The sequence below is a fragment of the Microbacterium sp. NPDC057944 genome, from assembly GCF_042887445.1.
Classification (GTDB): Bacteria; Actinomycetota; Actinomycetes; order Actinomycetales; family Microbacteriaceae; genus Microbacterium; species Microbacterium natoriense.
The window spans coordinates 1,179,334-1,404,484 of record NZ_JBHVPJ010000001.1; the positions used below are offsets into that span (position 1 = coordinate 1,179,334).

Here is a 225,151-nt window from a genome sequence, read left to right on the forward strand (position 1 = left end):
CGGTGTCGGAGACCGCCTCGAACAGTGCGGTGTCTCCGTCCTGGTTGGTGTCGTAGATGAAGATCCGGTCGGTGCCGGACTTCGGGCCGATGAGCTCGCCGAGGGCCGTGAACACGCCGATCGCGCGGGTGAGTTCGTCGCCCTGGGGGTAGGACTCGACGTCGATGTCGATGCCGTCGAGCCCGTACGGCGTGACGTAGGTGTCGACGAGCTCCTGCGCGTAGGCGGCGTAGGCGGCGTCGGTCAGGGGGATGTCGGCCTTGGCGAGCCGGTCGATCCACAGCGTGTAGACGACCTTCGTCCCGCGCGCGTGCAGCGTGGGCACGTAGGTGTCGCGGAGCGTCGGCCAGTAGTCGGTGCCGGCGGTGGCGCCGGCGTCGAACACCATCGCGACGTCGATCTCGGACGGCAGGTCGGTCATGCGCGTGACGTTCGGGTCGGGCAGGTTCGAGTTCGCGCTCTGCGGCACCGTGACGTCGCGCCAGGTGCGGTAGTACGCCATGGTCTGCGGAGTGCTCTCGCACTGCGCGGTGCTGGAGGCGGAGGATGCCGCCGGAGCTGCGGTCGTGTCGGCGACGGCGGGCTGCGCGGCGAAGGCCGCGAGTCCGGTCAGCAGTGCGCTCAGTGCGAGCGCCGTCGTTCGCTTCATTGCTCTCTCCTTCGAGGGGTGGGGTGCTCAAGAGCGGCGAGTCGGCCGCCGCTACTTAAGCGCTTTAGTGGCACCGTAGCAGAGCGCAACTGTTGTGCCCAGTCCAATTTCACGATCGGCCTTGATCGCTACAGTTGTGGAATGTCCAAAGCCAAGCGCGTGACCATCACGGACATCGCCCGTCTGGCCGGGGTCTCTCCCGGCGCGGTGTCCTTCGCGCTGAACGGGCGCCCCGGAGTGAGCGAGCAGACGCGCCAGCGCATCCTCGACATCGCCGAGGAGCACCAGTGGCAGCCCAGCTCCGCCGCCAGGGCGCTGGTCGGAGCCCGCGCGGGCGTCATCGGCTTCGCGGTGAACCGTCCAGCCGACACGCTCGGCAACGAGGCCTTCTTCACCGACCTCATCGCCGGCGCGCAGTCGGCCCTCGCCGCCCACCGCATCGCCATGCAGATGGTGCTCGTCTCCTCGATCGAGGAGGAGGTGGCGACCTACCGCCGCTGGCGCAGCGCCAATCAGGTCGACGGCGTGATCGTGATCGATCCGCGCGACGACGACCCGCGCCTCGCCGTTCTCCCCGAGCTGGACATGCCCGCCGTCGTGATCGGCAGCCGTTCCTCCGAGGAGGGGCAGCCGGCATCCATCTGGCTCGACGACAGCCAGGTGGCCCACTCGCTCTTCGACTACCTCTCGGCGCTGGGGCACCGCTCGATCGTCTACGTCGCCGGCCCCGAGGAGTTCCAGCACACGCGGCTGCGCATCGACGTGCTGGCCGGTCTCGCCGCCCGCGGCGTGACGGGAGAGGTGATCACGACGGACTTCTCGCCGCTCGCGGCATCCGCCACCATGCGCCGTGTGCTGAGCCGCCGCGATCGACCCACCGCCGTCGTGTTCGACAACGACGTGATGGCCATCGCCGGTCTCCGCATCGCGCAGGAGATGGGTGTCTCGGTGCCGGGCGACCTCTCGATCGCCTCCTTCGACGACTCGGTCGTCGCAGGGCTCATGCACCCCTCGATCACCTGCGTCACGCGCGACACCTTCGGCCTCGGAGCGGATGCCGCGGCCTTCCTCCTCGAGCAGATCGAGGTGCCGGACGTGCTGCCCGACCGCGTGGGCGCGCTGCCCGTGCTCACCGTGCGCGAGAGCACCAGCGCCCCGCGCTAGCGGCTTCCCCTTCGGCCGGAACGGGCCGGAACGGCGCGGCGGCGGATGCGGTGCGGTCAGACGACCGTGTTCTGCGAGGCGTACGCGGGGCCGCCGACTCCGGGGTGCACGAGCTCGGTGATCCCTCGCGCCGCGAGGACCTCGGGCTTCTCGGCATCCGCCGACGTCACGAACGCGGGGTCGACGCCCGACTCGCACGCGTCGACCCAGGCCTGGAACACCGCGCCGCCGGGACCCAGGGCCGCGCGGCTGACGGGGGTCTCGTCCTCGTCGACCTCGACGACGATGCCGAGGGCGCGCGCCGGAGCGTCCTGACGCTCGCGCAGCTCGGGGATGAGGTCGGCGAAGCGGCGGCCGATCGGCTTGGCCGATCCGTCCTGATCGATCAGCCCGAGCGTGTACTCCAGCTCGGGGAAGTCGGCGAGGCTGCGGCTGACGTCGTGGGAGCACCACCACGTCACGCCCCACAGGTTCTCGGTGCGGGCGGCCGAGCGCAGCGTCGCCTCGAGGAAACCGGACGTCTCCTCCGGAGTGAGGCAGTTGGAGGGCGCGCCGACCTCCTGCAGCCAGATGGGCCGCGCGGGGTCGGTGGCGAAGCCGCGGGCCAGCTCGATCATGTACTCGGCGTGGCGGTCGGATGCCGTGGATCGGCCGCCGTAGCGCTGCGCCGTGCCGTTGAAGATCCAGGAGTGCACGGTCGTGATGTCGCCGAGCCGCGACGCGAGCCGCGGGGTGAAGCCGTGACCGTCCATGTACCAGGCGGCGTCGTACTCGCTGTGCACGTGCTGCTGCGCGGGGGCCGCTGCACGGGCGGCGTCGAGGAGGGTGGTGATCCAGTGCGCGGCCTCGGCTTCGGTCACCGGCCACGGCGACGGGTGCGTCTCCGCGGAGAACTGGTTGGTCTCGTTGCCCAGCGTGAAGCCGAGGAAGTTGCCCGCCTCGCTGAGGTTCGCGCCCAGCCGGGTGACGAGCTCGGCCTGGCCGCTCAGCGCGTCGGGGTGCGTGAACATGTTCTTGTCGTGCCAGGTGAACAGCCACGAGGGGATGAAGTCGAAGCTCGACAGATGCCCCTGGATGACGTCGACGCTCGCGTCGAGCCCGAACTCCCCGGCCATCTCCACCACGGCGCGCACGTCGTCGATGGCGTCGCTGCGGATCAGGGTGCGGTTGGGCTGGAGCTGCGTCCACAGCGGGAAGATCCGCACGTGGTCGAGCCCGAGTCCGGCCAGCGCCTCGAAGTCGCGGCGGACCTCGTCGAGGTCGAGCGACATCCAGGAGTGCATCCACTGCGAACGCGGGGTGTAGTTGGCGCCGAAGCGCAGCGGGGCGACGAGACTGGGCATCGCTGTCCTTTCGAGAATCGACGCTGACACGAAGCATCCCGTGGCTGGACCGTCATGGCGACGGTGTGGCATGCTAAGGTCACTATACCGTTTTAGTACGGGTTGTGACAGCGACTCGAGCGAGACGCGCCAGCCTGGCCACTTCGAAGGAGAAGTCCATGAAGCACCGTTCCACAGCAGTCGCGGGCCTCGCGGTCGCGGCATCCCTCGTCCTCGCCGGATGCACCGGCGGCGGCGGCGCCTCCACCCCTTCGGGTGGCGACGGCGAGATCGGCGGGGAGATCACCTTCCAGACCTGGTCTCTCAAGAACGACAAGTTCACGCCGTACTTCGAGGACGTCGTCGCGGCGTTCGAGAAGGAGCACCCCGGCACGAAGGTGAAATGGATCGACCAGCCCGGCGACGGGTACGAGGACAAGATCCTGCAGCAGGCCGAGTCCGGCGAACTGCCCGACGTGATCAACCTGCCGCCGGAGTACGCGTACTCGCTGGCATCCGCCGATCAGCTGCTCGACCTCGGCAGCGCATCGAAGGTCATCGACGACTACGTCGCCGGCGGCGTCGCGGCCTACCAGTACGACGGCGTCGAGGGCTCGTTCGCCTTCCCGTGGTACCTCGGGACCGAGCTGAACTACTGGAACAAGGCGCTGCTCGCCAAGGGCGGCGTGACCGAGGCGCCGAAGGACTTCGACGAGACCCTGGATGCCGCCGAGAAGCTCGCCGCCGCCGGCGTGCCGATGTTCTCCTCCGTACCCAGCCCGAAGACGCTGCAGATCGTCGGCGCCTCGCCCGACATCTTCAAGGACGGCGAGTTCGTCTTCAACACCCCCGAGGCCGCGAAGATCGTCGACCGCTACGCCGAGCTCTACAAGGCGGGCGCCATCACGGCCGAGGCTCTGCAGGGCGCGGGAACGGCGAACTCGAACATCAACATCTTCAACACCGGGGGCGTCGCCTGGACCACGGCCGGCCCGAACTACATCGACAAGGACGTCGCGGTCAACGCGCCGAACCTGCTCCCCGACGTCGATGTGACCAACGGCTTCGGCAACCCGCCGCTGTTCGTGCAGGGCATCAGCGTCTCGAAGAACTCGAAGAACTCCGCCACGGCCCTGGCCTTCGCCGAGTTCGTCACGAACACGGAGAACCAGATCGCGTTCGTGAAGCTCGCCGCGGGCTTCTTCCCCGGGACGATCGCGGCGAACGCCGACCCGTCCGTGTTCGCCGAGGCTCCGGTGAACGAGCTTCAGGGCACGGCGACGACGCTCGCCGCCGCGCAGATGGCCGATGCGAAGCAGACCGGCGCCCCGCAGTACACCGAGGCGATGGAGACCTACGCCAAGCAGCAGATCGCCCTCGCCATCACCGGCGAGATCTCCGGCCAGGAGGCGCTCGACAAGGCTGTGGAGTACGCCCAGCAGAACCTCGTCGGCTGAACGACGCGGCGGAGAGGACGAGACCGTGAAGAGACAGAGATGGTTCACGCCGTATCTGCTGGTGCTGCCGGCGGTGATCTGGGTGTTCGTGTTCGCGCTGTGGCCGTTCCTGAACACCGTGATGCTGGCCTTCACGGATGCTCGTCCGCTCCGCCCCGCCGAGTTCGTCGGGCTCGCGAACTTCGCGAAGCTGTTCGAGGACGAGCGGTTCGGCTACGCGCTGTCGACATCGCTCGTCTACGTCGTCGTGTGCGTGCCGCTGCTGACGTTCCTGCCGCTGCTGCTCGCGATGCTCGTGCACAACAAGATCCCCGGCATCGGGTTCTTCCGCACGACGTTCTACTTCCCGGTGATCGCCTCGGCCGTGGTCGTGGCGATCGTCTGGGAGTTCCTGTTCTCCGGCAGCGGCACCGTGAACTCGGCGCTGAAGTTCTTCGGGCTGGCCGACCGGCCGATCGAGTTCCTCTCCGACCGCTGGCTGCTGATCGGCTGCGCGATCGGCCTCACGGTGTGGAAGGGCCTCGGCTACTACATGGTCGTGTACCTCGCGGCCCTCGGGAACGTCGGCCGTGAGCTGCACGAGGCGGCGGCGATGGACGGCGCCGGTCGCTGGCGCCGGTTCTGGTCGGTGACCGTGCCGGGGGTGCGCGGCCCGATGATGCTCGTCTCGGTGCTCGTCTGCGTGGGGGCGATGCGCGTGTTCACCGAGCTCTACGTCCTCTCCAACGGCTCTGGCGGCCCCGGCGGGCGCGCGATGAGCATGGTGATGCTCATCCAGTCGATGGGCAAGGGCCTCAACGGCCAGGTCGGCTACGCATCCGCCATCTCCCTCGTGCTGTTCCTGCTCACGCTCGTGCCGCTCGCGGTCGTCGGCATCCTCAACAACAGCGACACGATCAAGGAGGCGCTGGCGACCAGACGCACGGCCAAGGCCGCGAAGGTCGCCCGCCGCGCGCAGGGGGTGTCCCGATGAGCGTTGACCAGGAGCTGCGCCGCGAGCGCCCGTACCGGACGAGCGGATCGGTCGACATCATGAAGCCGTCGCTCGGCGGCCTGATCGGCAAGTACGCGCTGCTGCTCGTCGTGCTCGCCGTCATGGTGTTCCCGTTCCTCTGGCAGATGTCGACGTCCTTCAAGGGCGCCACCGAGAACATCTACGACTTCCCGCCCTCGCTGATCCCGCAGGCGCCGACGCTCGACAACTACGCCGAGGTGTTCCGCACGATCCCCGTGCTCGACTACGCCTGGCATTCGCTGCTGGTCGGCGTGGGCACGGTCATCACCAACGTCATCTTCGCCACCATCGGCGGCTACGCGCTGGGGACGATGCGCTTCCGCGGCAAGTGGATCGTGCTGGCGATCATCTTCTCGACGCTCCTGCTGCCCGGGGAGGTCACGCTGACCAGCCAGTACCTGACGGTGAAGTCGCTGGGGCTCGCGAACACGCTGTGGGGGGTCTTCCTCCCTGGAGCGATCGCCGCGATCAACGTGCTGCTGATGATGGCGGCGTGCCGCATGATCCCTCCGGACACCCTGGACGCCGCGACGATCGACGGCGCCAACACGATGCAGCGGCTGCGTCACATCGTGTGGCCGAACGTGCGGGGCATGGTCTCGGTCGTGGCGCTGTTCGCGTTCATCGGCGCGTGGGACGACTTCCTCTGGCCGCTCGTCGTGCTCTCCGACCCGGCGAACTACACCCTCACCGTCGGCATGCAGTACCTCAGCTCGAACTTCTCGGCGAACCCGCGCGTCATCGCGGCGGGCACGATGATCGCGCTCGTGCCGATCATCCTGCTCTTCGCGGCGCTGCAGCGGCAGTTCTTCAAGGGCGTCGAGGAGGGCAGCGTCAAGGGATGACAGCGGATGCCGTGAACACACCGCGCTGGCTGGCGCTCCCGCAGCCTCTGACGGCGACGCTGACCGGAGGGCTCTGGCGCCCGGCATCGGTGCGCGTCGTCGCCGACGACCCCGCGTTCGCGCGGGAGGCCGTGCGACTGGAGGCGGAGCTCGCCGCGCGGGGGATGCCGAGCGGCGACCGCTCGATCATCCGCCTGGTGGCCACCGCTCCGAGCGCGGCCTCCACGGAGGCCTTCGAGATCGACATCGCCGACGACATCGAGGTGCGCGCGTCGAGCCCGGTCGGGATCTTCCGTGCGACCAGGCAGCTGCTGCACAACCTCCGAGCTCAGGGCGCCGTGCCGCACGGGGCGGTGCAGTCGGCGCCGTCGGTGGCGGAGCGCGGCCTCCACCTCGACGCCGCCCGCAAGCACTTCCCGACCGAGAGCATCCTCTCCCTCCTCTCCGCGCTCGCCGACGTCGGCCTCACCTCCCTCCAGTGGCACGTGTCGGAGCACGAGGGCTTCCGCATCGGATCGGAGGCGTTCCCGGAGGTCGTCTCGGCGGAGCACGTCTCGCGCGCGGACGCGGCGGTCATCGCGGAGGCCGCGGCGGATCTGCACATCGACCTCATCCCGTCACTCGACATGCCGGGGCACCTCGGACGGGTCCTGGCCGCGCACCCGGAGTTGCAGCTCCCCGCAGCCGACGGGAACCCGATCGAGGGGGCCCTGGACATCACCCGCGACGAGGCCGTGGCGTTCGCGCGCCGGCTGATCGACGACGTCGCCCCGCTGTTCCCGCACAGCACGCGGTGGAACCTCGGCGGAGACGAGTTCGTCGACTTCGCCCGCATCGACGACTACCCGGCCCTCGCGAGTGCGGCGCGCGAGCGCTTCGGCGACCGCGCGACGGGCTTCGACCTGCTGACCGACTTCGTCAACCGCATCGCCGCGCACCTGCGCCATCACGGCTTCGCGGCGCGGGCGTGGAACGACGGGATGCTGCGCGGTGAGGTCGTCCCTCTCGACCCCGACGTGACGCTCACGTGGTGGACCAACTGGCACGTCGACATGCGCCCGCTCTCCGCGGCGCTCGCGGCGGGCGCCCGGCTGGTCAACTTCCACGACGGCCTCTTCTACTACGTGCTGGGGGAGAAGGCCGGCTACCGCTACCCGACGAGCGCGCGGATCTGGGAGGCCGAATGGCACCCCGGGCTGTTCCCCTCGCTGCCGGACGGGACGCGTCAGGAGATCGCTGCGCCCTACCCGGAGCTCCTGCTCGGCTCGTTCTTCTCGGTGTGGTCCGACGACTCCGACGCGCAGAGCGTGGAGCAGGTGATCGACGGCATCCGCTCACCGCTGCGGGCGATGGCGGAGCGCGCGTGGAACGGCGGCTCGCGCCTCCGGCTCGACGAGTTCGACGAGATCGACGCGCGGATCGGTGTCGCGGCTCCGCCCGCGTCGGCGGCCCGGTAGCGTCGAGGCGTCGAATCGATTCCGTGCGCTCCATCGAATTAGTAAAGTAATCTGAGTAATCCCCCGACCCGTCAAACGGAGACACCCCCCTCATGCATGACGACACCTCTCTCACCGTCGGCCGCGTCAAGCGGGTGCTCGATGAGCGCATCCGCCCCGCCATCCACTCGGCCGCTGTGCCGCTGACGGTGGAGCGCAACGAGCTGCCGGGCGAGCCGATCGCGCCCGCAGACGGCCTGGCGCTGCCCTTCGCCCCGGACTCCGTGCCGAGCGTGTGGGGACCCGCCTGGTCGACGACCTGGTTCAAGCTCACCGGTCGCGTGCCGGCGGAGTGGGCCGGCCGCAGGGTCGAGGCCGTCATCGACCTCGGCTTCGACATCAACATGCCGGGCTTCCAGTGCGAGGCGCTCGTCTATCGCGCCGACGGCACCCCGGTGAAGAGCATCAACCCGCGCAACCAGTGGCTGCCCATCACCGAGACCGCCGACGGCGACGAGCCGGTCGAGCTGTACCTCGAAGCCGCCGCCAACCCCGTGCTGCTCGATTACCACCCCTTCCTGCCGACGCAGGAGGGCGACATCCGCACCTCCTCCACGGAGCCGCTGTACCGCACGCGCCGCATCGACCTCGCCGTCTTCGAGAGCGAGGTGTTCGAGCTGTCCCTCGACCTCGAGGTGCTGTTCGAGCTGCAGGCCGAGCTCCCCGCGACCTCCCCGCGCCGCATGCGGATCCTGCAGGCGATGGACGACGCCCTCGACGTGCTCGATCTGCAGCGCATCGCCGCCACGGCATCCGATGCCCGCGCGCGGCTCGCCGACGTCCTCGCGGCGCCCGCCGAGGCGAGCGCCCACCGCATCTCGGCCATCGGGCACGCCCACATCGACTCCGCCTGGCTGTGGCCCGTGCGCGAGACGATCCGCAAGGTCGCCCGCACCACGTCCTCGATGACGACGCTCCTCGAGGAGCAGCCCGAGTTCCAGTACGGCATGTCGAGCGCACAGCAGTACGCGTGGCTCAAGGAGCACCGCCCTGAGGTGTACGCGCGGGTCAAGGCCGCCGTCGCCGACGGGCGCTTCCTGCCGCTGGGCGGCATGTGGGTCGAGTCCGACACGGTGATGCCGACAGGTGAATCGCTCGTGCGGCAGTTCTCCTGCGGCCAGCGGTTCTTCGAGAGCGAGTTCGGCATCCGATCGAAGGGCGTGTGGCTGCCCGACAGCTTCGGTTACTCGCCCGCCCTCCCGCAGCTCATGCGCCGGGCCGGGTTCGAGTGGTTCTTCACGCAGAAGATCTCGTGGAACCAGCAGAACGTCTTCCCGCACCACACCTTCCTCTGGGAGGGCATCGACGGCTCGCAGATGTTCACGCACTTCCCGTCGATGGACACGTACAACTCCCAGCTCAGCGGCATGGAGGTGGCCAAGGCCTCGCGGCAGTTCAAGGAGAACCGCCTGAGCTCGCGCTCGATCGCCCCCGTCGGCTGGGGAGACGGCGGCGGAGGCACCACCCGCGAGATGACCGGCAAGGCCACCCGCCTCGCCGATCTCGAAGGCAGCGCCCAGGTCGTGTGGGAGCACCCCGACGTCTTCTTCGACGCCGCGCGCGCCGAGCTGCCGCACCCCGCGGTGTGGGTCGGCGAGCTCTACCTCGAACTGCACCGCGGCACGCTCACCAGCCAGCACGCCACGAAGGCGCTGCACCGCTGGGCCGAGCACGCGCTGGTCGAAGCCGAGCTGTGGGCGGCGACGGATGCCGTGCGCACCGGCGCCGCGTACCCGCAGGAGGCGCTCGACCGCCTGTGGCAGACGGTGCTGCTGCACGAGTTCCACGACATCCTCCCCGGCACCTCCATCGCCTGGGTGCACCGCGAGGCCGTCGAGGTGCTGTCCGGGGTGCTCGACGAGGCGCGAGCGCTCGCCGACGACGCCCGTCGCTCTCTCGCGGGGGAGGGCGACCGCGAGCTGCGCTTCGTGCCCAGCTCCGTCGGTGCGGGCGGTGCGGGCGGTGCGGGTCGGGCGCTGGGCGCCGCGTTCGCCGAGGCCACGGCCGCGGCATCCGTCTCCCTCGCCGAGGAGAGCGGCGGCTGGCGTCTGGAGAACGACCTCGTGTCGGTGCTCATCTCGGCCGACGGGCTGATCGTCTCCGCGGTCGACCGGGCCTCCGGGCGCGAGGCCGTCGCCGAGGGCGCCGCCGCGAACCTGTTCCAGCTGCACCAGGACTTCCCGAACATGTGGGACGCGTGGGACATCGACCGCTACTACCGCAACAGCGTCGACGACCTCACCGAGGTCTCCGAGATCACGGCATCCGTGGTCGACGGCGCCGCCGTCGTGAAGGTCGTCCGCCCGTTCTCGGAGTCGTCGATCGCGCAGACGATCATCCTCCGCCCTGGGTCGCGCACGGTGCTCCTGCGCAACGAGATCGACTGGCACGAGACCGAGAAGCTGCTCAAGCTCGCCTTCCCGCTCGACATCCAGGCCGCGCACACCGAGGCCGAGACGCAGTTCGGGTACCAGTCGCGCGTGACGCACACGAACACCAGCTGGGAGGCCGCCAAGTTCGAGACGTCCATGCACCGGTTCGTGCTGGTGCGCGAGCAGGACTTCGGCGTCGCTCTGGTGAACGACTCCATCTACGGCTACGACACCTCGCGCGAGGTGCACGACGACGCGGTCACCACGACGGTGCGGCTCTCGCTGCTGCGCGCCCCGCGCTTCCCCGACCCCGACACCGACCACGGTCACCACGAGATCGAGATCGGCTTCGTGATCGGGGCGGATGCCGCGATCGCCACCGCCGAGGGCATCGCGCTGAACTCCCCGGCCACGGTCGTGCAGGGCGCCCGCGAGGTCGCGCCGCTCGTGTCGGTGCAGGGCGACGGCATCGTCGTGTCGGGCGTGAAGCTCGCCGACGACGGCTCGGGAGACGTGATCGTGCGGCTCTACGAGGCGCTCGGACGCCGTGCGACCGGTTCGATCACGGCGGACTTCGAGCACAGCGGGATCCGCGAGGTGAGTCTCATCGAGGACGCGCTGGACGAGCCGCGACTCGGCGGAGAGCTGCGACTGCGTCCCTTCGAGGTGCGCACGCTGCGCATCGTGCGCTGAGCCCCTGCGGGCGGTTCCCGTCGCGAAAGATCTCGGAATAGCGCCGAGATGGCGGGATCTTTCGCGACGGGAGCAGGCGGCGTGTCCTCAGGAGGCGCGGAACGCCTCGAAGTCGGCGCGCGAGACGTCGGCGTAGGCGCGGGCCCAGTCGAGCAGCGCCGATGCGACGGCGCGGCCTCCGCCGATGTACCCCGCGACCTCGGATGCCGTGACCGACTGGCTGTGCGCGCGGGCGACGGTCGCCGCGCACGCCTGCGCATAGGTCACGAAGGGTCCGTCGTCGAGCTCCTCGACCTCGATGCTGCCCTTCATGTCGTGGAACTGCCGCACGTAGAAGTCGGCGTTCGGCGACCGCAGGTGACCGAGGAACGGGTCGGAGAGCGCCTGCAGGATGCGCTGCATCGACACGACACGGGCCCCCTCTCCGTGCGCCCCGATCAGCTCCTGCAGCGCTGGCGGCTGCTCGACGCGGCCGTACTCGACGAGCACGCTCTGCGCGGCCTCCTTCGGCTGCATCAGCACGGTGCTGTCCTCGCCGTCCTGGAAGAGCACCAGGTAGCAGCGGGTGCCGACGCTGCCGACCCCGACGACGCGCCGTGCGACGTCGCTGACCGTGTAGTGCTCGAACAGCAGCGCCACGTCGGGGCTCGCCGTCCGGCGGTACTGGTCGACGAGGTCGTGCACGACGGCGAGCAGGTCGTCGGCGACGGGGGCGGTCGTCGGCTCCTGGTGGAGGAAGCGCCGGCGTCCGTCGGCATCCACCTGCGTCAACCGCCGGACCGCCCGCTCGCCGGTGCGACGCTCGGCCTGCTTCACCGCGCTGCGGATCGCCTTCTGCGACGCCCTGTCGAGCATGCTGCGGGTCTGGTCGACGTCGAAGTGCGTGAAGTAGCGGTCCTTAGGGCTGAGCGCGGTGGCCCTCGCGATGCCGCGGGAGTACGTGGTGACGGCGGCGAGGGCGGCCTGGTCGATCACGGCATCCGTGCGCCCGGACGCCTGACCGCCGATCACGATGCTCGCGACGAGCCGCTTCACGTCCCACTCCCACGGCGCCCAGGCGGCCTCGTCGAAGTCGTTGAGGTCGAACATGAGGCTGCGCTGCGGCGACGCGTAGAAGCCGAAGTTCGACACGTGGGCATCTCCGCAGGACGCGACGAGGATGCCGCTGTGCGGAGCGTCGGCGAGATCGGCTGCCATGAGCGCTGCTGTTCCGCGGTAGAAGGCGAACGGGCTCGCCGACATGCGCTCGGTGCGCAGCGGCACGAGGTCCTGCAGCCGCGTGCGGTTCTGCCTCTCGAGGATGCCGAGCGGATCGCGAGCGCCCGTGGAGTGCTCAGCCAGCATGCGCCGCGGGGTGCTCTTGCGCGCCTCGGCTCCCTTCTGGAGGAGGGCGGCGTGCGAGGGCGGCGGTGTCCACAGTGCGACCATTCCGTCATTGTGGCAGGAGTCCGAGCGGAGGACGATGGCGGGATGGCGAACATCGACGACGTGCGGGAGATCGCGATGGCGCTCCCCGGGGTGGAGGAGCGCACCGGCGGTCACACGGGGGAGCCGGCATGGCGGCTGAAGAGCGGTCAGATCGCCTGGATCCGAGGGCCGAGGGCGACGGATCTGCGCCAGCTGGAGGAGCTCGGCCGCTCCTGGCCGGACGGCCCCGTGCTCGGGGTGCGCGTCGGGTCGCTGGAGGAGAAGGCTGCGCTGCTCGCCGCCGAGCCGGATGCGCTGTTCAGCATCCCCCATTTCGACGGGTATCCGGGGCTGCTCATGCGACTCGATGCGATCGACCGCGACCGCCTGGCGGAGATCATCGCCGACGCGTGGCTGCTGCGCGCTCCGGCGCGGATCGCGAAGGAGTGGCTCGCGGAGCGCGGGCTGGAGTAGGGCCGCTCCCTGCTGAGACGTCATCTGCGCTAGAACGGAGACATGAGCGCAGACGTGACGGGAATCGGTGGACTCTTCTTCCGCAGCAGGGACCCGGAGGCGCGTGCCGCCTGGTACCGCGATCACCTCGGTATGGCGGCCGGACACGATGGTCTCTGGCAGCAGGATGCGGGAATGACGGTGTTCGCGCCGTTCCCCGCCGACAGCGACTACTTCGAGTCGGATCAGCCGTTCATGCTGAACCTGCGGGTCGCTGATCTGGACGCCCTCGCTGCGCGTCTCGCCGCATCCGGCATCCCGGTCGAGCGCCGCGACGAGTGGAACACGGCCGACTACGGAACCTTCGCTCGTATCCATGACCCGGAAGGACTCCCGATCGAGCTGTGGCAGCCGCCGTCCGGAGCGTGATCAGGCGGGAGGCAGCCGCAGCACCTCGGGCGACTCCCCGCCGGTGAGATCGTCGGCGATGCGGATGCTGCGCGCCAGTTCGTCGAGCGCGCCGATCAGGGTGCCGAAGCGCTCGCGCTCGCCGCAGATCGCCGTGAGCGTCACGAGATGCGTTCCGGTGTCCCACGTGTAGGACGCGAAGGGCGGAGAGGAGGGCGACGCCGGCATCGGCACGACGAGCTTCTCGCCCCGGCCGAGCCATCGGCTCTGGAACGACTCGGTGTCGTCGTAGTCCATCGGCATCGACGCCCGCGCGATGCGCACGTCAGGGGTGATCGCCTGCGCCGTGACCATCGCGACGACGAGTTCGGGGTCGGCCTTCCACGTCCACACCAGCACGCGGCCGTCCGCGCGCTTCATGAGCAGCGGCGCCGCCTGGCTCATCACCCATGCGCCGAACTTCGACCCGGGGCGCTCGACGGCGCCCAGAGCGGAGTTCGCCTGACCCAGCAGCATCCGGATCGCGGCCTTGCGATGGCGGCGGCCCTTGAATCCGAGCGAGTCCGTCACGGGGATCCAGAGCTGGGGGTCGGCGTCGGCGATCAGTCGCATGACACCACGGTAGGGGGTGAGCCTGTGCGGATGCCGGTGCGCGAACGGAACAGGACGCCGCTATCGTGACCCTGGGCGGAGTTCTGGGAGGGCAGCGCATGAGCGGGTTCGAGCGTCGGACGATCACGATCGATCGCCGCGATCAGCGGGCCGTGCTCGGCGGCCACGTCAGACAGTCGCGCAGGGTCTTCGTCCTGCTCGGGGTCGTCGTCGTGCTGTTCGCCGTGGCGGCCGGGCTCAGCGCCCTCGACGGTTCGTCGTCGTCCGTCTGGGGGATCGCCGTGGGCAGCGTGTGCCTCGTCGTCGTGCTGGTGGCGCTCCTGATCGGGAACCAGGCCCTGATGGTCCGCCGGCAGCTGCCGCTCGGCGCTGAGTTCAGCCTCATGGTCTCCGACGACACCCTCGACATCGACGGGCCCGGCGGCGCCGATCGCATCCGGTGGCGTCAGCTGTCGGACCTGACGAGGATCGGCGGCGGCGTCTACGTCACGATCGCCCCGTCGAACGCGCGCCTCGGGCTGCCGGGACGACTCATCGGAGATGACGCGCTGGCGCAGGCCGTGGAGTCGATCCGCCTGGCCGACGGCGTCGGCGGTCGTGCGGACGACATCGCTTCCGCCTCCGCGGACGCTTCCGCATCCGCAGACGCTTCCGCTCGCGCACACGCTTCCGTAGACGTGCCCGCATCCGCCGTCGCAGACGCTGTCCCGTCGGCTCCCGCGCTCAGCGCCTCCATCGTGTTCGCTGCGGGCGACCAGCGCGTCGCGCGCGCCGCGCTGCTGCGTCGGTCGGGACCGCTCCTCGCCGTCTTCGGGGTCCTCGGTGCGGTCGGCATCACCGGACTCGCGGCGGGAGCCACCGGCATCCTGCCTCGCGACACGATGGGGTTCTCGGCCGTCGTCGTGGCGCTCGCCGTCGTGTGCCTGATCGTCCTGGTCGTGGCGGTGAGCCGTGCGGTCCGCCGGACCCTCGCGCTCGGTACGGCGCAGACCCTCACGCTCGCTCCGGACGCCCTCGAGCTGACCGGCCCCGGTGGCGAGACGCGACTGCTCTGGAGCCGGCTGTCCGGACTCAGGCGCGCGGGAGGCGCCGTGACGGTGAAGACGCTGCCGTCGCGGACGACGCTCCTGTTCGTGGGGCGCCTCATCGACGACGAGATGTACGCCGCGATCGAGCAGCGGATCGAGTCGGCGCAGAGGAGCGGAGCGGACTCTCACCGGGCCTGACTGTGCGGATGCCGGTACGCCTGAGCCGCGGGATCAGGGGCCTCCGGTAAAGTGGCGACCGCCCGACCAGGGCTTTCCTTGGCCGCCGAACCGTAAGGCAGCATGTCCTCTTCTCCCATCGATTCGACGAGTGCCCCCGCACCCGCGCCTCGCGCGCTGAAGATCCTCATCGGGTGCGACACCTTCGCGCCCGACATCAACGGCGCCGCCCGCTTCGCCGAGCGCCTCGCCGCCGGACTCGTGCAGCGGGGCCATGACGTGCACGTCGTCGCCCCCAACCAGGCCTACCGTCGTGCCGCTGCGCGCACCGAGGTCATCGAGGGCGAGCCCATGACGCTGCACCGTCTGCCGTCGGTCCGCTGGGTCGCGCACGACTGGATCCGCTTCGTGTGGCCGTGGCGCTCGAAGCACTACGCGCGTCAGATCATCGACCAGGTGAAGCCCGACGTGGTGCACATCCAGTCGCACATCGTCATCGGCCGCGGGCTCGCCCGCATCGCCCACGAGCGCGGCATCCCCGTCATCGCGACGAACCACGTCATGGCGGAGAACATCCTCGACCACTCGATGATGCCCAAGTTCATCGACGACCTCGTGCTCAAGTACGCGTGGGCCGACGCGAAGAACACCTTCGACCTCACCCGCGCGGTGACCACCCCGACGCGTCGCGCGGCGGATTTCCTCGAGAAGACGGTCGACGTGAAGGGCGTGATCCCGATCAGCTGCGGCATCGACCGCACGCAGTACACCCCGGTCATCGGCCCGCGCGAGAAGAACCGCATCATCTTCGTGGGGCGACTCACCGCCGAGAAGCAGGTCGAGGTCATCCTGCAGGCGATGACGAAGCTCGACCCGGCACTCGACGCGACGTTCGACATCGTCGGCGGCGGCGACCAGCGCAAGAACCTCGAGAACCTCACCGTCAAGCTCGGGCTCGGCGACCGCGTCACCTTCCACGGGCGCACGACCGACGAGCAGCTGCGCGCGCTGCTGTCGCGGGCCTCGGTGTTCGCGATCGCCTCGATCGCCGAGCTGCAGTCGATCGCGACGATGGAGGCCATGGCCTCGGCGCTCCCGATCGTCGCCGCGGATGCCGTCGCCCTCCCGCACCTCGTGCACGACGGCGAGAACGGCTACCTGTTCGAGCCGGGGAGCGTGGAGGAGCTCGCCGCACGCCTCACCGACGTGCTGACCGCCGACAAGGCGGAGTACGAGCGGATGCAGCAGGCCTCCCTCGACGGCGTCGCGATCCACGACATCAACCGCACCCTCGACACCTTCGAGGCTCTGTACCGCGACGAGAAGCTGCCCGAGTAGCGGGCGGCCCGGCGCGATGCACATCGTCTTCTTCGGCGATCAGCACCTCGACTCCCTCGGCGGGGCGCAGGTGTCGATGCGGCTGCAGCGCGAGTTCCTCGAACGCGCCGGTCACACGGTCACCGTCGTCGCGCCGAGGATGCACGGACCGCGCGCCGGCGGCTTCGACGCGGCGAACGTCGATCTGCCGTCGATGCCGATCACCGCAGACCGCGAGTACTCGATGAGCTGGCCGGGGCGCTCCACCGACCGCTTCCTCGACCGCGCGATGACGCGGCGTCCGCCCGTCGATCTCGTGCACGTGCAGGCCGACTTCTGGGGCGGCTTCATCGGGCACAGGTATGCGGAGCGCCACGGCATCCCCGTCGTGCACACGATGCACAACCGCGTCGACGTCGGCATCCGCGCGGTCACGCCGCTCGCCGCTCCCGTGCTGGCCTTCCTGAACGCGTGGCGCCGTCGTGCGCTGCGCGGCTCGGGCTCGGGGACCGACGGCTGGGCGTTCCTGCGGGGGCTCGCCGCCGGAGCCGCCGCGGTCACGGCGCCCTCGACGCACTTCGCCCGCAGGCTCGAGGAGCACGATGTGTTCTCCCCGGTCGACGTGGTGTGGAACGGCATCGACGACGACGTGCGCGAGGCGACCCTCGCGGCGGCACCGGAGGAGCGGACGCCCGGCCGGCCGCGCTTCGTGTGGCTCGGACGGATGAGCCCCGAGAAGCGGCTGCTCCCGTTCCTGGAGGCGTTCGTCGCCGCGGGGGTCGACGCCGACCTCGAGATCATCGGGGGCGGTGCGCAGCGAGCAGCCGCGGAGAAGATCGTCGCGGGGCTCCCGCACGTGCGGTTCGCGGGAAAGCTCAGCTACCCCGAGACGCTCGCCCGCATCGCGGCGGCCGACGCCCTCGTGCAGACCTCGATCGGCTTCGAGACCCAGGGCATGACCCCCTTCGAGGCGGCGACCCTCGGCACCCCGTCGGTGATCAGCGACCCGGACATCGCGGCAGAGCTCGGCGGCGGCCTGTGGGCGGTGCCGGATGCCGACGGCGACGAGCCGCGACGCATCGCCGCGCTCGCGGAGACGCTGCGGCAGGCGGCATCCGACATCGCGGGAGGCACCGCACCCGTGCCGCTGCCGTCCGTCGCCGAGGCGTTCCGTCAGTCGTCGCGCACGGCGGCGATGGTCGAGGTGTACGAGCGGGTGCTCGCCGGAGCTCGCTGAGCAGGACTCACGGTCGTCAGCTCTTCGCGCCGGTCAGGGCGAGCGTGCCGCCGAGGCCGATCATCATGACGCCGCCGGCGCCCGAGAGCGTCGACATGCGCCGCGGAGAGCGCGCGAACCAGGCGCGGGCGGTCCCTGCGGCGAGAGCCCAGACGCTGTCGCAGACCAGCGCCAGGGTCTGGAAGATCAGCCCGAGCAGCAGGAGCTGCGCCCACACCGGGCCCGCGGCAGGCGACACGAACTGGGGCAGGACCGCGACGAAGAACGCGATGGTCTTCGGGTTGGTCACGCCGACGACGAAGCCCTGGCGCAGGAGCTTTCCGGCGGACGCGGGTTCGCGCGCGGCATCCGCACGGTGATCGTGCCGGTGGCGGATCGCCTGGATGCCGAGCCACACGAGGTAGGCCGCGCCGACGATCTTGATGACCGTGAAGGCGAGCGCGGACGAGGCGACGATGGCTCCGACGCCGAAGGCGACGGCGACGACGGCGGGGACCGTGCCGAGCGCGTTGCCCACCACGCTCAGCACACCCGCGCGTCGGCCGAGGGAGAGGGAGCGTCCGATCACGAACAGCACGCTCGGGCCGGGGATGACGATGATCACGACCGAGGCGACGACGAACGCCACGAGGCTGTCCAGGGGGAGCATGAGCCGACCCTACACCTCGGTGTCAGAGCGCCGGGGAGTCGTCGACAGGTTCAGAAGTAGGAGTAGACCAGCGACGATCCCCACCCCGCGACCTGGGTGACCACCGTCGCGCCGACGATGCCGATGGCGATACACGGAAGGAGACGCGACCCGGAACGACGCAGAGCCATGGTGGCGAGCGTGACCGCGGCAAGACCGGCAAGGAACAGGACGACCGCGGTCACGCCAGGGAGGAGGACCGCGATGTCGTAGTCGCCGCGGGAGAGGAGAAACGAACGGAGCACCCCAGACACAGGGCCCGCGATGGTCGCGAGTGCGGCGAACGCGAGGGCTGTCCGGTTGAGCGGATCGGACGCGCTGCCCGGGGTCGTGAACCGGGGATCGGCAGGGGGCACCAGGGAGGTCGGGTACTGCGGAGGGGTGCCGTGCGGTTGGCCGACGTGGAACGGGTGAGGATCGCTCATGATGGCTCCGGCCTGTCAGAGGGACATGTAGAAGAGGGTGGACATCCTCGACACCGCGGCGCCGACGAGCACGGCGATCGCGATGCCGATCGCAAGGCCCGTGAGCCCGCGGGGCCCGGGACGGCGGAGTGAGAAGAGTCCGAGCGTGAGCGCGAGCACCGAGGCCGCGACGGCGAGGAAGCTGACGAACGCGTAGATCGCGTCCGCGGCGAGCGGCGTGGAGTACCCGATCAGCCGGATGACGGCCGGAAAGGCGAGCACGGGCGCCACGCTCATTCCCAGGCCGATGAGCGCGATGACGAAGGCGATCCGACCGGAGGCCGACGACTGCAGAGGGGGAGTCGAGAACTGCGGGGGGTCGAGACGACGCGCTGTCGTATCGGCGAGGGATGCGGCGGCGGGTCCCGAGGTCGGGAACGGCGCGGGATGCGGGGCGCCGACGGGGTGCCCGACCCGCTGATACGGCGCGGTCTCGGGCGGGTGGCCCTGCGGGCCGCCGTACGGCTGAGGAGGAGGCGGTGCGGACTGCGGCTGAGGAGGATGCGGTGCGGGCTGAGGCTGAGGAGGATGCGGTGCGGACTGGGGCTGAGCGCTCGGCTGAGGAGGATGCGGTGCGGACTGCGGCTGAGGAGTCGGCTGTCCGTACGGCGGGACAGGAGGCTGCAGGGGCTCGCTCATGCAGTCGAGCGTAGCCCCGGCATCCGACGGACGGGGAGACCTACCGGTACACGTGCCCGAGCTCGGCCCGGTCGAGGGCATCGTGCTCGGCGACGCGGTTCCAGTCGGTGGGCGTGCGGCGGTAGCCGTCGCGACGCAGTTCGATGACGGTGGCGATGAGCCCCCACACGCTGAGGGCGATGAGTGCGAAGACGAGTATCATGGCAGAAACACTACGATCAGTGTTGATCCGCCACGAGTGGCAGAATAGACTATGAACGCATGAAATCTGCCAAAGAACGGACGCGCTCATGAAGACGGTCGCCTGCATCATCCAGGACGGTTTCGCCCCCTTCGAGTTCGGCGTCGCCTGCGAGGCCTTCGGTCTCGACCGCAGTGACGAGGGGGTGCCGAGCTTCGACTTCCGCGTCGTCGCGCCGCGGGCCGGTGTCGTGAACTCGAAGATGGGGTTCTCGGTCAACGTCGAGAACGACCTGTCCTTCGCCTACGAGGCCGACCTCGTCGTCTTCTGCCCGCTGCCGCGCGAGTACTGGGCGCAGATCGATCCGCTGCTGCTCGATGTCGCGCGCGACGCCGTGGCCCGAGGCGCGTGGGTCATGAGCGTGTGCAGTGGCTCCTTCATCCTGGGGGCTGCGGGCGTGCTCGACGGACGCCGAGCCACCACGCACTGGATGTACGCGCACCACATGGCGGAGATGTACCCGCAGATCGACATCGACCCGGATGTGCTGTTCGTGCAGGACGGCCGCATCATCACGAGCGCCGGCACCGCCGCCGGCATCGACGCGTGCCTGCACCTGCTGCGGCTGGAGATCGGCGCCGAGCTGACCAACCGCGTCGCCCGTCGCATGGTCGTCCCCCCGCAGCGCGACGGCGGGCAGGCGCAGTTCATCGATCGCCCGATCCCGCACGGCAACGGGGACTCGCTGTCGGCGGTCGCGGACTGGGCCGTCGAGAATCTGCGCGACGATCTGGGCGTCGAGCGCCTGGCCGCGAGGGCGCTCATGTCGCCCCGCACCTTCGCCCGTCGGTTCAAGGCCGAGTACGGTGCGACGCCCGCGGCCTGGCTCGGCCGACAGCGGATCATCCACGCGCAGCGGATGCTGGAGCGCACCGACCTCGCGCTCGATCAGATCGCCGACGAGTGCGGCTTCGGCTCCGCTGCCGTGCTGCGGCAGAACTTCACCCGCATGCTCGGCACGACGCCGACCGCCTACCGCGCGCGCTTCTCCTGCGCGTCCGACGAGGCCTCCGCGGCGTAGCGCCGCATCCGTTCGCGTTCCCGTCGCAAGAAGTCCCGGTCTCTGCTTCTCATAGCGGGATCTTTTGCGACGGGAGCGGACGCGGCGAGGCTCAGGAGGCCTTGGGGAAGAGGATGCGGAAGGCGCGCAGGTAGCGGTCGGTGCGCTCGGGCATGGAGAAGTCGGGGTCGATGTAGACGAGCGGGGACTCGCGGTCGTCGCGGACCTTCGGCGTCTGGTCGTCGTGCGTCATGTCGGTCACCTCTCCGTTGAGCTAGATTCCATAATTCGGAAGTTTACTTCTGATTTATGGAAGAATAGCGCGATGGCCGCGATCCGGTCAAGGGGTGCACGCCGAAGCGCCCGGGTCGGCAGACGACCCGGGCGCTCTGTTCGGAGGATCAGCTGCAGGTCATCGACCCTGCGCGCAGGGCGTGGCCTCCCGTGTCGCCGTCATCCGCCCAGACGGCGTAGCGAGATCCGCTGACGCACTGCGGGGCGAGGGCGAATCCCTCGTTGTTGATGTTCGGCATCCCGCTCGGGCGGTCGTGGTGCGCGACCTCCGTGAACGAGCCGGAGGTGATCTTCAGCGCAGCCACCTCGCCGTCGCAGGTGTCGTCGCACACGCTCCACAGCGTGTGCGTGCTCGGCTGGTACTCCAACTCCATGACGGCGTCGAAGCCCGAGCCGAAGGTCGCGACTCTGGTGAAGCCGCCACTGAGGTTCAGCGCGTAGGCGTAGACGTCGCCCGTGGCTTCCAGGCCGACGAAGAACAGGCCGCCGCCGTGGTTCGCGTAGGACGAGGGCGAGTACGCCGCCCCCGTGCGCTGGTCGATGAAGCCGTCTGCGACGAGGTCGGCATCCGGGATCCAGGCGATCGACTCGAGGCTGTCGTTCGCGCCCACCGAGGGCAGGTCGGACGTGAGGTTCCACTCCTTGACCGCCGTCAGCGATCCGGAGCCCGATCCCGGCTGGTAGCGCAGGATCGACGGACGGCTCGTGTTCTTGCTCGATCCGTTGCGCTCGGAGGCGACGAACAGGTCGGTTCCGACGGCCGCGACGCCCTCGGCGTCGACCGTGCCCGAACCGCTCGGGAAGCGCAGGGTGCGTCCGCCCGACCAGCCGGAGGAATCCGCCCAGGTCGTGCCCTGGCGGACGAGGCGGTGCAGCGTGCCGGAGCCGTTGTTCACGGCCCACAGCACCGAGCCGTCGGCGGAGAACGACAGGCCGCTCATGTCGGTGTCGAACGTGTCGGTGGCGTCGGCGACCGTGATCTGCGACGAGCCCGGCCAGGCCGGTCCGGTCGGCGTCGTCGGGGTCGGAGTGGGCGTCGGGGTGGGCGTCGGCGTGGGGGTGCCGCCGCCGGTGAGGGTGTAGGCCTCGACCTCGAACAGGGAGTAGCCGTAGGCGGTTCCTCGTGCGGTGCCGTAGATGCGCAGGTAGCGGCCGGTGCCGTTGAGGTTGGTGAACTCGTCGGTGCCGCCGTTGCCCGCGGCCTCGGTGGCGAGGGTGGTCCAGGTGGTGCCGTCGGTGGAGACCTCGACGCGGTACTTGGACGCGTAGGCGGCTTCCCACTTCAGGACGACCTTGTCGACCTTGGACCCTGCGCCGAGGTCGATGCGGATCCACTGCGGGTCCACGCCTTCGACGCTCGACCAGCGGCTGGTCGCGTTGCCGTCGACCGCCTTCGCGCCCTCGAAGCCCGAGCCCTCGGACGACGATGCCGTGACCGGCTTGTTCTTCGAGATCAGCGTCGCGGTGCCGGGTGTGGGCGTCGGCGTCGGTGTGCTGGTCGGAGTCGGCGTGGGGGTCGGCGTCGTACCTCCGACGGGCCAGTGCGGGGTGGGGTTGGTGGGGATCGAGTACGGGTCGCCGTAGACGGACCAGCTCAGCGGGGTGTTGAGGGTGAGGTTGCCGGCGTTGAGCCAGACGCGCTGCGCGTTCTCGATGCGGCTGACGTCCTCGTGCGCGGCCTCCTTCTTCATCTCGACCACACGCGCGTCGAGGAAGGCCTTGAGGTAGGCGGTCTCGGTGCCGCCGGCGGCCGGCGTCTTCGCCTTCTTCTTCGCCTGCGTGCGCACGTCCTCGAGCCCGGAGTAACCGTGCACGACGGCGGCGTCGTAGTACGCGAACTGCCCGAGCGGACCGACGCCGTCGGCGATCGCGAGGTCGACCGCGGGGTCGAAGTACTGCACGGTGACCTCGTCGCGCTGCGCCTGCTGGAACGCGGGCACCGCACCCTCGGCGCGCCAGTCGGCCATGTACGCCTCGCCGAGCGGCGCCGTGTTGTCGGTGCCGTCGACCTGCTCCAGCTCGTCGATCCACTTCGCGAGGCGGTTGTTCGGGTACTTCTGGGTGTAGTTCTGCACGAGCACGAGCATGTCGTGGGTGCCGGACGTGAAGCCCACGATGCCGGCGGTGAGGCCGCGGCCGTCGGGGTAGGGCTCGATGTAGCTGTACTGGTCGTACCAGTTCAGCGAGGAGTTCTCAGCCGAGGTGATGATCTCCTGGGCGATCTCCCGCTTCACGGGGTCGCGCAGGGTGATGGTCGTCGTCGCCTGGGCCGAGGTGGCGATCAGGCCGGTGAGCGGTAGTGCGACTGCGGCTGCCAGCAGGGCCAGCAGTGGTCGACGGTGGCGCATTGTTCCTCCGGTGGGGTGGGGGCAGAACCTTTAGGAAACGTTCTTTACGAAGAGTTATACCTGAGGAACCCGCCCGGAGCAATGGGTCGAGGCGAGAAGGCGCGACGCGTCAGGACGCCGGCGCCGCCCAGTGCGCCGGCGTCGGCAGCGCGTGATAGTCCAGGTCGATGCCCCGGTCGGAGACGGATGCCGTGCAGTACAGTAGCGACTGCGTCGGATACCCGTGGGGCCGGTTGTCGCGGATGATGGCCCTGTCGTCTTCGGGGGAGAGGCGGGCGGATGCCGCCAGCATCCCCACCCACTCCGCTCGCCAGTCGGCGCTCGCGGAGGTCGGTCCGAGAGAGCGGAACTCCGGCAGCCACGCCGCGATGCGCGGCGTCTCCTCGTCGTCGAGATCATCGTGCGCGATCATGTGCGTGCCGGGCTCGATGGGCGTCTCCCGGAGCGTCGCGCCGTCCCAGCTGAGCACGCGGGCGCCCTCCGGACCGACCTCCAGGAGGTTGAAGCCGTGCATCCTCTCGGGGGCGACGGGCGAGCGCCCCATGACCGACTCCAGGGCGAGCGACCCTCGTGATAGCGCCTGATCCGCGGGCAGATCGAGCACGTCGGCGCGGTTCAGCAGCACCGCGAGACGGCGCTCCGCCGGGTTCGCGGCGAGCCAGGCACCTCCGGCGCGGCGGTCGCGGATGCCGATCACGCCCGGATGGCTCTCCGGCCACCAGGCGCCGGGCTCGTCCCAGTCGCGCTGCGGGTCCTCATCGCGCACCGCGAGCAGACGGACGGATGCCGCGTCTGCCGCGTCGACGATGACGGTGCACATCAGTGATCCCCTCCGGAGAGCTGATCGAGCACGTGGTCGAGCACGCCGTCGAGCACGGCGAGACCGTCGCGGACGCCCCCCGTGGATCCGGGCAGGTTCATCACGAGGCATCCGCCGGCGATGCCCGCCACGGCCCTGCTGAGCACGGCGGTCGGCGTCACGGCGGCGCCGCGGCGCCGGACCTCCTCGACGATGCCCGGCAGCTCCGTATCGAGCAGAGCGCGGGTCGCCTCCGGAGTGCGGTCGTCGGGCGAGATCCCCGTGCCGCCGGTCGTGAGCAGGACGGACGGATGCTGCGACAGCAGCGCCGCGAGGGCATCGGCGACCCCGGCATCCGCCGTCACCTCGACCCGCACGTCGAAGCCGCGATCACGCAGCCACTGGGCGATCACCGGGCCGGTGCGGTCGTCATACACGCCGCTCGCGGCCCTGGTCGACACCACGAGCACGTGAGCCGTGCGGGTCACGGGCGCGACCAGTCGCCGCTCTTGCCGCCCGACTTCGCGAGCACGAGCACATCGGTGATGACGGCGTGCTTGTCGACGGCCTTGATCATGTCGTACAGCGTCAGCGCCGACACGCTCGCCGCCGTGAGGGCCTCCATCTCGACCCCGGTGACGCCGTTCGTCACGGCGGTCGCGACGATGCGCACTCGATCGCCCCGGGGCTCCAGGTCGACCGACAGCTTCGTCAGAGGCAGCGGATGGCACAGCGGGATCAGCGTCGACGTCTGCTTGGCGCCCATGATGCCGGCGAGCCGCGCCGTGCCCAGCGCCTCGCCCTTGGGCAGCGAGCCGTCGGCGATCATCGCCACGACCTCCGGCGTCGTCACGAGCACGGCCTGTGCGGATGCCTCTCGACGGGTCACCTGCTTCTCGGTGACGTCGACCATGTGCGCCGACCCGTCTGCTCGCAGGTGCGAGAGCTCACTCATCGATCCTCCAGACCTCGACCTCGGCGCCGGCGGGAAGCGCGGCGATGCCCGTCGGCACATGAACCAGAACCGTGGCGCGCGCGTAGTCGTGCAGCAGATGCGACCCCGGCGCCCCCACCGCGACACTGCCGTCGTCGCGCAGCATCCCTCGGCGGATCTGGTGCTTGCCCTGCGGTGACTCGATCGCGTGCGCGAGCGGCAGCCACGACACCTCGCGCCGTTCGCGCAGGCCCGCAGCCCGCCGCAGCAGCGGGCGCAGGAACATCTCGAAGGACAGCAGCGCCGACACCGGGTTGCCGGGGAACGCGATGACCGGAAGATCCGGGAGCCCCTCGCGCCGGAGGAGGCCCGCGCCCTGCGGCCCGCCCGGCTGCATGGCGACGTGCCCGAAGCTCACGCCGCGGGGTTCGAGGGCATCGCGCACGACCTCGAAGGCGCCGGCGCTCACGCCGCCGGTCGTGACCAGCAGGTCGGCCTCGGGGTGCGCGGCGACGACCGCCAGCAGGGCGGACGCGTCGTCGGGGGCCGCCGCACAGGCGACCTCGGCGCCGACGTCGACGAGGGATGCCGCGAGCGAGGCCGTGTTCGCGTCGTGGATCTGACCGGAGTCGAGAGGTTCGCCCGGGGCGCGCAGCTCGTGCCCCGTCGAGACCAGGAGCACCGTGAGGCGCGGACGCACAGGGGCGGACGTGAGCCCGACCGCGGCGAGAGCGGCAAGTTGCGCGGGTCCGAGGCGCGTGCCCGCGGCGAGCAGCGACTGCCCCGCGGTGACATCGCTGCCGACCTCGCGCACGAAAGCCCCCGTCGCTGCGGGGGCCGAGAACGCCACCCCGTCGCTCGGATCGCCCTGCGCGCCGCCGATGCCGAGGAAGCGCGGGGGATCCACCGCCTCGATCTGCACGACCGCATCGGCGCCCTCGGGGATGGCGGCTCCCGTCATGACCGGGGTCGCCGTGCCGGGCTCGTGCACGCCCGCGGCATCGCCCGCCGCGCGCACGCGTCCGATGGGGAGCCGCACCGGCCGCGCCTCGGTCGCCGCGGCGAGGTCGGCGGAGCGCACGGCGTAGCCGTCCATCTGCGAGTTGGTGAACGGAGGAACCGGGATCGGGCTGGCGATGTCGGCGGCCAGCACGCGGCCCCTGGCCGGACCCGCGGGAGCGAGCGGCACGGTCTCGGCGTGCGCCGGATCGGCGAGCGCGGAGAGCACGGGAGCGAGCAGGGCGGCGACGGCGGCTGCGTGCTCGTCGAGGGTCACGGTCATCGCGTCACCCGCCCGCGAACGGGGGGAGGATGTCGACGCGCTCGCCGGCGGGCAGTGCCGGGTCGCGGCGCACGACGCCGTCGACGAGGAACGACCCGCTCTTCAGCACGCGGGACATGGGGTCGCCGTAGCGGCCGATGAGCGCCTCGCGAAGCGCCCCGAGGGTGTGGTCGGCTCCGAGGTCGAGCTCTTCCGCCTCGCGCCCCGCGGCCTCGGCGGCCGCGGCGAAGTACCGCAGCATCACGATCGCCATGCCGCTCATCCTATGACGAGCGGCGGACACCGGGCCCGCCGCCCCGGCCTGCGCCGGACGTAGACTGGCGCGCATGACTCCTGGGCTCATCGAACCGGGGCCGGCGCTGGAGCCCGACCGCATCACCCGGTACAGCCGTCAGCTCATGCTGCCGGGCTTCGGCGAGACGGCGCAGCGGCGGCTCGCCGCATCCCGCGTCCTGGTGATCGGCGCGGGCGGCCTGGGGAGCGCCCTCGTCCCCGCGCTCGCCGGAGCCGGCGTCGGCACGATCGGCATCGTCGACGACGACCTCGTCGAGCTCTCCAACCTGCACCGCCAGCTCAGCCACGGTGTGGCCGACATCGGTCGGGCGAAGGTCGACTCGCTGGCTGAGACCGTGCGGGCGATCGACCCCGCCTGCACCGTGCACCGGCACCGCGAGCGGGCGGTGGCGGCGAACCTCCCCGGACTCCTCGCCGACTACGACCTGCTCGTCGACGGGAGCGACAACTTCGCCACGCGCTACCTCGCGAACGACGCCGCGGAGCTCGCGGGGAAGCCCCTGGTGTGGGGGTCGATCCTGCGCTTCCACGGTCAGGTGGGCATCGCGTGGAGGGGGCACGGCCCGACGTTCCGCGACCTGTTCCCCGCGCCGCCCCCCGCCGACGAGGCGCTCTCGTGCGAGCTCGGCGGAGTGCTGCCCAGCCTGTGCACGGCCATCGGATCGCTCATGGCGACCGAGGTCGTCAAGCTGATCACCGGCGTCGGAGAGGCACTGCTTGGCCGCGTGCTGTTCTACGACGCGCTCACCGCCCGCACCCGGGAGATCGCCTACGCGGTCGACGAGACGCGCGAGGAGCTCACGGGGCTCGACGACTACGAGGTCCTGTGCGGCACGGCACCCGACCCCGGCGCCTCGATCTCCGCGGCCGAGCTCCTGCGCAGGCGGCGGGCGGGGGAGCGGATGCTGCTGCTCGACGTCCGCGAGGCTGAGGAGGCCGCGCTGCGTCGGATCCCCGGAGGGAGCCTCCTCCCGGTCGGGCGGATCGACGCGGGGGAGAGCCCGGAGACCGCGCTGCCCGTCGTGGTCTACTGCGAGAAGGACCCGCGCTCCCGCCGGGCCGCCGCGGCGCTGCGCGAACGCGGATTCGACGCGGTCCACGTCGTGGGCGGCATCCGCTCGTACGTCGAGATCGGCGGAGAGGTCGTCGGCGACGTCGACCGCCTGACAGACACGTCCGCCGCGCGCGGAGAAGGAGTTCCCGCATGACCTTCGCCCTGATCACCGACGAGCCGATCGACGAGGCGGCCGTCCGCGGCGCCGTGGGCGGAGACGCCGACGGCGCGGTCGTGATGTTCTGCGGCGTGGTGCGCGACCACGACGGCGGACGGGCGGTGCGCGCGCTGGACTATCGGGCGCACCCCGACGCCGAGCGGTTCCTGCGCGAGATCGTCGAGCACACGGCAGCCGAGACCGGGATGAGGGTGGCGGCGGCGCACCGCATCGGCGATCTGCGCATCGGCGACATTGCGCTGTTCGCGGCGGCATCCGCCGGCCACAGGGCCGCCGCGTTCGAGGCGTGCGAGCGCCTGGTCGAGGAGATCAAGCGCGGCGTGCCCATCTGGAAACGCCAGCACTACGACGACGGCGTCTCCGAGTGGGTCGGCCTCTGACCGCCAGCGGCTCCCCCCGTGGTCGTTGAGCGAGGAGCGCAGCGACGAGACGAAACGTCGTGTCAGCTGTACGACGCGGGGCTGCGCGTGCCGTGTCTGCGTTTCGTCTCGCTGCGCTCGCTCAACGACCGGGGGTTGGGGGTGGGGCGTGTCGTCTCGCTACGCTCGCTCAACGACCGGGGCGAGGGCGGTCAGCCGCCGATGTAGCTCATCTCGATGCGCTGGCGTGCGGCGCGCAGCTCGGGGGTGAGGTCGGCGCGGATCTCGGAGTAGCGGTCGTCGCGCGCGGCCCAGATGCCCGCCATCGCCGCGGACAGCTCGTGGTCCGACGCGCCGCCGCGGAGCAGTGCGCGCAGGTCGTGCCCCTCGGTCGCGAACAGGCAGGTGAAGAGCCGCCCCTCGGTCGAGATCCGCGCGCGGTTGCAGGTGCCGCAGAACGTGTTGGTGACGGAGGAGATGATCCCGATCTCGCCCGAGCCGTCGGCGTAGCGCCAGCGCTTCGCGGTCTCGCCCGTGGCACTGGCCCCCACCGGCTCGAGCGGGAACAGCGCGCCGATGCGCTCCACGATCTCGGCAGCCGAGACCACCTCGTCCAGCTCCCAGCCGTTCGAGGTCCCGACGTCCATGTACTCGATGAACCGCAGCGTGTACGGGGTGTCCTTGAAGCGGGCGGCCATCGCCTCGATCTCGCCGTCGTTGAGCCCTCGCTTGACGACCATGTTGATCTTGATGGGGCCGATGCCCGCCGCCCGCGCGGCCTCGATGCCCTCCAGCACCCGTGACACGGGGAAGCGGACGTCGTTCATGCGCTGGAACAGCTCGTCGTCGAGGGTGTCGACCGAGACGGTGAGCCGGTCGAGCCCCGCGTCCTTGAGCGCCTGCGCCTTCACGGCGAGGGCGGAGCCGTTCGTGGTCAGCGCGATCTCGACCCTGTCGCCGTCCGGCGTTCGCAGCGCCGAGAGGCGGGAGATGAGATCCTCGATGCCGCGGCGCAGCAGGGGCTCCCCGCCGGTCAGCCGCAGCTTGCGGACGCCGTGGTCGACGGCGATCCGCGAGAGGCGCTCGATCTCGTCGAAGCTCAGCAGCTCGTCGCGGTCGAGGAAGGCGTAGTCCCGCCCGAACACGGCACGCGGCATGCAGTACACGCAGCGGAAGTTGCAGCGATCGGTCACCGAGATGCGCAGATCGCGCAGCGGACGATCACGGGCGTCGAGGAGGCCGACGGACGGCAGGCGCAGCGCTCCGGCGGTGCCTGCACCGGTTCCGCGAGACGGCGTGATCCTCATCGTCCACCCTTTCGAGTGGCTACGGTAGCACCGGATGCCGGGAGTGCAGCTCCCGCCCCCGGTCGATCCGGTGGCGTTCACCGCCGTCCGAACGGCGGGGCGGAGACGGACGCTCAGGCGGGAGCATCGCCGTCGCGCCGCAGGGAGACATCCGCGGCATCGACGCGGAAAGCGAGGGCCGCGCCGGGCCGGATGCCGAGGGCTGCGGCGGTCCCGGACGGGCAGTCCACCGCCAGCTGCGGATGCTCGACGGTGAACAGGCGCACGCCGCCGGCGACGGCCTCCATGACCGCGACCGTCCCGTGCCAGGAGTTCTCTCCCGGGGGCGGGGCCGTGCCGGCATCCGCCGAGATCCGCACCGACGAGGGGGCGAACACCGCTGATCCCGCCTCGCCGACCGCGAGGGTGTCGCCGTGGCCGACGAGACGGAGGCCGCTCTCGGCCTGCAGGGCGTTCCCGGTCGCGCCGGAGCCGGCGATGAGGTTCACCCCGGCGATGGCCGCGGCGAAGCGCGAACGCGGATGACCGAGCACCTCGGCGGTCGGCCCGTGCTGCACGACGCGCCCGTCGTCGATCACGACGGTGCGCGCGGCCAGCATCACCGCGTCGAGCGGATCGTGCGTCACGATCACGATCGGGATGCCGAGGCGGTCGCGCAACTGCGTGACCAGTCGGCGGGCCTGCGTGCCCGTCTCGGCGTCGAGGGAGGCGAAGGGCTCGTCGAGCAGCAGCGCGAGCGGGTCCGCAGCGAGGCCACGCGCGAGGGCCACGCGCTGCTGCTGGCCTCCGGAGAGCTCCGCGGGGCGGCGCCCCGCGACGTCGTGCAGGCCGACCTCGTCGAGGTGCCCGAGCGCTCGGCGCCGTGCCTCGGGGGCTGGGACCCCCTGGGCGCGTGGGCCGAAGGCGACGTTCTCCAGGGCCGTGAGATGCGGGAACAGCAGCGCGCGCTGACCCAGCAGGCCGATCCGTCGCCGCTCCGGGGGAGTCGCCGCGGCGATCGGCGAGCCGTTCAGCGCGATCGTGCCCTCGGCGTGCGGAGCGTGACCGGCGATGGCCGCGAGCAGCGTGGATTTGCCCGCGCCATTGGGTCCGAGCAGCGCCAGCGCCTCGCCCGGTGCGACGGTGAACGCCGCAGCCACGCGGAAGGCTCCGGCCCGAGCCGTGATGTCGACGTCGAGGGTCATCGCACGGCATCCGCTCGCCAGCCGCGCATCAGCAGGAGCACGGCGACCGCCACGAGGATCAGCAGCAGCGACAGCGCGATCGCGGTGTCCTCCTGCACGCCCGCTCCGTTGAACGCCGTGTAGATCGCGAGCGGCATGGTCCTGGTCACACCCGGCGCGTTGCCGGCGAACAGGGCGGTGGCCCCGAACTCGCCCATCGCCCGCGCGAAGCAGAGCACGGCGCCCGCGATGAGACCCGGTGCGGCGAGCGGCAGGGTCACCCGGCGGAAGACGGTCAGCGGGCGAGCGCCCAGGCTCGCGGCGACCGCCTCGTGCCCCGTGCCGACGGCGCGCAGCGCTCCCTCGACGGAGATCACGAGGAACGGCAGGGCCACGAAGACCTGCGCGATCACGACCGCGGCGGTCGTGAACGGGATGCGGATGCCGAGCACCGCGAGAGCGCCGCCGAGAAGCCCGTTGCGGCCGAGGAGCGACAGCAGCGCGATACCGCCGACGAGGGGCGGCAGCACCAGCGGCAGCGTGGTCAGGGTGCGCAGGACCGCGGCGAGGGCGCCCGAGCTGCGCGCGATCACGAGGGCGAGCGGCACGCCGAGCAGCACGCACACCGCGGTCGCGACCGCCGCAGTGGACAGCGACAGGCCGAGGGCCTGCAGGGCCGCCGGTGCGGTGATCGCCGCGGGCACGGCCGTCCAGTCCAGGCGGATCAGGAGGGCGACGAAGGGCAGCGTCAGCACGAGGGCGCCGAGCGCGGCCGGCGCCCAGAGCCAGGGCGGCACCCGTCGAGGGATGCCGCCGCGCCGCCCTTCGTCGCCGCCGCTCACGGAGCGCCGAAGCCGAGGGTCTTGAGCACCTTCTGTCCGGCATCCGACAGCACGAAGTCGACGAACGCCTTCGCGGCCTCCGGGTTCTTCGTGCCCTTCAGAGCGGCGATCGGGTAGACGTTGGTCGCGGCATCCGCGCCGTCGATCTCGATGCCGGTCACCGCATCGCCCGCGGCCTTCACATCGGTCGCGTACACGAGCCCCGCGTCGGCCTCGCCCGACTTCACCTTGGACAGCACGGCTGTCACGTTCTGCTCCTCGCTGGCCGGGGTCAGCGTCACGCCCGCGGCGTCGAGCAGAGTGCGGGAGGCGCTGCCGCACGGCACCTCGGCCGCGCACGCGACCACGGTGAGGGCGGGGTCGGCGAGATCCGCGAGGGTCTCGACGTGCTTCGGGTCGCCAGGGGCGACGACGATCTGCAGCACGTTCGTCGCGAACGCCTCACCGGCCCCGGCGAGCCCCGCGTCGGTGACCTTGGCGAGGTTCTTCTCATCGGCCGAGGCGAAGACGTCGGCCGTGGCGCCCTCGATCAGCTGGGTGGCGAGCACCGAGGAGCCGTCGTAGCTGATCGGGAGCACGTCGACGTCGGGATGCTGCGCCTCGAACTCGGCGGCGAGCTCGTCGAAGGCCGCGGTGAGCGAGGCGGCCGCGAAGATCGTCAGCTCGCCGCTGAGGGCGTCGGCCTCGGTGGTGGCCGCGGGGGAGGTCGGAGCGGAGTCGGGCGCGGGGGTGCTGCAGCCGACCAGGGCGGCGAGGCCCACGGCGGTCAGAGCGACGAGCGCGGAGGTGCGGATGGTGCGGGTCACGGGGTGTTCTCTCTCTCGGTCTCGACGACCACCATGGTCGCCTTGATGACGGCTGTCGCCTTGCTGCCGACCTCGAGTGCGAGCTCGCGGGCGGCCTCGGCGGACATCAGGGACACGACGCGGTGCGGACCGCTCTGCAGCTCGACCTGCGCCATGAGGCCGTCGATCTGGACGGACGTCACGAGTCCGGTGAAGCGGTTGCGGGCGCTGCGGCGGACGGGGTCGTCGTCGGCCGCTTCTCCGGCGAGCCGCTGAGCCTGCGCGGCGAGGTCGGCCCCCGCCACCACCTGGCGCCCCGAGGCGTCGGGAACGGCGGGCAGGATGCCGTCGCCCACCCAGCGGCGCACGGTGTCGTCGCTGACGCCCAGAAGATGGGCTGCTTCACTGATCCGGAAATGCGTCATGGCGATGACCATAGTTCCGCATCTGCGGAATCACAAGACACGATTTCGCATCGCGGAATGTGAATTTCACAAAATTCTGGACGTTCGGCTCTCACGGGGGTACAGTCGGTGCTGGCTGGACGACCGATGATGGTCGTCCGTCACGAAAGCACAACCTAGCGGTTCGACGTATATCTCGAGGCCGACCCCCACAGGGCCTGCCGGAAGCCGTATCACTGCGACGACAGCAAGGAAGCCTTCATGAGCAGCATCAGCGCGCCCGCCATCGACTCCCAGCCGACTCCGGCCGAGTACCTCTCCCGGGCCGTCGCCCTCGCCACCGAGAACGTCCGCGATGCGGGCGGTCCGTTCGGGGCGATCGTCGTCTCGGCGGACGGACAGGTCTTCGAAGGCGTCAACCGTGTCACGGCGAACCTCGACCCCTCGGCGCACGCCGAGGTCACGGCGATCCGCAACGCCTGCCAGGGGCTCGGCACGTTCGACCTCACCGGGGCCACGCTCTACACGAGCTGCGAGCCCTGCCCGATGTGCCTCGCCACCTCGCTCTGGGCGCGCATCGACCGGGTCTACTTCGCCGCCGACCGACACGACGCGGCCGACGCCGGCTTCGACGACGCGGTGTTCTACCGCTACTTCGAGGGCGGCCCCGAGGACCGGGCCATCATGCCCGTCGGCCAGGAGGCCCTGGCCCCCGCCGAACGCGTCGCCCCGTTCACCGAGTGGAACGCCAACGTCTCGCGCATCGACTACTGACGCGCACCGCTGACGCGCGCCGAAGGCCGACGCGCACCGACCGCTGACGGGCCCCTGCGCCCGCGGCGACCACCCGGGGGAGCCGCTCCTTCGGCGAACCCGAGCACCACCTCCGCACAACAACACTGGAGCCGATGATGTCTTCACATGTCTTCAACGACCCCGAGACCGGCGCGATCCCCGCGCCGGAGCTCCCGCCCCTGGCCACCGGAGCGACCGCCACGGTCGACGCCGAGCCCAAGAACGCGTTCGACCGATTCTTCGAGATCACCCGTCGCGGGTCGACGGTGGCCCGCGAGATCCGCGGCGGCATCGTCACGTTCGTGACGATGGCGTACATCGTCATCCTCAACCCGCTCATCCTCGGCGGCGTCGAGGACGTCGCGGGCAACGCCCTGAACGGCGCGCAGATCGGGGCGGCCACCGGCCTCACCGCCGGCGTCATGACGATCCTGTTCGGACTCATCGCACGACTCCCGTTCGCGCTCGCCGCGGGGCTCGGCATCAACTCCTTCCTCGCCGTGTCCGTCGTCGGACAGGTCACCTGGCCCGAGGCCATGGGGCTCGTCGTCATCAACGGCATCCTGATCGTGCTGTTCGGAGCCACCGGCATCCGGACCGCCATCTTCAACGCGGTTCCCGCCCAGCTCAAGGCGGCGATCACGGTCGGCATCGGCCTGTTCATCGCCTTCATCGGTTTCGTCGACTCGGGCTTCGTGAACCGCACGGCCGGCGGCCCGCCCGTGCAGCTCGGCGACGGCGGATCGATCACCTCGATCCCGACGCTCATCTTCCTCGTCGGGCTCGTGCTCATCGGCGTGCTCGTCGCGCGCAAGGTGCCCGGCGGCATCCTGATCGGCATCGTCGCCTCGACCGTCCTCGCGATCATCGCGCAGGCGATCTTCAAGCTCGGCCCGAGCTTCGAGAACCCCGGCGGCTGGCACATGACGATCCCGGAGATCCCGACGGCGCTCGTCACGATCCCCGACTTCGGCCTCATCGGCCAGTTCGACCTCCTCGGATCCTTCGGCCGCATCGGCGCCCTGTCGGCCACGATGCTCGTCTTCACCCTCGTGTTCTCCAACTTCTTCGACGCCATGGGCACCATGACGGGGCTCGCGAAGAACGCCGGTCTCGCGTACAAGGACGGCACGTTCCCGCGGCTGCGCTCGGCGTTCGTCGTCGAGGGCCTCGGCGCCGTCGCCGGTGGCGCGACCTCGACCTCCTCGAACACGGTCTACGTCGACAGCGCCTCCGGCATCGGAGAGGGGGCGCGCACGGGTCTCGCCGCGGTCGTCGTCGGCATCCTGTTCCTGCTCTCGATGTTCTTCACCCCGCTCACCCTCGTGGTGCCGATCGAGGTCGGATCCGCCGCGCTCGTCGTGGTCGGCGCGATGATGATGGGCCAGATCAAGGAGATCAAGTTCACGAACTTCGCCGTCGCCCTGCCGGTGTTCCTCACGATCGTCACGATGCCGCTGACCTACTCGATCGCCAACGGCATCGGCGTCGGCTTCATCTCCTGGGCGCTCATCAACGCGCTCTCGGGTCGTGCCCGCAAGGTGCACTGGCTCATGTGGATCGTCGCGGCGGGCTTCGCGCTCTACTTCGTCCGCGGTCCGATCGAGGCGGCGCTCGCAGGCTGAGCCTCCTCTTTCTCGGCCGACGCCCTACCTGATCTTCTCTGCCGACGCCCTATTTGATCTTCTCTGCCTACGCCCTACCTGATCTTCTCTGCCTACGCTCCATCTGGTCGTCCCGCCCCACCGGGCGGACGTCGCCCAGGTGGGGCGTCGGCGTGCGGGTGGGGCGTCGGCGTGCGGGAGGGGCGTCGCGTTCAGGAGGGCGTCGCGTTCACGAGGGTGTCGCGTTCACGATGGCGTCGCGCTAGGAGGGCGTCGCGCTAGGAGGGCGTCGCCTGCAGGAAGAGGAGCCGCAGCGGAACGGGCTCCGGAGCGCGGGAGACGGGACGGCTCAGCTGAGCTCGGGCCAGGCCGCGAGGTCGGCGGGGACGTCGATGTCGGCTCCCGAGCCGAGGTCCCCGCACTCGATGTCGTCGACGAGCTGCGGATGCATCGCCATCCACACCCTCGCCCCGGAGTCGCCGAGCGCGGTGTCGGCCGCGTCGAACAGGTCGTCGATGTCGAACACGACGGGGGTGCCCGGCACGCCGTCCCACGCCGCTCTGGTCGCCCGACCAGGCCTGTGCGCGTCGAGGAGCCGGCGGATGACCGGCTCGCCGACCCCTGGCTGATCGACGAGGAGCACGATCACCACGTGGGGCCTCTCACCCGCCGATCGGAGATGCCGGGCGGCGGCGCGCAGCGAGGCGCTCATGCCGAGCTCGGCATCGTGCACGTACACGGTGACCGCCGAGGACGAGCGCCGACGCAGCCAGCGCCGCACGGTCGCCGCCTCGGGGCCGATCGCGATCGAGACGCTGCAGCCGGCGAGGGCCGCAGCCCGGGCGGCCCTGGTCGCCAGAACCTCGTCGTTCCAGGGCAGCAGCGCCTTGGGCCCGAGGCCGAGACGCGATCCGCGCCCCGCGGCCAGCACGATCGCGTGGCGGTGGTGCAGCGTCATCCGTCCGTCCCCCTCGTCGCATCGCGCTCGAGGATCGCGGCGTGGATCACGTCCCGAGTGAAGGGCGTCGTCGTCAGGCGGATGCCGGTGGCATCGCGGATCGCGGCCGCCAGCGCGGGGGCGACGGGGTTGAACGGCGACTCGCTCATCGACTTCGCCCCCAGGGGGCCCAGCACGTCGCTCGTCGTCGCGAAGGAGATCTCCGACCGCGGCACATCGGCGAACGAGGGCACGTGATACTGCCGCAGGATGTCGCTGGTCACGCGGCCGTTCTCGTCGACGCGCACGATCTCGTGCAACGCGGCGCCGATCGCCTGGGCGATGCCGCCCTCGATCTGCCCGCGGCACTGCTCCGGATTCACGACCACACCGGCATCCGCCGCGTGGATCGAGCGGAGGATGCGCAGCTCACCCGTGGCCTCGTCGATCGCGACGCGGAACCCCTGCACGTTGAACGCCACCGACCGCGGGGTCCCGCCCCAGTAGCCGGCCGCCTCGAGGGGGCCGTCGGCGGCGAGGTCGATGAGCGAGACCGAGTCGCCTCCGCGCATGACGCGGTCGCCCGTGAGCAGGCACTCGTCGACGGGGGCGCCGAGCAGGGCGGCGGCGCGGGCGCGGAGCTTCTCGGCGAGCGAGGTCGCCGCGGCGTGCGTGGCGCGGCCGGCGACCACGGTGCCTGTCGAGCCGAACGCGCCGGTGTCGTGCTCGACGAGGTCGGAGTCGGCTTGACGCAGCCGCACCCTCCTCGTCGTGGTCTGCAGCACCGTGGCCGCGATCTGCTGGTGCACGGTCGAGGTGCCGTTGCCGAACTCCGCGGTGCCGACGTCGAGCCCGAAAGCCCCGTCCGCCTCCAGGCGGATCGTGACGTGCGAGTGGTGTCCGCGCGGGGGCACCGTCGCGATCATGGCGACGGCGGCGCCCTCGCCGATCGTCCAGCCTGGCGTGAGGGCCGCGGCATCCGCCTCCCTGTTCCTCGCGAGACCCGCCTGCACGTCTCGCACGCACTCGTCGAGACCGTAGCTGCCGATGATGAGGTCGGGCTCCTCGTGCGCGGCGATCATCGCGTCGTCGGCGCCGATGAGGTTGCGGGTGCGCATCTCGAGCGGATCGAGGCCGAGCCTGCGGGCGAGCTCGTCCACCGTCGACTCGATCGCGAAGATCATCTGGCTCAGCCCGTAGCCGCGGAACGCGCCGGACGGAATGGAGTTCGTGTAGACGACGGAGGCGTCGATCTTCTTCGCCGCGGCCCGGTAGACGGCGATCGACTCGCCCACGCCGTGGAACATGACCCCCGGGCCGTGGTTGCCGTAGGCGCCGGTGTTCGAGCGCACGTCGACGGCGATGCCGGTGATCGTGCCGGAGGAGTCGGCGCCCATGCGCACGCGCATGCGGAACGGATGCCGCACGGTCGTCGCCGTGAGCACCTCCTTGCGCGAGAACTCGATGCGGACGGGGCGGCCCGTGGCCCTCGTCGCGAGCAGCGCGAGGTCTTCGGTGAGCATCTCCTGCTTGCCGCCGAAGCCGCCGCCGACGCGGCCCGTGTACACGCGCACCTCGTCCTTCGACAGCCCGAACACGCGCGCGAGCGCCCGCCGCACGAGGAACGGCACCTGCGTGCTGCTGCGCACGACGTAGCGGCCGTCGGCATCCTGCCAGGCGATCGATCCGTGGGTCTCCAAGGCCGTGTGCGAGACGCGGTGCGTGTGGAAGGTGCGGTCCTCGACGATGGCGGATGCCGCGAGCGCCGCCTCCAGGTCGCCGACCTCGGAGTCCATCCGCATCACGACGTTGCTGTCGCCGTGCAGGACAGGCGTGTCAGGGCGATCGGCGGCCTCGGGGTCGAGGTTGAAGGGCAGCACCTCGTACTCGACCTCGACCAGGCGCGCCGCGCGGTCGGCGGCCCGCTGGGTCTCGGCGACCACGAGCGCCACGCGCTGGCCGACGAAGCGCATGACGTCGTCGAACACCATCGTGTCGTCGGGGTCGTCTTCGACGAGCTCGTGCTGGGCGGTGGAGAACAGCGTGCGGGGCGCGTCGGCGGCCGTCAGCACCCGCACGACGCCGGGGGAGGAGAGGGCGCGGGCCGCGTCGATGCGGACGACGCGGGCGTGCGCGTGCGGACTGCGGACCACGGCCCCGTACAGCAGCGCCCCCGGCAGCTCGTCGGGGTCGACGTCCATCGTGTAGCGGACCGTGCCGGTCACGACGCCGAGCGCCGCGGGGGTGCCCGTCGCGTGACCGACGCCGCCCGCACGGTCGTCGATGTTCTCGACGCCGTGCACTGCGTCCTCGATGCTGCGGTAGCCGGTGCAGCGGCAGATGTTGCCCTTGAGGGTGCGGTCGAGGTCGTGCTCGGCGCCCTCCGGCATCCCGGCGACCGTGCACACCATCCCGGCCGTGCAGAACCCGCACTGGAAGCCGGCCGCCCGGCGGAAGCGCTCCTGCACGGGGTGCGGATGCTCGGGGGTGCCGAGTCCCTGCACCGTCACGATGTCGCGGCCCGCCGCGCGGTGCGCCGGATACACGCAGCTGTGCACGGGGTCGCCGTCGACGATCACCGTGCACGCGCCGCAGTCGCCGCCGTCGCACCCCTTCTTCACCCCGTACGAGCCCTGGCCGCGCAGCCAGGTGCGCAGGCACTGACCGGGCTCGGGGGCGACATCGACCTCGCGCCCGTCGAGCGTCGCGGTGGGCGCGGCTGCGGCGACCGCGGCATCCGCGGCATCCGCGGCATCCGCCCCGATCCTGTTCTCGATGATGCTCATGCCGATGTCCTCTCCATGCGCAGATCGCCGGTGACGCGACCCCTCGCCCCGTCGACCCCGGTCGCGCCGGGGAGCAGCTCGGCGAGGATCTCGTCGCCGAGACGGTGGGTCATCAGGCGGCGCCAGGCCGGATCGCCGTGGATGTCGTCGTACCAGCCGCCCGTGCCCGCCGCGGCCGCGTCGATCGCGGTGCGCCAGGCGGCGGCATCCGCGAGAGTGGGGCGGTCCGCGCGTCGACGCCCCGCCTGCCCGTGGTCGGCGTGGAGGTCGAGCACGAAGGGACGGAAGACGGATGCCGTGACCGAGAGCCGCAGCGAGCGATCGGACGTGCGGCGGCCGATCAGGAGCGCCGCCGAGCGGCCGCGCTCGGTGAGCGAGAGGCGACGGAACGCGTGCCGCTGCCGCAGCGCCTCCGCGGGGACGAGGAAGCTGCGGATGAGCTCGCCGTAGCCGAGACGCGTCCTGGCGGGGCCGACGACGAGGTCGGCGACGGCGGCGCGACGACGGCGCCCGTCGGGGCGCAGGATCAGGGCGGTGGCGCCCCACGCGGTGAGCAGCGAGATCATGGGGCCGGCGGGCAGGGCGGTGGCGACGTTGCCGCCGACGGTGGAGACGTTCCAGATCTTCCACGAGGCGACGAAGGAGTCGCACGCCGGCGGGATGACGTCGAGCCCCGGCAGCTGGGCGCGGGGGATGCCGCCGGGGAGCGGGTCGTCGGCGAGGGCGCGCAGCTCGGCGATGCGGCAGGTGGCGGCGATCTCGAGGTCGCCGTCCGGCGTCCAAGCGAGGGGCGCCCAGCCGGCGCCCGTGATGTCGAGCAGGCGGGTCGGGGCGCCGCGGGTGATGTCGGTGCCGTAGGAGTAGATGACCGTGCCGCCGGCGAGCCAGGAGTCGCCGGGGCGCCAGCTGCGCGGATCCGCGCACATCAGGACCTCGTCGACGCTCGTCACATCCATGCGAGCGCCTCCTCCGTGCGCCGGGGTTCTGCGCCGGGCCCTCGTGCCCCCTGCGGGTCGGGATGCTGCGGCGCGGGGCGCTGCGGGGCGTCGCCGCGCAGGTCGCCGCGCAGTTCGCCTCCGTGCTGTGCGACGAGCTGCGGCTCCGGCGCGCAGACGCGGCGCGCGTCATGGACATCGCCTGTGGTGTCGCGCAGTTTGCGCTGCGGCGCCGCGGTGATGCCGGTGCGCGCGGCGGTCTCGACGAGGATCAGCTCGGCGAGCACGGACACCGCCACCTCCGCAGGGGTGCGAGCGCCGAGGTCGAGTCCGATCGGGGAGTGCAGCCGATCGAGGTGCGCGTCGGCGAGGCCGCCCGCGCGGAGCTCCTGCACGCGCTTCTCGTGGGTCACGCGCGACCCCATGGCGCCGACGTAGGCGAGGTCGGCCCGGAGCGCGCGGTCCAGCACAGGCAGATCGAAGCGGGGGTCGTGGGTGAGCACGACGATCGCGGTGCGGGAGTCGATGCGACCGGCATCCGTCTCCGCGGCGAAGTGCTGCGCCGGATGCGCGAGCACGACCTCGTGCGCGCCGGGGTGCCGCGCCCGGGTGGCGAAGACGGGACGGGCGTCGCACACCGTGACGTGCCGGCCGAGCACGGCGGCGGCCTGGGCGAGCGCGGCGGAGAAGTCGTTCGCTCCGTAGATGACGAGGCGGGCGGGCGTCGCGCTCGACTCGACGAGCAGTCGGCGCACGACCGGGCACTCCGCAACGGAGCGGTCGGTGATCTCCACGACGTGCGCGCCGCCCAGGTCGAGGGCCGCGCGGACCCGGTCGCCGAGGTCCATCGCCGTGTCGCCCGGGAGGAGAACGCGCGCTCGGGAGGAGGCATCCGCCGCAATCGTCCTCCCGAACGTGAGAACTCCTCCGTTGCGGGCGGCGTCGTCGAGCGGCAGCTCCCGCACGAGCCGCAGAGTGCGGTCCGGGTGGGCGAGGGCGGAGAGGATGCCGGCGGGCAGGGTGCGCAGCGGCTGCACGAGCACGCGCACGTCCCCTCCGCACATCAGGCCGACGGAGATCCCGTCGTCGTCGGCGTAGCCGAAGGACTGCAGCTCGACCTTGCCGGTGTCCAGGCATCCGATCGCCGCGTCGACCACGGCGCCCTCGACGCAGCCGCCCGAGATCGAGCCGATCGTGCGGCCGTCGTCGCGCACGGCCATGGAGGTCCCAGCGGGGCGTGGGACGGAGCCGGACACTTCGACGATCGTGGCGATCGCCCAGCGATCGGGGTCGGCCAGGCAGTCGGCGTAGTCGTGCAGACGGTCGAGCATGGAGCACCTCCGGGTCACAATCCGCGGCGTCTTCGCCGCTGGTTGCCCGGTAGATGGTTGTGAGAACCCGCCTAGGCCTGAGGAGATTCTAGATCAGGCTCGGGGAAGTGTCCATAGTGCGGAGTCAGAATTCCGGATGGTGGATAGACGGCGCCGACCCGTCGGACTACGCGCGGGCGTCGTGCACCCAGGTGCGCCCGAGCTCGAGGAGGACGTGGTCCGCGGTGAGCAGCGGCATCCCGTCGGCGAACGACTGCGCGAGAAGGAAGCGGTCGAACGGGTCGTGGCGGGCCAGCTCCGGCTCCTCGCGCAGCGCGTTCGCATGGCGGGATGTGAAGGGAAGCTCCACGAGACCCATCTGCGCGAACACCTCGGGGAATCGGTCGCCGCCCGGAAGGTCGATCCTGCCGAGCATGTGCTTGATGACGATCTCCGAGATGGACACGGCAGAGTAGTGCACCCGAGGAGCCTCCGCGATGCGGGCGCGGCTGCGCGGGCCGAGTCGATCGTCGTCCGTCGCGAGCCAGAGCAGTGCGTGGGTGTCGAGCAGCATCAGTCGGCGGATCCGTAGAACATCTCGCGGATCTCGGCGTCGGCGTCGTCGAAGGCGTCGGCGTCGTAGGTGAACGTGCCCTTGAGGGCGCCGATGACGGGGCGATCCTCCCGGTGGATGACGAGGTCGATCACCGGGTTGCCCGCGCGCGCGATCGTGACCTGCTCGCCGGAGAGGACGCGCTCGACCAGCGCGGAGAGCTGACTCTTCGCCTCGTGCATGTTCACCTGGATCGCCATGGACTTAGTCTAGTCGGGCTAAGCATCCAGAGCCAGGCCCGCAGCTATCCGCTCTGCCGCGCCTGCTCGTCGATCAGCTGCAGCATCCGTGCGGCGACGCTGACCGCGATCGCCGCCGGCTGCTTGCCCGCCACCTCGGGGATGCCGATGGGCGTGGTGACGCGCTCCAGATCGGCATCCGTCTGCCCGAGTTCGCCGAGCCTCTTGCGGAACCGCGCCCACTTCGACGCCGAGCCGATCAGGCCGATCGAGCCGAGGTCCGGGGTGCGCAGCGCCATGTCGACCGCGGCCAGGTCCTCGACGTGGTCGTGCGTCATGACGAGCACGTGAGCCCCCGCCGGCAGCGCGGCCAGCGCCGACTCCGGCACAGGGGCGTGCGTGATGTGCACCCGGGCCACGGCATCGGCGAGCACCCCGCTGCGGCCGGGGTCGCCCAGCCTTGCGACGTCGAGCATCGCCGGCCGCGAGTCGATCAGGTGCAGGTCGAGCTCGTGCCTGGCGAGGATGCGGGCGAGCTCGATCCCCACATGTCCGATGCCGAAGACGGCGACGGTCGGGACGACCCTGATCGGCTCCAGCATCATGGTGACCTCTCCTCCGCAGCACTGCACGCCGTACTCGGTCACGGCCTTGTCGCTCAGGGTCAGCGTGAGCAGCTCGGGCTCAGCCGAGCCCGCGGCCAGCATCTCCCTGGCGCGATCGATCGCCGTCTCCTCGAGGTTGCCTCCGCCGACCGTGCCGACGACGGCATCCGGGGAGACCACCATCTTCGCCCCGCCGTTGCGCGGGGCGTGACCCCGCACGACCGCCAGGGTCACGACGACCGCGGGGCTGCGTCGTGCACGCAGCTCCTGCAGGGCGTCGAGCCAGTCCATCCGGATCCTCAGACGGACGCGAGCGCGGGCTGCGCCGCCTGCTGCGCCGTGCGCACCGCCCAGAACACCGCTTCCGGTGTCGCGGGCGACGCGAGCTCGACCGAGTGGCCCGCCGGTCCGAAGGCGGCCACGGCGTCGCGGAGCGCCTCGCGGGCGCTGAACGCGAGCATGAACGGCGGCTCGCCCACGGCCTTCGATCCGTACACGGCGCCCTCCTCGCGGGCGTTCTCGAACAGGCGCACGTGGAACCGCTCCGGCATCTCCGAGAAGCTGGGCAGCTTGTACGTCGATGCCGACTGCGTCTGCAGGCGTCCGCGGTGCGGGCCGTCGCTGGTGTCCCAGCGCAGCTCCTCCAGGGTCAGCCAGCCGACGCCCTGCACGTACGCGCCCTCGATCTGCCCGATGTCGAGCATGGGGGAGAGCGAGTCGCCCACGTCGTGCACGATGTCGACCCGGCGCACCCGGTACGCGCCGGTGAACGCGTCGACCTCGACCTCTTTGGCCGCGGCCCCGTAGGCGAAGTACTTGAACGGGGAGCCCTGCATGATCTCCGGATTCCAGTGCAGACCCTCGGTGCGGTAGTACCCGGCGGCGAACAGCTGCACGCGCTGCAGATAGGCGGCCTTGGCGACCTCGGCGAACGACACCTTCTTCACCGGGGCGCCCAGCGCCGTCACGTACCCGCCGCCGAAGCGCACGTCGCGCTCGTCGACGCCGAGCAGGCGTCCGGCGACCGCAGCCATCCGGTCGCGGATCTGCTCGCACGCGTTCTTCACGGCGCCGCCGTTGAGGTCGGTGCCGGAGGATGCCGCCGTCGCCGAGGTGTTCGGCACCTTGTCGGTGCGCGTGGGGGCGAGCCGCACCGAGTGCAGCTCGACGCCGAGGGCCGTGGCGGCGACCTGCAGCATCTTGGTGTGCAGGCCCTGGCCCATCTCGGTGCCGCCGTGGTTGATCAGGATCGAGCCGTCCTTGTAGACGTGCACGAGGGCGCCCGCCTGGTTGAAGGCGGCGAAGTTGAACGAGATGCCGAACTTGATCGGCGTCATCGACAGCGCGCGCTTGGCGTGCGGGCTCGTCGCGTTGAACTGCGCGATCTCGGCTCGGCGCGCGTCGACCTCGGCCTCGGAGGAGAGCTGGTCCCAGATCGTCGACATGCGCTCGGCGTCCTTGACGACCTGCCCGTACGGGGTGGTCTGCCCCTGCCGGTAGAAGTTGCGCCGGCGCAGGTCGAGCGGATCGATGCCGAGCTGCGGCGCGACGCGGCCGAGGATGTCCTCGATGAGGAACACGCCCTGAGGTCCGCCGAAGCCGCGGTAGGCGGTGTTCGAGGTCTTGTTGGTCTTCGCGATCTGCCCGTAGGCGTGCACGTTCGGGATCCAGTAGGCGTTGTCGATGTGGCACAGGGCCCGGCCGAGCACCGGCTCGGAGAGATCGATCGACCATCCGCCGTCGCAGGTGAGCACGGCGTCCAGCGCCTGCAGCATCCCCTCCTCGTCGAAGCCGACCTTCCAGGCGATGTGGAACGGATGCCGTTTGCCGGTCATCGTGATGTCCTGCGTGCGGTTCAGTCGCAGCCGGACGGGGCGCCCGGTGAGCTTCGCGCCGAGGGCCGCGATGGCCGCGAAGCCGTGCGGCTGCATCTCCTTGCCGCCGAAGCCGCCGCCCATGCGCAGGCACTGCACGGTGACCTCGTTGGAGTGGATGCCGAGCACGTGCGAGACGAGCTCCTGGGTCTCGGACGGATGCTGGGTGGAGCACTGGATGAAGTACTGCCCCTCCGAGTCGCGGATCGCGAAGGAGGCGTGCGTCTCGAGGTAGAAGTGCTCCTGGCCGCCGAACTCGGTGACCCCCTCGAACACGTGCGCGGCGTCCGCGAGGCCGGCTGCGGCGTCTCCGCGCTGCACGGTGCGCGGCGTGCCCTGGAACGACTGCGCGTCGAGGGCGTCCTGCACCGTGATGACGGAGGGCAGCGGCTCGTACTCGACCGTCACCCGCTCGGCGCCGAGGCGGGCGGCCTCCTGCGTCTCGCCGAGCACCCACACGAGCGCGTGGCCGTAGAACATGGCCTCGCTGGGGAACAGCGGCTCGTCGTTGCGGATGCCGGCGTCGTTGAGGCCCGGCACGTCGTCGGCGGTGAGCACGCGCACGACGCCTGGCACCTCGTAGGCGCCGGAGACGTCGATCGTGACCTTCGCGTGCGCGTTCGTGGACTGCACCGGCCACGCGGTGAGCACCCCGGCGGTGTGCTCGGCGACGTCGTCGGTGTACATGGCGGCGCCGGTGACGTGCAGTGCGGCGCTCTCGTGGGCGGCGCGCAGGCCGACGACGGGGTTCTCGGGGCGGTCGGCGAGCGTGCTCATGCCGGCACCTCCTTCGATTCGATGACGGTTCGGCTGTACAGCTTCAGCAGCGCGGTGTTGAGCATCAGCGAGCGGTACTCCGAGCTGGCGCGGTGGTCGGACATCGGCGTGCCCTCGGCGCCCAGGACCTCGGAGGCCGCGCGCACGGTCTCCACATTCCACGGTCGCCCGATCAGCGCGGCCTCCGTGGCCGTGGCGCGCAGCGGCGTCGCGGCGACGCCGCCGAGGCCGATCCTCGCGGCGGTCACGATGCCGGCGTCGATGTCGAGGGCGAAGGCGACGGCGACGCTGGAGATGTCGTCGAAGCGGCGCTTGGCGATCTTGTGGAAGGCGGTGACCCCCGCCAGCGGGAGCGGGATGCGCACCGACTTGATGAGCTCTCCGGGCTGGCGGACGGTCTGCCGGTATCCGGTGAAGTACTCCGACAGCTCGACCTCGCGTTCCACGACGTCTCCGTCGGGCCCCGCGCTCGCGAGCACGAGCCGGGCGCCCAGGGCGAGCAGCGCGGGGGGAGTGTCGCCGATGGGGGAGCCGGTGCCGAGGTTGCCGCCGAAGGTACCGCGGTTGCGGATCAGGCGGGAGGCGAACTGGGGGAACAGCTCGGCGAGCAGCGGCACGGCGCCGTCGAGGCCCTTCTCGACCTCCGAGAGGGAGAGGGCGGCGCCGATCTCGACCAGATCCTCGGTCACGGTGAGGCCGCGCAGCTCGGGGAGGTGCTCGATCGCGACGACGAAGGGGGCGCGGCGGCCGCGGATGTTCACCTCGACGCCCCAGTCGGTCGACCCGGCGACGAGGAGCGCGTCGGGCTCGTCGCGCAGCATCCGCACGGTGTCGCCGAGGGATGCCGGTCGCACGAAGCGCGATCCGCCGACCTCGACGTCGGTGGGGACGGCGGCGGACGCGGGTTGTGCGAGGCGCTGCTGGAGGGGGTCGTCGCTCTCGGGTGCGCCGAGGGCGTACGCGGCGTCGCGGATCGGGCGGTAGCCGGTGCAGCGGCACAGGTTGCCGCTGAGCGCGTGCAGGTCGAAGCCGTTGGGGCCGTGCTCGACGTCGTGGACGGGGCACTCCTCTTCCGGAGCGGCGCGATCCGCGCGGTAGTACTCGCCGGCCATGCTGCACGCGAAACCGGGGGTGCAGTAGCCGCACTGCGAGCCGCCGGCCTCGGCGAGCTTCTCCTGCACGGGGTGCAGGCGCTCGGGGTCTCCGAGGCCCTCGGCCGTCACGATCTCCTGTCCGTCGAGGGCGTAGACGGGGACGAGGCAGGCGTTCACCGGCGTCCACGCCGTGCCGCCGTCGGGGGCCGGCGTCGCGAGGAGCATGGCGCAGGCGCCGCACTCGCCCTCGGCGCAGCCCTCCTTGCTGCCGGAGAGGCCGCCTCCGCGCAGCCAGTCCAGGGCCGTCGTGTGCGTCGCGGTCTCGGAGAGGGCGCGGCGCACCCCGTTCACGGTCACGGCCGAATCGCTCATGGGCGTCTCCTCTTCGTCGAGGGCGGGTAAACATTCCGAGATGCGGAACTGTGCTTCTGAGTTCTGAAAGTAGCATTCGGGGTTCTGAAAGCCTATGACCACGGTCGGAGGTGGTCAAGGCGACCCGCGCGCGCGGCTGCTGAGGCAGAATCGAGAGCGTGAACATCGTCGTCGGGGTCACTGGCGGAATCGCCGCGTACAAGTCCGTGCAGCTCGTCAGGCTGCTGATCAAGGCCGGACACGAGGTGACGGTCGTCCCCACGGAGGACGCGCTGCGCTTCGTCGGACTGCCCACCTGGGAGGCGATCAGTCGCAACCCGGTGACCACCAGCGTGCACGACGACGTCGCCAGGGTGCGGCACGTCGCGCTCGGCCAGGGCGCCGATCTCGTCGTCGTGGCGCCCGCGACGGCGAACACGATCGCGAAGATGACCGCGGGCATCGCCGACAACCTCCTCGGCACGACGCTGCTCGCCACCGAGGCGCCGGTGCTCATCGCCCCCGCGATGCACGCGGAGATGTGGCGGCATCCCTCGACCCAGGCGAATATCGAGACCCTGCAGCATCGGGGCGTGCACATCCTCGGCCCGGCCGTGGGCGAGCTCGCCGGCGGCGACAGCGGGCCGGGGCGGATGGTCGAGCCCGAGGACATCGCGGATGCCGCGCTCGCGCTGCTCGCCCCGAAGGACCTCGCCGGTCTGCGGATCGCGATCTCGGCCGGCGGCACGCGGGAGCCCATCGACCCCGTGCGCTACCTGGGCAACCGCTCCAGCGGACGGCAGGGCGTCGCGCTCGCCGCGGAGGCCGCGGCCCGCGGCGCGGAGGTGACGCTCATCGCGGCGAACATCGCCGGCGACGTGCTGGCCGGGGCGCGGCATCCGTCGATCCGCATCCGACAGGCGGGCACCGCATCCGAGCTGGCTCTGGCGATGGCGGATGCCGCGGAGACCGCCGACGCGGTGGTGATGGCGGCGGCCGTCGCCGACTATCGGCCTGTCGAGGTGGCGCATCGCAAGCTGACCAAGGAGTCGGGCGGGATCCCGGTGATCGAGCTCGTGGAGAACGAGGACATCGTGGCCGGGCTGGTGCGTGCGCGTCGGGAGGGGCAGGTGATCGTCGGGTTCGCGGCGGAGACGCCGGAGACCGCCGGCGACGAGGAGGAGCTGCTCGCCCGGGCTCGGCGCAAACGGCAGCGCAAGGGCGTCGATCTGCTGGTCGTGAACGAGGTGGGCTGGGAGCGCGGCTTCGAGGCGGGCGAGAACGAGGTGATGGTGCTCGGGAGCGACGGTCTCGTGACGGCGACGGCATCCGGCTCCAAGCGTGCGGTCGCCGCTGTCGTCCTCGACGCGCTGCGACCCCTCTGGACGGCCGGGCGCACCTCGGTTTAGACTTTTCGGAATGTAGAAAGTGATTTTCACAGAACGGAAAGAATCATGAACGCTCCTCTGGCTCCGCTGGCGCCGGTGACCGCGCGCGAGGTCGCGCCTGAGCTCGCCCGCTCCTGGCTGCTCGTCGCGGCCACCCGTCCGGAGACCTTCGACGAAGCTGCCGCGTCGCACGCCGACGCCGTCGTGCTCGACGTCGAGGATGCCGTCGACGCCAGTCACAAGGACTCCGCGCGTCAGGATGTCGTGGACTGGCTGAGCTCCGGCGGCAGTGCGTGGGTGCGCATCAACGACGCCACGAGCGAGCACTGGGCCGCCGACATCGAGGCGCTGCGTGCAGCCCCCGGCCTGCGCGGCGTGATGCTGGCCAAGACCGAGTTCGGCGGGCAGGTCATGGACACCTACAACCGCCTCGGCGCGAAGGTGCCGGTGGTCGCGCTCGTGGAGTCCGCGATCGGCATCGAGAACGCGACCGAGATCGCCCGCGCCAAGGGCGCGTTCCGTCTCGCCTTCGGCAGTGGAGACTTCCGCCGCGATACCGGGATGTCCGCCGACCGGGAGGCCATGGCGTACCCCCGCGCCCGTCTGGTGATCTCCAGTCGTGCGGCCGGCCTCCCCGGTCCGATCGACGGGCCGACCGTCGGCTCCAGTCATCCGCTCCTGCGGGAGCAGTCGGCGATCACGGTCTCGATGGGGATGACGGGCAAGCTGTGCCTGTCGCCCGATCAGACGCCCGTCGTCAACGAGGTCATCAGCCCGACCCGCACCGACGTCGAGTGGGCGTTCGAGTTCCTCGAGGACTTCGAGGCCAGGGGCAGGATCGTCCGCGACGGCAGCGATCTGCCTCGCCTGGGCAGGGCCCGCAAGATCATGCAGCTCGCCGAGGCGTTCGAGGTCCACATCGTGGTGCGCTGAGGCGCTCCTCGTCTCATCGCGGCGCTCCTCGCTCGACGACCGGATGTGCACCGCATCCTCACCCCAGACCGGACACACAAGGAGAGATCATGACCGACACGCTCGCCCCGGGGGACACCGCCCCCGCGTTCACCCTCGCCGACGCCGATGGCAAGAACACGTCGCTCGCCGACTACGCCGGCCGCGACGTCGTCGTCTACTTCTACCCGAAGGCCGCGACGCCGGGATGCACGACCGAGGCGTGCGACTTCCGCGACAGCCTGTCGTCGCTGAACGCCGCGGGCTACGCCGTGATCGGCGTCTCGCCCGACAGCGTCGACGAGATCCGCGCCTTCGCGGATGCCGAAGCGCTCACCTTCCCGCTGCTGGCCGACTCCGACGCCTCCGTGGCGAAGGCGTGGGGCGTCTGGGGGCAGAAGACCGTGGGTGACCGCGCGTTCGACGGCGTCATCCGCTCGACGTTCGTGCTCGATGGCGACGGCGTCGTGCAGCGCGCCGAGTACGGCGTGGATGCCGACGGCCACGTCGCCCGCCTGCGCGCCGAGCTCGGGGTCTGACCGTCTGATCGAAGCGGCGGGGCGCGTTGCGTCCCGCCGCTTCGTCGTGTCGCGCCGCTGAACTCTGTACGCGCTGCTGTCTCTCGTGTCGCGCTGCTGAACTCTGTACGCGCTGCTGTCTCTCGTGTCGCGCTGCTGAAGTCTGTACGCGCTGCTGTCTCTCGTGTCGCGCTGCTGAAGTCTGTACGCGCTGCAGGAGTTTCGGCCGCGCGTGCAGGAAAGAGCCGCGCGACCGGGTGAACGAGGCGCGAGGATCTTCGACTCTGCGCCGAAATCTGGGAAAGTAGGCGGAGAGGGTTGACACCGTCGACCATCCTGCTCATACTGTTTACACATGCTGAAATAACAGTTCCGGCATACGGAAAGAGCAAGACTCCTCGACAGGGGAGATTCCGTATAGTCTTACGCGCCGGATGCCAGTATGTGCTTGAGGATCAAAGATGTTGCTCGAGGAGTTCAACTCCAGCACCCGCGATGACGCTCTGAGCATCGCGAAGCCTGCACTGGACATTCCCCGCTGGTACGACGCGATCGTCGACGGCCGCCCCTACGCCTCGGTCGAGGCGCTCACGGATGCCGCGATGGCGGTCGCCGCGCCCCTCTCCGAGGGAGAGCTCGACGCGGCACTGGCGCACCACCCCCGCATCGGGGAGCGCGCTCAGGGCGACAGCGCCGAAGCGGCGCACGCCCGCAGCGAGCAGGCGGGCGTCGACGCCGGCGCTGCCGACGCCCTCGCCGCAGGCAACAGGGCCTACGAGGCGAAGTTCGACCGGGTGTACCTGGTCCGCGCAGCCGGTCGCACGGCCGACGACATCCTCGCCCTGCTGCAGGAGCGCCTGGGCAACACCCCCGCGCAGGAGCTGGTCGTCATCGACCAGCAGCTGCGCGAGATCGCCGCGCTCCGGCTCGCCGGCGCCATCGAGACAGAAGGAGCGCGCGCATGAGCGTCTCTCACGTGACCACCCACATCCTGGACACATCGATCGGGCGCCCCGCGCCCGGCGTCGCCGTCGTACTCGAGGCCCGAGTCGGCGACGGATGGTCGGGGATCGGTACGGGCCTCACCGATGCCGACGGGCGGGTGAAAGCGCTCGGCCCGGAGCGGCTGGAGAGCGGTGCCTACCGCCTCCGGTTCGACACCGCGGCCTACTTCGCCGGCATCGACACGGACACCTTCTTCCCGGAGGTGGTGTTGACCTTCCTGGTCGACTCTGAGCAGGCGCACTACCACGTGCCGCTTCTGCTGAGCCCGTTCGCCTATTCCACTTACCGAGGAAGCTGAGTAGAAAATGACCGAGATCATTCTGGGCAAGAACCAGTACGGCAAGGCCGAGAACCGCGTCGTCCGCATCACGCGCGACACCGCTCGTCACGAGATCGAAGACCTGAACGTCACCTCGCAGCTGCGCGGCGACTTCGAGGCGGTGCACTTCGAGGGCGACAACGCACACTGCGTCGCCACAGACACGCAGAAGAACACGGTGTACGCGTTCGCCAAGGACGGCATCGGCAGTCCCGAGGAGTTCCTGCTCCGTCTGGGCCGCCACTTCACGGGCGAGTTCGATTGGGTCACCGGCGGCCGCTGGGCTGCCGAGCAGTACACCTGGGCCCGCATCGAGGGAGATGACGGCCCCCACGACCACGCCTTCGTGCGTGCGGGCACCGAGACCCGCACCGCCGTCGTGCAGATCGACGGCGACGACACGGTCGTCATCGCCGGTCTGCAGGACCTCACGGTGCTCAAGTCCACCCAGAGCGGCTTCGTCGGCTACCCGCGCGACAGGTACACGACGCTGCCCGAGACCGAGGACCGCATCCTCGCCACCTCGGTCACGGCCAAGTGGCGCTACAACCGCAACGATCTCGACTTCAATGAGACCTTCGCGGACGTCCGCCGGCTGCTCCTCGCCGGCTTCTCTCGCAACTACTCGTACGCGCTGCAGCACACGCTGAAGGAGATGGCGGAGGCCGTTCTCGAGGCGCACCCCGAGATCGACGAGATCCGCTTCTCGACCCCGAACAAGCACCACTTCGTCGTCGACCTGTCGCCGTTCGGCCTGGAGAACCCCAACGAGGTCTTCTTCGCCGCAGACCGTCCCTACGGCCTCATCGAGGCGGCGTTCCTGCGCGACGGAGCGGACACCGACCACTGGTCCTGGAGCGGCATCGCCGGCTTCTGCTGATCGTCAGGGCGGGGAGCCGCTCCGCTCCTCGCCCTGAACACTGCGCCGGATGATCGTCCGGCGCCGAGGGCGGGTCCGTTTCCCGACGCACCGGGCCCGCCCCCGACCCTCGCCATGCCCGCTCCCCCGAGCGAGCATCATTCGTCATGCCCATCACGCCCATCATGCCCACCCCGAAGAGCGGGTCCCGGACAAGGAGGTCCACCAGATGTTCGCTGCACGCAGTACCAGCAAGACCAAGACCAAGACCACGACCGAGTCGGACCGGCCGGAGGACGAGCGCCTCGGTCTCGGCACCGCCTTCACGTTCGGGCTCCAGCACGTCCTCACCATGTACGGCGGCATCATCGCGCCGCCGCTCATCATCGGCGCGGCTGCAGGCCTGACCCCCACCGAGGTCGGTGTGCTCGTCGCCGCCTGCCTCTTCATGGGCGGTCTCGCGACGCTCCTGCAGACCCTCGGCATCCCCTTCTTCGGTTCGCAGCTCCCGCTGGTGCAGGGCGTCTCGTTCGCGGGGGTCGCGACGATGCTCGCGATCGTGAACCAGGGAGGCGGGCTGCCGGCCGTGTTCGGTGCCGTCATCGTCGCCTCGCTGATCGGCCTCGTGATCGCGCCGTTCTTCGCGCAGATCGTGCGGTTCTTCCCGCCGGTCGTCACCGGAACCGTGATCACGATGATCGGCCTCTCGCTGGTCCCCGTGGCGGCGCGCTGGATCACCGGCGCCAACCCCGAGGCCGACAACTACGCCGATCCGGTGTTCGTCGGCATCGCCGGGTTCACGCTGCTCGTCATCATGTTGCTGAGCAAGCTCGGCAACTCGACGATCTCGCGCCTGTCGATCCTCCTCGCGATGGTGATCGGCACCGTGTTCGCAGCTCTCATCGGCAAGGCCGACTTCTCGAAGGTGTTCGAGGGGCCGATCTTCGCCTTCCCGACCCCGTTCGCGTTCGGCGTCCCGACGTTCGACCTCGCCGCGATCGTCTCCATGACCATCGTCGTCCTGGTGATCCTCACCGAGACCACCGCCGACATCATCGCCGTGGCCGAGATCACCGGCTCGAAGGTCGATCGCAAGCGCATCGCCGCCGGTCTCCGCGCCGACATGGCGTCCAGCGCCATCTCGCCGATCTTCAACTCCTTCACCCAGAGCGCCTTCGCGCAGAACGTCGGCCTGGTCGCGGTCACGAAGATCAAGAGCCGCTACGCGGTGGCCGCCGGCGGCGTCATCCTCATCATCCTCGGCCTGCTGCCGGTGCTCGGACGCATCGTGGCCGCCGTGCCCACCGCCGTCCTCGGCGGCGCCGGCCTGGTGCTCTTCGGCACCGTGACCGCGTCCGGCATCCGGACGCTCTCGAAGGTCAAGTACGACGGCAACATGAACCTCATCATCGTGGCGGCGTCGCTGTCCTTCGGCGTGCTGCCCGAGGTCAACCACGACATCTACTCGAACTTCCCGACGTGGTTCCAGGTCATCTTCGGATCGGGCATCAGCTCGGCGGCGATCATGGCGATCCTGCTGAACCTCGTGTTCAACCACTTCTCGAAGGGCACTCCCGACAACCCGTCGGTCTTCGCCGCGAGCCCCGTCAGGGCCGTGAAGACCGACGTCATCCGGGTGCTCCGCGAGGGCGACCGCTACGAGGGCGGCAAGCTCATCGACGCGAAGGGCACGCCGATCACGATCGTCGACGAGGAGCCGGGGGGCTCCGGTCACTGATGCGGCTTCCCTGCGGGGTCCGCTCGGCCCGACGGGGCGAACGGACCCCGCAGAACCTTGACAAGAGCGCCGCTGATCGACACACTAGTTACACATACTGAAAGTATTATTCCATAATACGGAATGTATGTACTCGGGGGTGCACCGGATCCGATGCCGGCGCATCGGGGGTGAGCTCGTTCGATGACGCACCGGGCTCACCCCGAACCCCGCAGCCACCCGATGCCGACACCGGCGAGAGGACGAGGAGGTCCCGAGATGAACAGGACCCCCGCGCTCCTCTCAGCCGCGGCCCCCGTAGGGCATGCCGGATGCCGCGACCGTGAGGCTCGCGACGTTCGCCTCCGCCGGCAACTGCGCCATGAAGAGCACGGCCCGCGCGGCATCCGCGACGTCGAAGGTCGGCTCCACCCGGCGCGACCCGTCGGCCTGCAGGGCGCCGTCGCCCACGCCGATCTCCGACATGATCGACGTCCGGGCGTTGCCGATGTCGATCTGCCCCGCCGAGATCCCGTGCGGACGCCCATCCAGATCGATCGACCGGGTGAGCCCCGTGATCGCGTGCTTGCTCACCGTGTACGCGACCGACAGGGGCCGCGGCACCTGAGCGGAGATCGAGCCGTTGTTGATGATGCGGCCGCCCGAGGGCTGCTGCGCGATCATCGCCCGCATGGCCGCACCGGCGCACAGCAGCGAGCCCGTCAGGTTGACGTCGAGGGTGCGCCGCCAGTCGGCCGGGGAGATCTCCGCCGCGGATGCCGTCGGGCCGAACGCCCCGGCGTTGTTGAACAGCACGTCGACGCGTCCCCACTCCGCGACCACACGGTCGAAGAGGGCGTCGACCTCGGACTCCACGGTGACGTCCGTCGGCACGACGAGAGCATCCGCATGCCCGTCCGCGGTCTCCCGCAGCGCCTCCTCCCGTCTCCCGGCCAGCGCCACGCGGAAGCCGTCCTCGAGCATCGCGCGTGCGACCGCCCGTCCGATCCCCGACCCCGCGCCTGTGACCACGGCGATCCGTCCCTTGCTCATCGCTGACTCCTCTCCTGAACTCGACGCATGACCCATCTAACAAGAAAGGCCGAATCGTGACCGACAATCGCGCCTCCGCCGCCCTCCCCGCCGACCTCGACCCCGAGGAGACCGCGGAGTGGCTCGAATCCCTGGACGCCTTGATCGCAGAGCGCGGCACCGACCGCGGCGAGCAGATCATCCGCACGCTGGTCGATCGCGCCGGCATCCGCTCCGAGCCGATCGCGACCACCGACTACATCAACACGATCTCCGTCGCCGATGAACCCGAGTACCCCGGCGACGAGGAGCTCGAGCGCCGCTTCCGTGCCTGGATGCGCTGGAACGCCGCCGTCATGGTGCACCGCGCGCAGCGCCCTGGCATCGGCGTCGGCGGCCACATCTCCACCTACGCGGGCGCCGCCACCCTGTACGAGGTCGGCTTCAACCACTTCTTCCGCGGCAAGGACCACCCCGGCGGCGGCGACCAGATCTACTTCCAGGGTCACGCCTCTCCCGGCATGTACGCCCGCGCCTTCATGGAGGGCCGCCTCAGCGAGGAGGACCTCGACGGATTCCGCCAGGAGAAGTCGCGCGAGGGCCACGCGCTCTCGTCCTACCCGCACCCCCGGCTCATGCCGGAGTTCTGGGAGTTCCCGACGGTGTCGATGGGCATCGGCCCGATGAACGCGATCTACCAAGCGCAGTCGAACCGCTACCTGCACGGGCGCGGCCTCAAGGACACGAGCGACCAGCACGTGTGGGCCTTCCTGGGCGACGGCGAGATGGACGAGCCCGAGTCGCGAGGGCTGCTGCAGCTCGCAGCGAACGACGGCCTCGACAACCTCACCTTCGTCGTCAACTGCAACCTGCAGCGGCTCGACGGCCCCGTGCGCGGCAACGGCAAGATCATCCAGGAGCTCGAGGGCTTCTTCCGCGGCGCCGGATGGAACGTCATCAAGGTCATCTGGGGTCGCGAGTGGGACGGCCTGCTCGAGGCGGATGCCGACGGCGCCCTGGTCGACATCATGAACACCACGGTCGACGGCGACTACCAGACCTACAAGGCCGAGTCGGGCGGGTTCATCCGCGAGAACTTCTTCGGCCGCGACGAGCGCACCCGCGCCCTCGTCGACGGGCTGACCGACGACCAGATCTGGGGCCTCAAGCGCGGCGGCCACGACTACCGCAAGGTCTACGCGGCCTACGAGCAGTCGATGCAGCGCAACGGCAAGCCCACCGTCATCCTCGTGAAGACCGTCAAGGGCTACGGCCTCGGGCAGCGCTTCGAGGCGCGCAACGCGACGCATCAGATGAAGAAGCTCACGCTGCAGGACCTCAAGGACTTCCGCGACCACCTGCGGGTGCCGATCACGGATGCTCAGCTCGAGGCCGACCCGTACCAGCCGCCGTACTACCACCCGGGGGTGGATGCTCCGGAGATCCAGTACCTGCACTCGCGGCGGCAGGCGCTCGGCGGGTTCGTGCCGGAGCGCCGGCCGAACGCTTCGGGTCAGATCACGCTGCCCGATGCCAAGGCGTACGAGGTCGCGGCGCGCGGCTCCGGCAAGCAGCAGGCCGCGACGACGATGGCGTTCGTCCGCGTGCTGAAGGACCTCATGCGCGACGCGGAGTTCGGCAAGAGGATCGTCCCGATCATCCCCGACGAGGCCCGCACCTTCGGCATGGACGCGTTCTTCCCCACCGCGAAGATCTACAACCCGAACGGTCAGAACTACCTCGCCGTCGACCGTGACATCGTGCTGTCGTACAAGGAGTCGACGAGCGGGCAGATCGTGCACGTCGGCATCAACGAGGCCGGGTCCATCGCCGCGTTCACGGCGGCGGGAACCTCATACGCCACGCACGGTGTGCCGCTGATCCCCGTGTACGTCTTCTACTCCATGTTCGGCTTCCAGCGCACCGGTGACTCGCTGTGGGCGGCGGCCGACCAGATGGCCCGCGGCTTCCTCATCTCGGCCACGGCGGGGCGCACGACCCTGACGGGCGAGGGCCTGCAGCACGCGGACGGGCACTCCCCGCTGCTCGCGGCGACGAACCCGGCCGTCGTCACCTACGACCCCGCGTTCGGCTACGAGATCGGGCACATCATGCGCGCCGGCATCGAGCGGATGTACGGGCCGGACTCGACCGACCGCAACCGCATCTACAACCTCATGGTCTACAACGAGCCGATCGTGCAGCCGGCGGAGCCCGACGGCGTCGACGTGGACGGCATCCTCGGCGGCATCCACCGCATCTCCGCCGTCGAGAACCCGCAGACGCACCTCCTCGCCTCCGGCATCGGCGCGACCTGGGCGCTCGAGGCGCAGCAGCTGCTGCGCGACGACTGGGGCGTGCAGGCCGACGTCTGGTCGGTCACCTCGTGGACAGAGCTGCGCCGTGACGCGGTCGCCGCCGAGGAGGACGAGTTCCTCGGACGCGGTGCGCGCACGCCGTTCCTCGTCTCGCAGCTGGCGGGGGCGGAGGGGCCGATCGTCGCCGTGAGCGACTACGCCAAGGACCTGCCCGACCAGGTGCGCCAGTTCGTGACGAACGACTGGGCGACGCTCGGCGCCGACGGCTTCGGATTCTCCGACACCAGGGCCGCCGCGCGGCGCTTCTTCAAGATCGACGGTCCGTCGATCGTCGTGCGGACCCTGCAACTGCTCGCGAAGCGCGGAGAAGTGGATGCCGCGGCCCCGGCCCAGGCGGCGGAGAAGTACCGCCTCCTCGACGTGAACGCCGGCACGAGCGGCTCCGACGCGGAGTAGCCGGCGCGCGCGTTGTCGTCGCCGCCTCGGGAGGAGAAAGCACGTTCGGGCTGAGGATCTTCGCGGATTCGTCAGCCCGGGCGTGCGTTCTCAGCCCGGGCCTGCGGGTGAGTCCGGGCGTGCGGGGTCAGTCCGGTGCGTGCGGGGCTAGGTCGGGCGTGCGGGGCTAGTCCCGGAGGTGCGAGTGGATGCCGGTGCGTAGTGGTTGTCGCCGCTTCGGGAGGAGAAAGCACGTTCGGGCTGAGGATCTTCGCGGATTCGTCAGCCCGAGCGTGCGTTCTCAGCCCGAGCGTGCGGGTGAGTCCGGGCGTGCGGGGGCAGCCCGAGCGTGCGTTCTCAGCCCGAGCGCGCGAAGGCATCGGAGCTGGCGGATGCCGGTGCGGTGTCGCGCAGAGGAGTGCAGCGCGAGGCCGCGAGTGTCGGTCGGGGCTCAGTCGTTGAGCTCGGCGACGATCGCCTCGGCCGCGCGACGCAGCAGCGGCACGGCGCGGCCGCCGAAGGCCTCGTCGACGCGCGAGATCGGGCCTGAGACCGACACGGCGGTCGGGGTCGGAGCATCCGGCACCGCCATGGAGAAGCAGCGCACGCCGATCTCCTGCTCCTGGTCGTCGATCGCGTAGCCGCGCTCGCGGATCACGTCGAGCTCGGCCAGCAGATCCTCGACCGTGCCGATGCTGTGCTCCGTGGGGGTCGGCATCCCGGCCCTGCTGACGATGCCGCGCACGGTGTCGTTCGGGAGCTGCGCGAGGATCGCCTTGCCCACGCCGGTGTCGTGCAGGTGCGCGCGGCGGCCGACCTCGGTGAACATGCGCATGGAGTGCAGCGACGGCACCTGCGCCACGTAGACGACCATGTCGCCGTCGAGCACCGCCATGTTCGCGCTCTCGCCGAGCGCGTCGACCAGGCCCTTGAGCTGGGGGCGGGCGAGGGCGCCGAACTGACGCTGCGCTCCCTCCCCGATGCGGATCAGCCTCGGGCCGAGCGCATAGCGCCGGTTCGGCAGCTGCCGCGCGTAGCCCAGCGACACGAGCGTGCGGAGCAGGCGGTGGATCGTCGGGAGGGGGAGATCGGTGGATGCCGCGAGCTCGCTCAGCGTGACATCACCACCGGCATCCGTCACGAGTTCCAGGAGCTCGAAGACGCGCTCGACCGACTGCACTCCGGATCCGGCGCTCTTCGGGGTCTTGCTCTCAGCCATTTAAACCTCCCAGTGTCGCGATCATTCCATCATGCGAGAGCCCCGTGTCGAAAATCTCGTCTCGAATACTTCGACTCTTGCGTCGAACTTCCATAAAGTAGATAATAGACTCCACGATACGAAAATCATTGAAGATTTCTGAAGAAAAGCATCTCGTGTGCCACGGCGACTCGGCCGGGCTCACCTCGACGAGGAGGAAACATGGCGAATCCCGGACCAGGAAACTCGATCACCCTGCGGATCGACGCGCCGTCCAAGTTCAGCGTCACCAGCGAGCTCGCCGCGGCGGCCGCGGAGGCCGGTGCAGCCGTCACCGCCCTCGACGTCGTGGAGTCGCACCCGACCACGATCGTCGTCGACCTCACCTGCAACACCACGGGCGAGGAGCACGCCGACCGCGTGCGCGCAGCCGTCGACGCCCTCGAGGGCGTCACCGTGCGCCTCGTCAGCGACCGCACGTTCCTCATGCACCTCGGCGGCAAGCTCGAGGTCAACCCGCGGGTTCCGCTGCGCAACCGCGACGACCTCTCCCGCGCCTACACGCCGGGCGTCGCCCGTGTCTGCCTCGCCATCGCCGAGGACAAGAACCTGGCCCGCAAGCTCACGGTCAAGCGCAACACGATCGCCGTCGTGACCGACGGCACCGCCGTCCTCGGCCTCGGCGACATCGGCCCCGAGGCCGCGCTCCCGGTCATGGAGGGCAAGGCCGCCCTCTTCAAGCAGTTCGCGAACGTCGACGCGTGGCCCGTCTGCCTCGACACCAAGGACACCGAGGAGATCATCCGGATCGTCAAGGCCATCGCCCCCGTCTACGGCGGCGTGAACCTCGAGGACATCGCGGCTCCCCGCTGCTTCGAGATCGAGGCCCGTCTGCGTGAAGAGCTCGACATCCCGGTCTTCCACGACGACCAGCACGGCACCGCGATCGTCACCCTCGCCGCCCTGCGCAACGCGCTCAAGGTCGTCGGCAAGACGATCGGAGAGGTCCGCATCGTCGTCTCCGGCGTCGGCGCCGCCGGCAACGCGATCATCCAGCTGCTCCTCGCCGAGGGCGCGCACGACATCGTCGCCGCCGGTCGCGACGGAGCGATCCACGGCGGCGGCGAGTACACCGACGCGCACCGCACCGAGATCGCCGCGACGACCAACCCGCGCGGGTTCCAGGGCACGCTCAAGGAGGCCGTGGTCGGCGCCGACGTCTTCATCGGCGTGAGCGCACCGAACGTCCTCGACGAGAACGACATCGCCGCGATGGCCGACGACGCGATCGTGTTCGCCATGGCCAACCCGACCCCCGAGGTCGACCCGATCGTCGCGTCCAAGCACGCCGCCGTGGTCGCGACCGGACGCAGCGACTTCCCGAACCAGATCAACAACGTGCTCGCCTTCCCCGGCTTCTTCCGCGGTCTGCTCGACGCGGGCGTGTCCGACATCACGCCGCCTATGCTGGTCGCAGCCGCCGAGGCCATCGCCTCCCGCGTCGGCGAGGACGAGCTCAACGCGAGCTTCATCATCCCGAGCGTGTTCGATCCGCTGGTGGCCGGCGCGGTCGCCGAGGCGATCGTCCGCGTCGTCGAGTCCTCCGCCTCGAACGAGGAGTGAGCACCGTGGCTGCAGGAACCCTGGGTGACGCCGACCTCCTCGACATCGACGCGCAGCTCGCAGGCACCGACGCGCTGCTGACGACCGAGTACCCGGGAGACGACGGCACCCGCCAGCCCGTGCACACCCTGTACGTGCCGGCGGACCGGTTCACCCCGGAGCTCCCAGCGGCGTACGGGGCGAAGGCGGCTGCGGCCGTCGCCGCGGTCGGCGGGACGGTCGCGCTCGCCGAAGCGGTCGGCCTCGGGCACCTCGCCTCCGAGCTCGCACCCCTGGTCGACGCGAAGCTCGTCGCCGAGCCGATCGAAGACCTCCGCCTCGACTTCGAAGACGGCTACGGCGCCCGACCGGATGCCGAGGAGGACGCGGATGCCGTGCTCGCCGCCGAGCGCGTGGCGGCAGCCGTGGCCGCCGGCGTCGCTCCGCCGTTCATCGGCATCCGCTTCAAGTGCTTCGAGGCGCCGACCCGGCGCCGCGGCATCCGCACCCTCGATCTGTTCCTGACGACCCTCGCCGGTCTCGGTCCGCTGCCCGCAGGGCTCGTGCTCACGCTGCCCAAGGTGACGACGATCGCGCAGGTCGAGGCCATGGTCTCGCTGTGCGAGAGGTTCGAGGAGCGCCTCGGCCTGCCCGCAGGGCGCCTCCGCTTCGAGGTGCAGATGGAGACGCCGCAGCTGATCGTCGCGGCCGACGGGTCCGTGCCGGTCGCCACGCTGCTGCACCGTGCGAACGGACGCGTGTCGGCCCTGCACTACGGCACCTACGACTACAGCGCCTCGCTGCAGATCGCCGCGGCGTACCAGTCGATGGAGCATCCGGCCGCCGACTACGCGAAACAGGTCATGCAGGTCGCCGTCGCCGAGACGGGGGTGCGGCTCTCCGACGGATCGACGAACGTGATCCCGATCGGCGAGAACGCCCTCGACGCCTGGAGGCTGCATGCGCGCCTCGTGCGGCGTTCGCTGGAGCGCGGCTACTACCAGGGCTGGGATCTCGCCGCCGAGCAGCTGCCCACCCGGTACCTCGCGACCTACGCGTTCTACCGCGAGGGCTTCGCCGGCGCGGCGAAGCGCCTCGACAACTACCTGCACGGCAGCGACGCCGCCATCATGGACGAGCCGGCGACGGCTCGGGCCCTCGCGCGCTTCGTCGTGCGCGGGCTGGAGTGCGGCGCCGTCACCGAGGCGGAGGTGCGGGATGCCGCGGCCGCCACGCCCTCCGAGCTGATCAGGCTCGCCCACCCGAAGCTCGCCGTCTCCGAGGAGGACAACTCATGAGCACCGACACCCGCACGTACTACACGCCCGCCGGCGGACTCCCGCCGCAGAGCGATCTGCTCACCGACCGCGCGGTCGTGAAGCTCGCGTACACCTTCATCCCGAAGGGCGTGCTGCGCGACATCGTCACCAGCAGCCTCCCCGGCTTCACGAACACGCGCGCATGGATCATCGCCCGCCCGACCCCGAGCTCGGCGACCACGTTCTCGCAGTTGATCGTCGAGATCGCTCCGGGCGGGGGCGCGGCGAAGCCCGAACCGGAGGCCGGTGTCGAGGGCGTCGTCTTCGTCACCACGGGACGGCTCACGCTCACGCTCGACGGGGAGCGCCACGTGCTGGAGGAGGGCGGCTACGCGTTCCTCGCACCGGGGGCGAAGTGGTCGCTCGCGAACGAGGGCGACGAGATCACCAGCTTCCACTGGATCCGCAAGGCCTACGAGTGGCTCGACGGCGTCGACGCCCCGGCATCCTTCATCACCAGCGACAAGGACATCGCTCCGGTCTCGATGCCCGACACCGACGACGTCTGGGCCACCACGCGCTTCTCCGACGCCAGCGACATGGCGCACGACATGCAGGTGAACATCGTCACCTTCAAGCCGGGCGGGTCGATCCCGTTCGCGGAGACGCACGTGATGGAGCACGGGCTGTTCGTGCTGCAGGGCAAGGCCGTCTACCGCCTGAACGACGACTGGGTCGAGTGCGAGGCGGGGGACTACATGCTGCTGCGCGCCTTCTGCCCGCAGGCCTGCTACGCCGGAGGGCCCGAGGACTTCCGGTACCTGCTCTACAAGGACATGAACCGCCAGATCACCCTGACCTGACGCCGTCCGTCAGCCTGAAGGCGCCGCCCCGCTGCTGCGGGACGGCGCCTTCGTCGTCGTCGGCCTCTCCATGACCGGGGCCCCGACGGCATCCCGCACCACGGGCCGACGTCGAAGACAGGGCGCACGGTCGGGAGGAGAAAACGTCCTCGGGCTGAGGAATCCTGCGGAATCCTCAGCCCGAGGGCGCTTTCTCAGCCCGGAGCGTTGACGTGAGGGGAGGTCGACGAGCCCGGAGCGTTGACGTGAGGGGAAGTCGACGAGCCGGAGCGCGTCGGCCCGGATGCCGCGGCTGAAGTCGTACGTCCCGTGAGGCGTGTCGTCTCGGTCGCCGGCGCGCCCTCGCACAACGACCGGGGACTGCTCGATGGGCGGGGGCCGAACGTGTGAGAGGAGCGGGGCCCGGGGGCCCCGCTCCTCGACGGATCCGACGGGTCAGGCCTTCGCGACAGCGGCGGCGGCGCGCTCCTCGACGGTCGGGATCTGCTCGATCCGGCCGAGCATCACCGTGTAGAAGACGATGCCGATGACGAGCATGATGCCGGCGACGATGAACGCCCAGGCGAAGCTGCCGGTGAACTGCACGATGAATCCGGTGACGATCGGAGCTGTCGTGCCGATGAGGTTGTTCACGGTGTTCATGACGGCGCCGGTCGCGCCCACCGCACCCTCGGGGGCGATCAGGGCGGGGAGCGAGTTCGTCACGCTGAACGTGATGGTGATGCCCGTGATCCCCAGGGTGATCCAGACGAGCGACCAGACGAGGTCGGTGGTGAACGCCGTCCCGACGATCGTGGTGGCGAGCAGCATCCCGCCGATGATGAACACCCGCCTGACCGCGGTGCTGGACCTGCCGTTGCGCACCATGCGGTCCAGCAGGTAGCCGGGGAGCAGGTACTGCACGACGACGGCGAACAGCCAGGGGACGGCGGTGAACAGACCCGACTTCGCGACGTCCATGTGCATCTGCGACTGCAGGAAGCCCGGCAGCCAGGTGAGCAGCATCCACTGCACGTAGCCGGCGCAGCCGAGGCCGAGGGACATGCCCCACACCTTGCGCTGGCGCAGGATGTATCCGAGGTTGGCGAGCGGGTTCGGTGTCGGGGCGTCTTCGTGCTGCGCGCCGCCGTCGAGGATGTGGTTCAGCTCGACGTCGCTCAGCCGGCCCTTGCGGTTCATCTCCTTCGGGTCGCGGTAGAAGACGAAGAACACGATGAAGTAGACGAGGCTGAGCACGCCGATGGTGATGAACGCGCCGCGCCAGCCGAACAGGGCGACGGCGGCGCCGACGAGCGGGAAGCCGATCACGTTGGACAGGCGCTGGCCGCTGTCGAAGATCACGGTGGCCATGCCGCGCTCGCTGCGGGGGAACCAGTAGCTGGTGGTCTTCATGGCGCCGGGGAAGATCGGCGCCTCGGCGAGGCCGAGGATCAGCCGGGCGATGAGGAGCAGGCCCATGCCGCTGATCATGGCGGTGAGGAAGCAGGAGACCGCCCACAGGACGGTCGCCGCCCGCATGACCCACTTGATGCCGATCTTGTCCAGCAGCATCCCCATCGGGATCTGCATGAGCGCGTACGACCAGCCGAAGCTGCCCAGGATGATGCCGATCTGGCCCTCGGTGAGGCCGAACTCCATCCGCATGTCGTGTTCCGCGATGGACATCGAGCTGCGGTCGATGTAGTTGATCAGCACCGCGAAGAACAGCAGGAACCCGATGGCCCAGCGGACGCGGCCGACCTTCTTCGCCTTCGGGACGATCAGTCCGGTGCGGGGGATCAGGTCGTTCCGCCCTGAGGGCGGCCCTGCGGGATCGCGAGGATCGGTGGATGACATGTGAGACCTCTCTTGCTCATCGTCGAGTTGAGTCTGGACGCTCCCAGACGGGGCGCCCGGTCACTGTATCCCCGCGGCGATAGTTTTCGAAAGGGGGAATTCAATATCCACATAGCGGAAAGGATGGTATATCACTCGAGGCTCCGAATCGTTGACACGTCGAGCCTTCGCGCGTAGTCTTTTCATTACTAGGAACTTTTCTTCCACGATTCGAAATCAAGGATGATCTCATGAGCTACACCGTCAACGCCTCGATCCTGCTGACCGAGCTGCCGATCACCGAGCGCCCCGCTGCGGTCAGGGCGGCCGGCTTCGACGCCGTCGAGTTCTGGTGGCCGTTCTCCTCCGCGGTTCCCGCGCAGGACGACGTCGACGCCTTCGTCGGGGCCATCCAGGATGCCGGCGTGCAGCTCACCGGCCTCAACTTCTTCGCGGGCGACATGCCGGCGGGCGATCGCGGCCTCGTCTCCTGGATCGGCCGCGAGGACGAGTTCCGTGCCAACGTCGAGGTGGTCGTCGCCATCGGCGAGCGGCTCGGCACGAAGGCCTTCAACGCCCTCTACGGCAACCGCATCGAGGGCGCCGACGCCCAGGCGCAGGACGACCTCGCTGTGCAGAACCTCGCGATCGCGGGTGCCGCGGTCGCGAAGATCGGCGGCATCGTGCTGCTGGAGCCGGTCTCGGGCATGGACGCCTACCCGCTGAAGACTGCTGCCGACGCGCTCGCGATCATCGCCAGGGTCGCGGACGAGCATGGCGTCGACAACGTCAAGCTGCTCGCCGACTTCTACCACCTGGCCGTCAACGGCGACGACGTCGCGGCGGTCGTCGCCGACCACGCCGCCGAGTTCGGCCACATCCAGATCGCCGACGCCCCCGGCCGCGGCGAGCCCGGTACCGGCGACCTGCCGCTCGCGCAGTGGATCGCCGACGCCCAGGCGGGCGGCTACGCCGGACCCATCGGACTCGAGTACAAGGCCACCCAGGCGGACCCCTTCGCCTGGATCCAGAACTGACACCCCTCGCGAAGGAGCGACGACATGACCAGCATCGCCATCATCGGCCTCGGCATCATGGGCCTCCCCATGGCCAAGAACCTCGTCTCGGCCGGCTACGACGTGACCGGATTCAACCGCAGCCAGCAGGCCATCGACACGCTCGTCGAGGCCGGAGGCACGGGCGCGACCAGCATCGCGGATGCCGTGAAGGACGCCGACGTCGTCATCACGATGGTCCCCGACTCCCCGGACGTCGAGGGCGTCGTGCGCGGCGAGGACGGCGTCTTCGCGAACGCGAAGCCGGGCGCCCTGTGGATCGACAACTCCTCCATCCGCCCCGATGTCGCCAAGGCGCTGGCGGAGGAGGCCGTCGCGGCCGGCTTCGGCGCCGTCGACGCCCCGGTCTCCGGCGGCGAGCAGGGCGCGATCGACGGCGTGCTGTCGATCATGGTCGGCGGATCCCCTGAGGACTTCGCGAAGGCCGAGCCCGTGCTGAACGCGATCGGCAAGACCATCGTGCACGTCGGCCCCGCCGGCGCCGGTCAGACCGTCAAGGCAGCCAACCAGCTCATCGTCGCCGTCAACATCCAGGCGCTCGCCGAGGCGGTCACGTTCCTCGAGGCGTTCGGCGTCGACACGGATGCCGCCCTCACGGTCCTCGGCGGCGGCCTCGCCGGCTCCAAGGTCCTCGACCAGAAGGGGCAGAAGATGCTGAACCGCGACTTCGCCCCCGGATTCCGCCTCGCCCTCCACAACAAGGACCTGGGCATCGTCACCGCAGCCGCGCGCTCCGTCGGGGTCACCGTCCCGCTCGGCGCCGCCGTCGCACAGCTCGTGAACGCCCTCGTCGCCCGCGGCGACGGCGGCCTCGACCACTCGGGCCTCTTCAAGCTCACCGCAGAGCTCTCCGGTCGCGACTGAGCGACCCCACACCACGCAATCTCCCGTTCGTTGAGCGAGCGAAGCGAGACGAAACGCCTCATCCGGCGTTCGACGTCAGCGGAAGACGTTTCGTCTCGTCGCTTCGCTCCTCGCTCGACGACCGAAATGAAAAGGACACTCTCATGACCCGCATGCGCGCAGTGGACGCCATCGTCCAGATCCTCGTGAAGGAGGGCGCCACCGAGGCGTTCGGCCTGCCAGGCGCCGCCATCAACCCGCTCTACTCGGCGATGCGCCAGAACGGCGGCATCCGTCACACCCTCGCCCGCCACGTCGAAGGCGCCTCGCACATGGCCGACGGCTACAGCCGCACCGGCGACGGCCGCATCGGCATCTGCATCGGCACGTCGGGCCCCGCGGGGACCGACATGATCACCGGCCTGTACGCCGCGATCGCCGACAGCATCCCGATGCTCTGCATCACCGGACAGGCTCCGGTCGCGAAGCTCGACAAGGAGGACTTCCAGGCCGTCGACATCGCGTCGATCGCGAAGCCGGTGACGAAGTTCGCCAAGACGGTGCTCGAGGCGGGGCAGATCCCCGGCGCCTTCCAGACCGCGTTCCAGGTCATGCGCTCCGGTCGCCCCGGTCCTGCTCTGCTCGATCTGCCGTTCGACGTGCAGATGACCGAGATCGAGTTCGACATCGACACCTACGAGCCGCTGCCCGTGGCGAAGCCCGTCGCGACCCGCGCGCAGGCCGAGAAGGTGCTCGACATGCTCATCGCGGCGACGCACCCCGCGATCATCGCGGGCGGCGGCATCGTGAACTCCGGTGCCTCCGCGAAGCTCGTCGAGCTGGCCGAGACCCTGGGAGTGCCCGTGTTCCCGACCCTGATGGGCTGGGGTGCGATCGGCGACGACCACCCGCTCGCCGGGGGCCTCGTCGGCATCCAGACCTCGCAGCGCTACGGCAACGCGAGCTTCCTCGAGAGCGACTTCGTGCTCGGCATCGGCAACCGCTGGGCCAACCGCCACACCGGCGGCCTCGACACGTACCGCAAGGGCCGCACGTTCGTGCACGTCGACATCGAGCCCACCCAGATCGGCCGCGTGTTCGCGCCCGACTACGGGGTGGTGTCCGACGCCGGTGCGTTCATCGACGCGCTGCTCGAGGCCGCACGCGACCGCGTCGCCGAGCTGCCCGACTACAACGGCTGGGCTCAGGAGTGCCGCGACCGCAAGGCGCGTCTGCAGCGCAAGACGAACTTCGACAACGTGCCCATGAAGCCGCACCGCGTGTACCAGGAGATGCTCTCGGCCTTCGGCCACGACACCACCTACGTCACCACGATCGGCCTGTCGCAGATCGCGGGCGCGCAGCTGCTGCACGTCTACGGCCCCCGCCAGTGGATCAACGCCGGCCAGGCCGGACCCCTCGGCTGGACCCTGCCCGCCGCGCTGGGCGTCGTCCGCGGCAAGCCGGAGCAGCCCGTCGTCGCGCTGAGCGGCGACTACGACTTCCAGTTCATGATCGAGGAGCTCGCCGTGGGCGCGCAGCACAAGCTGCCGTACATCCACGTCGTGGTGAACAACAGCTACCTCGGTCTGATCCGCCAGTCGCAGCGTCCGTTCGAGATGGACTACGAGGTCTCGCTGGCCTTCGACAACATCAACACGCCGCAGGACTCCTCCAGCATCGCCACGGGCTACGGCGTCGACCACGTCAAGGTCGCCGAGGGACTGGGCTGCAAGGCGCTCCGCGTCGAGCGCCCTGAGGACCTCGCCGCGGGCTTCGCCGAGGCCGAGCGCCTGCGGGACGAGTTCCAGGTGCCGGTGGTCGTCGAGGTCATCCTCGAGCGCGTCACCAACATCGCGATGGGCGCCGACCTCGACACCATGAACGAGTTCGAGGACCTCGCGACGTCGCCCGCCGACGCGCCCGAGGCCGTCTACGCCCTGCTGGACTGAGACCGGTCCATGCGCATCCTGATCGCCTCGGACAAGTTCAAGGGCTCCGCCACCGGGGCCGAGGTCGCGGCGTCGCTCGCCGACGGCATCCGGACGCTGATCCCGGATGCCGTCGTCGAGGCGGTTCCCGTCGCCGACGGCGGCGAGGGCACGGTCGACGCGGCGATCGCGAGCGGGTTCGACCCCGTGACCGTGACGGTGACGGGCCCCGTCGGGCAGTCCGTCACCGCGCGGTTCGCGGTGCGGGGCTCCGAGGCGATCATCGAGATGGCGGCCGCGAGCGGGCTCGACCTGCTGCCGGGCGGCGAGAAGGCCCCGCTGACGGCGACCAGCCGCGGCACGGGCGAGCTGATCGCCGCGGCCCTCGACCGCGGGTGCACGACGATCGTGCTCGGCGTCGGCGGAAGTGCGAACACCGACGGCGGCGCCGGGATGCTGCAGGCACTGGGCGTCTCCCTCCGGACGGAGGATCGTCCGGTGCGGGCCGGCGGCGCCGCGCTCGTCGAGCTCGTGTCTGCTGATGTGTCTGGGCTCGATCCGCGGCTCGCCGAGGCGGAGATCGTGCTGGCGAGCGACGTCGACAATCCGCTCCTCGGGGACCGGGGTGCGGCTGCCGTGTTCGCGCCGCAGAAGGGGGCGAGCGCCGACGATGTCGCCGCCCTCGAGGCGGGCCTCGCACGATTCGCCGCCCTCCTCGAGCAGCAGCCGGGGGTGCGGCCCTCGGCATCCGCCCCCGGCGCCGGCGCCGCCGGGGGTGTCGGGTACGCGGCTCTGGCGGTGCTCGGCGCGCGCCGCGAACCCGGCATCGACGTCGTGCAACGGCTCACCGGACTCGCTGATCGCATCGTCGGCGCCGACCTCGTCATCACGGGCGAGGGCAGTCTCGACGATCAGAGCCTCGGCGGCAAGACGCCCCTCGGGGTGGCTGCTGCCGCGCGTACGGCGGGGGTGCCCGTCGTGGCCGTGTGCGGGCGGTCGACGCTGTCGGCGCAGGAGGCGACGGATGCCGGATTCCACCGTGTGCACGCGCTGAGCGCGCTCGAACCGGACCCTGCCACGAGCATCGCGAACGCGAAGACCCTGCTCGTCGAGGTCGGCGCCCTCATCGCGCGCGATCTCCTCTGATTCTGGTATCCCAGAGCATTGACACGGCATCGCCGTGTGTGGTGAAATTTCTTTAGTTGAAAACTAGATTCCATATTACGGAATTACCCTGCAACATCTCTTACCTGACGGAGCGGTCAAGGAAAGGCAATGATGTCCACCGAAGAGTTCGTCCACATCCCGAGCAGAGCGTCAGAGGGCCTCGACGAGGCGCCCTCCATCACCATCGCCGTGCAGGCCGGCATCAGCCCCCGCCTGTACAACACCGACCTCGCGCCCACGACCCGCGAGGGTCGCCACTGGAGCGCGTACAGCATCTTCACCCTGTGGGCCAACGACGTCCACAGCCTCGGCAACTACGCGTTCGCGATCGGCCTGTTCGCCCTCGGCCTCAGCGGCGGCGCGATCCTCGGAGCACTCGCCTTCGGAGCGCTGTTCCTGTTCCTGCTGCTCACCCTCTCCGGGTTCATGGGGGAGAAGACGGGCGTCCCGTTCCCCGTCATGAGCCGCATCGCCTTCGGCGTCCACGGCGCGCAGATCCCCGGCCTGCTCCGCGGCATCGTCGCGATCGCGTGGTTCGGCATCCAGACCTTCCTCGCCTCGCAGGTGCTCCAGGTCGTCATCCTCGCGGTCGCCCCCGGCGCGGCATCCCTCCAGGAGGGGTCCTTCCTCGGGCTCTCCGCCCTCGGCTGGATCACCTTCGTGGTGCTGTGGATCGTGCAGGTCATCATCGTCAGCTACGGCATGGAGATGATCCGCAAGTACGAGGCCTGGGCCGGCCCCATCATCCTCGCCACCTTCGTCGCCCTCGCCGTATGGGTGCTCGTGCAGAGCGGCTTCCAGATCAACTGGGCCCCGCACGGCACCGCAGAGGGCGGGGAGCTGTGGCTCAAGATGCTCGGCGCCGCCTCCCTCTGGGTCTCGATCTACGGCACCTTCGTGCTGAACTTCTGCGACTTCACCCGCGGCGCGAAGTCGCGCAAGGCGATCATCAAGGGCAACTTCTGGGGCATCCCGATCAACATGCTGTTCTTCGGCGTGATCGTCGTCGTCCTCGCCGGCGGCACCTTCCAGATCGACGGCACCGTCATCACCTCCCCGGCCGACGTCGTCGCCGCGATCCCGAACACGTTCCTCCTCGTGCTCGCCTCGCTCGCACTGATCGCACTCACGGTCGCCGTGAACCTCATGGCCAACTTCGTCGCCCCCACCTACGCCTTCACGAACCTGCTGCCCAAGCACCTGAACTTCCGCAAGGCAGCGATCCTCTCCGCGGTGATCGGACTCGTCATCACGCCCTGGAACCTGTACAACTCGCCGATCGTCATCAACGTGTTCCTCGGCGGCCTCGGCGCCCTGCTCGGCCCGCTGTTCGGCATCATCATGGTCGACTACTGGCTGATCAAGAAGCAGCAGATCAACGTGCCGGCGCTGTACTCGACCTCGCCGGTGTCGGAGTACGCGTACTCCCGCGGATTCAACCCCCGCGCGATCATCGCCCTCGTGGTGGCCGGCGGCATCTCGCTGCTGCTCACCTTCCTCCCGGTCTTCGAGTCGGTGCGGGAGTTCTCCTGGTTCTTCGCCGCAGGGCTCGCGGCCATCGTCTACGGTGTGATCGCCGACCGTCGCGGCCCGTTCCACGACGTCGACGCGGGCGACATCGCCGTCACCCCGACCCACTGACCCAGGGAGAACGATCATGCGCATCCTCGTCGCGAACGTGAACACCACCCAGACGATGACCGACGGCATCGCCGAGGCCGCGAGAGCGGTCGCATCCCCCGGCACCGAGATCATCGGCCTCACCCCCGACTTCGGCGCCGAATCCTGCGAGGGCAACTTCGAGAGCTACCTCGCCGCGATCGCGGTGATGGACAAGATCGTCCGGTACGACGGCGAGTACGACGCGGTCATCCAGGCGGGCTACGGCGAGCACGGGCGCGAGGGGCTCCAGGAGCTGCTCACGGTCCCGGTCGTCGACATCACCGAGGCCGCGGCATCCACCGCCATGTACCTCGGGCGCTCGTACTCCGTCGTCACGACGCTCGACCGTGCGGTGCCGCTCATCGAGGACCGTCTGATCCTCGCGGGGCTCCACGACCGCTGCGCCTCCGTCCGGTCCTCCGGTCTCGGCGTGCTCGAACTCGAGTCCGACCCCGAGCGCGCGATCGAGGCCATCGCCGCCGAGGCGCAGAAGGCGGTCGAGATCGACCGTGCCGAGGTGATCGTGCTCGGCTGCGGCGGCATGGCCGAGCTCAAGGACCGCGTCGTCGAGCTGTGCGGCGTGCCCGTCGTCGACGGCGTGCAGGCCGCGGTGGCCGTGGCCGAGGGGCTCGTGCGTCTCGGCCTCACGACCTCGAAGGTGCGCACGTACGCGCCGCCGCGCCCCAAGCGCATCACCGGCTTCGGACCCTCCGCGCGCTGAAGCGCGCACAATCGATACAACGGACATCGTCGGCACCGCAGCCGGCAGAAGGGAAGCGACATGTCGCAGGAGAACGAGCACCAGGATGCCGGAGCGGTGTCGCTCGACCCGACGGGGGAGCACTACGACCTGGTGATCCGCGGGCAGCGGGTGCTCACCTCGGCGGGCGTCCGTCCCCGTGAGGTCGGCATCCGCCACGGCGTGATCGTCGCGATGCAGCCCCTGGGCAACAACCTCGACGGCGCCGAGATCATCGAGCTCGCCGACGACGAGACCCTCATCCCGGGCCTCGTCGACACCCACGTGCATGTGAACGAGCCCGGCAGGACCGAGTGGGAGGGTTTCGCCTCCGCCACGCGCGCCGCCGCCGCCGGCGGGGTCACGACCATCGTCGACATGCCGCTGAACAGCATCCCGCCGACCATCAGCGTCGAGGCGCTGAACATCAAGCGCGAGGCCGCGAAGGGGCAGACCCACGTCGACGTGGGCTTCTGGGGCGGCGCCGTGCCCGGCAACACCGCCGACCTCCGCCCGCTGCACGACGCCGGCGTCTTCGGATTCAAGAGCTTCCTGCTGCACTCCGGTGTGGACGAGTTCCCGCCGCTGGACGCCGACGAGCTCGAGAAGGACATGCGGGAGCTCGCGACGTTCGACTCGGTCATGATCGTGCACGCCGAGGACTCCCGCGCGATCGACCGCGCCCCGCAGCCCGAGGGCGACGACTACGCGAAGTTCCTCGCGTCGCGCCCCCGCGGCGCCGAGAACCTCGCGATCGCCGAGGTCATCGAGCGTGCGCGCTGGACGGGTGGACGCGCACACATCCTGCACCTGTCGTCGTCGGACGCGCTGCCCATGCTGCGCTCCGCCAAGAACGACGGACTCAAGCTCACGGTCGAGACCTGCCCGCACTACCTCACCCTCACGGCCGAGGAGATCCCGCACGGCGCCACGCAGTTCAAGTGCTGCCCGCCGATCCGCGAGGCGGGCAACCGCGAGCAGCTGTGGCAGGGCCTGGAGGACGGCACGATCGACTTCATCGTGTCGGACCACTCGCCGTCGACCCTCGACCTCAAGGACCTCGAGAACGGCGACTTCGCCGTGGCCTGGGGTGGCGTCGCGTCGCTGCAGCTCGGCCTCTCGCTGATCTGGACCGAGGCCCGTCAGCGCGGCCTCTCGCTCGAGACGGTCGTCGCGTGGATGAGCGAGCGCCCTGCGCAGTTCGCCGGGCTCACGGGCAAGGGGCGCATCGCCCCCGGCTACGACGCCGACTTCTCGATCTTCGCGGCGGATGACGCGTACGTCGTCGACGTGAAGAAGCTGCACCACAAGAACCCGCTCACCCCGTACCACGGCAAGGCCCTCGCGGGCGTCGTGCGCAAGACCTGGCTGCACGGCGAGGTCATCGACTTCGAGACCCCGCGCGGTCGTCTGCTTCGTCGCGGGATGACCGAGTAACCCTCTGCGACCGCGGTCGCATGGAGCCTGGCGTTCTCGCCTGGCGGCCGCGGTCGCCGAGACCCCCTCTGTTCGTCGAAACCCCCAGCTACTCACGCGAGTGGCTGGGGGCTTCGGCGATAGGAAGGGGTCTCGGCGATCGTGCACCGGTGGCAGGGGGTCTCTGCGATATCCGGGGGTTTCGGCGCTATCCGGGGGAGAGCGATGGACTGGATGCAGCACTACATGAGCGCGCGCTCCAGCCGCGCCTTCCGCTCCGCATGGTCAGGCAATACCGAGGTCATCAACTCCCAGAACTCGCGTCCGTGATGCGGCACGACAAGATGGGCGAGTTCATGGGTGATCACGTAGTCGATCGCCTCAGTCGGTGCGCGGACGAGTCCCGGGTTGAGACTGAGGCGACCGTTCGCAGACATCGACCCCCAGTGAGTCCGCATCGTTCGGAGCTGCACGGACGTGGGCGAGATAGCCCGATCGCCGAAGCGCGCCATGCACCCCGGCAGCTGCCGCGTGAAGACGTCGTGGGCGCGCTCGCGATACCAGGCGAGCATCATGCGTTCGATGGTCACGCTGTCGCTGAAGTCGACGCCGTCGAGCAGCAGAAAGCCCCCTATGAGTCGAATCCGCTGCGGAAGCCGTTCCGGTTCTCCGATCCGCAGGCGGTACTGTCGGCCGCGATAGAGGTGCGTTTCTCCGGGCACCCAGCGGCGATCAGTGGTCCGCGGCCGGAACTGGTCGAAATAGCGGCGCTGAGTGAGGATCCAGCGCCCGCGCTGACGTACGCGGTCCGCGATCTGATCCGGCTTGGCGTTCATCGGGGCGCGAACCGTGATCACGCCGTTCGGCGCGACTGCGATGTCGAGCGTGTCGCGGTTGGTGTGCGTGACTTCGTAGTCGATTCGGGCGTCACCGTAGTCCACGGTGTGCTGTGCGTTCACGGGAATCTGGCCCTGGCGATGCTCATGACATCACCGCGGATGGATGCTTCATCAGAAGGGGTCAGCGAAACACCCTTGGCTCCTTCGACGTCATCCCACAGGTAATCATCGATGGCGTTGAGCAGAGTGTTCTGGGCTTCGGCGTTGATCCAGAATCCGACGATGTGATGATGGCGCACGAGCTTGATGAGGTCGACGGCGATACCCGCGACGACGTCATGGGTGACCTGCCCATCGTCGATGGGGAAGTGACGAACGATCGATTCGTAGATCGCGGACGCGTCGTCCTGATGGGCGATGATCGCCGGGAGCGTGGTCTCGCGCCGCCCGCTGATCACCGCGTCGCGCAGCTCAAGGATCTGTTCGAGGTACTCGACTTCGCTCAGCCGGTGCGCCCGGTGGGCGTCGATGGCGTCCTGGATCAGCTTCGCGAAGCGCTCGTACCTCACCGGATCCTCCTGCAACCGCGCCGAGATGTGTTTCGTGGTGGCACTGGCGATGCGGTCAGCCCGGGCGGCGGCGCTCTGCCCGTGCGCTTCTGCCACTGCGCGCACGGCGGCCGAGTCGCCGAGTTCGAGTTCCGGGATTAGCACGGCGGATGGCAGCGCGGTGAGGTGGTCGTCGAGCAGCTTCCTGATCTTCGGCTCGTAGTCGCGAAGGTCGACCTTCTCGTTATAGCGCCATTGTGCTGACGACCTCAGGCTGACGAAGCTCTTCCAGTCGCGCTTATATGCCTCGAGCCGCTCGAGACTGATCACCTCGCCGACCTTGTCGCTTGAGAGAGCGATGTGCAGGGTCCGGGTGAAGGCGGAGAGCAGCGCGTAGAAATCCTCGCGACGGTCTTTGGCCTCAAGGTGCTGCTCGAGTGCTTCCATGTCGTCGCGGCGGATGCCGGTGAACAGCGACCACACCGCCGACCACCGCGCGTCCAGATGCGTGATCTCCTCGCGCACGTCGACGACGGCCCCCATCAGGTCGTCCAGGTCGAAGCCGTCCAGCGCGGAGTAGGTGTTGAGCGCATCCCTGAGCTCTCCGAGCAGGCCCTCGTAGTCGATGATGTGACCGAAGTCCTTCGGCGGATCCTCATCATGGTCGGGCTCGTACAGACGGTTGACCCGGGCGATGGCCTGCAGCAGCGTGTGCTCACGCAGACTGCGGCAGATGTAGAGCACGGTGTTGCGGGGGGCGTCGAAGCCTGTGAGCAACTTGGAGACGACGATGAGGATCTCGGGGCCGTTCGGGCCTTTGAAATCAGCGACGACCTGCTGGTTGTATCTCGCTTCGCCGCCGTAGCGTTTCATCGCGTCATCCCAGAACCGCTGCACGAGTTCGCGCGACTCGCGGTCGCCCGCTTCGACGTCCTCCTCGTCACCCGGTGCGGAGATCATCACCTCACTGCGGACGTGGCCGATCTCGTCGAGCACGTGCTGAAACCTGATCGCGGCGGCCTTGTCTGGTGCGATCAGCTGTGCCTTCAGCCCCGTGCCTTGCCAGTGCATGCGGTAGTGCTCGGAGATGTCGAACGCCTTCGCCCGGATGACCTGCCCCGCACCGGAAAGCACGTCGGCACGGGAGAACTTGCGCTTGAGGTCGACCTGCTGCTCGGGCGTGAGACCCTCGCAGATCTTGTCGAACCAGGCATCGATCACCGTCTCGGCGATCTGCTGCTCGACCATGCGGCCCTCGTACAGCAGTGGCACGACCGCTTCGTCGCGTTCGGCATCGCGGATCGTGTACTCGTGGATCGGGGAGCCGAAGGTTCGGAAAGTGCTCTTCTCCTTCTTGAGGAGGGGGGTGCCCGTGAAGCCGATGTAGTTCGCATGCGGAAGCAAATGCCGCATCTTGGCAGCGAACGCCCCGAACTCGCCGTGGCGGGCGGAATGACTGCGGTGGCTCTCATCGACGAGAACGAACAGGTTCGGGTCGAGGTCTCGTTCGGACATCCACTTCGACGCATTCTCGAACTTATTCACGATCGTCGTGATGAGCGGTGTCTTCGTTCGAATGAGCTCGGCGAGGTGCTTGCCGCTCTTCGCACGGACCGGTTCGAGCCGACATGACCTGAAGGTGTCGCGGATCTGCTCATCGAGGTCATCGCGGTCGGTGACGAGAATCACCCTCGCGTTCGTGATCGAGGGCTCCAGCTCAAGGGCCTTCGCGAGCATCACCATCGTGAGCGACTTGCCGGACCCCTGGGTGTGCCAGATCACGCCGCCGGGGCGCGTTTGTCCCTGGGTGCCGGAAGTCACCCGGGCGAGCGCATTGTGCACGGCGAAGAACTGCTGGTGCCGGGCGACCTTGCGGATGCCGCCGTCGAAGACCGTGAAGGTACGCACGAGTTCGAGCAGGCGATCCGGGCGGCACAGCGCTGCCAGCAGTCGGTCCTGCTCGCTCGGCGTGCGTGCGGCGAGTCCGTCAAGTTGTTTGTGGGCGGCGGCGCGAGAATCGGGAGCGACGAAGAGCGCGTCCAGTACGGATGCGCCGAGCGGTTCCGAGGTGAAGCCGGAGACGTCGTCATCGCCTTCCTCGCGCCATGGGCTCCAGAACTTCGAGGGCGTGCCCACGGTGGCGTATCTCGCCTCACGCCGGTTGGTGGCGACGAGCAGCTGCGCGAAGTGGAAGAAGGACGGGATCTCGTTCGGACGCTGATAGCGGAGCAGCTGGTGATCGGCCTTCTTGATCGGCTCGGCCGGGCGCTTGCATTCGACGGCGACGAACGGGATGCCATTCACGAACGCCACAAGGTCGAGTCGGTCGGTGTCGGTCGCACCAGTACGGTCGACCGTGTATTCGGCGGTGACGTGGAAGGCGTTGTTCGCGGGCTCGAGCCAATCGATGTAGCGGATGTGCCGGCTCTTTGTGTCTCCGTCGATGGTCTTCGCGACGGTCGCACCGAGCACCAGCTGGTCGTAGATCGCCTGGTTTGTGGCGTTCACTCCCTTGTTTTGCTCAAGCGAATGGAGTTGACGGATCGCCTCGCTCGCGTCGGCAGGATCGACCGGGTACTCCCGACCGCGATACTCGAAGCGGTTGAGCTTGACGATCTGGTCGGCGAGCACATCCTCGAGGATGACGTTCCGCTGCTTCCCCCCGCGCAGGGCGAGCGCCTGCGCGGGGGAGAGCGGCGTGTAGCCGAGCGCGACGAACAGTTGCAGCGCGGGCAGCTGGGACTGCAGCTTCTCGCTCGGGTCGAACGACGGTACGGTCACGGCTGTTCCTCCTCCGGGACGACTTCGGGGATGACGCGGACATCGCCAGTCAGCAGCTTCTGCATCAGGCCGCGCTTCTGGGTGCGGAGCAGCTCGATCTTGCGGTCGAGGAGCGCGATCTCAGCGGTCATCGAGTCAAGGACCTTTGCGACTCGATCCTGTTCCGGCCGCGGCGGTACCGGCACGCGAATGTCGAAGAACTCCGTCGCGTTGATGTTCAGGAGCCCGTTGTTCCTCACTCCCGCGCTGATTCGCTGAGCGAGCTGGCGATTCAGGAGCCCAGCCGAGAAGAGGTGCTCGTAGTAGTTTGCATTGAGTTCGGGGTCGAGGCGGAAAGCGACGTAGACGCTTGGGACGAGTGCGGTGGGCTGCCTGAGCGGGAAGATGCAGCCTTGGGGATAAGTAAGCGAGTTTCCCTTGTTGTAAGCGAATTCTCCCTTGCGTAAGAGGGTGTAGGTCTCTGCGCTCTTCCCCGCCATGTCACGCCGGTACTTGTCAGCTTGCGCAACGAAACCCGACTTCGCGGAGATGGTCATGACCAGGTGATCACGTCCGTCGTTCTTTCTCACCACTCGTTCAGTCACGCGTCCTAGCGTCACCCGCGGCCAATTCTCGGAACTGAGCAGGCGCTGAAGGGCGTACCGGAACCGTTTCTGCTTCAGCGAGGAGAGAGTTTCGGTTGTCCCGATCGCTTTGTCCCACACGCGGAGGATCTCCGCGATCTTGCGTTGCTCGGGGAGCGAAGGTGTGGGGATCGTGACCGTGCGGAGAGCGCCTATGGAGATCTCACGAAGGGCGCTGCCCCTTGAAAGAGAATCGATCTCGCGCCGCACGTGTGTAGATGAGAGGACCTGGTGCACGAAGTGCGGATCGTGTTGGGCAGAGACTCGCAGCCGGGCGACGCCGCGCGAAATGTTAGCGCCAGTGAGTGATTCTGGCACCAACGCACTCGATCCTATCTCTCCTCTGAGAGCGATGAGTATGTCCCCTGCGATGAGTGACGAGCGGCCATACGCGGCCGCGATCTTGTCAGTGGTCCTGTCAAGATGCGCGGGGTCGAGAACACCGCCGATGTCTCGCGTCTGGACGAACGGCACCCCGGCGCTGACATTTTCACCTGGCTGCACAATGCCATAGACAATAGGGGCTGTCGCGATAGTCGCGAGCGGAGTGAAGGGCTGCGTTGTATGCCAGCTCATTCCGCCTCCCTCCCCAGCGCCTCGATCGCCGCGAAGTCCGCGGCATCCGCAGCCTCCGCCTCCGCCCGACTACGGGTCGCGTCGAACTCGATGTACCGTCGCTTGGCGAGCGCCTTAGCGACCGCCATCTGGAGATGCCCGGCGTTTGCTAGCACACCTCGGTCGTTGAACGTGAGGAACGCGTCGAGACGGTCGCTCCATTCGGACATCGTCATCGTCTTCCGTCGCTTCGCCTGATCTTCCGCGAAGTCGAGGTACATCGTGACGATGCGGTTGAGTTCCGATACCTCTTCCTCCGCGAGATAGTTCTTGCCGATGGCGACATCGCCTTTGCGCACGATCGTTCCCGCCCAACTCGTGAGACCCATGTTCGGCGCATCAGCCTTGCTCCGCTCCGAGATGAGTTCAGCCGCCGTCTTGCCGGTGACGGCCCAGAGCATCTTGTTCTGCACCTTCTTGAAGAACTCGCGTGCGGCCTCCGACGATGCGTCGTAGTCGACTGCGGTCGCATACAGATCGCACACCTTCTGATAGAACCGCTTCTCGGAGGCGCGGATGTCGCGGATGCGCTCGAGCCACTCATCGAAGTAATCCCATTGCGGAGCATCCTTGAGCTTGGCGTCGTCCATGGCGAAGCCCTTGACCAGGTACTCGGAGAGCACCGTTGTCGCCCATCGCCGGAACTGCGCACCCCGGGCAGAGCGCACCCGGTAGCCGATGGCAAGGATCATGTCGAGGTTGTAATGCCGAACGGTGCGACGCACCTCACGACCTCCCTCGAGCTGAACCTGTAAGTAATCGTTACAGGTTGACTCCTCATCGAGGTCGCCTTCGGCACAGATCGAGGTGATGTGTTGCGTGATCGCCTGCGGCGTCACCTCGAACAGTTCTGCGATGCCGCGCTGCGTCAACCACGCCGATCCGTCGATCGCCCGCAACTGCACGCGCGCGAGACCGTCTTCGCTCGTATAGAGCACGATCTCGCCCGCTACGTCCGACGAGTCAGTCATTGAGTCCCAGCTCCTTGAGATAGCCCGCCATGCGCGCGCCGACCTCGACGAGTTCGGCCTCGACCTGTTCGATCTCGCGTTGCACGGCGACGATGTCGATCTCGGGTTCCGCCTCGAAGGTGTCGACATAACGGGGGATGTTGAGGTTGAAGTCGTTCCCGGCGATCTCCTCCCGCGTCGCGCGGTGCGAGTAGCGCTCGATCTCAGCGCGGTCGCGATAGGTCGCGACGATCTTGTCGAGATGGGTGGTGTCGAGCAGGCTCTGCGATCTCGCTGGCGTGAACTCTCGGCTCGCGTCGATGAACAGCACATCATCGCGGTCAGCGTTCGCGCCACCCGCCTCACGCGAACGATCGAAGATCAGGATCGCGACAGGGATCCCCGTGGTGGTGAAGAGATTCGCGGGCAGTCCGATCACCGCGTCGAGCAGGTTCTCGTCGATGAGCGATCGGCGGATGCGTCCCTCCGCGGCTCCGCGGAAGAGCACGCCGTGGGGCACGATGACCGCAACCCTTCCGCTCTGGGGCTTGGCCACCTCGATCATGTGCGTGATGAACGCGTAGTCGCCCTTGCTCTTCGGCGGCACCCCACGCCAGAACCGCCTGTGCGTGTCGGCGGATGCCTCCTCAGCGCCCCACTTATCGAGCGAGAACGGGGGGTTCGCGGCGACGACGTCGAACTGACGCAGTCGGTCGTCCACGAGAAGCGTCGGTGCGGTGAGGGTGTTTCCCCATTCGATGAAGGCAGCATCGTTCGCGTGCATGAACATGTTCATCCGGGCAAGCGCCCACGTGGCCCCGTTGACCTCCTGGCCGAACAACTGATAGTTGTTCGTTCCCACCTCCCGAGCCGCCTCGATCAGAAGCGACCCGGAGCCGCACGCCGGATCGAAGATGGTGTCGCCGGGCTTTGGGGCGGCGAGTCGGGCCAGAAGGCGGGAGACGGACGCCGGGGTGTAGAACTCGCCGGCTTTCTTTCCGGCATCCGACGCGAACCGCGAGATCAGATAGATGTACGTCTCGCCGATGATGTCTTCATTCACGCGAGACGGTCGAAGGTCGAGCTCGGGCTTGTGAAAGTCCTCGAGCAGATGCCGCAGGCGCCGGTTGCGCTCCTTGATCTGCCCCAGGTTCGCCTCGGAGTTGAAGTCGATGTTGCGGAACACCTTGTCGAGCTTCGCTTTGTTGGCCTCTTCGATTGCTTCGAGCGCGATGTTGATGCGTTCGCCGATGTTGTCGGCCTTGCGGTTCTCGTAGAGGTCGTAGAAGCTCGCGCCGTCGGGGAGGGGAAAGCGCTCGCGGCTCAGCTTCACCCCGATCTTGCGCGCATCCCCTCGGAGTTCGCGCTCATACTGCTCCTTGTGATCGATCCAGATGTCCGAGATGTACTTCAGGAACAGCATCACGAGGATGTAGTCCTTGTACTGCGTCGCATCGACGACACCACGGAAGGTGTCGCACGCGGCCCAGGCCGCGTTGTTGATGCGCTGCTGTGTGACGGTGTCGGTCATCGAGTGGTCCTGTCGGTGTCGGATGCCGCGGCGGCACGCCGCGAGTACTGATCGAGGTGTGCGGAGTTCAGGGTGTGGCGGAGGTCTGAGAGGCGAGCGGACAGGCGATGCTCGTGCTCGCTGAGGGCTGCGGCGGTTGCGATCGTTCGCTGCTGCTCGATCGGCGGCGCGGTGATGGGTAGCCGCCCGAGTACGTCGCGAGGAATCATCTTGACACTCGTGCCCATGGATTCGGTCGCGAAGTACCGCTGTGCCGCCGGGCGGCCAATGAACCACGCGAGGTAGGCGGGATCGATGTCGGGGGCTGGGGTCAGGATGAAGAGCGGTGCGATCGCGGCGACGGGCTCGTCGAGATCGCTGGGAGCCCAGGCACTCCAGAACGGCCCCCGGGACCGGACGACCAGTTCGCCGGGGGCGACCAGGTGGGAGGACGAGGCCGGAGTGGACATGCGGGAAGCGTTCTCGCGATCAAACTCTCCACGTGGCGAGATATCGCCTTGCTGGACGGTCAGGAGGCCGTCAGGTGCCTCCGCGAGGCGTGAGCGCAAGGTCATTCCTGAGCGTATGGTGCACATATCGCCGAGGATCATTCAGAAACAGTAGCAGTATGTACGTACTGATGATAGTGGCAAGAGCTCTCAGTAACTCACATACGGTGAGTTTGAGTATACTTCGCGAGGTTGTCGAATTCGAGAACGGGCAGCCATCAGGGGGTGGATGTCGGGCCGGGTCATGCCTGCTTATCTACCCGGACCCAGAATCAATCGCGCAACGCGTAGCGCTCAGGATCGGTGAGTGTGAAGACGCCGAGCTTGTCGGACAGGTCTGCCAGCGTTGCGCGGTCCAGCTCGCGCGGGATCGACGGCCGAGCCGCCTGCACCGCGTCGACCTGTGTGGGTGCGGCGACGAACGAGCGATGTATGGCGACCCTCCGGCGCCCGAGCTGTATGCGGGCGTCGGGGGAACGGCGACCGGCGGAGCCGATGGTCGAAGTCCGGGGGCGGGGCAGGAACCGGCCGCGGTGCTGATGGCTTGGCTGCGGGAGGGATGCCCGAAGAAGCCGCAGCGGCGGACTGCGTCGGTCGGCGTACGCTGGCATCGAGCGCAGGCGGCGGCACTTCGAGATCGTCGGCGGTGCGGAGCAGATGCCTGCTTACCGCGTTCGCGATGCCAGCGGCATGGAGTACGGCCGACACGATGACGGTCGCCCCGAGATCAGGCGCCTGCTCGACCGTTTCAGTCAGGTCGTCGTCTCCCGAGACCAGGACGATTGTGCCGACCGCGTTGTTCCGAGCGAGGGTGACCATGTCGAGCCCGATACGCAGATCGACGTCTTTCTGCTGGCCGTCGACTCCGAAACGGCCGAGCCGGAGTCTGACGTTCGGGATGGTTCGATGTCGTCCTGGGGCTGGTTCGGGACGCCGTTGTCTGCGGCGTCGCACCAGTTCTCCCGGAGCGCGGGTGAGTGGGTCGGGCTCGGGTGAGCAGATGTCTGAGGGGAGGTCCACACTGTGCAGCGAGTCGACGATGGTCGTCGAACGGAAACGCTGGAAGGCTTCTCATGTCCGATCAAGATGCACGTCAGGGCGTTATAGGATCGACGCTCTCGCGGTCTGACCGCTGGCTCACGGTCGTCCTGGGGCTGATTCTCATGGCTACATTTGTTCCCATGCCGTTCGCCTTCGCCGGTCCGGCGTCGCTGGTGACCGGGGTTCCCTATGCCGAGAGCATCAGCGGGGTCGCCGCGGCGCTGTCCGGCATCGTCGACGACTACTACGCGATCCTCGGCGTTCTAGCGACCGTGCTCGTGGCGCTCGCGGCGGCGACGAACCTCGGCATCGCCGAACGGATGCTCGGCGATCGCGCACGTCTCATCGTGCTCCGCTGTGTGGTCATATGCGTGTTCCTGATCGCAGGACTGTCGGCGTCTCAGATCTTCACCGCGATCATGCAGCCGAGTCGAGCGGTGGACGCACTGGTCGGCGCTGTCGTGGCCTGGGTCTGCGTTCTCGTCGCGCAAACCGTGACCGGGGCGGCCAATGCCGGCGAGCGCGCGAGGACCGCTCGCAAGAACTGGCGGCTGCGTCGGGATCGCGCCGCGGATTGTGGCGTTCGTCGGGGGCAGACCGTGCAGGTGCGGCCGCAGGTGATTGCTGAGGCTGTGCTCTGGGTGGGGCCGTTGATGCTCTGGGCTGCGATCGCCGGCTTCCTCACTGTCTCCATCGACGTGCCGGAGGTCACGCGCGGGACGCTGATCCTCATCGCAATGCTGCTGTATTACGGCAACGTCGTCTTCACCCTCGGGTGGAGAGCGACCGCTGACCTCTCGGATACCGCGCGCTCACGCAGCTGGATGCGATGGTTCACCGGTATCGGAGGCATGCTCGTCAGTGTTGTCCTGGGACTTCAGATGGCGATGGTGAGTCCTGCGCTCGGATGGACCCTGATTCTTTTCTCGGCCACGCACCTCTGGTTCCTGATGGCGATGTTCTCAAGGGCGAAACCGGGAGCTGTAATCCAGCGCGCGGCGACGATCCGGTCGCTGCGGCGGGCGCGGGCGAACAGCGACCTGCGCAAGAGGCTCGCAAAGAATGAAGCCCGGGAGCTGATGTCGGAGCAGCAACGCTAGTCAGGGAGGCCTTGAGGTGATAAAGTTGAGTCAACACCACTCAACTTTGATCCATGACGGATCCGCCAGAAGGAGACTCCCCAGGAGGACGAATGACCACCCCTCAGACCGAAGACCAGCAGTCCGCACTCGAGCAGTTCGGGATCAACCTCACCGACCGCGCCCGCCAGGGCAAGCTCGACCCCGTGATCGGCCGTGACAACGAGATCCGCCGTGTCAGCCAGGTGCTCACCCGCCGCACCAAGAACAACCCGGTGCTGATCGGCGAGCCCGGCGTCGGCAAGACCGCCGTGGTCGAGGGGCTCGCCCAGCGCATCGTCGCGGGCGACGTCGCCGAGTCGCTCAAGGACAAGGAGCTGGTCTCGCTCGACATCTCCGCCCTCGTGGCCGGAGCCATGTACCGCGGCCAGTTCGAAGAGCGTCTGAAGAGCGTCCTCAAGGAGATCACCGAGTCCGACGGGCGCGTCATCACCTTCATCGACGAGCTGCACGTCCTGATGGGCGCCGGCGGCGGCGAGGGATCGGTCGCGGCATCCAACATGCTCAAGCCGATGCTCGCCCGCGGCGAGCTGCGTCTGATCGGCGCGACCACGCTCAACGAGTACCGCGAGTTCATCGAGAAGGATGCCGCGCTCGAACGCCGCTTCCAGCAGGTGTACGTGGGCGAGCCGACCGTCGAGGACACGATCGCGATCCTCCGCGGGCTGAAGGGCCGCTACGAGGCGCACCACGGCGTCACGATCTCCGACAGCGCCCTGGTCGCAGCCGCCGCGCTGTCGAACCGCTATCTGCCCGCGCGTCAGCTGCCGGACAAGGCGATCGACCTGATCGACGAGTCGATGTCGCGCCTCAAGATGGAGATCGACTCCTCGCCGGTCGAGATCGACCAGCTCAAGCGCCAGGTCGACCGCATGAAGCTCGAAGAGCTCGCCCTCAAGCGCGAGAAGGACGCCGCATCGAAGGAGCGCCTGAGCGCCCTGCGCGAGCAGCTCGTCGGCATGGAGAAGCAGCTCGCAGGGCTCGAGGCGCGGTGGGCGCGCGAGCGGCAGGGGCTGAACCGCGTGGGCGAGCTGAAGAAGCAGCTCGACGATGCGATCACGCAGCGCGACCTCGCCATGCGCAACGCCGATTACACGAAGGCGTCGAAGCTCGAGTACGAGACGATCAAGCGCCTCGAACGCGACATCGCGGAGGCCGAGCAGGCCGAGGCCACGACCTCGACCGAGCCCCGCATGGTCAACGAGCAGGTCACCGACGAAGACATCGCCGCCGTGATCGCCGCGTGGACCGGCATCCCCGTCGGCCGCTTGATGCAGGGCGAGAGCGAGCGTCTCCTGCACCTGGAGTCCGAGCTGGGCAAGCGCCTGATCGGGCAGAAGGATGCGGTGAAGGCCGTGTCGGATGCCGTGCGCCGCTCCCGCGCGGGCATCAGCGACCCCGGTCGCCCGACCGGCTCGTTCCTGTTCCTCGGTCCGACCGGTGTGGGCAAGACCGAGCTGGCGAAGGCCCTCGCGGACTTCCTCTTCGACGACGAGCACGCCATGGTGCGCATCGACATGTCGGAGTACGGCGAGAAGCACTCCGTCTCACGCTTGATAGGGGCGAGCCCCGGTTACGTCGGCTACGAGCAGGGCGGTCAGCTCACCGAGGCCGTGCGGCGTCGCCCGTACAGCGTGATCCTGCTCGACGAGGTCGAGAAGGCGCACCCCGAGGTGTTCGACGTGCTGCTGCAGGTGCTCGACGACGGGCGTCTCACCGACGGCCAGGGCCGCACGGTCGACTTCTCGAACGTCATCCTGATCCTGACGTCGAACCTCGGCTCGCCGATCCTCATCGACCCGATGCTGTCGCCCGACGACAAGCGCGAGCAGGTCATGGCGCTCGTGCGCCAGGCGTTCCGGCCCGAGTTCCTGAACCGCCTCGACGACATCGTGATGTTCTCGGCGCTGAGCGAAGACGACCTCGCCCAGATCGTGGAGCTCACGGTCGACGCGCTGCAGAAGCGGCTGCACGATCGCCGTCTCACGCTCGCGGTCACCCCGGATGCGCGGACCTGGCTCGCCGAGCGGGGCTACGACCCGGTGTTCGGTGCACGTCCGCTTCGCCGCCTCATCCAGAGCGAGGTGCAGAACAGGCTGGCGACCGCGCTGCTGTCGGGCAATGTGCACGACGGCGACACGGTGCGCGTCGACATCGCCGCCGACGGGACGGGCCTCGTGCTCACCGCAGAGACCCCGGAGCCGCCGGCCCCTGGCGCCCCGGCATCCGACGACGACGTGATCGAGGCCGAGCTCCTCGACGACTGAGCGCCTTCTCTCTCGCCGGCGTGGTGAGGGATCAGAAATGCCGCTGCGGAGGCCCTCCCAGCGGCATTTCTGATCCCTGTGCCGGGTGGACGGGGCGTTTCAGCTCGCGCGGCGACCGGGATGAAACACGGCGCGCAGTGTCAGGAGAAGCGGGCGGCGATCCAGGCGGCGGCGCGGGACGGGGCGTGCGACGGATGCATGGTGCCGGAGTGGTGGGTCGGCCACCACGCGGAGGTCAGCTCGACCCCGTCCGCGCGATAGCGGCGCAGCAGCCGCGCCGTCAGGGGAGCGGGCGCGACCTCGTCGAAGCGCGCGGCGTCGATCCGCACGGGAGCACGGAAACCGGAGAGCGCCGCGACCTCGTTCCGCCGGAAACTCTCGGCCAGGCGCGCGAACAGCTCATCGCCCGACGCCCCGCCGATGCGCCCGGGAGCGAGGCCGCCCCACGAGGCGGGGGCGGCGAGCTCCGTCAGGCACAGACCGTCGAGGTCGGGCCACAGCTCCGCCGCGCGGGCGCCGAGACCGTCGGCGGCGATCAACTCCCGCATCCGCTCGTCGGTGGTCGCGGCCCCGCGCAGCATCAGCGCGATCAGCGCCGACACCACCCCGGATCCCGCGAAGCGCACGCCGATGCGGCGGGACAGGCCGATGCTGAGGTCCATGCGCGTGACCGGGGCGAACGCCGCCGTGCCGAGCAGCACCGCACCCGGCACCGGTGCCCCGGATGCACCGACTTCGGACGCACCGGCACCGGCCGCATCCGCACCGGACATACCGGACGCACCCGCGCCCGACGCACCCGCGCCGGACGCACCCGCGCCGGACCCACCGGCACCGGCACCACCCGCGCCCACCGCACCGGCACTGGACGCCGCTCCATTCACCTCACCCGACGGGACCGACGCGTGCAGCGCGGCCACGGCGCCCTCGGAATGACCGGCCGCCACCCACGCGTCGCCGAGGTCGGCGTCGAATGACGCGCGCGCCCGCACCATCGCGTGCATCGACTCCGCCAGGGACGCGCCGATCAGGTACGGATGGATGCCGGGGCCGCCGATGCCCTCGTAGTCGGGACGCAGCACGGCGATGCCCCGCGCGACGAGCATCCGGCACAGGGCGTCTCCCTGCGACATCCGCCGCCACTCCGGATGCTCGGGGCTTCCGATGCTCGGCGCCGACCGCAGCGAGCCGCCCGTCGTCATGTGCCCGTAGACGACGACGGGTCGGCCGCCCGCGGGCGCAGGCCCGTCTGGAACGTGCAGCAGCCCGGTCTGCTCCTGCACCGAGCCGTCGATCCCCGCGGCGGGGAAGGTGACGACGCGACCAGGGATCACCAGCGCCCCCGCGGCAGCCTCCGCCGCAGCGCCGTGGGCATGGTGCCCAGCATCCGTCCGTCCCGCCTGTCGGCGTCATCGACGAGGTCGGCGAAGAAGCGGGCGACCGGCACCAGCTGCGCGCGATCGATGCGCTCGATCGTGTCGGCGTCGTCGTAGAGGTACAGGGGGCCGGAGATGAGGCTGATCGTCGGCACTCCCGAGACGAACGTGAACGAGGCGTCGGTGGGGATGCCGCCGGCCGCGAACTCCAGCATCCCCGCGCCCATGAGACTCGTGCCGTGCAGGCGATGGCGCCGGATGCTGCGGGCGATCCGCCACGTGAAGGCCGGGTTCACGTTCACGAAGATACCGCGCGGCTCGGTCTCTCCCGTGCTCTCGAAGCCGCCGTCACGGCCTTCGACGGCCCGCAGCCCGATGTGCTCGATCGTGGCGTTGAGCACGATGTTCCACGGGGAGTCTGGCGACAGGACGTAGCGTCGGGCGAACTCGCGGTGCGCCTGGTACCCGGTGAAGTGCGTGTCGAACGTGACGAACAGCAGCGTCTTCTCGCGCACGATCCCGGATGCCGCGGCGGCGCCGTAGTGCTCGGCGAGCGCGATGACCTCGGCGGTGCCCGAGGCGTCTTCGACCGCGCCGGGGCCGATCGAGTCGTGGTGCGACTGGATCATCACGGCATCCGTCGTGCGTCCGGGGAGGACGCCGATCACGGTGCGCGACACGACCTCCTCGCGCGTGATGTCGAGGGTGAGCCGTGCCGCGGGGTGCGCGGCGAGGAGCCGCCGCAGCCGCGCCCCCTCGGCGCGCGTGACCCAGGCGCCGGGGAGCGTGAACAGCGTCCGCCGGTAGTACTCGTTGTGGTAACTGCGGGAATCGGGATAGTCGCGCAGCACCCCGATCACGCCCACGGCACCAGCCGCGGCCGCGTCGGTGATCGTGCGGGCGAGGGACGTGACGTAGGGATTGCGGCTGCCGAGCACCTCGCGGCGCATCACCCGACGGCCGGGGTCGTGCAGGTACATGGTCAACGGCAGCGAGTGCGCCACCGTCATGTCGAACGTGAGGTCGAACAGCACGATCGCCCCGCGCACGTCGTGGCGCCGCACCCGGTCGGCGCCGATGTCGACCACGCGCGCGTCGATACGGTGCTCGGCCGTACCGGTCCAGTCGTGCGCGGCGAGTCCGGAATGCAGGATCGGCGAGCAGGCCAGATCCTCGTCGCCCACGCGGATGCTGCAGGCGTCGGCCCTCCACGAGAAAGAGGGAACCTCCATCACCTGCGTCTCGAGACCCGCCCCCGCGAAGCGCTCCGAGACGTACGCGGCAGCGGACTCGCCGCCCGAGGTCCCGGTGGCGCGCGGTGCCATCGCGACGAGATCCTCGATGCTCGCCATGATCGACTCTTCGCTCATACCCATGAGGTGAGGCTAGGGAGAACCACGAGATGCGAGCCCAGTCACGCCGAATCCTTCACTTTCTACCGGGAGATGCTTACGATTCGTCACATGGACAGTCTCCGCGACCTCGGCGAGCTCGACCTCGCCATCGTGCACGCCCTGCAGATCGACGCCAGGGCGCCCTGGACGCGCGTCGCAGCGGCGGTGGGAGCGGATGCCGCGACCGTCGCCCGGCACTGGCAGGCCCTGCGCGAGGAGTCGCTCGCGTGGCTCACGGCCTGGCCGACGCCGGAGCGCTTCTCGTCGACCACCGATGTCGCGATGGTGCTGCTCGACCCCCGCACGAGCGCCGACGCGGTCGACGGCATCGCGCGGCTCCCGTGGGTGCTGAGTGCCGACGACACCTCGGCCGGCGTGCTCGTGCTCGTCGCGGGAGCAGGAGGCCTCGCCGTACTGGGCGACCGCGTGCGCGCCGTCGCCGAGCGGGGGGCGCGCGTGCGACGGATGGACGTGGCCGCGGCGATCGTGGCCGAGGACTCGACGTGGCGGCTGCGCGTGCTCTCGCGACAGCAGCAGCGGGCTCTGCGGGATCCGTCGCGGCCCGACGAGGCCCGTCCGCCGAGGGTCGAGATCGTCGCGGAGGTCGCCGAGGCCCTCGACGAGGATCCGCGGATGCCGGCGGCATCCGTCGCGAAGATCCTCGGCGTCTCCGAGGCCACCGCCCGCCGCACGGTCGACAGGGCCGTCGCCGCCGGGCTGCTGCGGCTCGGCTGCGACCTCGCGATGCCGGCCGCCGGGTACCGTCGGGGTGCGATCCTCTGGGCGCGTTCCGCCGACGCCGAGGGGGCCGCCGCACGAGCCGCACGCCTGCCGGAGGCGCATCGCGTCGGCATCCTCGTCGGGCGCGCTCCGCTGTTCGTGGGGGTGCGCGCGCGATCGCTGACGAGCCTGCAGCAGATCGAACAGGCCTGGGGAGACGACATCGACGTCGTCGACCGCTGGACCGTGCTGCGCGGCATCAAGCGCAACGGCCACCTGCTCGACGCCTCCGGCCGATCGCGTGAGCGCGTGCCGCTGCGCTGGTGACACGGAGGGGGCTGTATTGGTTCGTGGGGGGCGTGGGTGCTGCGTGGGGTCGTACGTTCGGGAGGAGAAAGCAGGTTCGGGAGGAGGGTTGAGCCGGATTGCTCCTCCCGAGCGTGAGATCTCCTCCCGTGCGGGTGGGCGTGCGGGTGGCTCGCGGGAGCGGCGGGAGCCGCAGGAGCCGCGGGTGCCGCGCGTGCCGCGCGGGGGTGCGTACGTTCGGGAGGAGAAAGCAGGTTCGGGGGGAGGGTTGAGCCGGATTGCTCCTCCCGAGCGTGAGATCTCCTCCCGAGCGGGTGGGCGTTCGAGTGGGTCGCGGGAGCGGCGGGAGCCGCAGGTGCCGCGCGGGGGTGCGTACGTTCGGGAGGAGAAAGCAGGTTCGGGAGGAGGGTTGAGCCCGATTGCTCCTCCCGAGCGTGAGAAGTCCTCCCGAGCGAGTGTGGTGGGGCTTTCCCGTGCAGGTGGGGGCTTCCGGAGCGAGACGAGCGGATGCCGTGGCGCGGGCAGACCGTGTCGATCAGACCACGGCGTTGGTGACACGGAGGGATGCCGTGTCGGGCAGGCCGTGTCGGTCAGCCTGCGGTGCGGTCAGCCTGCAGCGCGGGCAACCCCGGCGCGGTCAGCCTGCGGCGCAGGCAACCCCGGCGCAGGCAACCCCGGCGCAGGCAACCCCGGCGCAGGCAACCCCAGCGCAGGCAACCCCGGGGCAGGCAACCCCGGCGCAGGCAACCCGCGGCGCGGGCAACCCCCGGCACGGGCAACCCCGGGCGCGGTCAGGCGTCGGCGCGGGCCTCGGCGCGCAGGCGGGCGTCGAGGCGATAGCGCGAGAGCGGCACCAGGCTCCCGGCGCACAGGACCGCGGGGATCACCGACACCCCCAGCACGATCGCCCACTGCGCGGCATCCGACTGGACGACCTCGTCTCCGGTCGTGGCGACGTAGCCGCCGATGCTCAGGACGAGCCCGAGCAGCGCAGGTCCGAGGGCGTAGCCGAGCAGCTCGAACCCCGACCAGACGCCCGAGATCATGCCGATGCGGTTGGTTCCGCTGCGTCTGGCGTCTTCCGCCGCGACGTCGGGGAGCATCGCGAGCGGGAAGAGCTGCGCCCCTGCGTAGCCGACGCCGACGATGCCCGAGGCGATCAGCAGCGGCAGTGGCTCGCCTGATCGCGCCGTGAGCAGGGCGAGGAGCCCGACGGTCATCACGACCGTGGCGGCGGCGAACCCGCCCTTCTTGCCGATCCTCCGCCCGAGCAGCGACCACACGGGAGTCAGCACGACGGCGGGGCCCACGAAGCACACGAACGCGATCGTGGCGACGCCCGGATCGTGCACGACGTGCCGCGCGACGTAGACGACGCCGCCGAGCACCATGCCGATGGCGACCGCCTGCAGCACGTACGAGACGATCAGCGTGCGCGAGTCCTTCTCGCGCAGCACGATCGCGAGCTGTTCGAGCAGCCGCCCGCCGGCGACCTCATCGCGCGTCAGTGAGACGCGCCTCGTGCCCCACCACACCCCGATCGTGCCGATCAGGATCAGCACGGCCATCGCGCCGGCCATGATCCGGTACCCGGCGACGCCCCCGACGGCCTCGACGAGCAGGGGCGCCGTCGCGCCGGAGACGAGGATCGCAAGGGTGAACACGATCACCCGCCAGGTGATGAGCCGCGTCCGCTCGGAGTAGTCGTCGGTGATCTCGGCCGACATCGCGAGGTACGGCACCTGGAAGAACGCGTACACGGTGGCCGTGGCGAGGAACAGCACGAGCACCCAGAGCGCGGCCGCGACCGGCGGTGCGGTCGGTCCGAAGAACATGGCGAGGAACGCGAGCGCGAGGAGGATGCCGGCGCGGAGGATGAACGGCCGACGTCGGTCGTGCGGATGCCGCGAGCGGTCGCTGATGCGCCCCGCGATCGGGTTGAGGAAGAAGTCCCACGCCTTCGGGGCGAACACGATCATCCCGGCGATCGCCGCCTCCACGCCGAGCAGGTCCGTGAGGAAGGGCATCAGGATGAGCCCCGGCACCGTGCCGTAGGTGCCGGAGGCAATCCCGCCGAGGGCGTAACCGGCTCTGGTCCGCCGCGAGAGGGCTGTCATGCTGCCGATCGTAGGACCGGTCGCTCATTCCGGTCCGTGTTCTGCCGCCTTTCCGTCATCCGATCCGGTCTCGCGCCCGGGATCGATCAGAAGCGCATCCCGGATGCCGCCGGCGGACGCGTCCGGTCCGATCGGCGCGGGGTGCGGGTAATGGATAGCGGGCAGCGGGAGCTGCGGCGGGCAACGGGCGGCGGGCAGCGAGAGTCGGCAGCGGCAGCGGGCGGCTGGAAGCGGATAGCGGGAGCTGCGACGGGCGGCAGGCGGCGGGGCAACGGGCGGCTGCGGCGGGAGCGGGCAGCGTGCCCCGGCAGCGGGCAGCGGAGCGCGGAGAGCCGTGCCCCGGCAGCGGGCAACGGAGTGCGGAGAGCGGGCAACGGAGCGCGGAGAGCCGGGAGCCGGCGCCGGGGAACGGTGAGCGCGATGCGCGCGAGCCGAGGCCAGGGGAGGGTCAGAGGTGCGGCCAAGCGGTGGGGCCGGACGAACCGGCGGGGTATTCCTCCAGCGGGGTCTCGCCCCGGGCCCACGCGTCGCGCACGGGCTGGATGATGCGCCAGCACTCCTCGGCCTCGTCGGCTCGCACCGACAGGGCGACCTCGCCGTCGAGCAGTTCGTCGAGGACCTCCTCGTAGGAGCGTCGCTGGCCCTCGCCGAGGTCGGCCGTGAGGTCTTCGTCGCGGAGGGCGAACGGGTCGTCGCCGCCGGTCATGTGCAGCCGCAGCGCCAGGGTGTCTGGGCCGAGCGAGAACGTGAGGCGGCCGCCGTCCTCCGGTGTGCCGTGGAGTCCGGCCGGGATGTGCCGCACGCGCTTGAAGGTGATGACGACCTCCGACTTCTTGGCCTCCAGCGCCTTGCCGGAGCGCAGCACGAACGGCACGCCCTCCCAGCGGTCGTTCGCGACCTCGAAGGTCACCTCCGCCAGGGTCTCGGTGCCGCGCGCGGCATCCACGCCCTCCTCATCCGCGTACGCCGGCAGGTCGCGGTCGCCGACCCGGCCCGCGGTGTACCTGGCGCGGCGGGCGGCGTCGGCGATGTCCCCGCGCACGCGAGTGGCGCGGAGCACCGCGGCCTTCGCGTCGCGCAGGTCGCGCTCGCCGAGGGTCGCGGGAGGGTCCATCGCGAGCAGCGCCAGCACCTGGAGCAGGTGGCTCTGGATCATGTCGACCATCGCGCCGGCGCTGTCGTAGTACCGGGCGCGGCCCTCGAGCGCGAGCGACTCGTCGAAGCGGATGTGCACGGACTCGATGTGCTCGGCCGACCACACCGGCTCCCACATGCGGTTCGCGAGCCGCACGCCGAGCAGATTGAGCAGCGTCGACCGGCCGAGGAAGTGGTCGACCCGGAACACCTGCTGCTCGGGGACGAGCGTGGCCAGTTGCTCGTTGAGCTCTCTGGCGCTGGCCTCGTCATCGCCGAAGGGCTTCTCCATCGCGAGGAGCGTGCCCTCCGGCAGCGACATGCCCTGCATCGCGTCGATCGCCCTGCGGGTGACGGCGGGCGGCAGGGCGAAGTAGAGGACGGTCCCCGGCTGCAGCGACCCGACGATCCGGCCGACGGCGTCGCGATCGGTCACGTCGGCGGCCGCGTAGTCGCCGACCGTGACGCGATCGAGCGCGCCGGGGGAGTCGGCGAACGCGGTGGCGACGACCTGCTGCCACTTCGCGGCATCCCAGTCCTCCGTGCCCGCGCCGCGCAGGGTGATCTTCCGCTGCGGCTGGCGGGCCAGCAGGGCGGCCAGCGACGGCAGCAGCAGCCGGGAGGTCAGGTCGCCGGATGCGCCGAGGATGAACAGGGTCGTGGGAGTGCTGGCCATGGGCGCGAGGCTACCGGGCATTGCCGGGGATTCCCAGCCTGCGGCTTTAATTTCGCATCTTGGAATTAAGCGTCCGAGATGTGAGATTAGTTCTTGACGGGTGTGCGGCGCGGCTGATAGACCTGAAGAGTCCCGATGAGGGGGCTCCTGGATCAGCAGACAGGACACAACTGAGCTGGCCCTGTGGGGCCGGCCTGCGGCTCCACCGTACGGAAGGAGTCCACCATGTCGCAGCATCCGGCCAGCACCTGGCTCAAGAACCCGCTCGGCGTCTACACGGGCACGGACGCCGACGCCTCGGGCGGAATCGTCGTCGAGGGCTCGCGCATCCGCGAGCTCGTACCTGCGGGGGGAGCGCCGAGCGCCCCCGTCGACGAGGTGCTCGACGCGTCGCGGCACGTCGTGATCCCCGGCCTCATCAACACGCACCACCACTTCTATCAGACCCTCACCCGCGCCTGGACGCCCGTCGTGAGCGCCGAGCTCTTCCCCTGGCTGAAGGGGCTGTACGGGGTGTGGGCCGGGCTCACGCCGCGCGACCTGGAGCTCGCGACCACCGTGGCGCTCGCCGAGCTGCTGCTGTCGGGGTGCACCACAGCGGCCGACCACCACTACCTGTTCCCGAACGGCCTGGAGGACGGCATCGACGTGCAGGTCGATGTCGTCAAAAGGCTCGGCATGCGTGCCACGCTCACCCGCGGTTCGATGTCGCTCGGCGAGGACGACGGCGGACTCCCGCCGCAGCGCACGGTGCAGGATGCCGAGACCATCCTCGCCGACAGCGAGCGCCTCGTCGGCGCCTACCACGAGCGCGGCGACGGGGCCTTCGTGCAGATCGGACTCGCCCCGTGCTCGCCGTTCTCGGTGACCACGGGCGTGATGCGCGACACCGCCGCCCTGGCCGAGCGCCTCGACGTGCGTCTGCACACGCACCTCGCCGAGACCCTCGACGAAGAGGACTTCTGCCGCGAGACGTTCGGCCTGCGCACCGTCGACTACCTGGAGAGCGTCGGCTGGCTGTCTGACCGCACCTGGCTGGCGCACGGCATCCACTTCGACGACGCCGAGATCGCGCGTCTCGGCGCAGCGGGGACCGCCGTGTCGCACTGTGCGACCTCGAACATGCGCCTCGCCTCCGGCATCGCCCGCACCCTCGAGCTCGAGGAGGCCGGCGCTCCGGTCGGACTCGGCGTCGACGGCTCCGCCTCGAACGACGGCTCGAACATGATCCAGGAGGTGCGTCAGGCGCTGTACCTGCAGCGCCTCCGCTACGGCGCGGCCGCCGTCACCCCGGAGCGCGCGCTCGGCTGGGCGACCGCAGGATCCGCCCGTGCGCTCGGACGCAGCGACATCGGAGCCCTCGCCCCGGGGATGCAGGCCGACCTCGCCATGTTCACACTCGACGAGCTGCGCTTCTCCGGCAGCCACGACCCCGTCGCCGCTCTGCTCCTGTGCGGAGCCGAGCGCGCAGACCGGGTCATGGTCGGCGGGCGCTGGCGGGTGATCGACGGCCTCATCGACGGCCTCGACATCCCCCGGCTCATCGCGCAGCACAGCGAGGCGGCGCGCGACCTCCTCGCACGGCGCTCCTGACCCACCATCCGCACGACGACAGACAACCGGCAACAGACGACGAAGAGGTCGACATGAACACCACGAAGACGGCATCCCTCCGCCCGGAGGACGAGCGCCTGCCGCTCGGCTCCACCATCGCCTACGGCATCCAGCACGTGCTCACGATGTACGGCGGCATCATCGCCCCTCCGCTCATCATCGGCTCGATGGCGGGTCTCGACGGCGCCGAGATCGGCGTGCTGATCACGGCCTGCCTCTTCATGGGCGGGCTCGCCACGGTGCTGCAGACCGTCGGCATCCCGTTCTTCGGCTCGCAGCTGCCGCTCGTGCAGGGCGTCTCGTTCGCTGGTGTGGCGACGATGGGCGCGATCGTGACGAGCGGCGGCGGGCTCCCCGCCGTGTTCGGGGCGGTGATCGTGGCGTCGATCATCGGCCTCCTCATCGCGCCGGTGTTCGCGACGATCATCCGGTTCTTCCCGCCCGTGGTGACCGGCGTCGTCATCACGACCATCGGCCTCACGCTGCTGCCTGTCGCGGCGGGGTGGGCGATGGGCGGCAACAGGGATGCGGCGGACTTCGGCTCGCCGCAGAACCTGCTCCTCGCCGCGATCACCCTGGTCATCGTGCTGGTGCTGAGCAAGGTGCCGGTGGGGGCGATCTCGCGACTGGCGATCCTGCTCGCCATCGTGATCGGCACGATCGTCGCGGCGCTCCTCGGCCGGGTCGACTTCGGCGCGGTCGGCGACGGCCCCATCTTCGCCCTGCCGAGCGTGTTCGGATTCGGGATGCCGACGTTCGAGATCGCCGGCATCATCTCGATGTTCATCGTGATCCTCGTGACGCTCACCGAGACGACCGCCGACATCCTCGCCGTCGGCGAGATCGTGGGCACGAAGGTCGATTCGAAGCGCATCGCCGCGGGACTCCGCGCCGACATGCTCTCCAGCGCCGTGTCGCCCGTGTTCGGCTCGTTCACGCAGTCGGCGTTCGCGCAGAACGTCGGCCTCGTCGCGATCACTGGAGTCAAGAGCCGCTTCGTCGTCACCGCGGGCGGCGTCGTGCTGGTCGTGCTCGGCCTCCTCCCCGTGCTCGGCAGGGTCGTGGCGGCCGTGCCGAGCCCGGTGCTGGGCGGTGCGGGCATCGTGCTCTTCGGCTCGGTCGCGGCCAGCGGCATCCGCACGCTCGCGAAGGTCGACTACCGCGGCAACATGAACCTCGTCATCGTCGCCACCGCGATCGGCATCGGCATGCTGCCCATCGCCGCGCCGACGATCTACGACCAGATGCCGGCGTGGTTCGTCACGATCTTCCACTCCGGGATCAGCTCGGCGGCTGTCGCGGCGATCCTGCTGAACCTCGTGTTCAACCACCTCGGCGCGCGTCCGAGCTCGGATGCGTCCGTGCTCGCGGCGGCGCCGACGCGCAGCATCCCCGTCGCGTACCTCGACGCGCTCGAAGACGGCGACTCCGTCGTCGACGGCAGGATCGTGGATCGCGAGGGCAAAGAGGTCGAGGTGGATCGCACCGATCACTGACCCGCGAGCCTCCGCGCCCGTCCCGTTCGCGCGGGGCGGGCGCGGTGGCGTTCGCGGGCGCGTCGTGACAGGCTCGGGACGTGGCTGCGCGCATCGAGGACTACGCCCTTCTGAGCAACTGCCGGACCGCGGCGCTGGTGTCGGATCAGGGGAGCATCGACTGGCTGTGCCTGCCGCGCCTCGACTCGGCGTCGGCGTTCGGCGCGATCCTCGGCGACGAGGCCCAGGGTCGGTGGCGGCTGCGCCCCGCCGACCCGGATGCCGTGAGCTCCCGCCGATACGACGGCGACACGTTCGTGCTCATCACCCGCTGGGAGACCGCGGATGCCGTGGCCGAGGTGCACGACTTCATGCCGATCGGCCTCGACCCCGACGTGACCGTGGGGCGCACCGATCTCGTGCGCCGCATCGTCGGGGTGCGCGGCGAGATGACGTTCGCGCAGCGGCTGAGCATCCGCCTCGACTACGCGCGCGTCATACCGTGGGTGCGTCAGACCGGCACCGAGGAGGAGCCGTGCCTGGTGGCCATCGGGGGGCCGGATGCCGTCGCCCTCCGCGGCGCGCAGCTGACGGCATCCGATCACCGGCACGAGGGCGAGGTGACCGTGACGGCGGGGGAGGTGCGCGATCTGCAGCTGACGTGGTTCCCCTCGCACCGCGATCTCCCGCCCGCGCTCGACGCCGACGAGGAGGTCGAGCGCACGAAGAGCTGGTGGCAGGAGTGGGCCGACCGGATCTCGCACGACGGCGCCCGCCGCGGCGACGTCGTGCGGTCGCTGCTGATCCTGCGCGCGCTCACGAACCACGAGACCGGGGGCATCGCCGCCGCGGCGACCATGTCGCTCCCGGAGGAGATCGGCGGCGTGCGCAACTGGGACTACCGGTACGTGTGGCTGCGCGACGCCGCCCTCACCCTCGAGGCCCTGTTGGATCACGGCTTCGTCGCGGTCGCCGGGCGGTGGCGGGAGTGGCTGCTGCGCGCCGTGGCCGGAGACCCCGGAGACCTGCAGATCATGTACGGGCTCGCCGGCGAGCGCGACCTCCCCGAGCGGGTGCTGCCCGAGTTCCCCGGATACGAGGGGTCGGCGCCCGTGCGCATCGGCAACGGCGCCTCGGCGCAGTACCAGGCGGACGTCGTCGGCGAGGTGCTGGTGACGCTGTCGGCCGCCCGCGCCGCGGGCCTCGGCGAGTCGGAGTTCTCGTGGCCGCTGGAGCGCCAGCTCGTGCGCTTCGCCTCGGAGCAGATCGAGCGGCCCGACCAGGGCCTCTGGGAGATCAGGGGCGAGCCGCACCGCTTCACCCACTCGCGCGTGATGATCTGGGCGGCGTTCGACCGGGCGGTGCGCGCCGTGGAGGAGTTCGGCCTCGACGGCCCGGTGGAGCGCTGGCGCGGGCTGCGCGACCGCATGAGGGAGGAGATCGACCGGGACGGCGTCGTCGACCGGTGCTTCGTGCAGTACTACGGCACGACCGAGGTCGACGCGTCGCTGCTGCTCCTGCCCCAGGTCGGCTACTGCCGTCCGGACGACCCGCGGATGCTGGCCACGGTCGCGCGCATCGAGCAGACGCTGATGCCCGACGGCCTGGTCCGCCGCTACCGCACGGGCACCGGGGTCGACGGGCTGACGGGCTCGGAGGGCGCGTTCCTCGCGTGCTCGTTCTGGCTGGTGGAGCAGTACGCCGTCACCGGCCGGCACGAGGAGGCCCACGACCTCATGGACCGGCTGTGCGGGATCGCGAACGACGTGGGGATGCTGTCGGAGGAGTACGACCCGGTGTCGGGTCGCCAGCTCGGCAACACCCCGCAGGCCTTCTCACATCTCGCGCTCGTGCGCGCCGCCGACGCTCTGGCCCGCGCGGAGCACCGCACCCGCTGATTGCTGGGCTGCGGTATCCCGTGCGCCGGTATCCCCAGCATCCCGTGCGCCGGCATCCCCGGTTGCGGCATCCTGTGCCCTGGCGGACCGGCATCCCGTGCAACGCCGACGCCCCAGTCATCCCGTGCAATGCCGACGCCCCACCTGGCTGCCGATACCCCCTTCGCAGGCGGCTGCGAGGTGGGGCGTCGACGCGCAGATGGGGCGTCGGGCGGGGTGCGCGGATGCTCAGGCGCTGAGGATGACCGTCTCGGCGATCGGGCGGCGCACGCGCGGAGCGACCTCGCGCTCCTGCAGGACCTCGGGAAGGGCCTCGACGTCGCCGAACTCGCCGACGGCGATGGCGGTGATGGCCGAGAAGCGCGGAGCCAGGTCGGCGACCTCGCGGACGACCTCGGGGTCGAAGCCGCTCATCTGGTGCACGTAGAGGCCGTCGTTGTGCGCCTGCACGGAGAAGTGCGCCACGGCCTGGCCGAGGTCGTACACGGCGTGGGTGATCGGGGTGCCGTCTTCGGTGGCGGTCTCGGCGACGGCGATGATCAGCACCGCGGCGTTGCCGGCCCAGGCCTGGTTGAAGCCCATGAGCGCGTCGACGATCTGCGCGTGCAGGGCGGTGCCGCGGCGGGCGACGATGAAGCGCCACGGCTGCGTGTTGTTGGCGGAGGGGGTCCAGCGGGCGGCCTCGAGGGCGGCGGACAGCTTGGACTCGTCGATCGCGGTCTCGGCGTCGAAGGCGCGGGGGCTCCAGCGGCCGGCGAGCACGTCGAGGACGGGGTGCTCGGTGGGGGCGGTGCGGTCGATCACGGGAGTGCTCATGGAAGTGCCTTTCAGAAGGAGCGGATCGGACTCCTTCGTCCGGGTACAGGGGGGTGAACGCATGTATGTGCATGCATATTCCCCGCCGATCTCGAGAAGTCGTTGCGTGTCCGTTCGCCCTCTGTTCATCTCCGCGGGCGCCTCCGACGGAACATCCGCGGCGTCCTGTCCGTTGCCCCGAGGGAGAGGAAGAGGTCGAACATGGAGACACGAGAGCAGATGGCGGTCGAGCACCGCAACGCAGAGGGTGCGGCCGTCGGGGGAGCGCTCCTTCGAGCATCCGGACTGCTGTGGATGCTCGCCCCTCTCTGGTACGTGCTGAGCGAGGCGATCGCCGCGGCGGGATTCCGCGGGTACAGCTACGCCCAGAACTACATCAGCGACCTCGGGGTCCCCGGCACCGGTCAGCTCGACGGTCGCGACCTCGACTCGACGATGTCCGCGGTCATGAACGCGGGGTTCATCGGCGAGGGGCTCCTCGTGGTACTCGCGGCAGTGCTGCTCTACGCGGCGCTTCCGCCGCTGCGCGGGCGCTCTGTGCTCCTCGTGCTCGTGCTCGTGCATGCGGTCGGCATCAGCATCGTCGGACTCGTGCACGGGTCTCCCGCCAACCTGGAGAACGGCCTCATGGCCGTGCACGGCCTCGGGGCCGTTCTCGCGATCGGCGCGGGCAATCTCGGGGCCATCGTCGCCGGAGCCTTCGCGCTGCGAGATGTGCTCCCGCTGCGCCTGCGCATCGCAGGCATCGTGCTGGGCGGGCTGGGGTTCCTCAGCGCCTTCCTCCTGACGGCGCACCTCCTCTTCCCCGACGGCGTGACCGAGCGGGTGGCCGTGTACACCGTGATGCTGTGGCACCTGACGCTCGGCATCGCCCTGCTCGCCCGCACTCGCACACGCCCGCTCGCGCGCCCCTGAGCGCGTGAGGGGTCAGAGAGCGCGGGGTGCGGAGGGCTGAACACGGCGACGTGTGACCCCTCACCCCTCAGCCGGGGAGGATCACGGATGCCGCATCCGCGAGCGCGCGACGCACGGCCCTGATCGACGGCGCGTCGGCCGACACGCGCCGTGCGGACGAGAAGATCTCGCGCCGCGGCGAGCCGGGGAGCGCGCTGAGCGCCACGGTCGGGGCGTCGCCCGCCCAGACGAGCTCCGGAAGGAGGCCGACGGCGAGCCCGGCCCTGATCAGCCGGATGTGCGTCGTGAGGTCGGCGACCTCGAAGTGCACGTCGGGCTCGAATCCGGCGGTGCGGCAGAGCTGCTCCGCCCATGCGCGAGACGCCGTGCCCGCCGGCTCCAGCACCCAGGGGTCGTCGCGCATCGCCCACAGGGATGCCGCGGCATCCGCTCCCGACGGCTCGGAGGCCGTGTCGGCGCCTCCTGCCCGTCCGGCCAGGGCGATCGTGTCGTGGGCGAGGACCACGCGGTCGAGCTCGGCGACGATCGGCCGCGTGCGCCCAGGATACTGCTCGGCGAGCATGAGGTCGAAGTCGCGTCCCGCGACGCCCACGAGTCCGGTCTCGGGGTCGCACTCGGTGACGTCGACGCGGAGCGACGGATGCTGCGCCTGCAGCGCGAGCAGCGCCGGAGGCAGCAGCGCGTGGGCCGCGGTCTGGAACACCGCGATCCGCACGGTCCCGGTGACCTCGGCGAGGGACTCGGCCACGGCCACCTGGGCGTGCTCCAACTGGTCGAGGATGCCGATCGCCTCGGCCACGAGCACGTCGCCCTGTGGTGTCAGCTGCACGCCGCGGCCCACCCGGCGGAGGAGCGGCACGCCGACGTCGCGCTCCAGCGCCGCGAGCTGCTGCGACACCGACGCCTTGCTGTACGAGAGGGCGTCGGCGACCGCGGAGAGCGTGCCGCGGCGGCTGAACTCGACCAGCATCCGCAGTCGATGGACGTCGAGCATCCGGCCCTCCCTATTGTTCACTCTGACTGAACGGAAATCACGCAAATCGGTTGATAGACGTAGCCTACCCGCGAGCCCGAGAATGTTCCGAGCCGCACATGATCCCGGGTGTGCGCTCCCCCTGGAAGGTTCCCCGCCAATGTCTGTCGTCGACACCACCACCCCGCGCACCGAAGAGGTCGCCGCCCTCGTGCAGCGCTGGCTCGCCGAGAGCGAGACCCACCCCGTCGAGCCCGCCGCCCAGCGCCTCTCCGAGGTGCTCAAGGACCCCAACGGCCTCGCCTTCACCGTCGGCTTCGTCGACGGCGTGATGCGTCCGGAAGACCTCAGCGTCGCCGGCCGCAAGCTCGCCGACCTGGCTGACATCACCCCGACCCTCCTGCCCGGCTACCTGCGCGCGGCGATCAAGACCGGCGGCTTCTGGGCGCCCAAGCTCCCCGGCGTCGTCGTGCCGATCTCCCGCCGCGTGCTGCGCGCCATGGTCGGCCACCTCGTGCTCGACGCGACGCCGTCGAAGCTCGGCCCCGCGATCGCGAAGCTGCGCAAGAGCGGCAATCGACTGAACCTCAACCTGCTCGGCGAGGCCGTGCTGGGCGACCGCGAGGCGGGTCGCCGTCTGAAGGGCACCTACGACTTCCTGGCCCGCGACGACGTCGACTACGTGTCGATCAAGGTGTCGAGCGTCGTCAGCCAGCTCTCGATGTGGTCGTTCGACGAGGCCGTCGCCGACGTGGTCGAGAAGCTCACCCCGCTGTACTGGCTCGCAGCCGACGCCGAGGCCAAGGGCACGGCGAAGTTCATCAACCTCGACATGGAGGAGTACCGCGACCTCGACCTCACGATCGCGGCCTTCACGAGCATCCTCGACCAGCCGGGGCTGGAGAACCTCGAGGCCGGGATCGTGCTGCAGGCCTACCTGCCCGACGCGCTCGGCGCCATGCAGCACCTGCAGGAGTGGGCATCTGTCCGCCGCGCGAAGGGCGGCGCCCCCATCAAGGTGCGCGTCGTGAAGGGCGCGAACCTCGCGATGGAGGAGGTCGACTCGAAGATCCACGACTGGCCCCTCGCGACCTACGGCACCAAGCAGGACTCCGACACCAACTACAAGCGCGTGCTCGACTGGGCCATGACCCCCGAGCGCCTCGACGCCGTGCGCATCGGCGTCGCCGGCCACAACCTGTTCGACATCGCGTACACCTGGCTGCTCGCCACCGCCCGCGGAGTGACGGATGCCGTCGAGTACGAGATGCTCCTGGGCATGGCCACCGGCCAGGCAGAGGCCGTCCGCAAGGACGTCGGCCGTCTGCTCCTCTACACGCCGGTCGTGAACCCAGCCGAGTTCGACGTCGCGATCGCCTACCTCGTGCGTCGCCTCGAAGAGAACGCGAGCCCCGAGAACTTCATGTCGGCCGTGTTCGAGCTCGCATCGAACCCGCAGCTGCTGACGCGCGAGCGGGAGCGCTTCGAGCGCTCGCTCGCCGCCCTCGAAGCCGACCGCAGCGTGCCGGCATCCCACCGCGTCCAGGACCGCACGCGGGAGCAGGCGGATGCCGTCACCACCGGCTTCCACAACCAGCCCGACACCGACCCCGCGCTCGCAGCCAACCGCGCCTGGGGCCGCGACATCCTGCAGCGCTCCGTGTCGACCACGCTGGGCGAGGGGGCCATCTCCGCCGCCCGCATCGACACGGCCGAACAGCTCGACGACGTGTTCGCCGCCGCGACCGCCGCCGCCGCGAAGTGGGCCGCTCTCCCCGCAGCCGACCGGGCAGCCGTGCTGCACCGCGCCGGCGACGAGCTCGCGGCCCGCCGCGGCCAGCTGCTCGAGATCATGGCCCACGAGGCCGGCAAGACGATCGCCGAGGCCGACCCCGAGGTCTCCGAGGCCATCGACTTCGCCCACTATTACGCCGAGCGCGCCCTCGACCTCGAGGCCGTCGCGGGCGCCGAGTTCGTGCCGTCGAAGGTCACCGTCGTCACCCCGCCGTGGAACTTCCCGGTCGCGATCCCCGCCGGTGGCGTGCTCGCGGGCCTCGCCTCCGGTTCCGGCGTCATCATCAAGCCGGCCAAGCTCACGCAGCGCTGCGGCGCGGTGATGGTCGAGGCGCTGTGGGCCGCCGGCGTGCCGCGCGACCTGCTCGCCCTCGTCGACCTCGCCTCCCGCGACCTCGGTACGCAGCTCGTCTCGAGCCCGTCGGTCGACCGCGTCATCCTCACCGGCGCCTACGAGACGGCCCAGCTGTTCCGCTCCTTCCGCTCCGACCTGCCGCTGCTCGCCGAGACCAGCGGCAAGAACGCGATCATCGTGACGCCGTCGGCCGACCTCGACCTCGCGGCCGCCGACGTCGCCCGCAGCGCCTTCGGCCACGCGGGGCAGAAGTGCTCCGCGGCATCCCTCGTGATCCTCGTCGGATCGGTCGCCGAGTCGAAGCGGTTCGAGCGTCAGCTCGTGGATGCCGTGGGCTCCATGCGCGTGGGCCTTCCCGACGACCCCGCCACGCAGATGGGGCCGATCATCGAGCCCGCATCCGGCAAGCTGCTGAAGGCGCTCACCACGCTCGACAAGGGCGAGCGCTGGCTCGTCGAGCCGAAGAAGCTGGACGCCGACGGAAAGCAGTGGACTCCCGGTGTGAAGACCGGTGTCGTCGCCGGATCGACGACCCACCTGACCGAGTTCTTCGGCCCCGTGCTCGGCATCATGCGCGCGAAGGACCTCGACGAGGCCATCCGCCTGCAGAACGCCGTCGACTACGGCCTCACCGCCGGTCTCCACTCCCTCGACTCCGACGAGGTCGCCACCTGGCTCGACCGGGTCGAGGCGGGCAACCTCTACGTGAACCGCGGCATCACCGGCGCGATCGTGCAGCGTCAGCCGTTCGGTGGCTGGAAGCGCTCCGCTGTGGGCGCCGGCGCCAAGGCCGGCGGGCCGAACTACCTGTTCGGTCTGGGCGAGTGGGTCTCGGCCGAGCTCCCGGCCGCCGCCGCGGGCGCCGCGGTGACCCCGGCCGTCGAGGCGCTGCTGAAGGCGGCATCCGCCGACCTCGACGCCGTCGAGATCGAGTGGCTACACCGTGCGGCCGCATCCGATGAGCAGGCGTGGACCGGCGAGTTCGGCATCGTGACCGACAAGTCAGGCCTCGGCGTCGAGCGCAACGTCTTCCGCTACCGCCCGGTCTCGGTCGACGTGCGCATCGCCGAGCAGGCTCCTCTGGTCGACGGCATCCGCGTGCTCGCGGCCGCGCTGCGCAGCGGCAGCCCGTTCACGGTGTCCGCCCCCGCGCTCCCGTCTTCGGTCGAGAAGGCGCTGCGCGCCCGCGGCGTGACGGTGAAGCACGAGAAGGACGCCGCCTGGGTCAAGGGCTTCGCGAAGGCGCAGGCCAAGGCCGAGCACAGCTGGAACCGGGTCCGTCTCGTCGGCGGAGACGCCTCGGCGCTGTTCGAGGCGCTCGGCGGCACCCCCGACGTCGCGGTCTGGTCGCACGCGGTGACCGGCGCCGGCCGCGTCGAGATCCTGCCCTTCCTGCACGAGCAGGCCGTGTCGATCACGAACCACCGCTTCGGCAACCCCACCACCCTCTCCGAGGGTGTGATCTGACCCCCACGACACCCGGTCCCCACGGGTTCCCCGGATAGCGCCGAGCCTCCCCGCTCGGCGCAGAAGACCCCGCCTGCTGGTTTCCGCAGGCGGGGTCTTGTTCGTTCACCCTTCGGCGCACGGACACACGTTCGGGGCGGAGTCGCGGGCACAGGTTCGGAGCGGAGTCGCGGGCACGGGTTCGGAGCGGAGTCGCGGGCACGGGTTCGGAGCGGAGAGGATGACACGCCGCAGGAACGACGGATGCCGCGGCCTGTCGGCCGCGGCATCCGAAGCTGTGCCCGATCGAAGGGCAGGAATCCGATTCGAGGAGTCGGATTCGAGGAGTCGGGACGCGGGGTCAGCCGCGCAGCGCCTCCGTGAGCTTGACGCGCGTGCCCATGCGCAGCAGCGAGTTCTCGTAGATCTTCGCGCCGATCAGGATCGCCGCCACGCACGAGGCCAGCAGGATCACCAGGCTCACCAGCGGCTCCCACCACTGGGCCTCGCCGACGAACAGGCGCATCGGCATCCCGACCGGAGCCGAGAACGGCACGTACGACATGATCGTCAGCACCAGCGGGTTGTCGTTGAAGAAGATGACCAGGAAGTACGGCGCCATCACGAGCAGCATGATCGGCGTGGTGGTCGAGCCGATGTCCTCCATGCGCGAGACCATCGACGCGGCCGCGGCGTACAGCGCCGCCAGCAGCACGAACCCGAACAGGAAGAACACCGCGAACCAGATGATCGGGGCGCCGAGGCTCGACAGCACCTCCTTCTGACCCGTCACGATGAGTCCGACCGTGGCTATCGCGGCGAGGGCGATGATCTGCGCCATCGCGAGGACCGTGTTGCCGATCACCTTGCCGGCGAGGAGGGTGCGGGGTGAGATCGACGACAGCAGCACCTCGACCACGCGCGTCTGCTTCTCTTCGACGACGCTCTGCGCGATCGTGGCGCCGAACGTCGACGCGGCCATGAAGAACACCAGTCCGAAGCCGATCGCGATGAAGTACCGCAGCAGCGGGTTCGTCGTCGCGGGGTCCAGGATCTCGACGGACGGCGACACCGACAGGCCGCTCACGATCGAGCCCGGCGCGTCCTTGAGAGCGACGACCGTGTACCCGGTGGGGCCGTCGCCGGGCAGCACGGCCGCCTCGACCTTCTCGGAGCGGAGCAGCTCCTCGGCCTCGTCACGGCCGGTCACCTCGGTGACCTTGACGTTCGGCAGGGCCTCGACGACGGATGCCGTCTCGCTGGTCACCGCGACGGTCGTGGCCTCGGGGTTCTTGCTGGTGAAGCCGCCGATGAGGATGCCGACGAGCGCGAGCAGCAGCAGGATGCCCGTCGAGATCATGAAGGCCTTGCTGCGCAGCTTCGAGGAGATCTCGCGTTCGGCGACGAGCCAGATGCCGTTGGTCGCGCGGGCGGTGGCTGACGTGCTCACTGGATGACCTCCTTGAAGATCTGTGCGAGGGACGGATGCTTCGGGGCGAAGCTCGCGACATCGCCGCGCTCCACGGCGGCGCGCAGCACACGCTGCGCGGTCTCGGGACCGTCGGCGTCGAACAGGGCGTAGCCGCCCTCGAAGTCGAGCACCGTGACGCCGGGCTCGGTGCGCAGCCAGCCGGCGTCGCCGGCGGAGACGAGCTCGTAGCGATCGCTCGCATGCTCGGCGCGCAGCGCGTCGCGGGACCCGGAGGCGCGGATGGTGCCCCCGGCGAGGATGACGAGGTCGTCGCAGAGACGCTCGACCACGTCGAGCTGGTGCGAGGAGAACAGGATCGATGCGCCCTTCGCGGCGCTCGACTGCAGCACGCCCGCGACCACATCGACCGCGAGCGGGTCGAGGCCGGAGAACGGCTCGTCGAGGATCAGCACCTCGGGGTCGTGCACGAGCGACGCGGCGATCTGCGCGCGCTGCTGGTTGCCGAGCGACAGCGACTCGATCGTGTCGCCGAGGCGGGCTTCGAGCCCGAGCTCGGTGAGGAGCGCGGTGGCGCGGGCCGTGGCATCCGCCTTGCTGAAGCCGTGCAGCCGAGCGAGGTAGACGATCTGCTCGAGCACCTTCATCTTCGGGTACAGGCCGCGCTCCTCCGGCATGTAGCCGAAGTGACGGCGGTCGTCGGCGGTGAGGACTGACCCGTCGAGTGTGACGCGTCCCCCATCGGCCGAGAGCAGCCCCAGCACGATCCGCATGGTCGTGGTCTTCCCCGCGCCGTTGCCGCCGACGAAGCCCGTGAGGCGCCCGGGGGCGACCTCGAAGGACACGTCGTCGAGCACACGCCGCGAGCCGTAGCTCTTGGTGATGCCGCTCAGTTCGAGCTTTCCTGTCGTCACTTCGCCTTACTCCGTTCGCTCAGCACATCGCATGCCTCTCACGCTACGGACGGCGGCGGCCCGGGGCATCCCCCGCGCGGCGGACTCGGCCGGGTCCGCCGCGGGGAGGACCGGGGAGTGCGCGCCGTCGCTGCTCCAGAACTCCGGAGATCCGGTCCGGTCCGTCGCCGAGAGTCCCGGGACCGAGGGATCCCCGTGCACAACTCCTCAAGAACTCCGGAGTTATGGGCGCTGCGGCCCCTGCTCGGCGCTCAGGGGCCGATTCTTGAGGAGTTGTGAACCGAGCTCAGGAGACGGGTCAGCGTCGGGCGTGCAGCACCGTCCGCACCAGGAGGCCGGCGACGAGCGCCCAGAACGCGGCGCTCACGCCGAGCACGGAGATCCCGGATGCGGCGACCAGGAACGTCACCACGGCGGGGAGGCGCTCGCCCGGGTCGTCGATCGCCTGCTGCACGGCCGACCCGAACGCCGCGAACAGGGCGAGGCCCGCGACCGCGGGGATGACGGCATCCGGCGCGAGGAGGACGAGCGTCGCGAAAGCGGCCGAGGCGCCGCCGAGCACGAGGTACGACGCGCCCGTCGAGACCCCGGCGACCCACCGCCGCGCCGGGTTCGGGTCGGCGTCGGGAGAGGCCGCCAGCGCCGCACTGATCGCGGCGAGGTTGATCGCATGCCCTCCGGCCGGAGCGCCCAGTGCGGTGCCGATGCCCGTCACCAGCATCGCCGGACGCCAGGGCACCTCGTAGCCGAAACTGCGCATGATCGCGATGCCCGGCACGTTCTGCGAGGCCATCGTCACGATGAACAGCGGCAGGGCGATGCCGACCGCCGCGCCGACGGTGAAGGTGGGGGCGGTGAGCTCGATCCGCGGCAGCAGCAGGGCCGGATCCACCGGCGCCCCGTTCTGCACGAGCGAGACGGCGACGACGATCGACGCCGCGACGAAGGCCAGCGGCACGGCCCAGCGCGGCGCGAACCGCGCGCACACCAGCCACGTGAGGACGACGGGGACGACGCCCCACGGGTTCGCGACGAGCCCGGTGATCGGCGCGAGACACAGCGGCAGCAGGACGCCGGCGAGCATCGCCTGGGCGATCGACGGAGGGATGCGGGCGATCAGCGCGCCGAGCGCCGGCCACAGCGCGGTCAGCAGGATCAGCGCGGATGCCAGGAGGAAGGCGCCCACCGCGCCGGACCAGCCGCCGTCGACGACTCCGGTCGCGGCGAGCAGCGCCGCCCCCGGGGTGGACCAGGCTGCGGTGATCGGCATCCGGTACCGCCACGCGAGGACGATGCACGCGAGCCCCATCGTCAGGCTCACCGCGAGCAGACCGCTCGCCGCCTGGGCGGGGTTCGCGCCGACCGCGGCGAGTCCGGTCAGCACGACCGCGAAAGAGCTCGTGAAGCCGACGAGGGCCGTGACGACGCCCGCGAGGATCGGTCGGGAGAGCGGTGCGGCCTCGGGCATGACTCAGAGGCTATCGTGCAGGCGCGGCGTGCTTCGGTGTCAGGCGAGGCCTCTCCGGTGGGCGATCACGACGGCCTGCACGCGGTCGCGGGCGCCCAGCTTCTGCAGGATCCGCGAGACGTGGGTCTTCACGGTGGCCTCGCCGATGAAGAGCGCTGTCGCGATCTCGGCGTTGCTCCGGGCGTCGGCGAGCAGCACCAGGACCTCCGCCTCGCGCTCGGTCAGCGGCTCGGCCAGCGGAGCGGGCGCCGTTGCCTCCGGCCCTCGGGCGACGGCGTTCGCGCTCGGGGCGGATGCCGCGGCCGGTGCTGCGGACGAGAAGCGCGCGAGCACCCTCCGTGTGACCTCGGGCGACAGCATCCCGTCTCCGGCGGCCAGCGCGCGCACCGCGGTGATGAGGTCCTCGGGGCCCGCGTTCTTCAGCAGGAAGCCGGCGGCTCCGGCGTCCAGCGCCTGGTGCAGGTAGTCGTCGCGGTCGAAGGTCGTCACGATCGCGATCGCCGCCGCCACCGCGGGGTCGGCGACGATCCGCCTGGTCGCCTCGATGCCGTCCATGTCGGGCATCTGCACGTCCATCGTGATGACGTCGGGGAGCAGAGCGGATGCCGCGGCCACAGCCTCGGCGCCGGTGCCGGCCTCGCCGACCACCGCGATGTCGGGCTGGCTCTCCAGGATCGTGCGGAAGCCGGCGCGCAGCATGGCGTGGTCGTCGACCAGCAGCACCCGGATCATGAGACCTCCGCCGTCGCGGGGGTGAGCGGCACGCGGGCGCGCACGCGCAGTCCACCGAGCGTGCGGGGCGTCACCTCGAGGGTTCCTCCGGATGCGGCTGCGCGCTCACGCATGCCGAGCTGACCGAGCCCGGGGCGCAGGTGGGCGACGTTGCGGCCCGTGTTCACGATCTCCAGCTCCACGCCCTCGTCGTCGTAGCGGACCCGCACGTCGGCGGTGGCGCCGACGCCCGCGTGGCGGCGGGCGTTCGTGAGCGACTCCTGGGCGATCCGGTAGAGGTTGACGGCGACCATCGGGGGCACGGGCACCGGGTCGCCGATGACGGAGTAGTCGGACGGCAGGCCGGCCTCTGTCGAGGCGGCCACGAGCGACTCGATGTCGGCGAGTCCGAGGGTGGAGGCGGCATCCGTCGTCTCCCCTCCCGGCGTGCGCAGCGTCTCGAGGAGCTGGTGCAGTTCGCGGATCGCGTCGCGCGCCGAGGTCTCGATGCCGGTGAGGAGGTTCTTCGAGGCGTCCGGGTCCTGTTCGATCATGAGCCGGGCGGCGCCGGCCTGCACGCCCATCACTGACACGTGGTGCGCGACGACGTCGTGCAGCTCGCGAGCGATGCGCACGCGGTCGAGCGCCACGGCCTGCGCCGCGGTGACCTCGCGCTCGCGCTCGAGCTCGACCGTGCGCTCCTCGAGGACCGACCTCTGGGCTGCGGCGAGCCAGGAGCGCTCGCCGAAGTAGTACGCGCCGCCGAAGTAGAGGATGTTCAGCAGCAGCTGGATCATCATGTAGGCGACGTAGGGCGAGAACGCGCCCGCGGCGACGTCGGCCTTGTCGGCCTCGCTGATCGCGTCGCGGTACATCGTGATGAGCAGCCACACGAACATGCCGACGATGATGCCGATACGCACGATCAGGGCGCGGCGGCGGTCGTTCATCCAGGCGCCGACCGTGTAGAGCCCGACGAACATGGCGATGTTGCCGACGTAGATCTCGGGGATCCTGAGCGTGACCGCCGTGAAGTAGGCCAGGGCGACGAGGACGGCGACGGTGGCGGGCCAGCGTCGGCGCACGGCGAGGGGAACCGAGATCACGACGGCGTAGACGAGCGCGGTCCACAGCTCCTGCGCGTCGCCGCCGTAGACCTGCGCGATCGACGACAGCGCAGCGCTGAGCACGGCGCCGACGAACATGACGACGGCGAGCACCAGATCGCCGCGGTATTCGCGCTCGGTGGGCGTGCGGATGAAGGGCATGCTCCCCACGGTACGGGCAGGGGGATGCCGCGGCATCCCCCGTACGGCGGATGGGGTCCTGACGTCGTCGAGAACTTGCTATTGACAAGCGTGCTTGTTTTTAACAAGCTATCTGCGTGAGGTCGGCGCCGCCGACCGGCATCCGACAGAAAGACCGACAAGGGAGTCATCATGACCAAGGTGTTCGTCAACCTTCCCACCACCGACCTCGAGCGCTCGAAGGCCTTCTACACGGCCCTCGGCTGCGAGATCAACCCGCTGTTCACCGACGAGAACGCGGCGTGCATCGTCTGGAGCGACGATGTGTTCTTCATGGTCCTCAAGCGCGAGTTCTTCTCCACCTTCACCGACAAGCCGATCGCCGACCCCAACGAGGTCGTCCAGGTCTCGGTGTCGTTCTCGAAGGACTCCCGCGAAGAGGTCGACGCGCTGCTCGAGAAGGGCCTCGCCGCCGGTGGTGCCGAGCCCAAGCCCGCGCAGGACTACGGCTTCATGTACTCGCGCGACCTTGACGACCCCGACGGCAACTCGCTCGGCTTCCTGTACATGACGCCTGAGGCCGTCGAGAACGGCCCGGAGCACGTCGCCGAACAGGGCTGACATGGCCGCGCGCAGTTACGGCCAGTACTGCGGTGTGACGACGGCCGTCGAGCTGATCGGGGAGCGGTGGGCGCTGCTCATCGTCCGCGATCTGCTCGTCGGCCCTCGTCGGTACACCGACCTCAAGCTGGGTCTGCCGCGCATCCCCACCAACATCCTCTCGACGCGTCTGAAGGAGCTGCAGGAGGGCGGGGTGGTGCGCCGGGTGCCCCTGCACAACTGCGGACTCGTGTACGAGCTGACCCCATACGGCAAGGCGCTCGAGCCGATCATGCTCGCGCTCGGTCGCTGGGGCTTCCAGGCCATGGGCGACCCGCAGGAGGGTGACGTGGTGACGGCCGATTCGCTGACGATGGCCCTGCGGACCGCGTTCCGACCGGATGCCGCCTCCGATGCCGAGTACGAGCTCCACGTGGGAGATGTCGCGCTGCGAGCCTCGGTGCGCTCCGGGGTGCTGGCCGTCACCCAGCTCGCTCCGCCCGCGCCCCCCGTGGGCGGCCGCCCCCCGGAGGGCGAACCGGATGCCGTCATCGTCGCGGGTCCCGGCATCCGCCGCCTCATCGCGGGGGAGATCACCCCCGATGAGGCGATCGCGCAGGACGTGCTCGCCGTGGTACGCGGCGACGCGGGTGTGCTCGACCCGTTCGCTCGAACGTTCCACATCGCGCGGCTGCCGGAGGCGCTCGCCGTCTGACGTCGCGCGCCCGTTGTCTCAACCGATATTTCCATTCGCGTGATTGTTCCCCTAGATTCGAGAACGACGTTGCCGAAGACCGGCACGGTGGTGGGGTCGGCCGCGTCTTGCACGCGAACGGCCCCTTGACGGAGGGTGGGCCAATGGCGCGACGACGCGCATTCATTCGGGCGATGCTGGGCGGTGCCGCAGCCTTCATGCTCGCGCTCGGCGGCGCGACAGCGGCGAGCGCGGACCCGGTCGATCCGGCCGGATCGATCAGCGGAACCGTCACACGAGCCGCCGACGGATCGCCTGTCGGCGGTGTGACCGTCAGCGCAGACGGAGCCGGCGGGAACTGGAAGTCGACGCACACCGAGGCCGACGGCTCGTACGTGTTGGAAGGACTGCCCGACGACTCCTACATCGTCAGTTTCTACGCCGAGGGTGAGAATCTGAAGAGGGAGTACTGGGCCGGTACGACCGACTATTCCTTGGCGACTCCTGTCGTCGTCACCGGTGGCGCCTCGGTTCCCGGTATCGACGCGGCGATGAAGAAGGGTGCGGTGATCACCGGGACGGTCACGCGAGCGGATGACGGCACCGCCCTCGCGGGCGTCTCCGTATCGGCGCTCGACGAGATGGGCGAGATCGCGGCGATGGCCGAGACGGACGTCTCTGGCGCCTATGAGCTCGGTGGACTGCTCGCCGGTTCGTATCGAGTCCGCTTCGGTTCTTCGGACCCGGCCCTCGGCTCGGAGTACTGGGACAGCTCGTACAGCTGGGACGACGCGCGGGTCATCACCCTGTCAGACCAGCAGGCGATCGGCGACGTCGACGCCGATCTCGACGTGGTGGGCTACATCAGCGGAACGGTGACGAAGAGCGCCGACGGCTCGCCCGCCGCGGCCACCGTCCTCCTCTACGGCGTCGACACCCCGATCCAGGATCCCTGGGGGGAGACCGACAGCAACGGCGACTACCGCATCGCGGTCGCGCCGGGCACCTACCGAGTGCTCTTCCACTCCTTCGAGGTCGGCGTCATGGAGGAGTACTGGCAGAACGCGAGGATGTGGGAGGACGCCACCCTGGTCACCGTCGCCCCCGGGCAGGAGATCACGGCGATCGACGGTGCGCTCGAGGTCGTGTCCACCATCTCCGGAACAGTGACCCTCGACAGCCTCGAAGATCGCACGGTGACGGTCGAGGCATGGGCCGACGGCGAGCTGGCAGGTTCGGCGGCGGCCGATCCGGCCAGCGGGAAGTACACGCTGAACGTGCCGGAGGGCACGTACGTCCTCAAGGCGAGCGCCACGTTCCCCGGAAGCACGACCACGGCGAAGCCGCAGTACTACGACGGTGCGGACGCGGCCGAGGATGCCACTCCCGTCGCCGCCGTCGGCAGGGCCACGCTCACCGGGATCGACTTCACCCTCGAGGCGATCACCGTGCCAGCGCCGAAGCCGACTCTGACGGTCGCGGTCTCGTCTGTGCGTGCCGGCGGCGAGATCGCGGTGACGGGTGAAGGATTCGCGTCAGGCGAGACGGTGAGGTTCGAGCTGCACTCGGATCCCATCGTCCTCGGCACGCTGCGCGCGGATGCTGGTGGACGCATCGACGGCACGCTCCGGATCCCCGCATCCGTGCCCGCGGGAGCGCACACTCTGGTCGCGCTCGGCGAGGGAGCCTCGATCCAGGCGAGCCTCGCTCTGCAGGTGCAGTCGGCCGCCACGGCAGCGGGCACGACCTCCGGCGCTGCGGCATCCCCTGCTGCTCTCGCGAGCACCGGTGCGGAGTTGCCCGCCGCGGGACTGGTCATCGGCCTCTTCCTGGTCATCGCGGGCGGAGTGATCGCGCGCCGTCGCGTGCACGGTTGAACATCCGAGAAGGAGGAGCCCGGCTGTCCTGTCTCGAAGTCTCAATGACACTTGTCTGGCAAGAAACGGGGGCCTGGTGAGCCACACGAGGAGGAGAGGCGAGATCCTCGCATCTATGGTCTTGCTCGCGCTCCCTGCAGTCCTTTCCTCCTGCTCTAGCGGTATTGCATACTCCGTCACCGCGGATGAGCTATTGGGTCAATGGAATGCTGGATCGGATGCGATCTTGACCACAAGCTCCGATGGGACGTTTACTGCTGAGAATTGGCCGTCCAATCTTCTCTGTGGTGAACCGTCAGCGGTATCGAAGGATGATATCGACTGGAATGATCGAATCACCTTCTCGGGCACGTGGAGCGCGCCGACTGAAAAGAAGGACTATTCGTTGCAGTTCTTCAATGATGTCAACGATTGCCAGCAGTCGTCATGGTCTGCTGACGCGTGGGACCTCGGTTCGGGGCGGCTCTCGCTCAAACTATTCCTCGACTTTTCGGTCGATCCGGATGATGTGCCAGATGAGAAGATCTACTGGTTGGACAAAGTGAAATGACCTTTCGACGCGGGGCTCCAAGAAGGAAGATATAGGTCATGCTGACCAGATCTGCGCGAAGGCTCGTCATCGCCGGGGTCGTGCTGTCCTCTGTACTGGTCACAACAGGGTGCGTGGGCGGGCTCCCTTTCCCCTCTCGCCCCGCTCGCCATGAACCGGTGAGCATCACTGTTGTGGGCGATCGGATCTCGTGGGTCCAATGCCTCGGCCGCGACCTCACGGTGAACTACGTCTCGACTCGGCTCCGCGAGCAGTCCGGTGCGGAACGAGAGTGGGCTCTCTACACTGCCGAGGGAGATCCTGATGAGCTGATCGAGATTCCTTCGGGGGTCCCGGTCAACCTCGCTGAGAGCTTCAAGGGCCTGCCAGTGCTTCACGAGAACGACATCGCCGTATCCAAAGTAGATGGACCGGTCACCGTGTACCTTCGACTTCTCGGCCCGGAGGATGGAGTGGAAATGGCTTTTAGGAGCATCGATACCACGTCACTCGTCGAGGGCAAGTACATCTACTACTCCGGCGAGATGAGCGACGAGCCTTGCGGAATGGAGCGGGAATGAGCCCGCCCACCCCGGTAGATCCCCGGCAGGTGCGCGGCTACTTCTCGCCAGTGCGCCGCGAGGGCGCGGGGATGACTGTTCCCCTGAGTATTGTCGTGACGTCGCCCCGGACTCTGGTCCGGGGCTGGACATCTAAGCCGAGCCGATCGCGTGGAGTGAGGCCGTGACGTGGTGACGCGGTCGGCATCCTGGATGCTGTCCGTCGCCGTGATCGCGTCTGCGCTGACTCTGACGGGGTGCGCTCTGCGGAACATCGCCTACGACGTCGATGAGCGCGAACTGGTGGGAGCCTGGGGGCAGGAGTCTGGAGATCACGCCATGAGTCTCGTCATATCGGCGGATGGGACGTTCGTGGCCTCGTCGTGGCCTCGGAATCTCGTCTGCTCGGCGAGATCTGCAGACACCGTTGAGGATCTGAACGGGGACGATCTCGTCGATTTCGGTGGCTCATGGCGAAGCGTCAGCCCGGATCTCGTCTATTCGTTGGTCTTCTCGATCGAAAGTGGCGACTGTGCGCGCACCGGCTGGTCGTCTGACGTCTGGGACAGCGGGGCGGGGGAACTGGAGCTGAAGATCTTCCTCGACTCCGTGATGGACCCGGACAGCGCGACCGACAGTCAGATCTTCTGGATGCGTAAGGAGGCGGGTGTCTCCTGAGGTCATCATCGGTCCGATCATCGTGTTCGGTGCCTTCATCACCGGAATCGGGCTCTTCGGCGGATGAATAACGTATCGGGAGGTTCCAGCTTGTCGATGAGTAAGCGCTTGATGTGGGTATTGGTCGCGATTGCGTTGTCCGTGAGCGCAGCGGTGATCGCGGTCATCATGATCGTCGGCTCCACGCGTAGCGGGCCCGGAGAACAACTGGTGTTCCCGATCAGATGGACGGCCGCGACCCCGGAGCAGGGCGTGCCCTGGGAGAAGTCGACGATCGAGTTGCGTGAAGACGGTTGGGCTCGCGTCGCAGACCTGCTCGTCGGGGAGGTCGGCGAAGGGGAGGCCGGGGATCGCTGCGTCGCCGTGGATCCGACGACCTTCTCGGGAACGGGGCGATGGGCGATGGATGCGGATGGTCATCTGAGAATCGACACGGACGCGGGCGTGGCCCTCTTCGCACCGTGGCCGGGGCGATTCGACGGCGTCGATTGGGGGAGCATCCATGAAGAACTCTGCGATGGTTCGCCAGCAGACTTCGCCGCTCGGACTCCGAGCAGATGATGATGTCGTGACCGGGCGGGGCCCTTCGGCGGATTTCCAGCAGACTCAGGGGCGCTTCTCGGCGGTGTGGCGTGAAGCTGAGGTCGTGACCGTTTCGCTGAGATCCGCTGATGACCTCGCACGGGGCAGAGACGATGCCGCCGTCTCCGCCGCGCGCGTCGATGCGGGAGTCCGAGGGTGAACCCGCGACGGATGCCGTTCACCGCGATGCTGCGTCAGGTCGCGCTCACGCTGGCGATCGGGGCTGTCGTGCTCGTTCTCGATACGTGGATCTTCGGGAGCATCCCTTGGCAGGACGTCCCGGCCCGGAATCTCTCTGCGCTGCGGGGTTGCATCGGCGTTGTAGGTATCGGTGCTGTCCTTACCCTGGCGTTCGCACTTGCCGTGCGGGGGTGGAGCCCGGCGACCCCGAGGGCGGCGCTCTCCGCCTGGCTTGTCAGCGGCGCGCTCGTGAGCCTGACCGCGACGGCGGTCTGGCTGGCCGTCGCTCCCGGCTATCTCGGCTCGGGGGGATGGACGGTGAGCTCACTGATGCTGACCGTTCTCCCGCCGGTCGTCGCGACATCGGCATTCGTCGCCCTCATCGCCTGCGGTCTCGTCGCCCGAAGGCGGGGGATCTACACGGGGCGTGCGTCGTGACCGCCCGAGGCATATCGGAGCGGCGTGCTCTCCCTTCGGCGTCTCCCATGCTGTCGAGATCGCTCGCGAGCGTCACCCGCTCTTGCGGATGGGCACTTCTCCCCATTCAGGATCGTGCGTGCGGGTCGATAGTCTCGACCGTGAGACCGGGGGGAACGGCATGAGCGCTCAGGACGTCATCATCGACTACGACCTGCTCGACGGCATCCGCTCGTCGATCAGGACGGCGATCGGCGAGTTGGAGGATGCACCGGAGCGCAGCGCCGACATCGCCGGTGCGATCGACCTGCCCTACGACATGGCCGAGCTGAGTGCGGCTGCCGCCGACTTCTGCGGGGCGTGGGAGCCGAAGCGCGAAGACCTGATCGCGACGCTCGAAGACATCTCGACGTACATCTCCGACGTCATCGACTCCTACATCGGCCTGGACAGGTGGTTCTGACATGGGAGGTCAGCAGGTCGCACCGGGTACCGCGGGCGTGGCTCCGGGGCTCGGCGAGGAGATCCGCTCGATGGCGGGCGAACCCGCGACCGTCTTCTCGAGCGGGCGCAAGATGGCCGACCACGGCAACGTGATGAGCCAGCTCGCCACCCGGCTGCGCGCGATCAAGGACTCCGAGATGTCGCAGTGGCGGATCACGGGGAAGGCGGCGGAGAGACTCCGCTCGTCGATCGGCGACACCGCCGATCGGATCGCGGTCGCGGGCGCCATCTACGGACCGGTCGGCCTCGCGCTCGTCAGCTACGGCTCGCGGACCGCCGACTGTCAGGAGAGCCTCGACGCTCTCGCCGTGCAATGCCAGGAGCGCTGGAAGGCGCTGAAAGAACTTCAGGGCGACTACGCCGACGGCGAGGCGCCCGTCGAGGGCTCCGACGACTACGACGCGGAGCTCGCGAAGCGGCAGCAGCTGGAGGCCGACATCTGGGCGGCGCGCGAGGCGTGGAACGAGGTCGCGACCCAGTGGAACAACAAGGTCGTCGACTGGCGCTCCACGTATGACGAGGCCGTGGCCGCCCTCTCCTCGCCCGATCTCGATGCGATCCGGTCGGGGGAGAAGCTCCCGGGCGACGGATCCTCGAGCCTGTTCCCGAACGGCCAGCCAGAGCCCGGCGACGTCCACCAGGGAGGAGCCGGCGACTGCTACCTGCTCGCCGTGCTCGCCGGTCTTGCCGACGGCGACCCGCAGAAGATCAAGGACATGATCACCGTCAACCCCGACGGCACCTACACGGTGCACTTCGCCGACGGCGACATCACGGTCAGCAGCGACCAGTTCCTCGACAACAGCCAGGCCGACTGGGTGCGCGTCATCGAGGCGGCCTACGTCATCCACGAGGGCAGCTACAAGGAGTTCGAGGGCGGCTGGCCGCAGGATGTCATGGAGGACATCTTCGGGCACGGAGCCGACACCAAAGACGACGACGCCGGATTCTGGGACTTCGTGACCGGAGGCAACGACATCGATGACAGCTTCGGCGAAATGAAGGACGCGCTCGGGAACCACCGACCCGTCGCCGCCTGTGCGACCAACGGCCAGCTCGGTTTCGAGGGCGGCGGCCATGCGCTGACCGTGACCAAGGCGTACGAGGTCGACGGCACGCAGTACGTGGTGATCCGCAATCCGTGGGGTCACAACGCCGGGCACGAGTCGGCGATCACCGATGCCGGAGGCGTGCTGAACAACCCCGACGATGGAAGTTTCACGATGAGCATGGAAGACTTCGCGAAGTCCTTCTCCGACGTGGCGATCGCGAACCGATGAGAAAGTCCCCGTGGCAGGGCCTCGTGGCGGTCATCGCCGCGCTGGTGGTCCTCACCGCGTGCAGTCCAGATCCTGAGGAGGACGCAATGCCCACCCCGCAGCCGTCGACGACGCAGTCCGTCTCCGCACCGAACCCCGCCGAGACCATCACCGAGCTGGTCGCGGGAGCCGACGCGATCCTGTTCGGCACCGTCGAGTCGGTCGACCCCGCGGTCACGGATGCCGACGGCGCCGACTTCCCCGCGCAGACCGCCGTCGTCCGCGTCTCGGACAGTCTGAAGGGTGACGCAGCGGCGACGATCACGGTGACCAAGCCGGCCGGCACCGCGTACTACCTCACCGAGCAGACGGAGTTCTCCTACGACGCCCGCCACGAGGGGATCTTCGTGCTCACGGCCGCGGGCGAGGAGGGATACGAACTCCTCGGCTACCTCGGCGTGCACGACGACTGGGGTGACTGGCAGAAGTTCGAACGGGTCCTTGCCGGCCTCCCCGAGGCGGCCCCGGCCGCGACCGCGGAGGAACTGGCCGCATGGACGGACCAGGCCGACATCGTCGTGTTCGCGAGTGCGCGAGGCGACGAGGATGACATCGTGCTGCACACGTCTCGGGCTGACTATGCGGCGTCGGCGACCCTCTCGCCCATCGAGGTGCTCAAGGGAGAGATGCCGGAACCGCTCGACGTGGTGCAGGGGCCGCAGCCGGACGTGGTCGGCGGCACCTGGGCGTTCCCCGTGACCGACAAGGGCCAGACCGGCGTCTTCTTCATCGACCTGTCCAGCGGCACGCCGACCGTGATCAACACCGTCAACCCGACCTCGATCAGCACGAACAGAGTGCCGCTCGGCTGAGAGGCCCGGGAGCGTCGAGGTCGGCGTCAGCCGAGCATCCGCTCGATCACCCGCGCCACCCCGTCATCATCGTTGGATCGTGCGATCTCGTCTGCTGCGTCCCGCACGACGTCGTCAGCGCCGGCCATCGCGACCCCGTGACCGGCCCAGCGGAGCATCTCGACGTCGTTGAGCGCGTCGCCGAAGGCGATGACGTCGGACCGTGCGACGCCGAGATGCGCGCACAGGCGCGCGAGCCCCGTGGCCTTGGTCACGCCCTCGGCCATGACCTCGACGAACGGGGCACCCGACAGCGTGGCCTCGAAGCCGCTCAGCCCGAGGTCGCGGAGAGTGTCGTACAGCACGGTCGGTGTGAGCTCGGGATGCCGGATCACGAGCTTGAGCGTCGGCGCGGCCAGCACGTGGTCGAGCGGCACCCCGCCCATCGTGAGAGGGTCGCGCTTGTGGTCGGAGTAGTCGGCGACCTCGGCGTAGCCGTGCTGGGCGACGAAGGTCTCGCCGCCCTCGCGCACGCTGGCGAACAGCAGCCCGGGGATGCTGGAGCGAAGAGCCTCCGCGAGCGCGCGGATCGTGTCGGGCGGCAGCTCCTCGGCGAACAGCATCCGTCCGTCGGCGAGATGGATCGCGTAGGCCCCGTTGCCGCACAGCGCCCAGCCGTCGAAGCCGGCATCGGCCGCGATGGCCCGCAGACCGATCGGCTGCCGGGCGGTCACGGGCACGACGTGGATGCCGCGGGCTCGGGCCGCATCGAGAGCCGCGCGCGTGCGCGGAGTGACCGCGGGCGAGGAGTCGAGCAGCGTGCCGTCGAGATCGGTCGCGATCAGTCGGATGGTCATGGACGCCTTTCCTGTCAGCGTGCGTCGTCTCTGCGTTTCGTCTCTACGTTTCGTCTCTGCGTTTCGTCTCGCTTCGCTCGCTCAACGACCGTCGCTCGCTCAACGAGCGGGTCGCGAGTCTCGCTCAACGACCGGTGCGAGCGACGACCGGGCAGGTCAGGAGAAGATCATCGGCAGGTCGTCGTCCTCATCGGCCGAGCCGAAGTCGAGGTCGACGACCACCGGGACGTGGTCGCTGGGCTGCTCGCCCTTGCGCTCGTCGCGGTGGATGGAGGCCCCGGTGACGGCATCCGCCAGGGTCTTCGATCCGAGGATGAAGTCGATGCGGATGCCCTCGTTGCGGGGGAACTTGAGGCGCTGGTAGTCCCAGTACGTGTACCCCTCGGGCAGCAGCGGCCGCACGACGTCGGCGACGCCGGCATCCGCCATCGCGAAGAACGCGTCGCGCTCCTGCGGGGAGACGTGCGTCGAGCGGCCCACGACGATGTCGGGGTCTCCGTTGTCGGCGTCGAAGGGGATGATGTTGAAGTCGCCGACGAGCGCCAGCGGCAGCGCCGGATTCGCCTGCAGCTCGGCGGCGGTGGACTTCTTCAGCTCCTCCAGCCAGTGCAGCTTGTAGGCGTAGTGCGGGTCGTCGAGCGCGCGTCCGTTGGGTACGTAGAGGCTCCACACGCGCACCCCGTCGACCATCACGCCGAGCGCGCGGGCTTCGAGCGGAGCATCCGGACCCTCGTGCCCCTTCGCGAAACCGGGCATCCCGTCGAACGTCGTGCGGACGTCGGTGACGGGCAGGCGGCTCGCGATGGCGACGCCGTTCCACTGGTTCAGGCCGTGGACCTCGACGTGGTACCCGGCCTCTTCGAACGGTCCGTACGGGAACTGCTCGGGCTTGCACTTGATCTCCTGCATCGCCAGCACGTCGATGTCTTCGCGGACGGCGAACTCGACGGTGCGGGTGACACGGGTGCGGATGGAGTTGACGTTCCAGGTGGCCAAGCGCATGAGAACAGCCTATGGGGGAGCGCCGACAATGACGGCACTCCCCGCGGCTCAGGCCTACTCGGCCTTCTTCTCGCGACGCAGGCCGTGCAGCAGCGGCTCGGTGTAGCCGCTCGGCTGGGCGGCCCCCTCGACGATCAGGCGGCGGGCCGCCGTGAACGCGATGCCGGGCTCCGCGCCCTCGTCGAACGCCAGCGGTTCGTAGTTCGGGTCTCCGGCGTTCTGCTCGTCGACGACGGGCGCCAGGCGGCGCAGGCTGTCGTCGATCTGCTCTTCGGTGATCACGCCGTGCGTGAGCCAGTTGGCGAGCAGCTGGCTGGAGATCCGCAGCGTCGCGCGGTCCTCCATGAGGCCGACGCCGTTGATGTCCGGCACCTTCGAGACGCCGATGCCCTGGTCGATCCACCGCACCACGTAGCCGAGGATCGACTGCACGTTGTTGTCGATCTCGTTCGCGACGACCTCCGGGGTGAGGTCGCCATCGCCGGCCAGCGGCGGGACGAGCAAGGCGTCCAGCGCGCTCTCGCCCACGGCGGGCAGCGTCGCGCGCACCGCGAACGCGTCGACCCGGTGGTAGTGCAGGGCGTGCAGGGTCGCGGCGGTCGGAGACGGCACCCAGGCGGTGGATGCTCCCGACTGCGGGTGCGCGATCTTCTTCACGAGCATGTCGTGCATGAGGTCGGGCTCCGCCCACATGCCCTTGCCGATCTGCGCGCGCCCGTCGAGGCCGGAGGCCAGGCCGATCGCCACGTTGCGGTCCTCGTAGGCCTTCATGAACGGCTGCGCCTTGATCGCGGCCTTCGGCAGGAACGGCCCGGCATGCAGCGAGGTGTGGATCTCGTCGCCGGTGCGGTCGAGGAATCCGGTGTTGATGAACACCACCCGATCGGATGCCGCGGCGATCGAGGCCGCGAGGTTCGCCGAGGTGCGACGCTCCTCGTCCATGATCCCGACCTTCATCGTGAGGGCGGGCAGCCCGAGCAGCTCCTCCACGCGGCCGAAGAGCTCGGCGGCGAAGGCGACCTCCTCCGGCCCGTGCATCTTGGGCTTCACGATGTACATCGACCCGGTGCGGGAGTTGCGCCCGGCATCCGCTCCCTCGAGCTCGGGGAGGGAGCCGAGCGCGGTCATGATCGCGTCGAGGATGCCCTCGAAGATGGGGCCTCCGTCGCGGTCCAGCACGGCATCCGTGCGCATGAGGTGGCCGACGTTGCGGACGAACAGCACCGAGCGGCCGGGAAGCGTGACCTCGCCGCCGTCGGCGGTGCGATACGTGCGGTCGGCGGCGAGCGTCCTGGTGAACGTGCGTCCGCCCTTGGTGACGGTCTCGGACAGCGTGCCGTCCATGAAGCCGCGCCAATTGCGGTAGCCGAGCGCCTTGTCGTCGGCGTCCACGGCGGCGACCGAGTCCTCCAGGTCGAGGATCGCGGTCAGAGCGGACTCCAGGATGATGTCCTGCACACCGGCGCCGTCGGTGCGGCCGATGCGTCCGTCGTGGTCGATCACGATCTCGGCGTGCAGGCCGTTGTGCACCAGCAGCACGGCGGTGGGCGCATCCGTGTCGCCGGTGTGCCCGACGAAGGCGGCGGACGAGGCCAGGCGACGATCACCGGATGCCGTCTGCACGATCAGTCCGTCGGCGTCGACGCGATAGCCGGTCGCATCGCGGTGCGAGCCGGTCTCCAGCGGGGCGATCTCGTCGAGGAGCTCGCGGCCGAACGAGACGACGGCGGCGGCGCGGGTGAAGTTGAACTCCGCACCGGGCGCGAGGTCTCCGGTCTGATCGATCGCGTCGGTGCCGTACAGCGCGTCGTAGAGGGAGCCCCAGCGGGCGTTGGCGGCGTTGATCGCGAAGCGCGCGTTCAGGAGGGGGACGACCAGCTGCGGGCCGGCGATGGTCGCGATCTCGGGATCCACGTCCACCGTGGTGACCGCGACCTCGGAAGGCACGGGGACCAGGTAGCCGATCTCCGTGAGGAGCGCGCGGTACGCATCGCGGTCGGGCACGCCGGGATTCGAGCGGTGGAACTCGTCGATGCGCTGCTGCAGCTCGTCGCGCGTGCGCAGGAGCGCGGCGTTGCGGGGGACGAGGTCGTGCACGATCGCACTCGCCCCGGACCAGAACGCATCGACGTCGCGTCCGGCATCGGAGAGCGACGCCTCGGCGAACTCCACGATCGGGGCGGCCACCGAGAGGTCGGCGCGGGTGAGGTACTCGGTCATGATTCCATTCCTTCTACTCGTGCGCCGAGGCGCCTCAGAGTCTCGAGTGCGATGTCCGCATCCTGGGCGGGGCTGCCGCCGGCGACGCCGAGCCCACCGACGAGGTCGTCGCCGAAGAAGATCGGCACGCCTCCGTCGATCGTGGTCAACGCGCCGCCCGTGCCCAGCGGCAGGGTCGTCGTGAGCGCGTCGGGGATCCGCCCGGTCCGCCGGCGCGTGGACGCCGAGGTCGCGGCCTTGCGGCGGCTGGTCTCCGAGCTGTGCGGCGTCGCCCCGTCGGCCATGCCGTACGCGATCAGGGTCATCGACGGGTCGGCGACCGAGACCACGGTCTTCACTCCGTGCCGCTCACCGACCTCCATCGCGATGGACACGGCGCGCACGGCCGTCTCGTAGGTGATGGCGACGATCTGGCGGTGGGTAGACATCGGCGTCTCCTCGTGTCGGGCAGGTCGGGGCATGCGTTCTGATTCTTCACATAGCGAATATTTGATTTCGCATGATGGAATCATATGACATGAACCCGAGTCCTGTCCAGACGCGCGCCGCAGCACCGCCCTGCAGCATCGCGTCGGGGCGGATGCCGGTCGTTCAGCGCTCCGACGGGTCGGCCGTCCCCACGAGCACGCCCCGGGCCAGCGTGTGGAAGTGGCGATGGAAGCCGAGGGTCCCCGGGGTCTCGTCGCCGGTGAGGCCGAGGTGATCGACATCGAGCGCGTCCACCACGAAGAAGTAGCGGTGCACTCCGGTGCCCGCAGGGGGAGCGGCGCCGATGAAGCGCTGCAGCCGAGCCTCGTTCGGCATGACCTTGGCGCGGGTCGGAAGGCTCGCCGCCGTCCCGTCGATCGAGTCGAGCTCGGTCAGATCGGCGGGGAGGTCGAAGGCCGCCCAGTGCCAGAACCCCGAGCCCGTCGGCGCATCGGGGTCGAAGCAGGAGATCGCGAGGCTCTTCGTCCCCGCAGGGGGAGTCGACCACTGCAACCGCGGCGTGAGGTCCGCGCCGCCGCGCTCCGAGGACCAGGCGAAGACGGGCAGTGCGCCTCCGCCTACGAAGTCGGGGCTGGACAGTTCCAGGGCGGCGGTCGGACGCAGCTCGGCGAGGGCGGCATAGGGGTCGTATGCGAACACGGGGTCTCCTTCGAGTCGGTCACGGCCACGATAGGCGGATGCCGTCGGCGAATCCATACCCGCCGCATGCGGTTCTCGGCTCCGCTCCTTCTACACTGGATGCCGTGACCGCACTCGACGCAGACCGCCAGACACTTCTCGACCTGATCACGGACGAGGCGGTGTTCCACGGCGACTTCACCCTCTCCAGCGGCAAGAAGGCGACGTACTACGTCGACATGCGCAAACTCACCCTCGATCACAGGGCCGCGCCCGCGATCGGCCGCATCATGCTCGATCTGATCGGCGACCTCGACGTCGTGGCGGTCGGCGGACTGACCCTCGGCGCCGACCCGATCGCGAACTCGGTGCTGCACGCGTCGGTCGCCGCCGGAACGCCGCTCGACGCCTTCGTCGTGCGCAAGGAGCCCAAGGACCACGGCCGCGGCCGGCAGATCGAGGGCGCCGACGTCAAGGGCAAGCGCGTGGTCGTGCTGGAAGACACCTCGACCACAGGGCAGTCCGCGCTCAAGGCGGTCGAGGCGCTGCGCAAGGAGGGCGCCGAGATCGTGGCCGTCGCCGTCATCGTCGACCGCAAGACCGGTGCGCAGGCCGCGATCGAGGCCGAGGGCCTGGAGTGGCGCGCGGCATTCGATCTCGACGACCTCGGACTCGACCCCCAGTGACTCGCTACGCGCTGGCCGTCGATGTCGGCGGCACGAAGATGGAGGCCGCCCTCGTCGGCGAGGACGGCACTCTCGTGCGGGGAAGCCGCAGCCGTCGGGCGACGGGGCGGGATGCCACACCCGCTTCGCTCGACGACGCGATCGCGACACTCGTCGCCCACGCGCTCTCCCGTCTCCCCGACGACGCCGAACTCGTCGGCGCCGGAATCGGCAGCGCCGGGCCGATCGACAGGAACCTCGGTCAGATCCTCCCCGTGAACATGCCCGCAGCCCGGGGCTACGGTCTGGCGGACGCTGTGCGTGCGACCGCCTCCGGGCTCCTCGGTCGCGGGCTGCCCACGGTGTTCGGTCATGACGGTGGTGCGCTCGCACTCGCCGAGTCGTGGCTCGGTGCCACGAAGGACGCGCGTTCCTCTCTCGCGATCGTGGTGTCGACCGGGGTCGGTGGAGGGTTCGTCGCGAACGGCGCGTACATCCCCGGGGCCACCGGCAACGCCGGTCATCTCGGTCAGGTGCGCCGTGAGGGCGGGCTCACGCTCGAGGAGATCGCCTCCGGGCCGGCGAGCGCCGCGTGGGCGCAGCAGCAGGGCTGGACCGGGGCGACCGGCGAAGACCTCGCCAGGGACGCCGCGGCCGGTGACACCATCGCACGCGCGGCGATCGAGCGCTCGGCGCGCGCCGTGGGCGAGGCGCTGGCGGATGCCGCGACCCTCGTCGACCTCGACACGATCGCGATCGGCGGAGGCTTCTCCCGCGTCTCCGCGGACTATATCGACCTCGTGCAGCAGGCCCTCACCGCGAGCGCGGCACACGAGTACTCGCGTCGCGCGCGGGTCGTGCGCTCGGGTCTCGGCGACGAGGGTCCGCTCATCGGCGCCGCGGCTCTCGTTCTGCGCTGACGGCTCGCTCGCAGCCGAAGGTTCAGGCTCAGCGGCCTGCCACGACGAGGTGCCGTGGCGGGCCTTCGAGGCGCGCGACGGCGATCTTCACCTCGACGACATCGCTCGCGACGGCATCGATGCGTGCGGTGAGTTTGGTTTCTACGTCGTCGATGCGTGCGGTGAGTTTGGTTTCTACGTCGTCGATGCGTGCGGTGAGTTTGGTTTCTACGTCGTCGATGCGTGCGGTGAGTTTGCTCTCTACGTCGTCGATGCGTGCGGTGAGTTTGGTCTCTACGTCGTCGATGCGTGCGGTGAGTTTGGTCTCTACGTCGTCGATGCGTGCGGTGAGTTTGCTCTCTACGTCGTCGATGCGTGCGGTGAGTTTGCTCTCTACGCCATCGATGCGATGGGTGAGTTTGCTCTCGACGCCATCGATGCGGCGGACGATCCATCCCGCGCCGGCGAACATGCTGGCGCCGATGCTCACCACCGCACCGACGGCGCCGATGAGGACAGTCAGGGTGTCGAGGGACATCATCGCCTCCGTTTCGAGATGGGTGGACGAGGACGAATCTACGGATCCGCGACTCCAGCATCCCTCCGTCTCGCGCCGTCGTCCACGATCTGGGGAGAGATCCGTCAGATCGATCGCTGAGGACGACAGGTCTCCTCGACCGGCGGCGGACGATTCCGTACGCTCTCCTTACAAATTCGTCGTACCCTCGTAGAAGACCCCGGAAGGAAGCGCATGCGCGTACTCGGCCTGCTCTCTGGCACCTCTCATGACGGCATCGACGTCGCCGTCGTCGACTTCGCCGACGCAGACGGCGCGCTGCACGGCACCGTGCTGCACGAGGACAGCGTCCCGTACAGCCCCGACCTCCGTGCCCGACTCGTCGCCGCGCTCCCGCCCGCGCCCACCACGCTGGCGGAGGTGTGCGAGCTCGACACCCTGATCGGGCAGGAGTTCGCAGAGGTCGCGGCATCCGCTGCGGCATCCGTCGGCGGAGTCGACGCCGTGTGCACGCACGGCCAGACGGTGTTCCACTGGGTGGATGCCGGCCACGCCCTCGGCACCCTGCAGATCGGCCAGCCCGCCTGGATCGCGGAGCGTGTCGGGGCGCCGGTCGTCTCGGACGTGCGGATCCGCGACATCACCGCGGGCGGGCACGGCGCGCCCCTCGTGTCGTTCCTCGACGAGCTGCTCCTGCGCGGCCGCCCCGGCGTCTCGGCCGCCGTCAACCTCGGCGGCATCGCGAACATCACCATCACGGGGCCCTCGGGCCTCGTCGCCTACGACATCGGCCCCGCGAACGCACTGGTCGATGCGGTCGTCGTCGCCGAGGGCTTGAACGAGCGCGGCTACGATGCGGATGCCGAGATCGCCCTGGCCGGCACGGTCGACGAGGCCCTCCTGTCGGCCCTCCTCGATGATCCGTACTACGCGCTGCCCACCCCGAAGAGCACCGGCAAGGAGCACTTCCACCTCGACTACGTACGGGAGCACGTCGGCGGCAGACGCATCGCGGACGCCGATCTCGTACGCACCCTCACAGAGCTGACCGTCCGCACCGTGGCGCGCGACGTCAGGGCCGCGGGCATCGGCTACCTCGCGGTGTCGGGCGGCGGGTGCCACAACCCGCTGATCATGAGAGGCCTGCGCGACGCGCTGCCCGGAGTGGAGGTGGTCCTCGCGGACGAGCTCGGGGCATCGGCGGACAGCAAGGAGGCGATCCTCTTCGCACTGATCGGCTGGTGCACCATGCACGGGGTCGCCGCGGTGATCCCCGGCGGCACGGGAGCGCGGGAGCCGCGCATCCTCGGAACGATCACTCCGGGCGCAGGCCCGCTGCGGATGCCGGAGCCGGTCGCCCGCGTGGAGAGCCTGACCCTGAGCTGATCGGCCCGATCCGGATCAGCGTCGTCGGTCGTCGTCGTCCCAGGGGCCTTCCCACCAGCCGGCGCGGCCGTCGTCCGACCCTCCGCGCCGTCGTGACCGCGCGAACTGCACGACGATCACCACGAGCGAGGTCACGAGGATCAGCGTGACCACGAGGAACAGCAGATCGCTCTGGTTCACGGTCGCCTCCCTTCTGCGGCATCGGCCACGATCTTCGCGATCCGGGCGCGACGGGTCTCGTCCCGCTTGGCCATCGCGATGTTCGTGAGCCCGAGCTTCTTCACCGACTTCGGGAACGCGTCCCAGTTCTCCCTGGCGGCGGGCACGGCGTCCAGCGCCTGGGTGAGCTCGGGCGGCTCGATCCCGGCCTCTGGGCCGTCGAGCACGCTCCATGAGCCGTTGGCCTTCGCCGCCTCCAGCACGCGGATGCCGGCCGGGGCGAGGAGCCCCTCGGTCTCGAGCTCTGCGATGCGCGCCTTGTTCGTCGCCGCCCAGCCGCTCGACGGCCGCCGCGGAGAGAACCACTGGCCGACGGTCTGATCGTCGAAGGTCCGCACGGGACCGTCGATCCAGCCGAAGCAGAGCGCCTGGCGCACCGCGTCCTCATAGCCGACGCCGACGTCGTTGTTGCCCCGCACGCTCAGCAGCCAGACGCCCGCCGCGCGCTCGTGGTTCTCCTGGAGCCACGCGCGCCAGGCGACGGCATCGGCTGCGGTGACGCGCTCACCTTCGTCGAGGACGCCCATCGCTCACTTCTTCGTCTTGACCGTCGTGATCGTCTCGGTGATGCGCGGGAGCAGGTCGGCCACCGACTGCACGATCTCATCCGGACGGAACGGGTACTTCTCGATCTCGACCTGGTCGCTGATGCCCGTGAGCACCAGCACCGTGTGCAGCCCCGCCTCGATGCCGGCGACGACGTCGGTGTCCATGCGGTCGCCGATCATGCCGGTGCGCTTGGAGTGCGCCCCGATCTTGTTCAGCGCCGAGCGGAACATCATGGGGTTCGGCTTGCCGACGACGTAGGGCTCCTTGCCGGTCGCCTTGGTGATGAGCGCGGCGATCGCGCCGGTCGCCGGGAGCGGTCCGTCGGCGCTGGGGCCCGTGGCATCCGGGTTCGTGACGATGAAGCGCGCACCGTCGTTGATGAGTCGGATCGCCTTGGTGATCGCCTCGAAGGAGTAGTTGCGCGTCTCGCCGACGACGACGAAGTCGGGGTTGGTCTCGGTCATGATGAACCCCGCGTCGTGCAGGGCGGTGAGGATGCCTGCTTCGCCGATCACGAAGGCGGACCCGCCGGGCAGCTGCTGCTTCAGGAAGTCGGCGGTCGCGAGGGCGGACGTCCAGATGCGGTCTTCCGGCACGTTCAGGCCGCTGGTGCGCAGCCGCGCGGAGAGGTCGCGGGCCGTGAAGATCGAGTTGTTGGTCAGCACGAGATAGGGGATGCCGGAGCTCTCCCATCCGGCGAGCAGTTCGGACGCGCCCGGGATGGCGTCGTTCTCATGGACGAGCACGCCGTCCATGTCGGTGAGCCAGCATTCGATGTCGTCGCGTTGGGCCATGTGCACAGCCTATTGGGCGCGTGTGTCGCGCAGGTGACGAGGTCTGTCGCATCAGGTCGGGGGAATGCGCGGCGCCCGATGACCGAAGGCCGCCCTCCGGGGGAGCGGAGGACGGCCTTCGTCGGGGAGGTGCGACGGCGGGCCGGGGTCGGCCGTCGCACTGGCTCAGTCGGCCCTGTTGCGGCGGTGTCGGGCGGCGGCCGCGACCGCTGCGGCAGCGGCGCCGGCGGCGAGGAGTCCTCCGCCGATCAGCAGGGCAGCGGTGGGCGCGGTCCCACCCGTCGTCGCCAGAGAGCCGTCACGGGAGGGCGACGAACCGCCGGCGCCCGTCGCCGGGCCTGCAGGACCCGCGGGATCGACCGGGTCGACCGGATCGACGGGGTCGACGGGGTCGATCGGATCCACCGGGGCAGCGGCGGCGACGGGAAGGCTCTCCACCGCGGCGGCGTCCAGCGCGGTGACGACCCAGGTCTCCCCGGCGGCGGCCGCGACGGTCGGCGGAAGATCGTAGCCCAGCTCGACGGGCCCTCCGGCCCAGAACGTGTCGACGAGCGTGCCGCCGGTCGCGACGACCTGCGCGGGAGTCCCGGTGCCGCGGTAGATCGCGTACTGGCGCGCCTCCGCGGCATCCCCGGCCTTCCAGGTGATCCGCCCGTCCTTCAGTGTCACGTCGATCGGGGCGGCGACGACGCCGTCCGACAGCCAGGGCTTGGCGGGGACGATCGTCGGCCGCGCGAAGGCCTCGGACTTCAGCAGGGCGATCGCATCGTTCTTCGCCTGGTTGCGCGGCTGCTGATCGGCCGGGAGCGCGGCGACGGCGCTCGGCTTCATGTCGTTGTAGCTGAACAGCACGCTGCCGTCGATCCCGTCGAGGGTCTGGTTGAACCGGATCTGGTTGGGGACCTCTTCGGGATTCATCCATGCGGGGTCGAAGCCCCCGTTGCTCACGTGCTTGTAGAGGGCGTGGCCGGTGTAGATCTGCGTGCGGCTGTCGGCGGTGGTGTTGCTCCACCACTGCGCGAGCTCTCCGTAGGGGGCGGCTGCCTGGTCGAAGCTCCAGTAGATCTGCGGGGTGAGGTAGTCGACGAGCTCGTCCTGCACCCAGCCGCGGGTGTCCGCGAAGATCGACTTGCTGTAGCTCTGGGACGAACCGGTCGGGGTGTGCGACCCCGCGGGGTCGAGGGCGCTGTGCTCCCAGATCCCGAACGGGCTCACGCCGAACTGCACGGCGGTGCCGTCCTGGTCGTTGTGGTCGTCGATCGCATCCCCGACCTCGGTGATCAGCGCCGTGACGTTGTCGCGCCGCCACTGCTCGACGCCGGCGACGGTGTCCGCGTAGCCGGCGGCCAGGCCGTACTGCTCGAACGTCGCCCTGTCCTCCCCGGCGTCGCCGAAGAACACGTTCGCTCCGTTGACGCTGATCCGATACGGGTAGAAGTAGTCGTCGAAGTGGATCGCGTCGACGTCGTAGTTCGCGACGATCTCCGCCACGGATGCCGCGACGTAGTCCCGGACCTCCGGTCGCCCCGGATTCAGGAAGAGCTTCTCGTCGAACGACAGCACGAGGTCGGGATGCTGCACGGCGAAGTTGTCATCGGCCAGGACTCCGGCCGCGTTGAGGGCGGCGATGTACTCGGTCGTCGTGAGCGCCTTGACCTGATCCGCCGTCAGCTTCAGCGCCGACAGGATGCTCGCCGCCGTCATCTTGGTGTTGGTCACGCGGTAGGGGTTGAGCCAGGCGTGGTACTCCATGCCGCGGGCGTGGGTCGCCTCGACCATCCGGGCCAGCGGGTCGTAGCCGGGGTCCGTGCCCTGGGCGCCCGAGACGAACTCGGACCAGGGGTTGATCTCCGAGGGGTAGTACGCATCGAGGAGCGGGCGCACCTGGAAGATCACGGCGTTCATGTTCCACGCCTCGAAGTCGTCGAGCACCGCGTCGTACTTCGCGTCGAAGTCGGCGGCGCTCGTCGGCTTGCCGAAGTTCAGGTTGCCGATCGTCGCGACCCACGCGCTGGAGAAGCGACGGTTCTCCGGGGCGAGGGCGGTGGGGACCGTGACCTGGACGCCGGAGCCCGGATACGTGTACACCGGCTTGTCGCCGTAGCCGTACGTGCCGTCGGCGTTCTTGACGTAGGAGTAAAGGAGTTCCGTGTCGGGGGCTGCCGCCGCCATGGCAGCGGGCGCTCCGACCATCAGCAGCGCAGCCGTCGCGGCGACGAGGGGGCGTCTCTTCATCGAGTCCTCTTTCGAGCGGGGTGATAATTGTTTTCAGAGTCTTGCACAAAAGTGGAAACAATTGACACCCCCTGACCTGACGGTACGCGGAAGTCGGCATCCCCGGAGCGCAGAGGATGCCGGGGCGGCGCGGCGCACCGCAGACCGGACCGGATGCTAAGGCGCGGGGGTCTCCGTCGTCGCCGACGTCTCGCGAACGAACTGCGGCTCACCCGGGGTGATCCCGAAGAAGAGCGGATCGGCAGGGGACTCGACATCGGTCGGCAGGTAGCCGGCGCCGAGGCGCTCGCCGTGGAAGAGCAGCGTGCTGAGCTCGTCACGGTCGCCGGGCCAGCAGGTGGTCTCGGCGGCGATCCTGACCCGTCCGTCCTGCCGGATCTCGACGAGCAGGAGCGAGAAGTCGCCCTCGTCGCGCACGGTGACCTGGATGAGCTGACCCTCCTGGTCGTCTTCGCCGAGAACGCTTCGCCGCGGCGACATGTCATTGTCGGAGAGGAACCCCTCGACCGTGTCGGCATAGGCCTCGCGCTGCGCACCGTCGAGGGCGATGCTGCGGTTGAGGTCGAACCGGTACTGACCGGCCTCATCGCACTCGACCGGCTGCATCCCGTACACGCCGAGCTGTCCGATCTCCCAGTCCTCCGTGGAGAGAGTGGACTGGAGCTCGTTCACGAATCCGCGATAGCGGAGGTAGTTCGCCTCGGCCTCGTCGAACAGGGAGCTCCCGCTCGGAGCGGGCTCGCTCACCGTGCATCCGGTCATGATGATCACTCCCATCACTGCGAGCACCGAGCTCGCACGTCGCCTGCTTCTCGAAGTCCGCACACCGTCACCGATCATCTGTCGTCAACGGCTCACCATAGTTGATGATGTTGGCGATGTTCGCGAAGGATTCGCTGCCGTCCTGCAGGTAGCCGCCGTCGTTCACGACCGCGCCGATCGGCAGGTTCGCCTCGGAATGCGTGCCGTGCCCGGGCGTGTAGTCCAGATACGACCCGTCGGCGAGATGCTCGCCGTCGCTCTGGAAGGTCGTGACGCCCTCGAGGCTGTCGGGGTCGATCGAGTGGTCCGAGAAGGTGCGGCCGAGAAGGGAGACCCAGTCGTTCGGCCCCCGCGTCGCGAACAGGGCGGTGCCGGAGAAGTCCATGCCCCTGCCGGGATCCTCGCCGAGCGCCTGGTCGGTGAGACCTGCGGATCCGAGGGAGATCAGGTTGTCGACGCCGAGGTTGTCGCTTGCGCTGCCCACCGCCAGGAATGCCGTGGTCGTCCCGTAGGAATGAGCGATCACTGTCGTCCTCGCACCCTCGGGCGCAGCGAGGTCGAGCCCGCGGAGTGCGTTCGTGAGCAGTTCGGCGCCGACCCTCGCCTGCTCGGAACTGCCCACCGTCGCGAAGTTCGGGGTGTCGTAGCCGAACCATGCGATCGTGGCCGACTTCCCATTGGTCACGGCGTTGAGATCCCGTGCGCTCTGCGACCAGTCACGGATCTGGCCGGCTTCGCTCATCATGCCCCCGATCAGCACGTTGAGGTTCTCGACCCCGTTCAGCGGATCGGTGGGGTTCTCGGGGTCGAAGGAGTAGCCGTCGACGTAGAGGACAGCGGCGGTGGGCTGATTCTTGTCCCAGAGGTTGAGCGCGATGGGGAGCCCGTCGCGCTCGCGGTACTCCGTCAGCAGCCGATCGATGGTCGTGTCGAGCGGCTCCCCCCACTCCACTCCGTCGGCCTGCTCGAGCATCCTCGTGTTCGCCGCGATCCGATACTCGTAGGGCACGCCCTCGAGGTTCCCGATGAATCCGGGATACGTCTGGATGCAGTGCTCCTTCTGCGCGTCCGTCAGGGTGTCCCAGATTGCTGCGACCTCGGCAGGGGAGTCCGCATCGGCGAGAGAGGCGAGGGTGGCGACGTCCGCGGCGGAGACGTAGTCGTCATCGACGCTGGCGAGCGCCGTGACGGCCCGGGCGTATGCGTCGTCCCAGGACTCGAACGACCGTTCCCAGCTCGCCCACGCCTCCTCGAGATCCGCGGAGGCGCTGGAGCTGCTCGTCTGGGCCGATGACACGGCCTCGCGATAGCGCTCATCCCTCGCGCGCAGCGATGTCGACGGCGTGGCGGTCTCCTCACCTGAGCTCCATGCTGCGTACTCGTCGCTGCGCTGCCAGGTGCTCAGTTCCGTCTGCGCATCCGTGAGGTCCGCTCTCGCCGTCTCGGCGGATGCCTGGGCGGCGGTGACCGTCGCCATCAGCTGATTCGCCCGACCGCCGTGCTCCTCGGCGCCCCGACCGTAGGCGAGGACGATGCCCTTGATGCGTCGGATGCGCGCGGCCGGGGAGGCGAACGCGGCGGCGACGTCGCCCGCCATGCTCTTCGCGCGGTCGAGTGCCTGCCCCCGCCCTTCCAGGTTGTCGGTGAGGTTGCGCAGCACGAGCTGCATGGTGGCGACCTCGTCCGCGGCATCCTCGAGGTGACCGTGCAGGCTGTTCATCTGCCCCACGTCGTAGTCGATGTGCTCGAACGGGTGGCCCTTGGGTGAGGTGGTCACAGGGGGAGATCCTCCCAGCCGGCTCCGAGTCGCAGATCGAGATCGGCGGTCTGGGTCTCCAGCTGCTGGATCCGACCGGAGATCTTCATCACGTCATCCTGTCCGATCTGCACGAGCGCGCGGGTCTCGCCGATCGCGCCCTCGAGCATCTCCCGCAGGGACGATCGACCGACCGGCGCCTGCACTCCGGTCTCCGCCGAATGCGCCGCGCTCATCTTCGAGTCGAGCTCCCGAGCGGAGACCTCGAGCTCGGTGCGCTGCGTCGACAGCACCATCTGCGTGATGCTGAAATCCTCAGACATGAAGCAACCCCCCGGTTCGTCCTCCACTCTATGAGGCTCGGGGCGGATGCGCGCAGGGGAGAACTCCCCATGAGTGGGGGTTCTCGTGCGTGGTCTCAGGACGTGAGCCAGATCACGTCGGCCGCGTGCGCGATCTCGGCCTCCGTGCCGTCGACGGAGAAGCCGCCGGCGGTCACCGACACCTCGACCCCCACCGCGACGCCCGCGGCCTCGACCGCGCGCAGGATCTCCGGGTCCTGGTCGCTGACCCGGAGGACGCGGCCGACATGGCCCTCGACGGCATCCGCGAGCAGGACGAACGGCTCGCGGATGACCGCGCCGTCGGCATCCGGGATCGCGTCGCCGTGTGGATCGAACCGCGGGCGTCCGAGCCGCGCATCGATGCCCTCGAGCAGCCGGTCGCTGATCGTGTGCTCGAGCACCTCGGCCTCGTCGTGGACCTCGTCCCACCCGTAGCCGAACTCCCGCACCAGCCAGGTCTCGATCAGTCGGTGCCTGCGGATGATCGACAGGGCGCGTGCGGTGCCGGCATCGGTCAGCCGCACCGCTCCATAGGGCACGTGCGAGACGAGGCCCGCCGCCGCGAGCTTCTTGACCATCTCGGTGACGGACGAGGGGGCGATCCCGAGCTTCGCGGCCAGCACCGACGGCGTGATGGGAGCATCCTGCCATTCGGTGTGCGCGTAGACGGTCTTCAGATAGTCGTCAGCTGCCGGGGATGCCACGGTCTCAGCCTACGCGTCGGCGGTCAGTTCGCGACGTCGACGAGGATGCCGAAGGCGACCTGTCCGGCGAAGAACACCACGAGGAATCCGAGCAGTGCGGCCGCGAGCGACAGGCGTCCGTCGAAGCCCTCGATGTCGGCGATGCCGATCTTGCGCGCGCGGAACGCCAGCACGAGCGTCGCGATGCCGAGTCCGAGCTGCACCCACGGGCCGCCGACCGGGAGCGTCTTCGGGAAGGCGATGAGGAGTCCTCCGGCCAGGCCGGTCGCGATGCCGATCCAGGTGAGCAGGCGGACCTTGGCTTCGGCAGTCATGGCTTCGAGCCTAACCGCCGAGCGCGAGCCGGACTCACGCCCCCGTGAGCACCAGCCAGAGCAGGGCGCCGTTCAGCGCGATCAGGAGCACGGAGGCCGTGACCCCCGCGACCGTCGTCCACACGCGGTTGGCCCACGGGCCGAGGGTGCGCCGCTGCGCGGTGAGCGCCACCAGGGGGATGAGCGCGAACGGGATGCCGAACGACAGCACCACCTGGCTCAGCACCAGCGCGAGCGTCGGGTCGACCCCCGCCCACAGGATGGCGAGCGCAGGGATGAGCGTGACGAGCCGTCGGGCGAGCAGCGGCACGCGCACGTGCAGCAGACCGTGCATGATCTCCGCGCCCGCATAGGCGCCGACCGAGGTGGAGGCGAGACCGGAGGCGAGGAGCCCGACGGCGAAGAACGTCGCGACGACGGGGCCGAGGCTCGCGGCGAGGGCGGCGTGCGCTCCCTCGAGGGAGTCGGTTCCTGCGACGCCCGCGAGGTTGGTCGCGGCGAGGAGGAGGATGCCGAGGTTCACGGAGCCAGCGATCACCATCGCGATCGACACGTCCCAGCGGGTGGCGGTGAGCAGTCGGCGGATTCGCGAGGTCTCGGTCCGGACAGCCTCGGTCTCGGCGTGCGACGCCGCGGAGCCGAACCGGTCGCGGGCGAGGGAGGAGTGCGCGTAGATCGCGTGCGGCATGATCGTCGCGCCGAGGATGGATGCCGCGAGGAGCACCGAACCCGTGCCCTCGAAGCGGGGGACCAGTCCGCCCACGACCCCCGCCGGGTCCGGGGGTGCGACGAACACGCCGGCGACGAAGCCGATGGTGATGATCGCCATGAGGCCGATGATCACGAACTCGAAGTGGCGGGGTCCTCGGCGGCTCTGCACCGCGAGCAGGACCATCGAGACCGCGCCGGTGATGAGGCCGCCGAGCAGCAGCGGCACGTTGAACAGGAGGTTCAGCGCCACCGCCCCGCCGATGACCTCGGCGAGATCGGTCGCCATCGCCACGAGCTCGGCCTGCAGCCAGTACGCGCGCCGCGCCCACGGTCGACGCAGGCGGGCCCCCAGCATCTCGGGGAGGCTCTGCCCCGTGACGACGCCGAGCTTGGCGGACAGGTACTGGATGAGCCACGCCATCACGTTGCCTGCGATCACGACCCAGACCAGCAGGTACCCGTACTGGGCGCCGGCGGTCATGTTGCTCGCGACGTTGCCGGGGTCGAGGTACGCGACTCCGGCAACGAGCGCGGGCCCGAGGAGCCAGAGGCTGCGCGGAGCGGTGGTCCGTACGGCGGGGGCGTCCTCGATCGCGGAATTTTTAGGCATGCCGAAATCGTAGCGGATTTTTCGGTCCACCTAAATAGTCGGTCGTCGCGGGACGTCGACGGACTCAGTGCCGGATAGCCTGGCGGGATGGACGAGCAGAGCGCCGAGACGCCGACAGGATCGGCGACGCAGCCGGGATACGGCGTCGGACCCTGGCCGGGTGGCGAGTCGGCGTGGCCGACGGGGGAGCAGTACGACCACGAGCTGCTGGCCGTCGGCGACACCCGGAACGTCGTCGACCGGTACCGCTACTGGCGCATGGAGGCGATCGTCGCCGACCTCGACACGCACCGGCATCCGTTCCACGTCGCGATCGAGAACTGGCAGCACGACATGAACATCGGCTCGATCGTGCGCAGCGCCAACGCCTTCCTCGCAGACACCGTGCACATCATCGGACGCCGCCGCTGGAACCGGCGCGGAGCCATGGTCACCGACCGGTACCAGCACGTGGTGCATCACGAGGACGTGCAGGCCTTCACCGCCTGGACCGAGGCCGAGGGCCTCCCGATCATCGCCGTCGACAACGTCGACGGCGCGGTGCCCGTCGACCACGCCGAGCTTCCCGAGCGGTGCGTGCTGCTCTTCGGTCAGGAGGGGCCGGGGCTCTCCCCCGAAGCGCTCGCCGCAGCATCCGCGCACATCGAGATCACCCAGTACGGCTCGACGAGATCGATCAACGCGAGCGCCGCGGCCGCTGTGATCATGTACGAGTGGTGCCGGAGGTACGCGGGTTGAGGCGCCTCGCCTGAATCAGTCGCGGTCGATGCCGAAGGTGTTCTTCATGAGCGAGTTGACATCACGGTCGAGGGTGCGGATGTCGCCGCGCAGGGAGGCGATGTCGCCCTTCACCTCGGCGCGGAGCTCGTTCATGTCACCGCGGATCTCGGCGCGGAGCTCGTTCATGTCACCGCGGATCTCGCTGCGGAGTCCGCCGATCTCGGTGCGGATGATGCGGACGAACATCGTGGACATGATCGTCAGCATCCCGAACAGTCCGGCGGCGAAGACGCCGATCAGCGTCCAGACCTGAGGTTCGTTCATCGCGAGCACCCTCCCATTCTGCTGCGCTCACGACGAGCGTGGCAGGGATGCGCGGTACACAGATGTGACGGATTCCGGACATCCGCGAGCGTGTGGAGAAGTCGTGCGTCGGCCCCGGCTGTGGGCGAGGAGTCGGGGACTCAGGCGTCCACCGCGACCCGCGTCAGCACGGATCCACCGTGCCGATCAATGCGAGTGCCGGGGTCGCGGTGACCATGTACGAGTTGTGCAGGAGACACGCGGGTTGAGCTCATCGACGTCGGGACGACACCGACTTCCCCACGCGGGCCGAGAGCTTCAGGTCGCGGCCGGCCGTGAGGCGCACGTCGTGCAGTCGGACACCCGACGAGGACGTCTCGTCGTTCAGATCGAGGGTCCGGCCGATCTGGGCGCGCACCTGCGTGCGTGCGGCGAACAGCGCGAGCGCGACGATCGGGTTGCGGCTGCTGACGCCGAGGTCGCGCACGGTGACCACCGCATCGGGGCTGATCCGAAGGCGTGCGCGCATCCGCGCGGATGCGCTGAGCAGCTTCCATCGCACGCCGACACGGGCGGCGATGCGGATGCCGTCGGCTCCGTCCTGACGAAGGTCGATTCGCACCGAACGGATGTCCACGCCATCTGCCTCGAGCGCCGCGCGGGCGATGCGCTCGAACAGGGGGCCGATGTCGTTGCTGCGTATCGACGCGGAAAGCGCGCCGCGCACGCCTTCGTCGTCTCGGACGTCGATGCCGACGACGGTCTCCGGCCGGGTCGGATCCGACGGTTCTTCGTACTCGAGCCAATCGATCGGCAGGTCGAGGAGTTCCACGTCGACCGTGAGCGGGATGCCGTCGACGCGCGCCTGCGCCGCGATCAGCCTCACCCGTCGCGCGATCCCCGGGCGTCGAGACCGGATCGCGGTGGCGGCGGTCCTGTCGGAATGCGCTGATGCGATGCCGGGCGGAGGCGTCGCCGAGGGCTGTCGTCGCAGCTGCAGGGCCACGCCGCTCGCTTCGAACGTCAGCTGCTCGAGGTCGTCTCCGCGCAGGTCGGCGGAGATGCGGACGGCGTCGAGGCCGCCGAGCTGGTCGTCCGCGGCGGCCAGCTCCGCACGGATCCGGCGGATGACAGCATCCGCATCGCCGGGCCATCCGCTCATGCGTCCACCGCGACCCAGCGCCCCGAGCGCACCCGCCAGCCCAGCGTGCCGAGGCGGGCGAGGAGGTAGACGCCGAAGAAGGCGACCGAGAGCCAGACGAGCCCGGCGCTGCCGTCGACACCGCTCGCCGAGATGATCCACAGCGCGGGGAGGAAGGGCACGAGGTTGAGGCCGCCCGCGACCGCCAGATACCTGGCGTCACCGGCGCCCATCAGCACGCCGTCGAGGACGAAGACCACCCCGGCGATCGGCTGTGCGACGGCGAGCACGATGAGGGCGGGCTGGACCAGGGACGCGACCTCCGGGTCGCCGGTGAACAGGATCCCGAGCACCCCGGACAGCGCGCCGATCACGGCGCCGACGATCACGCCGAACCAGGCGCCCCACGCGACGGTGCGCGCGAGCACGCGATGCACCCTGCGCTCGTCTCCGGCGCCGAGCTCCTTGCCGATCAGTGCCTGAGCGGCGATCGCGAGCGCATCGAGAGCGAAGGCCGCGGCCGAGAAGATCGTGAAGACGATCTGCCAGCCGGCGAGCTCCGTGGTGCCGATGCCCGTCGCGATGCCCACGGTGGCGAGCAGGGCCACCCGCAGGCTCACCGTGCGCAGGAACAGCCAGCCTCCCGACCTGGCCGTGCCGCGGATGCCGTCGCGCTGCGCCCGCAGGGAGGCGCTGTGCCTCGTCGCGAGGCGCCGCACGACCAGCACGTAGGCGGCGACCATCCCCCACTGCGCGGTCACCGTGCCGACGGCCGATCCTGCGATGCCCCAGTTGAAGCCGTAGATGAAGAGGACGTTCAGCAGGGCGTTGGCGCCGAACCCGAGCCCCGCGATCCACAGCGGCGTCACCGTGTCCTGCATGCCGCGCAGCAGCCCGGTCGCCGCGAACACGATCAGCATCGCCGGCAGACCCCACATCGAGATGCGGAGGTAGTCGTCGGCCTGAGCCGCGACGGCGTCGCTCGCCCCGAACAGGGACACCAGCCAGGGCGACGACACGGCGCCGATCACGGCGAGCACGGCTCCGAGTCCGAGGGCCAGCCACATGCCGTTCACGCCGACCGAGACGGCGTCTCCCGGCGCGCCCGCGCCGAACCTCCGGGCGACGGCGGGGGTGGTCGAGTAGGCGAGGAAGACCATGAGCCCGACGATCGTCTGCAGGACGGCTCCCGCGATGCCGAGCCCGGCGAGCGGTGTGGTGCCGAGGTGGCCGACGAGGGCGGCGTCGACGATGAGGAAGGCCGGCTCGGCGATCAGCGCGCCCAGCGCCGGCACCGCGAGCCGCAGGATGTCGCGGTTCAGAGAGGCGGGCCTGGTCACCCTCAGAGCCTAGGCGCTGGCGGGGACACCGCATCTCCGCGCCCTGACTGCGCCGCCGTCGTACGCTGGAGAGCAGTCGGAGGTGCACATGAGCGATCCACGAGAAGCGGCAGCGAGATATCGAGCGCGTCAGCAGAGCGGCGAGGCGGACGCGGATGCCGAGGCTGACACCGGTACGCCACCCGGAGCCGCCGCGGCGGTCGACCGGGCCGCCTACATCGAGAGCGCGATCCAGGTCGCGATCCGCCGGGGCGACTTCGACGACCTCCCGGGCGCGGGGAAGCCGATCGAGGGCCTCGGCGACCACCACGATCCCGACTGGTGGATCCGCCGGAAGATCGAGACCGAGAACCTCACGGGGCTCGGCCCTCCGGCCATCCTCCTCCGCGCCGAGGACCGCGAGCTGGACGATCAGCTCGACCTCCTCGGCCGCGAGGCCGATGTGCGCGACGTGCTCGCGGACTTCAACCGCCGGGTGCTGGAGGCGAGACGGCAGCTGCAGGGCGGCCCGCCCGTGGTCACGCAGCCGCGGGACATCGATGCGGAGGTCATCGCGTGGGCGGACCGAAGGGCGGCGCGCCCGATCGCCCAGGCTCCCGCGATGCCGAAGCGCCGCCGCTTCGGCATCCGACGCAGGGGCTGAGCGCTCAGCCCGGGTCTCGTCGAGGGGCGTTCCGACGTCTCCGCCACCAGCCGTCGACCCCGAACCGTCCCGCCGACGGCAGCACGAGCACGAGCGCCGACAGCATTACCATCACGGGATACTGGGCGATCAGCTGGTCCGACGCCCAGTAGAGCATCAGCGTCCCGATCGACGCCAGCGCGACGGGACTCGTCATCAGGCCGACGAGGAGAAGCGCGCCGAGCAGCGTCTCGAGCGCCGGTATCACCACCCCGAAGAGGCCCGCCGCGCTGTCCATCGCGCCGCCGAGGGGCGCGAACCACCAGGGCGTCCTGCTGTTGCCTGCGGTGCTCCTGGCGACGAGCTCGATATCGGCCGCGCCGAACCCCGCGCGGTACTTCAGGATCCCCTCCAGGAGCCAGAGCACCCCGACGGCGACCCTCGCCGCGCCGCCGAGCAGCGACGAGGCGAGGGCGAGGCGACGTCCGCCGCCGCTCATGACAGCTTCGCGGCGCCGAACACCGCCTTGGCCTTGTCGCAGTGGATCACGACGTAGGTGTAGTCGGCGATGTCGGCGTCCTTCAGCGTGAAGGTCTGCGACGCGGTGTCGAAGGACACCGCGTCGACCATCACCCCTGCCGAGACGGCGGCCTCATCGGTCCCCTTCGTCAGGTAGACGTGCAGGTCGGGTCCCTCGTCGGAGGAGAAGTCCGACAGGACGAGCATCCCGTCGGACGCCGACACCGAGCCCTTCACGGTCTTGTCGCTGAGGCCGGCGAAGTCTCCGGTCCGCTCCATCCCCATGGAGGCGCTCTGCGACATCGAGGGCTCCGGCTTCGTTCCGCTGTCGGCGCCTGGCGAGCTGCAGGCGCTGAGCGAGAGGGCGAGGACGAGTGCCGCTGTGGCGGCGAGAGCGGTCGTGCGCATGGGATTCTCCTGTTCGCTGTGCGGCGGGTGCCGCGGCTGATTGCACTGCCGAGCACGCTACGGAGCGGGGCCGCGCGAAAGGGGAGTCCTTTCAGGATCGTAAGGAACGGGCTGGCCGTGCTCGCCCCGCGACTAGTGTCGACCGCATGGAGGAGGCCGCCCGCGTCGTCGTCGTGGAGGACGACCCGACCGTCAGAGGAGCGGTCGACGCGTACCTGCGCGCCAACGGCTACGCCGTCTCCGCCTACGGCGACGGGATCGCCGCGAGGAGGGCCATCTCGGCCGGCCCTCCCGACCTCGTGATCGTCGATCGGATGCTGCCGGGCATCAGCGGCGATGAGCTCTGCCGTGAGATCCGCTCGATCTCCGACGTCCCGATCATGATGCTGACGGCGCTGGGGCAGGTGGAGGACCGCATCGACGGGCTCGAGGCCGGCGCCGACGACTATCTCGCGAAGCCGTTCTCCCTGCGCGAGCTGCTGCTGCGCGTCGGCGCGCTCGTGCGTCGCGCTCGCGTCGCGGGGTCGGCGGCGGAGATCGTCGCCGGGGATTTCCGGGTGGACCCCGTGCGCCGTCGCGTGTGGGTGCGCGGGGTCGAGGTCGTCCTCACGGCGCGCGAGCACGACCTCCTCGTGTTCCTCGTCCGCAACCCGGACCGCGTGATCGGTCGCGACGAGATCCTGCGCGAGGTGTGGGGGTGGACCGTCGGCGACGGCGCCACCGTCACCGTGCACGTGCGGCGCCTCAGGGAGAAGATCGAGCCCGATCCGCAGAGTCCGCAGCACCTGCACACCGAGTGGGGCGTCGGCTACTTCTTCTCGCCGCAGGGGAGGGCGGGATGATGGCGCTCGCGGCGGGAGACGTCGCCCTCATCGTGATGACCGGCATCCTGTGCGCGGCCGTCGTGGCCGCCGTCGCGCTCCTGGCGCTCCGACTGCTGCGTCGCCGCACCACGACCGCCCAGTTCCTCGTGGTGGCGTGCGCGGGCACGGCGGCGATGACGGCATCCGTCCTCGCGATCTCGATCGAGATGTACATCTCCGTGCACGACCTGACGGTGCTCGTCGTCGTCCTCGGCGTCTCCCTCGCGCTCGCGCTCGCCGTGGGATGGATCGTCGCCCGCGCGGCGCGGTCGTCGCTCGGCAGGTTCGCCGCATCGCTCGATCGGGTGGGCGGCGGCGACGTGGTGGAGGCGGAGCCGTCGGGGTGGAGCGAGATCGACGATCTCTCCGCCCAGCTCGCGGCCGTGTCCGCGAAGGTGGAGGCGGCGAGGGCGGAGCTGGAGCAGCTGGACTCGGCGCGGCGACGGTTCTTCGCATGGATCTCGCACGATCTGCGCACGCCGCTGACGGCCGTCCGCGCGCTCGCGGAGTCTGTCGAGGCGGGGGCCGCCGATGCGCCGGAGCGCTTCGCCGGAGAGGTGAGGGCGCAGGTGGAGACGATGAGCCGCATGGTCGACGATCTCTTCGAGCTGTCGAAGCTGACGGCGGGTGCGGTGCAGCTGCGCACCGAGCAGGTGGGGCTCCTGGACATCGTGTCGGATGCCGTCGCCGATGTCGGCGCGGCCGCCGAGCGCCGGGGGCTGCGCATCGTCGAGCGGGGGATCGCCGGTCAGGTGCTGTGGGCGGATCCGCACCAGCTGGGGCGGATCATCGGCAATCTGCTCATGAACGCGGTCGCGCACGCCCCCGCGGGGACTGACATCGTCATCACGGCGTCGGAGGGTGCCAGCCGCGGCCTGGTGCTCGGGATCCTCGACCACGGGGCGGGGGTTGCCGTCGAGGATCTGGACCGGATGTTCGACATCGGCTGGCGTGCGGATGCCTCGCGCACGACGTCCGGCGACGGTCTCGTGTCGTCGGGGTCGGGGATCGGGCTCTCGATCGCCCGCGGTCTCGCCCGCGCCCACGGCGGGGACGTCGTCGCCGAGCTGACCGCGGACGGGTTCCGCATGAACGTGCTGCTGCCGTACGGGGCGGCGCAGGAGCGGGACTGAACGGCGCCCGATGTCGGCGTCGCCGCATAGGCTGTTCGCATGACAGACGTCCTCCCCTCTGGCCTGGCCACCGAAGAGTTCAGCTCCGACATCCGTCCGCAGGATGACCTGTACCGCCACGTCAACGGCGCGTGGCTGTCCCGCACCGAGATCCCGGGCGACAAGGCGCGGTGGGGGTCCTTCCACCTCCTCGCCGAGCAGGCCGAGAAAGACGTCAGGGCCATCATCGAAGAGTCGCAGGATGCCGCCGACGGCACCCTCGCACGCAAGATCGGCGACCTGTTCGCGAGCTTCATGGACGCCGACCGCATCGCCGCGGCGGGCGTGACCCCGCTTGCCGACACCCTCGCCGAGATCGACGCGATCGACGGCATCCCCGCGTTCCTGCGCGTCGCTGGCGCGTACGACCGCGACGGTCGCGCCCACCTGATCGGACTGTACGTCGACGGCGACCCCGGCGACCCCGAGCGCTACGTCCCCGTGCTGCTGCAGGGTGGTCTGTCGCTGCCCGACGAGAGCTACTACCGCCTCGACACCTTCGAAGACACGCGGGCGAAGTACCGCGAGCACCTCGAGCGTCTGCTCGCTCTCGCCGGCGTCTCCGACGCAGCGTCCGAGGCGGAGCGCTCCATCGCCCTCGAGACCGAGCTCGCGGGGCACCACTGGGACAACGTGCGCAGCCGCGATGCCGTGGAGACCTACAACCTCAAGACCTGGACCGAGCTGCAGGAGCTCGTGGGCGTCGATCTCGGCGCGTGGCGAGACGCGGTCAGCCCGTCCAACCCAGTCGCGCTCGCCGAGGCGGTCGTCTCGCAGCCCAGCTTCTTCGAGGGGCTCGGCGCGCTGCTGACCGACGAGCGCCTCGACGACTGGAAGGCGTGGCTGCGTGCGCAGGTCGTGCACGCGGCCGCCCCGTACCTGACCGACGACCTCGTGCAGGAGAACTTCTCGTTCTACGGCACCGAGCTGTCCGGCGTCCCGACGATCCGCGAGCGCTGGAAGCGCGGAGTGTCCGTCACCGAGGGCGCGCTGGGCGAGGCGATCGGCAAGGTCTACGTCGAGCGGCACTACCCGCCGACGGCCAAGGCCGCGATGGACGAGCTCGTCGACAACCTGATCGAGGCGTACCGGCAGAGCATCGCCGAGCTCGAGTGGATGACCGCCGAGACCCGTGAGCGCGCCCTCGCCAAGCTCGACGCCTTCACCCCGAAGATCGGACACCCCGAGGTGTGGCGCGACTACTCCTCCCTCGCGATCGACCGCGCCGACCTGTTCGGCAACGTCCGCCGCGCCGCGATCTTCGAGCACGACCGCCACATCGACAAGGTCGGCACGCCGATCGACCGCACCGAGTGGCACATGCCTCCGCAGATGGTGAACGCGTACTACAACCCGTCGATGAACGAGATCGTGTTCCCCGCGGCGATCCTGCAGTACCCCTTCTTCGACGCTTCGCGCGACGCAGCGGCGAACTACGGCGGCATCGGCGCGGTCATCGGCCACGAGATCGGTCACGGATTCGACGACCAGGGCAGCCGCTACGACGGCGACGGCAAGCTCGAGGACTGGTGGACGGATGCCGACCGCTCGGCGTTCGAGGAGCGCACCAAGGCCCTCATCGCACAGTACGACGCGCTCGTCCCCGAGGGACTCGACGCCGAGCACCACGTCAACGGAGCGCTCACGATCGGCGAGAACATCGGCGACCTGGGCGGACTCGGCATCGCGCTGAAGGCGTACGAGCTCTCACTCGGGGGCGCCGAGGCGCCCGTCATCGACGGGTACACCGGCGTGCAGCGACTGCTGCTGTCGTGGGGCCAGGTGTGGCAGCAGAAGAGCCGAGAGGCGGAGACGCTGCGCCTGCTCACGATCGACCCGCACTCGCCGAACGAGTTCCGCTGCAATCAGATCGTGCGCAACATCGACGCGTTCTACGAGGCGTTCGGGGTCACCTCCGACGACGCCCTGTGGCTGCCCGAGGGCGACCGCGTCACCATCTGGTGAGCGCCCGCGTGCGCAGCGTGACGGACTTCTGACGCTGCGCACGCCGCGCATGTGACGATCTGATGACCAATCTCCGGAGTTTGTGAGGGTTCCTCACTCGCGGGGGTTACGATATCCGTGCTGCGAGGAGTGCATCCCGCGGCTTCCCGCCAATCCACCCCCCGTAAGGATCACGCGTGGGCGCTCCCGAGCCTGTCGAAGGGCCGTCGCAGGCGATGCTGCGCCGCTCCCAGCGCACCAGTCGGCGCCTGCCGCGTCGTGCCGCCGCCGGTCGGCGGTCGTTCACCTCCACGCTGCGCGCACTCGAGGCGCTGGCGGATGCCGGGGCGCAGGTGTCGGTGCACGTCGTCGACCTCGACAGCCACGTGCACGTCCTCTCCGGAGACGACCATGTGACGATGCCCGTGGCCGGGCTGGGCGTGGTGCCCCTGCTGATCGAGGTCGCCGCGGGGTTCGAGGCCGGAACGCTCGACCCGCTCGAGATCGTCGATCGCACCGCGGTGGATCAGGTGTCGACCTCGGGCCTGTGGCGTCATCTGCACGCCCCCGCGCTGCCGCTGGAAGACCTCGCCGTGCTCGCCGCCACGGCCGGTGACCCGATCGCCGTGAACGCGCTCCTGCAGAAGGTCGGACACGATCGGGTGCGCGAGCGCATCGAATCGCTGGGGCTGCGCCGCACGGCGCTGCTCGACCGGTTCCGTGATGAGCGGGGCCCCGATGACGCTCCGCATGTGTCCGTCGGCTCGGCGCGCGAGCTCGCCGGGCTCTTCTCGGCTCTCGTGAACTCCCAGGTCGTCGATGCGGCCGTCAGCGCTCAGGTGTCGGAGTGGCTCAGCCTCAACCAGGACCTCAGCCTCGTCGCCGCATCGACGGGCCTCGACCCGTTCGCCCATGACCACGACGCGCACGGTCTGCTCTTCATCAACAAGACCGGGCGCGATCGCGGCGTCCGCGCCGAGGCCGGAGTCCTCGCGGGGCCCCGCGCCGGCGTCGCCTATTCGCTCATCGTCTGCTTCGACGACCTCTCGATCGCGCACCGGCTGAGGGCGCACGACGCCTTCCGCGTGCTCGGCGTCGAGCTCATGGAGTACACGCACTGACCTTCGGCCGGCCACGGCATCCGGCGGTTAGCATCGGGAGATGCCCTACGCAGACTGGACCCCGCACCGCCGTGACGACGGCGAGCTCCTCGGATGGATCCATCCCGACGGAGACGACTGGGTCGCCGTCGACGTGCTGGGGCGCACGGCATCCGATCCCGTCGACTGGCTGGACGCCGAGGTCGCGCTGGAGGATCGGGGGATCGCCTGGCTCGCGGACCCGTGGATGCTGGAAGGCGAAGCCGACCGCCCGCTGCGGGTGCGGATCCTCGAGGTGACACCCGACGAGGAGGGGGCTCCGGGGCGGATCGTCGTGAAGATCGACGACTTCGGCGACATGACCCGTCCGGCGACCGCGCAGTTCACGCTGGCGTGGCCGATCCCCGATCGGCTGCGTCCACCGCGCGACGGCGACCCCGACCCGCGCACGATCGGCTGATCGCCGACGCACGGCAGGATCCGCTCAGCCGGGAAGCGACGGATGCCGCTCTGCCGCGCGCTGCCGCGGGATGAACAGGGAGAGCACCACGGCCACGGCGCCGGCGGCGATCGCGAGCCAGAAGCAGACGTCGAAGGCCGCGCGGGTCGGCACCGCGACGCCGTCGACCTGCACGCTCATCGCGGCGAGCACTCCGCCCATCACCGCCGAGGCGCTGGACGTGCCGACCGAGCGGAACAGCGCATTCAGTCCGTTCGAGGCGCCGGTCTCGTTGGCGGGCACGGAGCGCATGATGATCATCGGCATGGCCGCGAACGTGAAGCCGATGCCCACGCCGATGAGGATGTTCGCGACGAAGATGTGCCAGACCTCGCTCGACCACAGCAGCACGAAGACGTAGGCGAGCACGATCGCGACGGCGCCGACGGTGAAGAGCGGGCGAGGTCCGACGGTGCGTTCGAGCCAGCCGGACAGCGGGGAGATGACCATCATCACGAGACCGGCCGGCATGATCACGAGAGACGCCGCCACCATGTCGAGCCCGAACCCTGAGCCGGAGCCGACCGGCATCTCGAGAAGCTGGGGGAACGTCACGTTCGAGGCGAACAGCGCGAAGCCCATGCCGATCGCAGCGATGTTCGTGAATAGCACCGCCGGGCGGGCGGCGACGCGGAGGTCGAGCAGCGGATCCTTCGTGCGCAGCTGGTACCAGCCCCAGAGGAGCAGCACCAGGACGCCCCCGATGATGCAGGTGAGGGTGAGCGGCGCGGTCCATCCCCACTGCGCGCCGCGGGAGACGAAGAGGAGGATGCCGGTCAATCCGATCGCGAGCCCGACAGCGCCGAGGACATCGAGTCGACCGGGGAAGCGGAGTACGTCCTGGGGGACCGTGACGAGGACGAGCACGAGGCCGATGGCGCCGAGCGCGGCGGCGAGCCAGAACAGCCAGTGCCAGTCGGCGTTCTCGGCGAGGATCGCGGCGACGGGCATCCCGATCGCGCCGCCCACTCCCATCGTGGCGCTCATCAGAGCCACGGCGGTGCCGAGTCGCTCGGGTGGCAGCGCATCGCGCATCACGGCGATGCCGAGCGGGACGACCCCCGTCACGGCGCCCTGCAGGGCGCGGCCGATGATGACTCCGACGATCGACCCGGACAGGGCGGCGATCGTCGAGCCGACGATGAGGAGGGCGAGCAGCACGATGATGACCCGCCGCTTGCCGTACATGTCGCCCAGGCGTCCGGAGATCGGCGTGGCGACGGCGGCGACCAGCAGCGTGATCGTGACGACCCACGTGGTGTCCTCGCGAGAGGAGTTCAGCAGGTGCGGAAGCTCGGCCTGCAGCGGGACGACGAGCGTGAACATGAACGACGAGCAGAGTCCGGCGAAGGCCAGCACCGCGACGATCGCCCACTTGGGCGGTGTGCGGGAGAGCCGTCTTCGCGCGCGGTCGTCGTTCTCTCCCATCGGCTCAGGCTATCGGCGTTCGGCGGGGGCGAGGCGCGTCGTGAGCGAATCCGTCGCGGTCATTCCGGAAGCACGAATGCCCCGGTCTCGCCGGGGTTGACCGCGATCTCCCAGCGGAAGCCGTCGGGGTCGGTGAAGTACCCGGAGTAGCCGCCCCACACCCGCTGCTGCCCGCGGCTCACCGGGGCGCCGAGAAGCGCGGCCTCGGCGAGCACATCGTCGACCTCGGCCGGCGTGGCGAGGTTGTGCGCGAGGGTGATCGGGGCGACCCCCTCGGCCGGGGCCTCGCCGATCTCGGCGGTGAAGCCCTCGACCGACCACAGCGAGAGGATCACCTTCTCCGCGACCGGGAACATGAGGACGTCGTCTCCGGCGAAGATCGGCTCCCAGCCGAGCCCCTCCACGTAGAACGCCCTGCTGCGGGCGAGATCGGTGACGGCGAGGGTGATGAAGCTGACGCGCTGTTGCATGACACGAGTGTCGCACCGGCATCCGACATCCGCCTGTCGTGTGTGGTCCGAGGCACGACGGCGTGCTTGCATGTGGGGATGAGCGCAGACATCGAGCAGCACCCCGCCGACACCCCCTTCCACCGGCGCCTCGTCTACGGCGAGCGGCCGGACGGATCGTGGATGACGCAGGGCCCGGCCGGTGCGTACGAGTCCGTCGTCATGCGTCCGCTCGAGCCGATGCTCGTTCCCGAGAAGCCGCGCAGCGGCGAGCTCGATCCGGAGAACTGCGGGAGCTGCACGGCGGACGAGCACACGATCTGGCACGACGACCTGTGGCAGGTGCGCGCGGGCTGGGAGCCTGGTGGTCTGCCGTTCATCGGCGCCATCTCTCCGCGCGATCACTGGCTGCTGGAGGACGCCCCCGTCGAGGTGCTCGCCGCGCTCGGGCCCCTCCTGCAGCGCATCTCAGAGGCGGTCAAGAGCATCCCCGGTGTCGCGCGGTGCCACTTCAGCCGCTTCAACGACGGCTCCGCGCATCTCCACCTGTGGGCGTTCGCCCGACCGGAGGGCATGATGCAGGGGCGCGGCGCGGTGCTCTCGTACTGGGACGGCATGCTCCCGGAGATGAGCGTCGAGATGATGGAGGAGTTCCTCGACATCGTCTCGGAGTCCCTTGCGGCGGGCGGCGGCACCGCCTTCCCGCGGGGCGCGGTTCCGCGAACCGCGTGAGAGGGGGCAGACTGGACCCGTGCGCAGCATCCGTGATCTCGACACCGTTGAACTCATCATCGACGCCCAGGGCCTGTTGGACTCCATCAGGGGCCCCGAACGCGTCGTCGACGCGGGCACTCTGCGTGCCCTGCAGCAGTCCGGCAACTACGTCGTCGGCCTCTTCGACGGCGACGGCGACGAGGAGCGCATGGTCGGAGCATCCATCGCCTTCTTCGGCGAGCCCGGTCGGCGCGCGATGCACTCCCACATCACGGCGCTCGTTCCGGAGTACCGCGGTCGTGGGTGGGGGCGCGAGCTCAAGGAGCATCAGCGCCAGTGGGCCTTCTCGCGCGATGTGGGCCGCATCACCTGGACGTTCGATCCGCTGGTCGCGCGCAACGCGCACTTCTTCCTGACCGTCCTCGGCGCTCGCGCGACCGGATACTCGGTCAACGTGTACGGCATCTTCGGCGGAGGAGACGCGGGCGACGAGAGCGACCGCCTCGACGTCGAGTGGGCGCTCGCCGACATCGCCCGGCCGCCGACCGCCGAGACCGTCGTCGAGACGCTGGCGATCCCCGCCGACATCGAGGGACTGCGAGAGTCCGACCCCGCCGCAGCGCACGAGTGGCGTCTGCGTCTGCGCACCGAGATGGAGGCCCTGCTCGGCCGCGGTCTGCACCTTGCGGGCTTCGACGTCGAGCGCGGCTACCTTTTCACCGCGTAGGGCTCAGCTGACACCCTTCATGAGTCGCAGGACGGGCTTCACCGCGAGCAGCAGCCCGAGTCCGACGACGATCGCGATGCCGCCGAGGATCGAGAAGTAGGGCACCTCGTCGCTCGGGTCGTAGAACTGCACGAGCCATCCCGAGATCGCCGTGCCCAGCGCGATCGACAGGAAGAACAGCGCGACCATCTGCGTATGGAACGCCGCGGGCGCGAGCTTGGTGGCCACCGAGAGCCCGACGGGCGAGATCAGCAGCTCCGCGACGGTGAACACGAACAGGATGCCGACGATCGCGAGCAGCGGCGTGGAGTTCTCGCCGCCCCCGGCGAACGGGAGGAACAGCAGGAACGCGGCGCCCATCACGATCGCCCCGAGCGCGAACTTCACGGGCGTGGAGGGCTGGCGGCTGCCGAGGCGCGTCCAGATCACGGCGAAGACGCCGGACAGGATGATGATGAACACCGGGTTGATCGACTGCACCCAGGACACCGGCATCTCCCAGCCGAAGAGCGAGCGGTCGAGCCTCTTGTCGGAGTACACCGTGAGCACCGTGAACTGCTGCTGGTACAGCGACCAGAAGGCGACGCTCGTGACGAAGAGGGGGAGGAACGCCCAGACGCGCGAGCGCTCCGTCCCGTCGACGCGGCGGCTGCCGAGGATCACGGCGAAGTACGCGACCGCGGCGATGATCGTGCCGAAGATCACGATCGTCGCGAGGTTGTCCGGCCGGATCACGCCCGTCAGGACGAGCACGACGACGAGCAGGATGCCGGCGCCGCCGATGATCCACATCAGCGGGTACCGTGAGGCGGGGAGCGGGTTCGGCACGTGCCTGGCCGCGTCGGGGAGCTTCCGGCGCCCGAAGGAGTACTGCACGAGACCGAGGGTCATGCCGATGGCCGCGAGGCCGAAGCCGAAGTGGAAGCCGAGCGACGACTGCAGGATGCCGGTGAGGATCGGGCCCATGAAGGCGCCCAGGTTGATGCCCAGGTAGAACAGGGAGAACCCGGCATCCCGTCGGGGATCCTCCGCGCTGTACAGGCTGCCGACGACCGAGGTGGCGTTCGCCTTGAGCCCGCCGGAGCCGAGCGCGACGAGGACGAGGCCGACCCCCACGCCGAGCACGCCGGGGAGCACGGCGAGGGCGATGTGCCCGGCGACGATGACGATCGCGCTGAGGAACAGCACGCGCTCGGAGCCGAGCAGGCGGTCGGCGACCCAGGCACCGAGGATCGTCGACAGATAGACCGATCCTCCGTAGGCGCCGACGATGCCGCCGGCGACCGCCTCGGGGATGCCGAGACCGCCCTGCGTCACCGAGTAGTACAGGTAGATGAGCAGGATGCCCTGCATGCCGTAGAAGCTGAACCGCTCCCACATCTCCACGCCGAAGATGTGCACCAGCGCCCAGGGCTGGCCGAAGAAGCGGGTGTCCTCACGGCTGTTCTCGCCGGTCTGCTCTGCGGTGCTCATCCCTCGACGGTACTCCGAGCGCGGAAGCGAGTGCACGCCCGAGGCCGCGAACACGTACGGATGGAGCGACGAACACGCACGGATAGAATGGAGTGCCCGTGTTCACGGGCGTCCTCCCGCATCCGACCATTGGAGCCACCGTGGCCGAACAGTCCCGTCTTGACAAGGTCATCGCCCTCGCCCGCCACCGCGGGTTCGTCTTCCAGGCGGGTGAGATCTACGGCGGTTCGCGTTCCGCGTGGGACTACGGACCCCTCGGCACGGAGCTCAAGGAGAACATCCGCCGGCAGTGGTGGCAGACCTTCGTGCGCGGCCGCGGCGACATGGTCGGTCTCGACTCCAGCATCATCCTGCCCAAGCGCGTGTGGGAGGCCTCCGGCCACGTCGCGACCTTCACCGACCCGCTGGTCGAGTGCCTCAGCTGTCACAAGCGCTTCCGTGCCGACAACCTCATCGAGGACTTCGAGGCGCGCAAGGGCCGCAAGGCCGAGAACGGCCTCGCCGACGTGCCCTGCCCGAACTGCGGCACCAAGGGCCAGTACACCGAGCCGAAGGCGTTCTCCGGCCTCGTGAAGACGTACCTCGGCGTCGTCGACGACGAGTCGGGGCTGTACTTCCTGCGCCCCGAGACGGCCCAGGGCATCTTCGTGAACTTCTCCAACGTGCTCACCGCCTCGCGCAAGAAGCCGCCGTTCGGCATCGGCCAGGTCGGCAAGGCGTTCCGCAACGAGATCACCCCCGGCAACTTCATCTTCCGCACGCGGGAGTTCGAGCAGATGGAGATCGAGTACTTCACCCCGCCCGCCGAGGCGCAGGAGTGGTTCGAGCACTGGGTCGAGGCCTGCTGGGACTGGTTCATCGATCTGGGCATCGACGCCGACAACATGCGCCGTTTCGACGTGCCCGAGGAGGACCGCGCGCACTACTCCGCCGGTACCATCGACGTCGAGTACCGCTTCGGTTTCCAGGGCAAGGAGTGGGGCGAGCTCATGGGCGTCGCCAACCGCACCGACTACGACCTGTCGAGCCACAGCGAGGCCTCGGGCTCGTCGCTGTCGTACTTCGACCAGGCGTCCGGCGAGCGGTACACCCCGTACGTCATCGAGCCGTCGTTCGGTCTCACCCGCGCGATGATGGCCTTCCTCGTCGACGCCTACGTCGAAGAGGAGGTGCCGAACGCCAAGGGCGGCACCGACGTGCGCACCGTGCTGCGCCTCGACCCTCGCCTGGCTCCGGTCAAGGTCGCCGTGCTGCCGCTGAGCCGCAACGAGAACCTGTCGCCGCTGGCCCGCGAGGTCGCCGCGACGCTGCGCAGCTCCTGGTCGGTCGACTTCGACGACGCCGGCGCCATCGGCCGCCGCTACCGTCGACAGGACGAGATCGGCACGCCGTTCTGCGTCACGATCGACTTCGACTCCCTCGAGGACCGTGCCGTCACGGTGCGCGACCGCGACACCATGGCGCAGGAGCGCATCTCGATCGATGAGCTGCACCAGTACCTCGCGGAGCGTCTCAAGGGCGCCTGAGCATCCTCGCCGGGGTCGCCGCGACCTCCGTCGTCCTGAGACCCCCGTCTGCGCTCACCGCAGACGGGGGTCTCGTCGTCACGCCGGGGCGTCGACGGCAGGCGGCTTCGGAGAACCCGCGACCGCACGGGCGTAGCGCTCCGAGAGCAGCTGGAGGCGCGGGATCAGCTCCGGCGGACTCTCGACCGTGAAGTCCATCATCAGCATCCCGATGTAGGTCGCGACCGTGTCGAGGCTGTCGGCGCCGGTGACGAGGATGCAGTGGCTGTCGTCGACCGGCTCCACGACGCCGACCGCGGCGTGGATGCGGTCGAGCACCGCCTCGGCCGGCGCGTCGATGCGGAGTCTGGCGTGCACGATCCAGCCGCTCACCGCGATGGTGCGCATCGCGAACGCGGTGTAGTCGCCGCCGGGCAGCGGCTGCGGGGCGAAGCGGCGGTGCGTCGGCATCCGCAGGCGCATCCGGTCGACGCGGTACGTGCTCCACTCGCCCGACTGCGGATCGCGGGCCACGAGGTACCAGCGTCGGTGCCAGGTGAGCAGGCGGTAGGGCTCGACCAGGACTGCCGCATCATCGAGGTCGAAGCGCAGCCACTCCTCGTCGCGGATCGCGCGGGCGATGGCCTGCAGCGCCGCGGCGTCGACCTCGGGGTCGGGAGCATCCGTGTCGTTGTTCTCCGGCGCCCTGTCGACGCTCGACCGCAGCGCATCGACGGTAGGGCGCAGGTGCGAGGGCAGCACCTGCTCGAGCTTGGCCAGCGCGCGGGCGCCGGACTCCGCGACCCCGGCGATCCCGGCTGCCGCGCGCAGCCCCACGGTCACCGCGACGGCCTCCTCGTCGTCGAGCAGCAGCGGGGGGAGCTTGCCGCCGGCGCCGAGCCGGTATCCGCCCAGGGAGCCGCGCGTCGCATCGACGGGATATCCGAGCTCGCGCAGACGATCGATGTCGTGACGGATGGTGCGCGTCGAGACGCCGAGCCGGGAGGCGAGCGTGCGTCCGGAGCGCTCTGGCTCGGCCTGCAGCAGGGCCAGGAGTGCGAGCAGACGGGCGGTCGGATCGGCCACAGAGGTCCTCCGAAAAGAAGTTCTTCTATTAGGAACGAATCCAGCCTAATGCGTTCCTACAGTCGAGATATGGAAAACAACACCCTCTCCCTCAGCCCCTTCACCGTCACCGTCTCCGCCGCCGAGGTGGCCGATCTCCACGACCGGCTCTCCCGCACGCGCCTTCCCCAGCCGTCGCCCACGGACGACTGGGACGCAGGAACCCCCAACTCCTACCTCCGCGACGCCGTCGCCGCCTGGCGGGCGTTCGACTGGGAGGCCGCGCAGGAGCGGATCAACTCCTTCCCGCACTTCACGACCGAGATCGACGGACAGCGCATCCACTTCATCCACGTCCGCTCCGCTCACGAGGGCGCGACCCCGCTCCTCCTCGCGCACACCTACCCCGGCTCCGCCGTCGACTACCTCGAGCTGATCGACCTGCTCGTCGACCCGGTCGCTCACGGCGGACGCGCCGAGGACGCGTTCGACGTCGTCATTCCGGACGCCCCCGGATACGGGTTCTCCCAGCCGCTGTCCGCCGCAGGATGGACGACGGCACGGGTCGCCACGGCCTACGACACGCTCATGCGCGGCCTCGGCTACGACAGCTACGGCATCCACGGCTCGGACAACGGGGCGATGCTCGCCCGTGAGCTCGGCCTGCTGAACCCCGAGGGCTTCCTCGGACTCCACGTGCTGCAACTGTTCTCCTTCCCCTCCGGCGACCCGAGCGAGTTCGAGCGTCTGGAGCCGCAGGACTACGCGGGGCTCGAGCACATGCAGTGGTTCCAGTCGGTCGGCGGCTACAACACCATGAACTCGTCCCGGCCGCAGACGGTGTCGGTCGGCATCAGCGACTCTCCCGTCGGTCTGCTCGCCTACAGCGAGCTGTTCAACTCCTTCGGCAACGGCACCTCCCTCGTGCCGCTGGAGAAGATCCTGCTGGAGGTCAGCGTGAACTGGTTCGCCAACGCGGCATCCGGCATGTCCCGCAGCTACCTGGAGAACGCACGCGCCGAGGCATCGGATGCCGTCAACGCGGCGCCGACCGGAGTCGCGGTGTTCGCCGACGACTTCCAGACGATCCGGGTGTTCGCCGAGCGCGACAACTCGAACATCGTGCACTGGAGCCGCTTCGACGAGGGCGGGCACTTCGCAGCGCTGGAGCGTCCGGAGGTGCTGGCCGGAGACATCCGCGCCTTCTTCGCAGGACTGCGCTGATCCCTCGACCTGACGCCGATACCCCCGCGTAGCCGTTCGGTACGCGGGGGTCTCGGCGTCGGATGCTGTGGCTCAGCCGGTGAGGGTGAGCTGCACCTCGGGGGTGCCGCCCGCCTCGACCCACGCGAGCGAGCGCTCGAGGATGCCGCGGAGCACGTCGAGGTCGATCTGCTCGAGGTCCTTGATGTAGAGGCAGCCGGCGCCGGTCGTGTGCGGTCCGAGCGCGGCGAGGGCCTCGGTGTGCGCGGCGACGCCGTCGAACAGGTAGATCGTTGTCGCGGCCTTGCGCGGAGCGAAGCCGAGCAGTCCGCTGTCGCCCTCCGTGCCGGTCGGGTAGCGGTAGTGACAGGAGCCGAAGCCGATGATCGTGCCCCAGGTCGCAGGTTCCCGCCCGGTGATCTCCTGCATCAGCGCGGTGAGGGTCTCGGCATCCCTCCGGCGGATCGCCGGACTTGACCGCGCGATGAGACCGGCGACGTCGTCGCCCGTCGGCTTCACTTCTCCGCCTCAATGGGCTTCGACGCGCTTCGCTTGCTCAACCTTGCCGCGGCACGCATCAACGCTCCTCCGTCGCATTGCTCCGTGCCGCGGCAACCCTCATCGCCTTCTTGTGCTCGCGGACCTTCGTCAGCGACTCGGGCGAGACGATGTCGGCGACGCTGCGGTACGAGCCCTCCTCACCGTACGGAGCCGACGCCTCGCGCCAGCCTTCGCCGGTGAAGCCGTACTGCTTGCCGAGCAGGGCGAGGAAGATCTTCGCCTTCTGCTCGCCGAAGCCCGGCAGAGTCTTCAGGCGCTTCAGCACCTCGGCGCCCGAAGGGTCTCCCTCGGTCCACAGGGCGGCGGCGTCGCCGCCCCAGTGGTCCACGAGCTCCTGGCACAGGGTCTGCACGCGTGCGGCCATCGAACCGGGGAACCGGTGCACGGCGGGCGTCTGCTTGAACGCCTCGAGGAACTCGTCGGGGTTCAGGTGCGCGATGGCGGCGGCATCCGTCGCCCCCGTGCGCTGCTCGATCTTGAGGGGGCCGGCGAACGCGGTCTCCATCGGAACCTGCTGGTCCAGCAGCATCCCGACCAGCAGGGCCAGGGGGCTCTCGGTGAGCAGGGTGTCGGCGGCGGTGTCTCCGGTGATGTGAAGGGCCATGAACCCATCATCCCTCACAGCGGCCGGCGTGGTCAGAGCCGCTGCAGTCGGGGCAGCGGGCCTTCGAGTCGCGCGATGGAGAGCTTCAGGTCGCTCAGCTGGCTCTCCAGCTCCTGGAATCGAGCGTCGACCTTCTCGAACCGCGCGTCGACCTTCTCGAACCGCGCGTCGACCTTCTCGAACCGTTCATCGATCCTGTCGAACCGCAGGTCGATCTTCTCGAACCGCGCTTCCAGCTCTCGCGACTGTCGCGCGAGCAGTCCGGCCACTCCGCCGAGCACCGTCAGGGTGAAGGCGAAGAGAGCGATGATCGTTCCGATCACGTCCGGGGACACGAGCATCCTCCCATCCTGCGCCGATGACGCGGCGCTGTCACGCATCCGACCGTAGGACCGGCAGGGGTGGGGGAGGAGCGGCGGGTGCCGGGAGGCAGCGACTCTGTGGAGAACCAGTGCTCTCCCGGTTCCTGTGGAGAGCAGGTGGAGCTCAGGCGCTCGCCGCGTCGGCGATGTCGTCCTGCGCCGGCTCGATGCCGTACAGGGAGGCGAGAGCCGACGTGAACTCGTCGGCCTTGCCCGATGCGGCGAGCTCGTGGGCGCGCACGGTCGGCGTGTGCAGCAGCACCCCGGCGAGATGGCGCAGCGCCTGCTCGACCCTGCCGTCCTCGTCGCCGCGGGCGCGCGCTCGGTCGATCTCGGTGTCGAGCAGGGAGAAGATGTGCGAGCGGAGGGCGACGACCGCCGGAGTCACGCTCTGACGGGAGCCCACGACGTGGAAGGTCTCCGCCGCCTCGCGGACGACGCTGCGCGCGGCATCCGTCGCCTGCAGCTCCTCGAGAGGGGCGTGCAGGCGGATGGTCTCGAGGTCGAGCAGGGCGACGCCCTCGAGCGTCGCGACGGCGGGGTCGACGTTGCGCGGCATGCCGAGGTCGACCACGAGCCGGCTGTGCGAGCCGACAGGGCATCCGATCGCGGCGGCGCCGACCGGCAGCTGCAGGTGCTCGGGGCCGAGGACGGGCTCCGTCGCGGTCGTGCAGGTGATGAGGAGGCTGGAGCGTGCGGCCGTGCGCGCGTAGTCGTCGGCCGACACGGCGCGGATGCCGTGCTTCGCGGCGAAGATCTCGGCGCGCCCCGACGGCGAGTAGACGGAGATGTTCTCGGCGCCGCGCTCGCGGAGCGTGGCCAGGGTGACGGCGGCGTAGGCGCCGGTGCCGACGAGCAGCACGCGCTCGGCCGACCAATCGGCGATTCGGCTGTCGGCGAGCTCCAGAGCGAGGCGGACGAGCGAGCGCCCTGCACGGCCCAGGGCGGTGACGTTCTTGACCTTGCGCTGAGCCTGGCTGGCGCGCTGGAACAGGCGCTCGAGCTCGGGAGAGGTCGTGCCGTCCTTGCGGGCGGACTTCAGCGCGCGGCGGACCTGGCCGGCGATCTCGCCCTCGCCGGACACGACGGATTCGAGCCCGGATGCCACGGAGAAGAGGTGCTCGGCGACGCGTCGGCCCGAGTGCACGGCGTAGGCGCCGTCGAGCTCGGAGGCGGGAACACCGGTCGCGGACTCGACCGCTTCCAGCACGGCTTCGACGCCGACGGCGCCGGCCGCGGTGACCGGCTCGTCGATCTCCACGTACGCCTCGAACCGGTTGCACGTCGCGAGAACGACCGCACCCTGCACGCACGGCGTCAGCCCCACGAGGGTGGGTGCGACGTCGTCGGGGGTGCGGCTCAGGCGTTCGAGCAGGTCGAAGGAGGCGGTCTTGTGACTCGCCGTCACACACAGCAGCACACGACGATTCTACCCGAGCCGCGGTGGGCCGGGTTCGGCGGTCCTTTCGCGGCTCTCGGACGGGTCGCGCCAGAACTCCGGAGAACCGTCCGCCCGTACGCCGGACATCACCGGGTGGGCGGGGGATCATGCGCCCACCCGGGCCGGCGCGGCCCCGGATCTCCGGAGTTCTGGAGCGCAGCCGGCCCATAGACCCCGGATGGGAGGATGGACGCATGGCCCTCTCTGACGCTCCGCTGCTGCGCGCCCTCGCCGGACACCGACCCGAGCAGACCCCGGTCTGGTTCATGCGACAGGCGGGCCGTTCCCTGCCCGAGTACCGCGATCTCCGCGTCGGCACGAGGATGCTCGACGCCTGCCTCACTCCGGAGCTCGCGGCGGAGATCACGCTGCAGCCGGTGCGCAGGCACGGCGTCGACGCGGCGGTCTTCTTCAGCGACATCGTCATCCCGCTGCGCCTCGCCGGCGTCGAGGTGGAGATCGAGCCTGGGCGCGGCCCGGTGTTCGCAAACCCCGTGCGGACCGCGGCCGACGTCGAGCGGATCACCGCGATCGACCCCGCCGACCTCGACGGATCCGCCATCGCCGCCGCCGTGGGGATCGTCACGGACGAGCTCGGCGACACCCCGCTGATCGGGTTCGCGGGAGCCCCGTTCACCCTCGCCGCCTACCTCGTGGAGGGAGGGCCGTCGAAGGAGCACCTGCGCGCTCGGGCGATGATACACGCCGACCCCGAGTCCTGGAACCGCCTCGCCGGCTGGCTCGCCCGTGTCTCGCGCCGTTTCCTGGAGATCCAGAGGGATGCCGGAGCCTCCGTCGTCCAGCTGTTCGACTCGTGGGCGGGGTCGCTCAGCCCGGCGGACTACCGTGCCTTCGTCGCTCCGCACTCGCACGCGGCGCTGGCCGGCATCGGCATCCCGACCATCCACTTCGGCGTCGGCACCGGTCCGTTCCTCGCCGACATGCGCCTGGGCGGCATCGCCGACGGCGTAGGAGTCGACTGGCGCCAGCCGCTCGACGAAGCCGCGGCGATCCTCGGCGACGGCGTCACCGTGCAGGGCAACATCGACCCCGCGCTGCTGAGCGCCCCGTGGCCGGTGCTGGAGGCGCACGTGCGGGAGGTCCTCGAGCGGGGCCGCGCGGCCCGCGCGCACATCCTCAACCTCGGTCACGGCGTGCCTCCGGAGACGGATCCCGACCAGCTCACCCGCATTGTCGAACTGGTGCACGCGGTCTGAGGGGCTCTGCCCGAGCTGACCGCGCGTCTCCCGGTGCGCCTAGGCGCGGAGCGCCTCGCACGTTCGGGAGGAGTTCGCACGTTCGGGAGCACCTCGCGCGTTCGGGAGGAGTTCGCACGTTCGGGAGCACCTCGCACGTTCGGGAGGAGTTCGCACGCTCGGGAGGAGACCTGCGCGTAATTCCTCAGCCCGAACGTGTTTTCTCCTCCCGAACGGCGGAGCGGCGGGGGTCGGCACGGCGGAGCGGCGGGGGATGAGAACGGCGGCGCGACAGAGGTTCAGCACGGCGGAGCGGCGGGGGACCGGAACGGCGGCGCGACAGAGGTTCAGCACGGCCACGCGACGGGGGATCGGCACGGCGGCGTGACGGGGATCAGCGGCGGCGGGGGAGTGCGATCCTCAGGTCGCTCAGCCCGAACCGGCCCTCCGGGAGCGCGGCGCGGATCCGCTCGTCGGTGAACCCGCGTGACGGACGGATGCCCACGGGCGGCTCCGGTGCCGGCGGGGCGGCCCCGCTCACGCCCTCGGCGAGCATCCGGGCCTGCGCTCTCGCCACGAGCGGCACGACCATGAGCCGCTCCGTGATCCGCGCGAGGAGGCGGATGGTCCACACCGGCACGGGGAGGTAGGCGGGTCTGCGACCGGCGACGCGGGCGATGCGGCGGATCGCCTCGCCCAGAGTCACCTCGTCGACTCCCATCACGGCGACCGTGGGGTCGGGGATGCGGCCCTCGAGGGCGGCGAGGAGCACCTCGACCGCGTCGTCCACGGGGACGGGTCGTGCGGTGCGCTCGCGGAAGCCCACGGTCCAGAAGAACGGCAGCGTCCGCACGGCTTTCGTGACGTGGTCGACCATGTGGTCGCCGGGTCCGTAGATCATGCCGGACTTGAGGATCGTGTGCGGGATGCCGGAACCGCGCACGATCTCCTCGGCCTCCCACTTCGACTCGTGATAGCCGGAGCCGCAGTCGGCGCGCGCCCGCAGGAAGCTGACCATCACGATGCGGCCGACCCCTGCTCGCCGCGCGGCCTCGACGACCGCGCGGGTCCCCTCGACGTGCACGCGGCGGAAGGTCTGGTCGCCCAGCTCGCGATTGATGCCCGCGCAGTGCGCGACGGCGTCGCACCCGCGGAACGCCTCGGTGAGCGCGTCGACGTCGGTGACGTCGACGCCGTTGCGACGCGAGACGACGACCGCGTCGTCGAGGCGTGCGGCGAGGTTCCTCCCGACGAAGCCGGTGCCTCCGGTGATGGCGACGCGCATCTTCACTCCTTCGCTTGTTAGCTATCTGGCTAAACAGTAGCCATCACGCGTCCGGACGGCAAGTGGGAACGGTTTCCGACGGGCGGCCCGCTCTCGTGAGGCGCTCGCGATGAGCGAGGATGGAAGGCATGACCGCACGCCCTGAAGACCTCGCCGCCCTCGCCGCAGAGAAGCATGTCATCGTGATCGGCGGCGGCATCGGCGGGCTGATCGCGGCGCGCGAGTGCGTGAAGGTCGGCATGCGCGTGACGGTGCTGGAGGCGGCGGATGCCGCCGGCGGCGCGATCCGTCGTGCTGACCTGGGCGGCATCGCGGTCGACGCCGGCGCGGAGAGCTTCGCGACGAGGGGCGGGCACGTCAGGGCGCTGCTCGACGACCTCGGCCTCGCCGACCACATCGTCGCCCCCGCAGCGGGCGGGGCCTGGCTCGCCGGCATCCCCGGTGTGGGAGCGGCGGCGCTGCCGGTCGGCGGCATCCTCGGCATCCCCGCGAACCCGTTCCAGGACGACGTGCGCCGCATCATCGGCTGGTCCGGCGTCTGGCGCGCCTACCTCGACCGCGTGCGCCCGCCGCTGACGATCGGCCACAAGCACAGCCTCGGCAAGCTGGTCTCCTCCCGCATGGGCGCGAAGGTGCGCGACCGCCTCGTTGCCCCGGTGACGACAGGGGTGTACTCGGCGCTCCCCGAAGACGTCGACGTCGACATCGCCGCCCCCGGTCTCAACGCCGCGCTCACCAGCGTCGGCTCGCTCTCGGGTGCCGTGCAGGCGCTGCGCGACGAGAGCGCCGCCCGTTCGGCGAAAGCGCCGGGGTCCGCGGTCGAGGGACTCGACGGCGGCATGTCAGGGCTGGTCGATGCGCTCGTCGCCGACATCGAGAGCCTCGGCGGGGTTGTCCGCACCCGCGCGGAGGTCTCCGGCGTCTCCCGGTCGGACGCGACGTGGACGGTGACGGCCGAGATCCCCGCGGCAGCCGCTGCGGCGCCCGCCGTCCCCGCCGACGACACGAACGAGGAGCCGACCTCCGAGGAGCTCGTCCTCACCGCGGATGCCGTGATCGTCGCGACCCCGGAGGCGACGGCCCGTGAGCTCCTCGCGTCCTCGGCTCCCGCGCTCTCGCGCACCGACGCGGCGACCGCCCCCGAGATCGAGATCGTGACCCTGCTGCTCGATGCCGCAGAGCTCGCCTCCGCGCCGCGGGGCACCGGGGTGCTGACGGTGCCGGGCTCGCACACCGCGAAGGCGCTCACCCACTCGAGTGCGAAGTGGCGGTGGGTGCGTGAGGCGGCCGGCGAGCGGCAGGTCGTGCGGGTGTCGTTCGGCGCCCAGGGCGAGGCCGCGGCGACGTCGGCGCTGGACGACGCGGATGCGGCGAGGCTCGCGCTGCGCGAGGCATCCGCCCTTCTCGGTGTCGCCCTGGACGAGAGCGCCCTCGTGGCCTCGCACCGTGCCCGGTTCGTGCAGTCGCAGCCGGCGTCGATCATCGGATCGGGCGATCGTCGTGCGGCCGCGCGTGCGGCCGTGCAGGCCGTGCCCGGCCTCGCCGCCGTCGGTGCGTGGCTCGCGGGAACCGGCCTCGCCCAGGTGATCCCCGATGCGAAGGAGGAGGCCGACCGCCTCCGCCGCGCGCTGCTGTGGGGCTGATCGCCCTCCGATGAGGACGTCTTTCGTCATCTGCTTGTCAACCCCCTCACGTGTAGATGCCGAAATCGGCATATGGGGTTACGCTGGGTACCTGGTCGGCGGTTCCGAATCGCCGGTTCGCCTCAGGCGTCCACACCGGAACTACGTAGAGGAGACCCCATGAAGGGGAAGATCGGACTCGTCGTCGGACTCGGCGTCGGATACGTCCTCGGCACGCGAGCCGGGCGCGAGCGCTACGAGCAGATCAAGACGCAGTGGCTCAAGGTCTGGCACCTCGACCCCGTCCAGGAGCAGGTCACGAAGGTCAAGTCCTACGTGGGCGACAAGGCTGCGGCCGTCCCCGGCGCGATCTGGACCGGCGTCGTCAAGATCGCGAAGTCGGCCAGCGGCAACGGCACCCCCGGCCAGCGGCTCGACTCGGCGATCGCCACCGGCAAGGACGCGGCAGACGACCTCGCCAAGGCGACGGAGGATGCGGTGGCCGAGGCCAAGCGCCGAGCGGAGCACGACGCGAAGAGCGCGACAGTGAAGAAGCCTGCCGCGGCGAAGAAGCCCGCGGCTCCGAAGAAGGCCGACGACTGACATGCCCCGCGGATATCGGGATCGTGCGGACGACAGCCTGCTGACCCTCATCGGCGACCTCCCCGACCTGGTCACGAACCTCGTCAAGGCCGAGATCGACGCGGCCAAGGCGTGGGTCGCGAAGACCTCGAAGGATGCCGGCATCGGCTCCGTGTGGTTCCTGGTCGCCCTGTTCTTCCTGTTCTGGGCCGTGCCCGTGGTCCTGGTGTTCGCCATCGCCGGGCTCTCGTCCTGGTGGCCGGTCTGGCTCTCGGCCATCGCCGTGTTCGGCATCCTGATCCTGGCCGTGCTGTTCTTCGCACTGCTCGGCATCCTGAAGTTCCGCAAGGTGCTGGCGCGGGAGAACCCTGCTCAGGCGGTGGCCGCCGACATCAAGATCGCGAAGGGCTCAGGCGATGACGAACTCTGACAGCACCGGCTCGCTGCCGAAGACCGCGGTCCCGGCCGGCATCGTCGACCCTGTGGCCTCGGCGAGGGCCGAGCTCAAGGCGGCGCTCGCCGCGATCGAGGTCAAGGGCAACTTCCCCCGGCGCATCGAGAAGGCCTCCGTGCGCGCAGCGGCGAAGGCGCGGCGATTCGCCGACCGCAACCCGGTCGGGGCGATCGCGGGCGCAGTCGCCCTGGCCGCCGTCGCGGGCAGCCTCGTGTGGGTCATCGCGCGCGCAGCCTCGCGCTGAGCATCCTTCCCCGCGCCGACGGGGGTCGGGTTCCTCCGCGGGTTCGCACCCGTCCCGCAAAGGGGGCAGACTGGGTGCATGTCCGAAGAGCGCGAAGAGAACCCGTCCGGCTTCACCCTCTGGGCGGTCTGGCGACGCAATCCCGACGTCCCGGTGACCGAATCCGACTCCACTGAGCTCGAGACGATCATCTCGTACATCGAAGACTCCGGCGTGACCGTGCGGGGCTTCTACGACGTCTCCGGCCTCAAGGCCGACGCCGACCTGATGGTGTGGCTCCACGGCGACACCGCCGAAGACCTGCAGAAGGCGCTGCGTCGTCTTCGTCGCACCGAACTGCTGCGCACCCTCCTGCCCGTGTGGAACGTCATGGGCGTGCACCGCGACGCCGAGTTCAACCGCCAGCACGTGCCCGGGTTCCTCCGCGGCATCGAGCCCAAGGACTGGCTCTGCCTCTACCCGTTCGTGCGTACCCCGGAGTGGTACCTCGCCCCGGAGGAGGAGCGCCGGAAGATGCTCGCCGATCACGGCCGCAAGGGCGCCGCGTTCACCGGCGTCATCGCGAACACGGTCGCCGCGTTCGCCCTCGGCGACTACGAGTGGCTCCTTCCCCTCGAGGCCGACGACGTCACCGAGCTCGTCGACCTGATGCGCGACCTGCGCTACACCGACGCGCGTCTGTACGTGAAGGAGGAGGTGCCCTTCTACACGGGGCGCCGACTGCGGTTCGATGAGATCGCGGACGTGCTGCAGTAGGCCCCGCCATGAGCATCCCGATCAGGTTGGGCACCCGCCGCAGCGCGCTCGCGCAGGCGCAGTCCGGTCATGTCGCCGCCGCCCTCGAGAAGGTCGCCGGCCGTCCCGTCGAGCTCGTTCCGATCACCAGCGAGGGCGACACCAACCGTGCGTCCCTGTCGGAGATCGGCGGCCAGGGCATCTTCGCCACCCGTCTTCGTGAGGCTCTCCTCGCCGGAGAGTGCGATCTCCTCGTGCACTCGCTGAAGGACCTGCCCACGGCGATCCCCGAGGGCCTCGTCATCGCCGCCACGCCGGTGCGCGAGGACGCCCGCGACGTCGCGATCACGCGCGACGGCATCCCCCTGCACGAGCTGCCGCCGGGAAGCCTCATCGGCACGGGGTCCCCGCGTCGCATCGCGCAGGTGCGACGGCGGGCCCCGCGCGCCAGGGTGGTCGACATCCGCGGCAACGTCGACTCGCGTCTGCAGCGTGTGGCGACGGAGGAGCTGGATGCCGTCATCCTCGCCGCCGCCGGCCTGTCGCGCCTCGGGGCGGATTCGCCCCTGCGGCGCGAGGAGCTCGGTCTCGCCGAGTGGCCGACCGCCCCCGGGCAGGGGTCGCTCGCCGTCGAGACGCGTACGGATGCCGCTCCCGCGCTGCTCGCGGCGCTCGCGGAGCTGGACGACGAGGCGACCCGTGTGGCGGTCACCGTCGAACGTGCGATCCTCGAAGGGCTGGACGCCGGATGCCAGGCGCCGATGGCCGCCCACGCGGTCGTCTCCGGCGCCTCGGTGCGCGTCAGAACGGTCGTCTACGCGGCCGACGGAGGCAGGAGAATCGGCCTCGACGTCACGGAAGACCTGAACGGGGAGTATATTCATCGGAACGGCAGTGGCAATGGAGCGGATGCTGCCGATGGTGCAGACCCGATGCACGCAGCGCGCGAGCTCGGGTTGACTGTTGCCCGTCGGCTGCTCGATCAAGGGGCGGCTGACCTCGTCTCCCGAGAGCATTCCTCATGACTGATTCAAAGCAGGACCGACCGCTGGACGGCTGGCGCATCCTCGTACCCCGCGGCGGACCGTGGGGCGACGGCGTCGCCGCGAGTCTGCGTTCCCAGGGCGCGGTGCCCGTCGTCGCGCCCCTCATCAACTTCGCCCCCACGACCGACCAGGCCGCGCTCGACGTGGCGCTGGAGCAGCTGGCAGCGGGTGCGTACGACTGGCTGACGATCACGAGCGCGACGACCGTCGACGTGATGTTCGCGCATCGCGCCGTCGTCCCCCGCACCACGAGGATCGCCGCGGTCGGCGAGACCACCGCTGCGGCTCTGCAGGCCGTGGGTTACGAGGTCGCGCTGGTGCCCGACGAGGACAACTCGGCCGAGGGCATGGCCGAGCAGCTGATCGGGCTGGAGACGGAGCCCCGTCGCATCCTGGCGCTGCGCAGCGAGATCGCGAAGCCGGTGCTGAGCAAGCTGCTGGAGAAGGCCGGGCACGACGTCGACAGCGTGGTGGCCTATCGCACCGTCGGAGTCCCTGTGACCGATCGCATCATGCGCGATGTGCAGAACGGCCGCATCAACGCGATCCTGATCACCAGCGGCTCCGTCGCTCAGCAGGTGCGCGAGCAGTTCCCCGACATCCCCGACGAGACGCTGCTGGCCGCGATCGGGCCCCGTACCGCCCGCGACGCCCGCAAGGCGGGGCTGCCGATCACGGTGGTCGCCGACCGGCAGACGGTGGATGCTCTCATCGACGCGGTGTCGCACTTCACGCTTCCGCACGCGGCCGACGAGTTCGCGCCGTGAGCTTCCCCGAGACCCGCCTCCGTCGGCTGAGGCAGTCGCCCGCCGTGCGTGATCTCGTGCGCGAGACCTCTCTCGAACCGCGTCAGCTCGTGCTGCCGCTGTTCGTCAGGGAGGGCATCGCCGAGGCCTCGCCGATCGGCTCCATGCCCGGCGTCCTGCAGCACTCCCTCGACTCCCTGCGGGCGGCCGCAGTGGACGCGGCCGAGGCCGGAGTCGGCGGAGTGATGCTGTTCGGCGTGCCCGCGGTGCGCGATGCACGCGGCTCGGGGGCCGACGATCCCGCCGGCATCCTGAACGTCGCGACCGAGGCGCTGGCCGCCGAGGTGGGCGACGCCCTCGTGGTGCAGACCGATCTGTGTCTCGACGAGTTCACCGACCATGGCCACTGCGGCGTGCTCGCGGCTGACGGCTCCGTGGACAACGACGCGACCCTGGAGCGGTACACCGCGATGGCGCTCGCGCAGGCGCGAGCCGGCTCCCAGCTGCTCGGACTGTCGGGGATGATGGACGGCCAGGTCGCCGTCATCCGCGCGGCGCTCGACGCCGAGGGCTTCCACTCGACGCTGCTGCTCGCCTACGCCGCGAAGTACGCGAGCGCGTTCTACGGGCCGTTCCGCGAGGCCGTGGACTCTCAGCTCACCGGCGATCGCCGCACCTACCAGCTCGACCCCGGTAACCGCAGGGAGGGCGTGCGCGAGGCCGTCGTCGACGAGGCCGAGGGCGCGGACATCGTCATGGTGAAGCCCGCCATGTCCTTCCTCGACGTGCTCAGGGAGGTGCGCGACACCGTGCATATTCCGGTCTGGGCATATCAGGTGTCCGGCGAGTACGCGATGATCGAGGCCGCCGCCGCGAACGGCTGGATCGATCGTCGGGCCGCCGTGCTGGAGTCGCTGCTGTCGATCCGCCGCGCCGGAGCCGACGCCGTGCTGACCTACTGGGCGACCGAGGCCGCGCGCTGGCTGCGCGGCTGATCGCCCCTTCGCCATCCGGAGGAGTTCTCATGACCGACCGCAATGACGATCTGTTCGCCGCCGCCCGCGCGGTGACCCCCGGCGGAGTGAACTCTCCCGTGCGGGCCTATGGCTCGGTGGGGGGCACTCCACGCTTCCTGGCCTCGGCCAAGGGGGCGAGGGTGACGGATGCCGCCGGCATCGAGTACGTCGACCTCGTCGCCTCGTGGGGGCCCGCTCTGCTCGGTCACGCGCACCCGGAGGTCGTCGCGGCGGTGCAGGAGGCCGCGACGCGCGGTCTGTCGTTCGGCGCCCCGACGGAGGGCGAGGTGGAGCTCGCGACGCTGATCGCCGACCGTGTGCGGTTCGCCGAGGCGCGCCCGGTCGAGCGCGTCCGTCTCGTGTCGACGGGCACCGAGGCGACGATGACCGCGATCCGCCTGGCGCGAGGCGCGACCGGTCGCGACCTGCTCGTGAAGTTCGCCGGCCACTATCACGGCCACTCCGACGGACTGCTGGCGGAGGCCGGATCGGGGATCGCGACGCTCGCGCTCCCCGGATCCGCGGGCGTCCCCGCCCCGATCGCCGCGCAGACGCTCGTCATCGGCTACAACGATCCCGACGCGCTGGCGGCGGTCTTCGCCGAGCACGGCGACCGCATCGCGGCCGTGATCGTCGAGGCGTCGGCCGCCAACATGGGCGTAGTGGCGCCGGTTCCCGGGTTCAACCGCCTGATCGCCGACACCGCGCACGAGCACGGCGCCCTGATGATCCTCGACGAGGTGCTCACCGGATTCCGCGTGCACCCCGCGGGTTTCTGGGGCCTGCAGGCCGCGGCGGGCGAGGACTACCTCCCCGACATCATCACCTTCGGCAAGGTCGTCGGCGGGGGGATGCCGCTGGCGGCCCTCGGCGGACGCGCCGAGATCATGGACCTCCTCGCGCCCCTCGGTCCGGTGTACCAGGCCGGGACGCTGTCGGGGAACCCGCTCTCGGTCGCCGCGGGGCTCGCGACGCTGCGCCTGGCGACGCCGGAGGTGTACGAGACGGTGGACGCGGCATCCGCTCGCCTGGTCGCGGCTCTCGAGGGCGCGCTGACGGAGGCCGGGGTCACCCACTCCGTGGCGAAGGCGGGGAACCTGTTCAACGCCTCGTTCCGAGCTTCGGCGCCGCGCGACTACGCGGAGGCCCAGGCGCAGGAGTCGTTCCGGTACGCGCCGTTCTTCCACTCCATGCGCGAGCAGGGAGTGGCGCTCCCGCCGAGCGTGTTCGAGGCCTGGTTCCTCACCGCCGCTCACGGCGACGAGGAGCTCGATCTCATCGAGCAGGCGCTCCCGGCCGCGGCTGCGGCGGCGGCTCACGCGACGCGCTCCTGACGACTGCCCCCTCCGCGCGCCTCGGCGGTCTCCGGACCCCCCGAGACTCGAGTATGGTACATATATTCGAATCTCGACGTGCGGGAAGGGGAGAAGTGGATCAACACGACAAGGGATCGTTGCGTTCCTGTGAGCAAGACCCAGACAACTGGGGGGATGCCGCTGGCAGACTGGTGGCATGGTGACGTTGCTGCTGGACCAGACGCAACTCGAGATCGTGCTCTCGCCGATCGAGCGCGCCGCGAGCTTCCACCGCGACAACATCCGCATCGAGCGCGAGACCATCGCCAAGGTGCAGCTCACCGATGACGCGTGGACGTGGCTCCGTGGAGTGCCGAACCCCGGCACGCACATCCCGGGAGTGCTCGCCGCAGGAACCTGGAAGACCGCGGGCAGCCTCGACTTCGTCCTGATCCGCAGGCGGCGACCGAGCGTCGTCATCGATCTCGACGGAGACCACGAGTACCGCCGGCTCATCCTGACGACGAGCCACGGTCTCGCGCTGACCCAGGCGCTCCGTCTGGACGTGTCCGACGAGCCCGCCGACGTCGAGGAGATCGTCGCCACCGCTCCGGTCCCGGTGTCCAAGGGGAGCCGCCGTCCCGTGATCCGTCCGCGGCCCGCCTGACCTCGTCAGAGACTCCGCTTCACACGACGAACCCCTCCGTGCCCGCAGGCAGGAGGGGTTCGTCGTGTCAGCGGCGTTCAGCCGTGGTGGTGGTCGTGGTGCTCGCCGTCGTGGCGCTCACCTTCGGGGTGCTCAGCCTCGTGGTGCTCACCTTCGGGGTGCTCACCTTCGTGCTCGTGGCCCTCGTGCTCGTGGTGGTCGGAGGCCTGGTCGCCCTCGGCGGGATTCCCCGCGTCATGCGCAGCCTCGTCGGAAGAGCTTTCGCCGTCAGAGGTCGGAACAGTGTCGATCACTCCGGTCGTGGCGACCGACCAGTGCGCGCCCTCGTCCTGCCCCTGCTCATCGCCCGTGGGCGCCTCGCCGAAGGGGTAGTCCTTCGGCTCATCCTCGTAGTAGGCGCGAGCCGCGGCGGCGAGCATCGACGAGACGGCTGCCGCCCGAGGGTCGGCATCCTCTTCGCTCGTGGTTTCCGACGCTTCGTCGCCCGCGGTCTCCGAGGCTTCGTCGCCCGCGGTCTCCGTTGCTTCGGATTCCGTTGCTTCGGTGTCGGATGCCTCGGACTCGGACTCGGACGGCTCGGATGCTGCGGTCGTGTCCTCCGAGGAGTCGAGGCCCTCGAAGACCTCGAGGCCGGAGTGCTCGGCGCCCTCGTCGGCATCGTGCGGCTCGGTGGCCGTCTCGCCGGTGTCGGCAGACGCGGTGCCGAACAGGATCTCGTCGAACGAGGGTCCTCCGGGGACGTCTGCAGAGGGTGCCTCTTCGGTCTCGGTCGGCTCGGCGACCTCGCCCTCCGCCTCTGCGGCGCCGGTGTCAGCGTCGTCGTCTGTCTCGTCGTCGGCCGCATCGGCCGTGTCCTCGGCATCCGCTGCGTCTGCGGCGTACCCGAGCTCAGCGGCGGCGTGATCGACATCGGCCGCGGCATCCTCGGCGTCCGCTGCGGCATCGACCGCGTCGGAGGCGGCATCGGCCGCATCCTCCGCAGAGGAGGCCTCGGCGATCGCCGCTCCCGCGCCGGCGGTCAGCACGGCGGCGGCCAGCGGGTCTCCGGGAACGGACTCGGCCTCCAGCGGCAGCACGTCCACGGCGGCGGGCGCGTCGACGGAGGGTTCCTCAGTGGGCCCCTCCTCCACAGGGGCTTCGTCGGCGGCGTCGTCCGCAGCCGACGCGGGCGCCTCGGGTAGCACGAGCTGCGAGGCGACGGCCTCGGCGTGCGGCGCGAGCTTGCCTCCGCGCACGAGATCGATGAACACGTCCTCCAGCGTCGGTCCGCGCTGCACGAGGGTGCTCAGTGCGACGCCGGCGGCCGCTGCGACCGATCCGACGGTCTTGGCGTCTCCGCCGCGCACGGTGAGACCCGAGCGCAGCACCTCGACCTCGAACCCCGCGGCGGCGAGAGCGGAGGTGAGAGCGGCGCGATCCGCGGCATCCACCACCACCGAACCGGCTGCGGGGTCGGCGAGGCTCTCGATGCCGCTGGACAGGACCAGCTGGCCCTTCGACAGCACGAGCACGTGATCGGCGACCTGCTCGACCTCGCTCAGCACGTGCGAGGAGACGAGGACGGTGCGACCCTCATCGGCCAGGCGGCGCATCAGCAGGCGCATCCAGCGGATGCCCTCGGGGTCGAGGCCGTTGGCCGGCTCGTCGAAGACGAGGGTTCCGGCGTCGCCGAGCAGGGCGTGCGCGACGCTGAGGCGCTGCCGCATCCCGAGGGAGAAGCTGCCGATACGGCCCTCGCCCTCACCGTCGAGGCCCACGAGCGCGAGCACCTCGTCGACACGGGAGAGGGGGATGCCGTTGGCCTTCGCGGCGATGGTCAGCTGCCTGGCCGCCGTGCGCCGAGGGCGGTAGACCGTCTCCTCGAGCACCGAGCCGATCGTGCGCAACGGGGTGCGCAGGTCTGCATAGGGCACGCCGCCGATCGTGGCCGTACCGCTGGTCGGGCGCACCTGGCCGAGCAGGATGCGCAGCGAGGTCGTCTTGCCGGCTCCGTTCGGGCCGAGGAAAGCGGTCACGACACCGGGCTCGACCCGAGCGGAGAAGTCGGACACCGCCGTCACATCGTTGAAACGCTTCGTGACGCGCGTGAACTCGAGCACCTGTCCGTCGGGCATCCGCGACCTCTCCTTGCATGGGCAGTTCTGTCTATCCTGCCGGAAAAGCCGCAGGATCGCGCATTTCCCGGTGAAAAGGGCACCTCGGAAACGGGAGTAGCCTGGCTCTCGTGACCGATCCCACCGTTGCTCCGCGCGTTCTCGTCCGCACCGAAGGAGCCCTCGGGCGGCTCACGCTCAACCGCCCTGAGGCGATCAACGCCCTCGACCACGACATGATCGTGCAGCTGACAGCGGCCCTCGACGCCTGGCGCGACGACACCGACGTGCAGATCGTCGTCCTGGACGGCGAAGGCGAGCGGGGTCTGTGCGCCGGCGGTGACGTCCGTGCGCTGCACGCGCAGATCGTCGCGGGGAGGGCGGAGGAGACCGCGCAGTTCTTCCGGGCCGAGTACGCGCTGAACGCGATGATCGCCGAGTACCCCAAGCCGGTCGTGGCGATCGCCGACGGCATCACGATGGGCGGCGGCATCGGCCTCGCCGGTCACGCGGCGATCCGCATCGTCACCGAGCGCTCGACTCTGGCGATGCCGGAGACCCGCATCGGCTTCACCCCCGACGTCGGCGGCACCTGGCTGCTCGGGCGCGCCCCCGGCCGCTTCGGGGAGTACTTCGGCCTCACCGGCGGCACCATGAACGCCGCGGATGCCGTCTACCTCGGCTTCGCCGACCACTTCGTGCCCTCCGACCGGCTGGAGGCGCTGCGCGAGGCCCTGGCCTACCGTGCCGATCCGACCGGGCCGGCGGAGATCGTGCTGCTCTTCGATGAGACGCCAGAGCCGTCCGTCCTGCCCGCATCGCGCGAGTGGATCGACGAGGCGTTCTCCGCACCGACGGTCGCCGAGATCGTCGAGCGTCTGAAGGCGCAGGGCACCACGGATGCCGCGGCGATCGCCGACCTGCTGGAGGGCCTCGCCCCCACCGGTCTCGCCGTCACGCTCGACGCGGTCCGCGAGGCCAGGGACCTCCCGGGTCTGCGCGCGGCACTGGAGGGCGAGTACCGCAGGGTGCTGTGGTTCGTGAACGAGCACCCCGACCTCGTGGAGGGCATCCGCGCGCAGCTGGTCGACAAGGACCGCAACCCGAAGTGGAACCCGCCGACCATCGCCGAACTGGCTCCGGATGCCGGGGCCGACGCGCGGGCGTACGTGCCGGAGCTCCCCCTGTTCTGACATCGGTCCTGTTGTTCTCCCGAGTGCACAAACCGCAGACCGCAGCGAAATAAGGTTCGCTGTGAGCGAAGGTCCCCCCTCAGGGGGATGCGAATGTCCGTGGCACGTGACAATCTGTGATGCGGCTGATTGTCGGTCGGCATCCGCCAGCCGAGAAATCCGCTGTTCCAACCCCTCAAGGAAGTCCGCCTGTGCTGGGAAAAATCCTCGTCCGCTATCTCTCCCGATATCGATGGCTGCTCGTTGGCGTCCTGGTGTTCCAGTTCGCCAGCGCCCTCGCGTCGCTGTACCTGCCGAACCTGAACAAGGACCTCATCGACCAGGGCGTCGCGCAGGGCGACACCGCGTACATCTGGCGCACCGGCCTGTTCATGCTCGTCGTCTCGCTCGGCCAGATCGTCGCGTCGGTCATCGCGACCTACTTCGCCGCCAGGGCCGCCATGGGGGCCGGCCGTGACATCCGCGCCGACGTCTTCGCCAAGGTGAGCGGATTCTCCGAGCGCGAGGTGTCGCAGTTCGGCGCCGGCTCGCTCATCACCCGCAACACGAACGACGTGCAGCAGGTCCAGATGCTCGCCATGATGGGCGCGACGATGTTCGTCACCGCGCCTCTGCTCGCCATCGGCGGCATCATCATGGCCGTCGTGACGAACGCCAGCCTCAGCTGGCTGATCGCCGTCTCCGTCCCGGTCATGCTGATCATCGCCCTCTTGATCATCAGCCGCATGGTGCCGCTGTTCCGGAGCATGCAGAAGAAGATCGACAACGTCAACCGCATCATGCGCGAGCAGCTCACCGGCGTCCGCGTCGTGCGCGCCTTCGTGCGCGAGGAGATCGAAGAAGAGCGCTTCCGCGGCGCGAACACCGACATCATGGTGGTCGGCCGCAAGATCGGCTCCCTCTTCGTGCTCCTGTTCCCGCTGTTCATGCTCGTGCTCAACGTCACGGTCGTCGCGGTGATCTGGTTCGGCGGCATCGAGGTCAACTCGGGCACCGTCGAGATCGGCACGCTCTTCGCGTTCATGCAGTACATCGGCCAGATCATGATGGGTGTCATCATGTCGAGCTTCATGGCGATGATGATCCCGCGCGCCGCCGTCTCGGCCGAGCGCGTCGGCGAGGTCCTCGACTCGACGTCGAGCATGACGCGCCCCGAGCACGGCGTCAGCGACTTCCCCGTCCCCGGAGCCGTGGCCTTCGACGCCGTCGAGTTCACCTACCCCGGTGCGGAGTCGCCTGTCCTGCACGGCATCAGCTTCGCCGCGGAACCGGGGGAGACCGTCGCGATCGTCGGATCCACCGGTGCGGGCAAGACGACACTCGTCTCCCTGATCCCTCGGCTTTTCGACGTCACCGGAGGCGCCGCCTTCGTGGGCGGGACCGACGTGCGCGAAGCCGACGTCGACGCGCTGTGGCAGAGCATCGGCCTGGTGCCCCAGCGCCCGTTCCTCTTCACGGGCACCGTGGCGTCGAACCTGCGCTACGGCCGTGAGGACGCGACCGATGAAGATCTCTGGCATGCGCTGGAGATCGCACAGGGGCGCGACTTCGTCGAGGAGATGCCCGACGGGCTGAACTCGCGCATCGCCCAGGGTGGCACGAACGTCTCGGGCGGTCAGCGCCAGCGCCTCGCCATCGCCCGTGCGATCGTGCACCAGCCGCAGATCCTCGTCTTCGACGACTCGTTCTCGGCGCTCGATCTCACCACAGACGCCCGCCTGAGACAGGCGCTGTGGCGGGAGCTCCCGCATGTCACGAAGATCGTCGTCGCGCAGCGCGTCTCGACGATCACGGATGCCGATCGCATCGTCGTCCTTGAAGGAGGAACCATGGTCGGCGTGGGCACCCACGAGGAGCTGCTCGAGACCAACGACACGTACCGCGAGATCGTCGAGTCGCAGCTGGGGGTGGACGCATGAGCGCGCAGAACCCGTCGACCCCCGAGAAGCCGCAGAGCCGTCGGGAGCGCATGGCGGCGGCCAAGGCCGCCGCGACCGTCGAGCCCGAGCTCACCGAGGAGGAGAAGTACGAGGCCGAGCTCGCCGAGCAGGCCCGTCAGAACTCGGGGGACTGGGACAGCGTCGCGCCGGGCAAGGCCGACAACTTCGGACCGAGCTTCAAGCGGATGATCGGGCTCCTCAAGCCCTCCGCCGTCTGGTTCGTGTTCGTGTCGATCCTCGGCGCCATCGGCGTCTTCCTCTCCGTGGCGGCCCCGAAGGTCCTCGCCGAGGCGACCAACCTCGTCTACGCGGGCTTCTTCTCCAACGAACTGGGACGCAAGACCGACACGTTCCCCGGGTTCCCCGTCGGGACCCCGAAGAGCGAGGTCGTGGAGCAGCTGCGCCAGTTCGGCCAGGACGACTTCGCCAACCAGGTCGCCGCGATGCGCGACTTCAAGGTCGGCGACGGCATCGACTTCGAGGCCATGCGCTGGATCATCCTCGCGGTGCTGGCGATCTACGTGGTCGCCGCACTCCTCAGCTGGATCCAGGGCTACGTCATCAACGTCATCATGGTGCGCACCATGTGGCGCCTGCGCGAAGACGTCGAGGCGAAGATCAACCGTCTGCCCCTGTCGTACTTCGACAAGGTGCAGCGCGGTGAGCTGATCTCGCGGGTCACCAACGACATCGACAACATCACGCAGACCATGCAGCAGTCGCTGTCCGGCGCCCTGACCTCCGTGCTCACGGTGGTCGGCGTGCTGATCATGATGTTCTCGATCTCGTGGCAGCTCGCGCTCGTCGCCCTGATCGCGCTCCCGCTGATGGGTGTCATCTTCGGCGTCATCGGCCCGCGTTCGCAGAAGGCCTTCGGCCAGCAGTGGCGCAAGGTCGGACGCCTGAACGCCCGTGTCGAGGAGGCCTTCTCCGGCCACGCGCTGGTCAAGGTCTTCGGACGCGAGCAGGACGCTCTCGACAAGTTCCAGGTCGAGAACGAGGAGCTGTTCCAGTCGGCGTTCAAGGCGCAGTTCCTCTCGGGCATCATCATGCCCGCGATGACCTTCGTCGGCAGCCTCAGCTATGCCGCCCTCGCGGTGCTGGGTGGCCTCATGGTCGCCAACGGCCAGCTGCGCCTCGGCGACGTGCAGGCGTTCATCCAGTACTCGCAGCAGTTCTCCCAGCCGCTGGCAGAGCTCGGCGGCATGGCAGCGGTCGTGCAGTCGGGAACCGCCTCCGCGGAGCGCGTCTTCCAGCTGCTCGACGAAGACGAGCAGGAGCCGGATGCCGACGACGCCCCCACGGTCGTCGACGGCAAGGGCGTCATCGAGTTCGAGAACGTCGCGTTCTCCTACTCGGAGGACCGTCCGCTCATCACCGACCTGTCGTTCCAGGTCGAGCCAGGGCAGACCGTCGCGATCGTCGGCCCGACCGGCGCGGGAAAGACCACGCTGGTCAACCTGATCATGCGGTTCTACGAGCTCAGCGGCGGACGCATCCTGCTCGACGGGCAGGACATCGCGGACATGACCCGCGACGACCTGCGCTCGCGCACCGGAATGGTGCTGCAGGATCCGTGGCTGTTCGCCGGGAGCATCCGCGAGAACATCCGCTACGGCCGCTCCACGGCGACCGACGACGAGGTGCTCGCCGCCGCGAAGGCGACGTACGTCGACCGGTTCGTGCACGCTCTCCCCGAGGGCTACGACACGGTCCTCGACGAAGACGCGTCGAACGTCTCGGCCGGCGAGCGCCAGCTCATCACCATCGCCAGGGCGTTCGTCGCGCAGCCGTCGATCCTCATCCTCGATGAGGCGACGTCGGCGGTCGACACCCGCACCGAGCTGCTGCTGCAGCACGCGATGGCGGCGCTCCGAGAAGGACGCACGTCCTTCGTCATCGCGCACCGCCTGTCGACCATCCGTGACGCCGACCTCATCCTCGTGATGGAGCACGGCGACATCGTGGAGAAGGGCACGCACGACGAGCTCATCGCCGCGCAGGGCGCCTACTGGCGTCTGTACCAGTCGCAGTTCGAGCAGGCCGCGGCCGACATCGACGCCGAAGAGGCGCTCACCGGAACGACCCCCGTGGTCGTCGCCGGCGACGCCGAGGCCGAGGCCGATGCCGCGCGCGTCGGCGCCTCGGTCGGCGCGCAGAGCCCGGCAGCGGAGGTCGCCTCGGCGGAGTCGCTCATCGAGCGTTCGGACTCCGGCGACAACAGGGCCTGAGTTCACCGCGAAAGCCCCGCCCCGGTCACTCGGGGCGGGGCTTTCGCGTGCTCAGGGCTGTGTCCCGGAGGTTGTGCGTCTGGGGCTTTCGCGTGCTTCGGGCTGTGCGCTCCGGGGCCGTGGGCCCTGGGTTTGTGTGCCTGGCTCCGACTAGCGCTTGACGGAGGTCAGGCCGAAGAGCTCCAGGGGGTGGGTGAGACGCCACCAGGCACTGGGCCCCTCGAGCTTCTTCTTCAGAGTGAGCGGCGTCGTCGCCGTGTCGAGGGGGCCGGCGACGGTCAACGTGCCGACCTCGGCGCCCGCCTTGCTCTTCTCGCCCAGATCGAACTCGGGCGTCGCCTCCGCCGCGGCGGCGTCCCACAGCACGACCTCGGCGTCGGCATCCGTCACGATCTCGGTGGACGCACCCCACAGGGTGTCCACCTCTCCGACGACGGTTCCCTTCGCCACCGCGGGGGCCTCGGCCTGCAGCGCGTCCTCGACCTGCGAGAACAGGGACCGGGTCGACGCGAGACGCATGTCGTCATCGGCCTGCGTGAGCACCGAGGCGTAGAGATGCACGGTCGTGCCGTCGACGACCACGTCCTTCGCGGTGAGCAGATTCCAGCTCTCGTGAAGGGTGCCGGTCTTGATGCCGACCACACCGGAGTCCGACAGCATCCCGTTCGTGTTCTTCACGAGTCCGGCGCCCGGCAGCTCGACCGAGGGCGTGCCGACGATCCCCGCGAACACGGGGTTCTGCATCGCCCGCTCCGCCACGGCGATCAGCGCCTCGGGGGTCGCCGTGTTGCGCTCGTCGAATCCGGAGGGCGAGAGGATCGTGATGCCCTGGATGCCGCGATCTCTGAGCCAGGTCGCCGCGGCGTCAGCGAAAGCCTTGTCCGAGCCCCAGATCTCCTTCGCGAGGCGGTCGATGTAGTTGTTCGCCGAGCCGAGCAGGATGCCCTGCAGCATCTGGAACTCCGTCAGGGAACCCCCGACGGGCACGTCGAGCGCCGACTGGTCGCTGCGCTTGTACGCGAGATACGACTGGCTGTCGGCCTTGGTGAAGGAGAAGGACGGACCCTGCTCGCCGACGGCGAGCGGCATCTGATCCAGCACCATGAGCACGCTGACCACCTTGGTGATGCTCGCGATGACGGCCGGATCCGGCGACGAGGCGACCGTTCCGATGCCCTGGATGCCGACCGCCGCACTGCCCTGCGTCGGCCACGTGATGGCCGCTGCCGGAGCGGCCGTCGCCTGGAACTCCGCCGTCTTCACGGTCGGCGCGACCTCGTGCAGCGGCCACAGCAGGGTCGTGCCCGCGTAGGAGGCGGCCAGTGCGGCGAGGATGCCGATCGGCACGAGCACGCCTGGACCCGCCGCGGCGGGGCGCAGCCGGGCGCCCGTCCAGAGCGCGGCCCCAGGTTCGCGCACCTGATCGCCGTCGAGCGTCGCCGTCGGGGAGTGGTCGGCGACGGATGCCGCATCCACCCAGGTGAGTGCGGTCGCCGCTCCGCCCTCGCTCGCCCACTGAGCGGCGGGGGCCTCTGCGTCCGCGACCAGCTGCTCCAGCTCGGAGTCGTGAGCCGCAGCATCCGGGATCGCTGGTACCCGGTCGAGCTCCGCGTCGATGGCCGACGTGTCCGCGTCTGCGGCGGCGTCGATCGGGGCATCGCCCAGGGGAGCGGTGGCCTCGGCGGAGTCAGGAGCGGTCACCTGCTTACGGTACCGAACTCTCCCGTGAGAACCGCGGTGCCGCAACAGGGGAGCGCGGAGTGTCGGCACTGGGTATGATCGAGAGCACAACCACGGGAGTCCGGCGAGCCGGGCTGAGAGGGAGCGAATCGCGCTTCGACCGTCGAACCTGATCCGGATCATGCCGGCGCAGGGAGGAGTTCAGATGAGTACGTCCACGCACCGGTCCCGCACCGAAGCGGCATCCACGGCCACAGGCCTGCGCAACGCACAGCTCTGGCGGTGGCGCGTCGTCGACATCGTCGTGGCCAGCGTCGTCGCCGTCGCCTGCGCGGCGATCTTCCTGCTGTGGAACGTCGGATACGTGACCCCGAGCGGGGCCCTCGAGGCGCTGCTCCCCGGCGTCCAGGGACTGCTCGCCGGTCCGTGGCTGATCGCCGGAGTCCTCGGCGGGCTGATCGTCCGCAAGCCCGGCGCCGCGCTCTACACCGAGCTCGTCGCCGCGATCATCTCGGCGCTGATCGGCAACGCGTGGGGGCCGCTGACCATCGTCTCCGGACTCGTGCAGGGCCTCGGCGCCGAGCTGATCTTCCTCGTGTTCCTGTACGGCGTCTGGCGTCTGCCCGTCGCGATGCTGGCCGGCGCCGGCGCGGGGCTCGCGTGCGGCATCAACGACCGCATCCTCTGGTACCCGGGGGCGGACACGCTCTTCACCGCCGTCTACATCTCCTCGACGACCATCTCCGGTGCGGTGATCGCCGGGCTCGGCGCCTGGCTGATCGCCCGCGGACTCGCCGCCACCGGCGCCCTGAGCCGGTTCGCGGCCGGCCGCGAGGTCACCGCACGAGTGTGACCGCCCGGGTGAACCCCGCCGCGCTCGATGCGCGCGGCTGGGGATGGCGCTACGCCACCCGGCTGCGCTGGGCCGTGCGCGAGGTCGAACTGCGAATCGAGCCGGGGGAGCGGGTGCTTCTGCTCGGCGCCTCCGGCTCGGGCAAGTCCACGCTGCTGCAGGGCTTCGGCGGCGTGCTCGGCGGCGCCGACGAGGGGGAGACGCACGGAGCGCTCCTCGTCGACGGCGTTCCCGCGACGGAGAGCCGGGGCCGCGTCGGGATGGTGCTGCAGGACCCCGACACGCAGACCATGCTCGCGAGGGTCGGCGACGACATCGCCTTCGGATGCGAGAACCTCGGCGTGCCCCGCGAGGAGATCTGGTCGCGGGTGCGCGAGGCGATGGATGCCGTCGAGCTCGACGTGCCCCTCGACCGCTCGACAGCGGCGCTCTCGGGAGGGCAGAAGCAGCGGCTGGCGCTGGCGGGCGTGATCGCGATGCGCCCCGGAGCGATCCTGCTCGACGAGCCGACCGCCAACCTCGACCCCGAGGGGGTGCGGGATGTGCGGGATGCGGTCGCCGCCGCCCTCGACGCGACCGGGGCGACCCTCGTCGTGATCGAGCACCGCATCGACGTGTGGCTGCCCCTGGTCGACCGGGTCATCGTGCTCGGCGCGGAGCCCGAAGGCACCGTCGTCCTCGCAGACGGGACTCCCGACGAGGTGCTCGGCGCGCGCGGCGCCGAGCTCGCCGCATCCGGGGTCTGGGTGCCCGGTCATCCGCCGGCCGTTCCCCCTCCGCCGGCGCACGGACCGGGTGAGCTCCTGCTGCATGCGCACGCGCTGACTGTGGCGCGCAGCCGCGGCATCCAGGTCGCCGGTCCCTTCGACCTCGACGTGCACGCGGGGGAGGCGATCGGCATCACCGGCCCGAACGGGGCGGGCAAGTCGACCTTCGGGCTCACGCTCGCGGGTCTCATCCCGGCGGAGACCGGGCGGGTCGTCGCCTCGGCAGCGCTGTCGTCGGGGTCGGGAGACGACCCCTTCCGCTGGACGTCCCGCGCGCTGCTCACCCGCATCGCGACGGTGCTGCAGACCCCCGAGCACCAGCTCCTCGCGAAGACCGTTCGGGAGGAGCTCGCCGTGGGCCCCCGCGCTCTGCGGCTGGACGAGGCGGAGATCGCCCGACGTGCCGACGAGCTGCTGGAGCGTCTGCGGCTGACCGCGCTCGCCGAGGCGAACCCGTACACGCTGTCCGGTGGGGAGAAGCGTCGTCTCACGGTGGCCGCCGCTCTCGCCACTCGCCCGCAGATGATCGTGCTCGACGAGCCGACGTTCGGGCAGGACGCCACGACCTGGGCCGAGCTCGTCGCGATCATCGCCGGCCTGAGAGACGACGGCGCCGCGATCGTCGCGATCAGCCACGATGAGGCCGTGCTGCGCGCCCTGCGCGCCCGCAGGCTCGAGGTGGGCGCATGATCGATCCGCTCACCGCCCGCATCGAGCGCCGCGGCCCCATCGCTCCGCGCTCGGCGCTCGCCAAGCTCGCCGCGGCGCTGCTCATCGCGGTTCCGCTCATCCTCTCGATCGACGTGGTGTCGGCATCCGTCGCCCTGGTCCTGGAGATCCCCCTGCTGCTGCTCGCGGGCCTCGGCGCACGCGAGTTCTGGACCCGCACCGCGGTGCTCTGGATCGCGGCCCCGCTGAGCGCGGTCACGATCGCCCTGTACGGAGCGCAGAGCGGCGAGGTGCACTTCGAGTGGCTGCTGATGAGGGTGAGCGACGGATCGCTCGCGCTCGCCGCCGCCACCGCAGTGCGCGTGCTGGCGATCGGCCTGCCCTCCGTGGTGCTCTTCGTCACGGTCGATCCCACCGACCTCGCCGACGATCTGGCGCAGCGGCTCCGGCTGCCCGCACGCTTCGTCGTCGGAGCCCTCGCCGGAATGCGGATGCTCGGACTCCTCGCCGACGACTGGCGGGCTCTCGCGCTCGCCAGGAGGGCGCGAGGTGTCGCCGATCAGGGTCGCATCCGCCGCACCCTCGGCATGGCGTTCGCGCTGTTCGTGCTCGCGATCCGCCGCGGCTCCTCGCTCGCCACGGCGATGGAGGCCAGGGGATTCGGGGGAACGGGTCCGCGGTCGTGGGCGCGGGAATCGGTGTGGACCCGGCGCGACACCGCGCTCCTGCTCGCGTGTGCGGTGATCCCGCTCGTCGCGATCGCCGCCGCCGTCGCGACCGGCTCCTGGAACTTCGTCATCGGCGCGGGCGGGGCGTCGTGACTCAGGTCCTGTTCCACAGCCGCCGGTAGTAGGCGAGCCGTTCACGGTCGGGCTCCACGCCGTACGCCTCGATGAGGGTGTCGGTCCAGCCCGGGCCGGCGTTCCACTTCGTGCTCATCGCGGCGACGGCGATGTCCGCCCAACGGTCGGCGACTCCGATCGCGGCGAGGTCGACGTGCGCGACGGGGCGGCCCGCATCGTCCAGCAGCGTGTTGGGCATGCAGGCGTCGCCGTGGCACACCACGAGCCTGTCGACCGGAGGGGGCGTCCGCAGCTTCTCCGGCACGATCACGCCGCGCGCGGCGGCGCCGCTGATGCGACCTGCGACGCTCCACGCCCACGGGCACTCGTCGACGGGAAGGCTCGCATGCAGCATCCGGAGGCCCTCGCCCACCGCGCGCACGGCCCGTTCCGGATCGTCATGCCAGCGGGGATCCACGGCGCTGCGTGCATCGAGCGCCACCGTGACGAGCCACTCGTGCTCGGCGTCCTGCCCCTGCTCGATCACCTCGGGGACGGTGATCCACCGGCGTGCCCAGCGCATCCGCTCGGCCTCGTCCCGCATGTTCGCCTCGGCGTCGTGCGGTCCCCACTTGATGTAGCGGTCGTCGTCGGTGCGGAAGGTCAGCCCGCCGATGCCGTTCACCCACACCGGTTCGAGACCGGCGCCGCCCGCGAGCTCGAGAACCCGTGCGGGTACGGGGAGATCGAGGGAGGGGTTGCTCACGCATCCATCCTGCCGTGCGCCCGCAGCGCCTCCTCCAGCACGGCGGCGTGGTTGTGCACCGGGTCGTGCGCCGCGTACACGAGGGTGACGACCGGATGCGGGCGCAGAGCGGCGGCGAGCTCGCGCAGCGCCTCCGCCGACTCGTGCGCGAGCTGCGCGCGGTACCGATCGGCGTAGACGTCCCACTCGTCGTCGGGAGCCGCGTGCCAGTCGCGGCGGAGGTCGGGACTCGGCGCGGTGTCCTTCGCCCACAGGTCGACGGCGGCGCGCTCCTTCGAGACGCCTCGGGGCCACAGCCGATCGACGAGCACGCGGAAGCCGTCGTCGGCCGAGGCGGTGTCGTAGGCTCGCTTGCGACGCAGTTCCATGCGTCCAGCACACACCACCCACGGTCGCTTCGGCAAGGACGCCGACGACGGATGCCGTGACACTACGAGTCACGTACACTGAGACCGCGTATCACCAGCGGTTGCAACGACGTTCGAAGGAGAACTCCAGATGCAGATCACCGGACAGGGCGCGCTCATCACGGGCGGAGCCTCGGGTCTCGGCCTCGCGACGGCACGGCGCCTCGCCGCGGCCGGCGCCCACGTCACCATCGTCGACCTCGCCTCCTCGAAGGGCGCGGAGCTGGCGGAGGAGCTCGGCGGGCTGTTCGTCGCGGCCGACGTCACGAGCGCCGATGAGGTGCAGGCCGCTGTCGCCGCCGCACAGGCCGCTGCGCCGCTCCGCATCGTCGTGAACTGCGCGGGCATCGCGCCGCCGGCCAAGGTGCTCGATCGCGAGGGCAACCCCGCCGTCCTCGCCGACTTCGAACGGGTCGTCCGCATTAACCTCGTCGGCACGTTCAACGTGCTGTCGCAGGCATCCGCGGTCATCGCGAAGAACGAGCCCACCGAGTCCGGAGACCGCGGCGTCATCATCAACACCGCGAGCGTCGCCGCGTTCGACGGCCAGATCGGCCAGCCCGCCTACTCGGCGTCGAAGGGCGGCGTCCACGCGATGACCATCCCGGTCGCCCGCGAGCTCGCCCGCTACGGCATCCGCGTCTGCACCATCGCCCCCGGGATCATGGAGACCCCCATGCTGATGGGGCTGCCGCAGGCCGCGCAGGACTCGCTCGGCCAGCAGGTGCCGTTCCCCTCGCGGCTGGGCCGCCCCGACGAGTACGCCGCCCTCGCGCAGCAGATCATCGAGAACGGCTACCTCAACGGCGAGACGATCCGCCTCGACGGCGCGATCCGGATGGCGCCGAAGTAAACACCCGGGGAAGAGTCGTTCCGGTCGCAAACCTGGTCGACTTTCCTTCGGATTCTCGACCAGGTTTGCGACCGGAATCAGGAACTGAGGAGAGACATGAGCACACTGGCAGGAAAGACCATCCTGATGTCGGGCGGCAGCCGCGGTATCGGGCTCGCCATCGCGCTGAAGGCCGCGGCGGACGGCGCGAACATCGCGATGCTCGCGAAGACCGACACGCCGCACCCGAAGCTCGAGGGCACCGTGCACACGGCGGCGGAGCAGATCCGCGCCGCGGGCGGCCAGGCGCTGCCGATCGTCGGCGACGTGCGCGACGACGACGACATCACCGAGGCGGTGCTGAAGACGCAGGGCGAGTTCGGCGGCATCGACATCGTCATCAACAACGCCAGCGTGATCGACCTGTCGCGCTCGCTCGACCTGAGCGCCAAGAAGTACGACCTCATGCAGGACGTCAACGTGCGCGGCACGTTCATGCTGTCCCGTGCGGCGGTGCCCGTCCTGAAGGATGCCGCGAACCCCCACATCCTCTCCCTCTCGCCGCCCCTGAACCCGACGCCCAAGTGGCTCGGCGCGCACACCGGCTACACGCTCGCGAAGTTCGGCATGACGATGGTCACGCTCGGACTGGCCGCGGAGTTCGCCCGCGACGGCATCGCCGCGAACACGCTGTGGCCGCGCACGACCATCGCCACCGCCGCGGTGCAGAACCTGCTCGGCGGCGACAAGGTCATGGCCGCCAGCCGCACGGCCGACATCTACGCGGATGCCGCGTACGCGGTGCTGCTCAAGCCCGCGGCCGAGTACACCGGACAGACGCTCGTGGTCGAAGACGTGCTGGAGGCGGAGGGCATCACCGACTTCTCGGGCTACGCCGCGGTCCCGGGCACCCCGGACGACCGTCTGTTCCCCGACATCTTCCTCTGAGCCTCGCGCGCTCGCGCGGACGCGTTAGAACAGCAGGTACACGGAGCCGACGACAGTCAGGGCGATCACGAGGCGGTCGAACAGCGCCTGCGGAATGCGCCGCGCGATGCGGAGTCCGACCAGCGCGCCGACCACGACCAGCGGCGCGAGGATCAGGTCCATCAGCAGCACGGATGGCGTGAAGAGTCCGAGACCCGCGAGGAACGGCACCTTCACGAGGTTCACGATCGCGAAGAACCACGCCGAGGTGCCGAGGAACACCTGCACCTGGGTGCGCGTGGCCAGGAAGTACATCGACATCACCGGGCCGCCCGCGTTCGCGACCATCGTCGTGAAGCCGCCGAGCGCGCCGTAGGTCGACGAGAGCAGGATGCCGCTGCCCGGGGCGGCAACGGCATCCCGGCGATCCTCCCGCCGACGTCGCCACAGCGTGATCGCGATCATGAGCAGCAGGAACACTCCGACGGCCCTGCGCACGAGGCCGTCGCCGGCCAGCGCGAGGAACGCGAAGCCGACGAGGAGGCCGGCGATCACCGCGGGGGCGAGGCGCAGCAGCGTCGGCCAGTGCGCGTGCCGGCGGTAGGCGATCAGCGCGAAGACGTCGCCGACGATGAAGAGCAGCAGCATCGCCGCCGTGGATGTGCGTGCGGGCAGCACCGCGGCGAACAGCACGACGGCCAGGGTGGAGCCGCCGGGGATCGCCGCCTTCGAGAGGCCGGTGATGACCGCGGCGAGACCGAGCGCGGCCCAGGCCCACGCGCTGAGGTCGGTCACCGGTCGATCTCGGCGACGATCGCGTCGTAGCCGCGGGAGGCGGCGAGGTCGCGGGGGAGCACGCCGTCGCCGTCGCGGATCGACACGTCGGCGCCGCCGTCGATGAGCGCCCGCACGACCTCGGCGTAGCGCGCAGAGCCGTCGCCGAGCACGATCGCCTCGTGCAGCGCCGTCCAGTTCAGGTCGTTGACGTGGTTCGGGTCGACCCCCGCGTCGAGCAGGATCTCGACGGTGCGGAGCAGCCCGCGCTCGGACGCGGGGATGAGCGCCGTGCCGCCGAAGCGGTTGGTGCTCCCCAGGTCGGCGCCGTTCTCCAGGGTCAGCTGCAGGATCTCGTCGTGTCCGCGGGCGCCGGCGTAGAGGTAGGCGGAGTCCTGGATGTCGTCTGCGGCGTTCACGTCGGCGCCGGCGTCGATGAGAGCACGGGCGGCCTCCAAGTGGTTCTTCTTGGTCGCCGCGACGAGCGCGGTCATGCCGCCGTCGCCGCGGGCCTCGATCTCGGCTCCCGCATCGAGGGCGGCCTGCACGGCGTCGGCATCCCCCGCGGAGGCGGCGGCGAGGAGGTCGTGGGTGGCGGCGGTCATGGAGGATCCTTCAGCGTGCGTCGTGGACGGCGGAGCGGATGCCGTGCACGCCGTCGCGCCGAGCAGTGTCACCGCGGCGATCGTGAACGCCTGCAGCATCCGTCCGGTTCTCATGCTTCTGGTATACCAAATGAAGCTGAGGTGTTACCGTCCGGGAGTCCACGCCTCGATCGTGTCCTTGGCCTCCTTGAGGCCGATCCCGGTGTGATCGCGGAGAGCCTTGATCGCGGTGATCTTCGCGCCCTCGGCGACGAGTCTGTCGATGTCCGCCGCGACCGGCGCGGGCAGAGAGGCGCGGATCGACGATGGGGTGATCGAGGTGCGGGCCGCGTTCGCGTGCGAGACGGCGGCGGCGTGCGGCGCGGTGGTGCTGATCGACCAGTGGTCGATGCGGTCCTTCGCCTCCTTCAGACCGACGCCGGTGCTCTGGCGGTAGAGCTTGATCGCCTGGATCTTCTGGTCGGACGCGACGAGGCGGTCGATATCCGCCACGACGCGCGGAGTGAGGCCCGACGTCGGGCTCATCGACGAGGTCGCGGGGGCCGTGCGCGCCGTGGTCGGCGAGGGGCGGTACACCTGCGCGTCCGGCTCCTTCGGGCGCATGCCGCGCAGGGCGGCGGCGACGATGACGATGCCCACCACGACGACGGCCGCGACGACGATGACGACGATGATGGAGTCCACGGGCTCAGTCTATGCAGGCGAGTCTCGCGGCCCCAGGGCCTTCCCACCCGCCACCGCGTACCCTTGAGTCCATGACCGATACTCCCCGCACGCGCCAGACGCGACCGGCATCCGCGTCCCCGCAGGGAGGCATCCGAGAGACGAAGGCTCCGCAGGTGCGCCCCGCGACCGAGGGCTGGACCCAGCAGAAGGATGCCGAGGGGCGTCCGCTGCTGCAGTTCGCGAGCCCCAAGCGCGGCAAGCCGCCGGTGCACCTCGCCGACCTCACACCCGAGGAGCGCGTCGAGAAGGTCAAGGAGCTGGGGCTTCCCGGCTTCCGCGCGAAGCAGCTGGCGACCCACTACTTCCGCCACTACACCTCGGATGCCGACCAGATGACCGACCTGCCCGCCGGCATCCGCGGCGACCTCGTCGCGGGCATGCTGCCGCCGCTGCTCACCGAGGTGCGCCGCCTGGAGACCGACCGCGGCGACACGATCAAGTTCCTGTGGCGCCTGCACGACGGTGCGCTCGTCGAGTCGGTGCTCATGCGCTACCCGGGCCGCATCACGCTGTGCGTGTCGAGCCAGGCCGGATGCGGCATGAACTGCCCGTTCTGCGCCACCGGTCAGGCCGGCCTCACGCGCAACATGTCGACCGCCGAGATCATCGAGCAGATCGTGCGCGCCAACCGTCTGATCGCCGAGGGCGGCCTCGGCGGCAAGAAGGCCGACGACCACTCCATGGAGCGCGTCTCGAACATCGTCTTCATGGGCATGGGGGAGCCGCTCGCGAACTACAAGCGGGTGATGGACGCCGTGCGCATCATGGTCGCGCCGCAGCCCGACGGGCTCGGCATGAGCGCCCGCGGCATCACGGTCTCGACGGTCGGACTCGTGCCGGCGATCAAGAAGCTCGCCGACGAGGGCATCCCTGTGACGTTCGCGCTCTCGCTGCACGCGCCCGACGATCACCTGCGCGACGAGCTCATCCCGGTGAACTCCCGCTGGAAGGTCGACGAGGCGCTCGACGCCGCCTATGAGTACTACGCCAAGACCGGTCGTCGCGTCTCGATCGAGTACGCGCTCATCAAGGACATGAACGACCACGCGTGGCGTGCCGACCTGCTGGCCGACAAGCTCAACGAGCGCGGTCGCGGCTGGGTGCATGTCAACCCGATCCCGCTGAACCCGACGCCCGGTTCGATCTGGACGTCGTCCGAGCCCTCGGTGCAGAACGAGTTCGTGCGGCGACTCAACGACGCCGGCATCCCGACGACCCTCCGCGACACCCGCGGCAAGGAGATCGACGGCGCCTGCGGTCAGCTCGTCGCGACCACGGAAGACGAGGCCGCGTCGGCCGCGATGGCCTGAGCCACACGGCATCCTTCCCCGTTCGTCCTCCCCGTTCGTCGACGTCGCATGCAATCGGCGAGTGCACGGCTCGTGTGCGTCAGGATGCCGTGCGGTCGGCGAGTTCGCGTGAACTCGGCGCCGGCCTCGTCGTCTCGCCGGCGAGAGGTTCACAACTCCTCAAGAAATGGGCCGGACCCTCGCGGATCCGGCCCATTCTGCGCGCGCATGGCAGAAATGTGAGGAGTTGTGAACCTCTGAGCGTCGTGTCGACGTCAGGATGCCGTGCTCTCGGCCAGTGCGGGTGGCGTCATCGCCGGGATCGTGCCGTGGACCCGCGCCGATGTGCGGGCGCCGTCGCGGCGGCCGAGTGCTGAGGCCCGGTCGAGCCAGGCGGAGATGCGGGCGGGTGTCGCGTCCTTGACCCCGAGCATCCGGTGCGTCCGCACCGAGCGGATGCCGCAGAACCGCATCGTGCCGCGGGCGACGTGGGTCTGCGCGGGGAGCCCGGTGAACGGTGCGAGGTACCACGGGGTGTCCGCGAGGAGGAACAGCCGCCCGGACGAGGCGTCGAGCAGCCCCTCCGGCAAGCCGAGCCGCGTGTAGCGGTACTCCTGCTGGGGCAGCAGCGCGCGGTCGAAGAAGCCCTTGAGGACCGCGGGGACGGACCCCCACCACAGCGGGGTGAACACCACGATCGTCTCCGCCTCGTGCAGCGCCTGCTTGGCGTCGACGAGATCGGGCTCGAGGGTCATGCGCTCCCGGTATCCGTAGCGCAGCGACGGGTCGAAGTCGAGGTCGCGCAGCGCGAGCACGCGGGCGTCTCCGTGGGCGGCGGCGTAGCGGCGGGCGAGTTCGGCCGTGAGGGATCGGGCGTCGGGGTGGCCGTCGATGACGAGTGCGGTGGACATCGCGTCTCCTATCTGGACAGTGTCAACTTGCTGGACAGTGTCAAGATACGAGAGGATGTTGCTCGTGTCAAGTTCTCGGTCCGGCTATCACCACGGCGATCTCGCCCATGCGCTGGAGAGCGCCGCGATGCAGCTGCTCGCCGAGAAGCCGGCGCAGGAGATCAGCCTCCGCGAGGTCGCCCGTGCCGCGGACGTGAGCCACAACGCGCCGTACCACCACTTCGCCGACCGGCGAGGACTGCTGAAGGTGCTCGCCGAGCGCAGCATGGCCGAGCTCGTCGACTCCGTCCGCTCCGCCGTCGCCGGCGCTCCGGATCCGGTCGCCGCGCTGATCGCCGGGGGCTCCGCGTACCTGCGCTTCGCCGTGGAGCATCCGCACGGCTTCGACGTCGTCTACGACCCCACCGTCTGCATCCCGGGAGAGCCCAGCGCGACGATGGGCCCGCTGATCGTCGAGCTCGAACAGCTCCTCGGGGCGGCATCCATCGCCGCCGGCCTCGCGGATGCCGAAGACGTCCTCGGCATCTGGGGTCTCGTGCACGGACTCGGCACCCTCTGCGCCGCGGGTCACTTCCCCCTGGACGCGGCGCTCGCCGCCTGCGCCGCCAGCATCCATCGCATGCTCCCCGCCTGACCCGGCTCCCGGGCCCGCGCGTCGCGCGTCGCGCGCGTCGTGCGTCGTGCGTCGACTTCGCGTGCACTCGCCGAACGCACGGGTAGTCGGCGTGGAGTTCCCGTGCATTCGGCGGGTTCCCGTGCGTTCGGTGCTGCTTGGTGGGGTTGCGGGCTCAGCTCGGTGCCTCGGTGCCTCGGTGCCGCGGTGCCTCGGTGCCTCGGTGCCGCGTCTTTCGCGTCGACTTCGCGTGCACTCGCCGAACGCACGGGTAGTCGGCGTGGACTTCCCGTGCACTCGGCGGGATGCCGTGCACTCGGTGCTGCTTGGCGGGGTTGCGGGCTCAGCTCGGTGCCTCGGTGCCTCGGTGCCGCGTCTTTCGCGTCGACTTCGCGTGCAGTCGGCGAGTGCACGGGTTGTCGACGTGGAGTTCCCGTGCATTCGGCGGGATGCCGTGCGCTCGGTGCTGCTTGGTGGGGTTGCGGGCTCAGCTCGGTGCCTCGGTGCCTCGGTGCCGCGTCTCTTGTGTCGACTTCGCGTGCACGGGGTGTCGACGTGAGGTTCCCGTGCATTCGGAGGGATGCCGTGCGCTCGGTGCCGGTCGGTGGGGTTGCGGCTCCGGGGGTCGTGGTGTCGTGCGTCGACTTCGTGTGCTGTCGGCGAGTGCACGGGTTGTCGGCGTGGAGTTCCCGTGCATTCGGAGGGATGCCGTGCGCTCGGTGCCGGTCGGTGGGGTTGCGGGGTGCCTCGGTGCCTCCGTGCCTCGTTGCCGCGTCTTTCGCGTCGACTTCGCGTGCACTCGCCGAACGCACGGGCTTTCGGCGTGGAGTTCCCGTGCACTCGGCGGGATGCCGTGCACTCGACGACTCGACGACTCTGCGACGGCGCCCGGCGGCGGCGCCGGGAGGCGGCGGGAGGCGCGGGGGTCAGGCCTCGCCGACCAGCACGCCCCGCACGTCGTCGAGGCGCTCGTGCAGGGCCTCCAGGAAGGCGGCGACGGAGCGCTGCTGCAGGGCGTCGGGCCGCGTGACGAGCCAGTAGGGCAGGCGCTGCTCGATCCGCTCCGGCAGCACGCGCACGAGATCGTCGTGCTGATCGGCCAGGAAGACCGGCAGCAGTCCGAACCCGGCTCCGCCCCTGGTCGCATCGACGTGCACGTACACGTTGGTGCTGGCGACGGCATCCGTCATGCCGGGGACGACGCGGCGGGCGTCGTCGAGCGAGTCGACGTGCAGCATCGACTCGATGAAGTACACGAGAGGCTGGCCGACGAGGTCGTCGGGGGAGGTGGGCGTCGGATGCCGGCGGAGGAAGTCCCTGCTCGCGTAGAGGCCGAGCGCGTAGTCGGCGAGGTGCACGGCCTTGGCTCTGTGCACCTGGGGTCGCCCGACCACGACCTCCAAGTCAGCGGCGCCGCGCTGCTGCGAGGCCTGACGGGTGCCCGTGACGATCTCCAGGGCGATGCCCGGATGCCGCTGCTGCAGCGCCGCCATCGCCGGGGCTGCGACGAAGCCGCTGAAGCCGTCGGTCGCCGAGAGACGGATGAGGCCCTCGATGCGATCACCGCCGCCGTCGTCGAGCCCGCCCAGCGCCTGCTCCACGGCCTCGGCCGCAGCGAGCGCGCGGGTCCCGAGCGGCGTGACCTCCCAGCTGCCGCCGTCGCGCGAGAGCACGCGGCCGCCCAGTTGCGCCTCGAGTGCGGCGATGCGGCGGGCGATCGTGGTGTGGTTGAGTCCGAGGCGCTGACCGGCGGTGGTGAACCGTCCGCTGCGCGCGACGGCGAGGAGCACGAGGAGGTCGTCAGCACTCAGCGGCGGTGCAGGGAAATGCGCCATCATCTGTGCAGTTTTGCACATTCGCTTGCCGCGAGCACTGAACTACTCTGCACATGTGACGAAGAAGCTGGGGACCGCGCACGGCACCGATCTGGGTGGGAGGACCGCGCTCGTGACGGGGGCTGCGAGCGGGATCGGTGCCGCGTGCGCGACGGCCCTGGCGGAAGCGGGAGCCCGGGTGATCATCGTCGACCGAGATGCCGAGGGCGCCGCAGCGGTCGCCGCGGAGATCGGGGGAGAGCCGCTCGCGCTCGACCTCGGCGACCTCGACGGACTCGCCGCGCGGTCGTTCGACGCCGACATTCTCGTCAACAACGCCGGCATCCAGACCGTCGCCCCGATCGTGGACTTCGATCCGGCGACGTTCCGCCGGATGCTCGACATCATGGTCACCGCGCCCTTCCTCCTCACCCGCGCGGTGCTCCCCGGCATGTACGAGCGCGGCTGGGGCCGCATCGTCAACATCAGCTCGGTGCACGGCATCCGAGCCTCCGCGTTCAAGTCGGCGTACGTCACCGCGAAGCACGCGCTGGAGGGGCTGTCCAAGGTCACCGCCCTCGAGGGGGCCGAGCACGGGGTGACCAGCAACTGCATCAACCCCGGCTACGTGCGCACCCCTCTCGTCGAGACGCAGATCGCCGACCAGGCGAGGGCGCACGGCATCCCCGAGTCCGAGGTCATCGAGAAGGTGATGCTCGTCGAGTCCGCGATCAAGCGCCTGCTGGAGCCCGACGAGGTCGCCGACCTCGCGCTGTGGCTGTGCGGTGCGACGTCGACGTCGGTCACCGGTTCGTCGTACGTGATGGACGGCGGATGGAGCGCGCGATGAGCGGACTCGCGACCACGTCGTACGGGCGCACGACCGACGAGCGGGCGATGCTGGCCGTGCACGGCATCACCGCGAACGGCCGCTCCTGGGGAGCCGTCGCGGCGCACCTCGACGAGCACCCCCTCCTCGCTCCCGACCTGCGAGGGCGCGGACGCAGCAACCGACTGCCAGGGTCCTACGGCCTGCGCCGGCACGCCGACGACCTCGCCGACCTGCTCGATGACGACGGCGGCGAGCCGCGCATCGTCCTCGGGCATTCGATGGGGGCGTTCGTCGTCGTGATGCTCGCCGCACGGCGCCCCGACCTCGTCGAGCGGCTCGTGCTGGTCGACGGAGGGTTCCCGCTCGCGCTCCCGTCCGGTGCGGAGAGCGCCGACGACCTCGACATCGCCGCGCTCCTCGGTCCTGCCGCGCGACGGCTGGAGACGCACTTCGCCGATGCCGACGCCTACCTCGGGTTCTGGCGGCAGCATCCGGCCTTCTCGCGCGACTGGTCCGACATCGTGGAGGACTACGCGCGCTACGACCTCGACGGCACCCGTGCATCGACCGTGGCCGCCGCCATGATCGAGGACGGCGCGGAGCTCTACGGGCCCGCGTGGTACGTCGAGGCGCTCCGATCGTTGCGGATGCCGGTCACGGTGCTGCGGGCTCCGCGCGGTCTGACCGACGCCGAACCGCTGTACGCCCCCGGTGCTCTCGAGGGCTTCCGTGCTCTCGTGCCGCAGCTGGATGTCGTCGAGATCGACGACGTGAACCACTACACGATCCTGTTCGCCGACCGCGGGGCCTCCCGCGTCGCGGCATCCGCCCTGGCCGCGCGACCCGCCTGAGCCGAAGACCACAGACGAAGGAGTCGACATGAGCACTGCATTCGAGGGCATCACGGCCCACCGCGTCGAGACCCCGCGCTACGTCGCGAACGTTCTCGAACGGCCGGGCGAGGGGCCCGTGGTCGTCTTCGTGCACGGCAACGTGTCATCGGCCGCGTTCTACCAGCCGACCATGCTCGCCCTCCCCGACGGGGTGCGCGCCCTGGCGATCGACCTGCGCGGGTTCGGCGACAGCGAGACCAAGCCGGTCGATGCGACCCGCGGGCTGCGGGACTTCTCCGACGACGTGCTCTCGGTGCTCGACGCCCTCGGGCTCGACGCCGTGCATCTCGTCGGCTGGAGCATGGGCGGCGGAGTCGTGATGCAGGCCGCGCTGGACGCCCCTGAGCGCGTGCTGTCGCTCACCCTGGAGGCCCCGGTGTCGCCCTACGGCTTCGGAGGCACGCACGGTCCTGACGGCATCCGCAACGACGCCGACGGCGCCGGCACCGGCGGCGGGGGCGCCAACCCCGACTTCGTGGCCCGGCTGGAGGCGGGCGACACGAGCGCAGACGAGCAGACCTCGCCGCGCACGGTCTACCGCACCGCGTACGTCGCGAAGCCCGAGCAGCAGGAGGCCCATGAAGACGCCTGGGTCGCCTCGATGCTCACCACCAGGACGGGCATCGACAACTACCCCGGGGATGCCGCGGCATCCGAGAACTGGCCCGGCTTCGCCGCCGGCACCCGCGGCGTGCTCAACACGATGGCGCCGCAGCACTTCGACGCGTCGGGCATCGTCGACCTCGCGGTGAAGCCATCGATCCTGTGGATCCACGGCGACAAGGATGCGATCGTCTCGGACGCCTCGTTCTTCGACCTCAACCAGCTCGGCCTGCTCGGGGTGATCCCGGGCTGGCCCGGCGTCGACATCGCCCCGCCGCAGCCCATGATCACGCAGACCAGGGCCGTGCTCGACCGGTACGCGAGTGCGGGCGGCGTCTACCGCGAGGTGGCGCTGGCGGATGCCGGTCACGCCCCGCATCTCGACGAGCCCGAGGTCTTCGTCGCGGAGCTCGTGCGCCACATCGGCGTGTGACGGGCACGGGCGTTCTTGCGCGTCGACTTCCCGTGATGTCGACGAGTGCACGGCCTGTCGACGTGTGCACGGTCTGTCGACGAGTGCACGGCCTGTCGACGTGTGCACGGTCTGTCGACGAGTGCACGGCCTGTCGACGTGTGCACGGCCTGTCGACGAGTGCACGGCCTGTCGACGTGAACGTCCTGTGCGTTCGGCGGGATCCCGTGCACTCGCGGGGCGTCGTGGCGCGGGACGTCGGGGCGCGGCGGGGCTAGTCGCCGTCGCGAGGGGTGCGCAGGCGCAGCAGGCGACCTGAGCCCTCGACGAGCTCGGCCCAGGTGTCGACGTCGACGGCGCACTCCGCGACGGCGCACGTCGGAAGCTCCGCCCAGTCGCCCGTGAGCTCCGCGACCGCGTCGCTCATGCCGGGGTTGTGCCCGACGAGCATCGCGACGCTGCTCTCCTCGGGCAGCGCGGACGCGATCGCGAGGATCGAGCGGACGGACGCCGCGTACAGCAGCGGCTCCTCGATGATGTCGAGTCCGAAGGCCGCGGCGTACTCGGCGGCGGTGCTCCGTGCGCGCACGGCGCTGCTCGACACGACGCGGTCGAGCAGGATGCCCTCGTCGACCAGCCGCCGCGCCATGACGGGCGCGTCGCGGCGACCGCGGGAGTTCAGCGGACGATCGTGATCGGACAGACCGGGAACGCCCCAGTCGGACTTCGCGTGGCGGGCGAGCAGCAGCGTCTTCACGCGTCCAGCCTGGCACCGTCGCGGCCCTGGCGCACTCCCAACCTGAGAGCGCCTCGCAGGTATCGTCCGGGCGATGCACAGGCGGAGTTTCCTACTCTCGAAGGATGGCTTACTCTGCGCATCGCCCCGGGCAGATGGACTCCCAGGGGCGGATCTCGTTCGAGTCCGACGCCCCGGGGGGCTCGGTCACCGACGAGGACCTCGACTTCCTCCGGGCGTTCGAGCCGTCCGGCGGCGGTGCGTCGAGCGACGCCGCAGACACGGCGACGAACCCGACGGCCGTCATCGATCCGGCAGACGCGGAGCCTGCGCGCGACCCGGATGCCGCGGCATCCGCTCCTCGGGAGAAGACGCCGAGGGCCCCGCGGCCGAAGCGCGAGAAGAAGCCGCGCGTGCCCGGATCGCGCATGCGCACGCTCGCGATCCTCGGCGGCGCCGAAGGGGAGATCCTCGACCGGGTGCCCGGTGAGACCCCGCGGTTCGTGCAGATGTTCTTCGTGCTCGCCGGCACCGCCCTGGTCTCGGCGATCTCGATGCTCTTCGCGCTGACCACGGGTGTGCAGGCGGCGATCTGGCTGGCCGTGCCGCTCGCGATCGTGTGGGCGCTCATCATCTTCAACCTCGACCGCTTCCTCACCTCGACGATGGCATCGACGAAGAACGTCTGGCGGCTCATCGGTCTGGCGATCCCGCGAGTGATCATGGCGGCGATCATCGGCTTCGTCGTCGCCGAGCCGCTCGTGCTGCAGATCTTCCACAACGACATCGCCCGCGAGGTCGCATCGACCAACATCACCCAGGCGCAGTCCGATCAGGACGCCCTGGAGTCCGGCCCCGAGAAGAAGGCCCTCGACGCGGCATCCGACCGCCTCGCCGAGCTGCAGAACCAGGCCGCGACGGGCATCGTCGCCGGCACCGATTCCGCGTCGGCGAGCGAGGCCGCCGCGCAGGCGACCGTCGACGACCTCACCGCCAAGATGACCGCGCAGCAGACCGTGATCGATCAGGCGCGTGTGCTGTACCAGTGCGAGCTCACGGGCGAGGGCGCCGGCACCGTGCCCGGCTGCACGGGCGTGAACGGGCAGGGCGCGAGCTCGGATGCCGCGAAGGCCCAGCTCGCCGAGGCCCAGCAGACCTACGACGCCCTCGCCGCGCAGCTGCGCACGGCGAACGACGACCTCGCGACCGCGGGCACCTCGGCCAAGGAGAACACCGCCTCCTCCGAGAAGCAGAACCGCGAGGAGGCCGAGTCGCAGCTCCCGGCCGCGCAGAAGAGCTACGACGCCGCGCTCGCCGCCTACAACACGCGGGCGGATGCCGTGGCCCAGGGCAACGCGGGCGCCATCGGCCTGCTGAGCCAGATCAGCGGGCTGAACCGGCTCAGCGAGAAGGAGCCGACGATCCTGTGGGCGCACTGGCTGATCGCGGCGCTGTTCTTCATGATCGAGCTGCTTCCGGTGCTGGTGAAGGTGCTCACGAGCTACGGCGACCCGACCCTGTACGAGAAGGCCGCGGCGATCCGCAAGCAGGTCGCGCTCGACAAGGTGACGGCGGAGGGCTTCCGCGACCGTGCGGACATCGTGGCCGTGCAGTCCGCGGAGATCGCGACGAGGGCGGATGCCGAGTCCGCGCAGCAGCCGCTGACGCGGGCGGAGCAGCGCCGGGCGGCGCAGGCCGAGACCGAAGGTGCGCGTGCGGCCGAGGCGGCGGATGCGGAGGCGGTGACCGCGCCGGTGGTGGCGCGCGGGGCTGCGACCGCGCCGGTGCTCGAGTCTGAGACTGCCGCGGCGGGCGATCCGGAAGCCGATCCTGCCGCAGAAGCCGCAGCTCGCGTCGGGTGATCCGCTCCGGCGTCGCCTCTCCAGAACTCCGGAGATCCGTCGGCGTGCGTCGCCTCCGGGAGTGCTGCTGCGCACGATTCCGGGAGTCTGCACAGGGCGCGGCACGGGATCTCCGGAGTTCCGGCGCGACGGCGTACCGCCTAGGCGACGAGCGACAGCTCCATCGGCGAGGGCAGCAGGAGCTCGGCGACCGTGACGGAGCCGCGCGTGCGTGCGGCGGCGGAGATCGAGCGGATCAGGGCGACGGTGGACGGCACTCCCGACCAGGGCTCCGCGGTGAGGGCTCGCTCGATCAGGGAGAGAGGATGCTGCAGACCGGGGTCGTGCTGGCGGGAGTCGTCGGCGAGCCAATCGACGAGCTCGGCTATGGTCCAATCGGGGCTGATTGGCGCAAGATCCGAGGATGCGGTGGTCAATGGTGTGCTCATTGGTCCAGAATCGGGGCTCATGAGCATCGATGGCAGGGCCAATGATCGTCCGGTGGACCACCGATCGGCAGATGGACCCCTCGTGCACGCCGGCGACGTCTCCGCCGAGCGCCTGGCGGCGCGGCTGGGGCGCTGGACGCACGGCGAGGGCACTCTCGCCGCACGACTGTCGCAGGCCGTCGCCGCGCTGATCCACGGCGGCGAGCTGCGGCCGGGCGACCGGCTCCCCGCTGAGCGCGCTCTCGCGGCCACGACGTCCGTGTCGAGGGGCACGGTCGTGGCGGCCTACGCGGATCTCGCCGAGGGCGGTCTCGTCGAGCGCCGGCAGGGCAGCGGCACGCGGGTCGCAGGCGCCGCGCCATCCGCTGTCCCTCTGCACCGGCCGGGGCGCGGTGAAGCACTGTTCTCGGCGCTGCCCAACGCGATCGACCTGCTGCGCACGGTGCCGCAGATCCCGGAGCTCGCTGTGCAGCTCATCACCGAGCACACGCCGCGGCTCGAGCTCGCCCTGCTGCCGGAGACCGACCCGGCGGGGCTGGCCGTGCTGCGCGAGCAGATCGCCGACCTCTTCCGCGCGGAGGGGACGCCGACGACGCCGGAGCAGATCCTCGTCACGCACGGGGCGCAGCAGGCCATCAGCCTCGTCGTCAACGCGCTCGTCGGACCGGGCGACGTCGTGCTCGCGGAGGAGATCACCTGGCCGGGCGTCACCGACTCCGTCGGGCTGCGCGGCGGGACGGTGCACGGCATCCCGATGACCGCCGACGGCCTCGACGTCGACGCGCTCGAGGTGGCGATGGCGCGGCTGCGTCCCGCGCTCCTGGCGGTCAACCCGCACCATCAGAACCCTACGGGCACCCGGCTGCCGCAGGCCGCCAGACACCGCGTGGCCGAGCTCGCCGCCCAGTACGGCGTGCCCGTGATCGAGGATCGCGTGGTCGCCGGGATCTCCTTCGACGGCGTCGTGCCGCCGTCATTGGCCGCCGAGCGTCCGGACGCCCCGGTGATCGTCGTGGAGTCGGTGTCGAAGTGGGCGTGGGCGGGTCTGCGCATCGGATGGCTGCGGGCCGACCCCGTGCTCGTGCGGCGGCTGCGGGGCGCCAGGCAGCTCGCCGACCAGTCGACGAGCGTGCCGGCGCAGCTGCTCGCGATGGACCTGCTCGCCCATGCCGACGAGCTGAAGCGGCAGAACAGCAGGATCCACCAGGAGCGCCTCCGGCTGCTGCAGGAACTCATGACGACCCACCTGCCCGACTGGTCGGCCGCTCCGCCCAGGGGAGGCCTCTCGCTGTGGGCGCGGCTACCGGTCGGCTCGGCGGCGGCGCTCGCGAGGGTCGCGGCCACGCACGGCGTCTCCGTCGCGGGTAGCGCGGAGTTCGCGGCATCCGTCTCCCCTGACGATCACATCCGCATCCCCTTCACGGCGCCGGAGGAGGTGCTCGCCGAGGGCATCGCGCGGCTCGGGGCGGCGTGGCGGGAGTACCGCGCGACGCTGTGAGCCGTGCGCGGCGGGGAGCATCGTCGCGACCCGCCCTCGTGTCCCCGGTGGCCGGTAGCGTGGAGACATGGTCAACTATCGCTATCTCGGCAACAGCGGTCTCAAGGTCTCTGAGATCACCTACGGCAACTGGGTCACGCACGCTTCGCAGGTGGGCGACGACGCCGCGGTCAAGACCGTGCACGCCGCTCTGGATGCCGGCATCACCACGTTCGACACCGCCGACACGTACGCCAACACCGCCGCGGAGGTCGTGCTCGGCGACGCGCTCAAGGGCCAGCGCCGCGAGGGGCTGGAGATCTTCACGAAGGTCTACTTCCCGACCGGTCCCAAGGGCCCCAACGACACCGGACTCTCGCGCAAGCACATCATGGAGTCGATCAACGGCTCGCTGAAGCGACTCGGCACCGACTACGTCGACCTGTACCAGGCGCACCGCTACGACCACGAGACGCCGCTGGAGGAGACCTTCCAGGCCTTCGCCGACGTCGTCCGACAGGGCAAGGCGCTCTACATCGGCGTCTCGGAGTGGACGGCCGAGCAGCTGCGCGAGGGCCACGCGCTCGCGAAGCAGCTGGGCGTGCAGCTCATCTCGAACCAGCCGCAGTACTCGATGCTGTGGCGCGTCATCGAGGGCAAGGTCGTGCCGGCCTCCGAAGAGCTCGGCATCTCGCAGATCGTCTGGTCGCCGATGGCGCAGGGCGTGCTCAGCGGCAAGTACCTCCCCGGTCAGCCGGTGCCCCAAGGCTCGCGCGCGACCGACCCGCACAGCGGCGCGCACTTCATCAAGGACCTGCTCCGCGACGACATCCTCGAGGGCGTGCAGCGGCTGAAGCCGATCGCCGCCGAGGCCGGTCTCACGATGCCGCAGCTCGCGATCGCCTGGGTGCTGCAGAACCCGAACATCGCCGCGGCGCTGGTCGGAGCATCCCGCCCGGAGCAGCTCGCCGACACCGTCAAGGCCTCTGGCGTGAAGCTCGACGCCGACACCATGGCCGCGATCGACGTCGCCCTCGGCGACGTCGTGAACCGGGATGCCGAAGACACGTACACCGTGTCGCCGAAGACCCGCCTGGTCTGAGTGCGCCGACGGGCATGGGTTCCGAGGCGCTGTACTGGGAGCTCGCCGCCGCGGCGAGCCGAGGTGACATCGCCCGCGTCCAGGCACTGAGCAGCGACAGTCTGCACCCCGCGCTCGGCCTCGCCTTCACCGGCGGGGCCGAGTTCGTGGTCGGCGACTTCGAGCGCGCGGTGATCACGACAGAGCGCGCCAGGATCTCCTCGGCGGACGCCGGCGCGCTCGTTCAGCTGTTCGCGCTGTCGTTCCGCGTGCTCGCATCGGCGGGCGTCGCCTGGGAGGACCCGACCACCGACGACGGGTTCCCGGAACTGTGGGGCCGCCGCGGAGCTCTGACGGCGATCGACCACAGCATCCTGCCCGTCGCCCGGTTCGCGATGGTCGAGGCCGCTTTCGCGACCGGTCGATTCGAGCAGGCAGCAGAGGTGCTCGGGCCTGTCGACGACGTGCTGCAGGTCGGAGCCGGCATCCGTCCCTTTCCCGCCCTGCTGCTGCAGCCGGCCCGACTGATGATGTTCCGCGGCGATGCCGCCGCGGCGAGGCCGCACCTGGACGCGGCCCTCCGCTGCGCCCAGGATCAGGGCGACGACATCTGGACGCGCTGCGTGAAGGCGGCGACCGTCTTCGCCGCGGTCCAGTGCGGCGAGACCGCCGGCCTCGATGAGGCCGACCGCGAGCTGTTCGATCTGAGCATCGCCCCATCCGGATATCTCGACGCCGCGGCTTTCGCCTTCCTGGCCTACGCGCGGGCCGCCGTCGGTCAGCTGTCGAAAGCCGAGGAGATCCTCCGCGTCGCCGGCGGTCCGCGGTTCGGCTACCTGCAGGTCGCCGACCGCGCCCTGTGCTGCGACATTCTGATCGCAGCCGCCCTCGAACGGGGCGACATCGCCGAGGCCGAGCTGATCGTCGCCGAACTGCTGCCGCTGACCGCTCATCCCGGTGCCCACGTCGTCGTCGAACAGGCGTTCGCGCGCATCGACGCCGCGGGCGGGCGGATGATCGAGGCGGCTGAACGCGCGGCCGTCGCGGCTGCCCGCGCCGTGCTCGCCGGCCGGTATCGCGACGCGGCGAACGTGCGCATGGTGCGCGCCCGTGCTCTCGCCGCGCTCGGTGAGTCCGAGCAGGCCGTGCAGGAGTATCTGTCGACGCTCGCCGGCTCAGGCGACCACGGCGTCGAACGCCTGGCCCTGCGACAGTTGCGTCTGCTGGGCAGACGCCCGAGGCCCGCTCTCGGATCGGGATGGACGGCTCTCAGCCCCCGAGAGCGCGAAGTGGCCGCGCTCGTCGCCGGCGGGCAGAGCAATCGGGTGATCGCGGCGACCCTGTTCGTCTCCGAGCGCACCGTCGAAGGCCACGTGTCACGCATCCTCTCGGCCCTCGGCGTCACGTCCCGCAGCGGGATCCCGGCGCGGATGCTCGGGCATCTCGATGCGGCGTCGCCTCCGGCACAGCAGCTCACGCCGCGCCAGCAGCTGACCGCCGAGCTGGTCGCGACCGGACTCGGGAACATCGAGATCGCCGGGCGTCTCGGCGTGAGCGTCAAGACCGTCGAGAAGAACATCACCGAGATACTGCGGCGGTGGCAGCTGACCTCGCGCACGGGGATCGCGCGGATGATCATCGACGCGCCTGTGCTCTCCGACCTCTGAGCGAGGACGCCTCGGGCTGGCACGGGGTTTCCCTACTCACGCTCGCCAGTATTCCGGTGGAATCATCGAGGCATGAAGCACATGAAGGTTGCAGCCGTCCTGGTCCTCTCGGTGCTTCTGGCGGGTTGCGCCTCGGGGGCGGCGCCGGCCGGAGGCGGAGAAGGGTCCGTCTCCGGCGCCCAGTCCGTCGAATCAGGTGGTGACGACGCTGCAGCCGGCGGTGACTGCGCCGGCGACCTCGATGCCGATCTGAAGCCGTTCAGCAGCGACCTCGTCACCGAGCCGATCCCCGATCACGCCGTGTACGGCGACGGCAGCGAGATCTCCTTCACGACCTCGCTGGGAGCGGATCTCGCGCCGGGCTACGAGCTGCTGAAGTTCGTCGACGGCACCCCGACCAGCTACACGGGCGGCTTCTGGGAAGATGCGGGCGACGGTCGCTACACGCTGAACCTCAACGTGTTCGACAGCGACCTGGACGGGAAGGAAGGCCTGATCGAGGTGACCGCCTTCCCGGAGGGGGTCACCTTCGACGGTGAGCGCTACGAAGGGGACAACGTGGTGCTCGGCATCTACTGCGTCACCTACGCCGTCGCCGACTAGCCCTCGATCCCCGGATCAGGCGACGGTGATGTCGACCTGGATCTCCGAGGCGAGGCGCTCGAGGTCGGCGCGCAGAGCGTCGAGGTCGACGGATGCCGGCACCCGCGCCCGCACCGACGCCTCGAACAGGCGTCCTCCGGCCATCGCGGCATCCCGGGTCTCCGTCGCGAGTTCTTCGATGCTCAGTGCGTGAGCGTTGAGGATCGCCGACACCTCGCGCACGATGCCCGGGCGGTCGTTGCCCAGAACCTGGAGCTCCAGCACGCGGCCGTCGGTGTGAGTGGCATCCGATCCGGTGTGCACGGCCACGGTCAGCAGACCCTTGAGTCCGCGCAGCGCCTGCTCCAGCTCGGCGGAGCGCTCGGCCGCGACCGAGACCTCGATCACACCGGCGAAGGTGCCGGCGAGTTCGGCGAGCTGGCTGTTCTCCCAGTTGCCGTCATGGGCGTCGACCACATCGGCGACGGCGGCGACGAGGCCGGGGCGGTCGGCGCCGGCGACGGTGAGGATCAGAATCGTCATGGCCACAGCGTAGCCGGAGCGGGGCGGCCGGTCAGCGGCTCAGGCGAGGTCGCCGCGGCTCCAGAACTCCGGAGAAGCAGCGGGATTCGGATCCACCGGATGCTGTCCGGCCTCTGAGCCCGCGGAGCTCCGGAGTTCTGGCGCATGCGCGGTGCACAACTCCTCACAAACCACCCGGATCCCCGCTCAGAACCGCCGAATCGGGCACGCGGCGCCGATTCGTGAGGAGTTGTGAACGCGCGACGGCGGTCACTCCACCCAGTCGCCGGTCTCCAGAAACCGTTCGAGCCGCGCGCGGTGCGGGGCGAGGTCCCAGCCCTGCTCCGCCACCCAGGCGTCGGAGTAATACGTGCCGGCATAGCGGATGCCGCTGTCGCAGATGAGCGTCACGACGCTGCCGGTCTCGCCCGCCGCCCGCATCCGGGCGATGAGCTGGAAGGCGCCGTAGAGGTTCGTGCCGGTCGATCCGCCGGCCCAGTGCAGTGTGCGCTCCTTCAGGAGGCGGATGGCCGCGACGGACCCGGCATCCGGGATCCGCAGCATCTCGTCGATCACGCTCGGCACGAACGACGGCTCTACCCGAGGGCGTCCGATGCCCTCGATGCGACTCGGCCGTCCGGCCGGTGCATCCGGGGTTCCGGCCCAGCCGTCGTAGAACGCGGACCCCTCCGGGTCGACGACCGCGATCCGGGTCTCATGCCTGCGGTACTTCACGTAACGGCCGAACGTCGCGCTGGTTCCGCCCGTGCCGGCTCCCACGACGATCCAGTGGGGGATCGGATGCCGTTCCTGCGACAGCTGGCTGAACACGCTCTCGGCGATGTTGTTGTTGCCGCGCCAGTCGGTCGCGCGCTCGGCGAACGTGAACTGGTCGAGGTAGTGGCCGTGGCAGTCGGAGGCCAGGCGCTGCGCCTCGGGGGAGATGTCCTCCGCGCGGTCGACGAAGTGGCAGCGTCCGCCGTAGAACTCGATGAGGTCGATCTTCTCCTGGCTCGTCGAGCGCGGCACGACCGTGATGAAGGTCAGCCCCAGCATCCGGGCGAAGTACGCCTCAGAGACGGCGGTCGAACCGCTGGAGGACTCGACGAGCACGGTGTTCTCGTGGATGCGGCCGTTGACCAGTCCGTAGAGGATCAGCGAGCGCGCGAGGCGGTGCTTGAGCGAGCCGGTCGGGTGCACCGACTCGTCTTTCAGGTACAGGTCGATGCCCCACTCGGCGGGCAGCGGGAACAGGTGCAGGTGCGTGTCGGCGCTGCGGTTCGCGTCGGCTTCCAGCAGGGCGATCGCGGTGCTGGTCCAGTCGCTCATGCTTCGAGGGTACCGGGCGGCGTCCGCGGCGTCAGGCGGATGCTGCCTGGCGCAGCCACCGCTCGACGCCGGCGATGTGCGCGGTGGTCAGCGAGGTGGCGAGCGACGGGTCGCGCTGGGCGATGGCGTCGGCGATCGCGCGGTGCTCGGACAGGGTCCGCTCGACCGCGCCGCCCTCGGTGAGCCCGCGCCACACCCGCGCGCGCACGGTCTGGCTGCTGAGGTGCTCGATGAGGCTGGCGAGGTAGGCGTTGCCGGCCATCTGGACGATGTCGCGGTGGAAGCGGATGTCGTGCTCGACGAGCTCCTCGATGCTCACCGAGGCGTCGACGCCGTCGACCTCGCTGATGAGCGCGGCGATCTCCTCGTCGGTGCCGAGGGTCGCGGCGAGACCGGTCGCCTGCGACTCCAGCATCCGCCTGACGGCGAAGATCTCGAGCATCGAGTCGTCGTCGTGCATGTCGACGACGAACGAGATGGCCTCCATCAGCAGGTGCGGTTCGAGGCTCGTCACGTAGGTCCCGTCGCCGCGGCGCACGTCGAGGACGCGGATGACCTCCAGCGCCTTGACCGCCTCGCGCATGGAGTTGCGGGAGAGCCCCAGCCGTTCGGAGAGCTCCTTCTCGGGCGGAAGCCGGTCGCCGGGGGCGAGCTCGCCCGACACGATCATCGCCTTGATCTTCTCGATCGCCTCGTCTGTCACTGCCATGGCGTCATCCTTGCACATTGATCGGATGTCTGGGGCAGGATGGTGGTATGCGCGTCGTGGACAGTCATCTGCACCTGTGGGATCCGTGGGAACTCGACTACGAGTGGCTCGAGGGCGCCCTGCACGGCCGCTTCGCCGAGGGGGAGATCTTCGAGGAGCAGCTGCCCGGCGTCTCCGAGGAGGTGTCGATCTTCGTGCAGGCGGAGACCGTCGAGCGGCGCTTCCTCGACGAGGTGGCATGGGTGGACCAGATCGCGGATGCCGCAGGAGTCGTCGCGATCGTCGCCGGCGCACGGCTCGACCGCGGAGCGGCGACAACGGCGCACCTCGAGAGCCTGGCCGCGCACGAGCGTGTCGTCGGCGTGCGCCATCTCCTGCAGGGGGAGCGCACCGGCCTCGCCGCCTCGCCCGACTTCGTGGCGGGCGCGCGCGAGGTCGCCGAGCGCGGGTGGACCTTCGACGCCTGCGTGCGGCCCCACCAGCTCTCCGACGTGGTCGCGCTCGCCGCGGCCGTCCCCGAGCTGTTCCTCGTTCTCGACCACCTGGGCAAGCCCGCGATCGGCACGGCGGAGTCGCCGCTGCGCCCGTCGGCCGAGTGGCTGCGCGATCTGCACGCACTCGGACGGCAGCCCCGCGCCCACGTCAAGCTCTCGGGTCTCCCCGCCGAGACGGGCGGGGACTGGACGGATGCGCAGGTCATCCCGTTCCTCGACGCCGCGCTCGAGGCGTTCGGCGCGGAGCGGCTCCTGTGGGGCAGCGACTGGCCGGTGTCGTCGGTCGACACGGCCTACCGGCCCGGTTCCCGCGCTCGCTGGTTCCACACGGTCGCGGACTGGGCGACGTCACGCGGCATCGCGTCCGACGCGCTGTTCTGGTCGACGCCTCTCGCCTTCTACGGCATCCGCTGATCGCCGGCTGAGGCACTCCCGTCGCAGAAGATCCCGGTATCCAGGGCGGATACCGGGATCTTTCGCGACGGGAGCACCCGGGCGGGGCGGAGGTCAGCTGCCGGCGGGGCGGAGGCGCAGCTGCGCCATGCCGCCGTCGACCTCGATGAAGGTGCCGGTGGTCGAGCCCGCGGCGGGGGAGACGAGGTACGCGACGGCGGCGGCGACCTCGTCGGGGCTGACCAGGCGCCCGTGCGGCTGGCGAGCCTCCAGGGCCGCGCGTTCGGCGGCGGGGTCGGATGCCGAGTCCAGCAGCCGCCCGACCCACGGGGTGTCGGCGGTACCGGGGTTGACGGCGTTCACGCGGATGCCCTCGCGCAGGTGATCGGCCGCCATGGCGCGGGTGAGGGCCGAGACGGCGCCCTTCGAGGCGCTGTAGAGGGCGCGCTGCGGGAGGCCGGTGGTGGAGGCGATGGATGCCGTGTTGCAGACCGCCGCGGCGGGCGACTGCCGCAGCCACGGCAGCGCCGCCGACGTCACCCTGGCGATGCCGGTGACGTTGATCGACAGCACGCGCGCCCACTCGTCGTCGTCGTTCGCGGTGATGTCGCCCTGTGCGCCGATGCCGGCGTTGTTCACGACGATGTCGATGCGGCCGAAGCGCTCGGCGACGGCGGCGACGGCGGCATCCACCGATGCGCGGTCGGAGACGTCGGCCATGAACGCGGCGAACGCGGCATCCGCCCCCGACGTGTCACGGTCGAGCACGGCGATGTGCGCGCCCTCGGCGTGCAGACGGCGGGCGATGGCCGCTCCGATGCCCGACGCCCCGCCCGTGACGATCGCGACGAGTCCGTCGAGTTCTGCGCTCACTTCTGTGCCTCCCATGCCACGAACTCCTGGCGCTGGTGCCCGAGTCCTTCGATCTCGATGTCCACGACGTCCCCGGCCCTCAGGTAGGGGAACTTCCCGCCGAACGCCACACCCTGCGGGGTGCCGGTGAGGATGAGGTCGCCGGGCTCCAGGGTCACGTACTGCGACAGGTGGTGCACGATGACGCGCACGTCGAAGATCATGTCGTCGGTGTTCGAGTCCTGGCGCGGCTCGCCGTTGACCCAGCTGCGCAGGCGCAGGCGATCGACCTCGACCTCGTCGGAGGTGACCAGCCACGGACCCGTGGGGTTGAAGCCGGGGGCGATCTTGCCCTTGGACCACTGCCCGCCGGAGACCTCCATCTGGTACGCCCGCTCGGAGACGTCGTTGGCGGTGACGTAGCCAGCGATGTGCGCGTCGGCCTCCTCGGGGGAGTCGAGGTAGGACGCACGGGCGCCGATCACGATGCCGAGCTCGACCTCCCAGTCGGTCTTCTCGCTGCCGCGGGGGATCGTCACCGCATCGTTCGGGCCGACCACGGTGTTGGGGGTCTTCAGGAACATGATCGGGATGGTCGGCGGCTCCGACCCGGACTCGCGTGCGTGCGCGGCGTAGTTCTGGCCGATGCAGATCACGGCGCTGGGGCGCGCGATCGGGGCGCCGATGCGCTGCTCCGCGGCGTCCGCCAGCTCGGGGAGCTCGCCGGCGGCCAGGGCCGTCGCGACGCGGTCGCGGAAGTCGGAGGCGAGGAAATCCCCGTTCACATCGGATGTCACTGGGCGGAGGTCGAGGTAGCGGTCGCCGTCTACGAGGACGGGGATCTCTGCACCGGGGGCGCCAAGCCGCGCGAACTTCATGCTTCTCCTGAGTCGTCGGTGTTCGTCTATCGCGGCCACCGGATGACCGCCTGTCTCGTTGACAGTATAGACATCGGATGTTTACACTCCAAGAGGTCGGTGCGAGAAGTCCGACCCGTGAGAGGAACCCCGTGAGCCGTATCGTCGCCCTCGACACCACCGACATCCGCTTCCCGACGTCCCTGAGCCTGGACGGCTCGGACGCGATGAACCCCGACCCCGACTACTCGGCCGCGTACGTGATCGTGCGGACGGATGCCGAGGACGGCATCGAGGGGCACGCCTTCGTCTTCACGATCGGCCGCGGCAACGACGTGCAGGTCGCGGCGATCGACGCGCTGGCCGGACACCTCGTCGGCCAGGAGCTCGAGCCGCTGCTCGACGACATGGGCGGCACCTTCCGCGAGATCATCGGCGACTCGCAGCTGCGCTGGCTCGGCCCCGAGAAGGGCGTCATGCACATGGCCATCGGCGCGGTCGTCAACGCGCTGTGGGACATCAAGGCCAAGCGCGCGGGGCTCCCGCTGTGGCAGCTCCTCGCCCGGATGACGCCGGAGGAGCTCGTCGACCTGGTCGACTTCCGCTACCTCACGAACGCGCTGACCCGCGACGATGCGCTGGAGATCCTCCGCGCCGCCGAGCCCGGCCGGGCCGCGCGCGAGGCGGAGCTGCTCGCCACCGGCTACCCCGGCTACACGACGAGCCCCGGCTGGCTCGGCTACTCCGACGAGAAGCTCGAACGACTCGCCCGCGAGGCCATGGCCGACGGCTTCACGCAGATCAAGCTCAAGGTCGGCGCCGATCTCGACGACGACATCCGCCGCTTCCGCAAGGCCCGTGAGGTGTGCGGGCCCGACTTCCCGATCGCGATCGATGCGAACCAGCGCTGGGAGGTGTCGGAGGCGATCGAGTGGGTGAACGCGCTCGCCGAGTTCCGCCCCGCCTGGATCGAGGAGCCCACGAGCCCCGACGACATCCTCGGCCACGCGGAGATCGCCCGCGGGGTCGCGCCGATCCGCGTCGCGACCGGCGAGCACGCCCAGAACCGCATGATCTTCAAGCAGCTCCTGCAGGCGGAGGCGATCCAGGTCATGCAGATCGACGCCGTGCGCGTCGCCGGCGTGAACGAGAACATCGCGAACCTGCTGCTGGCCGCGAAGTTCGGCGTGCCGGTGTGCCCGCACGCCGGCGGCGTCGGTCTGTGCGAGGCCGTGCAGCACCTGTCGATGTTCGACTTCGTCGCCGTCACCGGCACGCGCGAGGGCCGCATGATCGAGTTCGTCGACCACCTGCACGAGCACTTCGTCACCCCGACCGATATCAGGGGCGGTTCGTACATGCCCCCGATCGCACCGGGCACCGGCATGGAGATGAAGGCCGACAGCATCATCGACTACACCTGGAGGGGTGAGCATGTCGTCGTCGCCTGAGCAGACCGTGCCGACGCTCGGCTACGGTGCGGCCAACGTCGGCAACCTCTTCCGTCCGCTGACGGATGACGAGGCCTGGGCCGTGCTCGACACGGCGTGGGATGCAGGCATCCGCCACTACGACACCGCCCCGCACTACGGGCTCGGCCTCTCCGAGCGTCGACTCGGCGCGTTCCTGCGCACCAAGCCGCGGGAGGAGTACTTCCTCTCCACGAAGGTCGGCCGGCTGCTGCGCGCGAACCCCGACCACGAGCACGGCGGGCTCGACACGGCGAACGACTTCCACGTGCCCGACGACGTGCGCCGCGTCTGGGACTTCTCGGCCGACGGCATCCGCTCCTCGCTCGCCGAGTCCCGCGAGCGTCTGGGCATCGAGCGCATCGACCTGCTGTACCTGCACGATCCGGAGCGCAACGACCTCGACCTCGCGCTCGCCGAGGCCCTGCCCGCGCTGGAGCAGCTGCGCGCCGACGGCGAGGTCGCCCAGATCGGCATCGGATCCATGGTGACGGATGCGCTCGCCGCCGCCGTGCGCGGAGCCGACCTCGACCTGATCATGGTCGCCGGCCGCTACACGCTGCTCGAACAGCCCGCCGCCGCCGACGTGCTGCCGGCGTGCCGCGAGAGGGGCACCGGCATCGTCGCGGCATCCGTCTTCAACTCCGGCCTGCTCGCGCAGAGCGAGCCGCGCAGGGACGGGCGCTACGAGTACGGGCAGCTCCCCGAGGAGCTGTGGGAGCGCCTCGTGCGGATCGCCGCGATCTGCGCCGACCACGATGTGCCGCTGCCGGCGGCGGCGCTGCAGTTCCCCCTGCAGTCGGACGTCGTGCGCGCCGTCGTCGTGGGCGGCAGCCGTCCGGCTCAGCTCGTGCAGAACGCCGAGTATGCGGCGCTGGAGATCCCGGCCTCGCTCTGGCAGACTCTGGCCGCCGAGGCTCTCGTCCCGGCCTGACCACCCCACCCGTCCGACCCGAGGAGACGCACCGTGCTCGAAGGCATCCACCCCCTGCTCACCGGCGAGCTGCTGCTGCACCTCGACCGGATGGGGCACTCCGACTCCGTCGTCGTCGCCGACGCGCACTTCCCGGCGTGGGCGCTGGGGGAGCGGGTGATCGATCTGCCGGGCACCACCACGCCCGAGGTCGTCGCCGCGATCCGCACGGTGCTCCCTCTCGACGACGCCCCCGGCATCGACCTGATGGCCTCGGCCGACGGCGAAGTGCTCGACGTGCAGCATCAACTCATGGCGGCTGCGGGGACGGATGCCGGCTCCACCGCCTTCGTCGAGCGATTCGCGTACTACGGGGTGGCGAAGGCCGCGTACCTCATGGTCCGCACCGGAGAGACCCGCAAGTACGGCAACGCGCTGCTGCGCAAGGGCGTCGTGGGGCACCCCTCCGCCTGAGCGCACAGGCCCTTGAAGTCGGCGGTCGCGGCGAGAAGACTGTCTGCGTCCGCACGGCGAAAGGGAGCATCATGGCGCACGGAGACATCACCCACATCGACATCCCGGTCACCGACCTGACCGCGGCGTCCGGGTTCTACTCGGCGCTGTTCGGCTGGCAGATCGCCGAGCCGCCCGGGTTCGAGGGCTACCCCATGTGGCAGGCGCCCAACGGCATCTCGGGCGGCGGGCTCGCCCCGCGCAGCGAGGGCTTCACGCAGCCGCGCTCGTACGTCGAGGTCGACTCGATCGACGACACGGTCGCCGCCGCGCTCGCCGCCGGGGGATCGGTCGCGATGGAGAAGCAGCCCATCACCGACACCAGCGCGTGGGCGGTCGTCGTCGACCCCGACGGCAACCACATCGGCCTCTTCGAGGGCGTCGTCGGCATGTAGCCGGCGCGACGGCGCTCGCTCAGCGGTCGGGCGCGGGGTCCTGTGCCTCCCACTCGGCGACGAGCTGCGGCATCCGCTCGGCCATGAACCGGAGGAAGCCCGACATCTGCGCGGCGCGCTCTGCCGAGACCTCCTCGTCGCCGAGCTCGGCGCCGATCCGGTCGACGTGCTCCGCGAGACGGCGGTAGACGGGGATGTTGCCGATGATGACCGAGTGGAAGCCGTCGGGTGCGAGGTCGTAGCGGTCGCGGCGGTGCCCGGCCGTGGGCAGCCGACGCACGAAGTGCGCGTCCTGGAGGTAGCGCACGGCCCCCGACACGGCGGCGGCCGACACCCCGAGGCGATCGGCGAGGTCGGCGGCCGTGTACCCGCCGTCCGGGGCTGCGACGAGCGCCATCATGACGCGCGCGGGCATGCGCGGCATCCCCGCCGCCGTCATCATCGCGGCCGCCTGCTCTGCGGCGTCCTGTCCCCGGTGTTCCATGTGCTCCCCAGGTTATCCGTCGGCCGCGAGCTCGCGGCGCCTCATGAGGGTCAGTGCCCCGCCGCCGGCGACCGCGACCGCAGTCACGAGCCACCAGAGCCCGCGGAGGTCGACGTCACCGTTCGAGACGACGGGGGTCACGGCGATCGGCGAGAGGTCGGTGGCCCACTCCGGCATCCCGAACAGCGGTCCGAACATGCCGAGGATGCTGGCGACGCCGATGAGCGCCCATCCGACGCCGAGCGTGGTCCGCGGCAGCACGACGAAGACCAGGGCCGTGATCGCGGTGAACACGGATGCGGCGACGAACTGCCCCAGACCGGTCACGGTGACCACGCGGTACAGCGCGCTCGCGCCGCCGTTCGCGGCGATCCCGAGGTACGCCGTGGCCATGGCGGCCGCGATGACGAGCGCGACGGCGCACGTGGCGACGATCGCGTAGTCGGCGAACCACCGCACGCGCCCGACCGCGGCGGCGAGCACCGACTCGGCCGTGCCGTGGGCCTCCTCCTGACGGGCGCGGACGATCGTCTGCACGGCCGCGCACGCGGCGAGGATGCCGAGCATGGTGAAGAAGACGGTGATCACGGCCTCGTCGAGGTTCCCCGCCCTGGCGATCTTCTCGAGGATCTGCGCGACCGCCGGATTCTCTCCGGCGACCTGACCGGCGAGCGACGACAGGGTGGTGGCGAGGATGCCGGTGAGCGCTCCGCCGATCGTCCAGCCGAGCACCGACCCCCACGACAGCCGCCAGACCAGCGCGTGCGGAGACGACAGGGCCGCCGTGGCGTTCGCGCGGCCGTTGCGCTCCGCGATGAAGCCCGCGCCCATGTCGCGGGACGACTGCAGCAGCGTCGCGGCGGCGGCGAGGAGGAGTCCGAACCCCAGCGCGAGCACCACGGGCCAGGGGTCGTCGGCATCGTAGGGACGGGTCTGCTCGGCCCAGCCGAACGGCGAGAGCCACACGAGCCAGGAGCTCTCGATGCGGGTGAGGTCGTCGCTGGGGGTCCCCGCGACGTTGCCGATCCCGCGGAGCAGGAAGGTCGCCACGAGCACCCACACGGTCAGCGAGTTCGCGCCGCGCGAGGTGCGCATGAGCTGCGCGGCGACGAGGCCGATGCCGAGGAAGGCGACACCGGTGGCGCCGGCCGCCGCTCCCGTGAGCAGGGAGCCGCCGGCATCCATCCCCGCCGCGATCAGCGCGAGTGCCGTGAGCAGCGCGAGCACCAGGTTCGCGGCGAGGCCGTGCACGATCGTCGCGACCGTGGGCAGGGTGCGTCCGGCCGACGTGGCGGCGACGAGCTCGCTGCGCCCCGCCTCCTCGTCGCCGCGGGTGTGCCGCACGGCGAGGAACGTGCTCATGAGCGCCGCGAGCATCGCCAGCCACGGGAGGTCCTCGAAGGCCAGGAAGGCACCCACGGACGTGCCAGACGGGAGACCCCGGAACATCAGGATCACCGGGTTCGCCATCACAGCCGTGAGCACCTCCTGCCGGTCGGCGACCGTGCTGTACGACTGCGTGACGCCGCCGTAGCCGGCGTACGCGAGGAGGACCGCGCCGAGTATCCACAGCGTCAGCTGCAGCCAGTCCCGGCGCAGGCGCTGGCGGAGGAGGGGGATCATGATCGCGCGCTCCTCCGGGTACGGGCCGGGGCCGCGGCATCCGCGTCGCCCGCGGCATCCGTCACGTCGTCCCCGTAGTGGCGGAGGAACAGCTCCTCCAGAGACGGCGGTTCGACGCGCAGACCGGTGACCGCCCGCTGGGCGAGCACGGGGAGGACGGAGGCGACGTCATCGCTGTCGACCGTGAACCTCGCGCGACCGTCGGCGAACGACGGGTCATGGGCGGAGGGGATGCCGTCGGCCGCCGCGGCATCCGTCGCCGTGAACGACACCTCGGTGCGGGTGAGATGACGCAGCTCCGCCAGCGTTCCGGACTCCACCACGCGCCCCGCGCGGATGATCGAGACGCGGTCGCACAGCAGCTCGACCTCCGACAGGATGTGGCTCGACAGCAGCACGGTGGCCCCGGCATCCCGCACCCTGGCGACCTCCTCGCGGAACACGACCTCCATCAGGGGGTCGAGGCCGCTCGTCGGCTCGTCGAGGATGTACAGGTCGGCCGGCACCGTGAACGCCGAGATCAGCGCCACCTTCTGCCGGTTGCCTTTGGAATAGGCGCGACCCTTCTTGCGCGGGTCGAACTGGAACGCGGTCTCGAGGCGCTCGCGCTCGTTCCGGTAGACGGCACCGCGGGTGTCGGCGCCGCGCAGGCGGCTGAGCAGGTCGATGGCCTCGCCGCCCGAGAGGTTGGGCCACACGCTGACGTCACCAGGCACGTAAGCGATGCGGCGGTGCAGGTCGGTCGCGTCCCGCCAGGGGTCGCTCCCGAGGACGGATGCCGTGCCCCCGGTCTTGCGCGCGAGGCCGAGGAGGATGCGGATCGTGGTCGTCTTGCCCGCGCCGTTCGGGCCGAGGAAGCCGTGCACCTGGCCCGCGGTGACGGAGAGGTCGAGGCCGTCGAGAGCGTGCACGCGGCCGTAGTGCTTGGTGAGGCCGCTCGTGCGGATCACTGTGTCCATGAGCGGCACGCTACGCCGATTTCAGAAGTTTGTGAAGAGTGTGAAGTGTTTGATGTCGGCGATCGGTTCCGCCACCGGGTCGTTGAGCGAGGAGCGCAGCGATCTTCTCTTTCGGGTCGTTGAGCGAGGAGCGCAGCGACGAGACGAAACGCGGTGTCGGCGACGGGGATCTGGTCGTGCGTGTCGGTGGGGCGTTTCGTCTCGCTGCGCTCGCTCAACGACCGGGGCGGGGTGGGTCAGGGCTCCGAGCGGCGGGCGCGGTAGGCGGCCACCGCATTGCGGTTGGCGCACGTGGTCGAGCAGTAGCGCTTCGAGCGGTTGCGCGAGAGGTCGAGGGCGAGAGCGTCGCACGTGTCGTCGGCGCATACCGAGATGCGGGAGCCCTCGTCGGCGCGGATGACGTCGATCAGCGCCATCGCGGTCTCCACGAGCACGCGGTCGGAGAGAGGCGCGTCGCCGACGATCGCGTGCAGGTGCCAGTCCAGCTCGCCGTGCCGTGTGAGGCGCGGGGCCAGGGTGACCGACGCGAGGGCGTCGTTGACCCGCTCGGCCATCTCGTCGCGCGGAGCCAGCAGCATCTCGCGCAGGCCGGGCCGGAGGGCGCGGAGGGACGCGGCCTCGGCGTCGTCGCGATCGATCCTGCCGGTGTAGGGGAAGGCGCCGAGGAAGGCCTCCTCGTCGGCGGCATCCGCCATCGACTCCGGATCCTCCGCCGTGTTGACCAGCCACACGGCCGCGCGCAGAGCGTCCTCCGTGTCATAGGTGAAGGTCATGTTGACATGTTACATCGCGCAGGAGTAGCGTCACATGTCATGAGCGCAGTAGCTGATGACATCGCGCGGGTGACCGCGCCCCGCAGGTCGAACGCCGGCCTGCTCTTCGCGCTCGGCGCCGCGGTCTCGTTCGGCATGTCCGGCATCTTCGCCCGCGGCCTCATCGATGCGGGCTGGACCCCGGGGGCCGCCGTCACCGTGCGCATGTGGGTGGCCGCGCTGGTGCTGCTGGTGCCCACGCTCCTGGCGCTGCGCGGCAAGTGGGGCCTCGTCCGCCGCCATGCGGGAATGGTCCTCGTCTACGGCCTCCTCGCCGTGACCGCCGCACAGCTCTGCTACTTCCAGGCGGTCGCCGTGATGGATGTCGGCATCGCCCTGCTCATCGAATACACCGCCCCCATCGCCGTCGTCTTCTGGCTCTGGATCCGCAGGGGAGAGAAGCCCACGCGCCGCAGCCTCCTCGGTGCTGCGATCGCCTTCATCGGACTCGTGCTCATGCTCGACGTCCTCACCGGCGCGCAGGTGAACCTCGGCGGCATCCTGTTCGCGCTCGGAGCGATGATCGGCGCCGCGACCTACTTCGTGCTGTCGGCGCGCGCCGACACCGGCCTGCCGCCGATCGCGCTGGCGGGGCTCGGGCTCCTCATCGGCGCGATCGGCCTCACCGTCGCTGGCGCCGTGGGTGTGCTCCCCATCGCGTGGACCACGGCCGACGTGGAGTACAGCGTCATCACGGTGCCGTGGTTCGTCCCCGTGCTGGCGATGGGTGTCATCGCGACCGCGCTCGCGTACATCCTCGGCATCGTGTCGACCCGGATGCTCGGCTCCCGCCTGGCGTCGTTCATCGCACTGTCCGAGGTCGTCGCCGCGATGGTCTTCAGTGCGCTGATGCTCGGTCAGGTCCCCGGTCCCGTCCAGGCGATGGGAGGCGCGCTCGTGCTCGCCGGGGTCATCATCGTCAAGCTCGGCGAGCCCGCGACGGATGCCGTCGCCGAACAGTTCGTCGAGCCGGTCCCCGTGGAGGGGGCTCGTGCATCCGTAGCGCCTGCGGATGTGGCGCCTGCGGATGTGACGCCTGTTGTCGCTGTGGAGCGTCAATAGCGACACGAGGTGGCAAATCCGTGCGGACGTGAGGATGCCGAAGACCCCGGCCGCGCGGCGGGTAGCCGCCGGCGCGCGCAGGGTTTATGTATACCTCTTGCAAGGTAGACCACCTCTCATGGCCAACCGTACCGGTTTATGTATACACTGAGGGCATGACCCTCGCCGCGGAACGGACCACCGCGAGCGACCGCGCCTACGCGCATCTGCTCGACGGCATCCAGTCCGGTGCGCTCGCCGCGGGCGTCGTGCTGGGCGAGGTCGAGCAGGCGGAACGCCTCGGCATCAGCCGGACCCCGATGCGCGAGGCGCTGCGCAGGCTCGCCGCCGACGGGCTCGTCGTGCAGCAGTCGCCGCGCGTCACGGTCGTCGCAGATCTGGATGCCGACGACATCCGCGCCCTGTTCGAGATCCGCCGCGCGCTGGAGGAGACCTCCGCGCGCCTCGCCGCCTCCCGCGGCGACGCTGCTCTGTTCGCGGCGCTCGCCGAGGAGTTCGCGCACGTCGACCTGACGGCGGATGCCGGGCGCGACGCGTACTACGCCCTGATCGCGCGCTTCGATGCGGCCCTCGACGAGGCCGTGGCCAACGACTACATCGCCTCGGCTCTGCGCACCGTGCGCACCCACCTCGTCCGGGTGCGGCGCATGGCGCGAGACAAGCCGGAACGGCTCGCGGCATCCGCGTCCGAACACCGCACGATCGCCCAGGCGCTCGCCGCCCGCGACGGCGACCTCGCCGCCCACGCGACGCACGTGCACCTGCACAACGCGCTCACCGGCATCCTCGACTCCCTGACAGCCAAACCAGAAGGTGTGAAATGACCGTCACCCACCACGTCCGCGTCCACCGCAGCGAAGAGAACCTCGCCCGTGAGGACCAGCTCGCCTGGAAGATCGCCGAGGTCGCCACCGACCGGGTCGAGGTCGAGCCCGCCGTCGTCGACATGATCATCAACCGCATCATCGACAACGCCTCCGTGGCAGCGGCATCCCTCACCCGTCCTCCGATCAACGCTGCCCGCGCGCAGGCGTTCACCCACCCCGTCTCGACCGGCGGGGTCGGAGCGACGGTCTTCGGCGCCGCTCTCGACCACCGCACCAGCCCGGAGTGGGCGGCGTGGGCGAACGGCGTGGCCGTGCGTGAACTCGACTACCACGACACGTTCCTGGCTGCGGAGTACTCGCACCCCGGCGACAACATCCCTCCGATCCTCGCGGTCGCGCAGCACGTCGGCGCAGATGGCCGCGCACTGGTCCGCGGCATCGCGACGGGCTACGAGATCCAGATGGACCTCGTGCGCGCGATCTGCCTGCACAAGCACAAGATCGACCACGTCGCGCACCTCGGCCCGTCGGCCGCCGCCGGCATCGGCACCCTGCTCGGCCTCGACGCCGAGACGATCTACCAGGCCGTCGGCCAGGCGCTGCACACGACCACCGCCACCCGGCAGAGCCGCAAGGGCGAGATCTCCACCTGGAAGGCGCACGCCCCGGCCTTCGCGGGCAAGATGGCCGTCGAGGCGGTCGACCGTGCGATGCGCGGACAGACCAGCCCCGCACCGATCTACGAGGGTGAAGACGGCGTGATCGCCTGGATGCTCGACGGCAAGGACGCCGCGTACGAGGTGCCGCTGCCCGCACCGGGCGAGCCCAAGCGGGCGATCCTCGACTCCTACACGAAGGAGCACTCGGCCGAGTACCAGGCGCAGGCGCTGATCGACCTGGCGCGCCGCCTCCACAACGTCCGCCCGGAGCTGGCCGACCCCGCGAACGTGGAGTCGATCGTCATCCACACCAGCCACCACACGCACAACGTGATCGGCTCCGGGGCGAACGACCCGCAGAAGTACGACCCGACGGCGTCGCGCGAGACGCTCGACCACTCGATCCCGTACATCTTCGCGGTCGCGCTGCAGGACGGCGGGTGGCACCACGTCGACTCCTACGCCCCCGAGCGCGCCGGCCGCGCCGACACGGTCGCGCTGTGGCACAAGGTCACCACGGCGGAGGACGCCGAGTGGACGCGCCGCTACCACTCCGAGGACCCCGACGAGAAGGCGTTCGGCGGTCGCGTCGAGATCCGCCTGACCGACGGCTCGACCGTGGTAGACGAGATCGCCGTCGCCGACGCGCATCCGCTCGGGGCCCGTCCGTTCGCGCGGGAGAACTACGTCGCGAAGTTCCGTCTGCTGGCGGAGCCGGTGCTGGAGCCCGCCGAGATCGAGCGCTTCCTGGAGCTCGTGCAGCGTCTTCCCGAGCTCACGGCCGCAGAGGTCGGCGAGCTCTCGATCATCGCCAGGCTCGGCCTGCTCGAGGCCGCCGACGCCCCGAAGGGGCTGTTCTGATGCTGTACTCCACCGTCACCCCGGCCGAGAAGCGGCGGCTGTTCCGGGAGCGGCTCGCGAGCGGCGAGCTGCTGCGCTTCCCCGGTGCGTTCAACCCCCTGAGCGCCCGTCTCATCGAGCAGAAGGGCTTCGACGGCGTCTACATCTCCGGCGCCGTCCTCTCCGCCGACCTCGGCCTGCCCGACATCGGCCTCACGACTCTCACCGAGGTCGCGGGGCGGGCGAAGCAGATCGCGCGCATGACCGACCTCCCCGCGATCGTCGACGCCGACACCGGGTTCGGCGAGCCGATGAACGTCGCCCGCACGATCCAGGAGCTCGAGGATGCGGGGCTCGCGGGCACCCACATCGAAGACCAGATCAACCCCAAGCGCTGCGGCCACCTCGACGGCAAGAGCGTCGTCGACGAGGACACCGCGATCAAGCGCATCCGCGCGGCGGCCGATTCGCGTCGCGACGAGAACTTCCTCATCATGGCGCGCACCGACATCCGCGCGATCGAGGGGCTGGATGCCGCGATCGACCGGGCGAAGGCGCTGGTGGATGCCGGGGCCGACGCGATCTTCCCCGAGGCCATGCGCACGCTGGAGGAATTCGAGGCGATCGCGAACGCGGTGGACGTGCCGATCCTCGCCAACATGACCGAGTTCGGCAAGTCCGAGCTGTTCTCCACGGATCAGCTGCGGGATGCCGGGGTGAACCTCGTCATCTGGCCGGTGTCGCTGCTGCGCATCGCGATGGGCGCTGCAGGCCGCGCACTGGATACGCTGAACGACGAGGGGCACCTGACCTCGAAGCTCGGAGAGATGCAGCACCGCGCCGATCTCTACGATCTGATCGACTACGAGTCGTACAACCATTTCGACTCCGGCGTCTTCAACTTCACACTCGAGCGGTAACCCACGAAGGAGTGACCATGACCGAGCCGGACATCAAGAAGGGCCTCGCAGGCGTCGTCGTCGACACGACGGCGATCTCGAAGGTCAACCCCGAGACGAACAGCCTGCTCTACCGCGGCTACCCCGTGCAGGAGCTCGCGGCGACGCAGTCGTTCGAGGCTGTCGCGTACCTGCTGTGGCACGGCGAGCTGCCCACGCCTGAGGAGCTGGCCGCGTTCCGGCTGACCGAGCGGCAGCACCGCGCTCTCTCTCCCGAGGTCAAGGACGCGATCGACCGGCTGCCGCTGGATTCGCATCCGATGGACGAGGTGCGCACCGCGGTGAGCGTGATCGGCGCGATCGAGACGGCGGGCATCGCCAACGTGCTGGATGCCGTCGGCACGCCGGAGGAGAACCAGGAGCGCAGCCTCACGCTGTTCGCCGCGCTCCCGGCGATCGTGTCGTACGGGCAGCGCCGTCGCCGGGGACTCGACCCCGTCGAGTCGCGCGACGACCTCGACTACGCCGCGAACTTCCTCTGGCTCACGTTCGGCGAGGAGCCCGATCCGGTGGTCGTCGATGCGTTCAACCGCTCGATGATCCTCTACGCGGAGCACTCGTTCAACGCGTCCACGTTCACGGCCCGCGTGATTACGTCGACCCTCAGCGACCTGTACTCGGCGGTCGTCGGGGCGATCGGCGCGCTCAAGGGTCCGCTGCACGGCGGGGCGAACGAGGCCGTCATGCACATCTTCGACGAGATCGGCACGGCCGACCAGGTCGAGGGCTGGCTCGATGCCGCGCTCGCCGAGAAGCGCAAGATCATGGGCTTCGGGCACCGCGTGTACAAGCGGGGCGACTCCCGCGTGCCGACCATGAAGGCCGCGCTGGACTCGCTCGTCGCGCACTACGACAAGCCGGCCGTCGGCGAGCTGTACGACAGGCTCGAGAGCGAGTTCGTCGGACGAAAGGGCATCTACCCGAACCTCGACTACCCCTCAGGTCCGGCGTACAACCTCATCGGCTTCGACACGCTCACCTTCACTCCGCTGTTCGTGGCGGCGCGCATCACCGGATGGACCGCGCACATCATCGAGCAGCAGTCGTCGAACGCGCTGATCCGTCCGCTGTCGCTGTACGACGGTCAGGATGAGCGCCACATCGACGAGTACGAGCCCGACACCGCGGCGATCGACGTGCTCGATCGTCCGGAGGAGGCCGTCGGCTGACGCCGCTCTCCCTCCGGTCGTGAGAAGGCCCCGATATCGATGGATATCGGGGCCTTCTCCGCGCCAGACCTTTCGGCCGGCTCAGGGACCCGGTTCCGGCGTGGCGAGGGCACTTCGACAGGCTCAGCGCACCAGCGGGTCGCTGAGCCGGCCGAGGCGTCTCCGGCGTCAGGCCCGCGTCGCATCCAGCTCGATGACCGACCACGACAGCGGAGGAAGGGTGGCGCGCACGGCGTCGCCGACGACCTCGGCGGCCGCGAGCGGCACCATGTGCACGGCGTCGGGGGTGGTCTCGAGGTTCGCGGTGCGGCGGTCGCCGCCCTCCGGCACCGTCAGTGTCTCGGCCTGGCGCAGGCGCACGTCGCCCAGGCCGTGCAGGTCGATCGTGAGGTCGTTCTGCTCCTCCAGCGAGCGGTTGGCGACGAACACCACGAGCCTGCCCGACTCCTCGTCCCAGGTCGCCGCGGCATCGATGGAGTCCACGCCGCCGTAGCGCTTCGTCTCGATCTGCGAGGCGGTCACGGCGAGGCGCAGGATGCGGCCCTTCGCGAGGCGCGCCATGCGCTCGAAGGGCCAGAAGCTGGTCTGGCGCCAGGCCGGGCCGTTCTCCTCCGCCCTGATCGGCGCGATCACGTTGACGAGCTGGGCCTGGTTGGCGATCTTCACGCGATCGCCGTGCCGCAGGAGGCTGTTCAGCAGGGTGCCGACGACGACGGCATCCGTCACCGAGTAGGTGTCCTCGATGATCCGCGGGTGCTGTCGCCACCCGGCCGCGGCGATCTCGGCCGCCTCGACCTCGTTGTACCGCACCTGATCCCACACGTTCCACTCGTCGAACGAGATGTCGACCTGCTTCGTGTGCTTTCCGGCGGCCTTGACCGCGTCCACCGTGGCGATGACGCCCTCGATGAACGCGTCCATGTCGACGGACTCGGCGAGGAAGGACGCGGCATCCCCGTCATGCTCCTGGTAGTAGGCGTGCATCGAGATGTAGTCGACCTCGTCGTACGCGTGGGTGAGCACGGTGTGCTCCCAGGAGCCGAACGTCGGCATGGAGCGACTGGACGAGCCCACGGCGACGAGCTCGATCGTCGGGTCGACCAGCTTCATGGCCTTCGCGGACTCCTGCGCCAGCCGGCCGTACTCGGCCGCGGTCTTGCCGCCGATCTGCCACGGTCCGTCGAGTTCGTTGCCCAGGCACCAGAGCGTGATGTCGAACGGCTGCTCGGCGCCGTTCTTCCGGCGGAGGTCCGACCAGTACGTGCCGCCGGGGTGGTTGGCGTACTCGACGAGGGCGCGGGCCTCCTCGACCCCGCGGGTGCCGAGGTTGACGGCCTCCATGACCTCGGCGCCCGCCTCCTTCGCCCAGTCCATGAACTCGTGCAGACCGAAGGCGTTCGTCTCGATCGTGTGCCAGGCGCCGTCGATGCGCACGGGGCGGTCGGCCACCGGACCCACCCCGTCTTCCCAGCGGTAGCCGGAGACGAAGTTGCCGCCGGGGTAGCGCACCACCGTCGGGCCCATCTCCTTCACGAGGGCGAGCACGTCCGTGCGGAAGCCGCGCTCGTCGGCCAGCGGGTGCCCTGGCTCGTAGATGCCGGTGTAGACGCAGCGTCCCATGTGCTCGACGAACGACCCGAAGAGTCTCCGGGGGACGTCGCCGATCGTGAAGTCGCGGTCGACGGTGATGCGGGCCTGGGTCATCGCTCTCCTTGGATCCGAGTCCGACGCCGAACGGGAACGGCGCGAATCTCCATCATTACATCGATGTAATCGAGGAGCAAGGATGCCGTCGGCATCCGTCCGCACCCGTCAGGGGCGGTAGCCGCGAGGACGGCCCTGCGTACTCGCGCGCTCTTCCAGCCGATGCGGCAGGGTGACCCCCCGAGGGGCGGCGCCGCGGTCGTCGATGCGGGACTCGAGGAGTCCGAGCGCGGCGTCGGCGACGGCTCGGCGCTCGAACGCGATCGTCGTGAGGGCGGGGGAGGCGAAGCGCGAGAACTCGATGTCGTCGAAGCCGGTCACGATCACGTCGCCCGGCACGCTCACGCCGCGTTCGTGCAGGGCGTGCAGCGCGCCGAGCGCGAGGGCATCGGTGAACGCGATGATCGCGTCGAACGCGACGCGGCGTTCGTAGAGCGTCCGCACGGCGTCGGCTCCTCCGGTCGCGGCCCAGTGGAGCGGGTTGATCTCGAGGGCGGGATCGCGGGCGATGCCCGCCTCGCGGAGGGCGTCGTGCACGCCTTCCAGTCGGAGGCGGCTCGTCGCGGTGGCCGCGGCCGGGTCGTCGTCGGCGCCGACCACCGCGATCCGGGTGGCCCCGCGGGACAGCACGTGCCTGGTCGCGTCCGCCGCGGCCCGGCGGCTGTCGATCCTGACGTGGTCGGCCCTGTTCTGCTCGACCTCGCCGATCACCACGAGGGGCGGCAGTCGATCGGCGTACTTCAGGACGCTGTCCTCCAGCCGGATGGGGTTGAGGATCAGACCGTCGACGAGGCGGGCGCGAGCCCGGGAGACGAGCTCCTTCTCCCGCTCCGGCACCGACGCGGTCTCCTCGATCTGCACGGCGAGCCCCCTCTCGTGAGCGGCCTCGACGATGTGCTGCACGAGCTCGGCGGAGAACGCGCTGGCGAGGTCGGGGAGGGCGACGGCGATGATCCCCGAGCGGCCTTTGCGCAGTCCGCGGGCGCTGAGGTTCGGCACGAAGTCGAGCTGGGCCATCGCCGACTCGACCCTCGTGCGCGTCTCCTCGCGGACGGCGACGGCGCCCGTCACGACGTTCGACACCGTCTTGATCGACACGCCGGCGAGAGCGGCGACGTCCTTCATGGTGGCGCGCGGCGGCAGCATCGCTGTCATCCGGTCAGCCTATCCTCCGGCCCTCGCTCCGCCGACCTGCATCGATGTAATCCTCCGCGTGGAGGCTACGATGACGCCATGAGCATCGAGCGCAACTGGGCGGGCAACGTCGTGTACCGGGCGTCGTCCGTCGAGCATCCGGAGTCGGTCGACGAGCTGCGCGATCTGCTCGGGCGCGGCGGCCCCGTGCGGATGCTCGGCTCCCGCCACTGCTTCACCGACATCGCCGACACCGACGGCGTGCTGATCGCGCTCGACCGGATGCCTCGCCGCATCGAGGTCTCTCCGCGGCGCGACACCGTGCGCGTGTCGGGGGCCCTCCGCTACGGCGACCTCGCTCCCGTCCTGGAGGAGCAGGGTCTCGCCCTCGCGAACCTCGCCTCTCTGCCCCACATCTCCGTCGCCGGCGCGGTCGCGACGGGCACCCACGGCTCCGGCGACGCGATCGGCTCCCTCGCGAGCGCCGTCAGCGGGCTCACGATCATGACCCCGGCGGGGGAGATCGTGGAGCTGACTCGGGGCGACGAGGGCTTCGACGGGGCCGTCGTGTCGCTCGGGGCGCTGGGCGCCGTCGTCGATCTGACGCTCGACGTCGAGCCGACCTATCAGGTCGCCCAGCACGTGTACGAGCATCCGTCGTGGGAGGCGATCCTCGCCGATCTCGACGCCGTCACCGGCGCGGGCACCAGCGTGAGCATCTTCACGACCTGGCAGCGCACCGACGTCGCCGACCAGATCTGGATCAAGCAGCGCGTCCCGGCGTCGAGGGCCGAGGCCCGCAGCCAGCAGTCGTCGAGGGACAGTCTCGCCACCGCGCTCGGCGCCGAGGCCGCCGACGGCGAACGGCATCCGATCCTCGGCGTGGACCCCGCGGCCTGCACCGAGCAGGAGGGCGTCGCCGGTCCGTGGTTCCAGCGGCTGCCGCACTTCCGTCTGGAGTTCACGCCCTCCGCCGGAGCGGAGATCCAGAGCGAGTTCCTCGTCGCGCGAGCGGATGCGGTCGCCGCGATCTCCGCCGTGCGCGCGCTCGCCGACCGCATCGCCCCGCTGCTGCTGGTCACCGAGATCCGCACGGTGCGCGCCGACGAACTGTGGCTGAGTTCGTCGTTCGGGACGGATGCCGTCGGCATTCACTTCACGTGGAAGCCGGAGGAGGAGGCCGTGCGCGCTCTGCTCCCCGTGATCGAGGCGGCGCTGCCCGCCTCCGCGCGCCCGCACTGGGGCAAGGTCTTCACGCTCGACGCCGCCGAGGTGCGGGCTCGTTACCCGCGGTGGGACGACTTCGCGGCACTGGCCGCCGCCTACGACCCGGATCGCCGTCTCGTGGGTCCGTACCTGGAGCGGCTCGGGCTCTGAGCGGAGCGCCTCAGGGCGTGCGCCGCAGCTCCGGCGCCGCGAGGATGCGCGACAGCGTGCGGCGGCCGAGCTCGCTCATCGTCGGGTGCGACTCGCGGTAGTACCAGACCAGACCCATCGCCTGCTGCAGCGCCCAGGCGGCTCCGCGCCGCCACACGAGCTCCTCGTCCCTCGATGCCGAGGGGTCCGCGCTGCGCAGCGCCTCGCGGAAGACCGCCCTGGCGTCGGCGTCCAGGAGATGCCAGCCGGAGACGAGATCGAGGGCGGGGTCGGCCGCAGCGAAGCCGCCTCCGTCGAGCACGCCGCTCAGCCGCTCGCCGTCGAGGAGCAGGTTCGCCGGGATCAGGTCGCCGTGCGACATCACATCGGGGCCGGACGAGGGGAGCACACGCAGCTCTCGCCACAGCGCCCGAAGTTCGTCCACCGGGAGGAGCCCCTCGCTCTCACGGAAGCAGAGGTCGAGCCAGTCGTCGGAGTCGGGGAGGTGGCCGCCGCGTCCATTCCCGGAGAAGACGCGGCCCCTCGTGTCGGCGCGGCGGAGGGCGGAGACGAGCGCCGCGAGGTCGCGGGCGAACACGGGGGAGTGCGCCGCGGCATCCGGGGACGCGACCTCGCCGGGGATCCAGGTCTGGACCGACCAGGGCAGCGGGTAGCCGCGTCCGGGGGCGCCGATCGCGAGGGGGACCGGGGTCGGCACGGTGGCGTGCGCGGCGAGCTCGTGCATCGCGGCGGACTCCGCGGCCAGGGTCGCCGTCGTCTCCTCCGGGTCGGCGGCGACGAGCGGGAAGCGCGCCGCGGCGCCGTCTCCGATGCGGAAGATCGCGTTCACGGTACCGGCGACGGCGATGCGGCGCACCGGCTGGTCACGCCACCGCGGGAACTGCTCGTGGATCAGCGCGGCTGCCATCTCGGTCTCGA

Annotated in this window: 210 protein-coding genes, 1 pseudogene and 1 riboswitch (2 of these 212 running past the window's edge); of the genes and pseudogenes, 107 read left to right on the forward strand and 104 right to left on the reverse strand. The window is 70.0% G+C overall.

Annotated features, from left to right (window positions below; translation table 11 throughout):
* Positions 1-649, reverse strand: partial view of an endo-beta-N-acetylglucosaminidase family protein gene (locus ACFVRO_RS05360; protein WP_386950040.1) — the 5' portion only. 617 nt of this gene lie to the left of the window's left edge; 649 of the gene's 1,266 nt are visible here — the first part of the coding sequence; it begins with the start codon at positions 647-649; its stop codon lies beyond the left edge, outside the window.
* Positions 650-790: 141 nt separating this feature from the next.
* On the opposite strand from ACFVRO_RS05360, the gene ACFVRO_RS05365 reads away from it, so the two are divergent.
* A complete protein-coding gene (locus ACFVRO_RS05365) occupies positions 791-1,813 on the forward strand; it encodes a LacI family DNA-binding transcriptional regulator (protein WP_105676382.1) in 1,023 nt (340 codons plus the stop codon).
* A gap of 56 nt (positions 1,814-1,869) precedes the next feature.
* On the opposite strand, the gene ACFVRO_RS05370 is transcribed toward ACFVRO_RS05365, so the two are convergent.
* Positions 1,870-3,156, reverse strand: a complete 1,287-nt coding sequence (locus ACFVRO_RS05370) for a glycosyl hydrolase (RefSeq protein WP_386950042.1) — start codon at positions 3,154-3,156, stop codon at positions 1,870-1,872.
* A 158-nt stretch (positions 3,157-3,314) separates the two neighbouring features.
* Here ACFVRO_RS05370 and ACFVRO_RS05375 point away from each other — a divergent pair, with 158 nt between their 5' ends.
* The 5 genes from ACFVRO_RS05375 to ACFVRO_RS05395 all read left to right on the forward strand — a co-directional run bounded on the left by ACFVRO_RS05375 (position 3,315) and on the right by ACFVRO_RS05395 (position 11,013).
* Entirely contained in the window at positions 3,315-4,592 is a 1,278-nt protein-coding gene (locus ACFVRO_RS05375; protein ID WP_386950044.1) for an extracellular solute-binding protein, read from the forward strand.
* A gap of 25 nt (positions 4,593-4,617) precedes the next feature.
* Complete coding sequence (locus ACFVRO_RS05380) at positions 4,618-5,565, forward strand: carbohydrate ABC transporter permease (protein WP_386950046.1); 948 nt, start codon at positions 4,618-4,620, stop codon at positions 5,563-5,565.
* Complete coding sequence (locus tag ACFVRO_RS05385; protein WP_386950049.1) at positions 5,562-6,452, forward strand: carbohydrate ABC transporter permease; 891 nt, start codon at positions 5,562-5,564, stop codon at positions 6,450-6,452. Before ACFVRO_RS05380 ends, ACFVRO_RS05385 begins: the two co-directional genes overlap by 4 nt.
* Positions 6,449-7,909, forward strand: a complete 1,461-nt coding sequence (locus tag ACFVRO_RS05390) for a family 20 glycosylhydrolase (RefSeq protein WP_386950052.1) — start codon at positions 6,449-6,451, stop codon at positions 7,907-7,909. Before ACFVRO_RS05385 ends, ACFVRO_RS05390 begins: the two co-directional genes overlap by 4 nt.
* Positions 7,910-8,001: 92 nt before the next feature.
* A complete protein-coding gene (locus ACFVRO_RS05395; protein WP_386950054.1) occupies positions 8,002-11,013 on the forward strand; it encodes an alpha-mannosidase in 3,012 nt (1,003 codons plus the stop codon).
* Positions 11,014-11,100: 87 nt separating this feature from the next.
* Here the strand turns inward: ACFVRO_RS05395 and ACFVRO_RS05400 are convergent, their stop codons facing one another.
* On the reverse strand, positions 11,101-12,441 hold the full coding sequence (locus ACFVRO_RS05400) for a DUF2252 domain-containing protein (RefSeq protein ID WP_386950057.1): 1,341 nt from the start codon (positions 12,439-12,441) through the stop codon (positions 11,101-11,103).
* A gap of 42 nt (positions 12,442-12,483) precedes the next feature.
* Between ACFVRO_RS05400 and ACFVRO_RS05405 the strand changes: the two genes are divergently transcribed.
* Both ACFVRO_RS05405 and ACFVRO_RS05410 read left to right on the forward strand, forming a co-directional pair.
* Entirely contained in the window at positions 12,484-12,894 is a 411-nt protein-coding gene (locus tag ACFVRO_RS05405) for an MmcQ/YjbR family DNA-binding protein (RefSeq protein ID WP_386950060.1), read from the forward strand.
* Between the two features lie 42 nt (positions 12,895-12,936).
* Positions 12,937-13,302: a VOC family protein gene (locus ACFVRO_RS05410; protein ID WP_386950063.1), complete on the forward strand. Its 366-nt coding sequence runs from the start codon at positions 12,937-12,939 to the stop codon at positions 13,300-13,302.
* Here the strand turns inward: ACFVRO_RS05410 and ACFVRO_RS05415 are convergent, their stop codons facing one another.
* Positions 13,303-13,893 (reverse strand): hypothetical protein, encoded by a 591-nt coding sequence (locus ACFVRO_RS05415; RefSeq protein WP_386950066.1) that lies wholly within the window; start codon positions 13,891-13,893, stop codon positions 13,303-13,305. It lies immediately after the preceding gene.
* A gap of 98 nt (positions 13,894-13,991) precedes the next feature.
* Here ACFVRO_RS05415 and ACFVRO_RS05420 point away from each other — a divergent pair, with 98 nt between their 5' ends.
* The 3 genes from ACFVRO_RS05420 (at position 13,992) to ACFVRO_RS05430 (ending at position 17,652) form a co-directional block, all read left to right on the forward strand.
* Entirely contained in the window at positions 13,992-15,119 is a 1,128-nt protein-coding gene (locus tag ACFVRO_RS05420) for a hypothetical protein (RefSeq protein ID WP_386950068.1), read from the forward strand.
* 102 nt (positions 15,120-15,221) lie between these two features.
* Positions 15,222-16,436, forward strand: a complete 1,215-nt coding sequence (locus ACFVRO_RS05425) for a glycosyltransferase (RefSeq protein ID WP_386950071.1) — start codon at positions 15,222-15,224, stop codon at positions 16,434-16,436.
* Between the two features lie 16 nt (positions 16,437-16,452).
* Entirely contained in the window at positions 16,453-17,652 is a 1,200-nt protein-coding gene (locus ACFVRO_RS05430; protein WP_386950074.1) for a glycosyltransferase, read from the forward strand.
* 16 nt (positions 17,653-17,668) lie between these two features.
* Here ACFVRO_RS05430 and ACFVRO_RS05435 read toward each other — a convergent pair whose 3' ends face one another.
* From ACFVRO_RS05435 to ACFVRO_RS05450, 4 genes are read right to left on the reverse strand one after another with little or no spacing between them, the layout of a single operon-like run.
* Positions 17,669-18,301, reverse strand: coding sequence for a LysE family translocator (locus tag ACFVRO_RS05435; RefSeq protein ID WP_386950077.1), 633 nt, complete (start codon positions 18,299-18,301; stop codon positions 17,669-17,671).
* A gap of 50 nt (positions 18,302-18,351) precedes the next feature.
* Entirely contained in the window at positions 18,352-18,765 is a 414-nt protein-coding gene (locus ACFVRO_RS05440) for a hypothetical protein (RefSeq protein WP_386950080.1), read from the reverse strand.
* 15 nt (positions 18,766-18,780) lie between these two features.
* Positions 18,781-19,443, reverse strand: a complete 663-nt coding sequence (locus ACFVRO_RS05445; protein WP_386950083.1) for a hypothetical protein — start codon at positions 19,441-19,443, stop codon at positions 18,781-18,783.
* Between the two features lie 40 nt (positions 19,444-19,483).
* Complete coding sequence (locus ACFVRO_RS05450) at positions 19,484-19,645, reverse strand: hypothetical protein (protein ID WP_181155953.1); 162 nt, start codon at positions 19,643-19,645, stop codon at positions 19,484-19,486.
* Positions 19,646-19,733: 88 nt separating this feature from the next.
* Here ACFVRO_RS05450 and ACFVRO_RS05455 point away from each other — a divergent pair, with 88 nt between their 5' ends.
* Positions 19,734-20,705 (forward strand): GlxA family transcriptional regulator, encoded by a 972-nt coding sequence (locus tag ACFVRO_RS05455; protein ID WP_105676360.1) that lies wholly within the window; start codon positions 19,734-19,736, stop codon positions 20,703-20,705.
* A 91-nt stretch (positions 20,706-20,796) separates the two neighbouring features.
* On the opposite strand, the gene ACFVRO_RS05460 is transcribed toward ACFVRO_RS05455, so the two are convergent.
* The 7 genes from ACFVRO_RS05460 to ACFVRO_RS05490 all read right to left on the reverse strand — a co-directional run bounded on the left by ACFVRO_RS05460 (position 20,797) and on the right by ACFVRO_RS05490 (position 26,594).
* Complete coding sequence (locus ACFVRO_RS05460) at positions 20,797-20,937, reverse strand: hypothetical protein (protein WP_181155952.1); 141 nt, start codon at positions 20,935-20,937, stop codon at positions 20,797-20,799.
* Between the two features lie 148 nt (positions 20,938-21,085).
* Positions 21,086-23,326, reverse strand: coding sequence for a chitosanase (locus tag ACFVRO_RS05465; protein ID WP_386950086.1), 2,241 nt, complete (start codon positions 23,324-23,326; stop codon positions 21,086-21,088).
* Between the two features lie 109 nt (positions 23,327-23,435).
* The gene (locus ACFVRO_RS05470) at positions 23,436-24,146 is read right to left on the reverse strand and encodes an NRDE family protein (protein WP_223585667.1); all 711 of its coding nucleotides are present in this window, start codon (positions 24,144-24,146) and stop codon (positions 23,436-23,438) included.
* Complete coding sequence (locus ACFVRO_RS05475; protein ID WP_386950089.1) at positions 24,146-24,613, reverse strand: molybdenum cofactor biosynthesis protein B; 468 nt, start codon at positions 24,611-24,613, stop codon at positions 24,146-24,148. Before ACFVRO_RS05475 ends, ACFVRO_RS05470 begins: the two co-directional genes overlap by 1 nt.
* Entirely contained in the window at positions 24,610-25,080 is a 471-nt protein-coding gene (gene moaC, locus ACFVRO_RS05480) for a cyclic pyranopterin monophosphate synthase MoaC (RefSeq protein WP_386950092.1), read from the reverse strand. Before moaC ends, ACFVRO_RS05475 begins: the two co-directional genes overlap by 4 nt.
* Complete coding sequence (gene glp, locus ACFVRO_RS05485; protein WP_386950094.1) at positions 25,073-26,341, reverse strand: gephyrin-like molybdotransferase Glp; 1,269 nt, start codon at positions 26,339-26,341, stop codon at positions 25,073-25,075. The genes moaC and glp overlap by 8 nt, the downstream gene beginning before the upstream one ends.
* Before the next feature lie 4 nt (positions 26,342-26,345).
* Positions 26,346-26,594 carry a MoaD/ThiS family protein gene (locus ACFVRO_RS05490; protein ID WP_386950096.1) on the reverse strand — a complete coding sequence of 83 codons (249 nt, stop codon included), beginning with the start codon at positions 26,592-26,594 and terminating at the stop codon, positions 26,346-26,348.
* 73 nt (positions 26,595-26,667) lie between these two features.
* Between ACFVRO_RS05490 and ACFVRO_RS05495 the strand changes: the two genes are divergently transcribed.
* Together ACFVRO_RS05495 and ACFVRO_RS05500 are read left to right on the forward strand one after the other, a co-directional pair.
* Positions 26,668-27,843, forward strand: a complete 1,176-nt coding sequence (locus tag ACFVRO_RS05495) for a ThiF family adenylyltransferase (RefSeq protein ID WP_386950099.1) — start codon at positions 26,668-26,670, stop codon at positions 27,841-27,843.
* Positions 27,840-28,247 (forward strand): molybdenum cofactor biosynthesis protein MoaE, encoded by a 408-nt coding sequence (locus ACFVRO_RS05500; RefSeq protein ID WP_386950102.1) that lies wholly within the window; start codon positions 27,840-27,842, stop codon positions 28,245-28,247. The genes ACFVRO_RS05495 and ACFVRO_RS05500 overlap by 4 nt, the downstream gene beginning before the upstream one ends.
* Before the next feature lie 191 nt (positions 28,248-28,438).
* On the opposite strand, the gene moaA is transcribed toward ACFVRO_RS05500, so the two are convergent.
* The 5 genes from moaA to ACFVRO_RS05525 all read right to left on the reverse strand — a co-directional run bounded on the left by moaA (position 28,439) and on the right by ACFVRO_RS05525 (position 32,748).
* Positions 28,439-29,533: a GTP 3',8-cyclase MoaA gene (gene moaA / locus ACFVRO_RS05505; RefSeq protein WP_386950105.1), complete on the reverse strand. Its 1,095-nt coding sequence runs from the start codon at positions 29,531-29,533 to the stop codon at positions 28,439-28,441.
* Between the two features lie 113 nt (positions 29,534-29,646).
* A complete protein-coding gene (locus ACFVRO_RS05510; RefSeq protein ID WP_386950107.1) occupies positions 29,647-30,717 on the reverse strand; it encodes a sulfate/molybdate ABC transporter ATP-binding protein in 1,071 nt (356 codons plus the stop codon).
* On the reverse strand, positions 30,714-31,538 hold the full coding sequence (locus ACFVRO_RS05515; RefSeq protein WP_386950109.1) for an ABC transporter permease: 825 nt from the start codon (positions 31,536-31,538) through the stop codon (positions 30,714-30,716). The genes ACFVRO_RS05510 and ACFVRO_RS05515 overlap by 4 nt, the downstream gene beginning before the upstream one ends.
* Positions 31,535-32,344, reverse strand: a complete 810-nt coding sequence (gene modA, locus ACFVRO_RS05520) for a molybdate ABC transporter substrate-binding protein (protein ID WP_386950112.1) — start codon at positions 32,342-32,344, stop codon at positions 31,535-31,537. Before modA ends, ACFVRO_RS05515 begins: the two co-directional genes overlap by 4 nt.
* Entirely contained in the window at positions 32,341-32,748 is a 408-nt protein-coding gene (locus ACFVRO_RS05525) for a molybdopterin-binding protein (RefSeq protein WP_105676275.1), read from the reverse strand. Before ACFVRO_RS05525 ends, modA begins: the two co-directional genes overlap by 4 nt.
* A gap of 240 nt (positions 32,749-32,988) precedes the next feature.
* Between ACFVRO_RS05525 and ACFVRO_RS05530 the strand changes: the two genes are divergently transcribed.
* Positions 32,989-33,501 (forward strand): nucleoside deaminase, encoded by a 513-nt coding sequence (locus ACFVRO_RS05530; RefSeq protein WP_105676210.1) that lies wholly within the window; start codon positions 32,989-32,991, stop codon positions 33,499-33,501.
* Between the two features lie 134 nt (positions 33,502-33,635).
* Positions 33,636-35,147, forward strand: coding sequence for an NCS2 family permease (locus ACFVRO_RS05535; RefSeq protein WP_386950115.1), 1,512 nt, complete (start codon positions 33,636-33,638; stop codon positions 35,145-35,147).
* Positions 35,148-35,475: 328 nt separating this feature from the next.
* On the opposite strand, the gene ACFVRO_RS05540 is transcribed toward ACFVRO_RS05535, so the two are convergent.
* From ACFVRO_RS05540 to ACFVRO_RS05580, 9 genes are all read right to left on the reverse strand, one after another.
* A complete protein-coding gene (locus ACFVRO_RS05540; RefSeq protein WP_386950117.1) occupies positions 35,476-36,084 on the reverse strand; it encodes an NTP transferase domain-containing protein in 609 nt (202 codons plus the stop codon).
* A complete protein-coding gene (locus ACFVRO_RS05545; RefSeq protein WP_386950120.1) occupies positions 36,081-38,849 on the reverse strand; it encodes a molybdopterin-dependent oxidoreductase in 2,769 nt (922 codons plus the stop codon). Before ACFVRO_RS05545 ends, ACFVRO_RS05540 begins: the two co-directional genes overlap by 4 nt.
* Positions 38,846-39,805 (reverse strand): FAD binding domain-containing protein, encoded by a 960-nt coding sequence (locus ACFVRO_RS05550; protein ID WP_386950123.1) that lies wholly within the window; start codon positions 39,803-39,805, stop codon positions 38,846-38,848. Before ACFVRO_RS05550 ends, ACFVRO_RS05545 begins: the two co-directional genes overlap by 4 nt.
* Positions 39,796-41,115 (reverse strand): XdhC family protein, encoded by a 1,320-nt coding sequence (locus ACFVRO_RS05555; RefSeq protein ID WP_386950125.1) that lies wholly within the window; start codon positions 41,113-41,115, stop codon positions 39,796-39,798. Before ACFVRO_RS05555 ends, ACFVRO_RS05550 begins: the two co-directional genes overlap by 10 nt.
* Positions 41,116-41,281: 166 nt before the next feature.
* Positions 41,282-41,668 carry a type II toxin-antitoxin system VapC family toxin gene (locus tag ACFVRO_RS05560; RefSeq protein WP_386950127.1) on the reverse strand — a complete coding sequence of 129 codons (387 nt, stop codon included), beginning with the start codon at positions 41,666-41,668 and terminating at the stop codon, positions 41,282-41,284.
* Positions 41,668-41,907, reverse strand: coding sequence for a type II toxin-antitoxin system Phd/YefM family antitoxin (locus ACFVRO_RS05565; protein ID WP_386950129.1), 240 nt, complete (start codon positions 41,905-41,907; stop codon positions 41,668-41,670). Before ACFVRO_RS05565 ends, ACFVRO_RS05560 begins: the two co-directional genes overlap by 1 nt.
* Before the next feature lie 44 nt (positions 41,908-41,951).
* Positions 41,952-42,782, reverse strand: coding sequence for a xanthine dehydrogenase accessory protein XdhC (gene xdhC, locus ACFVRO_RS05570; protein WP_386950132.1), 831 nt, complete (start codon positions 42,780-42,782; stop codon positions 41,952-41,954).
* Positions 42,783-42,790: 8 nt separating this feature from the next.
* The gene (gene xdhB, locus ACFVRO_RS05575; protein WP_386950133.1) at positions 42,791-45,142 is read right to left on the reverse strand and encodes a xanthine dehydrogenase molybdopterin binding subunit; all 2,352 of its coding nucleotides are present in this window, start codon (positions 45,140-45,142) and stop codon (positions 42,791-42,793) included.
* Complete coding sequence (locus tag ACFVRO_RS05580; RefSeq protein ID WP_386950135.1) at positions 45,139-46,608, reverse strand: xanthine dehydrogenase small subunit; 1,470 nt, start codon at positions 46,606-46,608, stop codon at positions 45,139-45,141. Before ACFVRO_RS05580 ends, xdhB begins: the two co-directional genes overlap by 4 nt.
* Before the next feature lie 158 nt (positions 46,609-46,766).
* Here ACFVRO_RS05580 and coaBC point away from each other — a divergent pair, with 158 nt between their 5' ends.
* From coaBC to ACFVRO_RS05615, 7 genes are all read left to right on the forward strand, one after another.
* Positions 46,767-47,996: a bifunctional phosphopantothenoylcysteine decarboxylase/phosphopantothenate--cysteine ligase CoaBC gene (gene coaBC, locus ACFVRO_RS05585; protein WP_386950138.1), complete on the forward strand. Its 1,230-nt coding sequence runs from the start codon at positions 46,767-46,769 to the stop codon at positions 47,994-47,996.
* A gap of 45 nt (positions 47,997-48,041) precedes the next feature.
* A complete protein-coding gene (locus ACFVRO_RS05590) occupies positions 48,042-48,908 on the forward strand; it encodes a CoA ester lyase (protein ID WP_105676237.1) in 867 nt (288 codons plus the stop codon).
* A gap of 89 nt (positions 48,909-48,997) precedes the next feature.
* The gene (bcp, locus tag ACFVRO_RS05595; RefSeq protein ID WP_386950141.1) at positions 48,998-49,465 is read left to right on the forward strand and encodes a thioredoxin-dependent thiol peroxidase; all 468 of its coding nucleotides are present in this window, start codon (positions 48,998-49,000) and stop codon (positions 49,463-49,465) included.
* Positions 49,466-49,905: 440 nt separating this feature from the next.
* Positions 49,906-50,409: a 2-oxo-4-hydroxy-4-carboxy-5-ureidoimidazoline decarboxylase gene (gene uraD / locus ACFVRO_RS05600; protein ID WP_105676241.1), complete on the forward strand. Its 504-nt coding sequence runs from the start codon at positions 49,906-49,908 to the stop codon at positions 50,407-50,409.
* The gene (uraH, locus tag ACFVRO_RS05605) at positions 50,406-50,747 is read left to right on the forward strand and encodes a hydroxyisourate hydrolase (RefSeq protein WP_105676242.1); all 342 of its coding nucleotides are present in this window, start codon (positions 50,406-50,408) and stop codon (positions 50,745-50,747) included. Before uraD ends, uraH begins: the two co-directional genes overlap by 4 nt.
* A gap of 7 nt (positions 50,748-50,754) precedes the next feature.
* Positions 50,755-51,648: a factor-independent urate hydroxylase gene (pucL, locus tag ACFVRO_RS05610; protein WP_105676244.1), complete on the forward strand. Its 894-nt coding sequence runs from the start codon at positions 50,755-50,757 to the stop codon at positions 51,646-51,648.
* A gap of 208 nt (positions 51,649-51,856) precedes the next feature.
* Entirely contained in the window at positions 51,857-53,365 is a 1,509-nt protein-coding gene (locus ACFVRO_RS05615; protein WP_386950143.1) for a nucleobase:cation symporter-2 family protein, read from the forward strand.
* A 282-nt stretch (positions 53,366-53,647) separates the two neighbouring features.
* Here the strand turns inward: ACFVRO_RS05615 and ACFVRO_RS05620 are convergent, their stop codons facing one another.
* Complete coding sequence (locus tag ACFVRO_RS05620) at positions 53,648-54,397, reverse strand: SDR family oxidoreductase (protein WP_386950146.1); 750 nt, start codon at positions 54,395-54,397, stop codon at positions 53,648-53,650.
* 56 nt (positions 54,398-54,453) lie between these two features.
* Here ACFVRO_RS05620 and aceE point away from each other — a divergent pair, with 56 nt between their 5' ends.
* Positions 54,454-57,150, forward strand: a complete 2,697-nt coding sequence (gene aceE / locus ACFVRO_RS05625) for a pyruvate dehydrogenase (acetyl-transferring), homodimeric type (RefSeq protein WP_386950148.1) — start codon at positions 54,454-54,456, stop codon at positions 57,148-57,150.
* A gap of 430 nt (positions 57,151-57,580) precedes the next feature.
* On the opposite strand, the gene ACFVRO_RS05630 is transcribed toward aceE, so the two are convergent.
* Entirely contained in the window at positions 57,581-58,348 is a 768-nt protein-coding gene (locus ACFVRO_RS05630) for an IclR family transcriptional regulator (RefSeq protein WP_105676250.1), read from the reverse strand.
* Positions 58,349-58,549: 201 nt separating this feature from the next.
* Between ACFVRO_RS05630 and ACFVRO_RS05635 the strand changes: the two genes are divergently transcribed.
* The 3 genes from ACFVRO_RS05635 to ACFVRO_RS05645 are packed head-to-tail and all read left to right on the forward strand — an operon-like array spanning position 58,550 to position 62,051.
* The gene (locus tag ACFVRO_RS05635; RefSeq protein ID WP_386950151.1) at positions 58,550-59,950 is read left to right on the forward strand and encodes an NAD-dependent malic enzyme; all 1,401 of its coding nucleotides are present in this window, start codon (positions 58,550-58,552) and stop codon (positions 59,948-59,950) included.
* A gap of 5 nt (positions 59,951-59,955) precedes the next feature.
* Positions 59,956-61,227: a DUF6986 family protein gene (locus ACFVRO_RS05640; protein ID WP_386950153.1), complete on the forward strand. Its 1,272-nt coding sequence runs from the start codon at positions 59,956-59,958 to the stop codon at positions 61,225-61,227.
* Positions 61,224-62,051: a bifunctional allantoicase/(S)-ureidoglycine aminohydrolase gene (locus ACFVRO_RS05645; protein WP_105676252.1), complete on the forward strand. Its 828-nt coding sequence runs from the start codon at positions 61,224-61,226 to the stop codon at positions 62,049-62,051. The genes ACFVRO_RS05640 and ACFVRO_RS05645 overlap by 4 nt, the downstream gene beginning before the upstream one ends.
* 435 nt (positions 62,052-62,486) lie before the next feature.
* Here ACFVRO_RS05645 and ACFVRO_RS05650 read toward each other — a convergent pair whose 3' ends face one another.
* On the reverse strand, positions 62,487-63,887 hold the full coding sequence (locus ACFVRO_RS05650; protein ID WP_386950156.1) for an MFS transporter: 1,401 nt from the start codon (positions 63,885-63,887) through the stop codon (positions 62,487-62,489).
* Positions 63,888-64,117: 230 nt separating this feature from the next.
* On the opposite strand from ACFVRO_RS05650, the gene ACFVRO_RS05655 reads away from it, so the two are divergent.
* The 7 genes from ACFVRO_RS05655 (at position 64,118) to allB (ending at position 72,721) form a co-directional block, all read left to right on the forward strand.
* A complete protein-coding gene (locus ACFVRO_RS05655; RefSeq protein WP_386950159.1) occupies positions 64,118-64,903 on the forward strand; it encodes a hydroxypyruvate isomerase family protein in 786 nt (261 codons plus the stop codon).
* A 24-nt stretch (positions 64,904-64,927) separates the two neighbouring features.
* Complete coding sequence (locus tag ACFVRO_RS05660; protein WP_386950161.1) at positions 64,928-65,806, forward strand: 2-hydroxy-3-oxopropionate reductase; 879 nt, start codon at positions 64,928-64,930, stop codon at positions 65,804-65,806.
* Between the two features lie 143 nt (positions 65,807-65,949).
* Positions 65,950-67,737, forward strand: coding sequence for a glyoxylate carboligase (gcl, locus tag ACFVRO_RS05665; protein WP_386950164.1), 1,788 nt, complete (start codon positions 65,950-65,952; stop codon positions 67,735-67,737).
* A 9-nt stretch (positions 67,738-67,746) separates the two neighbouring features.
* On the forward strand, positions 67,747-68,862 hold the full coding sequence (locus ACFVRO_RS05670; RefSeq protein WP_386950166.1) for a glycerate kinase: 1,116 nt from the start codon (positions 67,747-67,749) through the stop codon (positions 68,860-68,862).
* Between the two features lie 129 nt (positions 68,863-68,991).
* Entirely contained in the window at positions 68,992-70,524 is a 1,533-nt protein-coding gene (locus ACFVRO_RS05675) for an NCS1 family nucleobase:cation symporter-1 (RefSeq protein ID WP_386950169.1), read from the forward strand.
* A 16-nt stretch (positions 70,525-70,540) separates the two neighbouring features.
* Positions 70,541-71,266, forward strand: coding sequence for an aspartate/glutamate racemase family protein (locus ACFVRO_RS05680; RefSeq protein ID WP_386950172.1), 726 nt, complete (start codon positions 70,541-70,543; stop codon positions 71,264-71,266).
* 60 nt (positions 71,267-71,326) lie between these two features.
* Positions 71,327-72,721 (forward strand): allantoinase AllB, encoded by a 1,395-nt coding sequence (gene allB / locus ACFVRO_RS05685; RefSeq protein ID WP_223585693.1) that lies wholly within the window; start codon positions 71,327-71,329, stop codon positions 72,719-72,721.
* 221 nt (positions 72,722-72,942) lie between these two features.
* On the opposite strand, the gene ACFVRO_RS05690 is transcribed toward allB, so the two are convergent.
* From ACFVRO_RS05690 to ACFVRO_RS05725, 8 genes and pseudogenes are all read right to left on the reverse strand, one after another.
* The gene (locus ACFVRO_RS05690; protein WP_386950175.1) at positions 72,943-73,659 is read right to left on the reverse strand and encodes a M48 family metallopeptidase; all 717 of its coding nucleotides are present in this window, start codon (positions 73,657-73,659) and stop codon (positions 72,943-72,945) included.
* Positions 73,656-76,868 carry a type I restriction endonuclease subunit R gene (locus tag ACFVRO_RS05695; protein WP_386950178.1) on the reverse strand — a complete coding sequence of 1,071 codons (3,213 nt, stop codon included), beginning with the start codon at positions 76,866-76,868 and terminating at the stop codon, positions 73,656-73,658. The genes ACFVRO_RS05690 and ACFVRO_RS05695 overlap by 4 nt, the downstream gene beginning before the upstream one ends.
* On the reverse strand, positions 76,865-78,067 hold the full coding sequence (locus ACFVRO_RS05700; protein WP_386950182.1) for a restriction endonuclease subunit S: 1,203 nt from the start codon (positions 78,065-78,067) through the stop codon (positions 76,865-76,867). Before ACFVRO_RS05700 ends, ACFVRO_RS05695 begins: the two co-directional genes overlap by 4 nt.
* Positions 78,064-79,077: a virulence RhuM family protein gene (locus ACFVRO_RS05705; RefSeq protein WP_386950185.1), complete on the reverse strand. Its 1,014-nt coding sequence runs from the start codon at positions 79,075-79,077 to the stop codon at positions 78,064-78,066. Before ACFVRO_RS05705 ends, ACFVRO_RS05700 begins: the two co-directional genes overlap by 4 nt.
* Positions 79,070-80,587 (reverse strand): type I restriction-modification system subunit M, encoded by a 1,518-nt coding sequence (locus ACFVRO_RS05710; RefSeq protein WP_386950186.1) that lies wholly within the window; start codon positions 80,585-80,587, stop codon positions 79,070-79,072. Before ACFVRO_RS05710 ends, ACFVRO_RS05705 begins: the two co-directional genes overlap by 8 nt.
* Positions 80,584-81,177, reverse strand: a complete 594-nt coding sequence (locus tag ACFVRO_RS05715) for a hypothetical protein (protein ID WP_386950189.1) — start codon at positions 81,175-81,177, stop codon at positions 80,584-80,586. Before ACFVRO_RS05715 ends, ACFVRO_RS05710 begins: the two co-directional genes overlap by 4 nt.
* A gap of 170 nt (positions 81,178-81,347) precedes the next feature.
* A complete protein-coding gene (locus ACFVRO_RS05720) occupies positions 81,348-81,686 on the reverse strand; it encodes a hypothetical protein (RefSeq protein WP_386951622.1) in 339 nt (112 codons plus the stop codon).
* A 109-nt stretch (positions 81,687-81,795) separates the two neighbouring features.
* Positions 81,796-82,095: pseudogene (locus ACFVRO_RS05725) on the reverse strand (NYN domain-containing protein); the annotation flags it as partial.
* A 161-nt stretch (positions 82,096-82,256) separates the two neighbouring features.
* On the opposite strand from ACFVRO_RS05725, the gene ACFVRO_RS05730 reads away from it, so the two are divergent.
* Together ACFVRO_RS05730 and ACFVRO_RS05735 are read left to right on the forward strand one after the other, a co-directional pair.
* Positions 82,257-83,216, forward strand: coding sequence for a hypothetical protein (locus tag ACFVRO_RS05730; protein ID WP_386950192.1), 960 nt, complete (start codon positions 82,257-82,259; stop codon positions 83,214-83,216).
* Positions 83,217-83,308: 92 nt separating this feature from the next.
* Positions 83,309-85,522, forward strand: a complete 2,214-nt coding sequence (locus tag ACFVRO_RS05735; RefSeq protein ID WP_386950195.1) for an ATP-dependent Clp protease ATP-binding subunit — start codon at positions 83,309-83,311, stop codon at positions 85,520-85,522.
* Positions 85,523-85,662: 140 nt separating this feature from the next.
* On the opposite strand, the gene ACFVRO_RS05740 is transcribed toward ACFVRO_RS05735, so the two are convergent.
* On the reverse strand, positions 85,663-86,856 hold the full coding sequence (locus ACFVRO_RS05740) for an alpha/beta hydrolase family protein (RefSeq protein ID WP_386950198.1): 1,194 nt from the start codon (positions 86,854-86,856) through the stop codon (positions 85,663-85,665).
* On the reverse strand, positions 86,853-88,274 hold the full coding sequence (locus ACFVRO_RS05745; protein ID WP_386950201.1) for a M28 family peptidase: 1,422 nt from the start codon (positions 88,272-88,274) through the stop codon (positions 86,853-86,855). Before ACFVRO_RS05745 ends, ACFVRO_RS05740 begins: the two co-directional genes overlap by 4 nt.
* 87 nt (positions 88,275-88,361) lie before the next feature.
* On the opposite strand from ACFVRO_RS05745, the gene ACFVRO_RS05750 reads away from it, so the two are divergent.
* The gene (locus tag ACFVRO_RS05750; RefSeq protein WP_386950203.1) at positions 88,362-89,339 is read left to right on the forward strand and encodes an AsnC family transcriptional regulator; all 978 of its coding nucleotides are present in this window, start codon (positions 88,362-88,364) and stop codon (positions 89,337-89,339) included.
* 770 nt (positions 89,340-90,109) lie between these two features.
* On the opposite strand, the gene ACFVRO_RS05755 is transcribed toward ACFVRO_RS05750, so the two are convergent.
* Positions 90,110-91,435, reverse strand: a complete 1,326-nt coding sequence (locus tag ACFVRO_RS05755; RefSeq protein ID WP_386950206.1) for an MFS transporter — start codon at positions 91,433-91,435, stop codon at positions 90,110-90,112.
* 448 nt (positions 91,436-91,883) lie between these two features.
* Positions 91,884-93,245, reverse strand: a complete 1,362-nt coding sequence (locus ACFVRO_RS05760; protein WP_386950208.1) for a glucose-6-phosphate dehydrogenase — start codon at positions 93,243-93,245, stop codon at positions 91,884-91,886.
* Positions 93,246-93,470: 225 nt separating this feature from the next.
* Between ACFVRO_RS05760 and ACFVRO_RS05765 the strand changes: the two genes are divergently transcribed.
* The 3 genes from ACFVRO_RS05765 (at position 93,471) to ACFVRO_RS05775 (ending at position 98,232) form a co-directional block, all read left to right on the forward strand.
* A complete protein-coding gene (locus tag ACFVRO_RS05765; RefSeq protein ID WP_386950211.1) occupies positions 93,471-94,838 on the forward strand; it encodes an 8-oxoguanine deaminase in 1,368 nt (455 codons plus the stop codon).
* Between the two features lie 53 nt (positions 94,839-94,891).
* On the forward strand, positions 94,892-96,355 hold the full coding sequence (locus ACFVRO_RS05770; protein WP_386950214.1) for a nucleobase:cation symporter-2 family protein: 1,464 nt from the start codon (positions 94,892-94,894) through the stop codon (positions 96,353-96,355).
* Between the two features lie 80 nt (positions 96,356-96,435).
* A complete protein-coding gene (locus tag ACFVRO_RS05775; protein ID WP_386950215.1) occupies positions 96,436-98,232 on the forward strand; it encodes a glycoside hydrolase family 15 protein in 1,797 nt (598 codons plus the stop codon).
* Between the two features lie 228 nt (positions 98,233-98,460).
* Here the strand turns inward: ACFVRO_RS05775 and ACFVRO_RS05780 are convergent, their stop codons facing one another.
* Positions 98,461-99,048 carry a nitroreductase family protein gene (locus tag ACFVRO_RS05780; protein ID WP_105677248.1) on the reverse strand — a complete coding sequence of 196 codons (588 nt, stop codon included), beginning with the start codon at positions 99,046-99,048 and terminating at the stop codon, positions 98,461-98,463.
* A 201-nt stretch (positions 99,049-99,249) separates the two neighbouring features.
* Between ACFVRO_RS05780 and ACFVRO_RS05785 the strand changes: the two genes are divergently transcribed.
* Positions 99,250-99,963 (forward strand): DUF998 domain-containing protein, encoded by a 714-nt coding sequence (locus ACFVRO_RS05785; protein ID WP_386950218.1) that lies wholly within the window; start codon positions 99,250-99,252, stop codon positions 99,961-99,963.
* 67 nt (positions 99,964-100,030) lie between these two features.
* On the opposite strand, the gene ACFVRO_RS05790 is transcribed toward ACFVRO_RS05785, so the two are convergent.
* Positions 100,031-100,957 (reverse strand): LysR family transcriptional regulator, encoded by a 927-nt coding sequence (locus tag ACFVRO_RS05790; RefSeq protein WP_386950220.1) that lies wholly within the window; start codon positions 100,955-100,957, stop codon positions 100,031-100,033.
* 139 nt (positions 100,958-101,096) lie between these two features.
* On the opposite strand from ACFVRO_RS05790, the gene ACFVRO_RS05795 reads away from it, so the two are divergent.
* Positions 101,097-104,552 carry a bifunctional proline dehydrogenase/L-glutamate gamma-semialdehyde dehydrogenase gene (locus ACFVRO_RS05795; RefSeq protein ID WP_386950223.1) on the forward strand — a complete coding sequence of 1,152 codons (3,456 nt, stop codon included), beginning with the start codon at positions 101,097-101,099 and terminating at the stop codon, positions 104,550-104,552.
* 340 nt (positions 104,553-104,892) lie between these two features.
* On the opposite strand, the gene ACFVRO_RS05800 is transcribed toward ACFVRO_RS05795, so the two are convergent.
* From ACFVRO_RS05800 to ACFVRO_RS05820, 5 genes are all read right to left on the reverse strand, one after another.
* The gene (locus ACFVRO_RS05800; RefSeq protein WP_386950226.1) at positions 104,893-105,981 is read right to left on the reverse strand and encodes an ABC transporter permease; all 1,089 of its coding nucleotides are present in this window, start codon (positions 105,979-105,981) and stop codon (positions 104,893-104,895) included.
* Complete coding sequence (locus ACFVRO_RS05805; RefSeq protein WP_386950228.1) at positions 105,978-106,874, reverse strand: ABC transporter ATP-binding protein; 897 nt, start codon at positions 106,872-106,874, stop codon at positions 105,978-105,980. Before ACFVRO_RS05805 ends, ACFVRO_RS05800 begins: the two co-directional genes overlap by 4 nt.
* 298 nt (positions 106,875-107,172) lie before the next feature.
* Positions 107,173-108,342 carry a benzoate/H(+) symporter BenE family transporter gene (locus ACFVRO_RS05810; RefSeq protein WP_386950231.1) on the reverse strand — a complete coding sequence of 390 codons (1,170 nt, stop codon included), beginning with the start codon at positions 108,340-108,342 and terminating at the stop codon, positions 107,173-107,175.
* Between the two features lie 39 nt (positions 108,343-108,381).
* Complete coding sequence (locus tag ACFVRO_RS05815) at positions 108,382-109,074, reverse strand: response regulator (RefSeq protein WP_386950233.1); 693 nt, start codon at positions 109,072-109,074, stop codon at positions 108,382-108,384.
* Positions 109,071-110,321 carry a sensor histidine kinase gene (locus tag ACFVRO_RS05820; protein ID WP_386950236.1) on the reverse strand — a complete coding sequence of 417 codons (1,251 nt, stop codon included), beginning with the start codon at positions 110,319-110,321 and terminating at the stop codon, positions 109,071-109,073. The genes ACFVRO_RS05815 and ACFVRO_RS05820 overlap by 4 nt, the downstream gene beginning before the upstream one ends.
* Before the next feature lie 171 nt (positions 110,322-110,492).
* Between ACFVRO_RS05820 and ACFVRO_RS05825 the strand changes: the two genes are divergently transcribed.
* The 11 genes from ACFVRO_RS05825 (at position 110,493) to ACFVRO_RS05875 (ending at position 119,052) form a co-directional block, all read left to right on the forward strand.
* The gene (locus ACFVRO_RS05825; RefSeq protein ID WP_181155997.1) at positions 110,493-110,921 is read left to right on the forward strand and encodes a VOC family protein; all 429 of its coding nucleotides are present in this window, start codon (positions 110,493-110,495) and stop codon (positions 110,919-110,921) included.
* A gap of 1 nt (position 110,922) precedes the next feature.
* On the forward strand, positions 110,923-111,615 hold the full coding sequence (locus ACFVRO_RS05830) for a winged helix-turn-helix transcriptional regulator (protein ID WP_386950238.1): 693 nt from the start codon (positions 110,923-110,925) through the stop codon (positions 111,613-111,615).
* A gap of 143 nt (positions 111,616-111,758) precedes the next feature.
* Positions 111,759-113,471: a collagen binding domain-containing protein gene (locus ACFVRO_RS05835; protein WP_386950241.1), complete on the forward strand. Its 1,713-nt coding sequence runs from the start codon at positions 111,759-111,761 to the stop codon at positions 113,469-113,471.
* A gap of 115 nt (positions 113,472-113,586) precedes the next feature.
* The gene (locus tag ACFVRO_RS05840; protein WP_386950244.1) at positions 113,587-114,021 is read left to right on the forward strand and encodes a hypothetical protein; all 435 of its coding nucleotides are present in this window, start codon (positions 113,587-113,589) and stop codon (positions 114,019-114,021) included.
* A 158-nt stretch (positions 114,022-114,179) separates the two neighbouring features.
* Positions 114,180-114,581, forward strand: coding sequence for a hypothetical protein (locus ACFVRO_RS05845; RefSeq protein WP_105677484.1), 402 nt, complete (start codon positions 114,180-114,182; stop codon positions 114,579-114,581).
* A 192-nt stretch (positions 114,582-114,773) separates the two neighbouring features.
* Positions 114,774-115,238 carry a hypothetical protein gene (locus ACFVRO_RS05850; protein WP_386950247.1) on the forward strand — a complete coding sequence of 155 codons (465 nt, stop codon included), beginning with the start codon at positions 114,774-114,776 and terminating at the stop codon, positions 115,236-115,238.
* Positions 115,239-115,334: 96 nt separating this feature from the next.
* Positions 115,335-115,799 (forward strand): hypothetical protein, encoded by a 465-nt coding sequence (locus tag ACFVRO_RS05855; protein WP_386950249.1) that lies wholly within the window; start codon positions 115,335-115,337, stop codon positions 115,797-115,799.
* 177 nt (positions 115,800-115,976) lie between these two features.
* Complete coding sequence (locus ACFVRO_RS05860; RefSeq protein WP_386950252.1) at positions 115,977-116,438, forward strand: hypothetical protein; 462 nt, start codon at positions 115,977-115,979, stop codon at positions 116,436-116,438.
* A 160-nt stretch (positions 116,439-116,598) separates the two neighbouring features.
* Entirely contained in the window at positions 116,599-116,880 is a 282-nt protein-coding gene (locus tag ACFVRO_RS05865) for a hypothetical protein (protein WP_105674352.1), read from the forward strand.
* A 1-nt stretch (position 116,881) separates the two neighbouring features.
* Positions 116,882-118,201 (forward strand): C2 family cysteine protease, encoded by a 1,320-nt coding sequence (locus tag ACFVRO_RS05870; RefSeq protein WP_386950254.1) that lies wholly within the window; start codon positions 116,882-116,884, stop codon positions 118,199-118,201.
* 86 nt (positions 118,202-118,287) lie between these two features.
* A complete protein-coding gene (locus ACFVRO_RS05875; RefSeq protein ID WP_386950257.1) occupies positions 118,288-119,052 on the forward strand; it encodes a hypothetical protein in 765 nt (254 codons plus the stop codon).
* 26 nt (positions 119,053-119,078) lie between these two features.
* Here ACFVRO_RS05875 and ACFVRO_RS05880 read toward each other — a convergent pair whose 3' ends face one another.
* From ACFVRO_RS05880 to ACFVRO_RS05900, 5 genes are all read right to left on the reverse strand, one after another.
* The gene (locus ACFVRO_RS05880) at positions 119,079-119,888 is read right to left on the reverse strand and encodes an HAD family hydrolase (RefSeq protein WP_386950258.1); all 810 of its coding nucleotides are present in this window, start codon (positions 119,886-119,888) and stop codon (positions 119,079-119,081) included.
* 156 nt (positions 119,889-120,044) lie between these two features.
* Positions 120,045-120,890: an exodeoxyribonuclease III gene (locus ACFVRO_RS05885; protein WP_386950261.1), complete on the reverse strand. Its 846-nt coding sequence runs from the start codon at positions 120,888-120,890 to the stop codon at positions 120,045-120,047.
* 54 nt (positions 120,891-120,944) lie between these two features.
* A complete protein-coding gene (locus ACFVRO_RS05890) occupies positions 120,945-123,110 on the reverse strand; it encodes a malate synthase G (protein WP_386950264.1) in 2,166 nt (721 codons plus the stop codon).
* Positions 123,107-123,538 (reverse strand): heme-binding protein, encoded by a 432-nt coding sequence (locus ACFVRO_RS05895; RefSeq protein WP_341941093.1) that lies wholly within the window; start codon positions 123,536-123,538, stop codon positions 123,107-123,109. The genes ACFVRO_RS05890 and ACFVRO_RS05895 overlap by 4 nt, the downstream gene beginning before the upstream one ends.
* A 163-nt stretch (positions 123,539-123,701) precedes the next feature.
* Positions 123,702-124,238 carry a YbhB/YbcL family Raf kinase inhibitor-like protein gene (locus ACFVRO_RS05900; protein WP_386950267.1) on the reverse strand — a complete coding sequence of 179 codons (537 nt, stop codon included), beginning with the start codon at positions 124,236-124,238 and terminating at the stop codon, positions 123,702-123,704.
* 104 nt (positions 124,239-124,342) lie between these two features.
* On the opposite strand from ACFVRO_RS05900, the gene pyrE reads away from it, so the two are divergent.
* Both pyrE and ACFVRO_RS05910 read left to right on the forward strand, forming a co-directional pair.
* The gene (gene pyrE, locus ACFVRO_RS05905; RefSeq protein ID WP_341941095.1) at positions 124,343-124,903 is read left to right on the forward strand and encodes an orotate phosphoribosyltransferase; all 561 of its coding nucleotides are present in this window, start codon (positions 124,343-124,345) and stop codon (positions 124,901-124,903) included.
* Positions 124,900-125,802 carry an ROK family protein gene (locus tag ACFVRO_RS05910; protein WP_386950270.1) on the forward strand — a complete coding sequence of 301 codons (903 nt, stop codon included), beginning with the start codon at positions 124,900-124,902 and terminating at the stop codon, positions 125,800-125,802. The genes pyrE and ACFVRO_RS05910 overlap by 4 nt, the downstream gene beginning before the upstream one ends.
* A gap of 28 nt (positions 125,803-125,830) precedes the next feature.
* Here the strand turns inward: ACFVRO_RS05910 and ACFVRO_RS05915 are convergent, their stop codons facing one another.
* The gene (locus ACFVRO_RS05915; RefSeq protein ID WP_386950273.1) at positions 125,831-126,319 is read right to left on the reverse strand and encodes a hypothetical protein; all 489 of its coding nucleotides are present in this window, start codon (positions 126,317-126,319) and stop codon (positions 125,831-125,833) included.
* Positions 126,320-126,532: 213 nt separating this feature from the next.
* Between ACFVRO_RS05915 and ACFVRO_RS05920 the strand changes: the two genes are divergently transcribed.
* Positions 126,533-127,684 (forward strand): anhydro-N-acetylmuramic acid kinase, encoded by a 1,152-nt coding sequence (locus ACFVRO_RS05920; RefSeq protein WP_386950276.1) that lies wholly within the window; start codon positions 126,533-126,535, stop codon positions 127,682-127,684.
* Between the two features lie 15 nt (positions 127,685-127,699).
* On the opposite strand, the gene ACFVRO_RS05925 is transcribed toward ACFVRO_RS05920, so the two are convergent.
* The 10 genes from ACFVRO_RS05925 to ACFVRO_RS05970 all read right to left on the reverse strand — a co-directional run bounded on the left by ACFVRO_RS05925 (position 127,700) and on the right by ACFVRO_RS05970 (position 136,682).
* Positions 127,700-127,864 carry a hypothetical protein gene (locus ACFVRO_RS05925; protein WP_386950279.1) on the reverse strand — a complete coding sequence of 55 codons (165 nt, stop codon included), beginning with the start codon at positions 127,862-127,864 and terminating at the stop codon, positions 127,700-127,702.
* Entirely contained in the window at positions 127,861-128,430 is a 570-nt protein-coding gene (locus tag ACFVRO_RS05930) for a YdeI family protein (protein WP_386950280.1), read from the reverse strand. Before ACFVRO_RS05930 ends, ACFVRO_RS05925 begins: the two co-directional genes overlap by 4 nt.
* A gap of 3 nt (positions 128,431-128,433) precedes the next feature.
* Positions 128,434-129,246 (reverse strand): HAD-IIA family hydrolase, encoded by an 813-nt coding sequence (locus ACFVRO_RS05935; protein ID WP_105674326.1) that lies wholly within the window; start codon positions 129,244-129,246, stop codon positions 128,434-128,436.
* 165 nt (positions 129,247-129,411) lie between these two features.
* Positions 129,412-131,481, reverse strand: a complete 2,070-nt coding sequence (locus ACFVRO_RS05940; RefSeq protein ID WP_386950283.1) for a glycoside hydrolase family 10 protein — start codon at positions 131,479-131,481, stop codon at positions 129,412-129,414.
* 156 nt (positions 131,482-131,637) lie between these two features.
* Complete coding sequence (locus ACFVRO_RS05945; protein ID WP_386950286.1) at positions 131,638-132,228, reverse strand: hypothetical protein; 591 nt, start codon at positions 132,226-132,228, stop codon at positions 131,638-131,640.
* An 82-nt stretch (positions 132,229-132,310) separates the two neighbouring features.
* The gene (locus tag ACFVRO_RS05950) at positions 132,311-134,020 is read right to left on the reverse strand and encodes an alpha/beta hydrolase (protein ID WP_386950289.1); all 1,710 of its coding nucleotides are present in this window, start codon (positions 134,018-134,020) and stop codon (positions 132,311-132,313) included.
* Positions 134,017-134,322 (reverse strand): hypothetical protein, encoded by a 306-nt coding sequence (locus ACFVRO_RS05955; RefSeq protein WP_386950292.1) that lies wholly within the window; start codon positions 134,320-134,322, stop codon positions 134,017-134,019. The genes ACFVRO_RS05950 and ACFVRO_RS05955 overlap by 4 nt, the downstream gene beginning before the upstream one ends.
* Positions 134,323-134,417: 95 nt before the next feature.
* Positions 134,418-135,047, reverse strand: a complete 630-nt coding sequence (locus tag ACFVRO_RS05960) for a metal-dependent transcriptional regulator (protein WP_105674322.1) — start codon at positions 135,045-135,047, stop codon at positions 134,418-134,420.
* Between the two features lie 23 nt (positions 135,048-135,070).
* Positions 135,071-135,361 carry a hypothetical protein gene (locus ACFVRO_RS05965; protein WP_105674320.1) on the reverse strand — a complete coding sequence of 97 codons (291 nt, stop codon included), beginning with the start codon at positions 135,359-135,361 and terminating at the stop codon, positions 135,071-135,073.
* A 34-nt stretch (positions 135,362-135,395) separates the two neighbouring features.
* Entirely contained in the window at positions 135,396-136,682 is a 1,287-nt protein-coding gene (locus ACFVRO_RS05970; protein ID WP_386950295.1) for an Nramp family divalent metal transporter, read from the reverse strand.
* A gap of 87 nt (positions 136,683-136,769) precedes the next feature.
* Here ACFVRO_RS05970 and ACFVRO_RS05975 point away from each other — a divergent pair, with 87 nt between their 5' ends.
* Positions 136,770-137,420 carry a TrmH family RNA methyltransferase gene (locus tag ACFVRO_RS05975; protein WP_386950296.1) on the forward strand — a complete coding sequence of 217 codons (651 nt, stop codon included), beginning with the start codon at positions 136,770-136,772 and terminating at the stop codon, positions 137,418-137,420.
* Between the two features lie 15 nt (positions 137,421-137,435).
* On the opposite strand, the gene ACFVRO_RS05980 is transcribed toward ACFVRO_RS05975, so the two are convergent.
* From ACFVRO_RS05980 to ACFVRO_RS05990, 3 genes are all read right to left on the reverse strand, one after another.
* Complete coding sequence (locus tag ACFVRO_RS05980) at positions 137,436-137,726, reverse strand: DUF2730 domain-containing protein (RefSeq protein ID WP_223585726.1); 291 nt, start codon at positions 137,724-137,726, stop codon at positions 137,436-137,438.
* Positions 137,727-137,976: 250 nt separating this feature from the next.
* Positions 137,977-138,867, reverse strand: a complete 891-nt coding sequence (locus tag ACFVRO_RS05985; protein WP_386950298.1) for a hypothetical protein — start codon at positions 138,865-138,867, stop codon at positions 137,977-137,979.
* Positions 138,864-140,186 (reverse strand): MATE family efflux transporter, encoded by a 1,323-nt coding sequence (locus ACFVRO_RS05990; protein ID WP_105674312.1) that lies wholly within the window; start codon positions 140,184-140,186, stop codon positions 138,864-138,866. The genes ACFVRO_RS05985 and ACFVRO_RS05990 overlap by 4 nt, the downstream gene beginning before the upstream one ends.
* An 88-nt stretch (positions 140,187-140,274) precedes the next feature.
* On the opposite strand from ACFVRO_RS05990, the gene ACFVRO_RS05995 reads away from it, so the two are divergent.
* Entirely contained in the window at positions 140,275-140,829 is a 555-nt protein-coding gene (locus tag ACFVRO_RS05995; protein ID WP_386950300.1) for a DUF1992 domain-containing protein, read from the forward strand.
* Between the two features lie 4 nt (positions 140,830-140,833).
* On the opposite strand, the gene ACFVRO_RS06000 is transcribed toward ACFVRO_RS05995, so the two are convergent.
* Together ACFVRO_RS06000 and ACFVRO_RS06005 are read right to left on the reverse strand one after the other, a co-directional pair.
* Positions 140,834-141,307 (reverse strand): hypothetical protein, encoded by a 474-nt coding sequence (locus ACFVRO_RS06000; RefSeq protein WP_386950302.1) that lies wholly within the window; start codon positions 141,305-141,307, stop codon positions 140,834-140,836.
* On the reverse strand, positions 141,304-141,735 hold the full coding sequence (locus ACFVRO_RS06005) for a DM13 domain-containing protein (protein ID WP_386950305.1): 432 nt from the start codon (positions 141,733-141,735) through the stop codon (positions 141,304-141,306). Before ACFVRO_RS06005 ends, ACFVRO_RS06000 begins: the two co-directional genes overlap by 4 nt.
* Positions 141,736-141,881: 146 nt before the next feature.
* Here ACFVRO_RS06005 and ACFVRO_RS06010 point away from each other — a divergent pair, with 146 nt between their 5' ends.
* The 5 genes from ACFVRO_RS06010 (at position 141,882) to ACFVRO_RS06030 (ending at position 147,274) form a co-directional block, all read left to right on the forward strand.
* Positions 141,882-142,577, forward strand: coding sequence for a response regulator transcription factor (locus ACFVRO_RS06010; RefSeq protein ID WP_386950308.1), 696 nt, complete (start codon positions 141,882-141,884; stop codon positions 142,575-142,577).
* Positions 142,574-143,731, forward strand: a complete 1,158-nt coding sequence (locus ACFVRO_RS06015; protein WP_386950311.1) for a sensor histidine kinase — start codon at positions 142,574-142,576, stop codon at positions 143,729-143,731. The genes ACFVRO_RS06010 and ACFVRO_RS06015 overlap by 4 nt, the downstream gene beginning before the upstream one ends.
* Positions 143,732-143,770: 39 nt before the next feature.
* The gene (locus tag ACFVRO_RS06020) at positions 143,771-145,735 is read left to right on the forward strand and encodes a M13 family metallopeptidase (protein ID WP_386950313.1); all 1,965 of its coding nucleotides are present in this window, start codon (positions 143,771-143,773) and stop codon (positions 145,733-145,735) included.
* Between the two features lie 215 nt (positions 145,736-145,950).
* Positions 145,951-146,835: a serine hydrolase gene (locus tag ACFVRO_RS06025; protein WP_105674378.1), complete on the forward strand. Its 885-nt coding sequence runs from the start codon at positions 145,951-145,953 to the stop codon at positions 146,833-146,835.
* Positions 146,836-146,875: 40 nt separating this feature from the next.
* Positions 146,876-147,274: a hypothetical protein gene (locus tag ACFVRO_RS06030; RefSeq protein WP_386950316.1), complete on the forward strand. Its 399-nt coding sequence runs from the start codon at positions 146,876-146,878 to the stop codon at positions 147,272-147,274.
* A gap of 24 nt (positions 147,275-147,298) precedes the next feature.
* Here the strand turns inward: ACFVRO_RS06030 and ACFVRO_RS06035 are convergent, their stop codons facing one another.
* Positions 147,299-148,741 (reverse strand): MFS transporter, encoded by a 1,443-nt coding sequence (locus ACFVRO_RS06035; RefSeq protein ID WP_386950319.1) that lies wholly within the window; start codon positions 148,739-148,741, stop codon positions 147,299-147,301.
* Between the two features lie 59 nt (positions 148,742-148,800).
* On the reverse strand, positions 148,801-149,211 hold the full coding sequence (locus tag ACFVRO_RS06040; RefSeq protein ID WP_386950322.1) for a VOC family protein: 411 nt from the start codon (positions 149,209-149,211) through the stop codon (positions 148,801-148,803).
* Between the two features lie 78 nt (positions 149,212-149,289).
* Here ACFVRO_RS06040 and ACFVRO_RS06045 point away from each other — a divergent pair, with 78 nt between their 5' ends.
* Positions 149,290-149,922: a hypothetical protein gene (locus tag ACFVRO_RS06045; RefSeq protein WP_386950325.1), complete on the forward strand. Its 633-nt coding sequence runs from the start codon at positions 149,290-149,292 to the stop codon at positions 149,920-149,922.
* 19 nt (positions 149,923-149,941) lie between these two features.
* Positions 149,942-150,631 carry a GNAT family N-acetyltransferase gene (locus ACFVRO_RS06050; RefSeq protein ID WP_386950328.1) on the forward strand — a complete coding sequence of 230 codons (690 nt, stop codon included), beginning with the start codon at positions 149,942-149,944 and terminating at the stop codon, positions 150,629-150,631.
* A gap of 3 nt (positions 150,632-150,634) precedes the next feature.
* On the opposite strand, the gene ACFVRO_RS06055 is transcribed toward ACFVRO_RS06050, so the two are convergent.
* On the reverse strand, positions 150,635-152,104 hold the full coding sequence (locus ACFVRO_RS06055; RefSeq protein WP_386950331.1) for a peptide MFS transporter: 1,470 nt from the start codon (positions 152,102-152,104) through the stop codon (positions 150,635-150,637).
* A 140-nt stretch (positions 152,105-152,244) separates the two neighbouring features.
* On the opposite strand from ACFVRO_RS06055, the gene ACFVRO_RS06060 reads away from it, so the two are divergent.
* Positions 152,245-153,630, forward strand: a complete 1,386-nt coding sequence (locus ACFVRO_RS06060; protein WP_386950334.1) for a glycine--tRNA ligase — start codon at positions 152,245-152,247, stop codon at positions 153,628-153,630.
* 78 nt (positions 153,631-153,708) lie between these two features.
* Here the strand turns inward: ACFVRO_RS06060 and ACFVRO_RS06065 are convergent, their stop codons facing one another.
* Positions 153,709-154,695 carry a helix-turn-helix transcriptional regulator gene (locus ACFVRO_RS06065; RefSeq protein ID WP_386950336.1) on the reverse strand — a complete coding sequence of 329 codons (987 nt, stop codon included), beginning with the start codon at positions 154,693-154,695 and terminating at the stop codon, positions 153,709-153,711.
* A 69-nt stretch (positions 154,696-154,764) separates the two neighbouring features.
* On the opposite strand from ACFVRO_RS06065, the gene ACFVRO_RS06070 reads away from it, so the two are divergent.
* Positions 154,765-155,898, forward strand: a complete 1,134-nt coding sequence (locus ACFVRO_RS06070; protein WP_386950339.1) for an epoxide hydrolase family protein — start codon at positions 154,765-154,767, stop codon at positions 155,896-155,898.
* A gap of 72 nt (positions 155,899-155,970) precedes the next feature.
* On the opposite strand, the gene ACFVRO_RS06075 is transcribed toward ACFVRO_RS06070, so the two are convergent.
* The 4 genes from ACFVRO_RS06075 to ACFVRO_RS06090 form a co-directional block, all read right to left on the reverse strand.
* A complete protein-coding gene (locus ACFVRO_RS06075) occupies positions 155,971-156,396 on the reverse strand; it encodes a DUF1801 domain-containing protein (RefSeq protein ID WP_386950342.1) in 426 nt (141 codons plus the stop codon).
* 58 nt (positions 156,397-156,454) lie between these two features.
* On the reverse strand, positions 156,455-157,042 hold the full coding sequence (locus ACFVRO_RS06080; protein WP_386950344.1) for an HhH-GPD-type base excision DNA repair protein: 588 nt from the start codon (positions 157,040-157,042) through the stop codon (positions 156,455-156,457).
* Between the two features lie 32 nt (positions 157,043-157,074).
* Positions 157,075-157,383 carry a hypothetical protein gene (locus ACFVRO_RS06085; RefSeq protein ID WP_386950346.1) on the reverse strand — a complete coding sequence of 103 codons (309 nt, stop codon included), beginning with the start codon at positions 157,381-157,383 and terminating at the stop codon, positions 157,075-157,077.
* A 145-nt stretch (positions 157,384-157,528) separates the two neighbouring features.
* On the reverse strand, positions 157,529-158,824 hold the full coding sequence (locus tag ACFVRO_RS06090) for a glutamyl-tRNA reductase (protein ID WP_386950349.1): 1,296 nt from the start codon (positions 158,822-158,824) through the stop codon (positions 157,529-157,531).
* A 215-nt stretch (positions 158,825-159,039) separates the two neighbouring features.
* Between ACFVRO_RS06090 and hemE the strand changes: the two genes are divergently transcribed.
* Positions 159,040-160,062: a uroporphyrinogen decarboxylase gene (gene hemE / locus ACFVRO_RS06095; RefSeq protein ID WP_386950352.1), complete on the forward strand. Its 1,023-nt coding sequence runs from the start codon at positions 159,040-159,042 to the stop codon at positions 160,060-160,062.
* Positions 160,063-160,435: 373 nt separating this feature from the next.
* On the opposite strand, the gene ACFVRO_RS06100 is transcribed toward hemE, so the two are convergent.
* On the reverse strand, positions 160,436-161,326 hold the full coding sequence (locus ACFVRO_RS06100) for an NAD(P)H-binding protein (protein ID WP_386950355.1): 891 nt from the start codon (positions 161,324-161,326) through the stop codon (positions 160,436-160,438).
* Between the two features lie 128 nt (positions 161,327-161,454).
* Here ACFVRO_RS06100 and ACFVRO_RS06105 point away from each other — a divergent pair, with 128 nt between their 5' ends.
* From ACFVRO_RS06105 to ACFVRO_RS06150, 10 genes are all read left to right on the forward strand, one after another.
* The gene (locus ACFVRO_RS06105) at positions 161,455-162,969 is read left to right on the forward strand and encodes a protoporphyrinogen/coproporphyrinogen oxidase (RefSeq protein ID WP_386950357.1); all 1,515 of its coding nucleotides are present in this window, start codon (positions 161,455-161,457) and stop codon (positions 162,967-162,969) included.
* A gap of 159 nt (positions 162,970-163,128) precedes the next feature.
* Positions 163,129-163,551 carry a hypothetical protein gene (locus ACFVRO_RS06110; RefSeq protein WP_386950360.1) on the forward strand — a complete coding sequence of 141 codons (423 nt, stop codon included), beginning with the start codon at positions 163,129-163,131 and terminating at the stop codon, positions 163,549-163,551.
* A 1-nt stretch (position 163,552) separates the two neighbouring features.
* A complete protein-coding gene (locus ACFVRO_RS06115) occupies positions 163,553-163,960 on the forward strand; it encodes a phage holin family protein (RefSeq protein WP_105674262.1) in 408 nt (135 codons plus the stop codon).
* Entirely contained in the window at positions 163,947-164,228 is a 282-nt protein-coding gene (locus ACFVRO_RS06120; RefSeq protein WP_341941124.1) for a hypothetical protein, read from the forward strand. Before ACFVRO_RS06115 ends, ACFVRO_RS06120 begins: the two co-directional genes overlap by 14 nt.
* Before the next feature lie 78 nt (positions 164,229-164,306).
* Positions 164,307-164,984 (forward strand): hydrogen peroxide-dependent heme synthase, encoded by a 678-nt coding sequence (gene hemQ, locus ACFVRO_RS06125; RefSeq protein ID WP_386950363.1) that lies wholly within the window; start codon positions 164,307-164,309, stop codon positions 164,982-164,984.
* Positions 164,985-164,992: 8 nt separating this feature from the next.
* Positions 164,993-165,988, forward strand: a complete 996-nt coding sequence (gene hemC / locus ACFVRO_RS06130) for a hydroxymethylbilane synthase (RefSeq protein WP_386950366.1) — start codon at positions 164,993-164,995, stop codon at positions 165,986-165,988.
* Positions 165,985-166,776, forward strand: a complete 792-nt coding sequence (locus tag ACFVRO_RS06135) for a uroporphyrinogen-III synthase (protein WP_344013093.1) — start codon at positions 165,985-165,987, stop codon at positions 166,774-166,776. The genes hemC and ACFVRO_RS06135 overlap by 4 nt, the downstream gene beginning before the upstream one ends.
* Entirely contained in the window at positions 166,773-167,750 is a 978-nt protein-coding gene (gene hemB, locus ACFVRO_RS06140; protein ID WP_386950369.1) for a porphobilinogen synthase, read from the forward strand. The genes ACFVRO_RS06135 and hemB overlap by 4 nt, the downstream gene beginning before the upstream one ends.
* Positions 167,751-167,779: 29 nt before the next feature.
* Complete coding sequence (locus tag ACFVRO_RS06145; RefSeq protein WP_386950372.1) at positions 167,780-169,105, forward strand: glutamate-1-semialdehyde 2,1-aminomutase; 1,326 nt, start codon at positions 167,780-167,782, stop codon at positions 169,103-169,105.
* A gap of 178 nt (positions 169,106-169,283) precedes the next feature.
* The gene (locus tag ACFVRO_RS06150; RefSeq protein WP_105674248.1) at positions 169,284-169,733 is read left to right on the forward strand and encodes a hypothetical protein; all 450 of its coding nucleotides are present in this window, start codon (positions 169,284-169,286) and stop codon (positions 169,731-169,733) included.
* A gap of 77 nt (positions 169,734-169,810) precedes the next feature.
* Here the strand turns inward: ACFVRO_RS06150 and ACFVRO_RS06155 are convergent, their stop codons facing one another.
* Positions 169,811-171,847 carry an ATP-binding cassette domain-containing protein gene (locus ACFVRO_RS06155; protein WP_386950375.1) on the reverse strand — a complete coding sequence of 679 codons (2,037 nt, stop codon included), beginning with the start codon at positions 171,845-171,847 and terminating at the stop codon, positions 169,811-169,813.
* 110 nt (positions 171,848-171,957) lie between these two features.
* Between ACFVRO_RS06155 and ACFVRO_RS06160 the strand changes: the two genes are divergently transcribed.
* The 3 genes from ACFVRO_RS06160 to ACFVRO_RS06170 all read left to right on the forward strand — a co-directional run bounded on the left by ACFVRO_RS06160 (position 171,958) and on the right by ACFVRO_RS06170 (position 177,190).
* Positions 171,958-173,019 carry an enoyl-CoA hydratase/isomerase family protein gene (locus tag ACFVRO_RS06160; protein WP_386950377.1) on the forward strand — a complete coding sequence of 354 codons (1,062 nt, stop codon included), beginning with the start codon at positions 171,958-171,960 and terminating at the stop codon, positions 173,017-173,019.
* 191 nt (positions 173,020-173,210) lie between these two features.
* Positions 173,211-174,938: an ABC transporter ATP-binding protein gene (locus ACFVRO_RS06165; RefSeq protein ID WP_386950380.1), complete on the forward strand. Its 1,728-nt coding sequence runs from the start codon at positions 173,211-173,213 to the stop codon at positions 174,936-174,938.
* A 50-nt stretch (positions 174,939-174,988) separates the two neighbouring features.
* Complete coding sequence (locus tag ACFVRO_RS06170) at positions 174,989-177,190, forward strand: ABC transporter ATP-binding protein (protein WP_386951608.1); 2,202 nt, start codon at positions 174,989-174,991, stop codon at positions 177,188-177,190.
* Positions 177,191-177,340: 150 nt separating this feature from the next.
* On the opposite strand, the gene ACFVRO_RS06175 is transcribed toward ACFVRO_RS06170, so the two are convergent.
* Positions 177,341-178,891 (reverse strand): D-alanyl-D-alanine carboxypeptidase, encoded by a 1,551-nt coding sequence (locus tag ACFVRO_RS06175; protein WP_386950383.1) that lies wholly within the window; start codon positions 178,889-178,891, stop codon positions 177,341-177,343.
* Between the two features lie 82 nt (positions 178,892-178,973).
* Positions 178,974-179,085: riboswitch (TPP riboswitch) on the forward strand.
* Here ACFVRO_RS06175 and ACFVRO_RS06180 point away from each other — a divergent pair.
* From ACFVRO_RS06180 to ACFVRO_RS06190, 3 genes are all read left to right on the forward strand, one after another.
* Positions 179,076-179,723, forward strand: a complete 648-nt coding sequence (locus ACFVRO_RS06180; RefSeq protein ID WP_386950385.1) for an ECF transporter S component — start codon at positions 179,076-179,078, stop codon at positions 179,721-179,723. (Overlaps the previous riboswitch by 10 nt.)
* Positions 179,720-181,180, forward strand: a complete 1,461-nt coding sequence (locus ACFVRO_RS06185; protein WP_386950388.1) for an ABC transporter ATP-binding protein — start codon at positions 179,720-179,722, stop codon at positions 181,178-181,180. Before ACFVRO_RS06180 ends, ACFVRO_RS06185 begins: the two co-directional genes overlap by 4 nt.
* The gene (locus tag ACFVRO_RS06190) at positions 181,177-181,980 is read left to right on the forward strand and encodes an energy-coupling factor transporter transmembrane protein EcfT (protein ID WP_105674237.1); all 804 of its coding nucleotides are present in this window, start codon (positions 181,177-181,179) and stop codon (positions 181,978-181,980) included. Before ACFVRO_RS06185 ends, ACFVRO_RS06190 begins: the two co-directional genes overlap by 4 nt.
* Before the next feature lies 1 nt (position 181,981).
* Here ACFVRO_RS06190 and ACFVRO_RS06195 read toward each other — a convergent pair whose 3' ends face one another.
* On the reverse strand, positions 181,982-182,707 hold the full coding sequence (locus ACFVRO_RS06195; RefSeq protein WP_386950391.1) for a phosphotransferase: 726 nt from the start codon (positions 182,705-182,707) through the stop codon (positions 181,982-181,984).
* On the reverse strand, positions 182,704-183,075 hold the full coding sequence (locus ACFVRO_RS06200) for a DUF488 domain-containing protein (RefSeq protein WP_386950394.1): 372 nt from the start codon (positions 183,073-183,075) through the stop codon (positions 182,704-182,706). The genes ACFVRO_RS06195 and ACFVRO_RS06200 overlap by 4 nt, the downstream gene beginning before the upstream one ends.
* Positions 183,076-183,205: 130 nt before the next feature.
* On the opposite strand from ACFVRO_RS06200, the gene ACFVRO_RS06205 reads away from it, so the two are divergent.
* Both ACFVRO_RS06205 and ACFVRO_RS06210 read left to right on the forward strand, forming a co-directional pair.
* Positions 183,206-183,967, forward strand: coding sequence for an SDR family NAD(P)-dependent oxidoreductase (locus ACFVRO_RS06205; RefSeq protein WP_386950397.1), 762 nt, complete (start codon positions 183,206-183,208; stop codon positions 183,965-183,967).
* Between the two features lie 96 nt (positions 183,968-184,063).
* The gene (locus tag ACFVRO_RS06210; RefSeq protein ID WP_341941138.1) at positions 184,064-184,894 is read left to right on the forward strand and encodes an NAD(P)-dependent oxidoreductase; all 831 of its coding nucleotides are present in this window, start codon (positions 184,064-184,066) and stop codon (positions 184,892-184,894) included.
* Positions 184,895-184,918: 24 nt separating this feature from the next.
* On the opposite strand, the gene ACFVRO_RS06215 is transcribed toward ACFVRO_RS06210, so the two are convergent.
* Genes ACFVRO_RS06215 through ACFVRO_RS06225 form a run of 3 tightly spaced genes read right to left on the reverse strand, consistent with a single transcriptional unit; the run spans position 184,919 to position 186,936 of the window.
* Positions 184,919-185,668, reverse strand: a complete 750-nt coding sequence (locus tag ACFVRO_RS06215) for a sulfite exporter TauE/SafE family protein (RefSeq protein WP_386950400.1) — start codon at positions 185,666-185,668, stop codon at positions 184,919-184,921.
* On the reverse strand, positions 185,665-186,366 hold the full coding sequence (locus ACFVRO_RS06220; protein ID WP_386950403.1) for an ankyrin repeat domain-containing protein: 702 nt from the start codon (positions 186,364-186,366) through the stop codon (positions 185,665-185,667). The genes ACFVRO_RS06215 and ACFVRO_RS06220 overlap by 4 nt, the downstream gene beginning before the upstream one ends.
* 30 nt (positions 186,367-186,396) lie before the next feature.
* Positions 186,397-186,936 (reverse strand): ribosomal protein L7/L12, encoded by a 540-nt coding sequence (locus ACFVRO_RS06225; protein ID WP_386950406.1) that lies wholly within the window; start codon positions 186,934-186,936, stop codon positions 186,397-186,399.
* Positions 186,937-187,007: 71 nt separating this feature from the next.
* Here ACFVRO_RS06225 and rlmN point away from each other — a divergent pair, with 71 nt between their 5' ends.
* Positions 187,008-188,288: a 23S rRNA (adenine(2503)-C(2))-methyltransferase RlmN gene (rlmN, locus tag ACFVRO_RS06230; protein ID WP_386950409.1), complete on the forward strand. Its 1,281-nt coding sequence runs from the start codon at positions 187,008-187,010 to the stop codon at positions 188,286-188,288.
* A 254-nt stretch (positions 188,289-188,542) separates the two neighbouring features.
* Here the strand turns inward: rlmN and ACFVRO_RS06235 are convergent, their stop codons facing one another.
* A complete protein-coding gene (locus ACFVRO_RS06235; protein ID WP_386950412.1) occupies positions 188,543-189,178 on the reverse strand; it encodes an NAD(P)H-dependent oxidoreductase in 636 nt (211 codons plus the stop codon).
* A gap of 64 nt (positions 189,179-189,242) precedes the next feature.
* Here ACFVRO_RS06235 and ACFVRO_RS06240 point away from each other — a divergent pair, with 64 nt between their 5' ends.
* Positions 189,243-189,812, forward strand: a complete 570-nt coding sequence (locus ACFVRO_RS06240) for a TetR/AcrR family transcriptional regulator (RefSeq protein WP_386950415.1) — start codon at positions 189,243-189,245, stop codon at positions 189,810-189,812.
* A gap of 905 nt (positions 189,813-190,717) precedes the next feature.
* Here the strand turns inward: ACFVRO_RS06240 and ACFVRO_RS06245 are convergent.
* Positions 190,718-191,629 carry a LysR family transcriptional regulator gene (locus ACFVRO_RS06245; protein ID WP_386950417.1) on the reverse strand — a complete coding sequence of 304 codons (912 nt, stop codon included), beginning with the start codon at positions 191,627-191,629 and terminating at the stop codon, positions 190,718-190,720.
* A 52-nt stretch (positions 191,630-191,681) separates the two neighbouring features.
* Here ACFVRO_RS06245 and ACFVRO_RS06250 point away from each other — a divergent pair, with 52 nt between their 5' ends.
* Genes ACFVRO_RS06250 through ACFVRO_RS06260 form a run of 3 tightly spaced genes read left to right on the forward strand, consistent with a single transcriptional unit; the run spans position 191,682 to position 194,366 of the window.
* Positions 191,682-192,455 (forward strand): 3-hydroxybutyrate dehydrogenase, encoded by a 774-nt coding sequence (locus ACFVRO_RS06250; protein ID WP_386950420.1) that lies wholly within the window; start codon positions 191,682-191,684, stop codon positions 192,453-192,455.
* A complete protein-coding gene (locus tag ACFVRO_RS06255; protein WP_386950422.1) occupies positions 192,452-193,288 on the forward strand; it encodes an alpha/beta fold hydrolase in 837 nt (278 codons plus the stop codon). Before ACFVRO_RS06250 ends, ACFVRO_RS06255 begins: the two co-directional genes overlap by 4 nt.
* Before the next feature lie 28 nt (positions 193,289-193,316).
* A complete protein-coding gene (locus ACFVRO_RS06260; protein WP_386950425.1) occupies positions 193,317-194,366 on the forward strand; it encodes an alpha/beta fold hydrolase in 1,050 nt (349 codons plus the stop codon).
* Between the two features lie 253 nt (positions 194,367-194,619).
* On the opposite strand, the gene ACFVRO_RS06265 is transcribed toward ACFVRO_RS06260, so the two are convergent.
* Positions 194,620-195,102 (reverse strand): SixA phosphatase family protein, encoded by a 483-nt coding sequence (locus ACFVRO_RS06265; RefSeq protein ID WP_386950429.1) that lies wholly within the window; start codon positions 195,100-195,102, stop codon positions 194,620-194,622.
* Positions 195,103-195,206: 104 nt separating this feature from the next.
* On the opposite strand from ACFVRO_RS06265, the gene ACFVRO_RS06270 reads away from it, so the two are divergent.
* The gene (locus tag ACFVRO_RS06270) at positions 195,207-196,943 is read left to right on the forward strand and encodes a DUF4407 domain-containing protein (RefSeq protein WP_386950431.1); all 1,737 of its coding nucleotides are present in this window, start codon (positions 195,207-195,209) and stop codon (positions 196,941-196,943) included.
* Positions 196,944-197,083: 140 nt separating this feature from the next.
* On the opposite strand, the gene ACFVRO_RS06275 is transcribed toward ACFVRO_RS06270, so the two are convergent.
* On the reverse strand, positions 197,084-197,371 hold the full coding sequence (locus ACFVRO_RS06275) for a hypothetical protein (protein WP_146114303.1): 288 nt from the start codon (positions 197,369-197,371) through the stop codon (positions 197,084-197,086).
* Positions 197,372-197,390: 19 nt separating this feature from the next.
* On the opposite strand from ACFVRO_RS06275, the gene ACFVRO_RS06280 reads away from it, so the two are divergent.
* From ACFVRO_RS06280 to ACFVRO_RS06295, 4 genes are all read left to right on the forward strand, one after another.
* The gene (locus ACFVRO_RS06280) at positions 197,391-198,869 is read left to right on the forward strand and encodes a PLP-dependent aminotransferase family protein (RefSeq protein WP_386950434.1); all 1,479 of its coding nucleotides are present in this window, start codon (positions 197,391-197,393) and stop codon (positions 198,867-198,869) included.
* 67 nt (positions 198,870-198,936) lie between these two features.
* Positions 198,937-199,950, forward strand: coding sequence for an aldo/keto reductase family protein (locus ACFVRO_RS06285; protein ID WP_386950435.1), 1,014 nt, complete (start codon positions 198,937-198,939; stop codon positions 199,948-199,950).
* Between the two features lie 14 nt (positions 199,951-199,964).
* Positions 199,965-201,596, forward strand: a complete 1,632-nt coding sequence (locus ACFVRO_RS06290; RefSeq protein ID WP_386950438.1) for a LuxR C-terminal-related transcriptional regulator — start codon at positions 199,965-199,967, stop codon at positions 201,594-201,596.
* A gap of 72 nt (positions 201,597-201,668) precedes the next feature.
* Positions 201,669-202,199 carry a hypothetical protein gene (locus tag ACFVRO_RS06295; RefSeq protein ID WP_386950441.1) on the forward strand — a complete coding sequence of 177 codons (531 nt, stop codon included), beginning with the start codon at positions 201,669-201,671 and terminating at the stop codon, positions 202,197-202,199.
* Positions 202,200-202,214: 15 nt separating this feature from the next.
* Here the strand turns inward: ACFVRO_RS06295 and ACFVRO_RS06300 are convergent, their stop codons facing one another.
* From ACFVRO_RS06300 to ACFVRO_RS06310, 3 genes are all read right to left on the reverse strand, one after another.
* The gene (locus ACFVRO_RS06300) at positions 202,215-202,721 is read right to left on the reverse strand and encodes a glycine cleavage system protein R (protein ID WP_386950444.1); all 507 of its coding nucleotides are present in this window, start codon (positions 202,719-202,721) and stop codon (positions 202,215-202,217) included.
* Positions 202,722-202,970: 249 nt separating this feature from the next.
* Complete coding sequence (locus ACFVRO_RS06305; RefSeq protein WP_105674199.1) at positions 202,971-204,029, reverse strand: PLP-dependent cysteine synthase family protein; 1,059 nt, start codon at positions 204,027-204,029, stop codon at positions 202,971-202,973.
* A gap of 31 nt (positions 204,030-204,060) precedes the next feature.
* Positions 204,061-204,738, reverse strand: a complete 678-nt coding sequence (locus ACFVRO_RS06310; protein WP_105674197.1) for a FadR/GntR family transcriptional regulator — start codon at positions 204,736-204,738, stop codon at positions 204,061-204,063.
* Positions 204,739-204,785: 47 nt separating this feature from the next.
* Here ACFVRO_RS06310 and ACFVRO_RS06315 point away from each other — a divergent pair, with 47 nt between their 5' ends.
* The gene (locus tag ACFVRO_RS06315) at positions 204,786-205,646 is read left to right on the forward strand and encodes an amidohydrolase family protein (protein ID WP_386950447.1); all 861 of its coding nucleotides are present in this window, start codon (positions 204,786-204,788) and stop codon (positions 205,644-205,646) included.
* A 93-nt stretch (positions 205,647-205,739) separates the two neighbouring features.
* Here ACFVRO_RS06315 and ACFVRO_RS06320 read toward each other — a convergent pair whose 3' ends face one another.
* Complete coding sequence (locus ACFVRO_RS06320) at positions 205,740-206,513, reverse strand: SDR family NAD(P)-dependent oxidoreductase (RefSeq protein ID WP_386950450.1); 774 nt, start codon at positions 206,511-206,513, stop codon at positions 205,740-205,742.
* The gene (locus tag ACFVRO_RS06325; RefSeq protein ID WP_386950453.1) at positions 206,495-207,355 is read right to left on the reverse strand and encodes a fumarylacetoacetate hydrolase family protein; all 861 of its coding nucleotides are present in this window, start codon (positions 207,353-207,355) and stop codon (positions 206,495-206,497) included. Before ACFVRO_RS06325 ends, ACFVRO_RS06320 begins: the two co-directional genes overlap by 19 nt.
* Before the next feature lie 131 nt (positions 207,356-207,486).
* Here ACFVRO_RS06325 and ACFVRO_RS06330 point away from each other — a divergent pair, with 131 nt between their 5' ends.
* From ACFVRO_RS06330 to ACFVRO_RS06345, 4 genes are all read left to right on the forward strand, one after another.
* On the forward strand, positions 207,487-208,785 hold the full coding sequence (locus ACFVRO_RS06330; protein WP_386950456.1) for an L-fuconate dehydratase: 1,299 nt from the start codon (positions 207,487-207,489) through the stop codon (positions 208,783-208,785).
* Complete coding sequence (locus tag ACFVRO_RS06335; RefSeq protein WP_386950459.1) at positions 208,769-209,737, forward strand: aldo/keto reductase; 969 nt, start codon at positions 208,769-208,771, stop codon at positions 209,735-209,737. Before ACFVRO_RS06330 ends, ACFVRO_RS06335 begins: the two co-directional genes overlap by 17 nt.
* 33 nt (positions 209,738-209,770) lie before the next feature.
* Complete coding sequence (locus tag ACFVRO_RS06340) at positions 209,771-210,190, forward strand: RbsD/FucU family protein (RefSeq protein ID WP_105677105.1); 420 nt, start codon at positions 209,771-209,773, stop codon at positions 210,188-210,190.
* Between the two features lie 71 nt (positions 210,191-210,261).
* A complete protein-coding gene (locus tag ACFVRO_RS06345) occupies positions 210,262-210,624 on the forward strand; it encodes a VOC family protein (RefSeq protein WP_105677103.1) in 363 nt (120 codons plus the stop codon).
* Positions 210,625-210,643: 19 nt separating this feature from the next.
* Here ACFVRO_RS06345 and ACFVRO_RS06350 read toward each other — a convergent pair whose 3' ends face one another.
* The 4 genes from ACFVRO_RS06350 to ACFVRO_RS06365 all read right to left on the reverse strand — a co-directional run bounded on the left by ACFVRO_RS06350 (position 210,644) and on the right by ACFVRO_RS06365 (position 214,463).
* Positions 210,644-211,108, reverse strand: coding sequence for a GbsR/MarR family transcriptional regulator (locus tag ACFVRO_RS06350; RefSeq protein ID WP_105677102.1), 465 nt, complete (start codon positions 211,106-211,108; stop codon positions 210,644-210,646).
* A gap of 12 nt (positions 211,109-211,120) precedes the next feature.
* Positions 211,121-212,731 (reverse strand): ABC transporter permease, encoded by a 1,611-nt coding sequence (locus ACFVRO_RS06355; RefSeq protein ID WP_386950462.1) that lies wholly within the window; start codon positions 212,729-212,731, stop codon positions 211,121-211,123.
* Positions 212,728-213,690 (reverse strand): ATP-binding cassette domain-containing protein, encoded by a 963-nt coding sequence (locus tag ACFVRO_RS06360; protein ID WP_386950465.1) that lies wholly within the window; start codon positions 213,688-213,690, stop codon positions 212,728-212,730. Before ACFVRO_RS06360 ends, ACFVRO_RS06355 begins: the two co-directional genes overlap by 4 nt.
* Positions 213,691-213,926: 236 nt before the next feature.
* On the reverse strand, positions 213,927-214,463 hold the full coding sequence (locus ACFVRO_RS06365) for a CGNR zinc finger domain-containing protein (protein ID WP_386950468.1): 537 nt from the start codon (positions 214,461-214,463) through the stop codon (positions 213,927-213,929).
* Between the two features lie 39 nt (positions 214,464-214,502).
* Here ACFVRO_RS06365 and ACFVRO_RS06370 point away from each other — a divergent pair, with 39 nt between their 5' ends.
* The 5 genes from ACFVRO_RS06370 (at position 214,503) to ACFVRO_RS06390 (ending at position 220,018) form a co-directional block, all read left to right on the forward strand.
* Complete coding sequence (locus ACFVRO_RS06370) at positions 214,503-215,564, forward strand: DMT family transporter (protein ID WP_386950471.1); 1,062 nt, start codon at positions 214,503-214,505, stop codon at positions 215,562-215,564.
* A gap of 155 nt (positions 215,565-215,719) precedes the next feature.
* On the forward strand, positions 215,720-216,388 hold the full coding sequence (locus tag ACFVRO_RS06375; RefSeq protein WP_386950474.1) for a GntR family transcriptional regulator: 669 nt from the start codon (positions 215,720-215,722) through the stop codon (positions 216,386-216,388).
* Entirely contained in the window at positions 216,385-217,911 is a 1,527-nt protein-coding gene (locus ACFVRO_RS06380; protein ID WP_386950476.1) for an MmgE/PrpD family protein, read from the forward strand. The genes ACFVRO_RS06375 and ACFVRO_RS06380 overlap by 4 nt, the downstream gene beginning before the upstream one ends.
* A complete protein-coding gene (gene prpB, locus ACFVRO_RS06385) occupies positions 217,911-218,810 on the forward strand; it encodes a methylisocitrate lyase (protein WP_386950479.1) in 900 nt (299 codons plus the stop codon). Before ACFVRO_RS06380 ends, prpB begins: the two co-directional genes overlap by 1 nt.
* A 17-nt stretch (positions 218,811-218,827) precedes the next feature.
* The gene (locus ACFVRO_RS06390; RefSeq protein ID WP_386950482.1) at positions 218,828-220,018 is read left to right on the forward strand and encodes a bifunctional 2-methylcitrate synthase/citrate synthase; all 1,191 of its coding nucleotides are present in this window, start codon (positions 218,828-218,830) and stop codon (positions 220,016-220,018) included.
* A 168-nt stretch (positions 220,019-220,186) separates the two neighbouring features.
* Here the strand turns inward: ACFVRO_RS06390 and ACFVRO_RS06395 are convergent, their stop codons facing one another.
* Together ACFVRO_RS06395 and ACFVRO_RS06400 are read right to left on the reverse strand one after the other, a co-directional pair.
* A complete protein-coding gene (locus ACFVRO_RS06395) occupies positions 220,187-221,722 on the reverse strand; it encodes an alpha-N-arabinofuranosidase (RefSeq protein ID WP_386950485.1) in 1,536 nt (511 codons plus the stop codon).
* A gap of 108 nt (positions 221,723-221,830) precedes the next feature.
* The gene (locus ACFVRO_RS06400; RefSeq protein ID WP_386950488.1) at positions 221,831-222,877 is read right to left on the reverse strand and encodes a LacI family DNA-binding transcriptional regulator; all 1,047 of its coding nucleotides are present in this window, start codon (positions 222,875-222,877) and stop codon (positions 221,831-221,833) included.
* 78 nt (positions 222,878-222,955) lie between these two features.
* Between ACFVRO_RS06400 and ACFVRO_RS06405 the strand changes: the two genes are divergently transcribed.
* A complete protein-coding gene (locus ACFVRO_RS06405; RefSeq protein WP_386950491.1) occupies positions 222,956-224,233 on the forward strand; it encodes an FAD-binding protein in 1,278 nt (425 codons plus the stop codon).
* A gap of 10 nt (positions 224,234-224,243) precedes the next feature.
* On the opposite strand, the gene ACFVRO_RS06410 is transcribed toward ACFVRO_RS06405, so the two are convergent.
* A protein-coding gene (locus ACFVRO_RS06410; protein ID WP_386950493.1) for an aminoglycoside phosphotransferase family protein crosses the window boundary here: on the reverse strand, positions 224,244-225,151 show its 3' portion. Its footprint extends 28 nt past the window's final position; only the last 908 of its 936 coding nucleotides appear in the window; its start codon lies beyond the right edge, outside the window; its stop codon occupies positions 224,244-224,246.

Coding starts and splice junctions, on each gene's coding strand:
- ACFVRO_RS05365 (WP_105676382.1), top strand. CDS start 791: ATGTCCAAAGCCAAGCGCGTGACCATCACGGACATCGCCCGTCTGGCC.
- ACFVRO_RS05370 (WP_386950042.1), bottom strand. CDS start 3,156: ATGCCCAGTCTCGTCGCCCCGCTGCGCTTCGGCGCCAACTACACCCCG.
- ACFVRO_RS05375 (WP_386950044.1), top strand. CDS start 3,315: ATGAAGCACCGTTCCACAGCAGTCGCGGGCCTCGCGGTCGCGGCATCC.
- ACFVRO_RS05385 (WP_386950049.1), top strand. CDS start 5,562: ATGAGCGTTGACCAGGAGCTGCGCCGCGAGCGCCCGTACCGGACGAGC.
- ACFVRO_RS05390 (WP_386950052.1), top strand. CDS start 6,449: ATGACAGCGGATGCCGTGAACACACCGCGCTGGCTGGCGCTCCCGCAG.
- ACFVRO_RS05395 (WP_386950054.1), top strand. CDS start 8,002: ATGCATGACGACACCTCTCTCACCGTCGGCCGCGTCAAGCGGGTGCTC.
- ACFVRO_RS05400 (WP_386950057.1), bottom strand. CDS start 12,441: ATGGTCGCACTGTGGACACCGCCGCCCTCGCACGCCGCCCTCCTCCAG.
- ACFVRO_RS05405 (WP_386950060.1), top strand. CDS start 12,484: ATGGCGAACATCGACGACGTGCGGGAGATCGCGATGGCGCTCCCCGGG.
- ACFVRO_RS05410 (WP_386950063.1), top strand. CDS start 12,937: ATGAGCGCAGACGTGACGGGAATCGGTGGACTCTTCTTCCGCAGCAGG.
- ACFVRO_RS05415 (WP_386950066.1), bottom strand. CDS start 13,893: ATGCGACTGATCGCCGACGCCGACCCCCAGCTCTGGATCCCCGTGACG.
- ACFVRO_RS05420 (WP_386950068.1), top strand. CDS start 13,992: ATGAGCGGGTTCGAGCGTCGGACGATCACGATCGATCGCCGCGATCAG.
- ACFVRO_RS05425 (WP_386950071.1), top strand. CDS start 15,222: ATGTCCTCTTCTCCCATCGATTCGACGAGTGCCCCCGCACCCGCGCCT.
- ACFVRO_RS05430 (WP_386950074.1), top strand. CDS start 16,453: ATGCACATCGTCTTCTTCGGCGATCAGCACCTCGACTCCCTCGGCGGG.
- ACFVRO_RS05435 (WP_386950077.1), bottom strand. CDS start 18,301: ATGCTCCCCCTGGACAGCCTCGTGGCGTTCGTCGTCGCCTCGGTCGTG.
- ACFVRO_RS05440 (WP_386950080.1), bottom strand. CDS start 18,765: ATGAGCGATCCTCACCCGTTCCACGTCGGCCAACCGCACGGCACCCCT.
- ACFVRO_RS05445 (WP_386950083.1), bottom strand. CDS start 19,443: ATGAGCGAGCCCCTGCAGCCTCCTGTCCCGCCGTACGGACAGCCGACT.
- ACFVRO_RS05450 (WP_181155953.1), bottom strand. CDS start 19,645: ATGATACTCGTCTTCGCACTCATCGCCCTCAGCGTGTGGGGGCTCATC.
- ACFVRO_RS05455 (WP_105676360.1), top strand. CDS start 19,734: ATGAAGACGGTCGCCTGCATCATCCAGGACGGTTTCGCCCCCTTCGAG.
- ACFVRO_RS05460 (WP_181155952.1), bottom strand. CDS start 20,937: ATGACGCACGACGACCAGACGCCGAAGGTCCGCGACGACCGCGAGTCC.
- ACFVRO_RS05465 (WP_386950086.1), bottom strand. CDS start 23,326: ATGCGCCACCGTCGACCACTGCTGGCCCTGCTGGCAGCCGCAGTCGCA.
- ACFVRO_RS05470 (WP_223585667.1), bottom strand. CDS start 24,146: ATGTGCACCGTCATCGTCGACGCGGCAGACGCGGCATCCGTCCGTCTG.
- moaC (WP_386950092.1), bottom strand. CDS start 25,080: ATGAGTGAGCTCTCGCACCTGCGAGCAGACGGGTCGGCGCACATGGTC.
- glp (WP_386950094.1), bottom strand. CDS start 26,341: ATGACCGTGACCCTCGACGAGCACGCAGCCGCCGTCGCCGCCCTGCTC.
- ACFVRO_RS05490 (WP_386950096.1), bottom strand. CDS start 26,594: ATGGCGATCGTGATGCTGCGGTACTTCGCCGCGGCCGCCGAGGCCGCG.
- ACFVRO_RS05495 (WP_386950099.1), top strand. CDS start 26,668: ATGACTCCTGGGCTCATCGAACCGGGGCCGGCGCTGGAGCCCGACCGC.
- ACFVRO_RS05500 (WP_386950102.1), top strand. CDS start 27,840: ATGACCTTCGCCCTGATCACCGACGAGCCGATCGACGAGGCGGCCGTC.
- moaA (WP_386950105.1), bottom strand. CDS start 29,533: ATGAGGATCACGCCGTCTCGCGGAACCGGTGCAGGCACCGCCGGAGCG.
- ACFVRO_RS05510 (WP_386950107.1), bottom strand. CDS start 30,717: ATGACCCTCGACGTCGACATCACGGCTCGGGCCGGAGCCTTCCGCGTG.
- ACFVRO_RS05525 (WP_105676275.1), bottom strand. CDS start 32,748: ATGACGCATTTCCGGATCAGTGAAGCAGCCCATCTTCTGGGCGTCAGC.
- ACFVRO_RS05530 (WP_105676210.1), top strand. CDS start 32,989: ATGAGCAGCATCAGCGCGCCCGCCATCGACTCCCAGCCGACTCCGGCC.
- ACFVRO_RS05535 (WP_386950115.1), top strand. CDS start 33,636: ATGATGTCTTCACATGTCTTCAACGACCCCGAGACCGGCGCGATCCCC.
- ACFVRO_RS05540 (WP_386950117.1), bottom strand. CDS start 36,084: ATGACGCTGCACCACCGCCACGCGATCGTGCTGGCCGCGGGGCGCGGA.
- ACFVRO_RS05545 (WP_386950120.1), bottom strand. CDS start 38,849: ATGAGCATCATCGAGAACAGGATCGGGGCGGATGCCGCGGATGCCGCG.
- ACFVRO_RS05550 (WP_386950123.1), bottom strand. CDS start 39,805: ATGGATGTGACGAGCGTCGACGAGGTCCTGATGTGCGCGGATCCGCGC.
- ACFVRO_RS05555 (WP_386950125.1), bottom strand. CDS start 41,115: ATGCTCGACCGTCTGCACGACTACGCCGACTGCCTGGCCGACCCCGAT.
- ACFVRO_RS05560 (WP_386950127.1), bottom strand. CDS start 41,668: ATGCTGCTCGACACCCACGCACTGCTCTGGCTCGCGACGGACGACGAT.
- ACFVRO_RS05565 (WP_386950129.1), bottom strand. CDS start 41,907: ATGGCGATCCAGGTGAACATGCACGAGGCGAAGAGTCAGCTCTCCGCG.
- xdhC (WP_386950132.1), bottom strand. CDS start 42,782: ATGGACTGGCTCGACGCCCTGCAGGAGCTGCGTGCACGACGCAGCCCC.
- xdhB (WP_386950133.1), bottom strand. CDS start 45,142: ATGAGCACGCTCGCCGACCGCCCCGAGAACCCCGTCGTCGGCCTGCGC.
- ACFVRO_RS05580 (WP_386950135.1), bottom strand. CDS start 46,608: ATGAGCGATTCGGCCGTGACCGTGAACGGGGTGCGCCGCGCCCTCTCC.
- ACFVRO_RS05590 (WP_105676237.1), top strand. CDS start 48,042: ATGAACGCTCCTCTGGCTCCGCTGGCGCCGGTGACCGCGCGCGAGGTC.
- bcp (WP_386950141.1), top strand. CDS start 48,998: ATGACCGACACGCTCGCCCCGGGGGACACCGCCCCCGCGTTCACCCTC.
- uraD (WP_105676241.1), top strand. CDS start 49,906: ATGTTGCTCGAGGAGTTCAACTCCAGCACCCGCGATGACGCTCTGAGC.
- uraH (WP_105676242.1), top strand. CDS start 50,406: ATGAGCGTCTCTCACGTGACCACCCACATCCTGGACACATCGATCGGG.
- pucL (WP_105676244.1), top strand. CDS start 50,755: ATGACCGAGATCATTCTGGGCAAGAACCAGTACGGCAAGGCCGAGAAC.
- ACFVRO_RS05615 (WP_386950143.1), top strand. CDS start 51,857: ATGTTCGCTGCACGCAGTACCAGCAAGACCAAGACCAAGACCACGACC.
- ACFVRO_RS05620 (WP_386950146.1), bottom strand. CDS start 54,397: ATGAGCAAGGGACGGATCGCCGTGGTCACAGGCGCGGGGTCGGGGATC.
- ACFVRO_RS05630 (WP_105676250.1), bottom strand. CDS start 58,348: ATGGCTGAGAGCAAGACCCCGAAGAGCGCCGGATCCGGAGTGCAGTCG.
- ACFVRO_RS05635 (WP_386950151.1), top strand. CDS start 58,550: ATGGCGAATCCCGGACCAGGAAACTCGATCACCCTGCGGATCGACGCG.
- ACFVRO_RS05645 (WP_105676252.1), top strand. CDS start 61,224: ATGAGCACCGACACCCGCACGTACTACACGCCCGCCGGCGGACTCCCG.
- ACFVRO_RS05650 (WP_386950156.1), bottom strand. CDS start 63,887: ATGTCATCCACCGATCCTCGCGATCCCGCAGGGCCGCCCTCAGGGCGG.
- ACFVRO_RS05655 (WP_386950159.1), top strand. CDS start 64,118: ATGAGCTACACCGTCAACGCCTCGATCCTGCTGACCGAGCTGCCGATC.
- ACFVRO_RS05660 (WP_386950161.1), top strand. CDS start 64,928: ATGACCAGCATCGCCATCATCGGCCTCGGCATCATGGGCCTCCCCATG.
- gcl (WP_386950164.1), top strand. CDS start 65,950: ATGACCCGCATGCGCGCAGTGGACGCCATCGTCCAGATCCTCGTGAAG.
- ACFVRO_RS05670 (WP_386950166.1), top strand. CDS start 67,747: ATGCGCATCCTGATCGCCTCGGACAAGTTCAAGGGCTCCGCCACCGGG.
- ACFVRO_RS05675 (WP_386950169.1), top strand. CDS start 68,992: ATGATGTCCACCGAAGAGTTCGTCCACATCCCGAGCAGAGCGTCAGAG.
- ACFVRO_RS05680 (WP_386950172.1), top strand. CDS start 70,541: ATGCGCATCCTCGTCGCGAACGTGAACACCACCCAGACGATGACCGAC.
- allB (WP_223585693.1), top strand. CDS start 71,327: ATGTCGCAGGAGAACGAGCACCAGGATGCCGGAGCGGTGTCGCTCGAC.
- ACFVRO_RS05700 (WP_386950182.1), bottom strand. CDS start 78,067: ATGAGCTGGCATACAACGCAGCCCTTCACTCCGCTCGCGACTATCGCG.
- ACFVRO_RS05705 (WP_386950185.1), bottom strand. CDS start 79,077: ATGACTGACTCGTCGGACGTAGCGGGCGAGATCGTGCTCTATACGAGC.
- ACFVRO_RS05710 (WP_386950186.1), bottom strand. CDS start 80,587: ATGACCGACACCGTCACACAGCAGCGCATCAACAACGCGGCCTGGGCC.
- ACFVRO_RS05715 (WP_386950189.1), bottom strand. CDS start 81,177: ATGATCCTCGGCGATATGTGCACCATACGCTCAGGAATGACCTTGCGC.
- ACFVRO_RS05720 (WP_386951622.1), bottom strand. CDS start 81,686: ATGCCAGCGTACGCCGACCGACGCAGTCCGCCGCTGCGGCTTCTTCGG.
- ACFVRO_RS05730 (WP_386950192.1), top strand. CDS start 82,257: ATGCCGTTCGCCTTCGCCGGTCCGGCGTCGCTGGTGACCGGGGTTCCC.
- ACFVRO_RS05735 (WP_386950195.1), top strand. CDS start 83,309: ATGACCACCCCTCAGACCGAAGACCAGCAGTCCGCACTCGAGCAGTTC.
- ACFVRO_RS05745 (WP_386950201.1), bottom strand. CDS start 88,274: ATGGGTATGAGCGAAGAGTCGATCATGGCGAGCATCGAGGATCTCGTC.
- ACFVRO_RS05750 (WP_386950203.1), top strand. CDS start 88,362: ATGGACAGTCTCCGCGACCTCGGCGAGCTCGACCTCGCCATCGTGCAC.
- ACFVRO_RS05755 (WP_386950206.1), bottom strand. CDS start 91,435: ATGACAGCCCTCTCGCGGCGGACCAGAGCCGGTTACGCCCTCGGCGGG.
- ACFVRO_RS05760 (WP_386950208.1), bottom strand. CDS start 93,245: ATGGCCAGCACTCCCACGACCCTGTTCATCCTCGGCGCATCCGGCGAC.
- ACFVRO_RS05765 (WP_386950211.1), top strand. CDS start 93,471: ATGTCGCAGCATCCGGCCAGCACCTGGCTCAAGAACCCGCTCGGCGTC.
- ACFVRO_RS05770 (WP_386950214.1), top strand. CDS start 94,892: ATGAACACCACGAAGACGGCATCCCTCCGCCCGGAGGACGAGCGCCTG.
- ACFVRO_RS05780 (WP_105677248.1), bottom strand. CDS start 99,048: ATGAGCACTCCCGTGATCGACCGCACCGCCCCCACCGAGCACCCCGTC.
- ACFVRO_RS05785 (WP_386950218.1), top strand. CDS start 99,250: ATGGAGACACGAGAGCAGATGGCGGTCGAGCACCGCAACGCAGAGGGT.
- ACFVRO_RS05790 (WP_386950220.1), bottom strand. CDS start 100,957: ATGCTCGACGTCCATCGACTGCGGATGCTGGTCGAGTTCAGCCGCCGC.
- ACFVRO_RS05795 (WP_386950223.1), top strand. CDS start 101,097: ATGTCTGTCGTCGACACCACCACCCCGCGCACCGAAGAGGTCGCCGCC.
- ACFVRO_RS05810 (WP_386950231.1), bottom strand. CDS start 108,342: ATGCCCGAGGCCGCACCGCTCTCCCGACCGATCCTCGCGGGCGTCGTC.
- ACFVRO_RS05815 (WP_386950233.1), bottom strand. CDS start 109,074: ATGATCCGGGTGCTGCTGGTCGACGACCACGCCATGCTGCGCGCCGGC.
- ACFVRO_RS05820 (WP_386950236.1), bottom strand. CDS start 110,321: ATGCCCTTCATCCGCACGCCCACCGAGCGCGAATACCGCGGCGATCTG.
- ACFVRO_RS05825 (WP_181155997.1), top strand. CDS start 110,493: ATGACCAAGGTGTTCGTCAACCTTCCCACCACCGACCTCGAGCGCTCG.
- ACFVRO_RS05830 (WP_386950238.1), top strand. CDS start 110,923: ATGGCCGCGCGCAGTTACGGCCAGTACTGCGGTGTGACGACGGCCGTC.
- ACFVRO_RS05835 (WP_386950241.1), top strand. CDS start 111,759: ATGGCGCGACGACGCGCATTCATTCGGGCGATGCTGGGCGGTGCCGCA.
- ACFVRO_RS05840 (WP_386950244.1), top strand. CDS start 113,587: ATGGTCTTGCTCGCGCTCCCTGCAGTCCTTTCCTCCTGCTCTAGCGGT.
- ACFVRO_RS05850 (WP_386950247.1), top strand. CDS start 114,774: ATGCTGTCCGTCGCCGTGATCGCGTCTGCGCTGACTCTGACGGGGTGC.
- ACFVRO_RS05855 (WP_386950249.1), top strand. CDS start 115,335: ATGAGTAAGCGCTTGATGTGGGTATTGGTCGCGATTGCGTTGTCCGTG.
- ACFVRO_RS05865 (WP_105674352.1), top strand. CDS start 116,599: ATGAGCGCTCAGGACGTCATCATCGACTACGACCTGCTCGACGGCATC.
- ACFVRO_RS05870 (WP_386950254.1), top strand. CDS start 116,882: ATGGGAGGTCAGCAGGTCGCACCGGGTACCGCGGGCGTGGCTCCGGGG.
- ACFVRO_RS05875 (WP_386950257.1), top strand. CDS start 118,288: ATGCCCACCCCGCAGCCGTCGACGACGCAGTCCGTCTCCGCACCGAAC.
- ACFVRO_RS05880 (WP_386950258.1), bottom strand. CDS start 119,888: ATGACCATCCGACTGATCGCGACCGATCTCGACGGCACGCTGCTCGAC.
- ACFVRO_RS05885 (WP_386950261.1), bottom strand. CDS start 120,890: ATGCGCTTGGCCACCTGGAACGTCAACTCCATCCGCACCCGTGTCACC.
- ACFVRO_RS05890 (WP_386950264.1), bottom strand. CDS start 123,110: ATGACCGAGTACCTCACCCGCGCCGACCTCTCGGTGGCCGCCCCGATC.
- ACFVRO_RS05895 (WP_341941093.1), bottom strand. CDS start 123,538: ATGTCTACCCACCGCCAGATCGTCGCCATCACCTACGAGACGGCCGTG.
- ACFVRO_RS05915 (WP_386950273.1), bottom strand. CDS start 126,319: ATGTCCCTCGACACCCTGACTGTCCTCATCGGCGCCGTCGGTGCGGTG.
- ACFVRO_RS05920 (WP_386950276.1), top strand. CDS start 126,533: ATGCGCGTACTCGGCCTGCTCTCTGGCACCTCTCATGACGGCATCGAC.
- ACFVRO_RS05930 (WP_386950280.1), bottom strand. CDS start 128,430: ATGGGCGTCCTCGACGAAGGTGAGCGCGTCACCGCAGCCGATGCCGTC.
- ACFVRO_RS05935 (WP_105674326.1), bottom strand. CDS start 129,246: ATGGCCCAACGCGACGACATCGAATGCTGGCTCACCGACATGGACGGC.
- ACFVRO_RS05940 (WP_386950283.1), bottom strand. CDS start 131,481: ATGAAGAGACGCCCCCTCGTCGCCGCGACGGCTGCGCTGCTGATGGTC.
- ACFVRO_RS05955 (WP_386950292.1), bottom strand. CDS start 134,322: ATGTCTGAGGATTTCAGCATCACGCAGATGGTGCTGTCGACGCAGCGC.
- ACFVRO_RS05965 (WP_105674320.1), bottom strand. CDS start 135,361: ATGACTGCCGAAGCCAAGGTCCGCCTGCTCACCTGGATCGGCATCGCG.
- ACFVRO_RS05970 (WP_386950295.1), bottom strand. CDS start 136,682: ATGCCTAAAAATTCCGCGATCGAGGACGCCCCCGCCGTACGGACCACC.
- ACFVRO_RS05975 (WP_386950296.1), top strand. CDS start 136,770: ATGGACGAGCAGAGCGCCGAGACGCCGACAGGATCGGCGACGCAGCCG.
- ACFVRO_RS05980 (WP_223585726.1), bottom strand. CDS start 137,726: ATGAACGAACCTCAGGTCTGGACGCTGATCGGCGTCTTCGCCGCCGGA.
- ACFVRO_RS05985 (WP_386950298.1), bottom strand. CDS start 138,867: ATGAGCGGATGGCCCGGCGATGCGGATGCTGTCATCCGCCGGATCCGT.
- ACFVRO_RS05995 (WP_386950300.1), top strand. CDS start 140,275: ATGAGCGATCCACGAGAAGCGGCAGCGAGATATCGAGCGCGTCAGCAG.
- ACFVRO_RS06000 (WP_386950302.1), bottom strand. CDS start 141,307: ATGAGCGGCGGCGGACGTCGCCTCGCCCTCGCCTCGTCGCTGCTCGGC.
- ACFVRO_RS06005 (WP_386950305.1), bottom strand. CDS start 141,735: ATGCGCACGACCGCTCTCGCCGCCACAGCGGCACTCGTCCTCGCCCTC.
- ACFVRO_RS06010 (WP_386950308.1), top strand. CDS start 141,882: ATGGAGGAGGCCGCCCGCGTCGTCGTCGTGGAGGACGACCCGACCGTC.
- ACFVRO_RS06015 (WP_386950311.1), top strand. CDS start 142,574: ATGATGGCGCTCGCGGCGGGAGACGTCGCCCTCATCGTGATGACCGGC.
- ACFVRO_RS06020 (WP_386950313.1), top strand. CDS start 143,771: ATGACAGACGTCCTCCCCTCTGGCCTGGCCACCGAAGAGTTCAGCTCC.
- ACFVRO_RS06025 (WP_105674378.1), top strand. CDS start 145,951: ATGCTGCGCCGCTCCCAGCGCACCAGTCGGCGCCTGCCGCGTCGTGCC.
- ACFVRO_RS06030 (WP_386950316.1), top strand. CDS start 146,876: ATGCCCTACGCAGACTGGACCCCGCACCGCCGTGACGACGGCGAGCTC.
- ACFVRO_RS06035 (WP_386950319.1), bottom strand. CDS start 148,741: ATGGGAGAGAACGACGACCGCGCGCGAAGACGGCTCTCCCGCACACCG.
- ACFVRO_RS06040 (WP_386950322.1), bottom strand. CDS start 149,211: ATGCAACAGCGCGTCAGCTTCATCACCCTCGCCGTCACCGATCTCGCC.
- ACFVRO_RS06045 (WP_386950325.1), top strand. CDS start 149,290: ATGAGCGCAGACATCGAGCAGCACCCCGCCGACACCCCCTTCCACCGG.
- ACFVRO_RS06055 (WP_386950331.1), bottom strand. CDS start 152,104: ATGAGCACCGCAGAGCAGACCGGCGAGAACAGCCGTGAGGACACCCGC.
- ACFVRO_RS06070 (WP_386950339.1), top strand. CDS start 154,765: ATGGAAAACAACACCCTCTCCCTCAGCCCCTTCACCGTCACCGTCTCC.
- ACFVRO_RS06080 (WP_386950344.1), bottom strand. CDS start 157,042: ATGGCCCTTCACATCACCGGAGACACCGCCGCCGACACCCTGCTCACC.
- ACFVRO_RS06085 (WP_386950346.1), bottom strand. CDS start 157,383: ATGCTCGTGTCCCCGGACGTGATCGGAACGATCATCGCTCTCTTCGCC.
- hemE (WP_386950352.1), top strand. CDS start 159,040: ATGGCCCTCTCTGACGCTCCGCTGCTGCGCGCCCTCGCCGGACACCGA.
- ACFVRO_RS06100 (WP_386950355.1), bottom strand. CDS start 161,326: ATGCGCGTCGCCATCACCGGAGGCACCGGCTTCGTCGGGAGGAACCTC.
- ACFVRO_RS06105 (WP_386950357.1), top strand. CDS start 161,455: ATGACCGCACGCCCTGAAGACCTCGCCGCCCTCGCCGCAGAGAAGCAT.
- ACFVRO_RS06110 (WP_386950360.1), top strand. CDS start 163,129: ATGAAGGGGAAGATCGGACTCGTCGTCGGACTCGGCGTCGGATACGTC.
- ACFVRO_RS06115 (WP_105674262.1), top strand. CDS start 163,553: ATGCCCCGCGGATATCGGGATCGTGCGGACGACAGCCTGCTGACCCTC.
- ACFVRO_RS06120 (WP_341941124.1), top strand. CDS start 163,947: ATGACGAACTCTGACAGCACCGGCTCGCTGCCGAAGACCGCGGTCCCG.
- hemQ (WP_386950363.1), top strand. CDS start 164,307: ATGTCCGAAGAGCGCGAAGAGAACCCGTCCGGCTTCACCCTCTGGGCG.
- hemC (WP_386950366.1), top strand. CDS start 164,993: ATGAGCATCCCGATCAGGTTGGGCACCCGCCGCAGCGCGCTCGCGCAG.
- ACFVRO_RS06135 (WP_344013093.1), top strand. CDS start 165,985: ATGACTGATTCAAAGCAGGACCGACCGCTGGACGGCTGGCGCATCCTC.
- ACFVRO_RS06145 (WP_386950372.1), top strand. CDS start 167,780: ATGACCGACCGCAATGACGATCTGTTCGCCGCCGCCCGCGCGGTGACC.
- ACFVRO_RS06150 (WP_105674248.1), top strand. CDS start 169,284: ATGGTGACGTTGCTGCTGGACCAGACGCAACTCGAGATCGTGCTCTCG.
- ACFVRO_RS06155 (WP_386950375.1), bottom strand. CDS start 171,847: ATGCCCGACGGACAGGTGCTCGAGTTCACGCGCGTCACGAAGCGTTTC.
- ACFVRO_RS06170 (WP_386951608.1), top strand. CDS start 174,989: ATGGCGGCGGCCAAGGCCGCCGCGACCGTCGAGCCCGAGCTCACCGAG.
- ACFVRO_RS06180 (WP_386950385.1), top strand. CDS start 179,076: ATGAGTACGTCCACGCACCGGTCCCGCACCGAAGCGGCATCCACGGCC.
- ACFVRO_RS06190 (WP_105674237.1), top strand. CDS start 181,177: ATGATCGATCCGCTCACCGCCCGCATCGAGCGCCGCGGCCCCATCGCT.
- ACFVRO_RS06200 (WP_386950394.1), bottom strand. CDS start 183,075: ATGGAACTGCGTCGCAAGCGAGCCTACGACACCGCCTCGGCCGACGAC.
- ACFVRO_RS06205 (WP_386950397.1), top strand. CDS start 183,206: ATGCAGATCACCGGACAGGGCGCGCTCATCACGGGCGGAGCCTCGGGT.
- ACFVRO_RS06210 (WP_341941138.1), top strand. CDS start 184,064: ATGAGCACACTGGCAGGAAAGACCATCCTGATGTCGGGCGGCAGCCGC.
- ACFVRO_RS06220 (WP_386950403.1), bottom strand. CDS start 186,366: ATGAGAACCGGACGGATGCTGCAGGCGTTCACGATCGCCGCGGTGACA.
- rlmN (WP_386950409.1), top strand. CDS start 187,008: ATGACCGATACTCCCCGCACGCGCCAGACGCGACCGGCATCCGCGTCC.
- ACFVRO_RS06235 (WP_386950412.1), bottom strand. CDS start 189,178: ATGTCCACCGCACTCGTCATCGACGGCCACCCCGACGCCCGATCCCTC.
- ACFVRO_RS06245 (WP_386950417.1), bottom strand. CDS start 191,629: ATGATGGCGCATTTCCCTGCACCGCCGCTGAGTGCTGACGACCTCCTC.
- ACFVRO_RS06255 (WP_386950422.1), top strand. CDS start 192,452: ATGAGCGGACTCGCGACCACGTCGTACGGGCGCACGACCGACGAGCGG.
- ACFVRO_RS06260 (WP_386950425.1), top strand. CDS start 193,317: ATGAGCACTGCATTCGAGGGCATCACGGCCCACCGCGTCGAGACCCCG.
- ACFVRO_RS06270 (WP_386950431.1), top strand. CDS start 195,207: ATGGCTTACTCTGCGCATCGCCCCGGGCAGATGGACTCCCAGGGGCGG.
- ACFVRO_RS06275 (WP_146114303.1), bottom strand. CDS start 197,371: ATGAGCACACCATTGACCACCGCATCCTCGGATCTTGCGCCAATCAGC.
- ACFVRO_RS06280 (WP_386950434.1), top strand. CDS start 197,391: ATGAGCATCGATGGCAGGGCCAATGATCGTCCGGTGGACCACCGATCG.
- ACFVRO_RS06285 (WP_386950435.1), top strand. CDS start 198,937: ATGGTCAACTATCGCTATCTCGGCAACAGCGGTCTCAAGGTCTCTGAG.
- ACFVRO_RS06290 (WP_386950438.1), top strand. CDS start 199,965: ATGGGTTCCGAGGCGCTGTACTGGGAGCTCGCCGCCGCGGCGAGCCGA.
- ACFVRO_RS06295 (WP_386950441.1), top strand. CDS start 201,669: ATGAAGCACATGAAGGTTGCAGCCGTCCTGGTCCTCTCGGTGCTTCTG.
- ACFVRO_RS06300 (WP_386950444.1), bottom strand. CDS start 202,721: ATGACGATTCTGATCCTCACCGTCGCCGGCGCCGACCGCCCCGGCCTC.
- ACFVRO_RS06305 (WP_105674199.1), bottom strand. CDS start 204,029: ATGAGCGACTGGACCAGCACCGCGATCGCCCTGCTGGAAGCCGACGCG.
- ACFVRO_RS06310 (WP_105674197.1), bottom strand. CDS start 204,738: ATGGCAGTGACAGACGAGGCGATCGAGAAGATCAAGGCGATGATCGTG.
- ACFVRO_RS06315 (WP_386950447.1), top strand. CDS start 204,786: ATGCGCGTCGTGGACAGTCATCTGCACCTGTGGGATCCGTGGGAACTC.
- ACFVRO_RS06320 (WP_386950450.1), bottom strand. CDS start 206,513: ATGGGAGGCACAGAAGTGAGCGCAGAACTCGACGGACTCGTCGCGATC.
- ACFVRO_RS06325 (WP_386950453.1), bottom strand. CDS start 207,355: ATGAAGTTCGCGCGGCTTGGCGCCCCCGGTGCAGAGATCCCCGTCCTC.
- ACFVRO_RS06335 (WP_386950459.1), top strand. CDS start 208,769: ATGTCGTCGTCGCCTGAGCAGACCGTGCCGACGCTCGGCTACGGTGCG.
- ACFVRO_RS06345 (WP_105677103.1), top strand. CDS start 210,262: ATGGCGCACGGAGACATCACCCACATCGACATCCCGGTCACCGACCTG.
- ACFVRO_RS06350 (WP_105677102.1), bottom strand. CDS start 211,108: ATGGAACACCGGGGACAGGACGCCGCAGAGCAGGCGGCCGCGATGATG.
- ACFVRO_RS06355 (WP_386950462.1), bottom strand. CDS start 212,731: ATGATCCCCCTCCTCCGCCAGCGCCTGCGCCGGGACTGGCTGCAGCTG.
- ACFVRO_RS06360 (WP_386950465.1), bottom strand. CDS start 213,690: ATGGACACAGTGATCCGCACGAGCGGCCTCACCAAGCACTACGGCCGC.
- ACFVRO_RS06365 (WP_386950468.1), bottom strand. CDS start 214,463: ATGACCTTCACCTATGACACGGAGGACGCTCTGCGCGCGGCCGTGTGG.
- ACFVRO_RS06370 (WP_386950471.1), top strand. CDS start 214,503: ATGAGCGCAGTAGCTGATGACATCGCGCGGGTGACCGCGCCCCGCAGG.
- ACFVRO_RS06375 (WP_386950474.1), top strand. CDS start 215,720: ATGACCCTCGCCGCGGAACGGACCACCGCGAGCGACCGCGCCTACGCG.
- ACFVRO_RS06380 (WP_386950476.1), top strand. CDS start 216,385: ATGACCGTCACCCACCACGTCCGCGTCCACCGCAGCGAAGAGAACCTC.
- prpB (WP_386950479.1), top strand. CDS start 217,911: ATGCTGTACTCCACCGTCACCCCGGCCGAGAAGCGGCGGCTGTTCCGG.
- ACFVRO_RS06390 (WP_386950482.1), top strand. CDS start 218,828: ATGACCGAGCCGGACATCAAGAAGGGCCTCGCAGGCGTCGTCGTCGAC.
- ACFVRO_RS06395 (WP_386950485.1), bottom strand. CDS start 221,722: ATGACCCAGGCCCGCATCACCGTCGACCGCGACTTCACGATCGGCGAC.
- ACFVRO_RS06400 (WP_386950488.1), bottom strand. CDS start 222,877: ATGACAGCGATGCTGCCGCCGCGCGCCACCATGAAGGACGTCGCCGCT.
- ACFVRO_RS06405 (WP_386950491.1), top strand. CDS start 222,956: ATGAGCATCGAGCGCAACTGGGCGGGCAACGTCGTGTACCGGGCGTCG.